Source organism: Phenylobacterium kunshanense (assembly GCF_003254525.1).
GTDB lineage: Bacteria > Pseudomonadota > Alphaproteobacteria > Caulobacterales > Caulobacteraceae > Phenylobacterium > Phenylobacterium kunshanense.
The window spans coordinates 275,104-491,452 of sequence record NZ_QFYS01000002.1 but is presented as its reverse complement, the minus strand read 5'-3'; the positions used below and the strand labels follow the sequence as shown (position 1 = coordinate 491,452).

Here is a 216,349-nt window from a genome sequence, read left to right as displayed (position 1 = left end):
ACCATTCATTCAAGGAGCCATGATGAGGAAGACCGCACCATGAGGGCCGCCCTGATCGCCGCATTGGCCGCCGCCAGCGGCCTCGCCGCCTGCGCCCCGACCGTCCGGGTCGAGGTTGCGCCCATCAACATCTACGCCAAGCTGGACGCCAACGTCCGGCTGCAGCTGGACGAGGACGTCAAGGCCTTGATCCAGAAGAACCCCAACCTCTTCTAAGGGGAGAGGACGAGAGACATGAACAAGCAACTGAGCATCGCCGCCGCCGTCCTGGCCGCCCTCGCGGTCCCGGCCGCGGCCGCCTACGCCATGGACGCCAAGTCGGCGGTCGACGCCGCCAAGGCCCAAGGCATCGTCGGCGAACAGGGCGACGGCCTCCTCGGCTTCGTGAAGCCCTCTAGCGACCCGGCGCTCAAGGCCGCCGTCGAGGAGATCAACGAGGGCCGCCTCGCCCTCTACCGCCAGGCCGCCGCCAAGAACGGCGTCTCGGTGGAAGCCGCCGGCGCCTCGGCCTACTCGACGGTCGTCCAGGCCAGGCTGAAGCCCGGCGAATACTACAAGCCCAACGGCGGCGGCTGGCTGCGAAAGTAGCCGGGCGTTACGGCGCCGCGACGGGGATCGCCACCTCGTTGCGGCGCATCGGCGTCGGGGTCCACGGCGGGTCGTAGAACCAGTAGACCGGCTCGCCCGTGGCCTGCCAGCCCTGCTTGCCGGCCGCCGCGAGCAGCTCGGCCTGGCGCTCGGCCATACGGGCGGGCCGGCTCGATCCGCTGAAGCGCAGCACCGCATAGCGCTGCGCCGGCAGGCGCCGCAGCACGACGTCCGGACTGTTCGGGCGCGGCAGGGTGTCCATCTCATAGGACGCCGGCATGAAGAACTGCACCCGCCAGCCGCCCGCCACCGGCTCCTGCGCCACCGGCGCGGTCATGGCGATCTTCTCCGACGCGGGCTTGCCCGGGACCGGCGACTGCGCCACGGGCGCGGTCATCGCCACGGACTTGCGGCTCTGGTTGCCGCCGAAGATGTAGTCCGCGATGCGCCGGAAGCCGCGGTTGCGGGCGGTGGCCTCGTCGCCCTCCACCATGGTTTCCGCGGCGATCAGGGCCGGATATTCGCGCAGTTCCACACCGCCGGTCCTGGCCAGCACCCTGTAGCTCGGCTCCTCGACCGAGGCGCGCGAGGCCCCGGGCGCGAAGGTCAGCACGGCCGCGGCGGCGGCCAGCCCGAGGACGACGGTCTGCAGCATGGTCAGCGCTCCTTCCGGGCGGCGGCGAAGCGCCAGCCGGCCAGGGCTTCGGGGATGTCGGCGAGGTTCACGAGCGGGCGGACGCCGTCTTGCGCGAGGTCGGCGAGGCCCGCACAGGCGCCTCCCGCCCAGAGCTCGGTCGTTGCGGGAAGCTGGCCGCGCAGGTCGCGCGCGAAGGCCCGCGCCGCCGCCTCGCCGAACATGCCGGAGAAAGAGAGCGCCACGACGTCGGCGTCGTGAGCCGCCGCGGCGCCGGCGATCTGCTCGGGCGGCGTCTCGGGCCCCAGCGACAGGCAGCGCGCGCCGCCGAGGGTCAGCAGGCATTCGGCCATCAGCAGACCCAGGGCATGCGGCTCCCCCGGCGCGGTGGTCAGCAGCACCCGCGGCCGGGCCGCGGGCGGGCGCGGCAGGCCGTCGAGCGCGCCGCGCAGCACCCGCACCAGCTGCTCGGTGAACAGGTGCTCCTCATAGACCTGCAGACGGCCGCCGACCCAGGCCTCCCCCACCGCGCGGGTCAGGGCGGCGACATTGTCCTGGACAAAGCGCTCCAGGCCCCGGGCGTAGATGCCGGCCTGCAGCAGGTCCCGCAGCCCGTCCACGTCATGCCGGCGCAGGCGGTCGAGAGCCGCCTCCACCCACTCGCCCACCGCATCGTTCGCCGGCGCAGGCTTCGGCGCCCGGGCCGCCAGTTCGTCGATGCCGAGGCCGGCAAGCTGCGCCGGGCGCTCGCCCGCATCGATCAGCGCCTTCATACGCTTCAGCTTCTCGACGTCCGCCACCGTGTAGAGCCGGTCGCCGGCCGCATCGCGGGTCGGCGCCGGGAAGCCGTAGCGCCGCTCCCAGACGCGCAAGGTCTCCTTCGGCACGCCGCTGTGGCGCTCCGCTTCTCCGATCGTCAGGGGGCCAGCGCCCGGGGAGGAAAAGGTCATGCTCATTGTCCTGGACAAACTGCCACGGATGGGGTCTTTTGTCCAGGACAAGACGCCCAGGACCCCCGCCATGAACGCCTTTACACCCACCGAACTCCCCGACGTCCAGGCCAGTCCCGACCGGCGCGGCCAGCCGATCCAGCGGGTCGGCGTGCGGGGCGTCACCCACCCCGTGACCCTGCTGACCGAGCAGGGGCCCTGCCCGACCGTGGCCGAGGTGGAGATGTACGTGGCCCTGCCCGCCGAGCAGAAGGGCACCCACATGTCGCGGTTCGTCGCGCTGCTGCAGGACGTGCGGCATCCGCTGGATACGGTGGGCGTGTCCGCCCTCATGTCCGACATGCTGACCCTGCTGGAGGCGGACGGCGGCTATCTCTCGATCGCCGCGCCCGTCTTCCTCACCAAGCAGGCGCCGGTCTCGGGCATCCCCAGCCTGATGGACTACCGCATGGCGCTCCGCGCCGAGCACGTGTCGGGGCGCACGACGGTCACGCTCTCCATCACCGCGCCGGTCACCAGCCTCTGCCCCTGCTCGAAGACCATCTCCCGCTACGGCGCGCACAACCAGCGCAGCCACATCACCATCGCCGCGACCCTCGCCGACGGTGTGCGGATGCTCCCGGACGACCTGATCCGCATCGCCGAGAACGCGGCCTCGTGCGAGCTCTGGGGCCTCCTGAAGCGGGCCGACGAGAAGTTCGTCACCGAGCGCGCCTACGAGAACCCGAAGTTCGTCGAGGACCTGGTGCGCGACGTGGCCGCCCGGCTGGCCGACGACCCCCGGGTCCGGCGCTACGAGGTGTCCTCGGAGAACTTCGAGTCGATCCACAACCACTCGGCCTACGCCTGGATGGACGGCGCGGGCGCCGCGGCCTGAAGCGGCCCGCCGCGCATTGACGCCGCTCAAGGCGCGCCCCCAATTTGCGACCGCAGCTTCGCCGTGCGGCGCTGCAACGACGGCGCGGCGGGGAGGGTAAGGCATGGCGGCCGGATCGAGGTTGCCAGCGGTGCGGCGGATCGGACCGACCGCGCCGCTGAGATGGCTGGCCTGGGGCTGGGGTGCGCTGTGGCGGTCCTGGCAGGTCTCGCTGCCGTTCGGCCTGGTGGTGGCGGCGGTCTGCGCCGGCGTCGCAGGGGCCCTCGTCGCCTCGAACCTCGCGGTCTGGGCCCTGACCCTCACCTTCGGCTTCGTCTTCGTCGCCCCCGTGCTCGCCATGGGCAACTATGAGACGGGCCGCCGGCTCGACGCCGGGGAGCGGCCTTCCCTGCGGACCACCTTCCTGCCGCCGGGCACGCTGCGCCAGGACCTGGCCTATCTCGGCCTCTTGCTGTTCGTGATCTTCGGCATCTGGATCCAGGCCGCCCAGATCGTCTACGGCCTGTCGACCTACCAGATCCACCGCACCGTCGAGTCCTTCGTCCGCTTCGCCCTGGAGACGCCGGAAGGCCACCGCATGCTGGTGACGGGCACGCTGGTCGGCGGGGTGATGGCGTTCCTCACCTACGGCATCGTGGTCCTCACCGCGCCCATGCTGCTGGACCCGCGCCGGGGCTTCTTCGAGGCCGCGGCCACCAGCGTCCGCGCCGTCCACGACAACGTCGTCCCCATGCTGATCTGGGCCGCGATCATCGCCGCGCTCACCCTGGGCAGCGCGGCGACGGGCTTCCTCGCCCTGATCGTGGTCTTCCCCTGGCTGGGCCTGGCGAGCTGGCGGGCCTACCGCGACCTCGTGGTCGCGGAGGCCTGAGCCCTCAAGCCTTCGCGAGCTGCGCCTTCCGCTCGCGGCGGCGGGCGGTGAGGATGTGCTCGGTGTAGCCGTTCGGCTGCTCGCGGCCCTTGAACACCAGGTCCAGCGCCGCCTGATAGGCGGGCAGGCTCTCGTTCCCGGCCATGGGCGTGTAGAGCGGATCGCCGGCGTTCTGCCCGTCGACCACCTTGGCCATGCGGGCGAAGGTCTCGCGCACCTGGGCCTCGGTGCAGACGCCGTGGCGCAGCCAGTTGGCCATGTGCTGGCTGGAGATCCGCAGGGTGGCGCGGTCCTCCATCAGGCCGATGTCGTGGATGTCGGGCACCTTCGAGCAGCCGACGCCCTGGTCGATCCAGCGGACGACGTAGCCGAGGATGCCCTGGGCGTTGTTGTCCAGCTCCTGCTGCACGTCTTCGGGGCTCCAGTTCGACTTCGCCAGCGGCGGGGTCAGCAGGGCGTCCGTGCCGGTCTTGCTGGCGGCCGCCGCCATCTCGGCCTGCAGGCCGGGCACGTCCACCTCGTGGTAGTGCAGGGCGTGCAGCGTCGCGGCCGTCGGCGAGGGGGTCCAGGCGGTGCTGGCGCCGGCCCGCGGGTGGCCGATCTTGGCGTTCAGCATGTCCTTCATCATGTCGGGCGCGGCCCACATGCCCTTGCCGATCTGCGCCCGGCCGGGGAAGCCGGCGGCGAGGCCGATCTCCACGTTGCGCTTCTCGTAGGCGGCCAGCCACGGCTCGGCCTTGATGGCGTCCTTGCGCATCACCGGGCCGGCTTCCATCGCCGTGTGGATCTCGTCGCCCGTGCGGTCGAGGAAGCCGGTGTTGATGAACACCACCCGGTCCTTCGCCGCGAAGATGCAGGCCTTGAGGTTGGCGCTGGTGCGGCGCTCCTCGTCCATGATCCCCATCTTCATGGTGTTGCGCGCCATGCCCAGCGCGTCCTCGACCAGGTCGAACAGGCGGACCGCCAGCGCCACCTCGTCCGGCCCGTGCATCTTCGGCTTCACCACGTACATCGAGCCGGCGGGGCTGTTGCGGCGCGCGCCCTTCAGGTCGTGCAGGGCGGCGGCGGCGGTGACCAGCGCGTCGACCGCGGTCTCGTACACCGGCTGGCCGCCCAGGCGGACCATGTCGGTGAGCATGTGGTGGCCCACGTTGCGGACCAGCATCAGCGAGCGGCCCGGCAGGGTCAGCGGCTTGCCGTCCACCCCGGTGTAGGTCCGATCGGGTTCCAGACGGCGGGTCTCGCTGCGGCCGCCCTTCTGGAAGTCGACCGCCAGGTCGCCCTTCATCAGGCCCAGCCAGTTGCGATAGACGCCGACCTTGTCCTCGGCGTCGACGGCGGCGACCGAGTCCTCGCAGTCCTGGATGGTGGTCAGGGCCGACTCGACGATCACGTCGGCCACGCCGGCCGCATCGTCCTTGCCGACGTTGTGCGTCCGGTCGACCAGGATCTCCAGGTGCAGGCCGTTGTGCTTCAGCAGCACCGCCGACGGCGCGCCCGCCTCGCCGCGCCAGCCCGCGAGCTGGGCCGGATCGGCCAGCCCGGCCTTGCCGCCGGACTTGAGCGTAACGGAAAGGGCGTCGCCTTCGATGGCGTAGAGGGTCGCGTCGGCGTGCGAGGCGCCGGCCAGCGGCGCGGCGCGATCCAGGAACGCGCGGGCATAGGCGATCACCTTGGCGCCCCGCGCCGGGTCATATCCCTTGGTCCCGGTCGGCGGCTCCAGGGCGTCGGTGCCGTAGAGCGCGTCGTAAAGGCTGCCCCACCGCGCGTTGGCGGCGTTCAGGGCATAGCGGCCGTTGGACACCGGCACCACGAGCTGCGGGCCGGCCAGCTTGGCGATCTCGGGGTCGACGTTCGCCGTGCCGATGGTGAAGTCCGCCGGCTCAGGCAGCAGGTAGCCGATCTCGCGCAGGAAGGCGGTGGCGGCGGCCACGTCATAGGGCTGGCCCTTCCGCTGGCCCCACCAGGCGTCGATCTTCGCCTGCAGGTCGTCGCGCACCTTCAGGAGCTCGGCGTTGCGCGGGGTGAAGTCGGCCAGCACCGTCTCCAGCGCCGCCCAGAACGCCGCGGGCTCCACGCCCGTGCCCGGCAGAAGCTCCTGCTCGACGAAGCCGTGCAGCAGGTCGTCGACGAAAAGGTTGCTCGAAATGTCCATGCCCTAACCCAAGCCGCTGGTCCGGCGTCGCACAAGGCGCCGGCCGCTGGAAGAAAAGCGGCCCGAGGCGAGACGCCCCGGGCCGCAGCGACACTTAGCTCCGGTCCGCCACGTTTAGGCGAACTGGTTCATCGTGTTGTGGGCGCCACCGGCCTTCAGCGCGGCTTCGCCGGCGAAGTATTCCTTGTGGTCGTCGCCGATGTCCGAACCCGACATGTTCTGGTGCTTCACGCAGGCGATCCCCTGGCGGATCTCCTTGCGCTGGACGCCAGCGACGTAGCCCAGCATGCCCTGCTCGCCGAAGTATTCCTTGGCGAGGTTGTCCGTGCTGAGCGCGGCCGTGTGGTAGGTCGGCAGCGTGATCAGATGGTGGAAGATGCCCGCCCGCTTGGCCGCGTCGCGCTGGAAGGTGCGGATGCGGTCGTCGGCTTCCGCCGCCAGCTCGGTGGCGTCGTAGTCGACGCTCATCAGGCCTTCGCGGTTGTAGGCCGACACGTCCTTACCGGCCTTCTGCCAGGCGTCGTAGACCTGCTGGCGGAAGTTGAGGGTCCAGTTGAACGACGGGCTGTTGTTGTAGGCCAGCTTGGCGTTCGGGATGACCTCGCGGATGCGGTCCACCATCGAGGCGATCTGCTCGATGTGGGGCTTCTCGGTCTCGATCCACAGCAGGTCCGCGCCGTTCTGCAGCGAGGTGATGCAGTCCAGCACGCAGCGGTCGGCGCCGGTGCCTTCGCGGAACTGGAACAGGTTCGACGGCAGGCGCTTCGGACGCAGCAGCTTGCCGTTCCGGTTCAGGACCACGTCGCCGTTCTTCATGTCGGCGGGCGCGATCTCTTCGCAGTCCAGGAAGCTGTTGTACTGGTCGCCGATGTCGCCCGGCTGGTGGCTGACCGCGATCTGCTTGGTCAGGCCGGCGCCCAGGCTGTCGGTGCGGGCGACGATGATGCCGTTGTCCACGCCCATTTCCAGGAACGCGTAGCGCAGGGCCCGGATCTTCGCGAGGAAGTCCTCGTGCGGAACGGTGACCTTGCCGTCCTGGTGGCCGCACTGCTTCTCGTCGGAGACCTGGTTCTCGATCTGCAGGGCGCAGGCGCCCGCCTCGATCATCTTCTTGGCCAGCAGGTAGGTCGCCTCGGCGTTGCCGAAGCCGGCGTCGATGTCGGCGATGATCGGAACGACGTGGGTCTCGAAGTTGTCGATCTTGTCCTGGATCTGCTGTTCCTTGGCCTTGTCGCCGGCCGCGCGGGCGGCGTCGAGGTCGCGGAAGAGCAGGCCCAGCTCACGGGCGTCGGCCTGCTTCAGGAAGGTGTAGATCTCTTCGATCAGCGCCGGCACCGAGGTCTTCTCGTGCATCGACTGGTCCGGCAGCGGGCCGAATTCCGAACGCAGCGCGGCGACCATCCAGCCCGACAGGTAGATGTAGCGGCGCTTCGTGGTGCCGAAGTGCTTCTTGATCGAGATCAGCTTCTGCTGGGCGATGAAGCCGTGCCAGCAGCCCAGCGACTGGGTGTAGTTGGCCGGGTCGGCGTCGTACGCGGCCATGTCCTTGCGCATGATGTCGGCCGTGTACTTGGCGATCTCCAGGCCGGTCTTGAACCGGTTCTGGAGGCGCATGCGGGCCACCGACTCGGCGTTGATCCCGTCCCAGGGGCCCTTCTTGCTCTTGATGAGCTGGCCCATCTCGATGATGTGGTCTTGGTAAGCCATGTGCCTCTTCCCGACTGCGGGTGTGTTCGAGGCGCGGCGTAACGCGGGCGGCGGGGCGGACGGAACCCTGATCGCAGTTTAGTTGTCAAACTTTACATCATGTTCGTGTAAGGTTGTAAGGACCGCACAAACCTTAACCCTTTCCGCATCATGGCTAACGAACGTCGCCTCTATGTCGGCCCCGGGCTTCGCCGCCTGCGCCGGGATCTCGGCCTCACCCAGTCCGACATGGCCCGGGACCTCGACGTCTCGGCCTCGTACATCGCCCTGCTCGAGCGCAACCACCGGCCGCTCAGCGCCGACCTGCTGCTGCGCCTGGCCCAGACCTACCGCATCGACATGTCGGCCCTGGCCGGCAGCGGCGCGACCGAGGAGACCGCCCGCCTCCAGGCGGTGCTGAAGGACCCGATGTTCGCCGACATCGACCTGCCCTCGCTGGAGGCGGCCGACGTCACCACCAACTTCCCCGGCATCACCGAGGCCCTGCTGCGCCTCTACACCGCCTACCGCGAGGAACAGCTCGCCCTCGCCGATCGCGGCGTCGAGGCGACCGCCGCCGGCCCCTCGACCGACACCACCGACCCCGTCGCCGAGTCCCGCCGTTTCCTTGAGGCCCGCCGCAACAGCTTCCCGACCCTCGACGACGCCGCCGAGCGGCTGGCCCAGGCCGTGGCCAGCCACGATGGCGTCATCCCCTACTTCAAGGCGCGCCACGGCCTGCGGGTGCGCCGCCTGCCGCCCAGCGTCATGGTCGGCTCCACGCGGCGGCTCGATCACCACCGCCGCGAGATCCTGCTCAGCGACGAGCTCGACAACGCCAGTCAGGCCTTCCAGCTCGCCCTGCAGCTCGCCTACCTGGAGCTCACGCCCGAGGTGGACGCCCTGGCCCGCGAGGGCAGCTTCGCCACCGAGAGCGGCGAGCGCCTGACCCGCCGGGCCCTGGCCAGCTATGCCGCCGCCGCGATCCTCATGCCCTACTCCGCCTTCGCCAAGGCGGTGGAGGCCCGCCAGTACGACCTCGAGGCGCTGGGCCGCCAGTTCGGCGCGAGCTTCGAACAGATCGCCCACCGCCTCACCACCCTGCAGAAGCCGGGGCAGGAGCGGGTGCCGTTCTTCTTCATCCGCGTGGACGAGGCGGGCAACGTCTCCAAGCGTCTCGACGGCGCCGGCTTCCCCTTCGCCAGACACGGCGGCGGCTGTCCGCTCTGGACCGTCCACCAGGCGTTCCGCACGCCCCGCCAGATCGTCACCCAATGGCTGGAGCTGCCCGACGGCCAGCGCTTCTTCTCCATCGCCCGCACGGTCACCGCCGGCGGGGGCGGCTTCGGCAAGGTGCGGGTGGAGCGGGCCATCGCGCTGGGGTGCGCCGCCGAGCACGCGCACCAACTGATCTACGCCCAGGGCGGCCCCGGGCCGGAGACCGCCACGCCCATCGGCGTCACCTGCCGCATATGCCATCGCACCGAGTGCACGGCCCGCTCGGCGCCGCCCATCGGCCGCCAGATCCTGCCCGACGACATCCGCCGGACCAGCGCCCCGTTCGGCTTCTCCGACGGCTGACGGAGCAGACGCGAAACCTCCCTCGACCTGACGCAGCGTAACCCCTTGGCTTGAGCCCCCTTTCGCGGTCAAAAGGGATTTCATCGGAGACACACGAATCCATGGCCCGTAGCGCCGCGGCAAGATCCACCGACCGGTTCGAACGCAAGCGCGAGGCCATCCTGGACGCGGCCACGCGCATCCTGAACCGCAAGGGCATCAAGGGACTGACCCTCGGCGACACCGCCGCGGCCGTCGACCTGTCGACGACCAGCGTCACCTACTACTTCAAGCGCAAGGACGACCTCGCCGCCGCCTGCATCACCCGCGGCATCGAGACCCTGACCGAGCTCGCCGATCGCGCTGTCCAGGCGCAGACGCCCGAGGCGCGGCTGCACGCCTTCCTGACCAACTATCTCGACACGCTCAAGGGCGTGTCCTGCGGCACGGCCTCGCCGCTGCCGATCATCACCGAGCTGCGCGCCCTGTCCTCGCCGCGCCGCGAGGAGGTCCAATCCACCTACGGCCGCCTGTTCCGCAAGACGCGCCAGATCTTCGACCATCCGGACCTCGCGTGGATGTCGCGCGGCCGCCGCACGGCCCGCACCCGCATGCTGCTGGAGCAGGTGTTCTGGGGCGGCAACTGGCTGGAGAAGTTCGACCCGGAGGACTACCCCCGGATCTGCGACCGGATGGTCGACATCCTCGTCAACGGGATCGCCACCACCGCCGACCACTGGGAGCCCGCGCCGATCCCGATGGAGGAGCTGGCCGCACGCGAGGGGCCCGAGCTGGCGCGGGAAACCTTCCTGCTGGCCGCCACCCGCCTGATCAACCGCCGCGGCTACAAGGGCGCCTCGGTCGACAAGATCTCGGCCGAGCTCAACGTCACCAAGGGCAGCTTCTACCATCACAACGAGGCCAAGGACGACCTGGTGGTCGCCTGCTTCGAGCGCAGCTTCGAGGTGATGCGCAAGGCCCAGCGCCTGGCCATGGAGGTCCCCGGCGACCAGTGGGCCAAGGTCTCGTCCTGCGCCTCGGCCCTGGCCGAGTTCCAGCTCTCGGACCACGGCCCGCTGCTGCGCACCAACGCCCTCACCGCCCTGCCCGAGCAGATGCGCAAGGTGATGGTCGAGCACTCGAACCGCGTGTCCGACCGCTTCGCCTCGATGATGAGCGACGGCATCGCCGAGGGCTCCCTGCGCCCGGTGGACCCGTTCATCGCCTCGCAGATGCTCACTGCCACGCTCAACGCCTGCGGCGAGCTGGGCTACCTGGTCCCCGACGTGCGGCCCAAGGCGGCCGCGGCGGTGTTCGTGAAGCCGCTGCTCATGGGCGTCTTCAAGCACTAGCCTCCGGACGCAGGGCCGACCGCGTCGTGACCTCGCCGGAATTGATGCCCGGCCCGGCCTCCGCCGCCGCCTGTTCGGTCGCCGAGGCGCGCAGCTTCTCCAGGTTCGCCTCGTGCCGCTCGCGGGTGATGTTGTAGGTGAACAGGAGGCCGATCGCGATGCCATAGAGGCCGACGATGATCGGGATGTAGGCCAGCCCCAGGCTGTAGAGCGCCTCGGGCGCCACCTGTCCCCGCTCGGCCTTTTCCGGGAAGTTCGCCAGGGCCAGCACCGTCGTGGCGATGAACACCCCCATCCCCGAGATCATCTTGCGGAACAGGGCGTTGGCCGACATCAGCAGCCCCTCCGACCGCCGCCCGGTCTTCACCTCGGCGTCCTCGACCACGTCGGCGATGATCGCCGCCAGCAGGATGCCGGTGGCCGCCGCGAGGGTCGCGTTGATGATCTCCTCGCCGTACAGCAGCGCCAGAAGCTCGGGCGTCCCGTTCGCGGGCGCGAGGCCCAGCAGGCGCAGCGACACCGGCGTGATGTGCACCAGCACCGCGGCGGCGAAGACGGCGATCGCCCCGTTCTTCTTGCCCAGCCAGCGACCCACCACCGGCGCCAGCCCGACGCCCATGAAGCCGCCGACCACGCTCATGGTCGCCAGGGTGGCGAGCTGCGACTGCTTCAGCTCCCAGAAATAGAGGCCGAAATAGATCTCCAGGCCGTTCCGCGCCCCCACCGCGACGGCGATGAACATCATCGACACGGCGGCCGACAGGAAGGCGCGGTTGTTCAGCGTCTGCGCCATCTCCACGACCATCCCCTTCAGGGTGATCTGGCGCTGCGGCGCGGGGGTCAGGTACGGGATGCGGCTGGCGGTGCCGAGGGTCGAGGCCAGCACCGTGCCGAAGATGATCAGCGCCCCGGTCAGGGCGTAGGCGAAGTAGCCGTCGCGGGCCAGCACCCCGCCCGTCCCGTCCGGCTGCTCCTTCAGGAACACCTGGTAGGCCAGCACCGTCATCCCCAGCCCGCCGGCCACGGCGAAGAAGTGGCGCATCGCCAGGAGGTTGGTCCGCTCGTCGTAGCCCTTGGCCAGTTCGGGCGCGAGCGCCTGGTGCGGCAGCTCGAAGAAGGTGTCGAAGAACCGGACCGCGAACAGGCAGACCGCCAGATAGATCGCCAGCGCGCCATGGCTCCAGTCCGCCGGCGGGGTCCACAGCAGGAAGAAGGCCAGCGCATAGGGCACGGCCGCGACCAGCATGAAGGGATGGCGCCGCCCCCAGCGGGACCGCAGGTTGTCCGAGAACTGCCCGATCACCGGGTCCAGCACCGCGTCGAACACCAGCGCCGCGGCCAGGATCGAGCCCACCAGCTGCGGCGGCAGCCCGACCACCTGGTTGTAGAAGATCACCAGGAACGTCGAGAGCGCGCGCAGCTTCAGGTTCGTGGCCGTGGCCCCCACGGCGTACAGCACCTTGGTCGCGTAGCTTAGGCGCGGCGCCTCTCCGGCGCGCTCGGTTGCGGCCATCCGGCAGTATCCTCCCTTGATGACGGCCGGATGTTCTGAGGTCGCGTTCCGTACCGTCACCGCCGAACCTGGGCACGGCGGGACGGAGCGTCAACAATTTAGAAGTTGCAGTACGGACACATGCGAAGCCGGCGCCCCGCCGCGGTCACGCCGTGACCAGGATGACCTTGCCCACGTGCGCGCCGCTCTCCAGGTGGGCGTGGGCCGCGCCCGCGTCCTCCAGCGGGAAGGTCTTGTCGATCTGCGCCTTCACCTTGCCCGCCGCGATCCAGGGCCAGACCACCCGCTCGACCTCGGCCGCCAGCCGCGCCTTCTCGTCGGCGTCGCGCGGGCGCAGGGTGGAGCCGGTGATCGTCGCCCGCTTCTGCATGATCCGGAACACCGGCACGGTGATCTCCCCGCCGGCCTGGGCGGCGATGTAGACGATCCGCCCGCCGGTCTTCAGGGCGTCCAGGTTCTTCGGGAAATAGTCCCCGCCCACCATGTCCAGCACCACGTCGACGCCGCCCTCGCGCCTGGCGACCTCGGCGAAGTCCTGGGTGGTCGCGTCCACGGCCACGTCCGCGCCCAGCGCCAGGGCCGCCTTGGCCTTGTCGGCGCCGCGGGCGGTGGCGATCACCCTGGCGCCCGCCGCCTTGGCCATCTGGATCGCCGTCACCCCGATCCCCGAGGTCGCCCCGTGCAGCAGCAGCGTCTCGCCGGCCTTCAGTCCCCCGTGCTCGAACACGTTCGCATAGACCGTGAACACCGTCTCGGGCAGGCCGGCGGCCTCCTCGAAGCTCAGCCCCTCCGGCATCGGCAGGGCGTGGCGCGCGTCGCACACCGCGTATTCCGCATAGCCCCCGCCGCCCAGCAGGGCGCAGACCTTGTCGCCCACCTTCCAGCGTCCCGCCGCCCGGCCGACCACCCCGGCCACCTCCAGCCCCAGGGTCTCGGGCGCTCCCGGCGGCGGCGGGTACATCCCCAGCCGCTGGACGATGTCGGGCCGGTTCACCCCCGCCGCCTTCACCTGGATCAGGATCTCGCCGGCCTTCGGCTCGGGAAACGCCAGCCGCACGGGCTTCAGCGCCGAGGCCGGGCCGCGCCCGCCCTCCACGGCGATGGCGGTCATGGTCTCGGCTTCGCGGGGGCTCGTCATGGAACTGTCCTGGACCTTGCGCCGAAGCGCCTCGCGCGTTCAGATAGCCCCGCAGTCGGGGCGCGCAAAGGAGGGTTCGACGATGGATGAGCCTGTCGACGTCCGGGTCGGGCGCGGCCAGCGCCTGCTGGAAGCCATCCGCGAGGACCTGGAGCTCTACGGCGTCGCCGAGCTGGAGGAGCGGATCGAGGTCCTGCAGGGCGAGATCGCCCGCGTCCAGGCCCAGATCGACAGGAAGCGCTCCGGCCGCGCGGCCGCCGACGCCCTGTTCTCCCGCCCATCCTGATCCCCCGAATGGCCCACGCCATGGCACGCACGTTGCACGGGACGGCCAAACCGCGACGCTTTGTTCAGCGCGTGGAAACCCTGACGAGTGTAGGCTGACGTCGATGCAGGATATCCAGAGCTCCGCCCTGACCCCCGGCTGGCGCGACGACGTCATCCAGGACTTCGCCCGCTCCGAGCTGTTCGAGCGCACGTTCCAGGAGGGCATGGAGCTGGTCGAGGAGACCGCCAGCTACCTCGACGGCGAAGGCCGCCAGGAATCCAAGCTGCTCTCCCGCAACGCCGCCCTGGCCTACGCCGCCGAGAGCATGCGTCTCACCACCCGGCTGATGCAGGTGGCCTCCTGGCTGCTGGTCCAGCGCGCCGTGCGCGAGGGCGACATGGCCCCCGCCGCCGCCTGCGAGGACCGCTACCGCCTCAACGCCGACGAGGTCTCCCGCGCCGAGGACGCCGCCCAGGGCGAGCTGCCGCGCGGCCTGACCGCCCTCGCCGACCGCGCCGAGCGCCTCTACGACCGCGTCCGCCACCTGGACCGCCGCATGTATGTGGAAAGCACGACCGAGGAGCCGGCCAACCCCGTCCTCGGCCACCTCGACCGCCTGAAGTCCGCCTTCGGCGGCTGATTGTCGAGGCGAGATCCGTCGCCTTCGGGGCGCGACGCCACCTATGCGACGCCTGCCGTCCGTTCGCTCGCCCCTCCGGGGAACGCTCTGGTCTCTGGTTAAGGCCGCGCTAGCTTCGACCTTTGCCATCGGGCTAGGGGAACAGCGATGCGATCAAAGATCTGGGCGGCCGTGGCGACGACGGCGATCCTGGGGCTCTCCGCGGGTCCGGCGGCGGCAGCCCTGTTCGTCTCGGGCGACAGCAACATCTTCGCTCTGGCCGCCATGGGCGACAGCACGGCGAACAAGGCGTTCCTCACGAATATCGCGGGCGGCCAGAACATCCTGGTGCGCGACAGCGACACGCCGTTCCTGACTGGCGTCTCGGAGGAGGTCACGGACTATCTGAACGGCGCTGGCTACAACGCCACGCTCCTCGCCTCGAACGCCGCGATCACCGTGGGCGACCTTGCGGGCGTCGACCTCTTCATCAGCGCCGTGCCGTCCCAGGCGTTCTCGGCCGCCGAGACGTCCGCGCTCGCGGCCTTCCTGGGTTCCGGCGGCAACGTGCTGCTGGCAGGAGACAACAGCTTCGATCTGTTCGACGCGACGAACCTCAACGTGAACAACCTGCTCGCCGGTCTGGGCAGCCAGATGCGCATCGCTGACGAATTCATCGAAGCGGGCTTCTTCACCGCCAATGTGCTCGCCGCGAACAGCTACACGGCCAACACCACAGGCTTCAGATACGCCGCCACGTCCGCGGTGACCGGCGGCACAGGCCTCTATGGATCCCAGCGGGGCTTCACGTTCCTCGCCTACGAGCCCACGGGCGCGGGCGGTGTTCCGGAGCCGGCGACGTGGGCGCTCATGATCGGCGGTTTCGGCATGGCCGGCTCGACTTTGCGCCGGCGTCGCGCCGCGACCTGCTGAGTGGCCTGGATCTCCGGATCGGAATGAACGGGCGTTCCCCAGGGAGTCACGAAATCGCCGCCCCGGCCGAAACCGAGGCGGCGACCCCGTCGACATCCTGAGGGAGTGGCCCCCGCCTCAGCTCGCGAGCTCGAACGGCCGCAGGCGCGTCCGCTCCCGCGCGGGCTTGCGGCTCCGGTCCGCGACCATCACCAGCACGGCCAGGCCGGCGTTGATCAGCGCCAGGCTCAGGTGGGCGCCCATGTCGCCCTTCAGGCCCATCGCCTGGATCTCGGCGGCGGTGCGGCCGGCCGCGAGCGCCTCCATCAGCGGGCCATAGTTGGGGATGTTCCACCCCAGGGCCGGCGTCATGTGCGCCACGATGAACACGGCCGACAGCGCCAGCGCCGCGACCGCCCCCAGGAATCGGGTGCTCGGGATGATCACCAGCACGGCGATCAGCGCGGCGGCGATACCCACCACATAGCGGCCGTTGGGCTCCAGCCATTCGATCCCGGTCCGGGCCTCGGCCCAGCCGAAGATGGGATGGATGTCCACGCCGACGAACTTGGGCCACACCCACAGGGTCACCAGGCTGGCGACCAGCAGGACGGCCCCGCCCCAGCTCCATACTCGACTGTGATCGATCATCTTCTCCTCCGTTGTCTGCGCGGAGGCGAGATTCAGGGGCCCCGTCTCCGCAGAGCGGCCCGACATCACGATCGGGGGCGACCGCCAGAGGGGCCCGGGCCGTCAGCTTCACATTGTGCGGCCGCGGAGGGATTCAAGGGGCCGCCGACGACGTTCCCATCCCCCCAGATGTCATCCCGGTTTCGCTGCAGGCGAAGACCGGGGCCCAACCGTCCAGGAGCGCCGGGCGCTGAGGGCGCCATCGGGATCGACGCTCCACCCGGCGCGCCCAGCGGAGGGCCCTGGGTTGGGTCCCGGCCTTGGGCTTGGCCCGAGCCGGGATGACACCGGTGACGAGCCGAAGCCCCGAGGCTCTCCCGCCCCCTACGCCACCGCCCCGTCCCACAGCGACGTCGGCTGCGGCAGGATGATCGAATGCCAGATCCCGTCGCCGTCAGCGTCGGCATAGACGGTCTGCTCGAGGCGCCCGTCATCCACCTCGGTCTTCACAACGAAGCCGTTCACCAGCGCATAGGTCTCGTCCCGGTCGATGTCCTCGCGGTCCAGCCGGCCGTCGCGCTCCACCTCATAGACGGCCACCACCCGGCCGGCGGCGTCGAAGCGGAACACATGGGGGTCGTCGTCGAGCACCTGCTTCACCGGCGCCCCGCCGTCCGGGCCCGTCGCCGCGCCCGCGAACAGGCTGAGGTCCAGCGGCCCCTGGCCCTCCGCCAGCTCGACCCACCGCCCGTCGCCGTCGGGGTCGGCATAGACGGTCCATTCCATCTGGCCGTCGTCGAGCTCGGTCTTCACCACCAGGCCGGCCTCCAGCCGCCAGGTCTCGTCCTTCTCGATCCGCTCGTGGTCGAGCCGGCCGTTGCGCTTCACCTCGGCGACCGAGATCACCTCGCCCCCGGGGCCGAAGCCGAAGACGTACTGGTCGGGTTGGGTGCGGGGCATGTCTGGGACCTCCTTGGCGTCTGCACTAGGGCCCAGGTCTCACCGCCCCCTCAGCGGCGCTTCACGCCAGGATTTGAATTTGCCCATCTTCGGGCCGCTCAGCCCTTCAGGAACGCCTCGAAGCGGTCCTTCCAGCCGGGGTGCCACCGCGACAGGGCCGGGCGGTTCTCGATCAGGTCGCCCATCGCCCAGGCCATCCGCTTCTCGTCCATCGCCCGGGTCACGTCGTTGTCGGGACAGAGGATGTAGAAGTCGCCGCGCGCCAGGCTCTCCAGCATGAACTCCACCACCTGTTCGGGCGTCCAGGCCCCGGGCGGCTTCTCCGGGATCCGCGAGGCCATGATCCCGGTGTAGGTGAAGCCGGGAACCAGCAGGTGGGCGGACAGGCGGCATCCCTCCGTGTTCCGCAACTCGTGCTGCAGCGAGTCCGTGAACGCCTTCAGGGCGGCCTTGGAGACGTTGTACGCCGCATTGCCCGGCGGGGTCGTGATGCCCTGCTTGGACCCTGTGACGATCACGAAGCCCGGCCGCCCCGCCTCCACCATCGCCGGCAGGAAGGCGTGCGCGCCGTGCACCACGCCCCACATGTTCACGTCAATCAGGGTCTTCCAGGCGTCCAGGTTCCTGAACGCCCCGCCGGGGTTCAGGCCGATGCCGGCGTTCAGCATCAGCACCGAGACGTGGCCGAAGGCCGCCAGGGCCGTCTCGCGCAGCCGCTCCAGATCCTCGAACCGGGCCACATCCGTCGGCGCCGCCACCACCCGCGCGCCCGCCGCCCGCAGGCTCGCCTCGGCCTCGTCCAGCCGCTCGCCCGCCAGGTCGGCGATCACCACCGGCAGGCCCAGGGCCGCGAACCGCCGCGCGGCCGCCAGCCCGATCCCGCTCGCGCCCCCGGTGATCACCGCCGCCCCGCCATCGGCCAATGGGGGCAGGGTCGCATAGGCGTCGGTCATCGGGATCGCTCCTTAGGGGCAAGCTCAAGGCATCTCTGCCCCATACGGCCCGCCCTTTGAAGGCCCCCTGCCTCCCCCGCAACGCGGGGGAGGGGGACCGCGCCCCGAAGAGGGCGTGGTGGAGGGGGCGAGTCCCACGCTCAACCCTCTCCGGCCATCAGCTCCCCCACTTTCAACAGCACCGCATCCGCCACCCCGCCAAGGTCCCGGTAGATCCAGCCCGCGGGAACCCGCATCACGGTCACGCCCTGCGCCGCCAGCCACCGGTCCCGGGCAGCATCCCGGGCCTGCGCGGCCGCGTCCCAATGCGTCGCGCCATCTACCTCCACCGCCAGCCGCACGCTCGCGCAGTAGAAGTCGAGTATCAGCGCGCCGAACGGATGCTGACGCCGGAACGCCGGCCGGTCGGGGCCTCGCCCCCGCAGCCGACTCCACAGCATGATCTCGGGTTCGGTCATCGCCTTGCGCAAGGCGCGGGCTCGGTTCGTGGTCAAGGTTCGCCGCAAGACGCCGCCCGCCCCCTCCACCATCGGCTCTCCGGCCGATAGTCCCCCTCCCCCGCGCTGCGGTGGAGGTAGAACATATCATGAACTTCGCTTCACCTCCGTCAACCCCCCAGCCTCCCCCGCAACGCGGGGGAGGGGGGTGCAGGGGCGAAGCGGTCGCAAGCACAATCTTGTGTTGTGCTTTTGCCGCGCACTCGGCTCAACATTTTTGGTCACTATACCTGCCCAATCCAATGGTGATCGCAAATGACACCTCGATGCACATATGCCGGCATACTCACCGGATTGGCCTTGGCGCTCGCGGCCGCGTCCGCGGCGCAGGCGGGTACGATCAAGAACACCGGCAACCAGACGATCCGGATCTCCGACCTGCTGCTTTGCTCAACCGCCGACTGCCGGGCGGGCAGCACCTTCAAGGTGGTGCTGGTGGCAGGCGGATCGCCGGAACAGTCCAAGGACGACTTCGACCTGCTGCCGGGCCAGAGCTTTGCGTATCAGTGGACCGAGGCAGTACCGCTTCGGGGGATCAAGCTCTCCACGAAAGACGCCAAGAACGGAGAGACGGAACAGGACATCTCCACCATCGACCCGGTCATTCAGATCTCGGCGATCCAGCCCATCGGCGCGACCACGCCCGCCTATCTGGAGGCGACCAACTTCAACTTGGTGATTGCCGGGCTGGGCGACCGGGAATTCGAGATCGTGAACGGCGTGAGCCCCTTCCTGCCCGGCGCCTTCTTCAGCACCACGCCGCTCTCTTTCGACAGCGCGGGCGTCATGTCCGGGGCGACGCCTTACACCGGCGGTATCCGCGCGTATGGCGAACTGGAAATCGCCGCCGCCCCTGAACCGGCGACCTGGCTCCTCGCGCTGGTCGGCGCGGGATGCGTCGGATCGGCGCTGCGCCGAAGGTCGGCCGCTCTGGCCCACGCCCCGATCCGTGCCTCCATCGCATAGCGGCGGGAGCGGGCGATCCAAGCCCGGTGATGCAGCGTCGCGAGTGACTTGGTAGCGGTGGCTCTTGGGATCAATCGATCTTGATGCCGTCGAGGACGACGCGTGCGTTTGCGACGGTCCACAGATGGGGAATACGGGGACAGGAGCGCCAGCGTTCCTGTTGGTTCAGTGCGATCCTAGTGCGCCTTCCCAGTTACGTCCGCCGTAGAAGACTCTAAGGATCGTCACGTCCTCGCCCACGACGAACGCGATTGTCAGGCGCCGTTCGAAACCGATCGTGCGAAGACCTGGGCGCACGTCGTCCCGGCGTCCGCCGCGTTCAGCGCCGATTTCGAAGCCTGATATGAACTGCTCTACACGCGCGATGTAAGCCATCGCCGTCTCAGGCGAGGCTGCATCGGCGATCCATTCGTACAGATCGAGGAGATCGGCTTGAGCCTCGGGGCTGAAGACGACCCTACGGCGGTTCACTTCGGATCCTTCTGCCGTTCCGCGTGCCGCGCCCGGATGTTGGAGAACACAGACGCCGAGGAAACCGCCCGATCCGGATCACCTTTCATGGCGTCGTAGGTCGGGGCCACCTGCTCACGCAACCAGCGCTCGATCGCCTCATCGCGCTCCTTCAAGGCGCGGATCCCTGCCCGTACGACCTCGCTGACCGACGCATAGTCGCCCGAACTCACCTTCGCGTCGATGAAGGCAGCTTGGTCGCTCGGAAGACTTACTGTTCGCTTTTCGATCATGGATTTCTCGCCTCTCGCCCGAGCTTAGCGCGCGGTATGAATAATTCATACCGCATGATCGGGCCGTCCGCGCGCGCAGATCCACGCCAATGGTCGGAATCGGCGCCGCCCCGACCTTGCGAACCAACGTCCCTGCTGGCGGGTAACGGCCTTTTTCCCACTCCCCACCCCACCTACGACCGCTTCTGACGCAATGCCGTGTTCCACTCCCGCCCATGTCCGCCGAGGCCGCCATCACGCCCGATCCCGACGTCGCCATGCTGGCGCGGCTGGCGGCGCTCGACATGTCGGCGGCGGAGCACGCGCATGGCCGGCTGATGGCCGCCGCCGACGCCCAGGAGATCAACGACCTCGGGCGCACCTATGAGCGGTTCGCCCGCTCGCTGCGCCGCACCCTGGCGCTGAAGGCCAAGCTCGCCCACGACGCGGCGCTGGCGGCCGAGCGGCGGGCCCGCGCGGCGCGCGAGGATTTCGACGACGAGGCGGACGATCCCACCGACGCGCGCGTCGGCGAGCTGCAGGACGCGGTGGGCCGGATTACCCACGCCCACGGCGTCACGGACGGGCCCGCCCTGGAGCGGCTGCACGAGCGCCTGGACACCGAGCTCTGGGACTGGGCCGAGCGCGACGACTTTGCCGGCGCCGACCTCGACGCCCAGGTCCGCTGGCTCTGCGGGCGCCTCGGCCTGCCGGCCGAGCTGGCCGCCGCCTGGCGCGACCTGCCCCAGCCCGACGCGGCCCCGCCCCCGTGGGCGGACGACGCCCCGGCGCCGGCCGACGATCGCGACACCGCACCCGCCGCCCCGCCCGCGCTCCCCGCGCCGACAGCGAGGCCGGAGGGGTCGCGCTGGCACGACCCGCTGCCGTCCCATTGGGACACCGGGTGAGGTCGGCCCCCGGGGCGGAAGCCCCCTCAGCCAGCATCCTCCGACAGCTCCCCCGACGGGGGCGCATCTCCCCAACTCAGCGCCCGACCCGATCCCCCCCGGCCGCCTCGCGTCCCGGGGCGCCTGTCTGCGCCGTTCCGTGTCGTCCGTGTTTTCTGTGTCTTCCGTGGTTCCGCGCGCGGCGCGCCTTTCGGGGGCCCGGACCCCGCGCACGGAAAACGCCGCGAAGGTCTCCCCTCGCGGCGTTCGAAACTTCCGCGGCCTTGCGGCCCCGCGCTTACTTGCGGGTGAAGGCGCCGAACTTGGCGTTGAAGCGCGACACGCGGCCGGCGCGGTCGAGCATCTGGTGGCCACCGCCGGTCCACGCCGGATGGGTCTTCGGATCGATGTCCAGGTTCAGCGTGTCGCCTTCCTTCCCGTAGGTGGAACGCGTCTGGTAGGTGGTGCCGTCCGTCATCACCACGGTGATGAAGTGATAGTCGGGATGGATGTCTTGTTTCATCGAACGGGCGCCTGACGTATGGGAGCGGCCGAGTAAGGCCGGCCGCCCCGCGAAGGGCGGCTAAAATGGAAGCCGCGCGTATAGAGAAACGCCGCGGCAAATGCAAGGTGCGTCGAGGATGAGTGAGCCGGGGCCCGAGTCTTCCTCCCCGTCTTCCATCGAAGGAAGGCCCAGCGCCGGGCAGGCGCTGGCCCAGTCCCTGGCCGAGGGCGCGGCCAAGCGCGGCCGCAGCCGCAACGTCGGCGCCCTGCGGCGCCTGCGCCCGTTCCTGGTCGCCCACTGGGGCTACGCCGCCGGCGCGCTCGTGTTCCTGATCGCCTCGTCCAGCGCCACGCTCGCCATGTCGGGGGCGATCCGGCTGGTGGTCGACAACCTCACCCAGCCGGGCCTCTCGGCCGCCGACGTCGACCGCCGGTTCCTGGTCGTCGGCGCGGTCGCCGCGGCCCTGGCCGTCGCCACGGCGCTGCGCTTCTACTTCGTCACCACCCTGGGCGAGCGCGTGGTCGCCGACCTGCGCAAGGCGACCTACGGCCATATCCTCACCCTCGATCCGTCGTTCTTCCTGAAGACCCGCACGGGCGAGGTGCTGTCGCGCCTGACCACCGACATCGCCATCGTCGAGAACCTGCTCGCCACCTCGGTCTCGGTGGCGCTGCGCAACTTCCTGATCCTGATCGGCGCCCTGATCCTGCTGGTGTTCGTCAGCGCCAAGCTGACGGGCCTGGTGCTGCTGACCTTCCCGTTCGTGATCGCGCCGCTGTTCATCTTCGGCCGCCGGGTGCGCAGGCTGACCGCCTCGGCCCAGGACCGGTTCGCCGACGCCGTGGGCTCGGCGGGCGAGAGCCTGGACGCGCTGGAGACGGTGCAGGCCTTCGGCCGCGAGCGCGCCGCCGCCGATCGGTTCGGCGGCGCCGTGGAGCAGGCCTTCCGCGCCCAGATGCGCCGCATCACCACCCGCGCGGCCATGACCGCCACGGTGATCCTGCTGGTGTTCGGCGGCGTGGTGGCCGTCTTCTGGCTGGGCGTGCACGCCGGCCTGCGCGGCGAGATCACCTGGGGCGCCCTCTTCCAGTTCGCCTTCCTGTCGGTGATGGCCGCCAGCTCCACCGGCGCCCTCGGCGAAACCTGGGGCGACGTCCAGAAGGCGGCCGGCGCCATGGAGCGGGTGGGCGAGCTGCTCGACGCCCGCCCCGGCGTCGCCCCGCCGGCCAGCCCGGTGAAGCTGCCGGTCCCGGCGCGCGGCGACGTTGTGTTCGAGGGCGTCACCTTCGCCTATCCCGGCCGGCCCGACATGCCCGCCCTGCGCGGCTTCGACCTCGTGGTCCGCCCGGGCGAGCGGGTGGCCCTGGTCGGCCCCTCCGGCTCGGGCAAGAGCACGGTGCTGCGCCTGCTGCTGCGGTTCTACGATCCTCAGGCCGGCCGCATCCTGGTGGATGGCGTCGACCTGCGCGACGCCGACCCGGCCGAGGTCCGCGCCCGCATGGCCCTGGTCGCCCAGGAGAGCCCGCTGTTCTCGGGCTCGGCGGCCGAGAACGTGCGCTTCGGCCGCGACGGGGCCACAGACGCCGACGTCGCCGCCGCCCTGCGCGCGGCCCAGGCCGAGGGCTTCCTCAAGGACCGCGCCGAGGGCTTCGCCACCCAGGTCGGCGACCGGGCCCGCAGTCTCTCGGGCGGCCAGCGCCAGCGCCTCGCCATCGCCCGCGCCCTGGTGCGCGATGCGCCGATCCTGCTGCTGGACGAGGCCACCAGCGCCCTCGACGCCGAGAACGAGCACCTGGTCCAGCGCGCGCTCGACGAGGCGATGAAGGGCAAGACCACCCTGGTCATCGCCCACCGCCTCGCCACCGTGCTGGGGGCCGACCGCATCGTCGTCATGGACGAGGGCCGCGTCGTCGAGCAGGGCGCCCACCACGAGCTCGTCGCCCGCAACGGCCTCTACGCCCGCCTCGCCGCCCTGCAGTTCGAGGCGGCGTAGCGGTTCAGCCCCGCGCCTTGGCCGCGAGGCCGGGGAAGTCGCTGAACACGCCATCGACGCCCGCCGCATACAGCGCCTTCAGCACTGCCTGGGCGTCGCCATGGTCGGCTGGGCTGGGGCCGCGCTGCAGGGACTTCGGCAGGAAGTGGTTCTCGGCCCGCACCGTCCAGGGGTGCACCGCCAGGCCCGCCGCGTGGGCGTGGCGGACCAGGTCGGTGGGCGGGCCCAGCACGCCGCCGTCGGTCGGGACCACCAGCGGCCACTCGGGCCCCAGGCCCTCGGCGAACGCGGCGATCGCCCGGATGCCCGCCGCGGAGCTCACGTCCACCGGCGCCGGCCCCTTGGAGACCAGCATCACCCGCCGCGCCTTCGTCAGCCTGCCGATGGCCTTCAGCGGCTCCACCTCGAAGCACTGGACGAAGACCGGGGCGCTGGCGCTGTCGAACCCGTTGGCCTTCAGGGCGTCCGCCAGCCGCGCCTCCAGAGGCAGGCCGATGCCGGCGAAGTAGGCCGGGTGCTTCATCTCGGGGTAGACCCCGATCGTGCGGCCGACGCGCCGGCTCTCGGCCTTCGCCAGGTCGACCACCTCCTGGAAGGTCGGGATCGCGTCCTGCCCGTCGAACCGGGCGCTGCCCGGCCGAAGCTGCGGCAGCCGCTCCCGCGCCCGCAGCGTCTTCAGCTCGGCCAGGGTGAAGTCCTCGGTGAACCAGCCGCTGACCGTCTCGCCGTCGATCACCTTCTCGGCCTTGCGGGCGGCGAACTCGGGCCGGCTGGCGACGTCCGTCGTGCCGCCGATCTCGTTCTCGTGCCGCGCCACCAGGTGGCCGTCCTTCGTCGGCACGAGGTCGGGCTCGATGAAGTCGGCCCCCTCGTCCACCGCCAGCCGATAGGCCATGACCGTGTGCTCGGGCCGCTCGCCGCTGGCGCCGCGATGGGCGATGACGATCGGGCGGCGCGTCGGCTGGGCGAGCGCAGGCGTGGCCGCGGCGGCGGCGAGGGACATGGCGGCAAGGGCTCGGCGGGTGATCATGCCCGCCAGCTTAGCCCTATTTTGCGGCAGCCAGACGACTGGCGATCTGCGGATGCAGTTCCAGGTTCGAGGCGACGATCGAACCGGACGCCAGGATGTCGGACCCGCCGTCGGCGTCGGTCACCTTGCCCCCGGCCTCGGTCACGAGCAGCAGCCCCGCCGCCAGGTCCCAAGGCTTCAGGTCGCGCTCCCAGTACCCGTCGTATCGGCCCGCCGCGACCCAGGCGAGGTCCAGCGCCGCCGAGCCGAAGCGCCGCACGCCCGCCACCCGCTGGCTGATCTGATGCAGCTCCTTCAGGAACTTCGCGTGCTGGCCGTGCCCCAGGAACGGGATGCCCGTGGCCAGCACCGCCTCGTCCATGTGCTTGCGCGCGGCGACCCTGAGGCGCTTGTCGTTGACGAAGCAGCCCTTGCCCTTCTCGGCCCAGAACAGCTCGTTGGTGACCGGGTTGTAGGTCACCGCCGCCACGATCGCCCCCTCGCGCTCAAGGGCGATGTTGATGGCGAAGTGCGGGATCGCGTGCAGGAAGTTGGTTGTCCCGTCCAGCGGGTCGACGATCCAGCGGTGGGTCTTGTCGGAGCCCTCGACCATGCCGCGCTCCTCGCCGAGGAAGCCGTAGCCGGGCCGCGCCTTGGTCAGCGCCTCGAAGATCACCTGCTCGGCCTTCATGTCGGCCGCCGAGACGAAGTCGGCCGGCGCCTTGCGGGCGACCTGCAGTTCGGCGAGCTCGCCGAAGTCGCGGTTGAGACCGCGCGCCGCCTTGCGCGCAGCGTCGCTCATCACCTTCAGGAGGGCGGATTGGGTGCTCACGGTGTCAAAAGATCTCGGGCGAAAGAGGGCGCGGAACCTAGTCCCGAGGCCGGCACAAGGCAAGGCGCCGCGAGTCAGCCCCGCTCGGCGACGCCCGCCGCGATCTCCGCATTGAACGCCTTCACCGCCGCGGCCGGCCCGTCGCCGAACGACCAGACGCCCGCCGACACCGCCAGGAAGTCCGCCCCGGCGCGCGCCAGCTCCCGGGCGGTCGCCACCGTGATGCCGCCGATGGCCACGCACGGCGTCTCCATGGTCTCCTGCCAGATGGACAGGACCTCGGGCTCGGCGCGGGTCTTGGCCTCCTTGGTCGACGTGGGGAAGAACGCGCCGAAGGCGACGTAGTCCGCCCCCGCCTCCGCGGCCTCCATGGCGAGGTGCCGACTGTCGTGGCAGGTCACGCCCACCATCCGGTCCGGCCCGACCAGCTTGCGGGCCCGGGCGTAAGGCATGTCGTCCTGGCCCACATGGACCCCGTCGCAGCCCAGCTTCGCCGCCAGATCGGGTCGGTCGTTGAGGATCACCGCCACGCCGCGCGCCTGGGCGATCGGCATCAGCGCGTCCACCGTCGCCGCAATGACCTCGTCGTCCGCGTCCTTCAGACGGATCTGCAAGGCCGCCACGTCGCCCGCATCCAGCGCCTTCGCCAGCACATGGCCGAACGCCGCCAGGTCGTCGATCCGAGGCGGGGTGATCAGGTAGAGACGGCAGTCGGGCGAGCTCATGGCCCTACATACCGCCGCCCGGCGCCGGGGCAACCACAACGCCGCAGCACGTGCGAATGACTTGCAAACGCGTTCGCAAGGCGCTAGATGGAAAGCGTCAGCCAGGAGCCTCGGCGCGCCTCATGTACGTCTGCAATTGCAACGGCATCCGTGAACGCGAAGTCCGCGCGGCCATCGCCGCCGGCGCCAGCCGTCCGGCCGAGATCTTCAGGGCCTGTGACTCCAAACCGCAGTGCGCCCGCTGCGTCTGTGACATGCGCAGCATGCTCGACGACGAGCGCGAGGCCCTCCGCTACGCGGCCGAATAGGCTGCGGCTGAACTTTTTCGGCGAGCGCCACTCACTTGCAGACATAGGCTTTGACACGGCCCGCGGACGGCAACAGCTTCCGCGCGAGAACGGCAGGGAGTTCCGACGTGCAAGGCGACAAGGCGATCATCAAGCTGCTGAACGCGGTGCTCACCAACGAGCTGACGGCCGTGAACCAGTACTACCTGCATGCCCGCATGTACGAGAACTGGGGCTTCAAGCGGCTGGGCCAGATCACCTACGAAGAGTCGATCGGCGAGATGAAGCACGCCGACAAGCTCATCAAGCGCATCCTGTTCCTCGACGGCCTGCCCAACCTGCAGGACCTGCACAAGCTCTCCATCGGCGAGACGGTGGTCGAGGGGCTGACCGCCGACCTGGCGGTGGAGGTGGGCGGCCGCACGACCCTGATCGAAGGCATCAAGCTGTGCGAAGCCTCAGCCGACTTCGTATCGCGCGAGGTGCTGGTCGAGATCCTGTCCGACACCGAGGAACACATCGACTTCCTCGAAACGCAGCTTTCGCTCGTGAACAGCCTGGGCGAGGCCAACTACCTGCAGAGCGCCATGGGCGAGCTGCCCGATAGCTGAGGCCGGCTCCGGCTGAGCCAACTCCGCCATTGCGCGCCCTCGGGGCGTCACCCTACCGTCCCCTCCAAACAGAACATGGGGGACGGGAATGGCGGCGGCTGAGGGCGCTCAGGCGAGAGCGGGTTCGACCACGACAGTGGTGGCGGGGGCCTCGGTCGGCACCGTCTTCGAGTGGTACGATTTCTATCTCTACGGCTCCCTGGCCGGCTTCATCACCCAGCACTTCTTCTCGGGGGTGAACGAGACCACCGGCTACATCTTCGCCCTGCTGGCGTTTGCGGCGGGATTCGCCGTGCGGCCGTTCGGGGCCATCGTGTTCGGACGGCTCGGCGACCTCTGGGGCCGGAAGAACACCTTCCTCGTCACCATGCTGCTCATGGGCCTCTCCACCTTCGTGGTCGGCCTGTTGCCCAGTTACGAGAGCATCGGCGTCGCCGCCCCGATCCTGCTCATCACCCTGCGCCTGGTGCAGGGCCTGGCCCTCGGCGGCGAGTACGGCGGCGCGGCCACCTACGTCGCCGAGCACGCGCCGCCCGGCAAGCGCGGCCTCTATACGAGCTGGATCCAGACCACCGCCACCGCCGGCCTGTTCCTCAGCCTGATCGTCATCCTACTGGTGCGGACCAACATCGGCGAGGACGCCTTCAAGGCCTGGGGCTGGCGCATCCCCTTCCTGGTCTCGATCCTCCTGCTGGGCGTCTCGCTCTGGATCCGTCTCCGGCTCAACGAGAGCCCGGTGTTCCAGCAGATGGTCGACGAGGGAAAGACCTCGAAGAAGCCGCTCGCCGAAAGCTTCGGCCAGTGGGGCAATCTGAAGCTGGTGATCCTCGCCCTCTTGGGCCTCACCGCCGGCCAGGCGGTGGTCTGGTACACCGGCCAGTTCTACGCCCTCTTCTTCCTCGAGAAGATGCTGAAGGTCGACGGCGCGCTGACCAATACGCTTGTCGCGGTGGCCCTGCTGCTGGGCACGCCCTTCTTCATCGTCTTCGGTTGGCTGTCGGACAGGATCGGGCGCAAACCGGTGATCCTGGCGGGCTGCGTGTTGGCGGCCCTGACCTACTTCCCGATCTTCAAGGCCCTGACCTCGGCCGCCAATCCCCAGCTCGCAGCCGCCGTCGCGAGCGCGCCGGTCATCGTGCGGGCCGACCCGGCGGACTGCTCGCTCCAGTTCGACCCGGTAGGCAAGACCGCCTTCGTCACCTCGTGCGACGTAGCCAAGTCAGCGCTGGCGAACGCCGGTGTGTCCTACGAGAACAGCGCCGCCCAAGCGGGAGAAGCCGCCGTGGTCCGGATCGGCGCGGTCGAGGTCGCCAGCTTCGACGGCCGCGGCCTGCCCAAGGCCGAGTTCGACCTGCGCAAGAAAGCCTGGGTCGAGGCCCTCGGTCGCGAACTCAAGGCCGCCGGCTATCCGCCCAAGGCTGATCCCGCGCTCGTCGACAAGCCGATGGTCGTGGCGCTGCTCTGGCTGCTGGTGATCTACGTGACCATGGTCTACGGCCCGATCGCCGCGGCCCTGGTGGAGATGTTCCCGGCGCGGATCCGCTACACCTCGATGTCGCTGCCCTACCACCTGGGCAACGGCTGGCTGGGCGGCTTCCTGCCGACGACAGCCTTCGCCATGGTCGCGGCCACGGGCGACATCTACTACGGCCTCTGGTACCCGATCGTGGTCGCCGCCTTCACGGCCGTGGTCGGCCTGCTGTTCGTGCGGGAGATGAAGGGGAACGCGATCGAAGCCTGAGCCTCACGCGTTCCGCAGGCCCTGGCACATGCGGGCGAAGGCGGTGTCCAGCGCCTCGCGCCATTCCGCTGGCGGGGGCTCCAGCAGCATGGCCTTGCGCATGCAGTCCAGCCATTGGTCGGCCTCGGCGGCGCCGATGGCGAATGGCGCGTGGGCCGACATGATGCACGGCCGCCCCGGATGGCGCTCGGCGTACACCGGCGGGCCGCCCATCCAGACGGTCAGCCAGTCGGTCAGGCGCGTGCGGATCGGCTCCAGGTCATCGTCGTGCATGGCGCGGATGCCGGCCGCAGCCGGATCGCCATCCATCACGTCGTAGAAGGCGTCCACCAGCCGCCGGACCCCCGGCTCGCCGCCGAAGGCTTCGTAGGGCGTGCGCAAGGGGAGGTTCGAGGCAGCATCCGTCATGCGGCCACGCTAGAGCCACCCGCCGACAGTCCGGTTTGATCCCGATCAAACTCGACGAGGTTCGCTTCAGCCGAACCAGCCGGCACGGGCCAACGGCGCATCCGCCACCTTCCGCACCACGTCCCCGGACCGCCGCTCCACCTCCAGCGCGTCGATGTGCCCGGAGATGTCGATGCCCCCCTGGTTCAGCGCCTGGGCCAGCTTGCGGGCCGCCGCGTGGTCGGCGCTCGTCGAGACCGTGATGTGCGGGATGTACGGCGTCTCCAGGCGCAGCGCCGCTTCGATGGGTCCGGTGTGCGGTGCATCGTGCAGCCGCAGGATCGCGCCGAATCCCTCATCCGGGATCAGGAACACATGGAACCGCCCCACCGTCGGCTCCGGCACGACCAGGGCCGAACGCAGCCGGAACCGGATGCGCGGAATGTCCGCCGCCACCGCGCGAATCTTCGCGGCGAAATCCTGGGGCGTCATGTCGGCGCCGGGGAACACCAGGGTGAAGTAGGGCGGCCATGGACTCCCGGCGCGCCGCGAGCGGATGTCGGTCAGCCAGGTGAGGTCGGCCTTGTCGAAGTGCGGCCGTGCGATGACTTCCAGGGATTCCATCGGCGCTCCACGCGCAGGGATTGTAGCGCGGCCCGGCGCGAACCCAATCCCCCGACGCTTGCGCCAGCGCCTGCCGGCTGAGACAGAAGGGCGACGCCTGAAGGGAGCCGCCCCATGACCGTGATCGACACTTGGCACGAGCTGGTGAAAACCAAGGACCTGAAGGCGCTCGAGGCCATACTGGCCGACGACGCGGTGTTCGAAAGCCCCGTCGTCCACACGCCCCAGGTCGGCAAGGCGCTCACCCTGATGTACCTGACAGGCGCATTGCACACGCTGAACAACGAGACGTTCCGCTACGTGGGCGAATGGCATGGCGACCGGTCGGCGGTGCTGGAGTTCGCCTGCGAGATCGACGGGATCACGGTCAACGGCGTCGACCTCATCACCTGGAACGAGGCCGGAAAGATCACCCACTTCAAGGTGATGATCCGCCCGCTCAAGGCCATCAACCTGCTGCACCGGCTGATGGGTGAGCGGCTGGCCAAGGCCTGATCAGGGCTCCTCGTACCCCTCGACGGCCAGCGTGAGGCGACCGCGCGCCGGATCGTTGAGGAACATCACGCCACCCTTCGCCTCGCCCTGCCCGGGCACATAGGTGAAAGTCGCCCGGCGCTCCTCCCGACCGCCCGAGGACAGCTCCAGCGTCGCGCTCACCTCGACAGACGCAGCCGTGGCGTAGCTTTCGTTCCGCACGACGAGGGGAACCACGTAGCCACCGGGGGTGCGGCTGGCCGGCGCGCTGGCGGCCGACAGAACAGGCGGCCCGGCGCGGTCCGTGAAACCTTCCCAGAGCGAATAGGCGAGCACCGCCAGCGTGGCGATCAGACCCAGCGCGGCGGCGGTCCACTCGGCCGCCGGTGTCCGCGGCGCGGCCTTCGCCGCCGGTTTCCTGCGTGGGGCCATGGCTACACCACCAGCCGAGCCAGGGCCGCGCCGAGCGCCGCCGGAAAACCCAGCACGATCACCGCGCGCACGGCCTCCGACATGCCGGCGTCGAGCCGCCCGAAAATCCACAGCACATAGACGCTCACCGCGAGCGCCAGCCCGTAGCCCGCCAGGGTGTAGTGCGCGAAAGCCCGAGGGTGGCCCTCGTGCTCGTGCTGCCCGGCAAAGCCGACCGTGTACACGAGGGCGTGCAGCACACCGAGCGAGAGCAGCACGAGGCCGGCGGCGTGCCAGGGTGTCATGCGGAAGCCGATCAGGATCATTTCCTCGGTCGGCGCCACGTTGAAGGCCAGGAAGAGGGCGCCCGCCCCCATCAGGAAGAGCTGGCCGAGGTAGCCCGCCCGATCCTCCTTCTCGCCGTCTCGATCACCGGCCTGGAGTTGCCGGTTGGCGAGCACCGCCCCCATGCTGGCCGGCGCCGCCTGCACCGCGATCATGCCGACGGCCTCGCGCAGGGACGTTCCGGGCCCGATCAGGCCCATCGCGAAGAGGAGCCCTGCCGAGACGCCGAAGCCGACCAGCAGGGCCGCCGCGGTGTCCAGGGCGTCGTCGAACGCTGTGGTCTCGTCCCGGAAGCCGGCGAAGCGCGACAGGCCATAAGCTACCCCGGCCGTCACTAGTACGAAGAGGGCCAGCCGCAGCCGATCCATGTGGGCTCCGAACGCCCACATCTCCATCGTCATCAGCAAGGGAAAGCCGAACAGCAACGCCCCGGCGGCGGCGCGGGCCAGCCCGGTGAAATAGGTATCCTCGGCGGCGGTCCGTGCGCTCATCGCGCCATCAACGCACGAACGGCGAAGCTGGGTTCCCCCGGCCTCGCCGTTCTTTCATCTGGCGATGTGGAGTCGGCGCGAGGCCGGCTCGGCCTATTCGGCCGCGACCTTGGTCAGGCCGATCTTCGGGGCCAGTTCGCCCGAGGCGTAGCGCTTGGCCATGGCGGAGAGCGGCAGCGGCCGGATCTTGTCGGCGTAGCCGGCGGTGCCGAATTCCTCGAAGCGCTGAACGCAGACCTTGCGCATCGCTTCCTTGGCCGGCTTGAGGTAGCTGCGCGGGTCGAACTCGCCCGGCTTCTCGACGAACACCTGCCGGATCGCGGCCGTGATGGCCATGCGGTTGTCGGTGTCGATGTTGATCTTGCGCACGCCGTGCTTGATGCCGCGCTGGATCTCTTCCACCGGCACGCCCCAGGTCTGGGGCATCTCGCCGCCGTACTTGTTGATCAGGTCCTGCAGGTCCTGCGGGACCGACGAGGAGCCGTGCATCACCAGGTGGGTGTTGGGCAGGCGGCGATGGATCTCTTCGATCACGTGCATGGCCAGCACGTCGCCGTCGGGCTTGCGGGTGAACTTGTAGGCGCCGTGGCTGGTGCCCATGGCGATGGCCAGGGCGTCGACTTCGGTGGCCTTCACGAACTCGACCGCCTGGTCCGGATCGGTCAGGAGCTGGTCGTGGCCCAGCTTGCCCTCGAAGCCGTGGCCGTCTTCCTTCTCGCCCATGCCGGTCTCGAGCGAGCCCAGCACGCCCAGCTCACCCTCCACCGACGCGCCGACCCAGTGGGCCATGTCCACGACGTTGCGGGTGACCTTGACGTTGTAGTCGTAGTCGGCCGGCGTCTTGCCGTCGGCCTTCAGCGAACCGTCCATCATCACCGAGGTGAAGCCGTACTGGATCGCGGTGGCGCAGGTGGCCTCGTTGTTCCCGTGGTCCTGGTGCATGCAGATCGGGATGTGCGGGTACATCTCCGCCATGGCGTCGATCAGGTGCTTCAGCACGATGTCGTTGGCGTACGACCGGGCGCCGCGCGAAGCCTGCATGATGACGGGCGAGTTGGTGGCCTCCGCGGCCTCCATGATCGCCAGCGCCTGTTCCATGTTGTTGATGTTGAACGCGGGCACGCCGTAGCCGTGCTCGGCCGCGTGATCGAGGAGCTGTCGAAGCGTAATCCTGGCCATCGGATCTCAACCTGTCTCTTATCGGGAGAGAGCCGCCACGCCGGGCAGCTCCTTTCCCTCCATCCATTCAAGAAACGCGCCGCCCGCCGTCGACACGAACGTGAAATCGCCTGCGACGCCGGCCGCGTTGAGGGCGGCTACCGTATCACCCCCGCCGGCCACGGCTACAATCTTCCCAGCCTTGGCGAGTTCCGCAGCATGCCGCGCGGCGGTCATCGTGCCCTTGTCGAAGGGCGGCATCTCGAAGACGCCGAGCGGGCCGTTCCAGATCAGGGTCTCGGAGTTGTCCATGGCGCGGCACAGGCGTTCCACCGTCTCCGGGCCGGCGTCCAGGATGCGCTCGTGCTCGTCGATGGACCCAACGGGGCGCACCCGGGCCGGGGCGCCGGGCGCCAGCCTCTCGGCCACCACGATGTCCAGAGGCAGGAAGAGCTTGCAGTTGTTCTGACCGGCCAGGCGGATGATGTCGCGCGCTGTCTCGGCCAGGTCCTTCTCGCAGTACGAGGCGCCGACATCGTGGCCCTGGGCGTACAGGAAGGTGTTGGCCATGCCGCCACCGATGGCCAGCTTGTCCAGCTTGGTCACCAGATTGCGCAGGAGGTCGAGCTTGGTGGAGACCTTGGAGCCGCCGACGATGCCCAGGACCGGCCGCCGGGGGCGCCCCAGGGCGGCGTCGAGCGCGTCAAGCTCCAGCCGCATCTGCTCGCCCGCATAGGCCGGCAGGCGCCGGGCCAGCGCCTCGGTGGAGGCGTGGGCGCGGTGGGCGGCCGAGAAGGCGTCATTGACGAAGAGGTCGCCGTTGGCGGCCAGGGCGTCGGCGAAGGCGCGGTCGTTGCCTTCCTCGCCCGCGTGGAACCGGACGTTCTCCAGCAGGAGGACGTCGCCGGGCTGCATGGCGTTCACGGCCTCGCGGGCTTTCTGGCCGATGCAGTCGTCGGCGAAGGCGACCGGCACGCCCAGAACCTCGGCCAGCGGCTCCACGATGGGCCTCAGGCTCATCGACGGAACGACCTTGCCCTTGGGGCGGTCGAAGTGGGCGAGGAGGATCACCTTGGCCCCGCCCGCACGCAGCTTGTCGACGGTGGGCTTGGCCGCCTGCAGGCGCGTGTCGTCCGTGACCTGGCCGTCCTCCATGGGCACGTTCAGATCCACACGGACCAGGGCGCGTTTGCCGGTGAGGTCCGCCTGATCAAGCGTCTTGAAACTCATCCAACCTCTCCACCGCTCATCCCCGCGCAGGCAGGGATCCAAACTGAATCCGCAGACGGTCGACGCGCCGCTTGGGCCCCCGCCTGCGCGGGGACGAGCGGAAGATGGAGGCCGGACATCGGTGGCTTAGATCAGCTTGCCCATGGCGACGGCGGTGTCGCTCATCCGGGTCGAGAAGCCCCACTCGTTGTCGTACCAGCTGAGGACGCGGCAGAGGCCGCCGTCCACGATCTGGGTCTGCGGCAGGGCCACGGTCGACGACGCCGGATTGTGGTTGAAGTCGATCGACACCAGCGGGTCCTTGGTCACCGCCAGCACGCCCTTCAGCGCGCCGTTCGCGGCGGCTTCCAGCGCCGCGTTGATGTCGGCCACGGTGGTCGAGCGCGACGGCACGAACTTCAGGTCGACCACCGAGACGTTCGGGGTCGGCACGCGGATGGACGAGCCGTCCAGCTTGCCGGCCAGGGCCGGGATCACCAGGCCCAGGGCCTTGGCGGCGCCCGTGGAGGTCGGGATCATGGACATGGCCGCGGCGCGGGCGCGGTACAGGTCCTTGTGCATCGTATCCAGCGTCGGCTGGTCACCGGTGTAGGAATGGATCGTGGTCATGTAACCACGCTCGATCCCGCACAGCTCCTGCAGCACGTGGGCCACCGGCGCGAGGCAGTTGGTGGTGCACGACGCGTTCGAGATGATCACGTCGTCCTTGGTCAGGGTCTGATGGTTCACGCCATAGACGATCGTCTTGTCGACGTTGTCGCCCGGGGCCGAGATGATCACCCGCTTGGCGCCGGCTTCCAGGTGGGCCGAAGCCTTGTCCTTCGCGGTAAAGATGCCGGTGCACTCCAGGGCGATGTCGACGCCCAGGTCCTTGTGCGGCAGGTCTTTCGGGTCACGGATGGCGGTGACCTTGATCGGCGCGTAGCCGGCGATGACGATCGTGTCGCCTTCGACCTTCACGTCGGCCGGGAAGCGACCGTGCACGCTGTCGTAGCGCAGCAGGTGGGCGTTGGTCTCCACCGGGCCGAGGTCGTTGATCGCGACCACCTCGATGTCCTTGCGGCCGTGTTCGACGATCGAGCGCAGGACCAGGCGGCCGATGCGACCGAAACCGTTGATAGCGACGCGAACGGCCATGAGGCGGGGCTCCTTGAAACAGCTTTTCCGTATGTGGCGCGCGTTCTTGAGGGCGGGGGCGCGGGAGTCAACCCCTGACGCCGGGTCGGCGAGCGCTCTCCCGCGGGGCGCGATCAGCTCGCGATGGGCAGGACCTCGGTCGTGACGCCCCGTGAGTCGAGCGCCGCCTGCTCGGTGCGCCAGCCCGCGCCGGCGATCAGTCGGGCCACGGTGAGGCCCTCGGCGGCGAATTCGACCAGACGTTCGACCTCGGCGCCGGTCAGCCGTTCGGCGTCACGCCGGGCCAGGGCGATGACCTCGGGATGCGCCTCGGCGTCCAGGACCAGGACGTCGGCCGACGCCAACGCCCTGAGCGCGCGGAGAGTGAGGAGGTCCGCCGGTCCGCGCGCATCGACATAGCGGATGCGGCCGGCCATCTGCGGTCCCTCGAACAGCGCGGCCCGCAGCCGTTCCCTGGCGCCGTCCATGTCGCCGGCCATGGCCGCCTCGGCCGCCGGTCCGTTGAGCTGGGCGCGCAGGAACCGTCGCCGCGCCGCCGCCTCGGGCAGGGCGTCGCGGATCTCGCCCTGCATCGTCCGGAACAGCGCCGCCACCCGGCCCGCGCCCTCCGGCACCCGGGCCTCGATGTCCTGGCGCAGCATCGTGGCCAGCATGGGTGAGGCGCCCCCCGTGCCGATGGCGGCGACGACTTCGCCACGGTCGATCACCGCCGGGGTCGTGAAATCGCAGAGCGCGGGCCGGTCGACCACGTTCACGGGCACGCTGGCCGCCCTCGCCGCCTCGGCCGCCGACGCGGCCCACTGATCGTCCTCGCCCGCGATGAAGGCGAGGGAGACGCCCGCATAGGCCTTGGGATCCAGCGCCTCGCCGGGCGAGAGCCTGAGCACGGTCGCGGGCGAGCCGTCGAACAGCCGAGCCTTGGCCTCCGCCCCCTCGCCCTCGCCCGCGATGGCCACTGATCGGCCAGCCAGCGGGAAAAAGGCGGGGAAGACGTCCATGCGGCTACTTCAGGGTCTTGAGGTGTTCGATGAGGGCCGCGCGGTTCTCGGCGTTCGGAACCGAGATCATCATCTTCGTCCCCGGCGCGAAAGCCGTCGGCGCCTTCAGAAACGCATCCAGGTTCGCATCCGTCCAGGTCCCGCCCTTGCCCTTCAGCGCGGGGGAATAGGCGAAGGCCTTGGCGGCCACAGGCCCGCCGGCCACGCCCGCCAGCGGCGGCCCCATGGGCGTTCCGTTGTGGCACATCTTGCACTGCATGTTGAACAACTGCGCCCCGTCAGCGGCCAGGGCAGGCCCGGCCGTGAAGGCGAGGATGGCTCCCAGGGACACGGCGGAAGCGGTGGCAAGGCGGATCATGAACACTCCTGGAATTCGTAAATTCGGTACGGCACTAGCGTTGCTCGGGTTTCAATCCAAGGCCGGATTTACCGGAGGGTCTGAACAGCGTTAGGATTGCCGCAAATCACTCGGCGGAGGCGGTCCATGGCAGTGACCCTGGATGTGAACGGCAAGACCCTCAACGTCAACTCGCCCCCGGATACGCCCCTGCTATGGGTGCTCCGAGATGAACTGGGCCTGACCGGGACGAAATACGGCTGTGGCGTCGCCCAGTGCGGTGCGTGCACTGTGCTCGCCGATGGGGCGCCCGTGCGGTCCTGTCAGCTTCCGATTTCAGCAATCGGGCCCGCCAGGATCACCACCATCGAGAGCCTGGGCGGATCTCATCCGCTGCAGCAGGCCTGGGTCAAGCTCGACGTGCCGCAGTGCGGCTACTGCCAGTCGGGGCAGATCATGAGTGCGGTCGCGCTGCTGAACAGCACCCCGAACCCCGACGACGCGGCGATCACCGGCGCCATGGACGGAAACATCTGCCGCTGTGGGGCCTATCAGCGGATCCGCGCCGCCATCAAGGAGGCCGCCGCCGCGCCGGCGCCCGCCCAAGTCGTCGCCGCCGCCAAGGCCTGAGGACGTCCGCCATGAACAAGTCCCTCACGCGCATCGCCCGCGGCGCCACCCGGCGCGAGGCCCTCGTGGTCGGCGCCACCCTCGCCGGCAGCACGCTGCTGGTCGGATGCTCGGTCCCCGAGGTCCTCTCCGCCGGATCCAAGGTGAAGCCAGGCGCGTTCGGCCCGTTCCTGAAGTTCGCCGCCGACGGGACGGTCACCGTCGTCTCCAAGCACATCGAGTTCGGCCAGGGGAACCACGCCGGCCTCGCCGCCATCGCCGCCGAGGAGCTCGACGCCGACTGGTCGAAGGTGAAGGTGGAGCAGGCGCCGGCCAACGCCAAGCTCTACGGCAACGTCAACATGGGCGGGACCCAGGGCACCGGCGGCTCGTCGGCGATCAACAACAGCTGGACCCAACTCCGCACCGCCGGCGCCGCAGCCCGCGCCATGTTCGTATCGGCCGCGGCTGCGAAGTGGGGCGTGCCTGCCTCGGAGGTCACGGTCAGCAACGGCGTCATCGCCCACGCCTCGGGCAAGCAGGCCGGCTTCGGCGAGCTGATCGAGGAGGCGGCCAAGGTCGCGCCGCCGGAGAAGCCCGTCCTCAAGAACCCGAAGGCGTTCACCCTGATCGGAACCGACCGGGTGCGCCGCAAGGACTCCCAGGCCAAGAGCGACGGCACGGCCCGCTACACCCAGGACGTCCGCCTGCCCGACATGCTGACCGCCGTGGTGGCCCACCCGCCCCGCTTCGGCGCCAAGGTCGACACCTTCGACGCCGCCGCGGCGAAGAAGGTCGCTGGCGTGGTCGACGTCTTCGAGATCGAGACCGGCGTCGCGGTCGTCGCCCAGTCCACCCATGCCGCCCTCAAGGGGCGCGAGGCCCTGAAGGTCACATGGGACGAGTCCAAGGCGGAGACGCGCGGCTCGGCCCAGCTTCTCCAGCAGTACCGCGACCTCGCCTCCGGCAAGACCGCCGCGCCCGAGAAGAACGGCTGGAAAGCCTTCGACTCCAAGGGTGACGCGGCCCGAGCCGCCGAGGGCTCGAACGCCGTCGAGCTCGCCTTCGACTTCCCGTACCTGGCCCACGCCGCCATGGAGCCGATGAACTGCGTGGCCATGGTCGGCAAGGGGCCGCCGAAGCTGATCTTCGGCTCCCAGACCCCGACCCTGGACCAGATGAATACGGCGCGGGAGATACTGAACCTGCCCGGCGCGGTCGAGATCGAGACGCTGTTCGCGGGCGGCTCTTTCGGCCGCCGATCCAACTTCCAGTCCGACTACGTGGTCGAGTGCGTCCGCATCGCCAAGAAGGTCGGCAAGGGTCGCCCGGTGAAGCTCGTCTGGACGCGCGAGGATGATACGCGCGCCGGCTACTTCCGGCCCCTGACGCATCACGCGGTGCGCGTCACCACCGATGCGGAAGGCTTTCCCGCCACCTGGCGCCACCGGATCGTCACCCAGTCGATCATGAAGGGCGCCCCTCCCGGAGCCCCGACGGCCGAGATCGACTTCACCGCGGTAGAGGGCTCCATGGGCTCGCCCTACCTGAAGGCGACTCCGATCGTGGATGCGCAGCTCATCACCCCGGACGTCGGCGTTCCGGTGCTGTGGTGGCGTTCGGTGGGCGCGACACATACCGCCCACGTAATGGAGCACACCATCGACATCCTGGCCCGCAAGGCCGGCAAGGACCCCGTGGAGTACCGCCGCGCGCTCTACCAGAAGGCCGGCGCGAACCGTCATCTCGCGGTCCTGAACCTTGCCGCCGAGAAGGCCGGCTGGACCACCCCCGCCCCCGCCGGCTGGACGCGTGGCGTCGCGGTCCATGAATGCTTCGGCTCCGTGGTCGCCCAGGTGGCCGAGGTCAAGCTCGAGAACGGCAGCCCGAAGGTCGGACGCGTGGTCACGGCCATCGACTGCGGCACGGCCATCGCGCCCGACCAGATCGCCGCCCAGATGGAGGGCGGGACCTGCTATGGCCTCTCGGCCGCCCTGTTCGGGGAGATCACCCTGACGAACGGCAAGGTCGACCAGGGCAACTTCGACACCTACCGCGTCCTGCGAAACTCCGAGGCGCCGACCGTCGAGACCTACATCGTGCCGTCGAGCGCGCCGCCCACCGGGGTCGGCGAACCCGGAACGCCGGTGATCGGCCCCGCCGTCGCCAACGCGCTCCTCGCCATCGACGGCCAGCCGCGCCTGTCCCAGCCGTTCGTCAGGGCCTGACCGCCCGGCCGGACCGGTCCGAGCTTGGCCGGTCCGGCGCGACGCATGCTAACGAGCGCCCATGAACTTCGACCTCATGCGGCTGATCGCGGCGCTGCTGGTGGTGGTAAGCCACACCTTCCCGCTGGCGGGCGAGCCGCCCGTGCGGATCTGGGGGGTCGAGGACCTGGGCGCGCTTGGCGTCTCCATCTTCTTCGTCATCAGCGGCTACCTGGTGACCGCCAGCTATGTCCGGGACCCGAAGAGCTACCTCGCCAAACGCATCCTGCGCATAGAGCCTGGCCTCATCGCCTCGCTGGTGGTGACGGTGGTGTTGCTGGCGTTCGTCACCACGGCGCCGGCCGCGGAATACTGGCCCGCCGCCGGCCTCTACGTCCTGCGCAACGCCCTGCTCTATCCGGCCACGTACGAGCTGCCCGGCGTCTTCCAGGCCGCGCCGATGGCGGGGGTGGTCAACGGCGTGCTGTGGACGCTCCGGCTAGAGTTCACCTTCTACCTGGTGCTGATGCTGGTCCGCGCCCGCCCCGCGCTGATCTACCTGCTGCTGGCGGCCTGCGCCGCTGTCTGGCTGGTGATGACCTTCGCCGTCCCGGGCTGGGCGGACGACAAGGTCACCCGCATCGCCTACCTCGGGGCGCGCAACGGTCTGCTGTTCTTCGCTGGCGCGGCGCTGCAGATCCGAGGCGCCCAGGTCCCGCTCTGGCTGGGTGGAGTGTCGCTGGGCCTCTTCCCGTTCCTCGGACCGCTCGCGTTGCCCACGGCGGTCCTGGGCCTGGCCCGCCCCGGCAAGCTGCCCGCCGACCTCAGCTATGGGGTCTACATCTACGCCTTCCCGGTGCAGCAGTGGCTGGCGGTGAACGGCCAGCTCAATGTGGCGACCGCCATCGCCGCCACGCTGCCCTTCGCGCTCATGAGCTGGTTCCTCGTCGAGCGCCCGGCGCTACGCCTGAAACCCGGTCCGCGCCCGGCCTGGTGACGCCTCGACTCCGCCCCGGATCAGGCGGTACAGGTCGCCTCTGGAATCGAAGGTAAGGTATGAGCGCGCGGTCGGAAGCTCTGGCGACGCAGGTGGCGCGGGTCCGCGAAAGCGGCGTCCTCGGCCGCTCGCAGGGACTTTCGCGCCTGTTCGACTACCTGGCCGACCCGGCCCACGCCGGCCGCACCCTGCGCGAGGCCGATGTGGCGCAGGACGTCTTCGGCCGGACGATCGATCTGTCGGGGGACGCCTCGGTGCGGGTCTACGTCCACCGCCTGCGCCGCAAGCTGGACGACTTCTACGCCGGCCCGGGCGCTGGTGAGCCCTATCGCCTCGTCATCCCGGTCGGCGACTATCGTCTCGATCTGGCCGAGGCGCCCAATGCAACCGCGCCCTCGGGAATGCGATCGCGCTGGGTTTGGCCCGCCGCGGCAGCGGCCGCCCTGCTACTGGCGCTCAACGCCGGCGCCTGGTGGCTGATGGCCTCGCACGACGGTCCGGGTCGCGAACTCGCCCACGTCACCGCGTCGCCGCTGTGGGCCGGGCTGGGGCGCGAGCGTCCAGTGATCGTGGTCGTCGGCGACTACTACATCTTCGGCGACACCGAGGGCGGCGAGGCGCCCGCGCGCATGATCCGCGCCTTCGACATCAACTCACCTGCCGACCTCGACGCCTGGCTGCTGGACAACCCGGCCTTCCAGGGCCGCTACGTCGACCTGGACACCTGGTACACGCCGGTCGGCGCGACCGTGGCCCTGCGCGAGGTGATGCCCCTGGTCCGGCAGGCGGCCGCCGGACCGGACCGCGTGAAGGTGATCACCGCCTCGCGCCTGACGCCCGACCAGATGAAGACCGCCGACATCGTCTACGTCGGCTATCTCTCGGGCCTGCGCCTGCTCCAGACGCCCGTGTTCGAGCGGTCCCGGTACGCCATCGGCGCCACCTATGACGAACTCGTCGATCGGAAGACCGGCGAGGCCTACGCCTCCAGCGCCGGGCCCGCTTCAGGCGATCGGCCGAACCGCGACTACGGCTACATCGCGGCTTTCCGCGGCCCGGCGGGCAACCGGTTCGTGATCATCGCCGGAGCCCGCGACATAGGCGTCATCCAGGCCGCCGAGCTCGTCGCGGACGCCGACGCCTTGAGAGCCATGGGACCGGCGGGCGCGGCCTTCGAGACGCTCTACGAAGTCGACGGCGTCGGCCGCACCAATGTCGGCGCCCGGCCCGTGGTCGCCAGCCGATAGCCCCCGGTCAGCCTCCATTCAGGCCGGCGATGCGAAACCCGCTGCGAAACCTGACCCCCGAATTCGCGTACATGAGCCCATGCGTCTGATCCTGCTGACCGCCGCCGTCGCCGCCATCCTGCCCATTTCAACCCGGGCCGCATCGGCCCCGGCCGAGCCGCGTGGCGTCGCCGCGGCGTTCGGCAACACGATCAAGGCGCTGTACCCCGACGGCCGCTACCAGAGGCTCTGGCTGCGCGCCGACGGGACCTGGGAGGCGGTGGGCCGACGCGGCAAGTGGTCCTCTGGCCGCTGGACCCAGAAGGATGATGAGGTCTGCCTTAGACAGTCGCGGCCGTTCCCCGCGCCCTTCCGCTACTGCACCCGCTTTCCGTCCGACGGCGGCCTCGGGGTGCAGTGGACCTCGCGCGACATGAACGGCGAGCCGATCAAGCTGACGGTCGTGAAGGGCATCGAGCGCCCGCCGCCCCCCAAATAGCGGCACGGCCCTGCGAACACGTCGTCGTGATCATGGCCAAGCTTTCGCGGCGATTTTATTGGACAAATTCCCCGCGTTCCCGCGGGACGCGAGGTCAGCAACCTGAAGACGCGCGGAATGGGTCCGCAATCCTGCGGGTAAGGCTTGCTTTGTCGTTAACCATTGATGAGCGTGCGCGGCTGAATGCCGCAGGGGGCGGCGTTTCGCTCAGACGGGAAAAGCAGATGCTCAAATACATGATCGCCGGGGCGCTCGCCCTGGCTGCTACGGCTGCGCATGCGACGGTGGTCACGCCGTCGGATCTGCAAGGCTGGAGCGCGATTAACGTGGCGGGCGCCGGGACGGTGGCCATCACCGACACCTACAAGCCGGCGGGCCACACCGGCTCGCTGGAATTCAGCACCGGCGGCGGCAGCTCCAAGGCCGACTTCCGGCACGCCGTGAACGGTTCGCTGGGCGATCTCATCAGCAACGGCGCGCTGAGTTTCGACTTCTACGTGGACTCGGCGGGCACAGCAGCGTCGCACCTCGCGCCGGCGTTCCGCCTCGCCTACTACGATGAACTCACCCAGAAGTCGGGCTACCTGATCTGGGAGAGCGTCTACAACGGCGGCGGGATCGTCGAGGACACCTGGATGTCTAATAACATCCTGGGCGGGAACTTCTGGATGCGGGCCTTCGGCGCACCCAGCGTCACGATTGAGAAATACAGCGTGACGCTCGCCGACTGGGCCTCGGGGACCAGCTTCGCCAACCCCAACTCCCACGTCCTCAGCGCGGCCACGAGGATCATCGGCGTCGAGGTGGGCGTCGGCTCCGGCTGGGCCGGCGCGTTCAAAGGCGCGGCCGACAATGTGAACGTCAGCTTCGGCACCGCGGGCCAGGGGGTGAACGCCAACTTCGAGGTGGGCGCCGTTGTCCCCGAGCCCGCCACCTGGGCGATGATGATCCTGGGCTTCGGCGCGGCTGGCGCGGTCCTGCGTCGCCGCCGCTTCGCCGTCGCTGCCTGAGCAACGTCGCAGGTCAACAGCAGCGCCCGGGGTCCAGAGATCCCGGGCGTCAGCCTGTCGTCCGCTGAAGCGGATCAGTCCGCAGCTTGAACGCCGGCTGCCTCGGCGGCCCAATGCTCGGCCACGGTCCGGGTCACCGACTGCATGAAGGCGAGCCGCGCAGGCACCGGCTGGCGCGTGTGGCGCAGCATGACCGCCACCGCATAGGTCCGGCCGTCCGGCGCGGTCAGCAGGCCGACGTCGTTGATCCCCACCGAGGCCCCTGCGAAATCCTGGCCGGTGCCGGTCTTGTGCGCGATGGTCCAGCCGGGCGGCAGGCCGCCCTTGAGCCGCCGTGGACCGGTGCGCGCCTGCTCCATCAGGCCGATCAGCCGCTGGGTGGACGCCGCCGACAGCAGCTCGCCCCGATGCAGGGCCGCGAGAGCCGCCGTGATCGCGGCCGGCGTCGTGCCGTCCGGCGGATCGGCGAGGTAGGCGTCCAGGGCTTCCTTCCGCACGTCCATCGGAAGCGCCTGACGCGCGGCCTGGAAGTTCCAGCCGATCCCGTAGTCCGCCTGCCAGACCAGCCCAGCCGTGCGGGCCTGGAGGTCGCGCTCGTAGGCGCCCACCTTCACGGCGGTCAGCCCCATCTCATCGAGGGTGGCCGCCACGCCTTCGGGCCCGCCCAGCTCGCGCATCAGCCGATCGTTGGCGGCGTTGTCGCTTTCCACCAGCGCCCGACGCAGCAGGTCCGACAGCGGCGTCGTGTAGCCGGCGGGTCCGATCTTGTAGCTCACGGGCTGGAAGAAGACCGAACGGTCCGCCTCGGTCAGGGTGAGCGGCGCCTCCGGGTCCAGCCGCCCCTCGTCGGCCGCTTTCATCACCGCGATGGCGACCCACAGCTTCGAGACGCTCTGCTGGGGATAGGGGCGATCCCGGTCGACGCCGGCGGTCCAGCCCGCCTGCACGTCGGTGACGGCGATCCCCACCTCCTCGCCGTAGTCGGCCGCCAGGGCGTCCAGTCGCGACTGGAGAGCCGCGGGCGCCTTGGCGGGGCTCCTGGCCAGGATGTCGAGGCGCGTTGCGGTCAGCGGCCCCGAGGCCAGCTTGGCGGCGCGATCGGCCGACACCAGCCCGCCGGCCAGGCCCGCCGCGATAGTCAGGCCGACGAACACCAGGCCCCGTCGGCTACCGATCAGCCGGTTCCGGACTCTACGCCTCCTGCCGGCCATGGGTCACCAACGCTCCCGCTACTCAGCCGTCTCCACACCCCGGGTGGTGATGGTCGTGGCCCTCATGCCCACCCCGGACTTCCACCGTCACATGGGAGAGGCCGGCCAGTCCAGCCAGCCGGGCGCGGTACGTCGCCACGGGCTTCGGAGGGTCCGCGGCGATGATCGCGATCGCCGCATGATGCCCAGGACCCAGGCGCCAGAGATGCAGATCGATCACCCGCTCGCCGCCGTCCGACAGGCGCCGGCGCACTTCGGCCGTGAGTTCCGGCGAAGGGTTGATGTCGAGGAGCGCGGCTCCGGCCCGCTTCAGCAGGGTCCAGGCGAACTGCGCCACCAGGACCGCGGCCAGCACCCCGGCCAGAGGATCGGCGAAGGTGAACCCCAGCCGACCCGCGAAGATGGCCAGCAGCGCCAGCACGCTCACTGCGGCGTCGGCCGTCAGGTGCAGGTGGGCCGCGGACAGGTTGAGGTCGCCCTGGGGATCGTAGCGGTCGGCCGCCACCTTGGTCGGCTTGAGGAGCCACATGCAGACCAACGTCACCACCAGGCCGCCCATCGCGATCGGCAGCGCATCCTCGTAGTGCACCTCGCCCGGGTTCAGCAGACGATGAACACTCTCGGCCGCCATCAGCACGGCCGTCACGGCCAGCACCACGGCATTGGCGAAGCCGGCCAGGTAGCCGACCTTGCCGGTGCCGAAGCTGAAGGCGGGATTGCCGGCGTGACGGCGGGCGAGGGCATAGGCGGCTGCCGCCACCAGCAGGGCCGCGACGTGGGCCGCCATATGCAGGCCGCTGGCCATCAGGGCCATCGAATGGGTCGCCAGGCCGCCCGTCACCAGAACGACCAGCGTCGCGGCGCAGATGAGGGTCACGAGCCATGTGCGCCGCTCGTTGCGGCGGTGGTCCGCCCCCAGATAGGTGCGATCTTCGCGGAAGGCGTCGAGTTCTGGGCGGTCCGCGGTGGTCATGTGTTACTTTATAACGGCCAATTCGGATAACGCCAGCCCACGTAACGGCACTTCATAAGTTCCGCCACCGCGACTACATGGTCGCCCATGACCACCGCCGCCACCGACAAGATCCCCGTCACCGTGCTCACCGGCTACCTTGGAGCCGGCAAGACCACGTTGCTCAATCGCATCCTCTCAGAGGACCACGGCAGGAAGTACGCCGTCGTGGTCAACGAGTTCGGCGAGGTGGGGATCGACAACGACCTCATCGTCGGCGCCGACGAAGAAGTGTTCGAGATGAACAACGGCTGCGTCTGCTGCACGGTGCGCGGCGACCTGATCCGCGTCCTCTCGGGGCTGATGAAGCGCAAGGGCAAGTTCGACGGCATCATCGTCGAGACCACGGGCCTGGCCGATCCCGCGCCGGTGGCCCAGACCTTCTTCGTCGACGACGATGTCCGCGCGCGGACCGAGCTCGACAGCGTGACCACCGTGGTCGACGCCAAGCACCTGCCGCTACGCCTCAAGGATTCCCGGGAGGCGGCCGAACAGATCGCCTTCGCCGACCAGATCATCCTCAACAAGACCGACCTGGTCTCGGAGGCCGAGCTGGCCGAGGTGGAGCGGGCCATCCGCACGCTGAACCCCATCGCCCCGATCCGCCGGGCCCAGCGGTCGAACGTGCCGCTGGACGCCATCCTCGGCCGCCACGCCTTCGACCTGTCACGCGTGACCGAGCTACAGCCCGACTTCCTGAACCCGCCACACGGCGAGGCAGGCCACGTCCACGACGAGCACTGCGACCACGACCATCATCATCACGATCATGATCATGGTCATGGGCACGCGCATGACCATGGGCATGACCACATCCACGACCATGTCGCCGAGAGTGGGATCGGCTCGATCTCGCTGACCGCCGACCGGCCGATCGACGGGAACAAGGTCACCGCCTGGCTGAACAACGTCCTGCAGACGCAGGGCGTCGACATCCTGCGCGCCAAGGGCATCCTGGACGTGAAGGGCGAGGACCGGCGCCTGGTGTTCCAGGCGGTCCACATGATCCTCGAGGGCGACTTCCAGGGTCCCTGGAAGGACAGCGACAAGCGCTACTCGCGCCTGGTCTTCATCGGCCGAAACCTAGACGAGGCGTCGCTGCGGGCCGGCTTCGAAAGCTGTATCGCCGCCTAATCAGGCGGCGATCGGCGCCTGGGTGACCAGCCGGCGCAGGCAGCTTGCGGCCACCACGTCCGGGCGGAGTTGTCCGCACCAGGCCGAGCTTCGTCCGCCCCGCCACTCCAGGATGAGCCGGCGGCCTTCCAGCCGGTACCGACCCCTGTGCCGCATGGCCCCGACGGCCACTTCCACGACCTGCCACATGTCCGTTGCGCCTCTTTCGCGCGTGTTCGAGGTCGTTCTGACCCCCACCGTTGGGACCAGGGTTAAGCCGTCAGGGTTGCACGGCGATTAATGATGAACGCGGGTCTTCAGAAATCCTCGCCGACCAGCGCGACCTTGTCGTAGCCCGCCACGCGTAGGCGGTTCATCACCGTCATCAGATCCCGGTATCGGACCCCCACGTCGGCCCGCAGGTTTATCCGCGTCGCGTCTCCTGGCGGGCCGGCCTTGGCCGCCACCACGGCCGCGAGCGTATCCAGCGCGGTCGCCTGCTCGCCTACATAGAGGCGCCCCTGCGCGGTCAGGCTCACCACTACTGGCGCGGCCTGGGTCTGCGGGGCCGCCTGGGCGGTCGGCAGGTCCACCTTCACCGACACCGTCGAGACCGGCAGCGCCACCATGAAGATGATCAGCAGCACGAGCATGACGTCCACGAAGGGGGTGACGTTGATGTCGGCGTTCTGGCGGACATCCCAGGCGCCGGAGGATTGGGTCGAAAGCGCAGCTCCCATGTGCCATCTCCATGTTGGGTGACGCATGTAAGATATTACAGTTGTAGCCTTCTGCAAGAGGGTACGAAAAAGCCCGCCCGAGTCTCCCCGGGCGGGCTCTTCGTATTCGGGTCTCCGAAGGGCCTAGAGCTCTTCGTTGATCAGGGCCACCTGATAGAAACCGTTGCCCTGGAGGGTGTTCATGACCGCCATGAAGTCCCCGTAGACCACGTCGCGGTCGGCGCGGATGTAGACGCGCTGTTCGGTCGGCGGCAGGGTCGGGTCATCAGCGGTGAGGCGGGTCGACAGATCGGCGGTCAGACGCTCGAGCGACGTGGGCTGCTCGCCGATGAAGACCTTCTGGCCACGCTGGATGTTGATCAGCGTCGGCTCCTTCACCACCGTCCCGGGGGGCGGCGGGATCGCCGGCGGCAGGTCGAGCTTGATCGACACCGTCGCTGCGGGGATCGACACCATGAAGATGATGAGGAGCACGAGCATGACGTCCACGAAGGGCGTCACGTTCATATCCGAGTTCTGGCCGAGGTCGAATTTGGATCCGCCCCCTCCGCCGACCTTTGCACCCATACGTCCTGGTTCCCTAACCTGTAGGACCCGCGCAGACCGGGCCTCTCGCGGCGACCATTGGCAAGCCGGTTCGGGCTTGTAAAGCCGAAAGCGCGGGAACGGCGTTCGACCGCGACAATCGCCCCCATGCTTGCCCGCGGAGGCGCCGGCGCCTAGGAAGCGCGCCATGACCTTCGCCTTCGACGCCTATGTGACGGCCGCCCTGTTCGACCGGGCCGGCCGCGCCGTCTTCGCCCTCGGAGACGGAACCGTTCGATTCACTACGGGTGAGACGATCGACGCCCACCCGGACGGCGCCTGCCTCTCGGCCTGCCTCCCCCCGACGGGAGAAGGCGTGCTCACCGGCGGCGACGATGGGCGGGTGGTCGTATCGACGCCAGCGGGCGCCCAGGAACTGGCCAGGATTCCGGGCCGGTGGATCGACGTCGTCGCCGCAAGCGCCGAGTCGAAGCTGCTGGCCTTCGCCGCCGGGCGCGAGCTCCACGTGCGTGACGCGGCCGACCCGGCGTTCTCGCGGGTCTTCGTCCATGAGAAGTCCATCGCCGACGTCGCGTTCGATCCCAAGGGTCGCCGGCTGGCCGCGGCGACCTATGGCGGGATCTGGCTCTGGTACGCGCGGATCGCCGACCAGAAGCCCGCGATCCTCAAGTGGGCCGGCAGCCACATAGCGGCGGCCTGGAGCCCGGACGGCAAGTTCCTGATCTCGGCCATGCAGGAGAACCAGCTCCACGGCTGGCGCGTCGCCGACGAGAAGAACATGCGGATGGGCGGCTACCCCTCGAAGGTACGCAGCCTGGCCTTCATGTCGAAGGGCAACCTGCTGGCCACCTCGGGCGCGAACGGCGCGGTCTGCTGGCCGTTCGCCGGCGCCACGGGTCCGATGGGCAAGCAGGCGGCCGAGATCGGCTACGAGGAATCGGCCCTCGTCACCCGCGTCGCCGCCACGCCCGACAAGCCGTGGCTGGCGGCCGGCCTCGACGACGGCCGCGTGTGGGCCGCCGACGTGACCGGCGAGCGCCTGGTCCACCTCAAGTCCGAGAAGGGCCCGCCGATCACCGCCCTCGCCCTGTCGCCCGACGGAAGGCACGTGGCCTGGGGCGACGAGGACGGCGGCGCGGGCGTCGCAGAGGTCGGCTAGAGCCTACTTCCACGCCCCGTAAGGGTCCTTGAACGGCTTGCCCAGGGCCTCGGCCACCGCCGGGTGGGTCACTTCGCCGGCCAGGACGTTCAGGCCTTTAGCCAGGTGGACGTTCGTCTTCAGCGCGTCCAGGCCCCTGTCGGCCAGCTGCAGGCCGAAGGGCAGGGTCGCGTGCACCAGCGCCTCCGACGAGGTCCGCGGGGCGGCGCCCGGCATGTTGGCCACACAGTAGTGGACCACACCGTCGATCGTGTAGGTCGGCTCCTTGTGGGTGGTCGGCCGGCTGGTCTCGAAGCAGCCGCCCTGGTCGATGGACACGTCGACCAGCACAGAGCCGGGCTTCATCTGCGACAGGTGCGCCTTCTTCACCAGCTTCGGCGCCGAGGCGCCGGCGGTCAGCACCGCGCCGATGACTACGTCGGCCTTCAGCACCTCCTCGTCCACCGCGTCCTGGGTGGAGTAGCGGGTGATGACCCGGCCCTGGAACATGTTGTCCAGGTCGCGCATCCGCGGGATCGAGCGCTCGACCACCACCACCTCGGCGCCCAGGCCGGCGGCCATGCGGGCGGCGTTCATGCCCACCACGCCGCCGCCCAGCACCAGCACCCGCGCCGGCGGCACGCCCGGCACGCCGCCGATCAGCAGGCCCATGCCGCCGTTGTGCTTCAGAAGGGTCTCGCCGGCCGAGAAGACGGCGATCCGCCCCGCGACCTCGGACATCGGCGCCAGCAGCGGCAGACCGCCCGCCGGGTCGGTCACCGTCTCGTAGGCGATGCCCGCGCAGCCGCTCTTCAGCAGCCCATCGGCCTGGGCCGGATCGGGCGCCAGGTGCAGATAGGTGAAGAGGATGTGGTCCTTCGTGAGACGCGCCCATTCGACCGGCTGCGGCTCCTTCACCTTCACGATCATCTGCGCGGCGGCGAACACCGTCTCGGCGTCGGGCGCGATCGTCGCCCCGGCGCGGACGTAGAGCGTGTCGTCATATCCGGCGCCCAGGCCCGCGCCCGCCTGCACCATCACCTCATGCCCGTGGGACACATATTCCCGCACCGCGGTAGGGGTCAGGCCGACCCGATATTCGTCCGGCTTGATCTCGCGGGGCACGCCAACGCGCATGATGTGACCTCCCAGGGTCGGATATTGCTGTTAGCGCTGCCTTTGAGGGAATGGGCTTGCGGGGTCAAGGGGGCGAGGATGGACCCGGCCTCGGCAAATCGCCGTCTCCCGGCTAGAACTGGCGACATGCGCCGCCGCCACTTCCTAGCCCTCGCCGCCGCTGCTTCGGCTTCTCCCGCCCTCGCCGCGGCGCCCCGCCCTATCACCGTGATGAAGTCCCGGGGCTGCGTCTGCTGCGATGGTTGGGTGACCCACATGAGGCGGGCAGGCTTCGCGCCGAAGGTGGTGGTTGTCGACGACCTGCCGCGGGAGTGGCGGCGCTGGGGCGTGCCGGACACCCTGTCCTCGTGTCACATCGGCCTCATCGAGGGATACGTCACGGTGGGGCACATTCCGCCTGCTGACATTCAGCGCCTGTTGCGCGAACAGCCCAGCGCCCTAGGCCTGACGGTCCCCGGCATGCCCTTCGGCTCGCCGGGGATGGAGCGGCCGGACGGCCGGCGCGAGGCCTACGAGACCCTGCTCCTGCTGCCGAACGGCCGCACCCGCGTCTTCTCACGGCACAGCTGATACCGCGCCAGCGGCTTCAGTGCGTCGCCGGGGAGTTCTCGCTGATCTCCTCCAGGGTCCGGCCGACCTGCTTGGCGCCGTATTCCTGAGCCACGTCGCCGAGCGACAGGATCCCGGCCAGCCGGCCGCTTTCGTTCAGCACAACGAGGCGGCGGATCTGCTTGCCGCCCATCTTGGCGGTGGCGTCGGCGACATTGTCGTCCTCGGCGCAGGTCTCCACGCCCTCGGTCATCACCTCGGCGACGGGCGTATCCAGGCCCATGCCCTCGGCGACCACGCGCAGAACGATGTCTCGGTCGGTGATCAGGCCGACGACCTTGCCGTCATCCGTCACCGGCACCGCACCGGTCTCGATCTCGGCCATGGTCCGGGCGACGTCGCGGATCGTGCTGCGGGGGGTGGCGGTGACCACCTGGGCGGTCATGACTTCACTGACCTTCATCGGGTTCTCCTTGGGTTGGATGTCGGCCCCAAGAACCCGTTCGGCAGCGAGCCGTTCCGCCTAACCTGCGCACGGCCACGGCGTGGTGATCGACCCCACAACCTGGGCTAGGCTTTCCCCATGAAGCGAGTCTCCGCCCTTGGCCTGCTGATCGTCCTCGCCCTGGCGCCCGCCGCCCAGGCCGCGTGCGAACCGCCGCAACCGCCGCCGGCCTCGGAGCGTCCTGTCCCGCCCGCGCGTCCCGCACGGCCCAAATGCGCCGAGATCAACGCCTGCGGTGAGGGCGTCGCTGACAAGTTCAATGCCGAGGTGAAGGCCTTCAACCTCAAGGCCGGCGCCTTCAAGGGCGAGGCTCAGACATATGTGGACCGGCTCAACGCCTACGTGGCGGCCGCCGGCGCCTATGCGAAGTGCGAGGCCCAGGCCCTCAGCGCCGCTGCAGGGATGACACCCCCGCCATAGCCTCGATCACAGCACGCAGGCGGTCAGGCCCTCGTTCCGCACGACCCGGGCGTTGCGGTTGATGCTGCCGGCCCGGCGCTTCACGTACGGCCCGGGCTTCGCCGCCTTCCAGCCGAGCGGCTTGGGCAGGATCGCCGCCAGGCGGGCCGACTGCGCGGCCGTCAGCTTGCTGGCCGGGACCTTGAAGTTTCTCTGGGCCGCCGCCTCGGCGCCGTAGACGCCTGGCCCCCATTCGATGGAGTTCAGATAGACCTCCATGATCCGTTCCTTGCCCCAGCCGACCTCGATCAGGACGGTGAACCAGGCCTCCAGCCCCTTTCGCACCCAGTCGCGCTGGGGCCAGAGGAAGACGTTCTTGGCGGTCTGCTGGCTGATGGTGGATCCACCGCGCAGCTTCTTGCCCCGGGCGTTGGCCTCCATGGCCTTCTCGATCGCCTCGATGTCGAAGCCGTGATGCTGGCAGAAGCGGGCGTCCTCGGCCGCGATTACCGCCCGCACCAGGGTGGGCGAGATCTTCTCCAGCGGGACCCAGCGGCGGTCCAGGCCCTGCCCCTCGAACAGCCGCTGCACCATCAGGAAGGTGATCGGCGGCGGAACGAAGCGATAGACCGCCACCATGATCACCGGGCCGACGAACAGCACGATCACGGCGGCCGCGATCACGGCCTGCACGAAACCCCAGAAACCACCCTTGCCCCGTTTCGCCACGTGCGCTTGCCTTCCCCTTAGGGGCGGATGCTAGGGGCGATTCTTCACCGTCCGGTCAATGGGGCACCGATGAACGTCTCCGAAGCTGTCGAACGCCGCATCTCGGTGCGGGCCTACACGGACCAGCCGGTCGCCGGCGCCGTGGTCGCCGAGATCCTGGAACGCGCCGCGCGCGCGCCCTCGGGCGGCAACCTGCAGCCGTGGCGCGTCTACGCCCTGGCGGGTGAGCCCCTGAAGGCGCTGGCGGCCGACGTGGCCAAGAACCCCATGGGCGAGCCCATGGAGTACGACGTCTATCCGCCGAACCTCTGGGACCCCTTCCGCACACGCCGGTTCGAGAACGGAGAGCAGCTCTACGCCAGCATCAGCGTGCCGCGCGAGGACAAGGCCGCGCGCCTGCGCTGGTTCGCCCGCAACGCCGAGTTCTTCGGCGCGCCCGTGGGCCTCTTCTTCTGCCTCGACCGCAAGCTGGGCCCGCCACAGTGGGCCGACCTCGGCATGTATATGCAGACGGTGATGCTGCTGGCCGTCGAGCGCGGGCTCGACACCTGCGCCCAGGAATTCTGGGCCCGCTATCCGCTTACTGTCGCCCGGCACTGCGGCCTGCCCGAGGACCACATGGTCTTTTCCGGCATGGCCCTCGGCTATCGCGACGAGGCCCACCCGATCAACGCCTGGCGCTCCACCCGCGACCGGATGGATACCTGGTGCGAGCTCAAGGGATTCGAATGACCGCCAGCCGTCTCGTCCTCCTCGCCGCCATCGCCGCGGGCGTCACCTACGTCGGATCCTGGTTCTGGATCGACCTGCCGCCGGCCGCCTCGGTGGTCTGGAAGGGCGCTGGCGTCGGTCTGCTTGCCGTCTGGGCCGCGATGAACGCGCGTGGTCTCGACGGCTGGCTGATCGCGGCGGTGCTGGCCTTCGGCGCCCTGGGCGACGTTCTGCTGGAGACCCACGGCCTGGTGACCGGCGCGCTGGCCTTCCTGACCGGTCACCTCCTGGCGATCTGGCTCTACCTGAAGAACCGACGCACGACCCTCGCCGCCGGGGATTGGGCGGGCGCCGGCGCGATCCTGGTGCTCATCCCCGTCGTGGCGTTCCTGCTGCCGCCCGACCGCGCCGGCGCGCCGGGCATCGCCCTCTACGCCACGGGCCTCGCCGCCATGGCCGCAGCCGCCTGGCTCAGCCGTTTCCCGCGCACCCTGGTCGCCGCGGGCGCCCTGATGTTCGCCGTGTCGGACCTGCTGATCTTCCTGCGCACCGGCAGGCCCGCCCTGGATGGCTTCCCCATGGGCCTTGCGGTCTGGGGCCTCTACTTCGCCGGCCAGGCCTTCATCGCGCTCGGCGTCGTGCGCGCGTTGAGAGCTCGCTAACCCTCTCCTTTCAGCCGGCCTTCACCCCGGTCGTTCACATTGATCCGCAACCCAGGGTCGATGGAACGCGATGCGCCTTACTCCCCACAGGCTGATGCGGGCGCTGCGTCTCGGCGCGGCGCTTCTGGCGCTGGCGACGCCCATCGCGCTGGCGGGGCCGTTCAAGTATCGCGACCTCGGCCTGCCGTTCCCCGACACCGTGGCGCACGCCCTGCTGTTCTACGCCCTGACCCTGGGCGCCTTCGCCGCGCTTCCCCGGTCCCGGGCGCAGGAGGTGGCTGTCTCGATGATCGGGGTTGGAATCGCCAGCGAGCTCGTCCAGGCCATGGTCGGGCGCCAGATGTCGCTGCAGGACCTGATCGGTGACGGCGTCGGCGTCGCCTTGGCCTACGCCCCCATCGCCATCACCCGCCTGCGCGAGCTGGCCCGCACGCACCCGCACCTGACGTTCGCGCAGATCCGACGCATGGATCGCCGCCGTGGCGGCCCCGGCCTGCCGGCGCCGGCGGAGGAGCCGGTGGCGTAGGCCTTCCCTTTCGCCGCAATACCCGCGCAACATTCGGCGCGACCCTTACGGCGCAACGACAGGGAGGCTCCGCATGTGTGACGACGACATCCACGTTGGCCTGGTCCACGACCCCAAGGTTTCGCGCCGCACTTTCGGCCTCATGACGGTCGCCGCCGCCGGGGCCGCGGGCTCCGCGTACGCCGCCGACGTGGTCGAGAAGGACGTCGAGGTGAAGACGGCCGATGGGATGGCCGACGCCGTTCTGTTCCATCCCTCCGGCAAGGGGACGTGGCCGGCGGTCCTGATCTGGACCGACATCGCGGGCCTGCGACCGGTGTTCCGGGAGATGGGCCGTCGGCTCGCGGCCCAGGGCTATGTCGTACTTGTGCCCAACCCATTCTACCGCTCGGTGAAGGGCCTGGTGGCGACGCCCGGCTTCAATTTCGCCAACTCCGGCGATCGCGCGCGGGTGATGGGCTATCGCCAGGCCATGGAGGCGGGCGCCGACGGCGACGCCAAGGCCTATGTGGCGTTCCTCGACGCCCAGCCGCAGACCAACCGGAAGAAGAAATTGGGCGTGCAGGGCTACTGCATGGGCGGTCCGCTCTCGTTCCGCACCGCCGGCGTCGCCCCCGACCGCATCGGTGCGGTGGCCAGCTTCCACGGGGCCGGCCTGACCACCAAGGAGCCGTCGAGCCCGCACCTGCTGATCCCGAAGACGAAGGCCAGCTATCTCGTCGCGGTGGCGAAGAACGACGACGCCCGCCAGCCGGAGTCCAAGGACATCCTGAAGGCGGCCTTCGCCGAGGCGAAGCGTCCGGCGACGGTGGAGGTCTACCCCGCCGACCACGGCTGGTGCGTGAAGGGCAGCCAGGTGTACGACGAAGCCCAGGCCGAGAAGGCCTGGGCCGAGCTCACGAAGCTCTACAAGGCGTCGTTGGGTTAGCGCTGGCCGCCCTGGTCGCCTCGGTCGGAGGGATCTTTCATCCCCTGCTGGCGATCCTGACCGCCCTGGCCGGAACCGGCCTGATCGGATCGGCCGGACTGGTCGTCGCGCTCGCGACGCTCGCCCTGCTGCTGCTGCTGGCCGGGCTGCTGGCGCATGCCGCCCTGGTCCTGCTGCTGCGGCTGGCGGCCGCCCTGTTCGCGTTCCATGTTGTTGTCGTTGTTCTGGCCCATGTGACTTTCCTTCTCTTCGGGTTGGACAGGCCCCTAAAGCTGCGAGCGGCGTGAAGGGTTCGAGCTGCGCCGCAAACATTTCCAGGAGGCCTCATGAGCGACCGCGCGACCGACGACATCGTGGCGCTGCTGCCACCGCTGCTTCGCGCGCTGGACCGGCTGGCCTTCGCGGCGCGCTACCTGCACCCGGGCGACCTGCCGGCGATCCTCGAGGCCTGCGGCGACGTCGACGCCGCGCTCGCCGCCGAGCGCCCACGCCTCGACGCCTGGCCCCACGAGCTGGCCCACGTCCGCCTGCCACTGAGTACGGCCGCGGACGAGGCGCTGACCGGTTTCGCGGCTCTGCGCGACGCCGCGAACGGGTCGAGCGACCTCACGGCCGCCTTCCGCGCCTTCCGGCATCTGCCGCGCGCCGAGGAAGCGCTGTTCCCGCTGACGCGTGGCTTGCCGCCCGTCAGTCGCTTCTTCCTCGACGGCGATCATCGCGACGACATGGCCCTCGCGATCCGCCTGGCCGAGGCGCCGCCGAGGCCCGACGTGGGCGTGATGCACTCCGATGCCGAGCCCGGCGGCCGCGGCGGCTTTTCGATGTTCGTGCCCGAGACCTACGCCCCGGAAACGCCCCTGCCGCTGGTCGTGGCGCTGCATGGCGGCAGCGGCAATGGCCGCGCCTTCCTCTGGAGCTGGGTGCGCGCGGCCCGCACCCGCGGCGCGATCGTCGTGGCGCCGACCGCGATCGGCCAGACCTGGGCGCTGACGGGCGACGATGTCGACACCCCCAACCTCGGCCGGATGGTCGACTTCGTGCGCAGCCGCTGGGCGATCGATCCCGAGCGCCTCCTGCTCACGGGGATGAGCGACGGCGGCACCTTCTCCTATGTCGCCGGCCTGGAGCCGACCTCACCCTTCACCCACCTCGCGCCCGTGTCAGCGGCCTTCCACCCGATGCTGGCGACCTTCGCGGACCCCGGCCGCATGGCCGGGCTTCCGATCCACATCGTCCATGGCGCCCGGGACTGGATGTTCCCGATCGCCATGGCGCGCGAGGCGGCCCAGGCGCTCCGGGGCGCGGGCGCAGCCGTGACCTATCGCGAGATCGACGACCTCAGCCACACCTACGCCCGCGAGGTCAGCGCCGGGCTCCTGGACTGGACGACCGGCGCCTGACCCGGGCCGGCTACTTCTCCCACCAGTACGGCGCGCGCTTGCGATCCCCTGTGACCACCTCGTTGAGCGTCCGCGCGTCATAGAGGCGGCCACCCAGCATCACCTGGCTGACCTTCTCGCTGTTGCGGATGTCGGCCGTGGGGTCGGCGTCCAGCACCACCAGGTCGGCCAGCTTGCCCGGCTCCAGCGAGCCGATGTCGTGCGCCATGCCCAGCGAGCGGGCGGAGACGATGGTTCCGGCGGCCAGCGCCTCCACCGGGCTCATCCCACCGCGGACGAACGACCACAGCTCCCAGTGCGAGCCAATGCCGTTCTCCTGGCCATGCGCCCCGATCGAAACGGGCACGCCGCGCTTGGCCAGCTTGTGCGCCTCGCGGGCGTTGTCGTCGTCCACATAGTCAGCTTCAGGCGCCTTCTGGCGGCGGGCGTTGTCGGCGACGAGGCGGGTCGGCGGCACGTGGGCTTTCAGTAACGGCTGGTCGAAGACGTCGGTGGCGGCCCGCCAGTAGGGGTCGCCCGCCGGGCCGCCGTAGCTCACCACCAGGGTTGGCGTGTACGCGGTCTTCGTCTGGCTGAAGAAGCTCAGCACGTCCTCGTACAGGACCGCCTGCGGGATGTTGTGCTCCAGGGTCGAGTTGCCGTCGGCGACGATGGTCATATCCAGGCCGAACAGCGAGCCGCCCTCGGCCACCACCTGCATGCCCTCCTCGCGCGCCGCCTGGACCAGTTGCTGACGCTGCTCACGGCGCGGCTGGTTGTAGTTCTTCAGGCTATGGGCGCCCTGCGCCTTGAGGCGGCGGACGTGGGCCAGGGCGTCGTCGTAGCCGTTGATCTCGGCATGGATGCCGGCCTGCCGCGCGCCGTAGACGATCTCGCCGGTGGAGAAGATGCGCGGGGCCAGAATAAGGCCCGCGCGCTGCATCTCGGCGGCGGCGAACACCTCGGCGGCGCGGTTCGAGGGGTCGTGCACGGTCGTGGTCCCGAGCGCCAGATTGACCATGGCCGACCAGTTCTGCTGCGGGACCAGCTCGTCCGTCCCGTAGTGGCCATGCGCATGGGCGTCGATCAGGCCGGGAATGATGGTCTTGCCCGTGGCGTCGACCACCTTCGCGCCTGCCGGAACGGTGACGTCACCTCGCTTGCCGACAGCCAGGATGCGGCGCCCCTGCACCACGACCACGCCATCCTCGATCACGCCGCCGTCGGCCGCGGCCATGGTGACCACCTTGGCGCCGGTCAGCGCCACGACACTCGACGGCCTATCGGCGGCCCGCTCCATGGAAAGGGACACCCCCGACTTCGGCGGCTCGAACTTCGGCGCGTCCTCGCCGGCCGGAGCGGAGCGGAACAGCGCGTCGGCCTGGACCGTGTAGACCGTGGGGCCCATGCTCCAGTGCAGCCGCCTGCCGCCATCCGACCAGTGGACCCAGTCCGCGCCGCCGGAGGACGCCTTGGTCACGGGCATCGGCCCGCCCTTAGGCTCCACCTTCACCGCCTGGCCGCCGGGCATCAGCGGCATGACGCTGACCTCGTAGTTCTGGCGGAAGGCGACGACGCCGCCGTCGGGAGAGACGATGTAGTCCGAGACCAGCTCGCCCTCGGCATGTACCCGCTCGGCCTCGCCCGACAGGTCGGTGCTGACCAGGAGCTGCTTGCCATCCTTGGACGTGGTCATGAACACGCGGTCGTTCGCGGCCCCGAACTGCGGCGCGCCGCCGTCGCGGGCTATCCGCTCCGCCGTCCCGCCCGTCGCAGGCACGCGGTAGACGCCTGGGTTCTCCGACCAGGCCCGCGCGGTCAGATAGCCGCCGGCGCGCTTCTCGAAGACGATGGTCCGGCCATCCGGCGAGAACTGCGGCCGCGCGTAGTGGCCCGGCTCGCGCGTCACGTCCTTGGCCGTTCCGCCCGCAGCGGGCACGGTCCGCACCCGGCCGAGATCCCGATCGCTCCACGCGACGAAGGCGATGGTCCTGCCGTCGCGCGACCAAGCGGGGAACAGCTCAAAGCCGGCCTCGTCGCCCTTGGTCAGCCGCCGCGCCTCCCCGCCGGCCATCGGCTTGATCCACAGCTTGCCGAGCGTCTCGAACACCACCTGCTTGCCGTCCGGGGACACCGCCGCGAACCGCGCCATCTTCGTCGTGAAGCGGTCGGGCGAGACGTCCACCTTCGGGTGCGGCGCATCGATCACGTCGCGGGTGTCGCTGACCTTGAACGGGATCACCGCCGCGTTCGTCCCGTCGGCGTCCACCCGCCGGATCTTGCCGCCGGCCCAGAAGACGATCGTCTTGGAATCGGGCGTCCAGTCCATGTTCGGATAGAGTCCGGTGACCGCCCAGGTCTCCTGCACGTCCTGGTCCAGGGCGTCGTAGACCTTCGTCTCGACGCCGGAGGCTAGGTCCTTCACGTACAGCTTCGACTTCGTCCGCTCGCGCCGCACGAAGGCGATCTTCTTCCCATCCGGCGACGGTGTCGGCCGCACCGAACCGCCGGGCCCCGAGGCCACCGTGCTGGTCTCGCCCGTCTCCAGGTCGTAGCGCTCGATGTTGAAGAGGTCGGTGTTGGAATCCTGGGCGTACTCGAAGATCGGGCCCGGCGTGACGTTGCGGGTGAAGTAGACGCCCTTGCCGTCAGGGGAGAACGTCGGCTCGCCCAGCTCCTTCTGGTGCCGCTCGTTCACCCGCTTCACCAGGGGCACGCCGCCGCCGCCGGACACGTGGTACAGCCACACCTCGCCGGTCCCCAGCGACCGCCCGGTGGTGAAATGCTTCTTGGCGGCGATGAACTTGCCGTCGGGGCTCCAGGTTGGCTGGTTCAGGAGCCGGAAGTCCTCCTTCGTCACCTGCCGCTTGTCGGACCCGTCGACGTTCATCACCCAGATGTTGTCGCCGCCCCCGCGGTCGGAGGTGAAGGCTATCCGCTGGCCGTCGGGCGAGAAGCGCGGCTGCACCTCCCAGGCCAGGCCCTCGGCGATGCGCTTGGGCGCGCCGCCGGCGGCCGGCATCACATAGATGTCGCCAAGCAGGTTGAAGGCGATGGTCTTGCCGTCGGGGCTGACGTCGAGGTCCATCCAGGTCCCCTCGTCCACGTCGATACGCACCTGACGCAGGGTCGCCCCGGCCGGGGCGTTCACGTCCCACTTCGGCGGCTTGGCGGGCGGATCGGCCGCCTGGGCCATGAGCGGCGACAGCGCCACGGACGCGGCGAGAAGGACAGCAAGCCTGGATTTCATGGAGCCCCCGGATCAGGAGCCGACATGACTACCAATCCGCCGCCGACGCGCAACGCCTCACGGCCGCCGGGCGCGCCCGCGCAAGATTATTTCTCGGTAAGGTTCCAGACCCCGTCCCAGTCGGCGGACGGCGGCGTCTCGGCCAGGCGCCGGCAGCGGTCGAGATAGACCTGCGCCGGACCGTCTTCGGGATAGAGCTCCAGCGCGCCCTCGAACGCCCGCCGCGCCCCGGCCCAGTCGCGGGCGCGATAGGCCGAGAGCCCCGCCGCGTGGAGCTCCAGAAGGCCCGCCAGCGCCGGCTCATGGGCCCGGTAGCCGAGCGACTCGTACACCGCCACCGGCCGGTCCTTGCCCTTCACCCGCATTAGATCGATCTCGCGGAGGGTCGCGGGCCGCCTCAGGTCTCGCACGGTCATCTCGGACAGCAGGATGCCCGCCCGATACTGCTTGGTGGCGCCCTCCAGCCGGGAGGCCAGGTTCACCGTGTCGCCGATCACGGTGTATTCCATCCGGCGTACCGACCCGATGTTGCCGATGACGGTGGGGCCGGTGGAGAAGCCGATGCCGATGGCCAGCGGAGTCTGACCCGCCGCCGCACGCCGCAGGTTCAGCGAAGCCAGCCGCCGCATCATCTCGTCCGCCGCCGCCAGGGCGTCGTCGGCGTCGTTCGCCCCCACGAAGGGCGCCCCGAACAGGGCCATGATCCCGTCGCCGATGTATTTGTCCAGGATGCCGCCGTGCTGGAAGATCACGTCGACCATCTCGGTGAAGTACTCGTTCAGCAGCGACACCGTCTCGCGCGGGCCCAGCGCCTCGGCGATGGAGGTGAAGCTGCGGACGTCCGAGAACATCACCGTCACCGGCTGTTCCTTGCCGCCCAGCTCGGCCTCGCCGGCGGCCAACAGCTGATCGGCCACTTCCTTCGACATGTAGCGCGACATGGTCGAGCGGACGCGCTTCTCCTCGGTGATGTCCTCCAGCACCAGCATCGAGCCGATCCGCGCCTCAGTGGAGTCGATCAGCGGCATGGCGGTGAGGTTCACCGAGGCCGTCGATCCGTCGGCGCGCGCCAGCTCGGCGTCGACCGCCAGCGCCGTCTCGCCGGTCGCCCGGGTCTTGCCGAGGTTGTCCAGCACCCAGGCGTTGGCGCCTGAGAACTGCGCCTCGGCCGTCCGTCCCACCAGGGCCCCGCGGCTCGCCCCCAGCAACTGCTCGGCCGCGTCGTTGGCCGTCACGATCCGCCCCTCGGCGTCCAGGGTGACGATGCCGTTCGACGTGCTCTTCAGGATGCTCTCGTTGTAGTTCTTGGTGGTCAGCACGTCGTCGAACAGCTTGGCGTTTTCCAGACTCACCGCCACCTGGGCCGCGAAGGCCTTCAGCCGCGCCTCGTCCTTGGCCGTGAAGGCGCCGCCGCGCTTGTTGAGCGCCTGGGCCACCCCGATCCGCGCGCCCGCCTTGTTGGTGATCGGCACGCACAGGATGCTGCGGGTGACGAACCCCGTGCGCAGGTCCACATCGCGATTGAACCGCGGGTCGGCGTAGGGATCCGTGATCATCTCGGTGCGACCCGAGGTGAACACCGCGCCGGCGATGCCCGCCGAGGTCGGAACCCGGATCTCCCGCGTCTCCATCCCGTCGGCGTACAGGCTGAACAGCTCGTCGGCCTTGTCGTCATAGACGAACAGCGAGGCCCGCTCGGCATTGAGCAGCTGGGTGGTCGCCGTCATGATCCGGCCGATCAGCACCTCCAGCAGCAGTTCGCCCGCCAGGTCCTGGGTCACCTCCAGGATCTGCTGCTCCTCGCGCAGCGACGCCAGCATCAGGGCGAAGCCACGGTTGATCTCGGCGTACTCGTCGGCGGTCAGCACCTCCACCCGCGCATCGTCCAGCCGGCCGCGCTCCACCTCCCGGATCGCTTCCACCAGCCGCGCCGCCGAACGGGAGACCTCGCTGGAGGTCAGGACGGCCATGGCCACCGCGCCCATGATGCAGACGGCGACCACCGCCCCGCTCCAGACGTAGAGGGACAGCAGCTCGCCGGGCGGCACGGCATAGCCGGCGCCCGTGATCATCCGGTCGAACTTGTACAGGAACGAACCGGCGCTGAAGATCAGCGGCAGGGCGCAGACGAACACCGCCAGGAACAGCAGCTTGTTGCGCAGCGGCACCGAGATCAGCGCCGCCTGCTGCTCGGCGGGGATCAGCCCGCCCAGTTCGGTCGACAGCCGCTTCACCACCGGCTCGATGGCCCTGCTGACGGCGAAATACTCGAAGATCGCGTGGGCCGGCGAGGCGAACACCAGGATCAGCACCGCCAGGCCGATGACCTGCCACGGGGCGATGCCGCCGTCGAAGAAGGTGTTGATCGCGTAGATCGCCATGAACAGCGACAGCGTCGCCATCGGCCCGTGGACGACCGTGACGCGCACGGCCGACATCTGCGGCAGGTTCAGGGCGCGCACGGCGGCGGCGGCGATCACGGAGTCCGCCGGCCGGTCGCCGCGGTCCAGGGCGCTGAGCACGGGGCCGAGCGGCGCCATGTGCCGCCGGATCACGAGCACGTCGATCGAGGTGAAGAACACCGTCGCGAACGGCACCGCCAGCCAGTAGAGCAGCCACTGGCGCGGCGTGAACTCCAGCCCCAGCAGCCCCAGGCCCATCGAGACGGTCACGGCGGTGACGGTCGCGGCGAGGTAGATCCGGATCAGGCGCCAGAACAGCGCACGGCCGCTGTCGGCCGCGCCCTGCGCCGCGGCCGGAAACGCCGGCTGAAGCGGCGCCGAGGCGGTCATGGCTCCGCCCCGCTCGAACTGGCTGACCTCAGCCTCAACAACGCCCCCACCACGCGACGCCTTGGCAGCCTAAGGCGCCTCGCCGCCCAAGCCCAGCCGCGCGGGCGGCGGGGAGTCGAAAAGCCGGTACATCGCCCGGATGGCGTCCGAAATCAGGCGAGGGTGCTCAGCGCGTCGTGGTCGATGGCGTGCTGGGCGCCCGAGCCGAGCATCTGGATGAACATGTCGTCCCCCCGCGCCGTGCGCTTCACCACCATCGCCGCGAAGAAGGCGGTGAGGAACAGCAGCAGCCCGCCGCCCGCGTAGTCGCGCTTCAGGGCGTCCATCCGGTAACCCGCGACGCCGAGGGCCTTCAGGCCTTCCAGATAGCGGGCCAGCAGCTCGGGCTCGGCGGCCCGTCGCTGGTCGGGCGTCAGCGCCCCGGCCAGGAAGTAGCCCACGTCCACCGCGCCAGTGCCGAACGACACCGACTGCCAGTCCAGCACGGTCACGGGCTTTCCGCCCGCGGGCGTGGCGAACATCATGTTGTCGGGCCGGAAGTCGTTGTGCGTCAGGCAGCGCGGTCCATCGCCCCGCTGCGTGAAGCCGGCGAAGCGGGTGCTCAGCCGCTCCCCTACCTCGACCCAGTCGGGCTCCAGGCGTTCGCCGTAGCGTTCCCGGAACGCTGTCCACAGCGCCGCCACCATCTCTGGCGTCGCCGCCCCGGATGGCGCGGCGCGCGTGCCGGACACCCAGGCCAGGTCCTCGATCGCCTCGTCGCCCCAGTGCGAGCCGTGCAGCTTGGCCGCCTCGTCCACCACCAGCCGTGCCTGCTCCAGGCTGACGCCCTTGAGCTGGTCGCCCTGTTCGGCCGGCGCCAGGTCCTCCATCATCAGCACGAAGCGCCCACTCGCCTCGTCCAGGGCCGTCCCGTAGCAGTAGGGCGTCGACACCAGGGCCGTCGGCGAGAGCTGCCGGTAGAACTGCACCTCCCGCACATAGTTGCCCAGCATCACCCCGGTGTTGAAGCTGTCCGGGTCCGCCGAGGGGAACTTGCCGACGATCGAGGCCGGCGCGCCATCGGCGGCGCGGGCGTATTTCAGCGCGAACCGTACGCTGTCGCCGATCTGGCCCGATCCCACCGGCTTGGCGGTGAAGCTGTCGACCACGGCGTCGACGCCGGCCCCCTGCAGGAGGCCCGTCAGCCAGGCGGCGTCGATGTCTTGTGGGGCGCGCAGGTCGGGCGCATCCGGGATCGGTTTCGTCATGCCGGGATCTGGTGCGTGTAGACTTCGTTCAGCGCGATCTCGCGCCCGCGCAGCACCACGAGGTCGAAGCCGCGCAGCCGCCCGGCCCCGCCGCCGATCTCGCAGTACCAGCGGCCGCAGAAGCCGTCCGCCGTCGGCCAGATCTCGTCCGGCGTATAGGTCATCGGCGGCGTCGCCGCGAAGAGCTGGGTGAGGTAGGCTCCCAGCGCCGCGCGCCCCTTCAGCCCGCCGGCCGTCTGCGGGTCCATGTAGACGCAGTCCTCGGCGTAGAACGTCAGCAGCTTCTGCACGTCCTTGGCGGTCCAGGCCGCCAGCCAGTCGGCGTTGAACGCCGCCTTCTCCTCAGGGCTCATGCCACCGCTCCGGTTTCGCCGAGGGCGTGGGCGCGACCCTCGGGGGTGAAGAATTCCGCGGGCGCCACCTCCGGCCCCGCCATGACCGCGACGCCATGCAGCGCCACCGAAGGGTCGGCCGCCGCGCGCTCGTGATACCGCCGCCGCCGCTCGGCCGCCGCGGGCCCGAACTCCATGTCCAGCTTGGCGGTGATGGCGGCGGCGAACCGCAGGCGGCGCATCCGCTCGGCCCGCTCCTCGGCGTAGGGTCTCAGCAGCGCCGGCCCCCAGTCGTCGGAGCCTCTCAGCAGCTCGCTGACGATCCGGACGTCGCGGTAGGTGATCGACAGGCCCAGGCCAGATATCGGGTCGTTCCAGCCGGCGGAATCGCCCACCAGCACGGCCCCCTCCACGAACGGCTCGTCGGTCCAGGAATCGGCGTTGAAGTAGCTGAACAGCGGCCCCGCCGGCCGGCCGGCGGCCAGGTGCGCGTTGAGTGGGCTGCACTCCATCCGGAAGGCGTCCAGGAACCGTCGCGCCCCGTCCGGGCCCTTGAACCGCTGCGCCTGATCCAGGGCATAGCCGCCATAGACCCGCACCCGGCCACCGCCCTGCGGGAAGGCGAGGTAGCCGAAGTCGCCCTCGGTGCCGATGCCCTGCAGGTCGGCCGGCCAGCCATCGGCGCCTTCCACCAGGAGGCCGGCGAACCAATGGTGCGGCTTGTCCTGGTGCAGAGTGATCCCACAGGCCTCGCGCACCTGCGACGTCCGGCCGTCGGCGCCGACGATCATCCGCGCCCGCGCCTCGTGCGTCCCGGTCTCGTCGGTGAAACCTACCGCCGGTTCAGGGCCCACGGCGACAGACGTGACCTGCACATTGCGCCGCGCATCGGCTCCAGCCGCCTTCGCGGCGTCAAACAGGGTCTGGCAGTGGTGCGGATGGCCGATGGCCAGCGGGCCCGCGACCTCGGGCGCGAAGAACCCCAGCGGCAGAGTTCGGGCCTCGGACGCCTCGGGCGAGCGCGTCTCATCATAGGTGACGTGGCGCGTGATGTGGTGGCCGCCGGCGCCGGCCAGCAGGTCGTAGAGGCCCAGGCGCTTCACCTCGGTCACGCCCCACGGGGCGATCCACTCGCCACGCACGCGGTCCTGGTAGGCCTCGGATTGCTCCAGCAGCAGCACGCGCGCGCCGGCTCGGGCCATCACCGTGGCCAGGGCCGATCCGCCGATACCGCCGCCGACGATGATCAGGTCGTAGCGGTCCACGCCTGTCCTCCCTGCCGGTCGTTCTTCGTTGCCGGCAGGATGGGCGGACTATCGCAAGGTCAGCAAAGCGGTTTCAGGGAACGAGGGCGTCGAACTCGTCCACCAACCGCTCGAGCTGGCGCACGCCGGCCGCCCAGAATTCCTTCTTCCGCGGATCCAGCCCGAACGGCGCCAGGGCCTCGACGTAGGTCTTGGTCCCGCCGGCGGCCAGGAGTTGTTCGTACAGCGGCGCGAACCCTTCCGGATCCTCCCGCCGCTTCTCCATCAGGGCCCGGACCAGCAGGTCCCCGAAGGCGTAGGCGTAGACGTAGAACGGCGCGTGCACGAAGTGGCTGATGTAGGCCCAGTAGTGGCGATAGCCTTCGTCGAACCGGATCGCCGGGCCCAGGCTCTCGGCCATCACCTCGAGCCATAGGCTGCCGATCTCCTCGGGCGAAAGCTCGCCCTCGGCCCGCGCCGCATGGAACTTGGTCTCGAACCGGTGGAACGCGATCTGGCGCACGACGGTGTTGATGCCGTCCTCGATCTTGCCCGCCAGCAGGCCACGGCGCTCGGCGGGCGTGGCCTCGGCCAGCAGCTTCTCGAACACCAGCCCCTCGCCGAAGATCGAGGCCGTCTCGGCCAGGGTCAGCGGCGTGTCGGCCAGCAGCGTCCCCAGCGGCCGGCAAAGTGTCTGGTGCACCGCATGGCCCAGTTCGTGCGCCAGGGTCAGCACGTCGCGCCGCTCGCCCATGTAGTTCATGAAGACGTAGGGGTGCTTCTCGGCCGTCACCGAGTGCGAATAGGCCCCAGACTGCTTGCCCGGCCGCGGCCGGGCGTCGATCCAGGGCTGGTTGAAGAACGTCTGGGCCGTGTCGGCGAACCTGGGCGCCAGGGCCTGGAAGCTCTCCAGCACCATGCCCCGCGCCTCGTCCCAACTGTAGGTGCGCGGCGCCGCCGTATCGAGGGGCGCGTTGCGGTCCCAGTGGTCCAGGCAGGTCTTGCCCATCGCCCGCGCCTTCAGTGCGTAGTAGCGGTGGCTGACGCTCTCGTAGCCTTCGACGACCGCGGCCTCCAGCGCCTCCACCGCTTCGGCGTCCACCTCGTTGGCCAGGTGTCGGCTGGCGGCGGGCGAGGCGTACTTGCGCCAGCGGTCCTCCACCTGCTTCTCGAAGGCCAGGGTGTTCAGGCAGAGCGCCAGGGTCGACGTGCGCTCCTCCAGCGCCTTGGCCAGCGCCGCGGCGGCCTGCTTGCGCCGCGCCGCGTCGGGGTCCGACATCCTGTTCAGCAGCTCCGGCAAGGTCAGGGTCTCGCGCCCGACCTTGGCCGACAGCTTGGCCAGGGTCTCGTCCGACAGGCGCGACCAGTTCGCCACCGCCGGCGCCTTGTCGAGCAACAGCTTTTCCAGGTCCGCCGACAGCTCGTGCGGACGGCCCGCCCGCACCCGCCGCAGCCACGGCCGCCAGCGCTGCGCCGCCGGATGCGCGTCCAGCGCGGCCTCCAGTTCGCCGTCCTCGAGCTGGTTCAGCTCCAGGGTGAAGAACAGAGTCAGGGACGCAATCTGCGACGTCCGGGCCCGGAGGTTCGCCTCGAACTTCGACCAGGCCGGATCGTCCCGCGCGGTCGAGGCCGCCAGCGCCGCGTACGAGCCGACGGCCCACATGGCGTTGGTGGCTTTCTCGTAGAGGTCGATCGCCCGGTCGATCAGCTCACCCAGCTTCGCCGGTTCGCCCCGCGCCGCCACGAAGGCGCCTTCCAGCTTCGCCAGCTCGCCGTTCAACCGCTCGGCTTCGGCGAGATCGGCGGCGATGCGCGGATCCTCGCGGTCCGCATACAGGTCGTCGAGCCGCCAGGTGGGCAGGGTGTCGGTCTTGAAGGGCGCGTTCATGCGGCAGCTTTAGCGCGCCCCGGCGCGCCGCTCCACCGTGGCCGCCGCGCTTGACCACAACGACAGACGGTGAGCGAATATCGATGCACGCCCTGGGCGATTTTCGACGGTCGCCCGGCGCGCGGGAGCACGAGCGATGGACAGGGGCCACAACAGGAACCGCCGCGCGATCGGGGTGGGGGTCATCCTCGCCGTCTCGCTCCTGACCTCCGGCTGCGCGACGCCCGGCCCCAAGCTTTCGCAAGACCTGGCCGGCCTGCGCACCGGGGTCGTCGCCACGCGGGAACAGGCGCGCCTCTCCATCGATTCCGCCAACAAGCTCGCCCGCGAGCAGGCCATCGAGTTCAAACTGGACAGTCCCGCCGTCGCCCTCGCCGAAAGCGATTTCCCGCTCGCCGTGGACCGCGCCGACGCCGAGGCCTGGAACGCCGCCTTCGGCGCGCTGGACGCCTATGCCGCCACACTCCAGTCCCTGGTCGACCCGGCCCGCGGCGCGGCGACCGGTGACGCCCTGGCCTCCCTCGGCCAGCAGCTGAACACCGGCCCGCTCCATGCCGGCCTGCCGGCCTCCGTCAGCGGGGCCTTCGCCGCCTTTGGCGGCGCGCTGGTCCAGGCGCGGGCCGAGAAGACCGCCGCGGCGGCCATGGTTCGCGTCGACCCCGCCTTCCAGACGGTCATGGCCGCCATGGCCGACGGAATAGGCGCCGACGACAGCAAGGGCCTGCGGCTCACCGTCCGGTCCAACTGGGCCGCCGCCCTGGCCCGGCTGCGCGTGGCCTACGCCGAAAAGCCGCCATCCGACCGCGCCGCGCGCCGGGCGGCCATCGGCCAGTTCCTGGCCGCCGTCGACGCCCGCGACGCCCAGCTCGCGAACCTGGCCGGGCTTCGCATGTCGCTCCTGTCGCTGGGCCGGGCCCATGCCGAAATCGCGGCCGGGAAGCCCGTCGCCGCGCAGGTGTGGATCGACCGCGCCCACTCCATACTCGACGACGTGCGCCGACGGATCGGCGACGCCGGGAAGGCCGCACCATGACCCGTCGCAATCCCGACCTCGTCGCGCTTCAGCACGACCTCTCCGATGTCCTGGACGACCTCATCGACGCCCAGGAGCGCGCCCAGACCGCCGACGCCGTCCGCGCGATCGCGCGCGAGATCGCCGAGGTGAACCACCGGATCACCGTCGCAGGCCAGCTCCTGTTCAAACGTCAGACGGAGCAGATCACCGAGGCGGTGCTGGCGATCCAGGAGGAACGCGCCGCCCTCGACGAGGCCATCGCCGACATCGAGAAGGTGGGCGCCTTCATCCGGACCGTCTCGTCCTTCCTGGGCCTCGTCGACCAGGCCCTGGACCTCGCCAAGCTGGTCTGAGCGGTCAGGCCGCGGCCGGGGCCTCGCGCAGTCCGCCGGCGCGCTCCAGCAGCCGACGCTGCTCGGCGCGGCTGCGGTAGAGGAAGTCGTGGGGCAGGCCCATCCGCACCGAGGCCTGGCACGGCGGCGAGTTCGGGATCGCCACCTTCTCCGCGAGGGCTCCGGCCAGCTTCAGGGCGATGCGGTCCGACGCTTTCAGGTCGTACTCCCGGCCGAGCTGCAGCGTCTGCCGCACCTTCGGCGGCAGGATCGACACCGCCGCCCGGGCCAGCGCCCGATGGAACAGCCGCGGCACGCCCGGGGCCGCCTTGCCCGAGCCGATGATGTCCAGGAACTCCCGCACGATCGGGTGCGGCTCGAATCCCGGCGCCAGTCGGTCCATCATCGCCATGAAGTCGGCAGCCGAGTGGATCGGGGTCTGCACGCCATAGAGCCGCGCGATCGCCTCGCCCTCACGGTAGAAGGCGTCCTTCTCGGCCGCCGTCAGCGGCTGCACGAAGCGGTCATAGGCGGTCAGGAATCCGTAGGCCGCCGTCGCGCTCACCCAGTCCAGCAACTCGACATCCAGGGCCTGGTAGTCCCGTCCCCCCGGGGTCTTGCCGCCCACCTGGGCATGCATGTTGGTCACCCCCTGGATGACCCGCCGCGCGGCGCTCTTCGGCCCGTAGACACCCACCATCGCCGCCGTGCCGGTCCGCTTCGAGCGTCCGATCGGGTCGGCCTTGTAGGTGGAATGATCCCATACGCCGGAGCGGATGCGCGGGTCGGCGAACTCCAGCAGCACGGCGGCCACGCCGCCGACACCGAGCGCGATCGGGTTCTTGAACACCCGCCACTGCACCGAGCCCGGATCGAGATAGGCCGGCTCGCCTGCCGGGGCGGCGAAGTCCACCTTCCAGCCCATGTAGGACGTGATCTCGGACATGGTGGCTCCCTCGGCAGCTCGACTGTATCAATTGATATAGTCCAGACGTCTATCGGTCGATATGGTTTGTCGCAAGGCCCGTCTTCGCGCAGAAGAGCGTTGATGACCGCTTCGCCGTCCACCGCCCCACAGACCGACGGCGTGACCATCTCGCGCGGCGAAGCGGCCCGACATCGCATCCTTTCCGCGGCCATGGAGGCCTTTGCCGAACGGGGGTTCAAGGCGGCCACCACCCGCCAGATCGCCGAGGCGGCCGGCGTGAACCTGCCTGCGCTCAAATACTATTTCGGCGGCAAGCAGGGTCTGTACCTGGCCTGCGCCGACGAGATCGCCCGTCGCTACGAGGCCCGGATGAATGCGCCAGTCACCGCGGCGGCCGAGGCCCTCGAGGGACCATTGTCGGCCCCAGAGGCGCGTCGCCATCTGAAGGCCGTCCTGGGCGCCCTCGCCGAGCAGCTCATGGGCGACGGGGACGCCGGAGTCTGGACCGCCTTCGCCCTGCGCGAGATGGCCGACCAGGGCCCGGCGTTCGACATGCTCTACGCTCAGCTCTGGGCGCCGGGGATCGAGCTGACCACGGCCCTTGTCGCGCGGGCGATGGGGGAGCCTGCGGCGCCGTCCGAGGCCGCCCGTCTACGGGCGTTGACGCTGATCACGGGCCTCACCGCCTTCAGCGTCGCTCGTCCGGTGGCGCTCCGGTCTATGGGTTGGAGCGAGCTCGACGCGGGCCGGCTCGCCCGCATTCGCCAGGCCATCGCAGACCAGATCGACGCCATCGGTTAACGGCCATACGAAAAAGGGCCGCCGGTCGCCCGGCGGCCCTCGCGGACTGATGTTCGTCCCGCCTTACTTCGACGGGCTGGTGTCCGGGGTGTTGGCCGTGGTGGCGCCGCCGTCGGCGTTGCCGGCCTGTTGCTCGATGGCGTCGGCCTGGGCGTTCAGCGCCTTTTCCTGAGCTTCGTTCGGGGTAGCGGCGGCCTGTGCTTCCAGGGAGTCGGCCTTGGCTTCCGCGGCCTTGTCCTCCGGGCTGCTGCAGGCGGCCATGGAAAGGGCCAGCAGGCTGGTGGCGGCGATAGCGGTAAGAGCGCGAAGTTTCATGGGTAAAGTCCTCGTGATGAGTGTGAGCTCCGCCGCACAACGGGGCCGCAGCGCGATGGTTCCGGACGCCGCGTCAACCGGCCTACAACAGCGCCAAAGAACAGAAGCTCTGGGAGGCAGGAATGTGTGAAGGTCAGCCGAAGAGGGAGCCCGAGCGGGTCGACGCCGTGGTCGTGGGCGCGGGCCTCAATGGGATCTACCAGCTCTATTCCCTGGTGGAGCGGGGCCTCTCCGTCCGCACCTTCGAGGCCGGCGAGGGGGTAGGCGGGGTCTGGTACTGGAACCGCTACCCCGGCGCCCGCTGCGACTCCCACTTTCCCTTCTACCAGTACTGGTTCTCCCAGGCGCTCTGGGACGAGGCCGACTGGAAGGAGCGGTTCCCGGGCCAGGCCGACATCGAGGCCTATCTCAACCGGGTCTGCGACAAGTTCGACCTGAAGCGCCACATTACCTTCGGCGCCCTGGTCACCGAGGCCCGCTTCGATGAGGAAACCGGCCGCTGGCTGGTCACGACCGACCGCGGCGATCGGGTCAGCGCCCAGTTCCTGGTGCTCAGCACCGGCGGCCTGTCCGTGGCCGCCAAGCCGCCGTTCGAGGGCGCCGAGCGCTTCAAGGGCCTGAGCTGCCACACAAGCCGCTGGCCGCGCGAGGGCGTGGACATGAAGGGCAAACGGGTCGGCGTGGTCGGCACCGCGGCCACCGGCATCCAGGTGATCCAGACCATCGCCCCCGAGGTGGAACGCCTGGTCGTGTTCCAGCGCACGCCCAACTATGCAATCTCGATGCGCAACGACCGGATCGGTCCCGACGACCTGGCGCAGATGCGGGCCGCCTATCCCGAGCTGCTGGCCGGCGTGCGACAGTCAGAGGGCGGCTTCGTCTATGGCGGCCCGCCGCCGCCGAACTTCGCCGACCTGACGCCCGCCGAGCGGACCGCGCACCTGGAACGCATCTGGGCCGAGGGCAACCTGCGCCTCTGGGGCGGTTCGTTCGCCGACGCCGGAGACAATCCCGAAGCCTCCGAATTCGTCTCCGATTTCGTCCGCGGCAAGATCCGCGAAAAGGTCAAGGACCCCGCCGTCGCCGAGAAGCTGATCCCACGCGACCACGCCTTCGCCAGCCGACGGGTGCCGCTCGAGAACGGCTACTTCGAGGCGTTCAACCGCGACAACGTCGAGCTGGTCGACCTGCGCGAGGACCCCATCGTCTCCATCGACGAGACGGGGGTGAACACCGCGTCCGGCCGCCATCACGACCTGGACGTCATCGTGTACGCCACCGGGTTCGAGGCCGGCGTGGGCGCCATCAGGCGCATCGACATCCGCGGGCGCGGCGGCGTCTCGCTGCGCGAGCAGTGGGACAAGGCCGTGACCACCACCGTCGGCATGCAGGTTCACGGGTTCCCGAACCTGTTCATGACCATGGCGCCGTTCGCGCCGGCCTCCGCGCTCTGCAACATTCCGGTCTGCTCGGACCAGCAGGTGCAGTGGATCACCGACACCATCGCCTTCGTCCGCGACCAGGGCCTCCGTTCGATCGAGCCCAAGGCGGAAACCGAAGCCGCCTGGATGGCCCACCACCAGGAGGTCTCCGAACCCACCCTGATCGGCCGCAACCGCCAGTCCTGGTACCGGCTGCCCACGGGAAACCGCGAGCTGATCGCCTACCTCGGTGGCCTCAATCAGTACCGGGCGACGTGCGAGGGGTACCGGGCGAGCGGCTACGCGGGCTTTGCGCTGACCTGACGGCGCGCGCGCCGCGGGCTCGTCCGAATCCACCGTTCGGTCGTAGATGTCGGTTCACGTCCCAGGATCGGAGCCTCGCCCCATGCGCGCCCTGCGTCTCGCCCTCCTCGTCGCCACGCTTCTCGCGCCCGCGGCGGTCCCCACCGTCGCGGCGGCCCAGAACACGGCCCAGCACATGCTGGAGTCCGCCCGGCAGATCCGCGCCAACGCCGAGAAGCTGAAGGACAAGATGCCGGCCGAGACGGTGGCTCAGATGCTGCAGCAGGCGGACGACATCGAGGCTGGCGTTGGCCGAGGCGACTATGGCCCCCTCGACGCCCCGGCCCCGCCGAAGCCGCCGACGCTTGCCGAGAAGCTGATGGCCGAGCACGGCCGCCTGGAATGGCTCTCCGCCCACGGCGCCTGCGCCGGCTACACGCACGAGAACTACCGCACCTTCCGCTACAGCCAGGCGATCAACGACCTCGACGCCCACTGCCGCAACGCCTTCGGCCACTGGGGGACCTACGAGCGGGTCAACCGCGACGGCCAGACCGAGGCCGCCGAACAGGCCCTGTTCTACTACGACGCCGCTGCCCGCCGGGCAGTGAAGGAACGCGGCGGAAAATGATTCCGAGCCTCTTGCGGCCCCGATTCCCGCGCCTATCTCAGGATTGCGGGACCGGGCCCCTCTGACGATCGACGGCGATCGTGATGTCGGACCGCACAGGTGCGCCTGGGGTCCGGAGCTCTCTCCCCCATAAGCCTGCCGGGTCCCGGGCGCGCCTCCAATCGGAGGAGCACACATGACCCATCATCGTATCTGGCGCCTGCGCAATCGGCATCGTGAGCTGGACCGTCTGATCCGGCAGGAGCAGCGCAAGCCCAACGCCGACGCCCTGGTGATCCAGGACCTGAAGCGGCGGAAGCTGCAGGTGAAGGACGAGCTGTTCCTGGCCGAGGCCGGCCTCGTCCCCGTCACCATCCGGATGAGCCACGCCTGACCCTCGGGCTTCGGAGGCGCGGCCCGTCCGCGCCTCCCTTGCCGACCGGAATCCCTGAATGACCGACATGCTCACGGCGGCCGTCCTCGGCCAGCCGCTCTGGATGTGGCTGGCCTTCGCCAGCCTCGTCATCGTCCTGCTCGCCTTCGACCTGGGCGTGCTGCACCGCGACCAGCATGAGATCGGCGTGCGCGAGAGCCTGCTGCTCTCGGGCGGCTACCTCACCCTCGGCCTGGGCTTCGGCGCCTGGGTCTGGAGCCAGCTCGGCCGCGAGGCGGGCATCGAGTACGTCACCGGCTTCCTGATCGAGAAGAGCCTGGCCCTCGACAACGTCTTCGTCATCGCCACCATCTTCGCCGCCTTCGCCGTCCCGCGCATCTACCAGCACCGCGTGCTGTTCTGGGGCGTCCTGGGCGTGATCGTCCTGCGCGGGATCATGATCGGCTTCGGCGCCGCCCTGGTCGCCAGCTTCGCCTGGGTGCTCTGGATATTCGCCGCCTTCCTGATCGTGATGGGCGTGAAGATGTTCTTCGCCGACACGACGCCCAAGGACCCGCACGACAGCCCCGTCTACCGCTGGCTCGCCAGCCATATCCGCCTGACGAAAGACCTCCACGGCCACCGCTTCTTCGTGAAGCAGCCCGGCAAGACCGGAAAGCTGGTGTGGTTCGCCACCCCGCTCTTCATGGCCCTGGTCATGGTGGAACTGGCCGACGTGGTCTTCGCGGTGGACTCGGTCCCGGCGATCTTCTCGATCACCACCGATCCCTACATCGTCTACACGTCCAACATCTTCGCCATCCTCGGCCTGCGGGCGCTCTACTTCGCCCTGGCCGCAGTGGTCGCCCGGTTCGCCTACCTGAAGCAGGCGCTGGCCGCCCTCCTCATCTTCATCGGCGGCAAGGTCTTCTTCGCCGAGGCCATGGGCTGGGAAAAGTTCCCCGCGCCGGTCTCCCTGGCCATCACCGCAGCCCTCCTGGCCGCCGGCATCGGCTGGTCGCTGTGGAAGACGCGCACCCTCGCGCCGAGAGAAGCGTGAGGGGGGCGGCGCGCCCTGCCTCACATCTTCTGCGTCGCGAGCAGGATCGAGGTCTCGGTCGAGGCGATGCCTTCGATCTGGCGGATGCGGTCCAGGGCCAGGCTGAAGGCGCCCAGGCTTTCCACGTCCAGCTCGGCCACGAGGTCCCAGCGGCCGTTGGTGGTGTGGACAGCCGCCACCTCGGGGAACCCCTTCAGCGCCTTCACCACCGCGCCGGAGCGCTCGCCTTCGATGGCGATGGTCATCACCGCGCGCACCCGGCCGGCGTCGACGTCGGGGCGGGTCTTGATGGTGAAGCCCTGCACCACCCCGGTCCGCAGCAGCCGCTCGATCCGGTTCTGCACCGTCCCGCGCGAGACCTTCAGCGCCTTGGCCAGTGTGGCGGCCGGCGTGCGCGAGTCGGCCCGCAGCAGGGCGATCAGGCGCTGGTCCAGGTCGTCGATCATTTCGCCAGATACCTATGCCGTTTCGGCAAACTGATCTGCGATATGTATCACCTTGCCGGCTTTTCGCTAGCGCGGGTGGAGATCAACCTCAGACGGAAGACACGCTTAGAGGACCCGCATGGACCGCCCCTTCTTCCTGATGACCGATCCCGGATGCTTCGATGTCAGCTACCGGATCAATCCCTGGATGAAGCCCGAGGTCTGGGGCGCGGAGAAGGCAGCCGCCGCCTGCGCCGCCTCCACGGCCCTGCGCGAGGCGCTGGAGGCCACCGGCGCGCACGTGGAGACGGTGGGCGCCGTGAAGGGCCTGCCCGATCTCGTCTTTCCGGCGAACGCCGCCGTGGTGCTCGACGGCAAGGTGCTGCTGGCCCGCTTCCGGCATCCCGAGCGCCAGGGTGAGGAGCCGCACTTCCGCGCCGCGTTCCAGCGGCTGAAGGCGCGGGGCCTCGTCGACGAGATCGTCGACCTGCCCGAGGGCCTGTTCCACGAGGGCGCGGGCGATGCGATCTGGGACGCCGACCGCCGCCACTTCTGGTGCGGCTATGGCCCGCGCTCGAGCCAGGGCGCGCTGCCCGCCATCCGCCGGACCTTCGGGCGGGAGATCATTCCCCTCGAGCTGGCCACCGACCGCTTCTATCACCTCGACACCTGCTTCTGCCCGCTGGCCGGGGGCAAGGTGCTGTACTACCCGCCCGCGTTCACGGCCGAGGCCCGCGCCAACATCCGCGCCCACGTGGCCGAGGCCGATCGGATCGAGGCCAGCGACGAGGAGGCCGCCGCCTTCTGCGTGAATGCGGTGAACCTCGGCTCGCGGATCATCATGGCCCGCGCGCCCGGCAGCCTGCGCGAGAAGCTCGCCGCCGCCGGCTACGCCCTGACCGAGGTGGACCTCGCGCCCTTCATCCTCTCGGGCGGGGCCGCCTACTGCATGACCCTGCGCCTCGATCGCCGCTCGGTCTCCGCCGCCCAGCTTCACGCCGCCGAATAGGGAGCGCACCCCCATGAACGACATCGCCCTCCAGCGCTCGCTCGCCGACCGCTACATCGAGACCGAGGCCCTCTACGGCGCCAAGAACTACAAGCCCCTCGACGTGGTGCTCACCCGAGGCGAGGGCGTCTACGTCTGGGACGTGGACGGCCGGCGCTACATGGACTGCCTGTCGGCCTATTCCGCCGTGAACCAGGGCCACTGCCACCCGAAGATCCTGGCCGCCATGGTCGAACAGGCCAGTCGCCTGACCCTCACCTCGCGCGCCTTCCGCAACGACCAGCTCGCGGCCTTCTACGAGGAGCTCTGCGCCCTCACCAACAGCCACAAGGTGCTGCCGATGAATTCGGGCGCCGAGGCCGTGGAGACGGCGCTGAAGGTGGCCCGCAAGTGGGGCTACGAGGTCAAGGGCGTGCCCGAGGGCCAGGCCGAGATCATCGTCGCCGCCGAAAACTTCCACGGCCGCACCGTGGCCATCGTCGGCTTCTCCACCGACCCACAGTCGCGCGGCGGCTTCGGCCCGTTCGCGCCAGGCTTCCGAACCGTCCCATTTGGCGACGCCGCGGCGCTGGAGGCGGCGATCACCCCCAACACCGTCGCCTTCCTGGTCGAGCCGATCCAGGGCGAGGCGGGCGTCATCATCCCCCCCGCGGGCTACCTGAAGCGGGCGCGCGAGCTGTGCACCCAGCACAACGTCATCCTGATCCTCGACGAGATCCAGACCGGCCTCGGCCGCACCGGCCGCCTGCTGGCCGAGGAGCACGAGGGCATTGAGGCCGACCTGACCCTGATCGGCAAGGCACTCTCGGGCGGCTTCTATCCGGTGTCGGCCGTGCTCTCGAACTCCGAGGTGATGAGCGTGCTGCACCCCGGCGAACACGGCTCCACCTTCGGCGGCAATCCCCTGGCATGCGCGGTCGCCCGGGCGGCGCTCAAGGTGCTGACCGAGGAGGGCATGGTCGAGAACGCGGCTCGCGTGGGCGCCCGTCTGATGGGCCGCCTTGCGGAGATCCGCGCCCCCCAGGTGAAGGAGGTGCGCGGCCGGGGCCTGATGCTGGCCGTCGAGCTGCACGCCGACGCCGGCGGCGCCCGGCGGGTGTGCGAGGCCCTGCAGGCCCGTGGTCTCCTCGCCAAGGAGACTCACGAGCACACCATCCGCATCGCCCCGCCGCTGATCCTGACCGACGACCAGGCAGACTGGATCGCCGACCAGTTCGCGGAGGTGCTGAGGTAGGGCTGGCGCCCTACCCGATCGGCATCGCCACGGTGGCCTGGCCGCTCTGGGCCTTCTTCGCCTCGTCGATCACGTAGGCCCGCACGTCCTCGGCGTCCTTCGGCGTGAGGAAGCGCGCGAAGCTGGCCATGCCGCGGCTGGCGCTGGTTCCGTCGATCAGCACGCCCTTCCAGTTGTCGGCCGACATCAGCATCGGCGAGCGCTTGAGGTCGGGCAGCCAGGCGCCGGAAGCGTTGGGGCCGTGGCAGACCTGACAGTTGTTGTGGAAGATGGCGAAGCCCTTCTTCACGTCGCCGGTCGAGCTGATCTGCGTCAGGTCCAGGGCCGGCAGTTCGGCCGGCTCCGGGAACGCGGGGGCCTGCGCCTTGCCGCCCAGCTTGAAGACGAGGAGCCGTCCCGGCAGGCGCGGCCGCGTGGGCATGGAGGCGGGCGCCGAGATCTGGCCGCCGCCGCCGACGCCGACCATGACGGCCACGTACTGCTCCCCGTCCAGCTCATAGCTCATCGGCGCGGCGATGATCCCGTTGCCGGTCTTGTAGCTCCACAGGCGCTTGCCGTTGGCCGCGTCATAGGCCGCGAATTCCCCGTGGGCGGCGCCCTGGAAGACCAGGCCGCCGGCGGTGGAGAGCACGCCCGCGTTCCAGAAATAGGGGTGGTCGACGGTCCACACCGCCTTCTGCTGAACCGGATCCCACGCCACGAGCTGGCCCTTCACCATGGCGGTGATGGCCTTCATCGTGGCCGCATCCGTGGGCAGGGCGTTGGTCAGGAAGTCTACGCCGACGTTCCAGCCGCCGGCCTTGTAGCCGAACGACTTGTCGTCGGTGTAGGCGAACGGCGTCACGTTGGTCGGGATGTAGACGAGGCCGGTCTTCGGGTTGAAGGCCATCGGCTGCCAGTTGTGTGCGCCCAGCGGGCCCGGCACCTGCAGCACCGCCGCGTTCTGGTAGCGCGCCGCCGGGTTCTCGATCGGCCGGCCGGTCTTCATGTCGACGCCCGAGGCCCAGGTGATGTTCGTGTAGTTCTTGGCCGAGATGAGCTGACCGGTGGCCCGGTCGATCACGTAGAAGAAGCCGTTCTTCGGCGCCTGCATCAACACCTGGCGCTGCTGGCCGCCGATGTTCAGGTCGGCCAGCATGATGTGCTGGGTCGCCGTGTAGTCCCAGCTCTCGGCCGGCGTGGTCTGGTAGTGCCAGACGTATTCGCCGGTGTCCGGCTTCAGGGCCAGGATCGAGGAGAGGAAGAGGTTGTCGCCCTTCCCGCCCGACCGCAGCTTGTGGTTCCACGGGTTGCCGTTGCCGATGCCGAAGTAGACCAGGTCCAGCTTCGGGTCGTAGGCCATGGAGTCCCAGGCCGTGCCGCCGCCGCCGGTCTTCTTCCACTCGCCGTCCGACCAGGTGGCGTTGACCTTGCCGGCCATCACCTTGTCCGAGGCCGCGCCGTCGGGCGCGCCGGTGGCGTTCGGCACGGTGTAGAAGCGCCAGACCTGCTTGCCGGTCGCCGCGTCGTAAGCGGTGATGTAGCCGCGGACGCCGTACTCGCCGCCGCCGTTGCCGATCAGCACCTTGTCCTTCACGACGCGCGGGGCGCCGGTGATGGTGTAGGGCTTAGAGGTGTCGGTGGTCTGGACCGACCAGACAGGCTTGCCGGTCTTGGCGTCCAGCGCCACCAGGCGGCCGTCCAGCGTGCCGACGTAGACCCGGCCCTTCCAGATCGCGGCGCCGCGGTTGACCACGTCGCAGCAGGCGTCGAAGCCCTTCGAGCCCTGCACGCCCGGGTCGTACTTCCAGAGCTGCTTGCCGGTCTTGGCGTCGAAGGCGAAGACCTTGGACCAGGCCGTGGTCGTGTAGAGCACGCCGTCCACCAGCAGCGGCGTCGCCTCCTGGCCGCGGTCGGTGTCGAACTCTGCGAACCAGGCCAGGCCCAGCTCGCCGACATTGCCCGTGTTGACCTTGTCGAGCGGGCTGAACCGCTGCTCGTTGTAGTCCTTGCCATAGGACAGCCACTCGGCGTTGCCGGCGGCGGCCTCCAGCCGCTTGGCGTCGACCGAGCTCTCGCCCTTCTGACACGCGGCCACGGTGGCGGCCAGGACGAGCGCAAGGCCCAGACGGACGAACTTCATGACGCCTCCCCCGCCGATTTCTTCAGATGATCGGCGTTCAGGCGGCACTATGCGCGGCTTGGGCGCCGCCGCAAGCGTGCCGCTGCGGAACCGACGTCAGACCATGGCGCCCAGGCTGGCCCGCGCCGGCGCCTGCGACGGCCGCAGCCGCGCGTAGGCCTCGGCCAGGCCGTCGACCGCTTCCGCCAGAGTCTCCGGGGGCAGGGTGTACGGCAGGCGGATGAAGCGCTCGAAGGCGCCGTCCACGCCGAACCGCGGCCCCGCCGCCAGGCGTACGCCGAACCGCTCGGACGTCGCCGCCAGGGAGGTCGACACTGGCGCCGGCAGCTCGGCCCACAGGGACAGGCCGCCGGGGGGCGAGGCCACCTTCCACTCCGGCAGCCGCTCGCGGACGAGGTCGAGCAGCACGCCCCGGCGATGCCGCAGCATGTCGCGTCGCGCCGCCAGGGAGGTCTCCTCGCCGGCGATCAGGTGGACGGCCGCGAGCTGTTCCAGCAGGGGTGTGCCGAGGTCGATGGACGCCCGGCGCGGCGCCAGGGCCTGGATCGTCTGGACGTCGGCCCGGATCCAGCCGAGCCGCATGCCGCCCCAGAAGCTCTTGCCCATCGACCCCAGCCGGACAAGGCCCTCGTCGGGCTCCTCGAACGCATAGGGCTGGATCGGCGCATCGAGCCACAGGTCGATCAGGGTCTCGTCGAAGATCACGGTGGTGCGCGAACGGGCCGCCGCCTGGGCGATGGCGAAGCGGCTTTGCGGCGACATCCAGCGGCCGGTCGGGTTGTGGAAGTCGGCGATGAAATAGGCCAGCCGCGGCCCGCTCTGCCGCAACGCGGCCGTCACGCCCTCGACGTCCCAATCCTCGCCCGGCAGGCCGACCGGCGCGGGCCGACAAGAGGCGCGCTGGATGGCGTCGATGGCATGCGGATAAGTCGGGTGATCGATGACCACCCGGTCGCCGGGACCGCAGGTCAGGCGCAGCATCAGGGCGAAGGCGTGCTGCGCGCCGTTGGTGATCATGATCTGGTCCGCCGTCGTCGGCAGGCCCCGGCGCGTGTATCGATCGGCGACGGCGGCCCGCAGCTCGGCCAGGCCCAGCGCCGCATAGCCATGATTGGGCAGGTGAGCCGGCAACTGGCTGAGCGCCGCCGCGTAGGCGCCGTGGACCACCTCCGCCGCCGGCGGAGCCGCGGACGCCAGGTCGATCAGGCCTTCCGACGCCGAACCGGCCATCAGGCTGGCCATCCCCCGCTCGCCCGGCCCCTTGGGCAGTCGGGTGCGGGCCCCGGCGCCCTGCCGGCGGTCCAGGAAGCCGTCGTCGCGCAGGCGGGCTAGCGCCGCGGTCACGGTCGTGCGCGAGACCTCCAGGGTCGCCGCCAGCTCCCGCTCGCCGGGGAGCACGACGTCCAGGGGAAGCCTGCCGTCCAGGATCAGCAGGCGCAGGCTGTCCGCGAGTTGGCGATAGGCGGGACCGCCCCGGCCCTCGCGCCAGGCGCCAAGGAGGCGGGTGAGGGATGCGGGGCCGATGCGACGGGCGTTCATGGAGCCACCCTCGCACAACTGGCACTGTTTTCCAGGTCCACTTTCGACGATCTGGCTGGGCCATGATGATCCGTCGCCTCACCCAGCTCCTGATCGGTCTCTATCTCTACGGGGCCTCGATGGCCTTCCTGCTGCGGGCCGGACTGGGTCTCGACCCCTGGGATGTTTTCCATCAGGGCCTGTCCCATCACGTGGGCCTGTCGTTCGGCATGCTGGTGAATCTCGTGGGCGCCGTGGTGCTCCTGCTGTGGATTCCCCTGCGCCAGCGGCCGGGCGTCGGAACCGTGGCCAACGTGCTCGTCATCGGCACGTCGGTGGACCTGACGATGATGATCCTTCCCGCCGTCGAGGACTTCGCCGTCCGCGTCGGTCTCCTGCTGGGCGGCGTGGCGCTGAACGGGATCGCCGGGGCGATGTACATCGGCGCCGGCCTGGGTCCGGGGCCACGGGACGGGCTGATGACCGGGCTGGTGCGCCGGACGGGCTGGTCCATCCGCCTGGTCCGCATCGGCATCGAGCTGGCCGTTCTCGTCCTGGGCTGGCTCCTCGGCGGAACCGTCGGCGTCGGTACTGTGCTCTACGCCCTGGCCATCGGCCCCCTGGTTCAGACCTTCCTGCCCCTCTTCATGATTCCGGAGCACAACCGGCGGGCGCAGAAAACGGCCGCCGTTAACCCCTGACTCAGCTCTCCGAAACCCCGCCTTTACCCCTCCCATGTTCCAAAGGGAGACAAGAACGAGGGTCCGCCAGAACGGCGGGCGTCCAGTCGGGTGGGTGTTTTCAAATGGCCAAAACGGTCCTGGTCGTCGATGACGACCCCACGCAACGTCGCCTGATCCAGGCGGTCCTGGAGCGCGACGGTTTCGCCGTCGCCCACGCCCAGAATGGCGACGAGGCGATCAAGCATCTCAACGCCGGCGCGCCCGTCGACGTGGTCCTGCTGGACCTCGTGATGCCGGGAATCTCCGGCCAGGACACGCTGAAGGAGATGCGCGCGCGCGGCTTCTCGCAGCCGGTGATCGTGCTGACCGCCACGGGCGGGATCGACACCGTGGTCCAGGCCATGCAGGCCGGCGCCTGCGACTTCTTCGTGAAGCCGGCCAGCCCCGAACGCATCACCGTCTCCATCCGCAACGCCCTGTCCATGGGCGCCCTGAAGGGCGAGGTGGACCGGCTGAAAAAACACGCCTCCGGACGCACCACCTTCGACGACCTGATCGGCGGCTCGCCCGCGATGATGATGGTCAAGCGGCTGGGCGAGCGGGCGGCCAAGTCCTCGATCCCGATCCTGATCACGGGCGAAAGCGGCGTCGGCAAGGAAGTCATCGCCCGCGCGGTGCACGGCTCGTCCGACCGCGCCGGCAAGCCCTTCGTGGCGGTCAACTGCGGCGCCATTCCCGAGAACCTGGTCGAGAGCATCCTCTTCGGCCACGAGAAGGGCAGCTTCACCGGCGCCACCGACAAGCACCTGGGCAAGTTCCAGGAGGCCAACGGCGGCACGCTGTTCCTCGACGAGGTCGGCGAACTGCCCCTCGACATCCAGGTCAAGCTGCTGCGGGCGCTGCAGGAGAGCGAGATCGACCCGGTCGGCGCCAAACGCTCCATCAAGGTGGACGTGCGGATCGTCTCCGCAACGAACCGCGACCTGTCGCAAGCGGTGAAGGAGGGCCGGTTCCGCGAGGACCTGTTCTATCGCCTGAACGTCTTCCCGATCGAGGCGCCGTCCCTGCGCGAGCGGAAGGAAGACATCCCGGCGCTGGTCGACTGCTTCGTCCGCCGCTTCAATGTGGAGGAAGGCAAGACCGTCGTGGGCGCGAGCCCCGAGACCCTGGCCTGCCTGACCGCCCACGACTGGCCCGGCAACGTCCGCCAGCTCGAGAACGCGGTCTATCGCGCCATCGTCCTCGCCGACGCGCCCTATCTGCAACCGCACGATTTCCCGGCCATTTCAGGCATCGCCGCGCCCCCGCCGGAATACGTGCCCCAGGCCGCGCCAAGCCCCCAGGCCGACGCTGTCGCCAGCGCGGCCCCGGCCGGCGAACAGCCGGTTCGCATCCTCGACGGCCGTGGCCATCTGCGGACCCTCGAGGAGATCGAGCGCGATCTGATCCAACTCGCCATCGAGGTCTATGCGGGCCACATGAGCGAGGTGGCCCGCCGCCTCGGCATCGGCCGCTCCACCCTCTATCGCAAGGTGCGCGAACAGGGCCTGGATGGACTGGTGAAGGGCGCCGAGGATTCCGAGGAAGCGGCCGCCTGAACGAACGGCCGTTCAGCTACCGATCGTTAACACACGCAAATCGCAAACTTTTTTCACGCCAACCTGCATCCGAGCCGCCGGCCCGCGCGTATCTTCGGCATGAGCTGGATGGCATATTGCTGGCGGGAAGCGTTCGAGTGCGAACGACTGGCCCGCGACTACGAGGGGCCGGCCCGCCAGGAGTGGCTGGAAGCGGCGCAGCACTGGCTGGATCAGAGCGCCCGCGCCGCCGGCCAGCCTTCGCCCCGCGCGCCCGCACCGCGTCACCGCGCGCCCGTACTTACGCTTTGACCTTCCGGCGGAAGGGCCGCCGCGCCAGCGGCTTCTTCTCGCCCTTCGCCTTGGCCGCGATCTCCTTGAGCTTCACGTTCTGCAGGACCGAGAGCGCCTCGCCCGGCGAGCCCTTCTCAGGATCCCCGAAAGCCCGTCCATAGGTCTTCACCCGGTCGGTCACTTCCGCCAGGAACTCACCCTCCCAGTCGGAGAGCTCCACACCGGCCTTGTCGGCCGTCCGCCGGGCGCGCTTCAGGGCGTTGAGGGCGGCGCGCTTGGCTGCCGCCTTCCGGGCCTCGAAGGGCGAGAGGGGCGGCTTGCGGCTCAAATCTCTCCGATGGCCGAGAGATAAAGGTCGAGGATCGCTTCCTCTTCCTGGCGCTTGGCCCGGTCCTGCTTGCGGATGCGGATCACCTTGCGCAGGACTTTCACGTCGAACCCGTTGCCCTTGGCCTCGGCGAAGACTTCCTTGATCTGCTCGGCGATCTCGGACTTCTCCTGCTCGAGACGCTCCACGCGCTCGATGATGCTCTTCAGCTGGCCCTGGGCGGTCGCGTTCAGGACGTCGGAGTGGGCGGTAGCGTCGTCGGCCATGGCCAAGCCTTTAAACTGGATGCGGGTCGTCGGAAAGGCGCGGAACCTACCCACCGAGTCGGGGGCTGTCACGCGCTCCTGAACCTTGGCTAAATGCCAGCCGTTGAGGCGGATGGACGCGGAGGACGCATGACGGACGAAACCCGCCGGAAGGTGACCGAGGACGACGCATTGGCCGCCGTGCGGACGCTCATCGAATGGGCGGGGGACGATCCCGACCGCGAGGGGCTGCTGGACACTCCGCGCCGCGTGGTGAAGGCCTACCGCGAGCTCTTCGCCGGCTATGACGCCGATCCCCGCGAGTATCTCGAGCGCACCTTCGAGGAGGTGGGCGGCTACGATGAGCTGGTCCTGTTGCGGGACATCCGCGTGGTCAGCTTCTGCGAGCACCACATGCTGCCGTTCCTCGGGAAGGCCCACGTGGGCTACCTGCCGAGCGACCGGGTGGTGGGCATCTCCAAGCTGGCGCGGGTGGTGCACGGCTTCGCGCGGCGCCTCCAGATCCAGGAGAAGCTCACCGCCGAGATCGCCGAGGCGATCCAGGACATCCTGAACCCCAAGGGCGTCGGGGTGGTGATCGTCTCCGAACACAGCTGCATGACCATGCGCGGCGTCAACACGCCCGGCTCGCGCCTGACCACCAGCAGCCTGCTGGGGGCGGTGCGCGATGATCCGCGGACGCGGCAGGAGTTCTTCGACCTGGTCCGCCAGGGGGACTGAGGCCGGCTCCCGAAAAAGGAGCGGCCCCCCGCCGGGGAAACGGGGGGCCCAGGGCTCGACCAGTGGAGAGAGTGACTAGGCGAGCGAGAGAGCGTTGCGACGGCGAAGGACTGCGCCCGCGGCGCCGAAGCCCATGATCATGAAGGCCCAGGTCGCCGGCTCGGGCACCGCCGCGAAGTTCGCCGCGGCGTTATCGACCTCGAACGAGTTGGACGACGAGGACAGGATCACCTGGCTGACCTTGTAGTCGCCGAAGTCGAAATTGATGCGCTTGCCCCACGACCACGCCTGGCTGGTGTCGCCCTGGAACATCTGCGTCCCGTTGATGGTCTGGTCGAAGCCGGCGCCGATGAACCGGATCGAGTTGTAGGTGTCGGGCGAGCCCATGTAGAGGCTGAAGCTCGACATCAGGCGCGTGGAGGTGAACGTCGCCGACTTGCCGCCCGGCACGGTCAGGTAGTTGGTCGGATCGTTCGGGAGAGTCCCGCTGTAGCCGCCCACGCCTTCGTTCACGCCCACGGTCGCGCCGTTGAGGGTCAGGGTGACGAAATCCACCAAGGTGGCGTCCTGGTCGGCCGGGTTGTTGAAGTCCGCGATCAGGGTCTGGCCGGCCGGCAGGGTGTTGGGGTCACCGACGCTCACATGGGTGACGACGACCGCGGCGGAGGCGGGCGCGGCGATGACCACGGCGGCGGTGGCGAGCAGGGCGCTGAGGGTAAGACGCATCGTCAGGATCCAATTCTGGCGACGAACCCCGCTCAGGGAGCCCGTACAGGTTTGAGACAGAACACAGCTACTTCGCAGCCCTCTCTGCGAACGGCGTGCCAGTTTGTGTCTGGGTGAGGGGCCGGACGGTTCCGGCCGCGCTCAGAGCAGCCCGCGCGCCTCGAGGGCGGGCTGCAGGGTCGCCGGATCCGTGAAGTGGTGGACGTCGAAGCCCAGCCCCCGTGCGGTCTCGATGTTGCGGGCGCTGTCGTCCACGAAGAGGAAATCGCCGGGAGCCAGGCCGAAGCGCTCGCAGCAGAGGCGGAAGATGGCCGGGTCGGGCTTCATCACGCCTTCGAACCCCGAGGCCACCACCCCGGCCAGGCGGCCGAACGCGGGACTCATCGCCACGGTCGCGTCGAACGTCTCATGGCTGATATTGGAGAGGCCGTACTGCGGGACGCCGCGCGCGTGCAGCGCCTCGACGGCCGCCTCTGTCTCGGCGATCGGCCCTGAGAACATCTCGTCCCAGCGTTCGTGCCAGGCGCGGATCTCGGCTTCGTGGTGCGGGTGGAGGGCGGCGAGCCTGGCGACGTTTTCGGCGAAGGTCAGGCCACAGTCGGTCGGGGCGTGCCACTCCATGGTGCACACCTCGGACAGGAACCGGTCGCAATGGACCGGATCAGGAAATATCTTGGAATAGAGCGTGCGCGGGTTCCAGCGCACGATGACATTGCCGAAGTCCCAGAGCAGGGCCTTCGGCACGCCCCGTTTCTCAGCCCTGCTTGGCCTTGAAGCGCGGGTCGGTCTTGTTGATCACATAGACCCGGCCCTTGCGGCGCACGAGCTTGCAGTCGCGGTGGCGAGTCTTGAGCGACTTGAGCGAGCTTCTGACCTTCATGACCGTATCTTCAAGCGGGCCGCGGGCGGCCGGTTGGCGAACAAGAGCGGGCGCATATACGGGGAGGCCCCGCTTGAGTCAACCGGACGGCCTGACGCCGTTGTGATTGGGTCGGCCGGCGACGCGCCTTAGATTCATTCGGATGCGTCGCAGTCTCCTCGTGCCCGTCCTCGTCCTGTCCGGTTGCGCCACCCCGCCCCGGCCCCTGCCCCAGGCGCCCGCGCCCGTCGTCGCCGCGCCCGCGGCGTCGCAGGCCGCCGTGCCGGCCGCCCAGCCCTCCATCGCCCCCCCGACGGCCTCGGGCGACATGATCTTCGACGCCTGGGCCTCCGAGTTCCAGGGCCGCGCGCTGGCCGCGGGCGTCGATCCGGACGTGCTGCGGCGGGAAATGGCCGGCCTCAGCCCCGACCCGCGGGTCGCGGCTCTCGACAGCCGCCAGCCCGAATTCTCCAAGCCCATCGGCGACTACCTGCGGGGCGTGGTCACCGCCGACCGGCAGACGATCGGCCAGCGCCGCGCCGCCAGCGTGGCCGAGTTCGGCGCCATCGAGCAGCGGTTCGGCGTGCCGCGCGAGATCCTGCTTGGCGTCTGGGCGCTGGAGAGCGGCTTCGGCTCGCTCCAGGGCGACAATGACGTCCTGCGCTCCCTGGCCACCCTGGCCGCCCAGGGCCGCCGGCGCGCCTGGGCCGAGGGCGAGATGATCGCGGCGCTGAAGATCATCCAGTCCGGCGAGCACCCCCGCGCGCGCCTGAAGGGCTCCTGGGCCGGCGCCATGGGGCAAACCCAGTTCATCCCCACCACCTTCCTCTCCACGGCGGTCGATCAGGACGGCGACGGTCGGCGCGACATCTGGGGCTCGGCGCCCGACGCCCTGGCCTCCGCCGCCAACCTGCTGGCCAAGGCGGGCTGGGCCCGTGGCCAGAGCTGGGCGCGCGAGGTGACCGTGCCGGCGGGCTTCGACTTCAGCCTGACCGAGGGTCCCCAGGAGACGCCGGACTGGTGGGCGCAGAAGGGCGTCCGCCGGGCCGACGGCCAGGTCTGGTCGGCGGCCGACGCCACGGCCAAGGCCCAGTTCATCGCGCCCGCCGGCGCCGGCGGGCCCCTGTTCCTGGTCTTCCCGAACCACTTCGCCATCCGCCAGTACAACAACAGCATCGCCTACGCTTTGGGTGTGGGTCTGCTGGCCGACCGGATCGGCGGCGCGCCGCCCCTGTCGCGCCCCTGGCCGGCGGAGACGCCCCTGGCCCTGGTCGACCGCATGACGGCCCAGCGCGCCCTCGCCGCCCTCGGCTTCGATCCGGGCGCGCCCGACGGGGTCGTGGGCATGGGCACGCGCAAGGCGTTGCGTGAGTGGCAGAAGGCCCGTGGCCTGACCGCCGACGGCTATCTGTCGCCGGACATGGTGCGCCGGCTCAAGGCCGAGGCGGACGCAAAGCCCGCTACCGCGCCTTAACCCGTCCCGCCCTCGTCGCTCTTCTCGAGCGTGGCGATGGCCGTCGCCTCCCGCGTCGCGGGCTTGGGATCGGCGTTCTTCAGGGCGGTGTTGCGGAAGGCGTAGACCAGCATCCAGCCCATGAGGGCAGTGTTGAGCAGGAACGGCAGCGGGCCGTAGTGCTGGTAGAGGAAGACGAAGGCCGGCGCGAAGATCACATTGATGCCGTTCACGGCGGCGATCGCGCCGGCGACGCGGGCCTGCTCGTCGATGCCGACGGCGATGGACGAGCCGGCGGTGAACCCGGGCCGGGCGAAGCCGAAGCCCAGGCTGGACAGGGCGTAGCCGGTCACCACCGTGTAGAAGCCGATGTCGTTCGCAGGGGCCAGGGCGACGATCAGGTTGCCGGCCGCCGCGATCCCCACGCCCCAGCGCAGGAGCTGGCGCGGCGTCATCTCGAACATCCGGATCAGGCCCCACTGGGCCAGCAGCCCCGCCACCGCGCCGAACATCATGGCGACGGCGATGTAGAACTGGGCCTCGGCCGGGGACTTGCCCAGCTTGTCGATGATCAGGAAGCCCAGGGTCTGCGCCTGGGCCGTCTGGCAGGTGGCGACGATGAACCCGTAGACCAGGAATGGCGTGATGCGCGGGTCGCGCCACATCGGCCGCTCCTTCGCCGCGCCGCCGACCACCGGCCGGCGGGGACGCTGGGCCTCGGCGGCCACCCGCTGGTCGGGTAGCCAGCGCCAGACCACGAACAGCATGGCCAGGGCGATCAGCGCGAAGATGAAGAGCGGCCCCGCCAGGCCCACCACCGGCAGGATGAACAGGGGCGCCAGGAACGGTCCGATCACCGTGCCCATGCCAAAGGCGCCGGCCAGGCTGGCCATCGCCTGGGTGCGCCCCTCGGGCGGCGTGCGCTCGGCCACATAGGCCTGGGTCGCCGGATTGCTCGCCGCGCCGAAGAGACCGAACAGCGCCCGCGCCAGCAGGAAGAGCACGAAGATGACCATCGGCGCCGCCAGATGGCGGAGCCCCGCACTGACCACCACGCCGCACAAGGTCATCGACACCATGAAGCCCGCCAGGCCCACCATCATCAGCGGCTTGCGCCCGTGCCGATCGGAGGCCCGCGCCCATCCTGGGGACGAGGCCGCCCAGAGGAGCGCCGACAGGGAGAAGATGGCCGAGACCATCGCGTCGGGGATGCCGATCGAGCGGCCGATGGCCGGCAGCACGGAGATCAGCCCCGTATTGCCCATGGCCGTCGCCATGGACACGGCGAAGATGATCGCAAAGGACCGCCGGGGCAGCGCGCCGGCCGCGGAAGTGGCCATGCCCATCGCTTAAGGGCGTTCCGGCGGCGCGGCAATTGCGCCGCAGCCGCGCGCTCACCGAGGATTAAGCATTAACGGCCATTCTCCCGGCGCGTCCCCGGGGGAGTCCATGTTCCAGATAATCGGTCTCGTGCTGCTGTTCGGCATGGTGTTCGGCAGCTACATCCTGGCTGGCGGCAACATGGGCGTGATCCTGCACGCCTTGCCCCACGAGATGATGGCCATCGGCGGCTCGGGCATCGCGGCCTTCCTGATCTCCAACTCGATGTCGACCATCAAGGGCGTCGGCGGCGGCATGGGCAAGGTGTTTGGCGGTCCCAAGTGGAAGGCGTCGGACTACCGCGACCTGCTCGCGCTGCTCTTCCTGCTCACCAAGACGATGAAGTCAAAAGGCGTCATCGCGCTGGAAAGCCACATCGAGAATCCCAAGGAATCGACGATCTTCAGCCGCTTCCCGAAGATCATGAAGGACCACTTCGCGATCGATTTCATCTGCGACACGCTGCGGATGATGACCATGAACCTCGAAGACCCGCACCAGGTCGAGGACGCCATGGAGAAGCAGCTCGAGAAGCATCACCACGAAGCCCTGGCGCCCAGCCACGCGATGCAGAACCTCGCCGACGCCCTGCCGGCGCTCGGCATCGTCGCCGCCGTGCTGGGGGTCATCAAGACGATGGGCTCCATCACCGAGCCGCCCGAAGTGCTAGGCGGCATGATCGGCGGCGCGCTGGTCGGCACCTTCCTTGGCGTGTTCCTGGCCTATGGCATGGTCGGCCCGATGGCCACGCGCATGAAGGAAGTGGTCGAGGAGGAGGGCGCGTTCTATCGCATCATCCAGGCCGTGCTCGTGGCTCACCTGCACGGTAACGCCGCCCAGATCTCGGTCGAGATCGGTCGCGGCAACGTGCCGTCGGACTCCCAGCCCAGCTTCCTGGAACTGGAAGAAGCCCTCTCCAACATTCCCACCGAGGCCTGATCTCCACCCCAATCGCCCTTCAGGGGAAAAGTGATCACAAGTCCGTGACTTTTGGTCTTGTCATCACGCCCTCGTGAGGGGTATCACTGCCGTTGCGTCGGGGGGAGGTTGTTCCCATCCAGTTCGGCGGGAATGTCCGACCGGCGCCTGACACACCGACCAGAGGACCAGGGATATGACCAAGCAACTGCTGATCGCCGCCGCCGCGATGCTCGCCCTCGCCGCTTGCCAAAAGAAGGAAGAGGCCCCGGCTGAAGCTCCGGCCGCTGAAGCCGCCGCTCCGGCCGAAGCCGCTCCGGCCGCCGACGCCGCCGCTGCCCCGGCCGCCGACGCCGCCGCTGCTCCGGCTGCCGACGCCGCTGCCGCTCCGGCCGCCGACGCCGCTGCCGCTCCGGCCGCGCCGGAAGCGAAGTAAGCGCCTCTACGCGCTACGCGTTACGGAAGGGCCGCCCTCGGGCGGCCCTTCTTCGTTTTGAGATCTCCCGATGAGCGCGGACAGCCCGCTTTCCTGGACCGAGGACGGCCAGCCCCGCTCACGCCTGTTCGGCGACGTCTACTTCTCGGCCGAGGACGGTCTCGCCGAGACCCGGGCCGTCTTCCTGCACGGATGTGGCCTGCCTGACGCCTGGCTCGGGCGGCGTCGGTTCGTGGTTGCGGAACTGGGGTTCGGCACGGGCCTCAACATCGCCGCCCTGCTCGACCTGTGGCGGACGAGCCGCCCGGCGGACGCTCACCTCCATGTCTTCTCGATCGAGGCCTTTCCGATCACCGCGGATGAAGCGGCGCGGGCGCTCGCCCGCTGGCCGGAACTGTCGGAGATCGCGGACCTGCTGGTCCGCCGCTGGCCCGGCCGGGCGCGCGGCCGCCACCGGGTCGACCTTCCCGAGTTCTCCGCGACGCTGGACCTGGCCGTGATGGACGCCGCCGAGGCGCTGTCGGGATGGCAGGGAAGTGCCGACGCCTGGTTCCTGGATGGGTTCTCGCCCGCGCTGAACCCCCAGATGTGGAGCGACGAGGTGCTGGGGCTGGTGGCCGCGCGGTCGGCGCCCGGCGCCCGCGCGGCCACTTTCACCGTCGCCGGACATGTCCGCCGAGGCCTCGCCGCCGCCGGGTTCGCCGTCGAGAAGCGCCCAGGCTTCGGCCGCAAGCGGGAACGCCTGGAAGCCCGCATGCCGGGCGCCGCACACGATGCGCCCCGCCGGCGCGTGGCCGTGGTCGGGGCCGGCATCGCCGGGGCTTCCCTGGCGCGTGCGATCCGCGCACTCGGGGACGAGCCGATCGTGGTCGAGGCCGACAGGCCCGGCGCCGGAGGATCGGGGAACCCCGCCGGCCTGGTGACCCCACGGCTGGATGCAGGTCTGGGCGAGGCGGCCCGCCTGTTCGCCCAGGCCTTCGCGCGCGCCACGCAGCTCTACGCCGGCGTTCCCGGCGCGGTGATCCACCAGGGGGTGCTGCAACTTGCCCCGGAGCCCCGCGACGTCGACCGCTTCTCACGTATCGTGGATTCGGATGCGTTCGAGCCCGGCGCGCTCGCCATGCTGGCTCCCGAGGAATCCAGCCGCCGGCTCCATGAAGTAGCGCCCCACGCGCTGGACCAGACCTCCGCCCAGGTCGTGCGCCCGGAGACCATCCTGCAGGCCTGGGTCGGCCAGCCGACGCGGGCGGCCGTGGCCGCGCTGGCGCCGGGTGACGGCTGGCGACTGATCGACCACGACGGCCGTACGATTGTCGAGGTCGACGCCGTCGTCCTGGCCGCCGCGCTGAACTCCCGCCGGCTGGCTCCGGACCTTCCCCTGCAGCCGGTGCGGGGCCAGGCGAGTTGGACGCGCGACGGAACGTCCGGTCCTGCCGCGGCTTGGGGCGGCTACGTCCTGCCGCTGGACGGCGGTCTCCTGTTCGGCGCGACGCATGACCGGGACGATGAGGGCGCCGAGGTGCGCCCGCGCGATCACCAGAGAAACCGGGAGACCCTCAGGGCGGCGCTTCCGGAGCTCGCGGCCCGGATCGCCGATGCGGCGCTCGAAGGCCGCGCCTCGATCCGCGCGGTCACGCCCGACCGCCTGCCTGTCGCCGGCCAGCTCGCGCCCGGACTGTTCGCCCTGACGGGCCTCGGGTCGCGGGGCCTTTCGCTCGCCCCGCTGCTGGCCGAGCACCTTGCGGCGCTGGCCCTGGAAGCGCCGTCCCCGATCACCGCCGCCGCCGCCGATCTGGTGGCGCCCGATCGCTTCGCCCGGCGCGCGGCGCGGCGGGGCGCTTCCAGCTAGGCCGATCGCCCGTATAGTCTCCAAGGGGCTCCCCGGGGCAACGGGATCTGACGATGCGTATGAGAAACTCCCTCTCCCTCGGCGCCGCCGCACTGGTGGCCTATGCCCTGCCGGCCGCGGCCAAGACACCGCCCGAAGCGGCGAAGGCGCCACGGGAGTGCTTCTGGACGGACCGGGTGACCAACTTCGCCTCCGACGACGATCGCACCGTCTATCTGCGCGTCGGGGTGAAGGAGGTGTGGCGCCTTGAGATGCTCGGCCGCTGCACGGACGTCGACTGGAGCAATCGGATCGCCGTCCGGTCCCGTGGCGGCTCGCACATCTGCAGCGGCCTGGACGCCGAGATCATCGCGCCCAGCCCCATCGGCCCGCAGCGTTGCGCGGTGAAGACGGTGCGCAAGCTCACACCGGAGGAGATCAAGGCCCTGCCCAAGAAGGCGCGGCCCTGACGCCCTGGGCGCGTGAACGCGAAGGGGGCGCCGGTCGCCCGACGCCCCCCGCACGCTTGTCGCGTCTTCGAGGTCAGAAGCGCTTCTTGACGCCGATCTCGATCACCCGGCCCAGCGGGTTACCCGAGGTGTAGTCGTAGTTGTACTGGCTGGGCGCGTAGGGCGGGTCCTTGTCGAAGATGTTCTGGACGCTGGCCGTGATGACCGAGTCCCAGGGCGCTTCCCACCGCACGATGAGGTCGTGCTGCCAGAAGTTCTTCGACTTGCCGACCGGCACGAGATCGCGCCCGGCGCAGGACGTCGAGGCCCCGGCGCAACCGGCCGCCGTGGTGGTCGCGCCGGCATTGGGCACGGTCACGAACAGCGGCGAACCGAAGGCCGGGGAGGTGCCTTCCGCAAAGCGGGTCTGCCAGCGCACCGACAGCGGCCCCTTCACGAACGCGGCGAAAGCGTTTGCCTTCAGTTCCGGGTACGAGAAGAAGTCGTTGATCAGGTCAGACAGCCCGGCGCGGTCTTCCGCCGGCGAGATCGCGATATCGGCGCCACGCATGGTCACCGCGCCGCGCTTGTACTCGATCAGGTAGGTGGCCTCGCCGCCGACCGCCCAGCGGCCGTCGAACCAGCCGTCCCAGTCGTACTGGGCGCGGAACTCGAGACCGGACGTATCCGTCGTCGGACCGTTGATCACGAAGCTCCGGAGACGCGCCACATTGCCTGCCCCGCACGTCCCAGCGAAGGTGAAGCGCGCCTGCAGGGCGGCGAACGCCGGGTTGTTGCAGTTGGCGCTGGAGCCACCGGGGAACATGGTCGCGTAGAGGCGGGCGCCGCTCTCCTCGATCAGCTCTTCCTTGAACTTGAAGTTGAAGTAGTCGACCGTGGCCGAGAACCCGCCGATCTCGACGATGGCGCCGAGGTTGAAGGTATCGGCCTTCTCGGGCTTCAGGTCGGGATTGCCGCAGCTCTGGAATGCGCGATAGGCGCTGCCCAGCACGCGCACGCCGTTGTTGCAGTTATTCCCAACCAGGCCCGGTCCAGGCGCCCGGAACGTCGTGCTGGCCGTGCCGCGCAGGGCCAGCCAGTCGACCACCTGCCACTTCACCGCGACCTTGGGGTTGGTCGTGGAGCCGATGGCGCCCTGGTAGTCCTCGTGCCGGATCGCGAAATTGACGTTCACCGCATCCGTCACGGGGAACTGCAGTTCGGCGAAGATCGCCTTCACGTTGGCGTCGTCGTCCCGGTCGGTGTTGGAGCCGAAGAACTGCAGGGGGCCGCTTTCGTCGGCGCACGACGCCCGGTCCGGGCAGGGATTTTCGTCCGAGTTGAACAGCGCGCCGTACTTCCGGACTTCCTGGGTGTAGCGGTACTGCGCGCCCACGGCCCAGGCCACCGGCCCACCTGGGAGCTCGATGCCGCTCTCGCCGGACAACACGACGTCGGCCACCAGGAGCTTGTTGGTCAGGACGTTCGTGTAGTTGCCGTATAGCCAGGCGACCACCTGCGGGTCGTTGGCGACGGCCGAGTTGAAGAACGGGTTCGCCGCCCCGTTCACGGCGCTGGTGGCGATGCCGTTGGTGAAGGGGTTGAAGTAGTAGCAGCCCAGGGCCGCGTTGCCGGCGCCGGAGGTGAAGTTGGCCGTCTCGGCGGCGGTGCAGCCACCCGGATCGTCCGCCTTGGCGCCGAAGCCGCGCAGCGCGAGCTGGATATTGCGAACCAGAAGATCGTTCGTATTCGAGGTGTTCTTCTGCTCCATGTAGGTCAGGGAGGTGTCGTAGTTGATGTTCCCGAACACCTTGCCCTTGAAGCCGCCCGAGATCCGGAACGCATCGTTCTGGATCGACTGGTGGTCGGCCTTGTCGGGGTTGAGCGGGTGGCCCGCGAAGGCGATGGCCCGCCAGCCGAGCTGAACGATATCGACGCCGCGAGCGCCCAGCGGCGCGCCGGGCTGGGCGCCGGCGGCGCTGTTGGCCGTGGCGCGCACGGCCGCGCACTGGGCGGCGGTCAGCGGCGCGGCGCAGCTGTTGAGCAGGGCCACGAGCCCCGGGTGGTTCGCCGGGATGTTATAGGGGACCGAGAAGTTCGGCCCGCTCGGCGCCGTCGGCGAGAACGAGGTGCCGCCCACCGAGACCGGTGAGGGATACTGGGCGGTCAGGTTGGCTGGCGAGATGCGCTGGAGCGGCGTGTCGTTCTTGGTCCAGGCGACCTCGCCGTGAAACGACATGTTCTCCGAGAGGTCGAAGTTGACCTCGCCATATAGCTGATAGTGGTCTTCCTCGTTCACCAGGTCGTTGAAGTTGGAGAACTGGAACCGGCAGGTGGAGTTGCTGGCGGCCGGATTCTGGGCGCCGGTCGGGACAGCGACCGTGGCCGTGGCGCCCTGGCCCAGTGTGCCAGCCAGCGGGTTCTGGAACGTGACGTTGTTGGTCAGCGTGCCGCCCAGCTCCTCGCACCCATTGTCGCGGAAGAGGTTGGCGCCGGCCAGGAACAGGCCAGGGTTCGACGCGCCGGTCCAGCCGCCGGCGCCCGCATAGCCGCCGAAGTCGAACGAGCGGATGGCCCAGTCTCGATCGTGGATGTCGAGGCGCGAGCGATGGCGGTACCCGGCGGTCAGCAGGACGTTGCCGTTGTCGAACTGCTTGCCCCAGGCGCCGTCCAGCCGGTAGTCGCCCTTCGATCCGTCGATGAACGAATACTCGCCGTCGACCTCGAAGCCGCTCAGGTCCTTGCGGGTGATGAAGTTCACGACGCCCCCGATGGCGTCCGAACCGTAGGTCGCCGCGGCGCCGTCCTTGAGGATTTCGATGCGGCCGACCGCAGCCGTCGGAATGAAGTTGAGGTTCGCGCCGCCGCCCTGGAACGCCGCCACCGGGCTGTCGGCGAGCCGCCGGCCATTCATCAGCGTCAGGGTGCGCGAGGCGCCGAAGCCGCGCAGGTTGATCGTCGCCGTGCCGGCGCCGCCGTTATAGCGGTTGCTCTCGCCCAGGGCCGACTGCGAGGAGGTGACGTTCTTGACCAGCTGGACGACGGTCGGGGAGCCCTGCTCTTCCAGGTCCTCAGCGCTCAGAACGTCCACCGGCAGCGCGGCGTCCTCCGGCGTACCCGCGATGAAGGAGCCGGTCACGACCACTTCTTCGATCTCGTTGGTCGTGGTGGCCTGGGACTGCGCGGCGGCCGGCGCCGCCATGCCTACCGCCAGGACGACAGCCATGGCGGATCCGCTGCAGAAATACCTGCGTTTCGTCATCAATATTTCCTCCCGCAGGGGCCGTCCGCCTCTGACGGGCGGAAATTCGGTCACCCCTGACGGGCCGATGATCCGCAGAAAAACCGGTTTGCGCCAGCAAAATAACGCTAGGGAAGGCGTACCGGACTTATGAATCGTACCGAATGTTGGATTTTGCCCACACCCGCCGGGCAAAGAAAAACGCCGCCGGGCGGACCCGGCGGCGTCGAGAGTGTTGATTGAGGTCGCGGCGCGATCAGAACTTCTTGCGCACGCCCACCTTGAAGGACCGGCCGTACGGGTTGCCGATGAAGGGGTCGTAGCCCGCTTCCAGGCGCGCCGCGGACGGGTCGCGATCGAAGATGTTGAAGACCGACGCGGTGACCGTGGTGTCCCAGGGCAGCTGGATCCGGTAGGTCATGTCGAAGGTGTAGAACTCCTTCACCTTGAGGCCGATCGTCGTGAGCGCGCAGTTGGTGGCGATGCCCGCCTGGGCGTTGGCCACGTTGCAGTTCGTCGACGAGCCGGTCTGGACCGTGGTCGGGCCGCGGTTGTCGGTGGCCCCGCCCACATAGGTCAGGTCGAGGCGCAGGTTGTGGTCGCCGCGCGCGTATTCGGCATAGGCCGCGCCACGCAGCTTCGACACCGTGCCCGGGAAGCGGTCGTAGTTCGTGAAGCCCAGGGCGCTATAGGCCGAGGACACGAACACGCCGTTCAGCTCGAACTCCCCGATGTCGTACTTCACCAGCCGGCTGAACGAGACGCCGAGGGTGACGTCGCCGCCCATCACGTCGTTCATCTTGTAGTCGACGCTGCCGTCGATGCCGGTCACCTTCAGGCGCGGGCCGTTCACGGTGTCGGACCGAACCCGCTGGATGTCGTTGCCGATCGTCACGCCCTGAACGCAGGCGTTGTTGTTGTTGAAGGTGATGAGGTCGCGCAGCGGGCTGGAGCAGTTGACGATCTGCGTGCCGTTGCCGACGCCGCCGACCGCCGTCGCCACGATCTGGGCCGGCACCTGGGTGATCTGGTCTTCGATGTTGAAGTGCCAGTAGTCCCCGATGATGCGCAGGCCGCCCGCCTGGAAGATGGCGCCCACATTGTAGGTGAACGCCTTTTCCGGGCCGACCGCGGGATTGCCGGTGAAGTCGACCGACTTGAAGCTATTGCCCGCGGCCTGGATGCCGCTGAGGCCCGTCACGGCGCTCGCCGACCGGTTCCCCGGCGTCGGGCCGCGGAAGGTGGTGCCGACCGAGCCGCGCAGGGCGAAGGCGTCGGTGAGCTGCCACTTCAGGGCCACCTTGGGATTGACGGTGGAGCCCGTCAGGCCCCCGTAATCCTCGTAACGGATCGCCGCCTGGGCGTTGATCGTGTCGGTGATCGGCAGATTGGTTTCAGCGAAGAAGGCGTAGACCGAATCCTCGAGCTGCGAGGGCACGCCCTGGCCGAGGAAGATGTACGGACCGGTCGCCAGAGCGCAGGTCGTCACCCCCGGAACGGGGCACGGGTTGACCCGGACGTCCTGGAACGGGCTGCGGTACTCGACCGACGACTCCTGCGTCCGGTACTGGCCGCCGGCCGCCCAGCCGATCGCGCCGCCCGGCAGCTCGATCGGCAGCTCGCCGTTGAACACCAGGTCGACGACGAAGAGGTCCTGGGTGTTCTTGGTCTCCGAGCCGCGCTCGAACAGGTAGTCGAGCAGCTCAGGGCTGTTGGCGTTGGCCGGGACGAAGCCCGGATTGGAGGCCCCGATGGACGGATTGCCCGCGTAGCCGTTCGAGAACGGGTTGAAGTAGAGGCACCCGTTCTGACCCGGCGTGTTGGTGCGGCAGTTGAAGCCGCCCAGGCCGTTCAGCGCCCGCTGGAGGCGGTCGATGAAGATGTCCGGGGTGTGCTGGCGGTTCTCAGTCTTCGAATAGGTGACGCCGAGGTCGTAGCCGATGCCGCCGAACGGAACCTTGCCCGTCAGGCCGGCGGACACGCGGTAGAGCTCGTAGTTGCGGTAGCCGACCTGGCCGCCGTCGTCATAGAGCGGGTTGCCGCCGGCCCCGAGCGGACGGAAGAGCGTCAGCGAGATGCGGCTGGTCGCCGCGATCTGCGCCGCCGACAGGCCGGCCTGCTGCAGAGCCGTGAGGGCGCCGGGGTTGCTGATCGGAGTCGAGAAGACGCCGACGCTGCCCGGACCGTTCGGGCCCTGGATCGGCGGGAAGGCCGGCGAGAACCGCATGTGCGGGATGTCGGTCTTCGACCAGTAGGCCTCGACGTGGAACTTGGTGTCCTCGTTCAGGTCGACGTCGGCCGAACCGAAGATGTGGTAGCGATCCTCGTCCTCGATCAGGTTGTCGAACGGGATATAGGTGAAGTAGCAGGCCGGGGTCGCGCCCGAGAACCCGACGTGACCGCCGACGGCGGCGCAGTTCGGATCCCGCGTCACGCCCGCGGTCGGCGTGCCGGCCGCGCTGAGCGGCAGGAAGGACGGGGGCTGGCCCAGCACCGACCAGCCGGAGGGGTTGGTCAGGTACGGCAGGTACGACCAGTCGCGGTCGGTGGTCTTCAGTTCAGAGCGGCGCTGGTAGCCCGCCGAGAACAGGATGTCGGCGTTGTCGTACGACTTCCCGTAGACGGCGTTCAGCGTGTAGTCGCCCTTCGATCCGTCGACGAGGCGGTAGTCGCCGCTGACTTCCAGCCCATCGAAATTCTTGCGGGTGATGAAGTTCACGACCCCGGCGATGGCGTCCGAACCGTACGTCGCGGCCGCGCCGTCCTTCAGCACCTCGACCCGGCCGATGGCCGAGACCGGCAGCAGGTTGGTGTCGACGCCGCCCGAACCGGCGCCGGCCGAGACCGTGACGCGCCGGCCGTTGACCAGAACGAGCGTCCGCTGGCTGCCGATGCTGCGCAGGTTGATCGTGCCAGCGCCGACCTGGCCCTGGGCGGTGGTCGAGAACTGGTTGGTGTCGCCGAGCACAGGGCCGCTGACCGGCAGGCTCTTGATGAGCTCGATGGTGTTGGGCGAGCCCCGACGCTGGAGTTCGTCGGTGCCGATCACTTCGACCGGCAGCGCGGCGTCTTCAGGCGTGCCGCGGATGAACGAACCGGTGACGACGACTTCCTCGACGACGGAGGCGTCCTGGGCGGCCGCCGGCGAGGCCAGGCCCATTGCGAAGGCGACGGCCACGAGGGAGCCGCCGCAGTACAGACTGCGTGTGTTCATGGATTGTGTTCCTTCCCCTCCCGCGGCCACGGCCCGCATCTGACTGCGCGGGTCCGCTCCCGGGATCGCCTCATGATCCACTGGTCCGTCAAAAAAAGATACCGGCGTTTGCAAAAACACCGGTGTTTCAAAACCGACAAACCCTTACGCCGTAAGCGAAAGCGCCGCCGGCGGACCGGCGGCGCTCGCTCATTCTGGGTTACAGCGGATCCGTCAGAAGCGCTTCTTCACGCTCAGCTTGAACGTCCTGCCGAGCGCATTGCCGGTAAACGGATCGTAGTTGAGGTCCAGCCGCGCGAACGACGGATCCTCGTCGAACAGATTGTCCACCGAGAGCGTCGCCGTGGTGTCCCACGGCAGCTCGACGCGATAGTCGAGCTCGGCAAGGACCATGGACTTGATCGTCTGCCCCTTGGTCACGACCTGGCCGCTGACCGGATTGGGAACCAGGATCGAGGCGCGCTGATCCTTGTAGGAGTCGATGTAGTTGAGCGTGAAACGGAGGTTGTGGCGTCCGCGGGAGTATTCGACGAAGGCCGACCCCTTCCACTCCGGCAGCGATGTCGCCGAAAGCTGATAGTTGAGGAACCCGGCGGCGTCATAAGCCCGCTCGACCACGACGCCTTCCACCTGGAAGTCTCCGATCTTGTACTCGAGCGTATAGGTCGCAGAGCCGCCGACCCGGAGCTCGCCGCCGAAGACGTCGCCGAAATCGTAGTTGGCGAGGACGTCGATGCCGGAGGTCTTCACCGCCGGCCCGTTGACGACCTGGGTCCGGACCCGCGCGATGTTGGCCGTGGCGCAGGCGCCCTGGAAGGTGAAGCGCGACTTCAGGCCGGCGAACGAGGCGCTGTTGCAGGGGTGGCTAGGATCCGTGACCGCCAGGCCGGCGGGGAACATGGTGTTCACGATCGACCCCGAGGGCTCGCCGACGATCGGATTGCTGAAATCGAACCGCCAGTAGTCGACGGTCGCCTTGAAGCGCCCGACGTTGACGATCGCGCCCACCGAGTAGGTATCCGCCGTCTCGGCGTCCAGGTTCGGGTTGCCGAAGAAGTCGATCGCCCGGAAGGAGCCCGCGATGAAGCTGAGACCCGTGACGCTGGAGTTCGTGAGCGAGGTGAGCGGCGGCCCCCGGAAGGTGCTGCCCAGCGATCCGCGGATCGCCAGCCAGTCGACGATCTGCCACCGGGCCGTCGCCTTGTAGTTGGCGGTCGAGCCCACGGCCTCATAGTCCTCGTAGCGCACCGCGAGCTGGACCTGGATGTCGTCGGTGATCGGCACGGCCAGTTCCGCGAATCCGGCCCAGACGTTCCGGCTCAGCTCCTGTTCCTCGCCCGTGCCCAGGAAGACGAGGGGGCCGTTGCGCACGGCGCACGACGTGGTTCCCGTCACGGGCGTATCGATGCAGGGCGTGACGTTGATGTCGTTGAGCGCGCTGTACTGGGAGTCGAACATGTCGCGGCGGAACTGCATGCCCGCGGCCCAGGCGACGTTTCCGCCCCCCAGGGCGATGCCCGTCTCGCCGTTCAGCACCGCATCGGCGACGACGAGGCGCGCCGTCTGCTTTGTCGCGACCTGCGGGAAGAACCAGCGGATCAGGTCCGGATTGTTGACCAGCGCCGAGTTGAACGACGGGTTGGTCTGCCCGGTGATCTGGTTGGCCTGCACCCCGTTCGAGAACGGATTGAAGAAGTGGCAGCCGAGGGCGGCGTTCCCGGCGTTGGTCGTGAAGTTCGCCGTCTCGGCGGCGGTGCACCCGCCGGGGTCGGACGCCAGGCTGCCGAAGCCCCGTAGCGCGAGCTGGAGGCGGGAGACGACCGTGTCGTAGCCGGTCCGCCGGGCGACTTCCTGGCCGTAGGTCAGGGCGACGTCATAGCCCATGCCCCAGATGCCGAGGTCGCCCTTGAAGCCGCCGGAGACGCGGTAGGCCTCATACTGGCGCAGCCCCTCGGACGAGCCCTCGTTCTGCGGACCAAAGATGGGATTGCCGCCGAACGAGATCGGCCGGTAGAGCACGCCTGGGATGTGCACGCCCTGCGCCGCCGCCGGGATCGCCCCCGGGTTGGCGGCCTGATACGCGATGAAGCCGGGGTTGTTGGAGGGCACGAACCAGCCAAGCAGCACGCCCGGCGTCAGCGATCCCACGGTCGGATTGGTCGTCGCCGTCGGTGTCTGCAGCGAGAGGTAGGACGGCGAAGTCTTCCAGTTGGGCATGTCGGTCTTCGCCCACAGCGCCTCGATATGGAAGCTGTGGTTCTCGCTCAGATCGAAATTGGCCTCGCCGTAGAGTTGGTATCTGTTCTCCATCTCAACGATGTTGTCGTAGTCGGTATAGTGGAACCGGCACGACTGGATGGCGCCCGGCACCGGGATGCCGCCCAGGGCGGAACAGCCCACGTCCACGGCCCCCAGCACACCTGGCGTCGACGTGCCGATCGGGACCCAGGTCCCGGCCGCATTGCGAGCGATCGGGACATAGCCCGTCACCGAGCTGCCGCCGGACCAGCCACCCTCGGGGTTCTCGGTGAACGGACGCGACGCCCAGCTCCGGTCGGTGACCTTTAGCTCGGAGCGATGCTGCCAGCCCGCGCTCAGCAGGATGTTGCCGTTGTCGAAGGTCTTCCCCCAGAGCGCGGAGGTTTCGTAGTTGCCCTTCGAGCCGTCGATCAGGCTGTAGCTTCCGCCCAGCTCGAGGCCATTGAAGTTGCTGCGGGTGATGAAGTTGACCACCCCGCCGATCGCGTCCGAACCATAGGTGGCCGCCGCGCCTTCCTTGAGGATCTCCACGCGGCCGATCGCGGCCTGCGGCAGGGTGTTCGTGTCGACGATGCCGGCGCCCGCCTGGCCGAACGGGTTGGGCGACATGCGGCGACCGTTGAGCAGCACCAGGGTGCGCGCCGCGCCCAGGCCCCGCAGGTTGATCGATCCCGAGCCTTCGGACCCCTGCGCGCGCGTGTCGAACTGGTTGGTGTCGCCCAGCACGCCGCTGGAAACCGACAGGTTCTTGATCATCTCCAGAGTCGATGGGGAGCCCTGTTTCTCCAGATCCTCCTGGCTGATGACATCGACCGGCAACGCCGCGTCCTCCGGCGTGCCGCGGATGAACGAGCCGGTGACCACCACCTCGCCGATTTCGGTCGGCCCCGCCTGGTTGGCCGCCTGCGCGGCCTGGGCATGCGCCTGCGTGGCCACGCCACCCGCCGCCAGCGCCGCAATAGCGGACGCGCTGCAGAAGAATCTGCCTCTTCTCATCACTTTCCTCCCCTCGGCAGCCTCTGTGGTGGGCCGGCCTGAGTAGCGGGATAAGAGGGCGTTTATTTCACGCAGGCTACACAAATTACGTCGTTCGCCCAACGCCGGCCCGTGATCGCGACACTGACGCAACACATTGTGCCGTAAGGGAATGTTCGCGTTCCGACGTTCTTCGAAAGTGACGCAAGCGTCACCTTGCTACCTCAACGAGCATCGTCGCGGTGGAGGACGCTTTCGTCCGACGCGAATCCTGTTGCGCGGTCGCGGCGGACGCATTCACTTTGGAGGTTCGCGGACCTTCGTTCGGGGTGTTCGAAGCCTGCGCGTAGCGCCTGGGGGGGATTTATGGACTTGCGCTGGCAGGTTTCGGTGGAGAGCGGGCGGGTGGTCGGGGTCCCCGCGGGCCGCGTGGACGAGACGACCTGGGAAGCCTTCACGGGACACCTGACGGCCGCGGTCAAGGAAGCCGCCGCCAATGGCGCGCCCCTCGTCGTGGACCTCTCCGGCCTCGATTACATGTCGTCGCGCGGCCTTCGCGCGCTCACCATCGCCCGGCGGGAAGCGGGTGAAACCGTGGCGATCACCCTGGCCGCCCCCAACGCGCGGATGCGCGAGATCCTCGCGATCAGCCGCTACGACAAGCTTTTCAAGATCGCCGACAGCGTCGAGTCCGACATCTGATCGGCGGCGGAGGGGAGCAGATGCTGGTAAGGTTCTGGGGGACGCGCGGGTCCCTGCCCGTCGCGCGTCCGGCGCTGGCCGTGCAAGGCAAGATCGCCCGCGCGCTGGTCGCCGCCAGCGGGCGGAAATTCAATGACGAACTGGAAGCTCACGCCTGGGCCCGGAACAATCTGCCGTTCCATACCTACGGCTCGTACGGAGGGGCCAGCTCCTGCGTGGAGATCGAGGGCGCGGACGGGGCCTTCATCGTCTGCGACATGGGCTCGGGGCTGCGCGAGTTCGGACTCGATGCGGCCCGCCGCTGCGCCGACGGACACCCGCGCGTCTATCACTTCTTCATGTCCCACCTGCACTGGGACCACATCATGGGCTTTCCGTTCTTCGGCCCAGCCTTCGACCCGGGGGCTGAGATCGTCGTCCACGCCGGTCACCCCGACGCCGAGCAGGCGCTGCGGCGTCAGCAGGAGGAGATTTCGTTCCCCGTGCCGTTCGACTGGCTGCGGGCGCGCTTCACCTTCATCACCCATCAGCCCGGCGAGACTTTCCAGGCGGCGGGCCTGACCGTCAGCATGATCGGCCAGCACCATTCGCACGAATCCTACGGTTACCGTTTCGAGCGCGACGGCCGGGCGGTGATCTATTCCACGGACTCCGAGCACAAGCTCGACAACATGGAATCCGAGAAGGCCTTCGAGCACTTCTTCCGCGACGCCGACCTGGTGATCTGCGACACCATGTATTCGCTGGGCGACACCGTCAGCCTTAAGCAGGACTGGGGTCATTCCTCCAACGTCGTGGCGATCGACCTGTGCCACGCCGCCCGGGCCAAGCGCCTGGCCCTCTTCCATCACGAGCCGACCTATTCGGACCGCGACATCCAGCATATGCATGCCGAGTCGATCCGATACGAGGAACTGGTGCGCGCCGACCGGCCGCCGCTGGAGGTGATCTGCGCCTATGACGGCCTCGAGGTCAGGGTCTGAAGCCCACGGGCTTGCGCGGCTAGAGGCCCTGGCCGCGAGCCCGGACAGCGCGCTGGGGGAGCTCGACCCCCGGGCGCGCCTTCGGGTCCGTCTCGCGGGCCTGACCGCGGCGCTCGTCACCGCGCTGGCGGTCCTGCTTGCCGGGCCCTGGCTGCGCCAGCCGCTGTACGACCTCTACCAGGGCCTGGCGCCCGCGCCCGACGTTTCGGAACGCGTCCAGGTGGTGGTGATCGACGCCGACAGCATTCGGGACATCGGTGGTTGGCCCTGGACGCGCTTCTATCTCGCCGCCCTGACCGAACGTATCGCCGAGCGCGGCGCGGCGGCGATCGGCTTCGACCTCCTGTTCGCAGAGCCCGATCGGCACGACCCCGCCGAGTTCGCCGCCGTCTATCCCGAACTGCCGGCCGAGATTGCGCAGCGGCTCCAGGGTCTGCCCTCCGGCGACGCGGCGTTCGGGCGGGCCATCGGTCGACACCCGGTGGTTCTCGCGCGCGCCGGAGTGGCTGCGGAATCCTTCGACCGCGTGGATGGCCGCCAGCAGGCCCTGCCGCCCGAGGCCCGCTTCAAAGGTCCGGCGCCCCTCGGTCTGAAGGCCTACCCGTCCGCGCTGTCCAACATCCCGATCCTCGACGGCGCGCCACTGGGCCATGGCCTGGTGAACGGAGAGCGCGATGCCGACGGCCTGGTTCGGCGCGTGCCGCTGGTCGCCAGGGCTGGCGGCCAGCTGACCCCCGGCTTCGCCGCCGAACTGGTGCGCATCGCCGAAGGCGTCGACCATATCGAACTGGACGGCGACGCCCGCCAGCTGTCGGCCGTGCGCATCGGGCGCCACAGGGTTCCCTCGGCGCCGGACGGGCAGCTGCTCCTGCGGTTCGCTGACTGGCGGACCATCCCGACGGTCTCCGCGGTCGACGTCATGCGCCAAGGCCTGCCGCCCGACCTCTTCAAGGACAAGATCGTGCTGGTCGGGCTGGCCGCCGCGGGCACCTCGGACATCACGAGCACGCCGCGGGCTCGGGCGATCTACGGGGTTTTCGTTCAGGCACAGACGGTCGATTCGATTCTGCGGGGCGCGGGCCTGCGCCGTCCCGCATGGGCGGCGCCGGTCGAGTGGGGCGTGGCCCTGCTGTTCGTCGGCCTGTCGTTCTTCGGCGTGCCGCGGGCGCCGATCGGGCCGGTCGTCGCGTTCGCCGGGATCGAAGTGGCGGGCGTGTTCGGCGCGAGCCTGTGGGCCTTCCACAACAACCTGCTCGTCGATCCCTTCCCGATGCTCCTGCCCGGCGCCGCCAACTCGGCGGTAATGGTGACGCTGCTGTTCGTGGAGGGGCGTCGCGTGCAGCGACGGCTGCGGACGGCGCTGGAAGACGAGCGCCTGTCCGCGGCGCGCATCTCCGGTGAGCTGGCGGCGGCCAGCGAGATCCAGTCAGGGATGCTGCTTCCCCGGACGGAACTCGCGCGCATCTCGCCGGCGGTGGAGATCGACGCGGTCCTGCAGTCGGCGAAGACAGTCGGTGGGGACCTGTACGACGCCTTCGCGTTCGACGACGGCCGGATCTGCTTTCTGGTGGGCGACGTCACCGGCAAGGGAGTCCCGGCCTCCCTGTTCATGGCCCTCTCGAAGGCGTTGTCGCGCAGCCTGCTGATGCGGCCCAACACGGGCCTGGCCGCCGCCGTGGCCGAGATCAATGCCGAGCTGTCGCGCGACAACCGCCAGGCCATGGCCGTTTCCCTGCTCGTGGGCGTGTTGCGGCCGTCGGACGGCGCCCTCGAGCTCTGCTGCGCCGGCCACGAGAATCCTCTCGTCATCGGTGCGGATGGCGGGATCCGAGAGCTCGACCTGGACGGCGGCCCGCCGCTCTGTGTCGACGAGTCCTTCCCCTATCCAGCCGAGACTCATCGTCTGGCGGCGGGCGAGACCCTGGTGGCGTTCACCGACGGACTGACCGAGGCCCAGACGCCGGACGGCCGCATCTTCAGCCGCCAGGATCTACGGGACGCGATGGCGGAGGCCGCCCGCGCGACGACCCTGCCGGCCATGCTGGACGCCCTGGTGGCGCGTGTCCGGGCTTTCGAAGCCGGGGGCGAGCCGAGCGACGACCTGACGGTCCTCGCCGTGCGGCTCCGCGCCGTTCAGCCCGGGGCGAACGGATCGCTCAGCGGAGGATCACTTCCACCCGGCGGTTCCCGGACTCGCTGACATTGTCGGCGGTCGGCACGCGCAATTCGCGTTCGCCGCGGCCGACCACCCGAGAGTTCTCCACGGGGAGCCCATCCTTGACGAGGGCGGCCCGAACCTCGACCGCGCGGTCGTACGAGAGCTTGTCGTTGAACTCGGTCTCGCCCACCGTGTCGGTGTGACCGATGATCTGAACGTCGGTCTCCGCCGTCACCGCGCGCCGCAGCGCCTCCAGCACCGGCTTGGATTCCTCGGTGATCTGGACCGTTCCCTCGTAGAAGTAGAGCACGTAGGCGCGGGGCGGGTACGGCATACGCGACATCAGGTCGGCGTAGCGGTCCCCGCGGGCGGGCCGCACCGTCACGGTCTTGCCGCCGACGCGCGCCATGGTGTTCGCTGCGGTGAGCTGCCCCTGCTCGGCGCCGGTGTCCTGGTCGTACACGGCGACGGCCCCGGTCGGCCCGCCGGCTTCATCGTTGAGCAGGGTGACGGTGGAGGTCGCGCAGCCGCTCAGAAGGCCCGCAGCCGCCGCGAAGGCCAGCACCCTCATTTCACTTCCACCACGAAGCGGGTGCCGCGCGCCGCAAGCAGCGACGTCGGCGTCCGGACCTTCATGGCGTCCTTGTTTTCCTTGGCGATCTGGCCGGACACCACACCCAGGGTGCCGCGATCGAGAGTGGTGAGGGACTTGCCCCTGTGGGTGGTGTCGTCGAACTCGAATTCGCTGAGGGCCACGCGACTGTTCGGGCCGATCGCAAAGCGGCTGTTGTCGACGAAGGTGACGCCGACGCGCCCGTTCGGTCCCGTGGCTAGCACATCGCGAACTTCGAGCTTCAGGCCCGGCGTGGCTGGTGTCACCACCTTGCCCCGCACGACGTTCACCTGCCCCACGACTGTCTTGATGCGGCCGATCTCAGCCAGGGCCACGCTTGGCGTCGACAGGCCGATGGCGATCAGCAATCCTGCGACGAGCGCACCCCGCATCCACCTCTCCCTGCTCACAGGCTAGTCATAACCCAGCTCGGCGAACATGCCCAACCCGAAGCCATGCTGATCGTGCGGTTGTCGCCAACCGCCCGGGCGGTCGCGGATGCCCTTGGGGTCGTCAGAAGCTTCAGCGACGGGAGCGAGCTGCCGCCGACCGCCGCCGAGCGGCTGGCCGTCGTCGTCGAGGAATGGGTGGCGAATGTGGTCGAGCATGGCGATGCCCACCCCGACAGCCGCATCGTCCTGCGCATCGGCCACCGGGAAGACCACCTGCGCCTGACGGTCAGCGACGCGGGTCGGCCGTTCGACCCGCGCGAGGCGGTCTTTGCCGGTCCGAATCTGGAACGCGGCGGCGGCGCGGGCCTGGAAATCATCCGCGCCTGGAGCCGGATCGTCGACTACCGGCGACGAGCCGGCCGCAACCGGCTCGTCCTCATCATACCGCTGGACTGATCGCCAGCGTGCCCGGTCTCTAGGCGGCGATCGCGCGGCGGCGCGAGCGCAAGGCGACGCCGGCCCCGCCGAAGCCGATGATCATCAGCGCCCAGGTGGAAGGCTCGGGCACCCAGGCAACGGGCAGGCCGTAGCCGCTGTCGTCGCTGTCGTGGCCGCAGCCCTTGCCGTGCTTGTGGCCCTTGTAATCGTAGTACTTGCCATAGGTCGTCGTGCGGGCGCCGGGATCGTTGAACTCGATGCCGTCGTAGGCGACGAAGGGGTTGCGGAAGCCCACCGTCGACTTCGACGAGTAGAACTTCAGCGTGAACATCCCGCTGCCCGACTCGCCCAGCTCGGGACCGGCGTTGGAGCCCGGGTCGCAGTTGCTGCTGCTGTTCGTCGGGGAGCCGTAGAACGACCCCTTGGTGGTGAAGCAGACGTCGAAATCGTCGTCGATCAGGTAGTTGTTGACCGGGTCGAAGTCGCCACGCCCCACCGTGCGGTACTCGCCGCCCGGGGCGAGACTCACCGACTTCAGGGTCTGATTGACATCGAAGCCGATGGCCGTGACCCGGGACTCGGTTACCGGATCGACCGAGGCGTTCTCCACCAGGTACTCGAACTGCCAGGTCTTTCCGGCGTCCTTCACCTCCGTCAGCCGGTAGAGAACCGTCGAGGCGAGGCCTGGCAGCACCTCGTTACCGTTCTGGTAGGCGTCGGTGTAGCCCTCGAAATAGATGCGATACCAGACGTTCGTGCTGCTCTGGTTCCAGGACAGGGTGGTCGTCGGCGTCCACGCCTCGCCCCACACCTGCGTGCCGTTCCAGTCGATGAGATCCCAGCTGTGGGCCGGCGCGGCAAACGCGCCAAGGCTCAGCGCCAGTGCGGCCGTGGCGACCGCAGTCTTCCTGAACATGATAGTCCCCCGTCCCCGATCGGGTGGCCACAGCGGCCTGTTGTTAACTTTTCTCAAAATCTACCCAAAGCCAAGCTGACTCGCCTCGAAGGCGAGTGAGGGCTCTCGAATCGCGCGCGTGTTCAGAAAATGCGACCCCTGCGCGATCAAACGCCCGCCCCGACCACGAAGCAGGCCGTCGTGGTGGTGCTGCCGCCGATGTTCAGCATGGCGAAGCGGCGCGCACCGCCCACCTGGCAGTCCTCGGCCTGGTCAGTCACCTGCCGGGCGCAGTCCAGCATCATCCGCACGCCCGTGGCGCCGACGGGATGGCCCAGGCCGATCAGGCCGCCGCTGGGATTGATGGGCGTGGCTCCGCCGGGCGCGATGATCCCGGTCTCGATGGCCTTCCAGCTCTCTCCCGGCGCGGTGAGGCCCAGGTGGTCGATGGCCATGTATTCCGTGGTCGTGAAGCAGTCATGGACCTCGACGCCGTCCAGCGCCTCGGGGCCGGCGATCCCGGCGCGCGCGTAGGCGTCGGTGATCGCCCGTCGCACGTGCGGGAAGACGTAGGGCTGGCCCCGGCTCTTCTCGAGCTTGGGTTCGTAGGAGATGTGCGAGCTGCGGTGACCCCAGCCCTCGATGCGACCCACGGATTCCAGCGACCGGCCGTGGCGGTCGGCATAGGCGCGCGCCGCGCGTTCGCTGGCCAGGAAGACGACCGCGGCGCCGTCGGTGACCTGCCCGCAGTCCTGCCTGCGGATGCGCCCATGGACGACTGGGTTGGCCTCGTCGTCCTCGGTGAAGCTGGCGTTGGTGAAGGCCCACTTCCGCGTCTGGGCGTAGGGATTTCGCCGGGCGTTGGCGAAGTTGATCCGTGCGATCTCGGCCAGGTGCTCGTGCTTCAGGCCATAGCGCCGGTCGTACTCGTCGCCCAGGTCCGAGAAGACAGCTGGCCAGGGATACTTCACGCCCTGCCGCTCGCGACCAGACCACATGGCCGGCCCGCCGATGTTGAGCGCCGCCTGATCGCCGGGCACGTTGCGCATCATCTCGATGCCCAACACCGCGATCAGGTCGTAGCGGCCCGCCTCGATCTCGGCCGCCGCCGAGAGCAGCGCCATGCTGCCGGAGGCGCAGGCCGCCTCGTGACGCTGGGTAGGTATTCCATCCAGCCGCGGCTCGGCGGCGGCGAAGAAGCCGCCCAGGTGGCCCTGGTGGCAGAAGATCTCCGCGGTGAAGTTGCCGACGTGCGCCGCCTCCACCTGTTCGGGCTCGATGCCCGTGGCGGCGAACCCCGCGTCCAGCACCTCCTTGAACATGGCGAACAGATCGCCGCCCTCCCGCGCGAAGTTGCGGGCGAAGTCGGTCTGGGCGCCGCCCAGCACGAACACCTTTGACGTCATGGTTTCCTCCGGCGGCCGCACCGCGCTTGTGGATGCTTTGGCTGTCAGACGCGGGCGCGCCGAATGTCCTCGCCGTTGGCCCACGCCGCGTGGGTGCCCGACGAGATCCGGTGCGGCAGGATGATCTGGCAGACCGGCCCGGCCTCGATGTCCTTGGCGTCGATGAGGACGCACTCGGACCGATCCTGCCGCAGGTCGGTGATGAAGCTGACGATGTAGCCGTCGTCTTCCTCGGTCGCCCCGATCCGCGGTGCGAACGGCGCCTCCGAGCCATAGCGGCCGTCGCCGAAGGGCAGGCTCCAGCTCCTTCCCGTGTCCAGGTCGTGCTTGACCAGACCGTTGAACAGGAACCAGCCCGGCTCGGTCGTCGTGGAATAGAGGTAGCGGCCCTTGCGACCCGCGACCTTCATGTTGAAGGACCCGAACTCCAGGACGCGGTCGTCGAGGTGGCCTTCCTTCACCTCTCCGGTTCGCATGTTGAAGCGCCAGCGATGCAGCTTGGGCTTCATCGAGTGCTCGTCGAGATAGGCCATCATCTGGCCCAGCTTGCCGGGGAATCCGTCCAGCGCCGGGGGCTGGGGATCTTCCTGGAAGTAGCCGTCGAGGACGATCTCGTCGCCCTCCTCGTAGGCGTTCATCCAGTGCAGGACGTAGGTCGGATCGGCCTCGAACCAGCGAATGTCCTCAGGCTTGCCGTAGCGCGGAATGATGGCGAAGCGGGTCGGCATGTCGGGGTGGAAGCGGGCGGCGTGATAGCCCTTGGCCAGCAGGCTCTCGTCCCAGAACAGCGGCAGGTCGGCGAAGATCGAGTAGTTCTGCGTGAAGGCCATGTCGTGCGGCAGGCGCGGCCCCGGCAGGGGGATCGGCACGTAGTGGCGCAGCCGGTTGTCCGGCCCCACGACGCCGTAGTGCATGTAAGGCGCATGCTTGGAGTAGTTGAAGAACAGCAGCTCGCCCGTCGCCTCGTCCACCTTGGGGTGGGCCGAGATGCCGTCGATCGGCGTCCAGCTTTCGATGCCCTGCTGCTCCAAGGAATAGGGATCCAGCCGGTAACCTTCGCCACACTGGTAGAAGGTCGAGAGGATCCTGCCCGCGTGCACGACCACGTCGGTGGACGATGAGTCCTTGATGCCGCCATGGCAGCCGAATCCCGGCCGTTTCGACTGGCTCGGGTGCTCGGCGATGCCGGCCCACAGCGCGCCGCCCGCCTCCTGCTCGGCCTCGAAGCCGCGGGTGCGGACGAAGCGGTTGCGATACTCGGCCTCGCCGTCGCGGAACGAGATCGCGTGGATCATCCCGTCGCCGTCGAACGGATGGTAGACGCCGATCGGATCGTGGACCGGGTTCTCGGTGTTGCGGACATAGACGCCGTCGATGTCCTTTGGGATCTCCCCGATCACCTGCATGCCTGTCGCGTCGTACTCGTCGAAGTTCGGGGTCCAGGCCCCGTTCATGTACGGGTGGTTGTTGGGGCTCAGGGTGTGCCTGATCCGGTTGACGAGGGTCGTGGGCATCGGCGGGTCCGTTGTTCGGCGGTTGTCGGTCAGGAAGCCACGTCGCGGCGCGCTGGAGCGGCCTCGACGATCTCGAAGGTCACGTCCTGCGGGCGCACAGGCGCATGGCAGCATGAGCAGGTGACGGCGGGCCGCAGGTCGTGGCCGTCGGCGCCATGTCGCAACAGCAGCGGTGGGCCTTCCGGCGCGACGTAGTAGCGGTCGCCCCACTGCAGCAGCATCAGCAGGATCGGGTAGTAGTCGAGGCCCTTCTCGGTGAGCCGGTACTCGTAGCGGGGCGGGCTGGCGGAATAGGCCTCGGCGCGGATCACCCCCTTGCCGGCCAGCCAGGACAGCCGCTCCGACAGGATGTTGCTGGCCATCGCCGTGTCGCGGCGGATCTCGTCGAAGCGGCGGACGCCCGTGAAGATCGAGCGCAGAACCAGGCTGGCCCAGCGGTCGCCGGTGATCTGGGCCGCCTCGTCCATGAGGGCCGTCTCGCCGGCGCGTTCGGCCGCCGCGGCCCGCTGCTGGCGGCGGCGGCTATAGCGGGCCGCCATCCAGCCCACGCCCGGCCCCTCGGTCCAGTCCACGTCGCGGGCGGTCACCTCCTCCCCGCAAGCCAGGCACGTCGGCGTGGGTTCGAAGATCTGGCCGCAGGTCGTGTGGCGCAGGAGGATGTCGAGCTTGCCCTCGCGCGGCGCCCACCGGCGCTCCCAGCGACGCAGCATCAGGGCCGTCCAGTAGAGATCCTGGCCCTTCTCGGTCAGGCGGTACTCGAACCGCGGCGGGGTCTCCGAATAGGCGACCTTCCGAAAGATGCCGGCGGCCACCAGCCGCTTCAGGCGATCGCTGAGCAGAGCGTTCAGGAGGCCCGTGCGCGCGCGGAAGTCGTCGAATCGTCGTGCGCCGATCCAGCTCGCCTCGAGGATCAGCAGGGTCGAGGTGTCGCCTACGACCTCCAACGCCCGCCAGATCGAACAGGTACGGATGAACCTGGGCTCGCGCATGATCTCCGGTGCGGCATGGTTGGGCGGGGTCCAGTTGACTCCGCAACTGTCGCGACCCTACGCTGCCTTCGTTGCATAATCAAACTGACTCCTGGCGCGCGACGACCGGGATCGCGAGGGGGCCATGACCGAGATCCTGCCGTTGCTGGGCGCCAACTTCTGCGTGGTGATCGCCGCCATGCTGGTGTTCTGGCTGATCAGCATTCCGCTCAAGGACGTGAGCTTCATCGACGCCTGCTGGGCGGCGGGCCTCGCGCTCATGGCGGTCTCCTCCTACCTGTTCGGCGGCGGGGCGGAGCCTCGGAAGCTGCTGATCGTCTCGCTGGCGGTCGTGTGGGGCCTGCGCCTGGCCAGCTATCTGCTCTGGCGCTGGCGTCGCGACGGGCCCGACAAGCGCTACGTCGCCATGGTCGCCAAGGCGAAGGGCAACCCGCACCTGATGACCCTGACCAACGTGTTCCTGCTGCAGGGCGTGTTGCTGTGGGCCGTCTCCCTGCCGGTGCAGCTGGGCCAAGTGTCGCCCGAGCCGGCCGAGCTCGGCGCGCTCGCCTTCGCGGGCGCCGGCCTCGCCATCGTGGGCATCCTGTTCGAGAGCATCGGCGACTGGCAGCTGGCGCGCTTCAAGGCCGACCCGGCCAATCACGGGAAGGTCATGGACCGCGGCCTGTGGCGGTACACGCGGCACCCGAACTACTTCGGGGACCTGTGCGTCTGGTGGGGTCTCTACGCTATCGCCGCCGAGACGAAGCCGGGCCTGTTCGCGATCGTCGGGCCGGCTGTGCTGACCTGGCTGCTGATCCAGTTCAGCGGCGCCGCGCTGCTGGAACGCCGGCTCAAGCGCTCGAAGCCCGAGTACGAGGACTATGTCCGACGCACCAGCGCCTTCATCCCGTTGCCGCCGAAGCGGCTGGCCGAGGGCTGATCAGGCGGCGGCGGGCTGGCGCGGCCGGGCGAGATTCCAGGTGACGTCCATCTCGGCGACGACCTGGCCGTCGGCGTCGGCCAGCACGACCGCCACCTCGAAATCGGTCCGTCCGTCCGCCGCAAGCCGGTCCGCGATCGCCGCCGGAGGCTCGACGATACGCGCCGTGGCGATGAGCTCGCCGCGCGCCACCCGCAGGTAGCGGATCTCGGACTTGCGCACGAGAGGTCGGACACCCTCGCCGACGGCCTGACCGAAGCTGGCCATCATCGCCCCGCCCGAGGCGGTCTCGGCCAGGGTGAACAGGGCGCCGGCGTGGACGCTGCCGATGTGGTTCGTGAGTTCGGGTGCGTCGGGCAGCCGGGTGCGGCAAGCGTCCAGCCGCTCGACGCGGGCGTGGTCGGCGAAGGGAACAAGGGGGCGTCGGGGCGTCTCGGTCATGGCCCGTTGGTGCCGCCTGGCGCGCCGGACGACAAACGAAACCGCTGCGTCTAAGGTGAACTCAGTTCACTCGAAAGCCGCCATGGTCACGACCCACCCCCTGCCGCCGCTCGAACAGTTCCGCGCCTTCGAGGCCGCGGCGCGGCTGGGATCGTTCCAGGCCGCCGCACGCTCGATCCATCTGACGCCGTCGGCGATCAGCCACCGGATCCGGGCGCTGGAGACATTCTACGGCGTCGCCCTCTTCGTTCGCGGCCATCGGCGCGTCGAGCTGACCGAGGCGGGCCAGGCCCTTCAGGCGAGCGTGGCGCTGGCATTCCTGGAACTGCAGCGTGGCGCCGCCGCGCTGCGGCAGGCCCGCGATCCGTCCATTCTGAAGGTCACCGCCGCACCGGCCTTCGCGAACGCCTTCCTGACCCGGCGGATCCAGGCGTTCGAGTCCGCCAACCCAGGCCTGGAACTGCAGTTGGAGGCCTCCGCGACCGTGGTGGACCTAGAGGCTTCGGGCGCGGACGTCGCCGTGCGGCTGAGCGCCGGGCGACCTGCCGATGTCGACGCCGAGCGGATCCTGCCGCTGGTCGCGGGTCCCGTCTGCACGCCGGCCCTCGCCACGGTCCTGCGGCGTGAAGGGTGGCCGGGGGTCACCCGACTGCGCCTGCGGCTGGATCCCAAGGGTTGGGACGCCTGGTTCGCCCGCGCCGGCGTCGACGGCGCGCCCGGGCGCGAGCTGTGGTGCGACAGCCTGAACGACGCCATGCAGGCGGCGCTGGAGGGCGCCGGCGTCGCCCTGGCGCCGCTCGCCCTGGCCACGCCGCATCTGCGCACCGGACGGCTGGAGGCGCCCTGCGCGGAGACCGTGCGATCGAAGCTCAGCTACTGGCTGGTCAGCCGGCACGGCGAGGCGCGAACGGGCAAGGTCGCCCGTTTTCGGCGCTGGCTGAAGGCTGAGCTGGCGGAGGCCGAAGCCCCCGCCTGAACGCCTCAGCGCGGCAGGTTCGACGTTCCCATCAGGAAGGCGTCCACCGCCCGGGCGCATTGGCGGCCCTCGCGGATCGCCCACACCACCAGCGACTGGCCGCGGCGGGCGTCGCCGCAGGCGAAGACGTTGGGCTGCGAGGTCCGATAGTCGTTGGTGTCGGCGAGCACGTTGCCGCGCGGGTCGAGATCGACGCCGCTCTGCTCGACCACACCGGCCCTGCGCGGACCGACGAAGCCCATCGCCAGGAACACGAGGTCGGCCTTCAGCTCGAACTCGGAGCCGGCGATCTCGCGCATCTGCATCCGGCCGTCGGCGCCGGCCACCCATTCCAGCCGCACGCATTCGATCGCGGTGACGCGGCCGTCCTGGCCGATGAACCGCTTGGTCGCCACGGCGAACTCGCGCTCGGCGCCTTCCTGGTGCGAGGAGGAGGTCCGCAGCTTCAGCGGCCAGTCCGGCCAGGTCAGGGCCTTGTTCTCGCGCTCGGGCGGCATCGGCATGATCTCGAGCTGGGTCACCGAGGCCGCGCCGTGGCGGTTGGAGGTGCCGATGCAGTCCGAGCCGGTGTCGCCACCGCCGATGACCACCACGTGCTTGCCCTGGGCGTTGATCGTGCCGTCGGGCGCGGCGATGGATTCCGGATCGCCGGCGTTGCGCTTGTTCTGCTGGGTCAGGAATTCCATGGCGAAATGCACGCCCGCCAGCTCGCGACCAGGGACGGGCAGGTCGCGGGGATCCTCGGCGCCGCAGGCCATGACCAGCACGTCGTAGTCGTCCAGCAGGCGCTGGACGCTGACCATGTCGCCGACCTCGAAGTTGGTGCGGAAGATCACCCCCTCGCCTTCCATCTGCCGGACGCGCCGGTCGATGAGGTGCTTCTCCATCTTGAAGTCGGGGATGCCGTAGCGCAGCAAGCCGCCGACCCGGTCGGACTTCTCGAACACGGTCGTGGCGTGGCCGGCGCGCGCGAGCTGCTGGGCGCAGGCCAGGCCCGCGGGGCCGGAACCCACGACGCCAACCCGCTTGCCCGTGCCGCGCGGCGACGGTTCCGGCTTGATCCAGCCCTCTTCCCACCCGCGGTCGATGATCTGGCACTCGATCGACTTGATGGTGACCGGGGTGTCCGGGATGTTCAGCGTGCACGAGGCCTCGCACGGGGCGGGACAGATGCGGCCGGTGAACTCCGGGAAGTTGTTGGTGGACTGCAGGTTGTCCAGCGCCGCCTTCCACTGGTCGCGGTAGACCAGCTCGTTGAAGTCGGGGATCTGGTTGTTCACCGGACAGCCCTGGTGACAGAACGGAATCCCGCAGCTCATGCAGCGCGACGCCTGCTGGCGCAGTTCGTCGGCCGGCAGCGGAACGACGAACTCGTTCCAGTGCTTCAGGCGCTCGGCGACCGGCGCATAGCCGCGGTCGTGGCGCTCGATTTCCAGAAAGCCGGTCGGCTTGCCCATCTCAATCTACCCCAGCAATCCGGATTATTCGGCCGCCACGGCGGCAGCCGCGGCGCGTTCCTTGGCCATGTCGGTGAGGGCCCGGCGGAAGTCCTTAGGCATCACCTTCACGAACGACGGCAGCACCTGGTCCCAGTTCTCCAGGATCTCGGCGGCGCGGCGGCTGCCGGTGTGCAGGTGGTGCCGCTCGATGAGGATCCGCAGGCGCTCGGCGTCGTGACCGAGCAGGTCGCCCATGCCGGCGTTCTCGACCGATACCGACCGCTGGCTCGGCCGCAGGGCCTCGTCGCCCGCCCCGGCGCCCGTCGCGACGGGCTCCAGGTCGACCATGGCCTTGTTGCACAGCGGTTCGAAGCGCTTGCGCGGATCATAGACGTAGGCCACGCCACCGCTCATGCCCGCCGCGAAGTTGCGGCCGGTGTCGCCCAGCACGACCACGACGCCGCCGGTCATGTATTCGCAGCCGTGGTCGCCCACGCCCTCGACCACCGCCACGGCGCCCGAGTTGCGCACCGCGAACCGCTCGCCCGCCACGCCCTCGAAGTAGGCTTCGCCGGCGATGGCGCCGTAGAGCACCGTGTTGCCGACGACGATGTTGCGGGTCGGATCCCGGCTGGACTCGGCCGGCTGGCGCACCACCACCCGGCCGCCCGACAGGCCCTTGCCCACATAGTCATTGGCGTCGCCGACCAGCGTCAGGCTGACGCCCCGGGCCAGGAAGGCGCCGAAGCTCTGCCCCGCAGTGCCGCGCAGCGTCAGGGCGATGGTGTCTTCCGGCAGGCCGGCGTGGCCGTAGCGCTTGGCCACCTCGCCCGACAGCATGGCGCCGACGGTGCGGTTGACGTTCCGGATCGCGTACTCGCCGCGGACCGGCTCGCCGTTCTCCAGCGCCGCCTTGGCGTCGGCGATGAAGGTGTGGTCCAGCGCCTTCTCCAGGCCGTGGTCCTGGGTCTCGGTGTTGAACAGCGTCCTGCCTTCCGCCGGCGCCGCATAGAGCAGCTTGGACAGGTCCACGCCCTGCGCCTTCCAGTGGTCGACCGCCTCGCGCATGTCGAGCCGGTCCACCCGGCCGATCATCTCGTCGAGCTTGCGGAAGCCCATCTGGGCCATGATCTCGCGCAGCTCTTCGGCCACGAAGAAGAAGTAGTTGATCACGTGCTCGGGCTGGCCGGTGAAGCGCGCGCGCAGCACCGGGTCCTGGGTCGCCACGCCCACCGGGCAGGTGTTCAGGTGGCACTTACGCATCATGATGCAGCCGGCGGCGATCAGCGGCGCCGTGGCGAAGCCGAACTCGTCGGCGCCCAGCAGGGCCCCGATGGCCACGTCGCGACCCGTGCGCAGGCCGCCATCCACCTGCACCGCGATGCGGCTGCGCAGGCCGTTCAGCAGCAGGGTCTGCTGGGTCTCGGCGAGGCCGATCTCCCACGGTGAGCCCGCGTGGGTCAGCGAGGTCAGCGGGCTCGCGCCAGTCCCGCCCTCGAAGCCCGAGATGGTCACGTGATCCGCGCGCGCCTTGGCCACGCCCGCGGCGACGGTGCCGACGCCCACCTCCGACACCAGCTTCACCGAGATGCGGGCGCGGGAATTGGCGTTCTTCAGGTCGTGGATGAGCTGGGCCAGGTCCTCGATCGAGTAGATGTCGTGGTGCGGCGGCGGGCTGATCAGGCCGACGCCCGGCGTCGAGTGCCGGACCTTGGCGATGTTCTTGTCCACCTTGTGGCCCGGCAGCTGGCCGCCTTCGCCGGGCTTGGCGCCCTGGGCCATCTTGATCTGGATGTCGTCGGCGTTGACCAGGTACTCGGTCGTCACCCCGAACCGCCCAGAGGCCACCTGCTTGATGGCCGAACGCAGGGAGTCGCCGTTCGGCAGCGGCTTGAAGCGGTCGGGCTCCTCGCCGCCCTCACCCGTGTTCGAGCGGCCGCCGATGCGGTTCATGGCGATCGCCAGGGTCGTGTGCGCCTCGCGGCTGATCGAGCCGAACGACATGGCGCCGGTGGCGAACCGCTTCACGATCTCGGACGCGGGCTCCACCTCGTCCAGCGGGATCGCCTTGTCCGCCAGCTTGAAGCGCATCAGGCCGCGCAGGGTGAGCAGGCGCTCGCTCTGTTCGTTGATGCCCTTGGCGAAGGTCCTGTACTCGTCCGGCAGGTTGCCGCGGACGGCATGCTGCAGCTTGGAGATCGTTTCCGGCGTCCAGGCGTGCGCTTCGCCGCGCAGGCGCCAGGCGTACTGACCGCCCACGTCCAGCATGGACTTGTAGATCGGGCTGTCGCCGAAGGCGTCGCGATGACGGCGCACCGTCTCCTCCGCCACCTGCTCCAGGCCGACGCCCTCGATCGTCGTGGCCGTGCCGGTGAAGTAGCGATCGACCAGCGTCGAGGAGAGGCCGACCGCGTCGAAGATCTGCGCGCCGCAGTACGACTGGTAGGTGGAGATGCCCATCTTGGACATCACCTTCATGATGCCCTTGCCGACGGCCTTGATGTAGTTCTTCCGCACTTCGTAGGCCGACAGCGACAGGCCGTTGCGGACACGGATCTGCTCCAGGGTCTGGAACGCCACGTAGGGGTTCACCGCCTCGGCGCCATAGCCGGCCAGGACGCAGAAGTGGTGCACCTCGCGCGCCTCGCCCGTCTCGATGACGAGGCCGGTCTGCATGCGCAGGCCCTGGCGGATCAGGTGGTGGTGCACCGCCGCGGTGGCCAGCGCCGCCGGGATGGGGATGCGGTCGGCAGACACCGCCCGATCCGAGAGGATCAGGATGTTCATGTCGGCCAGCACGTGCTCGGTCGCCTCGCGGCAGACGCGCTCGATCGCAGCCTCCAGCCCCGCCGCGCCTTCTTCCGCCGGCCAGGTGATGTCGATCGTCGCCGTCCTGAAGGCGCCGTCCAGCAGCTCGTTCACCGCCCGGATCTTGGCGAGGTCCTCGTCGGTGAGGATCGGCTGGGCGACTTCGAGCCGCTTGTGGGTGCCCGCCTGGCGGCCCAACAGGTTCGGCCGCGGGCCGATCATCGACACCAGGCTCATGACCAGCTCCTCGCGGATCGGGTCAATGGGCGGATTGGTGACCTGGGCGAAGTTCTGCTTGAAGTACTCGTACAGCAGCTTGGAGCGCGACGAGAGCACCGCGATCGGCGTGTCGTGGCCCATGGAGCCGATGGGGTCGTCCCCGTCGCGCGCCATCGGCTCGAGGAAGAACTGCACGTCCTCCTGGGTGTAGCCGAACGCCTGCTGGCGATCGAGCAGGGTCTCAGGATCGTTCGGCTGCGGCTCGGCGGCGACGCCGTCCAGCGACAGCTCCTCCAGCTTGAACTGGGTGTCGGCCAGCCACTGTTGATACGGCGCGGCCTTGGCGAGGGTCGTCTTGATCTCCTCGTCCTCGATGATGCGGCCCTCTTCCATGTCGATGAGCAGCATCTTGCCGGGCTGGAGGCGCCACTTACGGACGATGCGCTCCTCCGGCACGTGCAGCACGCCCACTTCCGAGGCCATGATCACATGGTCCTGGTCGGTGATGACGAAGCGGGCCGGACGCAGGCCGTTGCGGTCCAGGGTCGCGCCGATCTGGCGGCCGTCGGTGAAGGCCACGGCGGCCGGACCGTCCCACGGCTCCATCAGGGCGGCGTGGTACTCGTAGAAGGCCTTGCGTTCGGCATCCATCAGCGGATTGCCGGCCCAGGCCTCCGGGATCAGCATCATCATGGCCTGGACCAGCGGGATGCCGCCGGCGACCAGGAGTTCCAGCGCGTTGTCGAGGCACGCCGTGTCCGACTGCCCGTGCGGGATCAGCGGCCACATCTTGTTGAGATCGGGCCCGAGCAGCTCGCTCTCCAGCGTGCGCCGGCGGGCGTTCATCCAGTTCACGTTGCCGCGGACGGTGTTGATCTCGCCGTTGTGGGCGATGAACCGATAGGGGTGCGCCAGCTTCCAGGACGGGAAGGTGTTGGTCGAGAACCGCTGGTGGACCATGCACAGCGCGCTCTCGCACCGCTCGTCCTGCAGGTCCTTGTAGAAGCTGCCCACCTGGTTCGCCAGCAGCAGGCCCTTGTAGACCACCGTCCGGGTCGAGAACGACGGCAGGTAGACCTGGGTGATCTCGGGGATGCCGCGCTTGGCGGCGAGGTCCGCCAGCGGGTTCTGGAACTGCTTGCGGACGGCGAGCAGCTTGCGCTCGTGGGCGTCCTGGTCCTTCACGTTCGGCCCGCGGCCGACGAAGGCCTGGCGGATCATCGGCATGGAGGCGAGGACGGCCTCGCCCAGGCCGTTCGTGTCGACGGGCACGTCGCGCCAGCCGAGCAGGGGCTGCTTCTCGACCTTCAGGAAGTGCTCGAACTGCTCCGTTGCGACCGCACGCGCCTGCTCGTCCTGCGGCAGGAAGCACATGGCCACCGCATATTCGCCGGCCGGCGGCAGGTCGACGCCCGCCTCCTTCGCCCAGTCGCGGTACAGCCGGTCCGGAATCTGGATCAGGGCGCCCGCGCCGTCGCCCACCAGCGGGTCGGCGCCCACGGCGCCCCGGTGGTCGATGTTGACCAGGATCTCAAGGCCGGCCTGGACGACCTCGTGCGATTTGCGGCCTTTAATGTTTGCGACGAAGCCCACGCCGCACGCATCGTGCTCGTTCCGGGGATCGTAGAGGCCTTGCCGTTCCGGCGGTCGCATCATCATGGTCGTCCATCCATACCTGTGGCGGCGGGGCAAGCCCCGCGCGCCGGATGGGCTTCTAGACGGCACAATCGTCCCTTGTCGATGGGCTTCACGCCCTTGACGGGGCACGTTTTTCTAAGGGCGCGCCCACAGCCGTTGAACGGGCCGCCGTTCTGCGACAACCGGCCGCTGAGCTGGCGCTGCGATTGGAGGCGCGCCGGGACCCTGCGTCACTTTGCGGAGCATACAGCCGGCAGGCTGGCGGCCATATTCTGACAAAGCCGCCGGCGCGCACCCCACAGCCGCGGCCCAAGGCCCTGACCCGCACCCCCCCCGCGGGTCGGGGCCTGCACCTCGCCTCAGCGCCGCTTCTTGCCGGTCGCCGGCCGGACCAGCAGCTTGTCGATCCGACGCTGGTCCATGTCGATCACCTCGACCACATACCGCCCGATCGTGACGGTCTCGCCTTCCTCGGGCAGGCGGCCCAGGTGATGCAGGACGAGGCCAGCCGCCGTGTGGAAGCCGCCTTCCTCGAACTTCTCCCCAAGCAGGTCGCTGAGCTCCAGCAGGTCGGTCTTGCCGTCCACCAGCAGGGATCCGTCCTCCCGCTCCACGATCGAGGCGCCGGGCGTGTCGTGGCTCTCGTTGAAGTCGCCGGCGATCATCTCGAGCAGGTCGGTGGGCGTGAGCAGACCCTCGAGGCCGCCGAACTCGTCGACGACGAAGGCCATGTGCGTGGGCGAGCGCTGAAGCTGCTCCAGCGCCTGCAGCAGGGACGTCGTCTCGGGAATGTAGAGCGGCTCCTTCGCGAGCTGGGCGAGGTCCAGGGGCTTGTCGCCCAGCAGCGCGTCAGCGATGTCGCGCTTGTGGACCACCCCGAGGGGGCTGTCGAAGTCCTGCCCCTTGACGACGACGAACCGCGAATACGGGCAGGTCCGGACATCCTTGCGGATCGTCGCCTCAGGGTCGTCCAGCGAGACCCAGTAGACGTCGGTTCGCGGAGTCATCGCCACTCGCACCGGCCGGTCGCCGAGCCGCATGACCTCCTGCATCATGGCCTTTTCCTGAGGCTCGATGACGCCGGCGCCCGTGCCCTCTGCCAGCACGGTCTCGACTTCCTCCTGGGTGACCGCGCTGCCGTCGTTGTCGCGCACCCGGAGCAGCCTGAGGGCGGTCGCCGTGGAGAACGTGAGCAGCGTCACGAACGGCCCCATGAGGCGCGCCAGGAGCGAGAGCGGGGCCGCGACGACGCCCGCGATCGCCTCGGGATGGATCAGCGCCAGGCGCTTGGGCACCAGTTCGCCCAGGATCAGCGAGAAATAGGTGAGAAGCACCACCACGACGCCCGTGGCGATCTGCTCGGAATATTGCGCCAGAAGCGGGACGGTCTCGAACCGCCGATCCAGCTCTCCGGCGATGGTCGCCTGACCGAACGCGCCGGCCAGGATCCCGATCAGGGTGATGCCGACCTGCACGGCCGACAGGAACCGCGTGGGATCCTCCGCCAGCTTCAGCGCCGCCGCCGCCCCCTTGTCACCGCGCTCGGCCCTGGCCTGGAGCTTTGCGCGCCGGGACGACACCACGGCCAGTTCGGACATGGCGAAAACGCCGTTCAGGAGCACCAGCAGGAGCACGACGGCGGTGGCGAAGAGGAGCATGTCTCGGATAGGTCAGCGAGGCCCGGTCGGCCCCGCGCCACACTAACGGCTGCCGCCACCCGACGCGAACACTTTGGCGTAGGCCGTCAGGCGCGAACCGCCCGCCACGCCAACTGGCGCTGTCCTGTCGCTAAGACCCTGAAAAGGATGGTGGACGCGGCTGGGATTGAACCAGCGACCCCTACGATGTCAACGTAGTGCTCTCCCGCTGAGCTACGCGTCCGCCTGGGCGAAAACGCCGGATGGCGCTCGGGAAGGCGGCGGATATACCGGCGCGCCTTGCGATTAGCAACAGGTCTTCAGGCCGCGATCATCCGCTCCACCTCGGAGACGATCTCGCGCAGGTGGATGGGCTTGCTCAGCACCTTGGAGCCGGCGGGCGCCTTCTCGCCCGCGGCGAGGGCCACGGCGGCGAAGCCGGTGATGAACATGATCCGCAGGCCCGGGTGCTTGGCGGCCGCCTGCCGCGCCACCTCGATCCCGTCGAGACCGGGCATGACGATGTCGGTGAGCAAGAGGTCCCACGGCTCGTCGAGGAAGGTCACAGCCTCGTCGCCGTCGGCGCAGGCCGTCACATCGTGGCCGGCCCTCTCGAGGGCGCGGGCCAGGAACCCGCGCAGGGAGTCATCGTCTTCGGCGAGCAGGATGCGGGACATCGGGTCACAGGACTTCAAGTTGAAACCCCACATTAGCCTTGTTCGAGTAAACACGTAATGAAGCGCTTTGACGCTGGAGCGAGGATTCGCGTCTGGCTGGTTTGACGCTGGAGCCCGGCGCGCGTTGTATGCGCGCGATGAACGCGATCGACCCCCGGAACGGAGCCGCCGCCGCGCACGCCGCGTTCGAGCTGAGGCGGGCCGGACCGGAGAGCGCGCCGCCAACACCGTTCGTGTTCGCCTCGCCGCACTCCGGGCGACACTATCCGGACGACATGATGTCGGCCGCCGCGCTGGACGCCTTGAGCATCCGCCGCTCGGAAGACGCCTTCGTGGACGACCTGATCAGGGCGGCGACCGACCATGGCGTCGCCGTGATCACCGCCCGCTACGCCCGGGCCTATATGGACCTCAACCGCGAGCCGTTCGAGCTGGACGCCTCGATGTTCGCCGACGAGTTGCCCGCCTTCGCGCGCGCCCGCACGGCGCGCGTCGCCGCGGGCCTGGGCGCGATCGCGCGCGTGGTTTCCGAAGGACAGGAAATTTACAGCCGCAAGCTCACCTTCGCCGAGGCGCGCAAGCGGATCGAGGACGCCCACCGCCCCTATCACCTGGCGCTGAGGGGGCTGATCGCGGAGGCCCAGGCGGCCCACGGCTTCGCCATCCTGGTGGACTGGCACTCCATGCCGGCCGCCGCGGCCAAGGCGGCCAGCCGCGAGCGCCCCTGCGACATCGTCCTGGGTGACCGCTACGGCGCGGCGTGCGCCGGCGTGCTGCCTGCCCGTGTCGAGCGCGAACTGGAGGCTCTGGGCTACCGCGTCACCCGCAACACACCCTACGCCGGCGGCTACACCACCGAGCACTACGGCCAGCCCCAACGCCGCGCCCACGCCCTGCAGATCGAGATCAACCGTGGTCTCTATCTCGACGAGGCGACACTCAAGCCCACCTCCGGCTTCGAACGCCTGCGCGGAGATATCGAGACGCTAACGGCGTCGCTGGCCGCGGCCGACTGGTCCGCGCTCAGGACGAACTAGGCATCGTTGGAGCTAGGCGCCGACGGCTATGATTTCTGAACTCACGTCCAACGAGGTCACGGCCCAGGCGACGAGTGACATATCCCGGCTCATGACCCTTCTCGCTGGCTCCCCGCGAGCCATCAGCCAGACGGAACTCCGCCGCGTCGCGGAGATCAATCACCTATTCTCGCTGACGGTCGATGGGACCATCGTCGGACTGGTCTGCCTCGTCCCCATGCGCCTTCCCCAGGGCGTTCGACTTTGGATCGAGAGCGTAATTGTTGACCCCGCCTACCGAGGGAAGGGGCACGGGCGGGCGTTGATGCAAGCCGCCGTTGCGAAGGCGGCTTCCTATGGTGACGTTGCGATCAGCCTCACCTCGAACCCGACGCGCAGCGTAGCCCACCGACTGTTTGAACAGCTTGGCTTCAAGCGAGCAGCGACCTCAGTCTTCCGGCGATCCGCACAAGACGGGAGTTCAACAGCCTGACTTGGCGCTGGCCCTGTCCAGCGCCATCACATTGAAGGCGACGCTGGGCTCACCCCTCGCGCCACAGCCAAAAAAAATGCCGCGCTGTCGAGCGCGGCAGTTTCATTAGGGAGGAAACGCCCAGAAGGGCAAAGGCGTCAGCGACGCCTCACACCTCCTAGCTAATGTGCAGCGCACAATAATGCAACCCCTTCGCAGAAAATTTTCGCGCTGACGCCACGTCAGGGGCGGAATTTCCCCGGTTATCACCGATAACCTTACGTCAAATCGCCGCGTTCTTATGTGCGGCGCACAATGCCCTATGCGGGAGGCCCGGCTTCGCCTACAAGCGCGCGCCTTCTGAACGAGTCTGCCCGCACCATGTCGCTCCGAAATATCGCCATCATCGCCCACGTCGACCACGGCAAGACCACGCTGGTGGACCAGCTTCTGGCCCAGTCGGGCGTCTTCCGAGCCAACGAGGCGACGGTCGAACGCGCCATGGATTCCAACGACCAGGAGCGCGAGCGCGGGATCACCATCCTGGCCAAGTGCACCTCGGTGCTCTGGAACGGCAAGGCCGGCGAGACCCGCATCAACATCATCGACACGCCCGGCCACGCCGACTTCGGCGGCGAGGTGGAGCGGATCCTGGGCATGGTGGACGGCTGCGTCCTGCTGGTCGACGCCGAGGAAGGCGTCATGCCCCAGACCAAGTTCGTGCTGGGCAAGGCGCTGAAGATGGGCCTGCGCCCGATCCTCTGCCTCAACAAGGTCGACCGTCCCCACGCCGATCCCGACCGGGTGCTGAACGAGGCCTTCGACCTCTTCGCCGCCATGGGCGCCACGGACGAGCAGCTCGACTTCCCGCACATCTACGCCAGCGGCAAGAACGGCTGGGCGACGCTGGACATGTCCAAGCCCAATGACAACCTCGCGCCCCTGTTCGACCTGATCGTCGACCACGTGCCGGCGCCGAAGGCCGAGGCCCGCAAGGACGAACCCTTCCAGATGCTGTCGGTGCTGATCGAGAGCGACCCGTTCCTGGGCCGCCTGCTCACCGGCCGCATCGAGGCGGGCAAGGCCGTTCCGGGGCTGGCCATCAAGGCCCTGTCGCGCGACGGCAAGGAGATCGAGCGCGGCCGGATCACCAAGGTGCTGGCCTTCCGCGGCCTGAAGCGCCAGCCGATCGACGGCGGCGCCGAGGCCGGCGACATCGTCGCCATCGCGGGCCTGTCCAAAGCCACCGTCGCCGACACCCTCTGCGCGATGGAAGTCAACGAGGCCCTGCCCGCCCAGCCGATCGACCCGCCGACCATCTCGATGACCGTCTCGGTCAACGACAGCCCGCTGGCCGGCCGCGAAGGCGACAAGGTGCAGAGCCGCGTGATCGCCGCGCGCCTGCTGAAGGAAGCCGAGTCCAACGTCGCCATCCGCGTCACCGAGACCACCGAGAAGGACGCCTTCGAGGTCGCCGGCCGGGGCGAACTGCAGCTCGGCGTGCTGATCGAGGGCATGCGCCGCGAGGGCTTCGAGGTCTCGATCAGCCGTCCGCGCGTGGTCTTCCAGACCGATCCCGAGACCGGCGAGCGCCTGGAGCCGATCGAGGACGTGATGATCGACGTGGACGACGAGTTCACCGGCATCGTCATCGAGAAGCTGTCGGCCCGGAAGGCCGAGCTGAAGGATATGGGCCCGTCCGGCGCGGGCAAGACCCGCATCAGCCTGATGTCGCCGTCGCGCTCCCTGATCGGCTACCAGGGCGAATTCCTGACCGACACCCGCGGCTCGGGCGTGCTGAACCGCGTGTTCAGCCACTACGAGCCCTACAAGGGCGCCATCGACGCCGGCCGCAAGGGCGTGCTGGTTTCGAACTCGGATGGTGAGACGGCGGCCTATGCGCTGTGGAACCTGGAGGAGCGCGGCACGATGTTCGTCGGCGCCGGCGAGAAGACCTACCAGGGCATGATCATCGGCGAGAACAGCCGCTCGGACGACCTCGACGTCAATCCGATGAAGGCCAAGCAGCTCACCAACGTCCGCGCCTCGGGCAAGGACGAAGCCGTGCGCCTGACCCCGCCGCGCCGCCTCACCCTCGAACAGGCCATCGCCTACATCGAGGAGGATGAGCTGGTCGAGGTGACGCCGAAGTCGATCCGCCTGCGCAAGAAAGTGCTGAACCCGTCCTTCCGCAAGAAGCGGACGAAGGACGAATAGGCCTCAGCGAACGACCAGCTCACTGAGCACGTGGTCCGCCGCCTTGCGGACCACGACATCCGCATGCGCCGCCGTCGGGGCGATGTGCTCGGTGAGGTTGACCAGGTTGATGTCGCGCCAGGCGGCCTCGACGATCGCCAGGCGTTGGGCCGGATCCCTGATCTGGGCGATCAGACTGCCGGGCTCCTTGGCGACGATCTCCTCCAGCCGCCGCAGGTACCAGGCGTGCATGTGCTCCGGGTCGGCATCGACATAGATCCTCAGGCCGAACCGCGCCCGCGCCTCGGGTGACTGCAGGACGTTGATCCCCTCGACGATCACCACGCCCTCGCCGCCCACCGTCCGCGTCTCGCCCGGCACGATGTCGTAGGTCACGTGCGAATAGACCGGCATGGCCGCGGCGCGCCCGGCCGCCAGCTCGGCGAGGAATCGAGCGAACGCCGCGACGTCGTAGGTCTCCGGGAATCCCTTCCGCCGGATCAGGTCACCCGCAGCCAGCTCGGCGTTTGGACGCAGGAAGCCGTCGGTGGCGACCACCTGGACATCGCCCGGAGCCAGTCGCTCGGCCAGGGCCCGGGCCAGGGTGCTCTTGCCCACCGCCACTCCGCCGGCCATGCCGACCAGGAACGCGCCGGGGCCTCCCCCTCGCGCACGCTCCCGCACCATCGCCGCCAGCGCGCCCAGGACATCCTGTTCAGCCATTCGCCACCCCCACCCCGTTGGCGTTCCACGGCGCCCGTCCGCTGGTCAAGCGGCCGCGGCCCCGACGAAGCGACGCCTTGGCGCCTTACCGATGTCGCAACGGCGCGCTACGAAGGGGCATGGACGCGCCCGCCAAGCCCTATCCGCCCCGCCACTACCCGACCCCGGCCGCCAAGTGCGCGGATCTGGTGGTGCATGTCATGGGCCTGACGCTGGCCCTGGTCGGCGGGATCGTGCTGCTGACCATCGCGGTCCTGGGCGGGTCGATCAGCCAGGTGGTGGGCGTTTCGATCTATGCGCTCGGCATCATCGCCATGCTGGCCTTCTCCACCGCCTACAACTTCGCCAAGCCGCAGCACCGTCCCACGCTGCGGCGGCTGGACCACGCGGGCATCTTCCTGATGATCGCCGGCTCGTACACACCCTTCACCATCAACCTGCCCGGAGCCTGGGGCTGGGGCATGACGGCGGCGGTGTGGTCGATCGCCGGCCTGGGCGCGCTCGGCAAGCTGTTCCTGACCGGCATCGACCGCAAGTTCTGGGTGATCGTCTACCTGGCGCTGGGCTGGCTGGTGGTGGTGGCGCTGAAGCCGATGATCGACAGCCTCGCCTGGTACGCCATGGCGCTGCTGGTCACCGGCGGGGTTCTCTACTCGACCGGCGTGATCTTCTACGTGAACAAGAAGCTGAAGTTCTCGCGGGCCATCTGGCATGGCCATGTGGTGGCCGCGGCGGCGGCCCACTGGACCGCCGTCCTGCTGGGCGTGGTGCTCGCCGCCCAGCATTGATGGCCGCGGCTACTCCGCCGCCCAGCGGAACGCCTCGGCGGGCGAGGGCTGCGCGCGCACCAGCAGCCCGTTCATCGCCAGCGCCTGCGCGACCAGACACACAGCCGCGCCCAGCCCGGCGGGCGGCTCGGCTCCCAACAGCCCCGTCAACCGCTCGTCCAGGGAGCGGTAGTCCTCGGCCTGGGCGCAGCCGAAGGCGTCCAGGATCATCGCCTCGTCATTGGTGATCCGCGGGTCGGCTGGAACCGACAGCGCAAGGCGCCGCCGCCCCCAGGCGCCAAGCTGCTGCAGGAAGACCTCCAGCACCCGATAGGCCTCGTGCCCCGCGCAGCCGCAGGCCTGCTCGAACAGCCCCTTCAGGCCGTGGCACGGCGCGGTGAGGGCCAGCAGCCGGATGGTGCGCACCAGCAGGCGCTCGCCATGCGTGAGCGGATCGGAAGCGAGGGAGTTGGCGGCGCAGGTCGCGATCATCGGCTTCTCCAGTCACGCGACACTATTGCTCTTGCGAGTCGTTCGCAACTATCAAGGTAGATCACGGGCGCGTGATTGCGCGATTGCGCCGCTCACGGAACGGCGTCATCCTCGCGGCCTCAGCAGCCTCCGTCGCAGGAGATCCCGATGCAGACCCTCATGTCCCACTGGAAAGGAGCCCTTCCCTGTCATCAGGACATGACCTCGCATGCATTCGCGATCCCTGGAGGCGCGCGCCGACCATAGCGCCTCGATCCCGGCGGCCCGTCGCCGCCTCTGCAAATTCCTCGACTACTACCGGCCGCACCTGCCGTTGCTGGCGGCCGATCTCGCCTGCGCCGTCGTCGTGGCGGCGACCGCGCTCGCCCTGCCCGTCTGCGCCAACTGGATCACCCGACAGCTCGGAGATCTGAGCGGCGCCGACGACGCCACTAGGTCCATCCTCGTCACGGGCGGGGTGATGCTGGCCCTGGTGGCCCTGCAGGCGCTCTGCACGGCCTTCGTGGACTATCAGGGCCACGTGATGGGCGCGAAGATCGAGGGCGCCATGCGCCGCGAGCTCTTCGAGCATCTCCAGAAGCTGTCGTTCGGCTTCTACGACCGCGAGCGCGTGGGCCAGCTCATGAGCCGCATCACAAACGACCTCTTCGCCATCGGCGAGCTGTGCCACCATGGCCCAGAGGACCTGGCCATCTCCCTGCTGAAGTTCGGTGGAGCGGCGGCGATCCTGACGTGGATCGACCCCGGCCTGACCCTCTCGATCCTGGCCGCCTTCCCCTTCGCGCTTCTCTACGCCCTGCACTTCAATGGCCGGATGAGCGTCACCCTGCGGGCCGGAAAGGCGCAGATCGCCGCCATCAACGAGCGGGTGGAAGACTCGCTCGCCGGCGTTCGGGTGGTGAAGGCCTTCGGCGGCGAACAGGCCGAAGTTCGCCGGTTCGAGGCCGAGAACACCCGCTTCCTCGACATCCGCCGCGCCGGCTATCGCAGCGAGGCCCTGTTCTATGTGGGCATGACCGCCTTCGCCCAGCTCGTCACGGTCGCCGTGGTGGTCGGCGGCGCGGTGCGGGTGGCGCAGGACCGGATGAGCGTCGCCGACCTGCTGACCTTCCTCCTCTGCGTCGCCATCCTGATCGACCCGATCCAGCGGGCGGTGAACTTCGTGCGGCTCTGGCAGCAGGGCTACACCGGCTTCACGCGCTTCATGGAAGTGCTTGAGACGCGTCCCGACATCCTCGACGCGCCAGGCGCCCGCGAACTCGGTCGGGTGCGCGGCGACGTCAGCCTGCGCGGCGTCGGCTTCGCCTATCGGCCGGACAGCCCCCCGGTGCTGACCAACGTGTCGCTCGACGTCCGGGCCGGTGAATTCGTGACTCTGGTCGGGGCGTCGGGAGTCGGCAAATCCACCCTCTGCGCCCTCATCCCCCGCTTCTATGAGGCGAGCCGAGGCCGGATCCTGGTGGACGGGCAGGACATCCGCGAGGTCACGCTCGCTTCGCTGCGAAGGAACATCGGGGTGGTGCAGCAGGACGTCTACCTGTTCGCCGGCACGGTGCTGGAGAACCTGCTCTATGGGCGGCCCGGCGCCACACGTGACGAGGTGGTGGCCGCCGCCCGGCGGGCCCACGCCCACGACTTCATCATGGCCTTACCCGATGGCTACGACACCGACATCGGCCAACGCGGGGTGCGCCTCTCCGGCGGCCAGAAGCAGCGCCTGACCATCGCCCGATCATTCCTGAGGGACCCGCCGATCCTGATCTTCGACGAGGCCACCAGCGCCCTCGACAACGAGAGCGAGCGGGCGATCCAGCAATCACTCGCCGATCTCACCCGCACGCGCACGACGATCGTCATCGCGCATCGGCTGTCCACGGTGCGCAACGCCGACCGGATCGTGGTCCTGACGGAGAACGGCATCGCCGAGCAGGGCCGGCACGAGGAGCTGATGGCGGCGGGAGGCGCCTACGCCGCCCTCCACCGGGTCCAGGCCAGCCTCTAGTAGGGCCGCTCCATGAAGACGTCGGCGCGCGCGTACGGCGTCTCCATGGGCGCGAGGTCACGGAAACCCATGGCGCGGTAGAGGCCGAGCGCCGGCCCCAGGCCGGAGTTGGTCTCCAGGTAGAGACGCCTGGCGCCCAGCTCGGCGCCCGCGTCTATGCACCGCTGCATCAGCCGCCGCCCGAGACCGGAGCCGCGCAGATCCTCGGAGACGGTCATCTTGGCCACCTCGTACCCGCCGTCATCCATCTTCATCAGCGCAACGCACCCGACCGGCGCGCCGTCCTTCAGGGCCATGAAGATCCGCCCGCCCTTGTCGATGATCTTGCCCTGGGGGTCGTTCAGCACCTCGCGGTCCTTGGCCTCGAGGACGAAGTGTCTGGAAATCCAGGCCTCGTTGAGGGTCCGGAAGGCCTGGGCATGGCGGGGCTCGAATTCCACGATCTCCATGGCGTCCTCCGGGGTGGTCACGGGCCCAGTCTGCCGCCAATGTCCGGCCGATGGCGAATGCGATTTTCTCAGGCCTGCCCACCACCGTCTTCGAGGAGATGTCGGGCCTCGCGCGCACCCTGGGCGCGATCAACCTCGGCCAGGGCTTTCCCGATGATCCCGGGCCCGAGGCGGTGAGGGCCAAGGCGGCCGACGCCGTCCTCAACGGCTACAACCAGTACCCGCCAATGGCCGGCCTGCCCGAGCTGCGCCAGGCGGTCGCCGCGCACTATGACGGCGCCCAGGACCTGGATCTCGACTGGGCAAGCGAAGTGACCATCACGTCCGGCGCCACCGAGGCGCTGGCCGCCAGCTTCCTGGCCCTCATAGAGCCGGGCGACGAGGTGGTGGTCTTCCAGCCCTTCTACGACGCCTACCTGCCGCTGATCCGCCGGGCGGGCGGCGTTCCCCGGCTGGTGCGGCTGGAGCCGCCCCACTGGCGTTTCACGCGCGCGATGCTGGAGGCGGCCTTCACTCCGCGCACGCGGCTGATCGTGTTGAACAATCCGATGAACCCGACCGGCGTGGTCCTGCCCGACGAGGATCTCGCCCTGCTGGCCGAGTTCTGCGTGGCGCATGACGCCGTCGCGGTGTGCGATGAGGTCTGGGAGCAGGTGGTGTTCTCTGGCGCGCAGCATCGCCCCCTGATCGCCTTCCCCGCCATGCGCGAGCGCACGGTGAAGATCGGATCGGCGGGCAAGATGTTCGGCCTCACCGGGTGGAAGGTCGGCTACCTCTGCGCCGCCCCCGGACTGACCCACAGCCTGGCTCGCGCCCACCAGTTCCTGACGTTCACCACCCCACCCAACCTGCAGACGGCCGTGGCCTGGGGACTCGCCAATGCCGGCGACTGGTTCCGTGACATGCCGAGGGCGCTGGAGGCGTCGCGGGACCGTCTGGCCGAGGGCCTGCGCCGGGAAGGGTTCACCGTCCTCCCAAGCCAAGGCACCTATTTCCTGAGCATCGACCTGACCGCATCGGGGATCGCGGAGGCAGACCGCGCCTTCTGCCTGCGCGCGGTGAAGGAGGCCGGCGTCGCCGCCATACCGGTCTCGGCGTTCTACGAGACGGACCCGGTGACCAGCATCGTTCGACTCTGCTTCTCCAAGGCCGACGCCACCCTGGACGAGGGTGTCCGCCGGCTGGCAAGAGCGCGGGACCTGTCGCGGGTGTCCGCTCAATCCTGAGACGGATCGACCTCTTCCGGCGTCTGGCCGGCGATCCAGGCGTCCAACGCCTGGCTGGCGGCGCTGCGGCAACCCGCCTGCTGCGCCTGGGCGATGACGTCCAGGTTCGTCAGCGCTTCAGGACCAGGACAGATGCCGCCGCGGGTCGCGCGGGACGGCGGCGGGGCCACGATGGAGCGCATGATCGCCAGGCGGTCCGCTTCGGCCTGATTGCCCTGGCGACGGGGAAGCATCACGCCCGTGGCGGCGCCCTTCACCGTCAGCAGGCTTCCGGACGCGTGCATCAGGGTCAACGTCCGGCCGGGCGGAAGGCTCACCCGCGCGCCAGCCTCGAAGCTCTGGCCCCTCGCGATGCCGGGCTCGGTCGAGCCCACCACGATGTAGTCCCGGGCCGCCGCCGCGCCGGATATGGCCGCAAGGGCGACGCCGGCGAGCGCCGCCAGAAGAACGCGAAACGATGAGGTCATGCAATCAGCATCGCCCGTCAGGCGCCGGGGGGCAACCCTGGCCAGTCGCGTATCACGTGCGTCGAACGTCGTTCGGGTTGAAACGACCAAGCTTCCAGGGACGGGCATGCGGCAGCCTGCGACAAATGCGGCATCTGTCGGCGCCCGCGGCCCCGGTTAACCTGCGATTAAGAGCTGGCGATCTATGGTTGCGGCCAGAATGCCGAGACGAGACCCATGGTCAGCGTTCAGCTGCGCAACTCCGGACAAGGGCTCTGGTACGCCCTGACCCTGCCCACCTCGGTGCAGGCCGCGCAGACGATCGCCTCCGCCGCGCGCAAGCTCGACCTTGCCGACCAGGTCCGGATCCAGCCCGCAAGCGGGGCTCGGCGGCTCGACCTCAGGGCCTAGTTTCGGTCCAGGTCCGCCCGTTCATCGACGTCGAACAGCACCCCATCGTCCGGCGCGTCCACCACGGCAAGCCGCTCGCCCAGCCCCTGCAGCACCCCCCGCGCGCCGGTATCTCCTGAGAGCGCCATCGCCGGCGCGAACAAGGCCCGCGACAGTGCGACAGGATTGCCACGCCGCCCGCCGAACACCGGCGCCGCGGCAGGCGCACCATCGCGCACCGCCTGGATCAACCGTGGCGGCGTCTCCTGCGGCACACGCGGCATGTCGCCCAGCAACACCAGCGCGACCATGACCTCCCGCGGCAGGCTGGCCAGGCCCGCCCGCAGCGAGGCCGCCATGCCCTCGGCATGGTCCGGCGCGTGGACGATACGAAGGGCCGGGTCGAAGGCCCGCGCGCAGGCCGCGACCGCCTCGGCCTCCGCGCCCGTCACCACGGTCACCGATCCGACCGGGGCGGCCCGCGCCGCCGCCAGCGCCCCGTGCAGCAGCGGCGCGCCTCGCCAGGGCGCCAGCAGCTTGCCGCCGCCGAACCGCCGCGCGGAGCCTGCGGCCAGGACCACGGCGGCGACCTGTTCCCCACCGGCTGGCACTGTCCCCATCGGCGATTGCCCCCTATCTTGCCTGCTGATGACGCCATTCGACGCGATCACCGGACCGCGCTCAGCGCCGCTCGTGGACGGCTTCGGCCGGACCGTGACCTATTTGCGCCTGTCGGTCACCGACCGCTGCGACCTTCGCTGCGTCTATTGCATGGCCGAGCACATGACCTTCCTCCCGAAGGCCGAGGTGCTGTCGCTCGAGGAGCTGGACCGGATCGCCTCGGCCTTCGTCGGTCTGGGGACACGTAAGCTGCGCCTCACGGGCGGCGAACCCCTCGTGCGCAAGGGCATGATGGACCTGGTCCGCACCCTGGGCCGGCATCTGACCTCGGGAGCCCTGGACGAGCTGACCCTCACCACCAACGGGACGCGCCTCAGCGAATTCGCCGGGGAACTGGCCGACGCCGGCGTGCGGCGGATCAACGTCTCTCTGGATACGCTGAAGCCCGACCTCTTCCGGCGACTTACCCGCGGCGGCGACGTCGCCAAGGTGCTGGCCGGGATCACGGCGGCTCAGGCGGCGGGGCTGTCAGTGAAGATCAACGCCGTCGCCCTGCGCGACGACAACGCCGGCGAGATTCCCGACCTGATCGCCTGGGCCCACCGCACAGGGTGCGACATCACCCTGATCGAGACCATGCCCCTGGGCGAGGTCGAGGCCGACCGCACCGACCAGTATCTGCCGCTCAGCCAGGTGCGCGCCGAGCTCGCCAGCTTCTGGACCCTTGAGGATCTGCCCCTCTCCACCGGCGGCCCCGCCCGCTATGTGCGCGTCGCCGAGACCGGCGGACGCCTCGGCTTCATCACGCCGCTGAGCCACAACTTCTGCGAATCCTGCAACCGCGTGCGGCTCACCTGCACCGGCACGCTGCACACCTGCCTGGGCCAGGAGGACGCCACCGACCTGCGCGCCGTCCTGCGATCGGGCGCCGGGGACGCCGAGCTCACCGACGCCATCCGCCGCGCCATCGCCGGTAAACCCAAGGGCCATGACTTCGAGATCGCCCGCAGCCAGCCCGCCGTCGCGCGTCACATGTCCACCACCGGCGGCTGACCCATGGCCCGCGTCCTCCTCTTCGGTCCCCTGCGCGACGTCGCCGGATGGCGCGAGCGCCAGATCGACAGTCCGTCCCTGTCAGCGTTGCGCGCCCTGCTCACGGACGAGGACGCGGCGCTGGGCGAGGCCCTGGCCGGCAAGGGCGTGCAGGTGGCCATCGACCAGGCCCTCGTGCGCGGCGAGGCGGCCCTGACCGCGGCCAGCGAGGTCGCCTTCCTGCCCCCCATGAGCGGCGGATGATGATCGAGCTCACCGACAGCCCCTTCGACCCTGGCGCCCTGCTGACGGCCTTTTCGAAGGGCCGCCGCGAAACGGGCGCCATCGCGACGTTCACGGGCCTCGCCCGAGCCGAGGAAGGCGCCACGAACATCCTGGAGCTGGAGGCCTACCCGGGCTTCACCGAGGCGGAGATCGGCCGGATCGCCGAGCAGGCCAGGACGCGCTTCGGCCTGCACGACCTCGCCATCCTGCATCGCGTGGGGAAGATCGCGCCAGGCGAGCCGATCGTGTTCGTGGCCACCGCCGCGGGCCACCGCCGCGCCGCTTTCGAGGCCTGCGACTTCCTCATGGACTATCTGAAGTCCGCCGCGCCCTTCTGGAAGAAGGAGCATGGGCCCGCCGGCGAGCGCTGGGTCGAGCCGACCGAGCGGGACCACGCCGACCGGGAGCGCTGGAGCTAGAGCAGCCGCCCGATCAGGAAGGCCGCACCCGACGCCAGGGCGCCCAGGGCGAACCAGAGCAACGCGCCATTGCGCTCAGGCTCCACGACCGCGATGGGCTGGACCGGCGGCGCCGCGGCAAGTCGGGAGACGTTCCGCACGGCTGTCTCCAGCTCGCCCGCGAACCGTTTGACCCGCGTGGCCGGCGACAGTTCCCGGGCGATCCAGCGGCGGACCACCGGCTCCGAAGCCGCCCAGATGTCGTGATCGGGGTCGATGCGCCGCGCGACGCCCTCGACCGTCATCATGGTCTTCTGCAGCAGCACAAGCTCGGGGCGCAGGCGCATGTCGAACAGCGCCGTGATCTCGAAGAGCTGGGTCAGCACCCGGCTCATGGCGATGGTGCTGGCCGCGCGCCCGAACACCGGCTCACCCACCGCCCGGAGCGCCTGGGCGAAGGCCGCGACGCTGTGGTGGGCCGGAACATATCCAGCGTCGAAATGCACCTGGGCCACCTGCTGGTAGTCCCGGCGCAGGAAACCCCACAAGATCTCGGCCAGGTAGCGCCGCTCGGTCGGGCCCAGGCGGCCGATGATGCCGAAATCCACCGCCTGCAGCCGATCGGGCGCGGCGGCGAACAGGTTGCCCTCGTGCAGGTCCGCGTGAAAGACGCCGTGGTCCAGCGCCTGGGCCAGGAAGGCGCGGGTCAGGTTCGCGGCCAGCGCCTTGCGATCCAGGCCAGGCTGCTCGAGCGCCGCCTCGTCGGAGAGCGGCATGCCCTGCGCCCACTCCAGGGTCAGCACCCGCTTGCCGACGCCCTCCCAAAGCACCTTCGGCGCCGACATGTAGCCGTCGGCGGCCATCACCTCGGCCAGTTCGTCGGCCCCGGCGGCCTCCAGCCGAAGGTCGAGTTCCAGTTCGGTGGCGCGCACCACGGTCAGGGCGAAGCCCATGGGCTCCAGCCGGCGCGCGGGCGGCGCCAGGCGCTCGATCAGCCGGGCGGCCAGCTTCAGCACCTCGGAGTCGGCGGCCACCCGACGCTCGATGCCGGGCCGCAGCACCTTCACCGCCACCCTGCGCCCTTCGAGCAGCATGGCGTCATGCGCCTGCGCCAGCGAAGCGGCGGCGACCGGATCACCGAAGGTGGCGAAGACGGCGCCGACCGGCTTGCCGAGCTCCTGTTCGACCAGCGCCCGCGCCTCGCCCGTCGGGAACGGCGGCAGCTTGTCCTTCAGCCGGCCCAGGTCCTCGGCGAACGTGCGGCCGAAGATGTCGGCGCGCGTGGACAGGAGCTGGCCCAGCTTGATCGCCACCGGTCCCAGCCGCTCCAGCGATCGCGCCAGCCGCTCGCCGGGGCGCCCGTCGCGCCGCGTCGCGAACACGCGAAGCGCGGAGGCCGCCGTCCGCACGCCCGAGGAATAGAACCCGTCCAGCTCGCGCGGCAGCAGGGCGTCGTTGCGGACCAGCGTCCAGCCGGCCCCGATCAGCCGCAGGAAAGCGCCCAGAGAGGCCATGCGCGCCTCAGATCGCCCGGCCTGTGTGCAGCGCCGCCACGCCGCCGGAATAGTTGGTCCAGCCCACCTGGCTGAAGCCCGCGGCGCGGATCATGTCGGCGAATGTCTTCTGGTCGGGGAACCGCCGGATGCTCTCGACCAGGTACTGGTACGACTCCCGGTCGTTGGCCACCCGCGCCCCGATCTCGGGGATCACCTTGAAGGAATAGGCGTCGTATGCGGCCCTAAGGGCCCCGGTGACCGGCCGCGAGAACTCCAGGCACAGGAACCGGCCGCCCGGCTTGAGCACCCGCCGCGCCTCGCGCAGGGCGGCGGAAATGTCGGTCACGTTGCGTATGCCGAAGCTGATCACATAGGCGTCGGCCGAGGCGTCGGGCAGCGGCAGGCGCTGGGCGTCGCCCACCGACCAGCAGATTTCGGGCATGCCGCCGCGCTCGATCCCGGCGGCGATCATCTCGGCGTTGTAGTCGACCACGAAGATCTTCGCGTCGGGGCCGCCCCGGCGCTCCTGCACCCGCCGGGCCATCCTGGCGAACCGTCGCGCCATGTCGCCCGTGCCGCCCGCGCAATCGACGATGGTCTCGCCCGGCTGCGGATTGAGCCTCGCCGCCACTGCGTCCTTCCAGAGCCGGTGCACGCCCGCGCTCATCAGGTCGTTCATCAGGTCGTAGCGACCGGCGACGCGGTCGAAGACCCCGCGGACAAGCGAAGGCTTCTCGGCGGCGTCGACATCGCGGAAGCCGAAGGTGGCGGAAGGTCCCGTCATGCCGCTGCTCATAGCCTTCAACCCCTTGGCGCGCCAGCGATGCCGTGCCAAGCCGGGGCGATGCCTGAATTGCCGGAAGTCGAGACAGTGCGGCGCGGCCTGGCCCCCGTGCTGGAGGGCCAGCGCCTGGCTCGCGTGGAGGCGCGCAGGCCCGACCTGCGCTTCCCCCTGCCGCCTGGCTTCGTCCAGGTGCTCACCGGCGCCAGGATCGAACGCCTGGAGCGCCGGGCCAAGTACCTGCTCGCCCGGCTTGACCGCGAGGACACCCTGGTGATGCACCTGGGCATGAGCGGCCGGTTCGAGATCTCGCGGCCAGAGGGCCAGGATCGACCGGGCCACTTCCACTACGCCCCGGACCCCGACCCGAAGCACGCCCACATCGTCTTCGAGACGGAAGCGGGACCCCGGGTCACCTACTACGACCCGCGCCGGTTCGGTTACATGTCGCTGGTCAACACGGCCACGCTCGAGCTGCACCCCTGGTTCGCAAGCCTGGGGCCCGAACCCTTGTCGGAGACGTTCGACGCCGCACATCTGAAAACCGCCTTTGCCGGCCGCCGGCAAGGACCGAAGACCCTGTTGCTCGACCAGAGGATCGTGGCCGGCCTGGGCAACATCTACGTCTGCGAGGCGCTGAACCGCGCCCGCATCTCGCCCTTCCGGCCCGCCGGGGGAATCTCCGGGCCGCGCCTCGCGAAGCTGGTTCCGGCGATCAAGGATGTCCTGGCCGAGGCGATCGAGGCCGGCGGCTCCTCGCTGCGCGACTTCGCCCAGGCGGACGGCGCGCTGGGGTATTTCCAGCACCGCTTCCGCACCTACGACCGCGAGGGGCAGCCCTGCCGCAACGACGGCTGTCGCGGCGTGATCGCCCGCAAGGTCCAGGCGGGGCGCTCCACCTTCTACTGCCCGGTGTGCCAGACGTGAGATCCCTCTTCGCCATCCTCTTCGCCGCCGTGGCGATCGCCGCGCCCGCCAGGGCTGAGCCCCCGGTCTGGGTGGTGCGCGACGCCGACTCCGAGGTGGTGCTTTTCGGCTCGGTGCACGTCCTGCCCCCAGGCCTGGACTGGCGGCCCAAGGCGCTCGACGCGGCGCTGGGCGAGGCCCAGGACCTGTGGTTCGAGCTGCCCAGCGGCCCTGCGGCCGAGGCCGAGGTGGCGCGCCTCGCGGCCGAGCGCGGCGTCCTGCCGCCTGGCCAGTCCCTGTTTCGCCTGCTGCCGCCCGCGGATGTGGCGTTGCTGCTGAAGGTCGCGAAGACGTATGGGGTCGAGCCTTCCACGCTCGACCGGCTGGAGCCGTGGCTGGCCGAGGTGGCCCTCGCCGGCGCCGCCTACCGCAAGGTCGGCGCGGCCACCGAACATGGCGTCGAAGCCTCGATCGGCTCGAGCACATCAGAGGCGATCCGGCGGGAGGCGTTCGAGACCCCGGCCCAGCAGATCGCGATCTTCGACTCCGCGCCCCTCGCCGAACAGCTGGCCTCCCTGCGCGAAACGCTGGGCGAATTGGACCGGAATCCGGACTCCTACATGAAGCTGGTCCGCGCCTGGATGGCGGGAGACGTGCAAGGCCTCGACCGGGAAGCGCTGGAGCCGCTCCGCAAGGTCTCGCCAGGCGTCTTCCGGCGCCTGGTGATCGAGCGCAACGAACGCTGGACCGAGGCGCTGGACCTGCGCCTGAAGGGGCGTGGCAAGACCGTGGTGGTGGTCGGGGTGGGCCATCTGGTGGGCGAGGAGGGGCTGCCGACCCGGCTGCGGGCGCTTGGCTATTCCGTCTCGGGGCCGTAAGTCGCAGCCCATAGGAGAGCGGAGCGCCCCATGAGCTATGAGACCCTGATCGTCGAGACCCCCAGCGCGGGCGTCGCCCTGATCCGCCTGAACCGGCCCGAGGCGCTGAACGCGCTGAACAGCCAACTCCTGGGCGAACTCTCCAAGGCGCTGGATGCGGCCGAGGCCGACGAGACCGTCCGCTGTCTCGTTCTCACCGGCTCCGACCGAGCCTTCGCCGCCGGCGCCGACATCAAGGAGATGTCGGACAAGTCCTATGCCCAGATGTTCTCCGCGGACTTCTTCGGCGCCGCCGCGCGCCGCATCGAGCAGTGCCGCAAGCCGATCATCGCCGCGGTCGCGGGCTACGCCCTGGGCGGCGGGTGCGAACTGGCCATGCTGTGCGACTTCATCATCGCCGCCGAGACCGCCAAGTTCGGCCAGCCCGAGATCAACCTCGGCGTCATGCCCGGCATCGGCGGCACACAGCGCCTGCCGCGCGCCGTGGGCAAGGCCAAGGCCATGGACATGGTCCTGACCGCCCGGATGATGGACGCCGCCGAAGCCGAGCGCGCCGGCCTGGTCAGCCGCGTCGTGCCCGCCGACAAGATGCTGGAGGAAGCGCTGGCCGCCGCGGCCAAGATCGCGTCCCAGTCGCCCCTCGCGGTGGCGATGAACAAGGAGCTGGTGAACGCCGCCTTCGAGACCACGCTTTCCACCGGCGTGACCATGGAGCGCAGGCTGTTCCACTCCCTCTTCGCCTTCGAGGACCAGAAGGAGGGCATGGCCGCCTTCGTCGAGAAGCGGAAGCCCGAGTTCAAGGGGCGCTGACAGAGCGCCCTACGCCATTGACCGCGGCGGGCCCTTTCAGTATATCCGCGCCTCCATTTTCGCCCGCCCGGCGCAAACCGGGCGCGCTATCCGTTTCGAGAGCTTAGACGAATGGCCAATACGCCCGGCGCCAAGAAAGCGGTCCGCAAGATCGCCCGCCGCACTGAAGTGAACACCGCCCGCCGGTCGCGCGTTCGCACCTTCCTGCGCAAGTTCGAGGAGGCCGTGGCCTCCGGCGACGCCGGCGCGGCTAAGGACGCCTTCGTGAAGGCCCAGTCCGAGCTGATGCGCGCCGTCGGCAAGGGCGTGGTCCACAAGAACACCGGCTCGCGCAAGGTCTCGCGCCTGGCCGCCCAGCTGAAGAAGATGTCGGCCGCCTGATCCGGCGTGACCGGAGGCCACGGCTTCCGGGGCGACGGCGCGGTTCGGGGAACAGGTTTTCCCGTCTTCGTCTCTAGGATTTTTTGTCGCGGCGCCCCTTCGGGGGCGCTGCTTTTTTGTGCGTCGAATTGGGCGCTCCGGACCACGGTTTGCGGCCCGAAAGCTCAGCCTTCAGACCGGGATTTTGGGCTTTCCCTTGGACCTAAAAGGGTCCTTTGCGAGTCAATCGAAATATCGCTCGACGGGCCGAAGAATCACCGTTGACCGCCCACCAGCCCCCATTAGTGTCGGGGGTCTTACAGGTTCTTTCCTCTTGATCCCGGGTCGAACCGGGACGCCGGCGGAGCACATGCGTTCGCTGAATAAGGATCTGTTTGTGTTGAACAAAGTGCGCGGTCGGGGGGTTCGGGGCCCTGGCTTGTCGGCTGAATTGCGATGGGGTTCGAGGGATGACGAGCGGGGGGGCTGCGGGAGCTATGGCAAGCACGCCGGCGACAGCCGTGTGGAGCAAAACCTGCCAGGTTCTCAAGCGCGAGCTTGGTGATGCGACCTTCGGGTCGTGGCTGGGCCAGGCGGGGCTGCGCGAGTCCGGGGACGAGGTGTGCGTGGTCGCCGCGACAGGCGTCGCGCGCGACTGGATCCGCCACAACGCGTGGCGTCGCATCGGCGAGCTGTGGGCCCAGAACGACCCGATGGGTCGCCGACTGGACCTGAAGAGCCGCATGGAGGTCGAGAGCGCCCCCCTGGCCGCCAATCCGCCCGTGCCCGCCAATTCCCCCGGACTCGCCCCGAAGGCCGCCCCCATGACTGCGCCCCCTATCGCCGCGCCGGTGTTCGAGATCGAGGCCGACACCGTGGCCCCCGTCACCGCCCGCCAGGGCCGCCAGCAGGGCCTGCAGGAGCGCTATAGCTTCGACAGCTTCGTGTCGGGCCCAGCGAACGAGTTCGCCTTCGCCGTGGCCCGCCGCGTGGCCTCGTGGGCCGACGGCCACTTCAACCCGGTCGTGTTCCACGGCCCCTACGGCTTCGGGAAGACGCACCTCCTCAACGCCATCGCCTGGGAGGCCCTGCGCTCGGCGCCCGGCAAGCGCGTGGTCTACCTTTCGGCCGAACGCTTCACCTCGACCTTCGTCAACGCGCTGCAGACCCGCCAGACGGCGGCGTTCAAGGACGAGCTGCGCAACGCCGACCTGCTGCTGATCGACGACGTCCACTTCGTGGCCGGCAAGACCCAGACGCAGGAAGAGCTGTTCCACACCCTGATCGCCCTCGTGGAGGACGGCCGCCGGGTGGTGCTCTCGGCCGACCGTTCTCCGACCGAGCTTTCGGAAATGGAACCGCGTCTCCGCTCGCACCTGCAGGCAGGCCTCGTCTGCGGCATCGAGCCGGCGGACCGGAGCCTGCGGCTGGGCATCCTGGAGCGCAAGCTGAACACCCTGGCCCTCGCAGGCGGCTTCGTGCCCGCTGCGCGGCCGGACGTGCTGCAGTTCCTCAGCGACCGCTTCACCGACAGCGTGCGCGAGCTGGAGGGGGCCCTGAACACCCTGGTGGCCCGCGTGGGCGGCGACATCGCGCGCCTGTCCCTGGACGAGGCCCAGGCCATCCTGCGGCCGCACCTGAGCGTCAACGAGCGCAAGGTGACCGTCGACATGATCCAGAAGACCGTGGCGGAGCACTACGCCCTCAAGCAGGCCGACCTGATCAGCGAGCGCCGCGCCCGCGCCGTGGCCCGCCCGCGCCAGGTGGCGATGTGGCTGGCCAAGCAGATCACCACCCGCTCGCTGCCCGACATCGGCCGCCGCTTCGGCGGGCGCGACCACACCACCGTCCTGCACGCGGTGCGTCGCATCGAGGCCCTCAAGGCCGAGGATCAGGGCATCGCCCGCGACATCGACGTCCTGCTGCGCAAGCTGCGGGGCTGAGGCCTCCATTTCGGGGCGTCGCAAAGGGCTCGCCGCGAGGCGGGCCCTTGGCTTTTGGACCCGTCAGGTCCGCAGCGCCTCGACGGCCGCACCGAGCAGCGCGTAGGTTTCCAGCTCGGCGTCATCCTCCCAGGCGTTGCGCCAGGCGCTCCACACGACCGCCACGACCTGTTCCCGCGGGTGCACGTAGACGAACTGGCCGAAGATGCCCTGGGCCGTGAAGGCGCCGTCGTGGACGCTTCCCACCTGGCGCGGCAGAACCCACCACTGATAGCCGTAACCGAGTGGATAGCCCGGTTGGAGCTTGCCGAAACCCGTGGCCTCGATATCCGGCTGGCCGGCCAGGTCGCGCCAGCCGACGGGCAGGATGCGGCGGCCGCCCACGACCCCATCCTCCAGGACGAACTGCCCGAAGCGGCCAAAGTCCCTGAGGCGCGCACTGACGCCCAGCCCGCCGAGTTCCAGCCCGTCCTTCGACTCGAGCTGCCAATAGCCGTCGGCCTCCATGCCCGCCGGGCCCCAGACCTTCTCGCCGTAGTAGTCGGCCAGGCTGCGCCCGGTCGCGGCCGCCACGATCGCGCCCAGGACGCAGCTTTCGCCGGTCGAGTAGTTGAATCGCGCGCCCTGAGGCGCCGCGCGGGGCAGGCTGCGCATGAGCGCCAGGACACCGCCGGGCCGTCCCGCCTCCATCGCCGCCCCCAGCCGCACGACGTCGGAAGGGCCGGTCGGGTCGTAGTCCTCCTTCCAGGCCACTCCCGAAGTCATCCGCAGGAGGTTGCGGACGGTGACGCCTTCGTAGGCCGAGCCTGAAAGGTCGGGCAGGTAACGCTCCGCGGGATCGTCCAGGCTGCGGATCGCGCCGTCCTGCAAGGCCACGCCCGCCAGCGTCGACGTCATGGACTTCGCGGTGGAGAAACTGGTCCAATGGCTCTCTGGACCGTTGCCCATCCCATAGCGTTCGAGCGCTATCTCGCCTCCCTTCAGCACGAGCACACCGCCGGTCCGGCGACGCGTCATGTAGTCATCCAGCGAGCGGGTCGCGCCTGCATGGGGATAGCTCAGCCGCGACAGCTGGCGCGCGTGCGGCCGCAGCCGCCGGACGTTCGTTCCGCATCGGATCGCACGGACCGGGCGTGTCTGATCCTGACTGCGGAAGGTGGCAGCCTGGTTCTCTGGCGTCGTGGCGAGCGGGCTCGACGCTACGCCCTCGGTGGGTTGCGCCTTCGCTCCCCAGGCCAGAGCGGAGCCACCCGCCACCAGCAACAGCCGCCGCCGATCCAACCCGTCGCCCATCTTCGCCCATCTCCCCGACCGGCGCTTTTGGCGCGCCTCATGAGGATGCTGCGGCAAGGGGCCGCTGGCCGCAACGCACGAAAAAAGGCGGCTGGATCGCTCCAGCCGCCCCTCAACTCATCCGATGACCGGAATGCTTACGCGTCCGCGGCTTCCGGCTCGTCCTTCTTCGACAGGTCCTCGCCGGTCTCCTGGTCGACGACCTTCATGGAGAGGCGGGTCTTGCCGCGATCGTCGAAGCCCAGGAGCTTCACCTTGACCTGCTGGCCTTCGCTCAGCACGTCCGAGACCTTCGCCACGCGCTCGTTCGAGATCTGGCTCACGTGGACCAGGCCGTCCTTGGCGCCGAAGAAGTTCACGAAGGCGCCGAAGTCGACGATCTTCACGACCTTGCCGGTGTAGATCTGGCCGATCTCCGGTTCGGACGCGATCGACTTGATCCAGTCGCGGGCCGCATCGATCTTGGCCTGGTCCGCGGCCGCGATCTTGATGGTGCCGTCTTCGCCGATGTCGACCTTGGCGCCGGTCTCGGCGGTGATCTCGCGGATCACCTTGCCGCCCGAGCCGATCACTTCCCGGATCTTGTCGACCGGGATCTTGATGGTCTCGATCTTCGGCGCGAACTCGCCCAGTTCGGCGCGCGGCGCCTCCATGGCCTTGTTCATCTCGCCGAGGATGTGATCACGACCGCCCTTCGCCTGCTCGAGGGCCTTCTTCATGATCTCCTCGGTGATCCCGGCGATCTTGATGTCCATCTGCAGCGACGTAATGCCGTCGGCGGTGCCGGCGACCTTGAAGTCCATGTCGCCGAGGTGGTCTTCGTCACCCAGGATGTCCGAGAGGACCGCGAAGCCGTCGCTCTCGAGGATCAGGCCCATGGCGATGCCCGACACCGGCTTCTTGATCGGCACGCCGGCGTCCATCAGGGCGAGCGAGCCGCCGCAGACGGTGGCCATCGAGGACGAGCCGTTCGACTCGAAGATCTCGGAGACCAGACGGATCGTGTAGGGGAAGTCGGCGTAGTCCGGCAGCATCGGACGCAGCGCGCGCCACGCCAGTTTGCCGTGGCCGACTTCACGACGGCCAGGAGCGCCCATGCGGCCCGTCTCCCCGACCGAGAAGGGCGGGAAGTTGTAGTGCAGCATGAACTTCTCGTAGTACTTGCCTTCGAGCGCGTCGATCAGCTGCTCGTCGTCGCCGGTGCCCAGGGTGGCCACGCAGAGCGACTGGGTCTCGCCGCGGGTGAACAGCGCCGAGCCGTGGGCCCGGGGCAGCACGCCCACTTCCGAGACGATCTGGCGGACCTGATCGACCTTGCGGCCGTCGATGCGGATGCCGGTGTCCAGGATCGAGCGGCGGACGACGTCAGCCTCGAGCTCCTTGAACACGCCACCCAGCTTGTCGGCCGGGATGCCCGTCGGGTTGGCGTCGGACTTGCCGAAGTGGCCGACAGCCTTGTCCTTGGCCGCGCTGAGGGCCGCATGGCGCTCGGTCTTGCCGGTGATCTTGTAGGCGGCGGCCAGATCCTTGCCGATCAGCTTCTTCACCTCGGCCTTGATGGCGTCGGTGTCGTCCGGCGTGAACTCGAAGGGTTCCTTCGCGGCGTGCTCGGCCAGCTCGATGATCGCGTCGATCACCGGCTGCATGCCCTTGTGGGCGAAGGTGACGCCGCCCAGGACTTCGGCTTCCGACAGCTCCTGGATCTCGGACTCGACCATCATCACGGCGTCGGCGGTGCCGGCCACGACGAGGTCCATCTTGCTTTCCTTCATCTCGTCGAGAGTCGGGTTCAGCACGTATTCGCCATTCACGTAGCCCACGCGCGCGGCGGCGATCGGGCCCATGAAGGGGGCGCCCGAGATCACCAGGGCGGCCGAGGCGGCGACCATGGCGACGATGTCGGGGTCGTTCTCGAGGTCATGCGCCAGCACCGTGGTGACGACCTGGACCTCGTTCTTGAAGCCCTTAACGAACAGCGGGCGGATCGGACGGTCGATCAGGCGGCTGGTGAGGGTTTCCTTCTGCGAGGGCGCGCCCTCGCGGCGGGGGAAGCTGCCGGGGATCTTGCCCGCGGCGTAGAACTTTTCCTGGTAGTTGACGGTCAGGGGGAAGAAGTCCTGACCCGGCTTGGCGCTCTTGGCGTAGACGGCGGTCGCCAGGACCATGGTCTCGCCATAGGTGGCCAGGACGGCGCCGTCAGCCTGACGGGCCATGCGACCGGTTTCGAGCGTGAGGGTCTTGCCTCCCCACTCGAGCGTCTTTTTCTTGATATCGAACATTTCTGCTTCTTTCTCGTCCCGCGGGCGTATTCCCGGCGGGGGCGGACAGGGGATCGGTCTTCCGAAATCCTCTCCAGTTGGCACAGGCGGTGAGGATTTCTCTCGAACCCTCGGCGTATTGATGGAGCGGGCGCACGGCCCGATCCGGCGCCGCATCCATCCCCCGGCCTGTGGCGAGGGAGCGGCCTTCCAAAGCGAAACGGACCCGCCTTGAGACGGGTCCGTTCGAAGAACTAGCGGCGCAGGCCCAGCTTCTCGATGAGCGCCTGATAGCGAGCCACATCGGACTTCTTCAGGTGATCGAGGAGCGACCGGCGGGCGGAGACGAGCTTCAGCAGCCCCCGGCGCGAGTGGTTGTCCTTCTTGTGCGTCTTGAAGTGCTCGGTGAGGTTCGCAATCCGTTCGGACATGATCGCCACCTGGACTTCGGCGCTGCCCGTGTCCGCTTCGCCGCGGGCATGGGTCTTGATGACTTCGGCTTTACGTTCGGCCGTGATCGACATCGGGTTTCTCCGCTCTGATCAAAGATTGAAGACGCGCGAGGGTTCGAGCCGTCCCGCACGCATCTCGCAGAGCGCCACCATCGTTCCGCCGGACATTGCGGAAACGGTGCGCGAGCCCGGCTTGAGCCTGGCCTTGACCGCTTCCACCTGTCGGGGAACGAGAACGATCGATCGTCCCTGCTTCAATCTGAAGGCGTCTTCGTCGGTCACGGCCAACGCCGGGATGTCGTCCAGCGCGGTCTCGACCGGAAGCAGGGCCTCCGATTGGCGGGCCTTATGCCCCAAATCCTCAAGATAATCCAGAGTGACCGCGGTTTCCTCGGTGAAGCGGCCCACGCGCGTGCGCCGCAGGGCGCTCACGTGGCCACAGGCCCCGAGCGCCTCGGCGATGTCGCGTACCAGCGCGCGGACATAGGTGCCCTTGCCGCAGTCCATCTCGAGGGTGACGTGGTCGGCGTCCTCGGCGTCCAGAAGGCGGACATCGAAGATGATCACCTTGCGCGCCGCCAGCTCCACCGTCTCGCCAGCCCGGGCGAGGTCATAGGCGCGCTCGCCATCCACCTTGATCGCGGAAAACGCCGGCGGAACCTGGTCGATCTCACCCACGAACCGCGGCAGCACAGCCTGCACCTGGGCCAGCGTGGGGCGCACGTCGGACTGGGCCAGGGTCTCGCCCTCGCGGTCGTAGGTGGCGGTCGTCCGCCCCCAGGCGATGGTGAAGCGGTACGACTTGTCGGCGTCGACCAGGAACGGGACCGTCTTGGTCGCCTCTCCCAGGGCGATCGGCAGGATGCCGGTGGCCAGGGGGTCAAGCGTGCCCGCGTGGCCCGCCTTCTGGGCGTCGAAAAGCCGGCGGACGCGGCTGACGGCGTGGGTGGAGGTCAGGTCGTAGGGCTTGTCCAGGTTGATCCAGCCCGAGATCGCCTGGCCCTTCTTGCGACGGGCCATCAGTCCTCGTCTTTCCACGAGTCCGACGGCGGCTGCGGACTGAGGTCCTGGCGCACCCTGGGATCATCGAAGAGCCGGGCCATGCGAGCGGCTTCGTTGAAGGTCTCGTCGTGACGGAAGTGAAGGTCCGGCGTAAAGCGCATGTCGATCATCCGACCGAGATGGCCCCGCACGAACTTCGCGTGCTTGTTCAGCGCCTTAACCACCTCGTCGGCATGTTCGCCACCCAACGGCTCGACATAGACGGTGGCGTGGCGCAGGTCCGGGTTCACCCGCACCTCGGTGACGGTGACCGGGACGCCGGCCAGCGCAGGATCATTGATCTCTTCCTCGCGGAGGATCTCGACCAGCGCGTGGCGCACCAGCTCACCGGCGCGAAGCTGGCGCTGCGACGGGCCCTTCGGAGCCGCGCGGCCTGGGGACGGGGGACGTTTCATGGGAGTTTCTTGCCTTCGCACCCTGGCGGGCGGATCGGACGCCCGCGCAGGAAAGCGGCGGCTTCTAGTTCATCATCGGCCGCATGTCATCCGGCCAGTAAGACGCAGCGATCTTTCGGGTCAGATACCGAGCGCCCGTCGCGCCACCGCCAGGGCCGCCGCAAGCGCATCGTCCGCTGGGGGCTCGGCAGTTCCGACGCCCCACACGGGGCCGGGCCAGGCCGAGTCATCCGACCGACGCCCGACCACATGAACATGAAGCTGGGGCGTCACGTTGCCGAGCGCGCCGATGTTCAGCTTCTCGACCGCCCGCCCCTGCGCCTCGCCCAGGGCGCGCACCGCGGCGCCGGCCAGGACCACCTCCTCCATCAGGCGGCTCCGGTCCTCGGGCGAAAGGTCTTCCAGCTCGCGCAGCCCCGCGATCCGCGGGATCAGCACCAGCCAGGGGTATCGTGCGTCGGCCTGGAGGCGGACATGGCACAGCGCCAGTTCGCCCACGGCTTCGGAGGTCGGCGGGAAGGCGGGGTGCAGTTCGAACATCACCCCTGCGCGTGCGGCATTGCAGCATGGGCGTCAACGGGCTAGAGCGCCCGCGCACAGTTTAGAAGGAGCAGTCTCCATGGCGAAGAAGCCCATCCGCGTCGCGGTCACCGGCGCCGCCGGCAACATCGGTTACGCCCTGCTGTTCCGGATCGCGTCCGGCCAGATGCTGGGCGCCGACCAGCCCGTCATCCTCCAACTGCTGGAAATCCCGGTCGAGGGTCCGCAGAAGGCGCTGAAGGGCGTGGCGATGGAGCTGGAAGACTGCGCCTTCCCGCTGCTGCAGGACATGGTCCTGACGGGCGACGCCGACGTGGCCTTCAAGGACGCCAACTGGTGCCTGCTGGTGGGCTCCAAGCCCCGCGGCCCCGGCATGGAGCGCGCCGACCTCTTGAAGGACAACGGCAAGATCTTCATCGCCCAGGGCCAGTCGATCGACAAGGTCGCCGCCGACGACGCCCGCGTCGCCGTGGTCGGCAACCCCTGCAACACCAACGTGATGATCGCCGCCAGCCAGGCCAAGCGCCTGCCGGCCGATCGCTTCACCGCCATGGTGCGCCTGGACGAGAACCGCGGCCGCGCCCAGCTGGCCCAGAAGGCCGGCGTGTCGATCAACGAGGTCAGCGACCTGTTCATCTACGGCAATCACAGCCCGACGATGTTCGCCGACTACACGCACGCCAAGATCGGCGGCAAGGCGGCGGCCGACGTGATCAACGACCGCGCCTGGCTGGAGAACGACTACCTGCCCACCGTCGGCAAGCGCGGCGCGGCGATCATCGAGGCCCGCGGCCTGTCGTCGGCGGCCTCGGCGGCCAACGCCCTGATCGACCACGTCCACGACCTGGTGACGCCGGGCGCCATCCACTCGGTGGCCGTGAAGTCGGAAGGCCGCTACGGCTTTGACCCGAACGTGTGGGCCGGCATGCCGGTGAAGACCACCGCCCCGGGCGCCTACGAGGTCATCACCAGCTACGAGATGGACGACTTCGCCAAGTCGAAGATCAAGATCACCAACGACGAGCTCGTCAGCGAGCGCGACACCGTCAAGGACATGCTGTCCTAGCGGCCGCACCGCCGACCTACGGCCTGGAAACCCCGTCGCCCCTCGCGGTCGGCGGGGTTTTTCGTGCCCGCGCTCAGTTCTCGCGGGCGTCGCGGGTCAGGTCGTTGAGCTCGGAGATCCGGGCGACGTAGACGTCTTCCACCGCCCAGGGCGCCTCCCGGGCCGCCGCCGCGCGCGCCTCGAGCCATCGGGCCTGCTGGCGACGCAGGGCGGCGGCCGGCACTCCTGCCGCCTCGGCGTTTCGATACGCCTGCTGCAGCTGACGGTCCCGGGCGCCCAGCCTCCGGTCCGCGCAGACGACCGCCTCTCCAGGATCCTCCGAGGCGCAGGGCCTGGCCTGGGCCACCCGCATCGGCCCCTCGCCGCGCGGCGCCGGCTTCGCCCTCGGCGGCGAGGCCTTGGCCTTGTCGACCTTCGGCGGAGGCTCCGCCGCCCGTCGGGCGGTCTTGACCCCTCGCTCGCGCCTGGCGCTGGCCGCGAGCTCGACCTTCTTGCGCGCCTTGGTCGCCTGGGGCTTGGGCGATGGATTGGCAGAGGCCTTGGCGACCTGGATGGCCTTTGGCTTGTCCGGACGGGCCGGCCGCGACTTCGCCGCCACACGAACCTCTGGCTTGGACTTGATCCTGGCCGGCTTGGCCTTGGGCGGCGCTTCCGCGCTGTTGATCCTGGTGGGGCGCGGGCGCTCCTCCTTGAGGGCTTGCGTCTCGACCTTAGTCCGCTTCACGGCCGGGGCCTGGAGCGGCTTCGGCAGGGGACGCGGTTCGACGGCCACTTCCGCGTCGACCCTGACCAGTCCTGCGGCGGGGCGAACTGGAACCGCCAGTGCGGGTTGCGACGACGTGAAGGGCTGCGCCGGGGCGGCATCGCGGGGCAGCACCTCCAGCGGCGCGCCCAACGGCGCCGGTGTGTCGTCGACCACGATCTGCAGGACGGGCCGGGTCGCGGCAGCCGCCGATGCCGCCGGGCGAGCGGTCTCGGCCAGCACGTCCGGCGCGGGGCGCGCCCACAGGCCCAGCCCGATCCCGAGCGTGCAGGCGGCGGCGACACCCGCGAGGACGACCCGCCCCGACCTATGGACGGTGGCATTCGGCGGCTCGACCAGCGGTGCGAACTGTAGCGGATCCTGCGTCATGAGCGGCCCCCGAGAACGGTCAGGTCCCTCGACGCGCAGGGCATGTCAGGCTACGGCGCAAGCGCGCCCACGCAGCCATCCGACCCCGAACTCTCTCCCGACGCCAGATTGAGGCCAAAGCCGCGCCGATGCAAACGCCGACCCTTGAGACCGAACGCCTCATCCTGCGCGCACCCGCACAGGAGGATTTCGAGGCCTGGGCCGACTTCTGCGCCGACGAGGAGGCCGCCCGGTTCATTGGCGGCCGGCAGGACCGGATCGGCGCCTGGCGCATCATGTGCGTCATGGCCGGGGCCTGGACCGTGCGCGGCTTCTCCATGTTCTCGGTGATCGAAAAGGCCACTAGCCGCTGGGTCGGCCGCCTCGGCCCGTGGCAGCCGGAGGGCTGGCCGGGCACGGAGGTCGGCTGGGGCATCGTGCGCGACGCCTGGGGCAAGGGCTACGCCACCGAGGGCGCGACCGCCGCCATCGACTGGGCCTTCGACGCCCTGGGGTGGGACGAGGTGATCCACACGATCGAGCCGGCCAATGTGAACTCCCAGAAGGTGGCCGAGCGGCTCGGCTCGCGCATCCTGCGCCAGGCCGTCCTTCCGGCCCCGATGAACGTGGCCGTGGATTGCTGGGGCCAGTCGCGGGCCGAGTGGCTGGCCCGGCGCCGCTGATCAGATCCAGCCGCGGTCGCGCAGCAGGCCCGCGTAGGTGCGGCTGACCGGGACCTCCGAGCCGTCCTTCAGCGTCAGGGTGGCCCGGCCGTCGGCGCGCCGGGCGTCGGCGATGGCCTCCCGCGCCACCCACCAGGACCGGTGGACCTGCATGCCCTCGATCCCCTCCAGTTCGGAAATCGCGTCGGCGAGGCGCAGAAGAATGAGATCCTGCCCCTTCGAGGTGTGGAGCCGCAGGTAGTGGTCCTCGGCTTCCACGGCCCAGACTGCGGCGCCGCGCAGCTTTAGGGGCAGGCGCTCCAGGAACTTCGGCGGCGCGGCCGCGACTTCGCCTTGTCCGCGCTCGGGGGCCAGCGTGTGCGCCCACGCGACAGTGACGCAGAAGAACAGCGAGGTGACGAGCGACACGCCGACATACGCCGGCAACTCGGACACATCGAACCCGCGCCGGGGCCCCTCCAGCATCCCCACGACACTCCATACGAAGAGCCCCATGGGAACGCACATGGCCAGGCCGGAGAACAGGCCGATCCGCCACCAGCGCGCCGCCACCCAGGGGACCTGCTCGACCGAGAGATAGGCCGTCTGGCCCAGGACCGTGCCCACGAACGAGATCGCGATCATGAACGGAACGCGTAAGCCCATCGGCATGCCGCCGGACCCGAATGCGCCGATGAACGCCAGGAAGGCGCCGACCACGATCGCCGGAATGAGACTGCGCTGCACGACAGACCAGGCCGTGGCCACCCACGAAGCGTGAACGGCGCCGCGCGGCGATTCGCGAAGGTCCCGCGTCATCCGACGCATCCTCGCTCGCGCCTCCGCCCGACCGCCGCCATCACCCGCTCCGAACGGGCCGCGTTCTCCTGACGGCCCCCGAGAGACTGGAGATATCGGATGTCGAACGCTTCGCAAACGCCGGGCCGCCGCACGCTGGGCTTCGGGCCCTGGTTTGCGGGATCCATGGCCGTGGTGATCGCACTCGTGGGCGTCACCATGGGGCCCTTCTGGAGACCCATCGTTGAGATGGCGGGCGACGCCCGCCTGCACCTTCCCAACATGCGGGTCTGGGCCGAGCTGTCGACGCCGGTCCGCATCCACCTGCTGACCGCCGTAGCAGCCCTGGTCCTCGGCGCCGTACTGATGGGCGTTCGCAAGGGGCGCACGTTCCACCGGCTCGCGGGCTGGACCTGGGTGGCGCTGGTGTCGGTGACAGCCGGGGCGACCCTGTTCATCAGCGGCCTGAACCATGGCTCCTGGTCGCTGCTGCATCTCCTGACCGCCTGGACGCTGATCTTCCTGCCGCTGGCGGTTCTGGCCGCCCGCAGGCACAACGTGACGCGGCACCGCCGGCACATGATGGGGCTGTTCTACGGCGGGTTCGCCATCAACATCTTCATCGCCTTCATGCCCGGGCGCGCCCTCTGGGTGATGTTCTTCGGCTGATCCGCAAACCGCCGGAGTCTCGAAGAGAGCAATCGTGCGCCGAACAGGTCACCTCGCGTAAGCTTCGTGCGCAAAGGGGCGGTTTTCCGCCCCTCACGCGGTTGTCATCGCGGGCGAGGGCGGTATAAGCCCGCTCACTCGCCGTCCGGGCGAGCCCTTGGCAGTCGCCCCACAGGCCCCATGAACATCCACGAACACCAAGCCAAAGCCGTCCTCGCGGAGTTCGGCGTTGCGGTCCCGCGCGGGTATCCCGCATTCACCGTCGACGAAGCTGTCGAAGCCGCCAACAAGCTCGGCGGTCCGGTCTTCGTCGTAAAGTCTCAGATCCACGCCGGCGGGCGCGGCAAGGGCCGCTTCGAAGGCCTCGGCCCGGACGCCAAGGGCGGCGTGCGGGTGGTCAAGAGCGCCGACGACGTGAAGGCCAACGCCCAGGAGATGCTGGGTCGGGTGCTGGTGACGCACCAGACCGGACCGGCCGGCAAGCAGGTGAACCGCCTCTACATCGAGGAAGGCGCCCAGATCGCCAAGGAATTCTACCTGTCGCTGCTGGTGGACCGCGAGACGAGCTGGGTCTCGGTCGTGGCCTCCACCGAAGGCGGCATGGACATCGAGGAGGTGGCGCATTCCACCCCCGAGAAGATCGTCACCTTCTCCATCGACCCGGCCACCGGCGTCTTCCCGCACCATGCGCGCCACCTGGCCAAGGCCCTCGGCCTGACCGGGGGCCTCGCCAAGGAAGCGGCGACCCTGCTGACCCAGCTCTACACGGCGTTCCTGGCCAAGGACATGTCGATGCTGGAGATCAACCCGCTGATCGTCACCGGCGACGACCACCTGCGCGTCCTCGACGCCAAGGTGTCGTTCGACTCCAACGCCCTCTTCCGTCATCCGGACGTCGTCGCCCTGCGCGACGAGAGCGAAGAGGATCCGAAGGAGATCGAGGCCTCCAAGTACGACCTCAGCTACATCGCCCTCGACGGCGAGATCGGCTGCATGGTCAACGGCGCCGGCCTGGCCATGGCGACCATGGACATCATCAAGCTGTACGGCGCCGAGCCGGCCAACTTCCTGGACGTCGGCGGCGGCGCCTCGAAGGAAAAGGTCACGGCGGCCTTCAAGATCATCACCGCGGACCCGAACGTGAAGGGCATCCTGGTGAACATCTTCGGCGGCATCATGCGCTGCGACATCATCGCCGAGGGCGTGGTAGCCGCGGTGAAGGAAGTGGGCCTGAAGGTTCCGCTGGTCGTCCGCCTGGAAGGCACCAACGTCGAGCTGGGCAAGAAGATCATCAACGAGAGTGGCCTGAACGTGCTTTCGGCCAACGACCTCTCGGATGGCGCGGAAAAGATCGTCAAGGCCGTGCGGGGGGCCGCTTAATGTCCATCCTGATCGGTAAAGAAACGCGGGTCATCTGCCAGGGCATCACCGGCAGCCAGGGCACCTTCCACTCGGAACAGGCCATCGCCTACGGGACCAAGATGGTCGGCGGCGTCACGCCCGGTAAGGGCGGGACCAAGCACATCGGCCTGCCCGTCTTCGACACGGTCGCCGAGGCCGTGAACGAAACCGGAGCGGATGCGTCGGTGATCTACGTGCCGCCGCCGTTCGCCGCGGACTCGATCCTGGAAGCCATCGACGCCGAAGTTCCGCTCATCGTCTGCATCACCGAAGGCATTCCGGTGGCCGACATGATCAAGGTGAAGCGGGCGCTTTCCGGCTCCAAGTCGCGCCTGATAGGTCCGAACTGCCCGGGCGTGCTGACGCCCGAGCAGTGCAAGATCGGCATCATGCCCGGCAGCATCTTCAGGAAGGGTTCGGTGGGCGTTGTCTCCCGCTCGGGGACGCTTACCTATGAGGCCGTGTTCCAGACCAGCCAGGTTGGCCTGGGGCAGACCACGGCGGTCGGGATCGGCGGCGACCCGGTGAAAGGCACCGAGTTCATCGACGTCCTCGACATGTTCCTGAAGGACCCGGAGACGGAGTCGATCATCATGATCGGCGAAATCGGCGGGTCGGCCGAAGAAGACGCGGCTGAATTCATCAAGAATTCAGCAATCAAGAAGCCTATGGTCGGCTTCATCGCGGGACGCACCGCGCCGCCTGGACGGCGCATGGGTCACGCAGGCGCGATCATCTCTGGCGGCAAGGGCGGAGCCGAGGACAAGATCGCCGCGATGGAGGCTGCGGGCATCCGCGTGTCGCCGTCTCCGGCGAAGCTTGGCGAGACCCTGCTCGAGGTGCTGAAGGGCGCCTGAGGGCGACACAATCGGTATTGGGCGGCCTGCGCTCGGCTCCTTCTTCGGAAAGTCCGTGGGCCCGCCCCGGAAGGCGAAGCAGATGGCGGACGACGCAGGCCTGATCAACGAAGTTCTGGCCGAGACCTCTTTCCTCTACGGCGGCAATGCGGCCTTCGTGGAGGATCTCTACGCGAAGTGGGCGGCGGACCCCGGCTCGGTGGAGCCGTCCTGGCAGGCCTTCTTCGCCTCGCTCGCGGATCGCAGCGAGGAGGTCGCGCGCGCCGCCCAGAAGCCGGCCTGGACCCGGCCCTCCGCCCCGGCCGCCCGCCCCGACTGGATGAGCGCCATCGACGGGCTCTGGCCTGCGGTGGAAGCCAAGATCGGCAAGGCGATCGAAGCCAAGAAGCCCACCGCCTCGGTGGACGAAGTGCGGGCCGCGACGCTCGATTCCCTGCGCGCCATCATGATGATCCGGGCCTACCGGATGCGCGGGCACCTGAAGGCCAACCTGGATCCGCTGGGCATCGCCACCACGCCCGGCGACGCGTCCGAACTCGACCCGGCCACCTACGGCTTCGCCGAGGCGGATTTCGACCGGCCGATCTTCCTGGACTACGTGCTGGGCCTGGAAACCGCGACGCTTCGCGAGATCCTGGAGATCCTCCGCCGCACCTACTGCGGCAACGTCGGCGTGCAGTACATGCACGTCTCGGATCCCAAGGAGAAAGCCTGGCTGCAGGAGCGGATCGAGGGTCGCGACAAGGAGATCACCTTCACCAAGGAGGGCAAGGTCGCCATCCTGAAGAAGCTGATCGAGGCGCAGGGCTTCGAGGCCTTCCTGCACCGCCGCTTCCCCGGCACCAAGCGCTTCGGCCTCGACGGCGGCGAGGCGATGGTCCCGGCGCTGGAGCAGATCATCAAGCGCGGCGGCGCCATGGGCGTGCAGGACATCGTCATCGGCATGCCGCACCGCGGCCGCCTGAACGTCCTGGCCGCCGTGATGGGCAAGCCCTACCACATCATCTTCCACGAGTTCCAAGGCGGGTCGGCGGTGCCGTCGGACGTCCAGGGCTCGGGCGACGTGAAGTACCACCTCGGCGCCTCGTCGGACCGTTCGTTCGACAACAACGAGGTGCACCTGTCGCTGACGGCCAACCCGTCGCACCTCGAGATCGTCAACCCCGTCGTGATCGGCAAGGCGCGCGCCAAGCAGGCGTTCACCCTGCGCGAGAAGCCTGACGCCGGCCGCGCCCACGTGCTGCCGCTGCTGCTGCACGGCGACGCCGCTTTCGCGGGCCAGGGCGTGGTGGCCGAATGCTTCGCCCTGTCGGGCCTGCGCGGCTACGGCGTCGGCGGGACCATGCATTTCGTGGTCAACAACCAGATCGGCTTCACCACCAGCCCCAAGAACAGCCGCTCGTCGCCCTACCCGACCGACGTGGCGCTGATGGTCGAGACGCCGATCTTCCACGTCAACGGCGACGACCCCGAGGCGGTGACCTTCGCCGCCAAGGTGGCCACGGAGTACCGCCAGCTGTTCGGCAAGGACGTGGTCATCGACATGTTCTGCTACCGGCGGTTCGGTCACAACGAGGGCGACGATCCGACGATGACCCAGCCCCTGATGTACGCGAAGATCAAGGGGCACCCCTCGGTCCGCGACCTCTATGCCCAGCGGCTGATCGGGGAAGGCGTCTGCACCCAGGCCGACGTCGACGGCTGGGTCGCCGACTTCGACAAGTTCCTCGACGCCGAGTTCGAGGCCGGCAAGCAGTACAAGGCCAACAAGGCCGACTGGCTCGACGGCAAGTGGGCCAACATGAAGCTGCCCACCGGCGACGAGCGCTTCGCGACCGGCGCGCCCAAGCAGAAGCTGCTGGATCTAGGCCGCAAGATGACCACGGTCCCCGACCGGATCAGCGTCCACAAGACCGTGGAGCGGGTCATCTCGGCGCGCCGCGAGGCGATCGAATCCGGCCAGGGCATCGACTGGGCGACGGCCGAACACCTGGCCTTCGCCACCCTGCTCGACGCCGGCTATCCGGTGCGCCTCTCCGGCCAGGACAGCGTGCGCGGCACCTTCAGCCACCGCCACTCGGGCCTGATCGACCAGAAGAGCGAGGAGGTCTACTTCCCGCTCCGCAACCTGGGGCCCGGACAGGCGCACTTCGAAGTGCTGGACTCGGCGCTGTCGGAAGAGGCGGTGCTTGGCTTCGAGTACGGCTTCTCGCTGACCGATCCCAACACCCTGACCATGTGGGAAGCCCAGTTCGGCGACTTCGTGAACGGCGCCCAGGTGGTGATCGACCAGTTCATCAGCTCGGGCGAGCGCAAGTGGCTGCGCATGAGCGGCCTCGTCATGCTGCTGCCGCACGGCTACGAGGGCCAGGGGCCCGAGCACTCGTCGGCGCGCCTGGAGCGCTTCCTGCAGCTCTGCGCCGAGGACAACATGCAGGTGGTCAACTGCACCACCCCGGCGAACTACTTCCACGTCCTGCGCCGCCAACTCCTGCGCGAGTACCGCAAGCCGCTGATCGTCATGTCGCCCAAGAGCCTGCTGCGCCACAAGCGTGCGGTGTCGAACCTGTCGGACATGGCCGCCGGGACCGGCTTCCACCGGGTTATGGTGGACGGCGCCGAGGCGGGTTGCGACGTGGGCGGGGTGACCCTTCGCCCCGACGCCGAGATCAAGCGGGTCATCGTCTGCTCGGGCAAGGTCTACTTCGACCTGGTGGAACAGCGGGCCAAGAGCGGCCGCGACGATGTCTACATCCTGCGCCTGGAGCAGTTCTATCCCTGGCCGCTGAAGTCGCTCTCGAACGAGCTGAAGCGGTTCAAGAACGCCGAGCTGGTGTGGTGCCAGGAGGAGCCCAAGAACATGGGCGGCTGGCAGTTCGTCGACCCCTGGCTTGAGCTGACGCTGGAACGCATGAGCGTGAAGGCCAAGCGCGCCCGCTATGTGGGCCGTCCGGCCTCGGCGTCCACCGCCGCGGGTCTGATGAGCCGGCACCTGAAGGAACTCGAGACGTTCCTGACCGAGGCTTTCGCCTAGAGGCCGTCGTCACCAACTCTGCCAAATCCGCCAACTCTGTTTGTGTCCCAAGACCCCCAAGGAGCCCTACCCCCGATGGCCGACATCATGACCCCGGCGCTGGGTGAATCCGTCAGCGAGGCGACCGTCGCCCGCTGGACCAAGAAGGCCGGCGATGCGGTCCGCAAGGACGAGATCCTGGTGGAGCTGGAGACCGACAAGGTCAGCCTGGAAGTCGCCGCCCCCGCCGATGGCGTTCTGGCCGAGATCTCGGCCGAGGAAGGCGCCACCGTCGAGCCCGGGGCCCTGCTGGGCAAGATCGCGGAAGGCGCTGCCGGGACCGCGCCCAAGGCCGCAGCGCCTAAGGCTGAGCCCGCCAAACCCGCGCCCGCGCCCGCGCCCGCGCAGGCCCCCGCGGCCAAGGCCGAGCCGGTGCTCGCCCCGTCGGCCCAGCGCATCGCGGCCGAGAACAAGCTGGACCCCGCCGCCATCGCCGGCACCGGCAAGGACGGCCGCGTGACCAAGGGTGACGCGCTCGCCGCCCTGGAAGCCCGCGCCTCGGCCCCGGCGGCCGCCTCCACGCCCACCGCCCCGCGCGCCATCCACGAGCGCGAGGAACGGGTGAAGATGACCCGCCTGCGCCAGACCATCGCGCGCCGGCTGAAGGAAGCCCAGAACAACGCCGCCATGCTGACCACCTTCAACGAGGTGGACATGAGCGCGGTCATGGCCCTGCGGAACCAGTACAAGGACAGCTTCGAGAAGAAGCACGGCGTGAAGCTCGGCTTCATGAGCTTCTTCGTGAAGGCCGTGGTCCACGCGCTGAAGCAGGTGCCGGACGTCAACGCCGAGATCGACGGCACGGACGTCATCTACAAGAACCACTACGACATCTCGGTCGCCGTCGGCACCGAGAAGGGCCTGGTGACCCCGGTCGTCCGCGACGCCGACGCCATGAGCCTGGCCGACATCGAGAAGGAGATCGGCGCGCTGGGCAAGAAGGCGCGCGATGGCCAGCTCTCGATGGACGACCTGCAGGGCGGCACCTTCACGATCTCGAACGGCGGCATCTACGGCTCGCTGATGTCCACGCCGATCCTGAACCCGCCGCAGTCGGGCATCCTGGGCATGCACAAGATCCAGGAGCGGCCGATGGTGGTGAACGGCCAGATCGTGGTCCGCCCGATGATGTACCTGGCCCTCAGCTACGACCACCGCATCGTCGATGGGAAGGGCGCCGTGACCTTCCTGGTCCATGTGAAGGACGCCATCGAGGACCCGCAGCGGCTGCTGCTGGACATCTAGGCGCGGGCTGCCGGGAGGGCGGCGATCCTGGGGCGGATCGCCGCAGGTCGCCCCGCGCGGACGCCAAAAGCGAACGACGTTTTCGCCGGTTCACCAATGTTTAGGGCCGGCTGGGGAAAGCTCCTTGAAAAGGAACGCTTTCTCATGTCGGCCCTCAACCTGAGCCCTGGGTTCGCCCCGAGCGTCTCGATCACCATGGACGTCCTGTCCGGCGAGATCGAGCTGGCGGCGGCCCGCTGCATCCGCCTGGACAAGATCCTCGGCGAATTCATGGACAGTCTTCCGGCGGCCGAGCGCCAGGTGCTGACCGAGAGCCTCCACGGCGTGGACCTCCTCGCCCAGCACCTCACCGGCCTCGCCAGCTTCGCCCGCAATGTCAGCTTCGCATCGCCCGGGGGCATCGAAGTCCCGGTGGACAGCGCCCTGGCGAGCCTGACCCTCGGCGCGCTGGCCGAACGCATGGCCGAGGGCCTCGGCGCGCCGGTGGTCGAGGCCGAGCCCGCCGAGCCCGGCGAAGTCGACCTGTTCTGAGAGACGAGACCCCGATGCAGTTCGAACCCCCGCCCACCTACCGGGTCCTCGTCGTCGACCACGACCGCACGGTCCTCGAGATGGTGCAGATCCGGCTGGACGTCGCCGGCTATCTCGTCACGGCCACCCGCGAACCGGCCGAGGCCATCGGCCTGCTGGAGGGCGGCGGCTTCGACGCCGTCATCCTGGAGCGCCACCTGCCTGACATGGCCAGCCTCGAAGTCCTGGAGGCGCTGGCGACGGCCGCCGACGGTCCGGCTCCGGTCCTGCTGATCGGCCGCGGGCTGACCGCCGACGACGTGAAGGCGGCCGCGGGCCACGGGGTCTGCGACGGCCTGGCGAAACCGTTCAGCGGCGCCGAACTCCTGGAGCGCGTCGACCGGATGCTGGCGGCCGGCGCGCCGCTCATCGAGCGCGATCCGCAGGACGAGTGGATCGAGGTCTGACGCCGGTCCGGGCCGCAGCGGCCACATCGACCGCCTCCGGGCCGCGTCGGCGCCCGCTTTTCGTTCCTCGCCGCCACATCGCGACCGCAATCTCGGTTCTCCGCCGCCCGGCGGTTGACCTAGGGACTTGCCGGACTAGTTTGCGCCCCCACCTGAGGCAGGGCTTACCATGACCGACACCACCACCTACGACGTCGTCATCATCGGGGGCGGCCCCGGCGGCTACAACGCCGCGATCCGGGCCGGCCAGCTCGGACTGAAGGCCGCCTGCGTCGAGATGCGCGGCACGCTGGGCGGCACGTGCCTGAACGTCGGCTGCATGCCCTCCAAGGCTCTGCTGCACGCCTCCGAGCTTTTCGCCGCCGCCGGCAGCGAGTTCGCGACCCTCGGCATCGAGGTCACGCCGAAGCTCAACCTGCTCCAGATGATGAAGCAGAAGGCCGACTCGGTCGGCCAGCTCACCAAGGGCATCGAGTTCCTGTTCAAGAAGAACAAGGTCGACTGGGTGAAGGGCCGTGGCCGCATCGCCGGCGCCGGCAAGGTCGAGGTGACCGCCGAGGACGGCTCGGTCGTCACCCTGGCGGCGAAGAACATCGTCATCGCCACCGGCTCCGAGCCCTCTCCTCTTCCGGGTGTCGACGTCGACCAGGAGCGCATCGTGGACTCCACGGGCGCCCTGTCGCTACCCAAGGTTCCGGGCCACCTCGTGGTGATCGGCGCCGGGATCATCGGCCTGGAGCTGGGCTCGGTATGGCGCCGTCTGGGCGCCAAGGTGACCGTGATCGAATACCTGGACCGGATCACTCCCGGTATGGACGCCGAGGTCGCGAAGACCTTCCAACGCACCCTGACCAAGCAGGGCTTCGAGTTCCGGCTGGGCGCCAAGGTGACGGGGGCCAAGGCGTCGAAGAAGGGCGTCTCGGTGACCTTCGAGCCGGTCGCCGGCGGCGCCGCCGAGACCCTGGAAGCCGACAACGTCCTGCTGGCGATCGGCCGGCGTCCTTACACCGAAGGCCTGGGTCTCGAGACCGTGGGCGTCACGCCCGACAAGCGCGGCTTCATCGAGACGGACCACTTCCGAACCTCGGCGCCGGGCGTCTGGGCGATCGGCGACGCGATCCACGGCCCGATGCTGGCCCACAAGGCCGAGGAGGACGGGGTCGCCTGCATCGAGATCATCGCCGGCAAGTACGGCCACGTGGACTACAACCTGGTGCCGAGCGTGGTCTACACCGCGCCGGAAGTGGCCTGGGTCGGCAAGACCGAGGAACAGCTCAAGGCCGAGGGGCGCGCCTACAAGACCGGCAAGTTCCCGTTCACGGCCAACAGCCGCGCCAAGATCAACCATGAGACCGAGGGCTTCGTGAAGGTGCTGGCCGACGCCGCAACCGACGAGGTCCTGGGCGTCCACATGATCGGCCCGCAGGTCTCGGAGATGGTCGGCGAGTTCTGCGTGGCCATGACATTCCGTGCGGCGAGCGAGGACATCGCGCGGACCTGCCACCCGCACCCAACGCGCAGCGAAGCCCTGCGTCAGGCCGCCATGGGAGTCGAAGGGTGGACGATGCAGGCCTGAGGGCTGGCCTCGTCGTCCGACGCGCGCGTCCGGAGGAGCTGGACGCGTGCGCGGACCTGTATGTCCGGGTCCTGCGCGAGACGTTCACCTGGATCGATCCGGCACGGCACCGGCGGGAGGACTTCCTGCGGGCCGCCCGTGAGGAGGAGGTCTACGCCGCCTTCGACCGCGGCCGGCTCATCGGCGTCGCGGCGCTGTATGCCCCCCAGAACTTCCTGCACTCGCTCTATGTGACCGACCGCGGCCGGGGCGTGGGCCGAGCGCTCCTGGACCATATCGCCGAGCGGCTGGACGGGCCCATGTCTCTGAAGTGCCAGGCGGCCAACCGGGCGGCCCAGGCCTTCTATGAGCGTGAGGGGTTCCTCGCCACGGACGCCGGCGAGGACAATGGCGTCGCCTGGATCCGGTACGTCCGGGAGTGAGCGCCGGCCGGTCCGATGACCGGTGTCTGCAACTTCTGCGTTCCAGGTGACCGAACCTTAACTTGGCGGCCGCCGCGGGCGGTGGCAGCTTCCCGGCGTTGCGTATTGGGGAGAGGCTGCAATGCTTGCGATTGTCGCCGCCGTCGTGGCGCTGACGCCGGGCCTGGAGGCGCGCGCCGCCGACACGTCGCTCCGCACCTTCGTCGCTCCTCCCGCGTCCCTGCTTCGCGACGCAGCGCCCTGCCAGGGCGCCGGACGTTTCCAGACCGGCTACGAGCCCGCCTTGCTGTTTCGTGACGAAGACCGCGACACCGCCCGCCTTCGCAAGCTGATCGAGATGCCCATGGGCGAGATGTGCCTGCTGGGAGGCAGTCGATGAGCGGGCTTCTGGGCCTGGCCATGGCCGCCGCGATCGCCGGCGCGCCGCCCGCCGCCAAGGGCGCCGAGGACCTCGACCGTACGCCCGTACGCTGCCGGCCGGCGCCCTACTTCGTGCGCGATGTCTCCCCGCGCCCCAAGACCCAGCGCCTGGTGCTGACCGGCACGCGGGTGCCGCGCTACCAGAAGCGCGCTCGCCCCTGCCATCTGATGCATGCGCCCGGCGAGCCTGAGCTGGAATGGCGCGTGGTCATGATCCAGGAGCTGGACCTGGTCAGGCCCTCGGATGGGCCGCAGAATACGCGCTGAGCAACGCCGCTGCGTCCACCTCAGTGTAGCGCTGGGTGGTCGACAGCGAGGCGTGGCCAAGCAGTTCCTGAATGGACCGCAGGTCCGCCCCCGCGCCCAGCAGATGGGTGGCGAAGGAGTGACGCAAGGCGTGCGGCGTTGCGCTCGCCGGCAGGCCCAGGCGGCCGCGCAGGGCCTGGACCGTCGCCTGGACGTGACGAGGGCTCAGGGCGCCGCCGCGCCTGGCCCGAAACAATGGTCCTTCGGCCGGCAGCACGAACGGAACCTCCGCCAGATAGGCCTCCACCGCGGCGCGGACCGCCGGCAGCACCGGGACCATCCGGGTCTTGCCGCCCTTGCCGGTGATCCTCAGCAGTTCGGGCAGGGGCGCATCGGCCCGCGTGAGCGAAAGGGCCTCCGAAATCCGCAGGCCGCAGCCGTAGAGCAGGGTCAGCACCGCCTGGTCGCGGACGACCTCCCAATCCTCTCGATCGGGGTCGAGGGCAGGCTCCGCGATCAGGCCGACCGCCTGGTCCTCGGTGACCGGCCGTGGCGCGCCGGGCTTCACGCGCGGGCCCCGCACGAGCGCGATGGCCGCGTTCGGCGCATCGAGCCGCCGGTCGAGGAATCGGTGGAAGGTGCGGATGGCCGACAGGGCCTGGCTCAGCGAACGCGGCGAGAGCGGGCGATCCCCTGAACGCAGATGGGCCAGCCAGGCGCGCAGCTCGGCCGCAGAGACGCCCGCGAGATCGGCGACGCTGACCGGTCCGCCGCGGTGCTGCTCGAGGAAGGTGAGATAGCGCGCCGCGGCGAAGCCATAGGCTTCAAGGGTGCGAGGCGAGGCGCGGCGTTCGTTGGCCAGATGCTCCAGCCACTGGGTGCGCGCGGCCTGGCCGCTCAGAGCAGCGGCCATCGCTCCGCCGTCCGCTCCACGACGCGGGCCAGGAAGGCCACCAGCTCGCTGCCCATGTCGGGCGTGAAGCCCTCGGGATCGTGCGAGCCGAAGGCGAGCAGGCCCTGGCGCGAGGGCTCCCAGATCGCCATGCGCACCATCGCCATCGAGCGGATCTCGTCGGCTCCGCCGGCGAAGAGGCCGAGGGCCGTGGGGACGAAGCCCATCCGGGCCATGCGGTGGCCGCCGTCGAGCAGCAGGTCCACCTGCCCTTCCACCAGCGGCCGCCAGCCGGCCGGTGGCAGGCCATCGCATTCCAGGGCGATGACGCCGGCGGCGAGGCCGAAGCGCTCCCGCGCCAGGTCGTCCACCCGGCGGGCGAGGTCGGAGTTGTTGCGGGCGTCCAGCAGGTCGACCACGGCCCCGTGCGTCTGGGCCTGGGCGGCGAAGTTGGCGCGGGCCGTCTCCTCCAGCAGCTGGCGCATCTCGGCCTCGCGCTGGTGGGCGGCGTGCACGCGCGCCAGCGGCGCCAGTTCGACGACATTGCTCGCAGCGAGCGTCAGGCCGAGCTCGGCCAGCAGTCCGTCGTCGCCCTTCAGGAAGTCGGGATTGTCCGACAGGAAGCGGCGGACCGCGGACGGGTCGACCGGGTTGGCCTCGAACTGAAACTCACCCTGCGACCCGTCCATGTCACCTCAAGCCCCTTACAGGATCGACTGACCGGTCTTCGCCCAATCAGCCATGAACTGTTGGAGCCCCCGTTCGGTTAACGGATGCTTGAAAAGCGCCTCGAAGACGTCCGGCGGGATGGTCGCGCAGTCGGCGCCCGAGAGGGCCGCCTCCTTCACGTGCGACGCCGACCGGATCGAGGCAGCCAGGATCTCGGTGTCGAAGTCGTAGTTGTCGTAGATCGCCCGGATCTCGGTGATCAGGTCCATGCCCTCGGCGCCATGGTCGTCAAGCCGGCCGATGAAGGGGCTGACGTAGGTGGCGCCCGCCTTGGCGGCCAGCAGGGCCTGGGCGGCCGAGAAGCACAGCGTGACGTTGGTCTGGATCCCCTCGGCGGCGAATTCCGAGGTCGCCATCAGGCCTTCGCGGGTCAGCGGCACCTTGACCACCACATTCGGCGCGATGCCGGCCAGCTTGCGGCCCTCGGCCAGCATGCCCTCGGTGGTCACCGACGACACCTCGGCGCTCACCGGGCCATCGACGATGCGGCAGATGTCGGCGATCACCTCCAGCATGTTGCGGCCGGACTTGGCGATCAGGGTGGGGTTGGTCGTCACGCCGTCGACGAGGCCCGTCTTGGCGAGGTCTTCGATCTGGACGATGTCGGTGCTGTCGAGGAAGAGCTGCATGGTGTGACCTTGGACTTGTTCGCGCCGCTTGTAGCTGCGAAGGCCTGAACCTCAAACCATGAGCCGCATCGCCTCCGTCCTGATCCCCATGCCGCTTCCGGAGGCGTTCGACTACGCCGAGCCCGAAGGCATGGACCTGGCGCCCGGCGATCAGGTCGCCGTGCCGCTGGGGCCGCGGCTGATCCGGGGCGTGGTGACCGGGATCCGTGACGGACACGGGGGCAACCGGCCCCTCAAGCCGGTGGCCGAGCGGCTGGACGATCCTCCCCTGCCGCCCGGCACGGTGGAATTCGTGCAGTGGGCCGCCCGCTACGCCGTGGATGTCCCGGGGCAGCCACTCGCCATCGCCCTCCGCGGCGCCCGGGCGCCCAAGCCGCGCCCGCAACGCCTCGTGCGGCTGACCGGAACGCACCCCGCCCGCGCGACCCCGGCCCGCGCGAAGGTGCTGGAAGCCGCCGCCGGCAGCGACGGCCTGTCCGCCGCCGACCTCGCACGCGCCGCCGGGGTTTCGGCAGGTGTCGTGAAGGGGCTGATCGATGAGGGCGTGCTCGCCCTGCACGAGGTGGTCGCCGAAGCCGCCTTCGATCCGCCCGACCTTGCGCGCCGGGGTTCCGATCTCAACGCCAGCCAGGCCGCGGCCGCCGACGTCCTGAAGGCGATGGCGACCGAAGGCGGCTTTGGCGTCGCCCTGCTCGACGGCGTCACGGGATCCGGGAAGACCGAAGTCTATCTGGAGGCCGCCGCGGCGGCGCTGGCCGCCGATCCGGAGGCCCAGGTTCTGATCCTGCTGCCCGAGATCGCGCTCACCCAGGCGGTGATCGCCCGCGTGGGGCAGCGCTTCGGCGCGGCGCCGGGGGAATGGCACTCGGATGTCGCGCCGCCGGGTCGACGCCGCGTGTGGGAGGCCGTGGCCGCGGGCCGCTGTCGGATCGTCGTCGGCGCGAGGTCCGCCCTGTTCCTGCCCTTCCGCAAGTTGCGCCTGATCGTCGTCGACGAGGAGCACGACAGCTCGTTCAAACAGGAAGAGGGCTTCATCTACCACGCGCGGGACCTGGCGGTGGCGCGGGGCAAGATCGAGGATGCGGCGGTGATCCTCGCCTCGGCGACACCCTCGCTGGAGAGCCTGCGCAATGCGGAGACCGGCCGGTATCGCTGGGTGCGGCTCGCCGGGCGGCACGGGGCGGCCGGCCTGCCCGACATCGAGCTGATCGACCTGCGGGAAACGCCGCCCGAGGCGGGGCGCTGGCTGTCGCCGCCCCTGATCGCCGCCATGGCCGAGACCTATGCGCGGGGCGAGCAGACGCTGCTTTTCCTGAACCGCCGGGGCTATGCGCCGCTCGTGCTCTGCAAGGCCTGCGGCGAGCGGATGACGGCGCCCGACACCGAGAGCTGGCTGGTGGAGCACCGCTACACGGGGCGCCTGGTCTGCCATCTCACCGGGTTCTCGATGCCCAAGCCGGCCGCCTGCCCTCACTGCGGCGCCAAGGACAGCCTGGTCTCGATCGGGCCGGGCGTGGAGCGGGTCGAGGAGGAGGCGCGGGCCCTGTTCCCCGAGGCGCGGATCGCGGTCTTCTCGTCCGACACCGTGTTCGACGCCCGCGAGGCCCGCAGGCTGGTGGAAAGCATGGCGGCGGGAGACATCGACATCCTCGTCGCCACCCAGGCGGCGGCCAAGGGGCACAACTTCCCCAAGCTGACCCTGGTCGGCGTGGTCGACGCCGACCTCGGGCTCCGCGGCGGGGACCTTCGGGCGGCCGAGCGGACCTATCAGCTCCTGGCCCAGGCGACGGGGCGGGCGGGGCGCCGCGACCGGCCGGGCCGCGCCCTGCTCCAGACCTACGCTCCTGAACACGCGGTCATGCAGGCGCTGAAGGCCCAGGACCGTGACGCCTTCGTCGAAGCCGAGATGGCCGAGCGCGAGATGGCGGGCCTACCGCCGTTCGGCCGGCTGGCGGCGGTGATTGCCTCGGGGCCGGATGCGGCCCAGCTCGACGCCTTCTGCCGCACCATGGCGCAGGCCGCGCCGAATACGCCTGGGGTTGAGGTCTACGGCCCGGCGGACGCGCCGCTCGGCCTGGTTCGGGGCCGGCGCCGAAAGCGGTTCCTGGTGCGGGCCGACCGTGGCGTGGACCTCTCGGCCTACATGGCGGCGTGGCGCGCGCGGGTGAGGCCGCCCGGCGCCATACGGCTGGCGATCGACATCGATCCCTACAGCTTCCTCTGACCGGCGCTCAGTCGGTCCACAGGTCGTGCAGATCGCCCTTTCGGTTCAGCATCCGCACGGCGCGCTTCACCACGGTGATCAGCCGTTCGCGCCGGGCGATCTCGTCGTAGGTCATCGAGCCCTTGGCCAACCCCTCCAACAGGAACCGGCCGAGGTCGCGGCTGGTCTGGAACCGCGGGTCGTCCCCGGCCTGGACCATGGCGCCGATCCGGTCGCCGCCAAGTTGGGCATGGTCGAAGGCGCTGCGCGCCGGCGCCAGCCGCTCGGCAAGCATGGGATCGGTCCTGGCGGCGGCCTCCAGCTCGGCGAAGGCGAGGAACGGCAGCTCATGCAATAGCGCCCAGTAGACGTCGATCGCATGCTCGGCCGCATCGACACCCGGCGGTGTCGGCGCCGAGGCCGCCTGCTCGAACAGGCGCGCGCGGTGGAGTTCGATGTGCGAGATCGCCGCCTCGACCAGCTCCTCGCGGGAGGCGAAGTGATAGAGCATCGCGCCGCGGGTCAGACCGGCGGCGTCCGCGATCACGGCGTTCGTGGCCTCATGGTAGCCCATTTCGGCGAACAGCCGCATCGCCGCATCGAGAATACGGGCGCGAGTTCGCTGCGACTTGGGCGTCGCCTTGGCCGGATAGGTTCTGGCGTCCATCGGACCCAATATAGGGGCGACCTGGGGAGGGCCTGCTCGAACTCCGCCCATAGCAGCGGTTCATGACGACTTTCCAGCGCGCAAGTCGTCGCGCTCCCCCGCGGCCGGGTGAATTGTGCGGCGATTAGGCGCCGGAGCGGCCGTTTTCGGCAGCCAGCGGGTCGTGACCCCGCGTTGACTTGCCGCTCGAACTCATGACAGTGCGGCTGCCATGAAGACGCCCCTGCCGAACCTGCGCGATCGCCAGCGGGAGGAGACCCGCACCCAGATCCTGCGCGCCGTCGGCCGCCAGCTCGAGCACCGCTCGCTGGAGGATCTGAGCTTCGCCGAGATCGCGCGTGACGCCGACGTCGGCGAGCGCACGGTCTATCGGCACTTTCCCACCAAGGAGGCGCTGCTGGGCGCCTTCTGGGCCTGGATGCAGTCGGAGGCCTTCGGCCAGGCGCCCGAGCGGGTGAAACCCTCGCGTTCGGACCGGCGCCTGCGCGAGGCGATCACCGCGCCGCGGGACATGCAGCGGCCCATGCGCATCCTGGTCGCCAGCGACGCCTGGGAGCCGCAGGTGAACGGCGTCGTCCGCACCCTGACCCGCGTGGTGCAGGAGCTGCAGGGCATGGGACACACGGTGGAGGTGATCCACCCCGGCCAGTTCAAGACGTTCCCGCTGCCGACCTATGCCGAGATCAAGGTGGCGATCGGCGTCTACGAGCCCGTGCAGGAGCGCTTCAAGGCCTTCGAGCCCGAGGCCATCCACATCGCCACCGAAGGGCCGATTGGCCTGGCCGCCCGGCGCATCTGCGTGGAGTGGAAGCTGCCGTTCACCACCAGCTACCACACCCGGTTCCCGGAGTACGTGTCGGCCCGCCTGCCGCTGCCGCTGGCGGCAGGATACGCCTACATGAAGTGGTTCCACAAACCGTCGGGCCGACTGATGGTGGCGACGCCCACCATGCGCGAGGAGCTCACCCGCCACGGGTTCCGCAACATCTCGGCCTGGTCGCGCGGGGTGGACACCGAGACTTTCCGCCCGCGGGCGGATGACGAACCGGATCTGTTCGCCGACCTGCCGAAGCCGGTGTTCCTGTACGTGGGCCGCGTGGCCGTCGAGAAGAACATCGAGGCCTTCCTCGCCCTCGACCTGCCGGGCAGCAAGGTGGTGGTGGGGCCTGGGCCTCAGCTCGAGGAACTGAAGACCAAATATCCGACGGCCATCTTCAAGGGGCCGAAGTCCGGCGACGACCTGGCGGCTCACTACAGGTCGGCCGACGTCTTCGTATTCCCGTCGCTGACCGACACCTTCGGCCTGGTGATCCTGGAGGCCATGGCCTCAGGCACGCCGGTGGCGGCCTATCCCGCCCCGGGCCCGATCGACCTGATCCCCGGTTCCGGCGCGGGCATGCTGGCGGTGACGGCCACCGAGGGCCTGCGAGAGGCCTGCTTGCAATGCCTCGACCTGGATCGGACCGGCGTGCGGACGTTCGCCGAGAAGTTCTCGTGGCGCGCTTGCGCCGAGGATTTCGTGAAGAACCTGCAGCCCTATCCAGAACCCGAGAAAACCCGGTTCTGGCGTCGCCTGCGTCGGCTGGCCCGGGTCCGACGGCGGCAGGAGGCGGCCTGACACCGCCACAGATGACAGTTTTATGACAATTTAATCGACGGTCACGGAAAGCCCGCGTACATCGCCCGCCCTCAAACCCGCACTTGACGGGCGATTCGATGGGGAGGCCCGTTAGCGGCCGAAATGGGCAAGAAGACCGACAGACTACGCCCTGAGGCGGACCGCGAGCCGCGCACCCAGTATGCCGCCTTGCCATGGCGGCGCGGCGATGGCGGCGTCGAGATGCTGCTCATCACCTCCCGGGAAACCCGCCGCTGGGTCATCCCGAAAGGCTGGCCGATGAAGGACCGGGACGCCGCCGACGCGGCGGCGCAGGAAGCCTTCGAAGAGGCCGGCGTGGTAGGGCGTGCTGATCACAAGCCCCTGGGCGTCTACCACTACGACAAGCGCCTGCGTTCGGGCCGGCTACAGCACGTGCGGGTGATGGTGTTCGGCCTCGAAGTGACCGAGGAGCGCGACATCTGGCCCGAAATGGTCGAGCGCGACCGGCGCTGGATCGCGCCGGCCGGCGCGGCCGGACTCGTGGACGAGCCGGAGCTGCGGGCCCTGCTGGCGAAGTTCAAGCCTAAAGCAGGCGGCTCCGGATCGCCTGGCTGAGCATGTCGATCAGGCTGACGGCGACGATGATCACCAGCACGATCGCCGCCGTCGACGAGTAGTCGAAGGCGTTCATGCTGTCGACGAGCACCTGGCCGATGCCGCCGGCGCCGATCAGGCCCAATACCGTGGCGCTACGGCTGTTCGATTCGAAGCGGTACAGCGCATAGCTGGTCCAGAGCGGCGCCACCTGGGGGATCACGCCCCAGACGATCTCGTGCAGCTTGGCGCCGCCGGTGGCGCGAACGCCCTCCACGGGGCCGCGGTCGATGGACTCCGTGGCCTCCGAGAACAGCTTGGCCAGCACGCCCGAGGTGCCGATCGCCAGCGCCATGACGCCGGCCAGGGGGCCCGGGCCGACGGCGACCAGGAAGATCATCCCGATGACCAGGTCCGGCACCGACCGCACCACGTCCAGCAGGCGACGGATCGGGACCTGTATGAACGCGGGGGTGATGTTGCGCGACGCCAGCAGTCCCAGCGGGATGGCGGTGACGATCGCCAGGCTCGTACCCCAGATCGCCATCTGGATCGTCTGCCACATCTTGCCGACGTAGAGCGTCCAGTGGGTGAAGTCGGGGGTGATGAAGCCGCGCCCGAGCTCCTGCATGTTGGCCGAATTCGAGAACAACAGCGGCAGCTTGTAGAGCTCGGCGGGTCCGAAGGCGATGGCCAGGAGGCCGATCAGGCAGCCCCAGATCAGCAGGTCGGGCGCCCGCTGAGCCAGCGTGCGGACAGGCGGCGGCGGGATGGCGCCGGGCTGGACGGTCATTGGACCGGCGCCGGCGCGATGGCGCGGGCCTGGGCGGCCTCGGCGCGGACCTTGTCGAACTCGGCCTGGGCCTTGGCGATCTTGCCGGCGTCGCCGCCGCGCTTGGCCGCGGCCAGGGCCTCGCTGGCCTCCATCTCGCGCACCGGGTCCAGGTAGGAGTTGTCGGCGGGGCGGAAGCCGCCGTAGGCGAGCCCCTTGAGAACCTCGCGCTGCTTGGCGGCCTTCTCGTCCGTGCCCGTGCCATAGGTCAGGAAGAACTGGCGGATCTTCTCCTTCAGCGCCGGGTCCAGGTCCTTGCGGACAACGATGGAGCTCTCGGGCAGCGGCGGGGACTCCCAGATCGTCTCCACCTTGGCGGCGAGCTCGGGGTTCTGACGCGCGAAGAAGATCAGGCCGACCGTGTTGTTGGTGGCGACGTCGACCACGCCGTTCGCCACCGCGAAGGTGTTGGCCTGGTGGCTGGCCGAACGGACGGTCTTGAAGCAGCGCGCCGGCTCGATGTTGCGCGGCGTGAAGAGGTAGGTCATCGGCGCCAGCGTGCCCGAGGTCGACTGGGTGTCGCCCATGCCGAAGTTCAGGGTTTTGTCGCAGGCCAGCACCTTGTCGAGGGTCAGGCCGCTGCCCTTGCGCACGATGAGCACCGACTTGTAGGTGGCGTCGCCGCCCGCATCGACGACCCGGCCCAGAACCTCGCCGTCGGCCCGGCGCACGGCCTGGAGCGCCGGGGAGGCGGAGAACCACCCCATGTGCACCTGCTTGAAGCGCATCGCCTCGACCAGCGAGGTGTAGTTGGTGGCGAAATAGGGCTTCACCTTGATGCCGATGGACGCCGACAGGTCGTCCAGCAACGGCGCCCAGAGCGGCTCCATCGACGCCTGGTTCTCGGCCGACAGGATCGAGAAGGTCAGCTCGTCGGGGTTGGTCGCGTCTGTCGCGTTTTCGGCCGGCTTGCCGCAGGCCGAAAGCGCCAGGGCGGCGCCGGCCGCCAGGGTGATGAGGGTGCGACGGATCATGTGGGCGCTCCTTCCCAGAAGACGTCCTCGAATTCGGGGCCGTAGATGTCGATCAGTCGGTCGCGCTTCAGGTCCGACGGGGGGCCATCGTAGACCACCTTGCCGGCCTTCAGCGCCACCACGCGCTTGCAGTAGCGCAGGGCGTAGTCGACCTGGTGCAGCGTGACGATCACCGTCAGGCCGTCGGTCTCGTTCAGCTCGCGCAGGATTTCCATCACCCGGCGGGCGGAGACCGGGTCGAGCGAGGCGACCGGCTCGTCGGCCAGGATGATCTTGGCCTTCTGCACCAGGGCGCGGGCGATGGCGCCGCGCTGCTGCTGCCCCCCCGAGAGGGTGTTCGCCCGCTGCGAGGCATAGTCGGAGATGCCGAACCGATGCAGCGCCGCCATGACCGCCTGCTTGGTCTCGGCCGGCCAGAGGCCCAACGCCGCCTGCCAGAAGCCGATCCGGCCCAGCGAGCCCAGCGCCACGTTGCTGAACAGCGACAGGCGGCCCACCAGGTTGAACTGCTGGAAGATCATGCCGATCCGGGTGCGGGTCTTCCGCACGTTGGAATCGATCTTCCCGTCCTTCTGCACGGGCCCGCCGAAGGCCGTGATCACACCCGGCCCAGCGTCGATCGTCTGCAGGGCGCTGATCGAGCGCAGCAGGGTCGATTTGCCCGACCCGGACGGGCCGATGAGGGCGATGATCTCGCCCTTGTGGACCTCGAGCGACACGTCATCCAGGGCGCGGCGCTGGCCGAAGGTCTTCGAGGCGTTCCGTATCGACAGAACGGCGGCGTCGGTCATGAGGAGGGTTCGGAGCTTTCCCGTCTTGGACCGGCTTCATGGCACGGCGGCGCGCTCCGGGTCCAGCGCGCTCCCGCGCCAGGCGCGCGGTCACGCCGCCCACGCTCGGAATGCGCGCGAGAAGGTCGCAAACACGAACGCTTTACATCGCGGTCCAAAGACCCTATTTGCGCGCCTTCCGGCGGACCCGATGTCCTCAAAAGCGCTGCTAACGCCGGTCTAGGTTCAACAATCCGTTGGGGGTTGCGTGAGGTGCAGACGTACCATACGCCCCTGGACCTGGTCCGTGAGCGGTCCCCGGAGCGTCCTGTCGCCTTTGCGCGGCCGGGCGTGGTGGCCGTAGCGGCGCGCTGGTTCCAGGACAATTTTCAAGGCGACGTATTCTACGCCGTGAAGGCGAACCCTTCGCCGTGGGTCATCGAGACCCTGGTGAACGCCGGTGTGAATTCGTTCGATGTGGCCTCGATCCCCGAGATCGAGCTGGTGGCCAAGTATGCGCCCGGCGCACGCATGGCCTTCATGCATCCGGTCAAGAGCCGCAGGGCCATCGCCGAGGCGTACCATCGCCATGGCGTGAAGACCTTCGCGCTCGACACCCACGAGGAGCTGCAGAAGATCCTCGAGGCGACCGACGGGGCTGAGGACCTCACCCTGATCGTCCGCCTGGGCGTGGTGGCTGAGGGCGCATCGTACTCGCTGTCCGGCAAGTTCGGCGTGCCGATGCACGAGGCGCCCGCCCTGCTGCTGGCCGCGCGCGGCGCGACCCATGGCAAGATGGGCGTCAGCTTCCACGTCGGCAGTCAGTGCATGCGGCCGACCGCCTACCAGGCGGCGATGGCCCAGGCCCAGCGCGCCATCGTGCGCGCCGGCGTCATGGTCGACATCGTGGACGTGGGCGGCGGCTTCCCGTCGATCTATCCCGGCATGGTCCCGCCCGACATGGCGGACTACGTCGACTCCATCCAGCGCGGCTTCGCGGACATGAGCGTCCACGAGGAGACCGAGCTGTGGTGCGAGCCGGGCCGGGCGCTGGTGGCCGAGGCCTCCTCGATCCTCACCAAGGTCGAGCTCAAGAAGGGCGACGCGCTGTACCTCAACGACGGCAGCTACGGCTCGCTGTTCGATGCGGCGCACGTGAAGTGGCCCTTCCCGGTGAAGCTGTACCGCGGCGAGGGCGACGACGCCCGCGAGGTGGAAGGCCCCCTGAAGCCGTTCCGCTTCTACGGCCCCACCTGCGACAGCCTCGACCACATGCCGGGCCCGTTCTGGCTGCCGGAGGACATCCGCGAAGGCGACTACGTGGAGATCGGCATGCTGGGCGCCTACGGGATCGCCATGAACACCCGCTTCAACGGCTTCGGCGACGCCGAGACCGTGGAAGTGTCCGACGCTCCGATGGCCTCGATGTTCGGCCTGGCCGGCCGCTCGATCCGCCTGCCCCGCGAGGAGCGGGAGGAGGAGCGGAAGGTCGTCCGCCTGTCGCGTCCCAAGGGCGCGGCCGGCAAGAAGCGCCGCAAGCGGTAACTAGCTGACACGTTGAAGTGTTATAGGCGCGGCCGGTCGCTCCGTCCCGGTCGCGCCTTTCTATTTTCGGACGGGCGATCACCCTCAGAAGGGAACTTCAGAAGATGAACGCTCCGGCGAATTCGAACCGCAAGGCCGAACTCCTGGCCAACACCGTCGAGCATGTGGCGATCGATCAGTACGACGCCCGGCCGATCATCGACTCCATGCGGAAGATGAGCTTCACCAGCCGTGACACGGCGCGTGCGGCCGACATCTGGTCGATGTCTCTGGAAGACGGTGACTGCTCGACCTGGCTGACGCTGGCCGGCTCCACCTCGGCCGGCGGCTGCATGCACATCTACCGGGACATGCTGAAGCACGGGATGATCGACGTGGTCGTGGCCACGGGCGCCTCGATCGTCGACATGGACTTCTTCGAAGCCCTCGGCTTCAAGCACTACCAGGCCGACTCCACGGTGGACGATCGTGAGCTGCGGGAGATGTACATCGACCGCATCTACGACACCTACATCGACGAGGAAGAGCTCCAGAACTGCGACGGCACGATCTACGAGATCTGCGAACTGCTGGAGCCGCGCCCCTATTCGAGCCGCGAGTTCATCCACGAGATGGGCAAGTGGCTGGCGGCCGGCAACGCCAAGAAGCCGGACAGCCTGATCGAGGTGGCCTACCGCGAGGGCGTGCCGATCTTCTGCCCGGCGTTCGTGGACAGCTCGGCAGGCTTCGGCCTCGTGAAGCACCAGGTCGAGCGGATGAAGGCGGGCAAGCCCTACCTCACCATCGACGCGGTGGCCGACTTCCGCGAGCTCACCGAGATCAAGCTGAAGGCAGGCGCGACCGGCCTCTTCATGGTCGGCGGCGGCGTGCCGAAGAACTTCGCGCAGGACACCGTCGTGTGCGCCGAGATCCTCGGCCACGAGGTCGACATGCACAAGTACGCGGTCCAGATCACCGTGGCCGACGTGCGCGACGGCGCCTGCTCGTCCTCGACGCTCAAGGAGGCCTGCTCCTGGGGCAAGGTGGACGTGACCTGGGAGCAGATGGTGTTCGCGGAAGCCACCACGGTGGTCCCGCTGATCGCCTCCGACGCCTTCCACCGCGGCGCGCACAAGAACCGCAAGAAGCGCCGTTGGGCCGACCTGTTCGCGAAATAAGCCAGTCCGGGATCGGACCTGGGCCGGGGAGCGATCCCCGGCCCTTTTGCTGTCAGATGCCGGCGTACCACTCGTAGCCGCGGTCGGGCCAGAAGCCGCCCTGGCCGCGGCCGATCCCCTCCAGAGAGGCGACCGCCTCCACCCGCATGACGTACTTGGCGTGCTTGTAGCCGAGCTGGCGCTCGACCCTCAGGCGCAGCGGCGCGCCGTGGCGGACCGGCAACGTGGCGCCGTTCATCGCATAGGCCAGGATGGTCTGCGGGTGGTAGGCGTCGACGAGGTCGATGCTCTCGTAGTAGCGGCCCGCGCCGTCCGTGGCGTAGGGGTCCAGGGTGTCGGCGCAGTGGAGGACGATGTAGCGCGCCTCGGGCTTCAGCCGCGCCCGGTCGAGCAGGGCCGACAGGCGGGCGCCCGTCCACTCCCCGATCGAGGACCAGCCCTCCACGCAGTCGTGGCGGGTGACCTGCGTGCGCGCCGGCGCGGCCCGGACCTCGGCAAGCGTCAGGGCCAGCGGCTGCTCCACCAGGCCGTCGATGACGAGGCGGTAGCCCGCGAAGTTCTCCGCCACGAGGGCGACGTACTCGGGATCCTGCGGGCGCAGGGTGCCGTTGGCGCGGAAATCCCTGGAGATCTCCGCCCGGCTGAACTCGCGGGCCAGGGCGTTGCGGTCGGTCACCAGGCGCTGGGCGCCCTTCGTCCACCGTTCCGCGACCCGCAGCACGCCGGTGAAGGTCGAATTCGTGGCGAGGCGATCGCAGCCGGCGAGCCAGGCCGAGCCGAGCGCGGCCCCGGCGGCCGACAGCCAGCGGCGGCGATCCAGGGTCATGACCGGTCTCCTTCCCGCACGATGGCGTACCGGCCGGTGATCATCGAGCGCACGCCGTTCCAGGGGCCGGAGAGGACGACCAGCGCCAGGTGGACGGCCACGAACAGCACGAGGCCAGATGCGGCGAGGAAATGGATCGTCCGGGCGGACTGGCGCCCGCCGAAGAGATCGACCAGGCCAGGCACGGTGGCGTTGAACCCGGGCGACATGGAAAGGCCGGTTGCCACCATCAGCGGCAGCAGCACCGCCACCACCGAAAGGTAGGCCAGCTTCTGGATCACGTTGTACGTGCGCGCGGCGTCGCCCTTCGCGAATCGCAGGCGGGCATGCGCCGCGATCTCGTGCGCGAGATGGTCCGGCCTGAGCTGCGCGCGGGTCGGCAGGAGGTCCCGCCGGAGGTGGCCCCCCGCAAGGCTCCAGGCCCAGTAGAGGGCGAGGTTGGCCACGAAGACCCAGGCGAAGAAGAAGTGCCAGCGCCGGCCGATCGCCAGGTCGCGCCAGCTCGGGATCGTGGACCAGCTCGGGAAGGCGCGCTGTTCGCGACGGCCCTCGGGGCCCGACCAGCCGAGCAGGCCGGTGGTGTCGAGGGTCAGGGAGCCGATGGCGGTGATCCCGCGCGGCTGGTCGCCGATCTCGACCTTGCGGACCGAGAGCCAGGGGTCGGCGAACGTCGACGCATGGCCCCAGTAGAGCGCCGGGTGCGCGTTGAAGATCTGCAGCCCGCTCATCAGCAGGACCAGCATCGCGACCACATTGACCCAGTGCGTCAGGCGCACCACCCCGCTGTGGCGGCGTACGAGCTCTTTCCTGGCCATCTCGTCCCCCGCCACCCCATGGGCCTCCTGGCGGGCAATCTGGCGCCGTCCGTCCCGCGAGGCGACCCCCGATGCGCTGGAACGATACCCGCCCGCCGTGACTTTGAATGGCGAACCCGGAAGACGGAGCATCCGACCATGGACAGGGAGCGCAGCCTCCAGACCGAGGGCCGCAAGGAGAACGCCGCCCAGCCTCTCGACGCTGCGAAGGACGCCGGTGGGCCGGAGCGCTATCCGCAGGCCCGACAGGACGACGGTCTCGAGCCCCCGCGCAACCCGCGGCCGCCCCAGGGCGCGGGAGACGGCGGCCCGCCTCGGTGAGCGCCTAGACGGCCCGGATCTCGACCGAGTCGCCGGGGCGGGCGTCCTCCAGCAGCGCCTCAAGGTCGGCGCGCTCGACGGCGATGCAGCCGTGGGTGGGCGGATAGCCCGGCTTGCACAGGTGCAGGAAGATCGCCGACCCCAGGCCGGGGACCGGCGGGTCGTCGTTGTGCCCCAGCACGACGACGATGTCGTAGACGCCGTCATCCCGCCACAGCCGCTCGGCGCTGGCCGGATAGGGCAGCTTGACGTGGCGGTTGTAGGCCGGGTCCGCCGGATCGTCGCACCACCCGTCGTCCTCGTCCATCGCGTGGACCCTGAACTCGGTCGCGGGCGGCGGGCCGCGGTCGGGCCGGTACCAGACCTCGCGGATCGGCCAGACGCCGGCGGGAGAGGCCAGGTCGCCCTCGCGTTTCTCGGCGGCGGGTATCACGCCGGCCGGGCCCAGGGCGCAGCGCGCCTTGCGCTCGCCGAGGTCCAGCCAGCCGTCGGATGTGGCGGTGAAGATCACGGGTGGATCAAATCCCTTTGGCGCCAGCCGCCCAGATGGTGTTTGTTGCCCAACATGGCTCAACGCAAGACCCTCCTCATCGTCGACGACGACCAGGACCTTCGCGGGGCGATCGCCGAGCAGTTGCAGGCCGAGGGCTTCGAGACGGTGGAAGCGCCCACCGCCGGCGAAGGCGTCCGCCTGGCGCGCGAGGCGAAGCCCGACCTTGTCCTGCTGGACGTCGACCTGCCCGACATGGACGGCCGGGACGCCTGCGCCCGGATGCGCCAGGACGGGGTGACCGCGCCTGTGATCATGCTGACCGCCGCCGACACCGACGAGGACACGGTCCGCGGACTGGACGCCGGGGCCAACGACTATGTCACCAAGCCCTATAAGTTCGCCGTCCTGCTGGCCCGCATCCGGGTCCAGCTCCGCGACTACGAGCATTCCGAGGGCGCGGTCTTCCGCCTGGGGGCCTACGAGTTTCGCCCGGCGGCCAAGGTGCTGGTGGACGAGAAGGGCAAGAAGATCCGTCTCACCGAGAAAGAGACCAACATCCTGAAGTACCTCTACCGGGCCGGCGAGAAGGCCGTCAGCCGGGAGGAACTTCTGGCCGAGGTGTGGGGCTACAACGCCGGGGTCACCACCCACACGCTCGAGACCCACGTCTACCGCCTGCGCCAGAAGATCGAACCCGACCCCGCCAACGCCCGCCTGCTGCTGACCGAACAGGGCGGCTACAAGCTGGCGCCGTGAAGCGTCTTTCCGCCTGGGCGGCCGGCGTCGTCGCGCTGTCGCCCGTGGCCGCGATCGCCTGCACCATCTCCTTCACCCCGGAAACCGAGCCGCGCGCGTTCCGTTACGCCGACCTTGTCGTGGTGGCGAAGGTGCGGACCCAGGCGTTCGGAGGCCAGGGCATGGGGCTGCGCGAGGGCGAGGCGAGCGCGGTGGTCTCGCAGGTCCTGAAGGGCGGGACCGCGCGGGGCGGCGAGGTCCGCTACCGCGTCTGGACCGGGCCCAGGCAATGCCCGAACCAGTACGACACCCGCCCCGGGCAGAGCTATCGGCTCTATCTGAAGCGCCCCAAGGCGGGCGGGCTCTATGAGGTCGCCTACCTCGTCGGCGTGCAGGGGCGGGAGCCTACAGCACCAGGTCCGCGCTGACCGGGGCATGGTCGCTGGGGCGCTCCCAGGCCCGGACATCCTCATGGATGCGCGTCGCGGGCGCGCCCAGTCGCCAGGCGGCCTCGCGCAGGCCGGGAGTTATGAGGATGTGGTCCAGCCTGAGGCCGCGGTTTGACTGCCGGAAGTCAGCGGCGCGATAGCTCCACCACGAGGCCAGCTTCGCAGGCTCGGGCGTCGCCTCCCGCATCAGGTCGATGAAGCCGAGCGATGCCTCCATGGCCCGGAACGCCTCGATCTCCACCGGCGTGTGGCTGACGATCTTCGACATGTACTTGTGGTTCCAGACGTCGAACTCGCCCGGGGCCACGTTGAGGTCGCCAACGACGGCCAGCGGCGCCTTGGGGTCGCGCTTGCCCAGCTCGGCGGTGAGCTTCTCGTAGAAGTCGAGCTTGTGGTCGAACTTGGGGTTCTCCGCCCGGTCCGGCACATCGCCGCCGGCGGGGATATAGAAATTGTGCACTTCGACCCCCGCGATCATGCCGCCCACGCACCGGGCGTGCTTCTCCCGGCAGACATCAAGCGGCGGCGCGTCCTCGATCGGCAGGCGCGAGGCGATGGCGACGCCGTGCCAGCCCTTCTGACCCGCGATCTTCAGGTGCGGCAGCCCCATGTCCCTGAAGGCGTTCACCGGAAACTCGCCCTCGCGGCACTTGATTTCCTGTAGGCAAAGGACGTCGGGCGCCTGCTCGGCCACGAAGCGGGCGACCTGTTCGGCGCGCAGGCGGACGGAGTTGACGTTCCAGGTGCAGAGGCGAAGGCGCATCCCGTCTCTCTAAGCCAGAGCTGAACGAAAGAAAGGCCCGGGCGCTATGGCGAGCGCCCGGGCCGTAAGAGTCGTCTCTCATGCCGCCGCCGGGAGGGGATAGGTTCCGGCACGGTGTTCGCCGACGCGACGCGCGCGCCAGCGACGTAGTGACAATATCGCAACAGTGCGACAGTTTGTCAAAGGTATTCGACAGCAAAGCTTGCGTGTGTCGTCGCGATCACACCTGACGCGGCGTCAGACCTTGCCCCGTCCGACGTTTTTCGGCCGCGGATCCTTCAGCACGAACAGCGAACGGTCGAGGCCGGAGGCCCGCTCCAGCCCGCGGAGCTGCACCTGCGTCGGACGCCCCTGAGCGTCGGTGACAGTCCACCCGACCAGGCTCATGGGGCTGTCGCGGAATGTCAGGGTGATCTGCCCCGCCGTCTGCTTCTTCCCATCGCGCGCCGTAATGGAGAAGCCGTCGGCCAGCCGCGCGACGCGGGTGATGCTGACGCCCCTGTCGAGGCGGATCGTGCGCGCGAGGAACAGCGACAGCGGCGTCGCCGACAGCGGATACTGGTCGAAGGTCTTCAGGCGCTTGTCCTGCACCGAGACCACGCCGCCGTCCGAGACCACCAGCAGGCCCGAGGGCGGATCGTAGGCGAAGCGCGCCTTGCCGGGCCGCTTCAGGAAAAGCTGGCCCGACGTCGAACGCCCTCGCGCGTCGGTCTGGACGAAGCGGCCTTGAGCCTCGGTCAGCCCTTCCAGATAGGCCACGGCCCGGTCCACCAGCGCCTTGTCGGCGGCCGACAGCGCGCTCTGCGCGAACGCCGGGCTCGCCAGCGGGGCGGCGGCGAGGGCGAGGGTCAGGCTGCGGCGGGTCAGGGTCATGCTTGCTCCGTTACGTGCGAACGTCCTATCGCGCCAGGGCGGCGGCAATAGGGCCAGCGCAAGGCGACGCAACGCCGGTCCGCGGAAGGACGTTCCCATGGGCATGATCGAGGACCTGGAGCGCCGGATGGCCGAGGCGGCCGAGGCCGGCGACTTCGAGACCGCCGCCCTGCTCCGCGACGCCATCGCCCGGATCCGCTCCGGCGAGTCGGGCCTGCGCGAGCAGCAGCCGGGCCGCATGGGCCTCGGCTCCAGCCAGGAACGCTACGTCGGCGCCGACCGGAAGAAGGCCCTGCCGAAGAAACCGGACCCCATGACCAGCAGTCACAAGCCCGGGGGGCGGCGAAGCCGTTGAGCGCCTACGGCGCGGCGCTGACCAGGATCTCGCGCTTGCCGGCATGGTTGGCGGGGCCGACGACGCCTTCCTGCTCCATCCGCTCCATGAGCGAGGCGGCGCGGTTGTAGCCGATCTGCAGGCGGCGCTGGATGTAGCTGGTCGAAGCCTTGCCGTCGCGGGTGACCACGGCGACCGCGCGGTCGTAGAGGTCGTTGCTCTCCTCGCCGCCGCCGAGGCCCAGGTCGCCCTCCTCGCCGTCCTCGTCGCCGCCGGCGGTGACCTCGTCGAGATAGGCCGGCGTGCCCTGGTCGCGCAGGAACTTGGCCACAGCCTCGACCTCGCCATCCGAGACGAACGGGCCATGCAGGCGGGTGATGCGGCCGCCGCCGGCCATGTAGAGCATGTCGCCCTGGCCCAGGAGCTGCTCGGCGCCCTGCTCGCCCAGGATGGTGCGGCTGTCGATCTTGGACGTGACCTGGAAGCTGATCCGGGTCGGGAAGTTGGCCTTGATGGTGCCGGTGATCACGTCCACCGACGGGCGCTGGGTGGCCATGATCAGGTGGATGCCGGCGGCGCGGGCCATCTGGGCCAGGCGCTGGACGGCGCCCTCGATGTCCTTGCCGGCCACCATCATCAGGTCGGCCACCTCGTCGATGATCACGACCAGGTAGGGCATCGGCTCGGGCCGGATCTTCTCGCTCTCGTAGGTGGCGCGGCCGCTGTCGTCGAAGCCCGTCTGCACGGTGCGCTCGAAGTGCTCGCCCTTGGCCAGGGCCTCCCGGGCGCGCTCGTTGTAGCTGGCGATGTTGCGCACGCCGATCTTGGACATGCGCCGGTAGCGGTCCTCCATCTCGCGCACGGTCCATTTCAGCGCGACGATCGCCTTCTTGGGATCGGTCACCACCGGGGCCAGCAGGTGCGGGATGCCGTCGTAGACCGAGAGTTCCAGCATCTTGGGGTCGATCATGATCAGCCGGCACTGCTCGGGCGGCAGGCGGTAGAGGATCGACAGGATCATGGCGTTGACCCCCACCGACTTGCCCGAGCCGGTGGTGCCGGCGATCAGCAGGTGGGGCATCTTGGCGAGGTCGGCGATGTAGGGCTCGCCGCCGATGGTCTCGCCCAGCACGACCGGCACGACCTGGCTGCCGCGCTCGTACTCCGCCGAGGCGAGAAGCTCGCGCAGATAGACCGTCTCGCGCCGCTGGTTCGGCAGCTCGATCCCGATGGCGTTGCGGCCCGGGACCACCGAGACGCGGGCCGAGGCCACGCTCATGGAGCGGGCGATGTCGTCAGCCAGGGCCACGACGCGGGCCGACTTCACGCCGGCGGCGGGCACCAGTTCATAGAGGGTGACCACCGGGCCGGGGCGGATCTGGTCCACCTGGCCGCGCACGCCGAACTCGGCCAGCACGCTCTCCAGGAGCTGGGCGTTCTGGCGCAGGGCGCCCTCGTCGTACTGGGCGGCGCGCGCGGGCGCCTTGGTCAGCATGGCCAGTTCGGGAAGCTGGAAGCCGCCTTCCTGTGCGAAGGAGAAGGTGGCCTGGGCCTCCTTCTGCTCGCGCACGCTCTCCTTGGGCGCCGGCTTGGGCGCCTTGACGGTCAGCACGGGGGCGTCGGAGGGCGCGATGGCCGCCGGCGCGGATTCGGGCTCGGGCGCGTCCAGCCGGTCGGCGTCGATGACCGGCTCGCCGCGCTTGCGGCGCGCGACCTTGGCCGCGCCGACCGGTTCGGGCTTGGCGGCGACCAGCTTCGGCCGGGGCCTGAGGGCGTGGCTGATGGCGTCGGCAAGCCCGCGCAGATCGAGCCGCGACAGGCCGAGGGCGTAGCCGCAGGCCACGGCGCCCGTCACCCCGAGCAGGCTGCCGGCGACCGCCTGGCCGGCGGGAATCCGCGCATAGCCGATCAGGCCCGCAAGGCCGGCGAGGAGGCCATCGCCCCAGAAGCCGCCGAGCCCCCTGGCGAGCGGCCAGGCGGCGGGCGTGGGCGCCCAGGCCAGGGCCCCGGCCAGCGCCAGCACGCCGAGGGCGCCCGCCGCGGCGCGCAGCCGAAGTCGGAGACGGCTCGCATCCGGCTCGGGATCCGCCGCCCGGGCCAGGCCGCAGGTGACCAGCAGCAGAGCCGCCAGGCCGGCGGCGACGCCCAACGACTGGATGCCGATGTCCGCCATGAGGGCGCCGGCGCCGCCGAGGACGTTTCGCGGCGCGGCCGGCCCGGCGGCATTGAGGCTGGGGTCGGCGGGATTGTAGCTGGCGAAGGCCGCGGCCAGGGCGACCCCCAGGGCCGCCACGAGCCCGCCACGCAGGCGCGCGGTCGCCGGGTGGCTCCACGCCAGGCTGGCGATGTGGAGCACGAGCTCCCCGCCGGTTTTCCGCACCGCCCGCGCCATGCGCTCAAGGTCTCCCAGACTGATACGCCCTGTTTGCGGCAGGGACCGTTAATCGGGCGTTTACCGTGATTTCCGCGTCGCCAGATCGCGCTTCCGTGTGGCCGGGCGGCGCACTAGTTTGCCCGCATGAACTGGTCCATGCCCCGCCCCGTGCTTCAGCTCGTCGCCACCGGCATCGTCGTAGCGTCGCTGGGCGCGTTCGCCCTAGGTGTCGCGACCGCGCCGTCGCGCGGGCGGCTGCCCGGCGAGCGGCCAGGCGCGCAGACCGGCGAGGTGCTGGAAGCGGTGGAGGCCCAGCCGCTCGTCGACGAGCGCATCCAGGGCGCCGCGGTGCAGGAAGAGCTGACCGAGGAGGAAAAGGCCGCGCTGGAAGCCGAGAAGAAGGCGAAGGCCGAGGCCGCCGCCCTGGCCAAGGCCGAGGCGGAAAAGGGCGCGCCGGCCGGGCCCGAGGCCGTGACGGCCGCCCCGGCCGACAAGATCGGCGAGGTGATTCAACAACAGACCGCCGCGCCGCCGCCCCCGGCGCCGAAGGTGGAAGAGCCGGTCTTCTAAGCCGCCCGGACGATGTTCCGACGCAGCAGTCCGCCCGCGAAACCGAACCCGAAGATCATGAGCGCCCAGGTCCCGGGCTCCGGGACGGCCGCCGCCTGCGGATCCGACAGGGCCAGCACCGCGCGGCCGACAATGAAGTCGCCGTCGAACCGCGTCCCCTGATAGACCCAGTTGTCATAGTGGACCCGGAACGCCGTCACCGTCAGCGAGCGTCCGTCGGGACCGCTGGTCTCGACCCTTTCGTTCAGGTAGGCGGTCGCGCCCGGGGCCAGCACGGCGACCAGATTCGGGGCCGGCGTGTCGGCGAAACCGGGCATGTCGACGAAGGCGTCAAACCCGTCCGGTGTCCAGGTGACCGAAAGGTCGACGCTGCTGCCCATGAAGGTGACGGGCGCCGTCGTGGTCGGCTGGCCGATGACCTGCTCGAGCAGCCTGTAGTCGATCGCCCCGATCGCGCCGGCGAGCGACAGTTCGAAGTCGGCCCCGGCCGTCGTGCCGCCTTCGAAGTGGGCGCCGCCGGGATTGCTGATCGTGGAGCGGTACGTATGTCCGCCGCTGGCGCCGTGGCCCTTGAGCACGCTGCCGCCGGCCCGGTCGAACACGAAGTCGGTATTCTGGAAGGAAAAGCCGCCCTGCGACCAGTCGATCGTCCGCGCGTCGGCCGCGCCCTGATTGACCACGAGGTTCAGGCCAATCTCGGTGAAGGAGACGCTCGCGGTATTGAACACGGTCGCCGCGGAGGCGGGGGCCGCGGCGGCCAGAACCGCCACGGCGACGGTCGTCGCCAGACTCTTCAACATCGCTCACCTGACCGATCAAGCTTGGCCATTCCGGCCAGCGGCGCGGTAGCTGCACTGTACGACCGTCGGCTGCAAGTCCGCTCCCGCATAAGGCGAGCAGACGGCGGCTAGACCCCGTGCTGCCGGAAGAACGCGAGCATCTTGTTCCAGCCATCCTCGGCCGCCTCCTTGCTGTACGAGGGGCGGTAGTCGGCATGGAATCCGTGCTGGGCGCCCGGATAGACGACGAGGCTGCTGCCGGTCTTGCCGGCGGCGGCCAGCGCCGCCTTCATCTTCTCCACGTCGGCCAGCGGGATGCCGTTGTCCTTCTCCGCGTAGAGCCCCAGGACCGGCGCCTTGAGGTCGGCGGCGAGCTCGATGGGGGTCTTGCCCTCGGCGTCATTGGCCGCGTGGCCGCCGGCGAGCCGGCCATACCAGGCGACGCCGGCCTTGAAGTCCGGCAACCGGGCGCAGGTTTCCCAAACCACATTGCCGCCCCAGCAGAAGCCGGTCACCGCGATCCGCTTTGCATCGGCGAAGGGCTGACCCTTCAGGAACGCGACGGCCGCGGCGGTGTCGCCGGTGACCTGGCGGTCGTTGGCGGTGGCCACCAGCCTGAGGATCTCCTGGAAGTCGGTCTTGCTCGACAGGTCGCCGACCCGCGCGAAATAGTCCGGGGCGATGGCGACATAGCCCGCCTTCGCCAGGCGGCGGCAGGTGTCGCGGATATATTCGTGCAGGCCGAAGATCTCGGAGACGACGACCACCGCCGGGTGACGCCCCGCCTTGGCCGGGCGGGCGACATAGGCCGGGAGGGCGCGGTCGGGCGACGCCAGCTCCACCATGCCGGTCACGAGGCCCGCCTCGTCCGTCTTCACCGGCTGGGCCTGGGCCGACCAGGCGGCCACCGCATAGCCGCCCGTCAGCGCCAGGGTCAGGCCGCGCCGGGACAGGTGGAGATCCTCCGGGCGGGTTCCGTCGGGGCGGGTAAGGGTGACCATGGCTCTTTCCTCCTGCGGGCGTTCAGCGCGAGGGTGGAGCGGAACCCAGAGGCAAGCCTTGCGTCAACCGCCCATGCCGAGCCGCACAGCAAAACCCTTCCGCCTGCGCCGCCTCAGTCCCGGGGAGCGGGCGCTGGCCGCAGAGGTGTTCGGCGCCGGGCTCGACGCGGGTCGGGTGCGGATCCTCGCCCTTCCCCTCTGGCGGCGCGCGTTCGTGGCCGGTCCCGGTCTCATCGTCTGGCCGGCGGCGTCGCTGCCCGCCGACTTCGCGGCGTCCGAGGTTCCGCTTCGCGCCCAGGCCGTCTTCGTCCACGAGCTGACCCACGTCTGGCAGGCGCAGAACGGCGTTCGGCTCCTGTTGGCAAAGATCAAAGCGGGCGACAGCGCTGCGTCTTACGCCTACGACCTCGAACGCGGGCCGGGATTCCTCGCCATGAACATCGAGCAGCAGGCCATGGTCGTGGAGCACGCCTTCCTCGCCTCGCGGGGCGGCGAGACGCCGCACCCGGCCTCCCTCTACGTAGAGGCGCGTCACATCTGGTGGCGGGCGTGACCAATGTCCCTGTCACGATTGGGGGCTTTGCCCTTGCGGCCCCCTCGAATTTCCCCATATCGGCACTCGAACGCCGGGCGACGCGAACGGAAAGCGGTGCCAGGCGGGGAGTTCATCGAACCGGGGGCGTCGCATTTTCCCGGGTGCTTCATTAGAAGGCCCATCCGCGGCGTCCGCCAAATAGGAGCGAGCAGACCTAGGCTATGAGCAAGATCATCGGCATCGACCTCGGCACGACCAACTCGTGCGTGGCCATCATGGACGGCAAGACGCCGAAAGTGATCGAGAACGCCGAAGGCGCGCGGACCACCCCTTCGGTCGTGGCTTTCATGGACGACGGCGAACGTCTGGTCGGCCAGCCCGCGCGGCGCCAGGCGGTCACCAACCCCACCAACACCCTCTTCGCGATCAAGCGCCTGATCGGCCGCAACTTCGACGACCCCGTCGTCGCGAAGGACAAGGGCATGGTGCCCTACGACATCATCAAGGGCCCGACGGGCGACGCCTGGGTGAAGGCCCACGGCAAGGACTATTCCCCGCAGCAGGTCTCGGCCTTCATCCTGCAGAAGATGAAGGAAGCGGCCGAGCAGCACCTCGGCGAGAAGGTCGAGAAGGCGGTCATCACCGTTCCGGCCTACTTCAACGACGCCCAGCGCCAGGCGACCAAGGACGCCGGCAAGATCGCGGGCCTGGAAGTCCTGCGCATCATCAACGAGCCGACCGCGGCGGCGCTGGCCTACGGCCTCGAGAAGAACGAAGGCAAGAAGATCGCCGTGTACGACCTCGGCGGCGGCACCTTCGACGTCTCCATCCTCGAGATCGGCGACGGCGTCTTCGAGGTGAAGTCGACCAACGGCGACACGTTCCTGGGCGGTGAGGACTTCGACCTGCGGCTCGTCGACTACCTGGCCGACGAGTTCAAGAAGGAGCAGGGCGTCGACCTGCGGAAGGACAAGCTGGCCCTCCAGCGCCTGAAGGAAGAGGCCGAGAAGGCCAAGAAGGAGCTGTCGAGCGTCACCCAGTACGAGGTGAACCTGCCCTTCATCTCCATGAACGCCTCGGGCCCGCTGCACCTGAACATCAAGCTGTCGCGCGCCAAGCTGGAAGCCCTCGTCGAGGACCTGATCGCCCGTACGATCGGCCCCTGCGAGAGCGCCCTGAAGGACGCCGGCCTCAAGAAGTCCGACATCGATGAAGTGATCCTGGTCGGCGGCATGACCCGCATGCCCAAGGTCGTCGAGACGGTGAAGGAGTTCTTCGGCCGCGAACCCCACAAGGGCGTGAACCCGGACGAGGTCGTGGCCCTGGGCGCCGCCGTGCAGGCGGGCGTGCTGGCCGGCGACGTCAAGGACGTGCTGCTGCTGGACGTGACCCCGCTGACGCTGGGCATCGAGACCCTGGGCGGCGTGTTCACCCCGCTGATCGAACGCAACACCACGATCCCGACCAAGCGCTCCCAGACCTTCTCGACCGCGGACGACAACCAGTCGGCCGTGACGATCCGGGTCTTCCAGGGCGAACGCCCGATGGCGCAGGACAACAAGATGCTGGGCCAGTTCGACCTGGTCGGCATCCCGCCGGCGCCGCGCGGCGTGCCGCAGGTCGAGGTGACCTTCGACATCGACGCCAACGGCATCGTGCACGTGACCGCACGGGACAAGGCGACGTCCAAGGAACAGTCGATCCGCATCCAGGCCAACGGCGGCCTCTCGGATTCGGATATCGAGGCCATGGTCAAGGACGCCGAGTCCCACAAGGCCGACGACGAGAAGCGAAAGGCGGCCGTCGAGGCCAAGAACCAGGCCGACGCGGTCATCCACTCGACCGAGAAGGCCCTGGCCGAGCACGGCGACAAGGTGGGCGAGGCGGAACGCTCGGCCATCCAGACGGCGCTCGACGACCTGAAGGGCTCGCTCGACTCGGGTGACGCCGAGGCGATCTCGGCCAAGACCCAGACCCTCATCCAGGCTTCGATGAAGCTGGGCGAGGCCATGTACAAGGCTCAGCAGGATGCCGGCGGCGCCGCCGACGGCGAACAGCCGGGCGCCTCGGACGACGTCGTGGACGCCGAATTCGAGGAAGTCGACGGCGACGGCAAGAAGTCCTCGTGACAACGCGCCCCATGGCCCCTCATCCGACCCGGTGCGATGAGAGGGGCCATGGGGACGTCGCCGCCCTCCACGCGGGACTGGAGGCTCCCGCCCGGCCAATGCTAAGGCTTGCGCCCGGGCGGGGGCCCACCCACTTCAATTCCAACAGCTTTTCGAGCGTCTGACGTCTCATGCGGGACTATTACGAGATCCTGGGCGTGGAACGTGGCTGCGACGACGCCGGCCTGAAGGCGGCGTTCCGTAAGATGGCCATGGAACACCACCCTGACCGGAACGGCGGCTGCGAGGACGCGGCCTCCCGGTTCAAGGAGATCAACGAGGCCTATTCGGTCCTCTCCGATCCGCAGAAGCGCGCGGCCTACGATCGCTTCGGCCATGCCGGGGTGAACGGCCAGGGTGGCTTCGGTGGCGCCCAGGGCGGCCAGTTCCACGACGTCCACGACATCTTCAACGAGGTGTTCGGCGACGTCTTCGGCGACATGTTCGGCGGCCGCGGACGCCAGCAGCGCGGCGGTCCGGCCCGCGGGTCCGACCTGCGCTACGACCTGGAGATCACCCTCGAGCAGGCCTACGCCGGCGCCGAGGTCGAGATCGACGTTCCCGTCACCCTGACCTGCGAGACCTGCGACGGCTCGGGCGCGAAGCCCGGCACCAGCCCGACAACCTGCACCACCTGCCACGGCGCGGGTCGCGTGCGGGCCAGCCAGGGCTTCTTCTCCATCGAGCGGGCGTGCCCGCGCTGCGGCGGCTCGGGCCAGATGGTCATGGACCCGTGCAGCGACTGCCGGGGCCAAGGTCACATCCGCAAGCAGAAGACGCTCGCCGTCCGTATCCCGGCCGGCGTCGACGACGGCGCCCGGATCCGCCTGGCGGGCGAAGGCGACGCGGGCCTGCGCGGCGGGCCGCGCGGCGACCTCTACATCTTCATTTCCGTGAAGCCGCACGAGCTGTTCGAGCGCGACGGCCTGGACCTGCTCTGCACCGTGCCGGTGCCGATGTGCATCGCGGCCCTGGGCGGCGACATCGAAGCGCCCTGCCTGCTGGGCGGCGAGAACTGCGACGGGAACTGCAAGATCACCGTGTCGGTGCCCGAGGGCGCCCAGACCGGCAAGATGGTCCGAGTGAAGGGCCGTGGCATGCCCTCGCTGCGCGGCCGCGAGCGGGGCGACCTGGTCGTCGAACTGTTCGTCGAGACACCCACCCGCCTGACCGCGCGCCAGAAGGAACTGATGCGGGAACTCGCCGGCCTGTGCGGCGAGGCCCAGCACCCGAAGTCTGCCGGCTTCACCGGCAAGGCCAAGCGCTTCTGGGAAAGCGTGACCGGCCAGGCGTAGAGATCATCCCTCCTTTTCAGCGGAGGGATCGCCTCAGCGCCTCGGTCGGTACGCCACCAGCACGTTGCCCGCCTGCTGTCCGAAGCTGGCGTAACCCGAGCTGACGAACACCATCCCGTCGCCGGCGAACGGCCCGGCCGCATCGATCGAGCCGCCGGCGCCGGTCAGACCGTTCACGCCCTGGAACGGCACGGCCGTGTCGTAGGTCGCCATCAGCGTTCCGGTCGCGGCCTCCAGGACGTAGAACCGCCCGTCCAGCCCGCCGACGATCACCGCGCCGTCCACCACCAGCGGAGGCGCCGAGATGCCGAACTTCCCGGCGCAACTGGGCACGCGGGCCTTGCGGCCGTCCCCGTCACAGTCGGGCGCAGCCTTCCAGGACCACAGGACCTTTCCCGTGAGGGGATCCAAGGCGTAGAGCCCAGCCGCGTTCTTCTCCGGCGGCACGTTCGGGTCGGCGATCGGGACGTAGACGCGCGCCGCGTCGGCGGCGATGCCCCAATGGACGCCGCCTAGCGGCGTGCCCTCGCCAAACTGCATGCGCCACACCTTCCGGCCGGTGGCCGGCTCCAGCGCCCAGACCTCGCCCGACTTCTGGCCGCCCAGGATGAGCGTCTTGCCGCTCTTCCCACGCCAGATGACCGGCCCGCCGCCGAAGTCGTGGTCACGCAGCACGCTCCCCTCGGCCGCGAAGAAGCAGTTCGGCCCGGGCGGCCGCCGGCCCGCAGTGGGCGAACCCACCGGGCACGACATGTTCCAGACGTCGTTGGCGAGGGCCTGGAAGACCCACTTCTGCTGCCCGCTCTTCAGGTCGATGGCGACCATGGCGTCGCTGGTGACGGTCGCCGGCGGCGAGGTGTTCTCGCCCGTCGAGGCGTAGATCACGCCCCGCTTCAGGTCGACCGACGGGCTGGACCAGATCGGCGCGCCCGACGGGCCGTACATCTCCACGCCCTGGCTGTTCTTGCGGCCCAGGGGCTTGGCGTCCTCCATGGTGTGCCAGGTCCAGAGGACCTTGCCGTCCTTTGCGTCAAGCAGCGCCACCGCGCCGTGCGCCTTGCAGCACTCGAAGGTCGGCCGCATGGCGTTGCCCACGTCGATGGCCGAGATCGGCACGACGATGCGGTCGCCGGCGAAGATCGGCGTGCCCGACAGCGGGACCGTCTTGTCGTGGCGGGGGTCGACCTTCCAGGCCACCTTGCCGGTGGCGGCCTCGAAGGCGATCAGCTTGCCCTCGCCGTCGCCGCCGACCACCGCCCACGGACCGTCCTTGCCGAGGCGGCCATAGGCCAGGCTGGCGCGCACGCCGCCGGGGGTCGCCCACTTCACGCAGCCGGTCCTGGTGTCCAGCGCCACGACGTAGCCGGCCTGTCCCGCCGGGTAGAACAGCGTGGAGCCCACCACCACGCCCTGCCCGCGCAGGCCGGACGTGCGGGGGAACACGAACGACCAGGCGACCTCCAGGTTCGCGGCGGCCTTGCCGGCCAGACCGGCCTGGGCGGCGGTCATCCGGCGGCTGTTGTCGGTGTCGACGCCGTAGCCGACCTGAGCGGGGGCGGCGGAAAGGTCCACCCCACGCTGGCCCTCAGGGCAGCGGTTGTCGTCGATCCAGGCCGTGCCCTGCGGGCCTTCCGGCGCGGCTAGGTAGGCGACCACGTCGCGGATCTGTCGGCGGTCGAGCCCGTCGCCGATCGGCTTCATGACCCCCGTGGTCAGGGCGGCCGCCAGCGTCTGGGCGCTCATCTTGCGCAAGGCCGAGACCGGCGCGGCGCGACTGCCGGGCTCCGGCGCGTTGTGGCAGGCCGCACAGGCCTGATCGTAGACCGCCTTGCCGGGATGCGGCGCCTCGTCGGTGGCCTGGGCGTTCGCCAGGCCGCCCACTCCGAACGCCGCCAGTCCCAGGCCGGCCGCCGCCGCGCCCGCGACGGCGAACTGCTTCCAGACGCGCATGGTTTCCCCCTGGACCATACCGGTCCTTCTATCTCTTCTTGTGGCGGAACCTAAGCCCGAACGCCCGCGCGCGAATTGCCCGCCTGAAATGCCGCGCATGGACGTTTGCGGGAACGCGCCCTTTCGGCTAGAGACACGCCTCCGCTGAAGACGCACCCGTAGCTCAGCTGGATAGAGCGTTGCCCTCCGAAGGCAAAGGTCACACGTTCGAATCGTGTCGGGTGCGCCAGCGGCTTCCTTACTGAAGTCGCAATACCGCCGGACCCCCATTCGGGGGATCAATCCCGCGCGCGGCGCCGATAACGAGACGCCCCTGGATCTCGAGGGGGATGATTCTCGTGAAATATAAGCTTGGCCTCGCCGCAGGCCTGTTCGCCGCCACCATCGCCGGCTCGGCCCTGGCGCAGAGCACGACCATTCCGGGAACCGGCACCACGGTCGGACCGGGCGGAACCAGCACCACCGTGGTCACCCGGCCGGACGGCACGCGGATCGAGACCGCGATCCTTGGCCCGACATCGCTGCGGATCTCGATCACGGGCGGGCCGGACTACACCAGCAATCCGGCCACGGTGAACTTCACGAACATCACCACCAATGGCCTGATCCAGACCTATACGGGGGACGTGACTCGTGGCGGGGTGACGGTCGCCTTCACCTGCACGGTGAACGCCCAGACCCGCGAAGTCACCGGCAGCGGCGCCTGCGCCGACGCGCTGGGGTCCGGCTCGAGCGGCACGACGACGCCCACGACGCCCACCACACCGACCACACCGACGACGCCGACCACGCCCACCACACCAACCACCCCGACCACGCCAACGACACCCACCACGCCCGTTACGCCCGTCACGCCGCAGCCGACCATGGTCGCGCCCGACGGCACGGTGATCACGGTGGCGACGGGCAACCTGCTGCTGCTCACGGCTGTGCAGACGGACCAGTTCCTCAACGCCCTGCTCGGCGATGCGCTGTCGTCCGGCTTCGCCCAGGCCTTCATCGCCGCCCGCAACCAGGTCCTCTCCGCCGGCCTCACCCGCGTCGGATCGCTGGAGGGCTATCGCGGGCAGTCGGCGGGCGAGGGCGAGGGGCCGATCGGCCTGTGGGTGAACGCCACCGGCTCGCGGATCAAGGACGACCGGGCGAACCGTGACCAGAAGGGTTGGGCCCGCAGCGTCGCGGTCGGCGCCGACTACGCCTTCGACGGTGCGGCCGTGGGGGTGTTCGCGGCCTACAACGACCTGGACATCGACGGTCCGCTGGCGGCGCACGAGTCCGACGGCTGGACCGGCGGCGTCTACGGCTCGTTCCGGCTGGCCGACAGCTGGGCGCTCACCGGGGTGGTCGGCTATTCCGGCCAGGACGTCCAGAACGACCGCACCTTCGGCATCCTCAGCTCGCGCGGGAAGACCGACAGGGAGCAGATCTTCGCGACCCTCTCCCTGGATGGCCAGGTCGAGCTGGCCGACAACTGGGTGCTGGCGCCCACCGCCTCGCTGTTCCTGTCCGACTCCAAGACCGACGCCTATGTCGACAGCGCCGGGCGGGCGATCAACCGGGTCGACAACAAGCTGTCGATCCTGCGGACCGGCGCGGCGCTGTTCTACCGGACCGACTTCATCTCGCCCTACGTCAGCGCGGCCTGGGACCACTACCTCGACAACGAGGCGGGGACCGACAACGACTACGGCCGCATCGGCGCGGGCCTTTCGATCTCGGTCACGCCGGCCAGCTACCTCGCCGTGGGCGTCAGCACGACCGTCGCCCGGAAGGACGAGCGTGAGACCACCTTCGGGGTCACGCTCGGCGGGCGGTTCTGACCCCGCTGCGGGCGGCGGCGGCAGTCGCCGTCGCCCTGCCGCTGGTCGCCTGCGCCACGACCGCGCCGCTGGAGAGCGGCGGCTGGACACGCCGTGATGTGTCCGCCGCCGGGCGGGTCGTGGCGACGGCGACGCCGGCCGCGCAGCCGCCGGGCCATGTGCTGACGGTGGTGATCGAAGGCGACGGGCGGGCCCATGACCGCGGCGGGCGGCCGACCGCCGACCCCACGCCGTCGCGCCCGATCGGCCTGGCCATCGCCCGCGCCTGGCCCGACGGCCCGCGGGCATGGGTGGCCCGACCGTGCCAGTTCACCCGGGGGCGCGACCCCGCCTGCCGTCCTGGCGACTGGACCGCTGACCGGTTCTCCGCGCCCATGCTGGCGGCCCTGGACGCAGCCGTGGACGATCTGAAGCGCAGCGCGGGCGTGGGGCAGGTGCGCCTGGTGGGATGGTCTGGCGGTGGCGTCATGGCCGCGGCGCTGGCTGGAAGACGGTCGGACGTCGCCGAGCTGGTCACGATCGCCGCCCCGCTGGACGTCCAGGCCTGGACCTCCGCGCGGCGCCTGTCTCCGCTGAACCTGGCGCCCGAGGTCGCGGCCTTGGCGGCGGGGCCCCTCCCCGTGGCGCAGCGACATCTTTTGGGCGAGCGGGACGGGGTCGTCCCCCCCGCTTCCGCCCGCGCCTGGGCCACGCGACTCGGGGGGGCGGATTCTGTCCGAACGGTCGACGAAGCCCACGCCGGCGCCTGGCCGAAACGGCTGAAAGACCCGGAAATTCTTAAGCCCGATTAACGATATGTGTCCGCGGCGCATCGGTTCGTGACGAAGGCGCGCCGGGAGACTCGCGTTCTCTGGCGAATATGACGGTTTTGTAGCTACCTCTGCCGCAAGAACAAGCAGCGACTCTCGCTGCAGTTGAGAGGAAGCCCATGACCCGACACAAACTCGCGCTCAGCGCGTGCGTCAGCACGCTGGCACTGGCGATGGCGCTGCCCGCCGGCGCGTGGGCCGCGGAAACCGACGTCGAGGAGCTGGTGGTCACGGCGCGCAAGCGCGACGAGGCCCTGATCGACGTGCCCTTCTCGGTCGCAGCTCAGACCGAAGCGGTGATGCGCAACCGCGGCGTCACCAATGTCGAGGAGCTTTCGCGAACCGTCGCCAGCTTCAGCGTCCAGAACCTTGGCCCGGGTCAGAGCCAGGTCGCCATCCGCGGCATCTCGGCGGGCCAGATCGTCCGCGACCAGCCGGGCGTGAAGGAGCAGGTGGGCGTCTACCTCGACGAGTCGGTGATCTCGCTGTCGCTGTTCACGCCGGATCTCGACCTCTTCGACCTGAACCGCGTGGAAGTGCTGCGCGGGCCGCAGGGCACCCTCTATGGCTCCGGCTCGCTGTCGGGAACGGTCCGTTACATCACCAACCAGCCCACGACCGCAGGGTTCGAGGGCGTGGTGGAAGCGACCGCCGCCAAGGTCCAGGGCGGCGACGTCGGCTACAGCCTCAAGGGCGCGGTCAACATGCCGCTCAACGAGCAGATGGCCCTGCGCGTGACGGCCTATAACGAGCAGTTCGCCGGCTTCATCGACGCCGTCCAGCCGGACGGCAGCGTGGAGAAGGACGTCAACGACGGCTGGCGGCGCGGCGTTCGCGCGGCCCTGCTGATCAAGCCGTCCGAGAACTTCGAGATCACCCCGCGGGTGCTGTACCAGAAGATCGACGTCGACGGGTTCAACCGGGTCGACGTCTACAACATCCTCGGCAACCAGTTCACGACCACCCGGCCGCGGGTGCAGCTCGGCGGGTTGAAGCAGTACACCCAGCTCAAGGAGAAGTTCGAGGACGAGTTCTTCCTCGCCGACCTGACGCTGCAGTACGACTTCGACGGCGTGCGGCTGACGTCGATCTCCAGCTTCACCGACCGCGACGTGCTGGTGCTGCGCGACGCGACAGCCCTCACGGGCTCGATCACCGGAGGCTCGATCGGCCTGCCGGAGGCGGTCTACACGATCGACGCGCCGCTCTACGACACCACCGACGTAAAGACGATCACCCAGGAAGTCCGCCTGTCTTCCACCGGCGACGGTCCGCTGCAGTGGGTGGCCGGGGCCTTCTATTCCGACATCGACCGCGACTACGCGCAGGACCTGCGGGTCGTCGGCTTCAGCGCCGCCACCGGCATTCCGACCGCCAGCGACCGCGCCCCGACCGACAGCCTCTATTACTCGGTGGTCCCCTACAAGCAGCGCCAGTACGCCCTGTTCGGCGAGGCGACCTATGCGGTCACCGAGCGCCTGGACGTGACTGCCGGCCTGCGCTGGAGCGACTACAAGGAAACCCGCACGCTCACCTTCGACGGCATCTTCGCCGACAAGACCATCGAGGTGCCGGGCAAGACCAAGGCCGACGCCTGGGCGCCGCGCGTGATCGTGGCCTATGAGGCGACCGACGACATCACCCTGAACGCCCAGGTGTCGAAGGGCTTCCGCCTCGGGGGGATCAACGACCCGCTGAACCGCCCGCTCTGCACGCCGGCCGACTTCGCGACGTTCAACAGCCTCTCCCAGCCGAGCTTCAAGAACGAGACGGTGTGGAACTACGAGGCCGGCCTGAAGGCGCGGCTGGGCGGCGGCGCCGGCCAGTTCACGCTGGCGGGCTTCTACGCCGACATCAACAACCTGCAGGCCACGATCGACGCCGGCAGCTGCTCCTCGCGCATCATCGCCAATGTGGAGAGCGCCAAGTCGGTCGGTTTCGACGCCGAGTTCAGCTATCGCCTGACCGAGAACTTCGACGTCGCGGCGACCGCCTCGTACAACGACGCCGAGCTGACCTCGAGCCTGCTCGACGCCGCCGGCCAGCCGATCCAGGGCCTGCGCGATGGCAACCGCCTGCCGACCGTGCCGAAGTTCCAGGCCTCGTTCAGCGTCGGCTACGAGCGCGAGATGTCCAACGGCGGCTCGGTGTTCTCGAACCTGACCCTCCAGCACGTGGGCAAGCGCTACACGCAGATCTCCGACCAGGAGAACAATCCGCGCAGTGTGCCGCTCTTCCCCAACGTGGGCGGCGGAACGGCGACGAGCCTGATCTTCCCGCTGGAACTGCCGTCGTACGAGATCGTCAACCTGCGGGTCGGCGTCCGCGGCGAGGGCTGGGAGGCGGCCGCCTTCGTCAACAACCTGGGCGACGAGCGGGCCAAGCTGTCCATCGACCGCGAGCGCGGCCTGCGAGCCCGCTATGGCTTCATCACCAACGCGCCGCGCACCTACGGCGCGACGTTCCGGAAGGAATTCTAGACCCCGACACGATCGGGAGCTGGAGGAGAGCGGAAGGGCGGGGCGGCGACGCTCCGCCCTTTTCGTGTCGGAGCGCTCCCTCCGGGACAGAAAATACGGTATGCGCCCGAGGTGGCGATCAGGATTCCGATCACGCTATTTTCGGCGGCGGGCTTCGGCCTGATGCTCGTCGGCGCGGCTGCCGCGCACGAGATCGGCGGCTCGGACGCGGCCTTCGTGGCCGGCGCGCGCGGCGCTGATCCGGTCCCGTTCCTCTATCTCGGCGCCAAGCACATGGTGACCGGCTACGACCACCTCCTGTTCCTGGTGGGCGTGATCTTCTTCCTGTTCGGCCTGCGCCAGATCGCGCTGTACGTCAGCCTGTTCTCGCTGGGCCATTCGGCGACGCTGCTTGCCGGGGTATTCCTGGGATGGCGGGTCGATCCGCATCTGGTGGACGCCGCCATCGGCTTGTCCGTGGCCTACAAGGCCTTCGAGAACCTCGGCGGCTTCCGCACCCTGTTCCGCGCGCAGCCCGACACGCGCGCGGCGGTGTTCGGCTTCGGACTGATCCACGGCCTCGGCCTGGCTACGAAGCTGCAGACGCTGGACCTCAACCCGGAGGGCCTACTGGCCAACCTCGTGGCGTTCAACGTCGGCGTGGAGCTGGGCCAGCTGCTGGCGCTGTCGCTGATCCTCGTAGTCATGACCCTGTGGCGGCGGACGCGGATGTTCGCGCCGGCGGCCCAGGGCGCCAATGTCGTCCTCATGCTGGCGGGCTTCATCCTCGCCGGCCAGCAGATCGCGGGATACGTCCTCGGCGGAGCCGTGCCATGAGCCTCGAACCCAACCCCCCAATGCCGCGCGGCCGGCTGATCGCCGCCGTGGCCGGGACCCTCGTGCTCGCGGCCCTCGTCGTGCTGGGGGCCGTGCTGCCCGCCGAGTTCGACCGCGACCCGCTGGGGACGGGACGACTGACGGGATTGTCGCGCCTCTGGGCCCCTGACGACTTAGAGGTCGATCCCCGTTCAGGCAGTGCGGCGCGGGCGCGCGAGTATGCGACCCCGTTCCGAAGCGACGTCGTGGAAATCCCGCTCGGCGGCTTCCTGGAAGGCGCCGAGCGGTCGGAGCTGGAATACAAGGTGCGGATGGCGAAGGACGCGACGCTGATCTACGCCTGGGAGGTGGTCGGCGCGGCAGATGCGCGGGATTTCCACTTCGACCAGCATGGACACACGACGCCGGCCCCCGGCCAGCCCATGACCGTCGCCACCTACCGGCAGTCGTTCGGGCTTCGCCAGCAGGGCGCGCTCACGGCGCCGTTCGATGGGATCCAGGGCTGGCAGTTCTCCAACTCCAGCGAACGGCCCGTGGTGGTGCGGCTGCGCCTGTCCGGCTTCTACGAGCTGGTCCCGCCGGGCCGGCCGGGGAACGAGGCCGGGATCGTGGCGAACGTTCCGGGGGCGCGGGCGCGTCCTGCAATATCATCGCCGCAATTGCGCGATTGAGTGGCGGCCAAGGAGAGCTTCGCATGCGCACCGCCTTCGCCCTGGCCGCCATCTTCCTGGCTTCCCCCGCCCTTGCCGAAGAGCCTCCGGTCGCCACGGCCACGCCAGATGCCGCGACGAGCGTCGCCGATCAGATCGACGCCTATCTGAGGAGCTCGCCGGTCCTGGAGGTCGAACCTCTGGGCGAGGTGGCCGGCGTCGTCCCTGCGGACGGGCGGCGTGACGACGGCAGGATCCACGGCGAGGTGTCGGTGGGCGTCGGCACGGGCGGCTATCGCAGCGTCTATGTGCGCACCGACATGCCGCTCGGGGAAACGGGTCGCCTCAGCCTCGCGTTCGGCGAGGCCCGCCACGGTCGCGCCTGGAACGCGCCCCCGCTCCGGTGCGGGCTCGGCGGCTGGGCCTCCATGGACGAACCTGACCGCGCCGGCGGGCCGTGCCGGAGTGCGCCATAGAGGCTATTTCCCGTCGGGCGTCTTCGGCAGCGGCGCCATCGGCTCCGCCACGCCGGCCTTCTCCTGCGGCTCGATGATGAACTTCTGGTGGCAGGCGACGCAGACCTCGTAGAGCCGTCCGCCCTCGTCGAACACCGCCTGCTTGTCGTGCTTCTCGGCCGCCGCGCGCGCAAGCAAGGCGCGCTCGCTCATCATCTGGGCGTACTTGTTCCACTCGGCCACCGGCTCGCGGGTCCGGTGCGGGAGCTGCAGCGTGTTGCCCGCCTCCACCAGGATCGTGGCGCCCGTGACCAGCACGTCCCAGCCCTCGTCGGTAGTCGGGTAGCGCTCCTTCTCCCCCTCCTCGGTGATGTCCGAGCCGGAGTTGCTCCAGTACATGAAGGCCGCCGGATCGACGACGTGGCCCATGTATTCGGTCATCGGGATGGTGGTGTTGAACTTGGTCCCGCCGCCGCTCTCTCCGGCTTTCTCCGCGGCGGGCGAACAGGCGGCGAGCAGCGCGCAGGCGGCGATCAAAGGAACGAATGGCTTCAAGCAGGCCTCCCCGGTCTTGGCCGCCGACGCTGGGCCATCGGCTCAGGCTATTCGCGTACGGAACGGTAGCGGAAGGGTTACAGGATCGCCGCGACCCAATGTCGGGTGACCGAACGTGCCCTTTCTCCTGCCGCAAAGGGGCACGAAAACGCGCCTTGCCTAGGCCTCCGCGCTGATGTCTACCTCCTTCACCCGAAACAAAAGCAATCTGCTTTCGTTTTCACGTCGTCCCACGCGAGAGAGCGCTCTTGACCGCCCAACCCCTGCCGCCGCCGGCGGACACCACCCTCGAGCTCATCGGCCGCACGCCGATGGTGGAGCTGAAGGGGTTCGACACCGGCCCCTGCCGCCTGTTCGTGAAGCTGGAGAGCGCCAACCCCGGCGGCTCGATCAAGGACCGGATCGCCCGCTCGATGATCGAGGCGGCCGAGAAGGATGGGTCTCTGAAGCCCGGCGGCACGATCGTCGAGGCGACTGCAGGCAATACCGGCCTGGGGCTCGCGCAGGTAGGCATCCTCAAGGGCTACAAGCTGCTGCTCGTGGTGCCGGACAAGATGGCCCGGGAGAAGATCCAGCACCTGCGCGCCATGGGCGTCGACGTGCGGATCACCCGGTCGGACGTCGGCAAGGGTCATCCCGAGTACTACCAGGACATGGCCGCCGCCATCGCCGCGAAGCTGAACAACGCCGTCTACATCAACCAGTTCTCCAACCCGGCGAACCCGCTGGCGCACGAGACCACCACCGGCCCCGAGATCCTGGAGCAGATGGAAGGCAACGTGGATGCGGTGGTCGTCGGCGTCGGCTCGGGCGGCACGCTGACGGGCCTCGGCCGCTTCTTCCGCAAGGCCTCGCCCAAGACCAGGATGGTGCTGGCCGACCCGGTCGGCTCGATCCTCGCGCCGCTGATCGAGCGCGGCGAGGAGGTGACGCCCGGCTCGTGGGTCGTGGAAGGCATCGGCGAGGACTTCATCCCCGACAACTGCGACCTCGACCTGGTCGCCAAGGCCTATGAGATCACCGACGCGGAGAGCATCGCCGCCGCGCGCATGCTGCTGACCAAGGCCGGGATCCTCGGCGGCTCGTCGTCGGGCACACTGCTGGCCGCCGCCCTGCGCTACTGCCGCGAGCAGACCGAGCCGAAACGGGTGGTCACGCTCGTGTGCGACACGGGCTCGCGCTACCTTTCCAAGGTCTACAACGACAGCTGGGTCGCCGAGCAGGGCCTGGTCGATCGTGAGCTGCACGGGGACCTGCGCGACCTGATCGCCCGCTCGGGCGGCGAGGCCGTGACGGTGGGGCCGGAAGACACCCTGCTCACCGCCTACAACCGAATGCGCCAGGCCGACGTCAGCCAGCTCCCGGTGCTCGACGACGGACGGCTGATCGGCCTGATCGACGAAAGCGACCTCCTCGAGGCCGTTGAGGATCGCCGCCAGGACCAGCGGTTCAAGCAGCCGGTGGCGGCCGCGATGACCGCCAAGCTCAACACCCTCCAGGCCGGCGAGCCGCTGGAGGCGTTGCTGCCGATCTTCGAGCGCGACGAGGTAGCGATCGTGATGGACGGCAAGGAATTCCTCGGGCTCATCACCCGCATCGACCTGATCAACTATCTGAGGCGCGCGGCGTGACCGACGACACCCACGGCAGGAACCGGCTGGACTTCGCCACCCGCGCGATTCACGGCGGCCAGGAACACGACCCCTCCACGGGCGCGGTGATCACGCCGATCTACGCGACCTCGACCTACGCCCAAAGTTCGCCCGGCGTGCACCAGGGGTTCGAGTATTCGCGCAGCCACAATCCGACGCGCTACGCCCTGGAACGCGCCCTGGCCGACCTGGAGAGCGGGACGAGGGGCTATGCGTTCGCCTCGGGGCTCGCGGCCATCTCGACCCTGCTGGACGTGCTGGACGCCGGCGACCATGTGATCGCCTCGGAAGACCTCTACGGCGGCTCGTTCCGGCTGTTCGACAAGGTCAAGAAGCGCTCGGCGGGCCTTTCCTTCAGCTTCGTGGACCTGGCCGACGTCTCGGCCGTCGAAGCCGCCATCACGCCCAGGACGAAGCTCGTCTGGGTGGAAACCCCCACAAACCCGCTGCTTCGCCTGGCGGGCCTGGAGGCCATAGCCGCCCTCTGCAAGCGTCGGGGCCTGATCGCCGCGGCCGACAACACTTTCGCCAGTCCGTACGTCCAGCGCCCGCTCGAGCTGGGCTTCGACGTGGTGATGCACTCGACCACCAAGTACCTGGGCGGCCACTCCGATGTCGTCGGTGGGGCGCTGGTGGTTGGCGACAACGCGGCGCTCCGCGACCAGCTCACCTTCCTCCAGAACGCCGTGGGCGCCGTCGCCTCGCCGTTCGACAGCTTCCTGACCCTCCGCGGGGTGAAAACCCTGGCGCTGCGGATGGAGCGGCACTGCGCCAACGCGATGGCGATCGCGGAATGGCTTGCGGGTCACGCCGCGGTCGAGCGGGTGATCTATCCCGGCCTTTCGAGCCACCCGCAGCACGAGCTCGCCCGCAAGCAGATGCACGGCTTCGGCGGGATGATCACGGCGGTCCTCGATCGCGATCTCGACGGAACGCGCCGGTTCCTGGAGCGCACCCGCCTCTTCACCCTCGCCGAGAGCCTCGGGGGGGTGGAGAGCCTGATCGAGCACCCGGCCATCATGACCCACGCCTCGATCCCCGCCGAGACCAGGGCCCGCATCGGGATTTCAGACGGGCTGGTGCGCCTTTCGGTGGGCGTGGAGGACGTGTCCGACCTCATCGCGGACCTTGAGCAGGCGCTGGCCTGATCTCACGCCGACCGGCTTGTGATCCACATATATGGATGGATCATTCTACTATGTAGATGATCTATCCACGGATCAGATAAACAGGTCCGCGCAGGCCTCGACGATCGCATCCACGTCCAGGCGATAGTGCCGATAGAGGTCGGGCAGGTCGCCCACCTGACCGAAACTGTCGAGGCCCAGCGCGCTGACCCTCTGGCCCAGGACGCCGCCCAGCCAGGACAGCGTCGCCGGCGCGCCATCCACGACCGTGACCAGGCCGGCTCCGGGCGCGAGCCGGCTCAGGAGGCTCTCGGCGTGACTGGTTCGGCGCTCGCCGACGGTCCAGCGACCGCGGCGGGCCGCCATCCAGTCCCGATGCAGCAGGCCCGGGGACACGACGTTCAGAACGCCCAGGCCCGGGAGGTCTTCGGCAAGCTGCTCGGCCGCCGCCAAGACCTCCGGCGCTACCGCGCCGCAGAAGACGATGGCGGCTTCCGAACCTGCGCTCGGCGCCTTCAGCCAATAGGCGCCCCTCAGCGCATCCTCCCGCCAGGCGTCGTCGGCGCGCTCGACCTGCGCCAGGGCGCGGGTGGTGAGGCGCAGGTAGACCGAGCCGCCGTCCGGCGCCTGCATGTGCTCGAACGACCACCGCATCACCTCGGCGAGTTCGTCCACGAACGCGGGCTCGAAATAGGTGAGGCCCGGCTGTCCGACGCCGATCAGCGGCGTGTAGATCGACTGGTGCGCGCCACCCTCGGGTCCGAGCGTCAGGCCGGACGGCGTCGCCACCAGCATGAAGCGGGCGTCCTGGTAGCAGGCGTAGTTCAGGGCATCGAGCCCACGGCTGATGAAGGGGTCGTAGACCGTCCCGACCGGCAGCAGCCGCTGGCCGAACAGCGGCGCCGACAGTCCGAACGCGGCCAAGTTCAGGAACAGGTTGTGTTCGGCGATGCCCAGCTCCACGTGCTGGCCCGCGCCGCCGCCGGCCCATTTCTGCGGCGAAGGGATGCGCGCGTCGCGGAACACATCGGCGGTCTCACGGCGCCGGAATAGGCCGCGCTGGTTCACGAAGCCGCCGAGATTGGTGGAAACCGTCACGTCGGGACTGGTGGTGACGATGCGGTCGGCCAGCGGATGGCCGCTCTTGGCGAGGTCCAGCAGGATCCGCCCGAAGGCCTGCTGCGTCGATTGCTCGGCGCCGTCAGGGCTCGGGAAATCGGCCCGGGCCGGGACCGGCACGGATTCGGCGACGAACCGCCGCTGCGCCGGCTGGGCGAAGGGCGCGGCGTCGATGAAGGCGCGGACCTCGGCGGCGTCCTCGGGGGCGAGGCCGGCCAGCGGCGACCACTCCTCGCCTTTCGGCACGCCCATCGATTGGCGGAGCGCCTCCACCTGGGCGGGGGTCATCAGGCCGGCGTGGTTGTCCTTGTGGCCCTGGAGGGGCAGGCCGAAGCCCTTGACCGTGTAGGCGATGAACAGTGTCGGCACGTCGTCCTGGCAGGCGTCGAACGCCTCGGTGAGCGTCTCGATGCAATGGCCGCCCAGGCCGATCATGAGCTGGTGCAGGGCCTCGTCGTCGAAGCTCTCCAGAAGCGCGGCGACGCCTGCCTCGCGACCGATGTCGCGCGTCAGGCGCTCCCGCCAGGCTGCGCCCCCCTGGTAGGTGAGCGCGGCGAAGTCGGCGTTGGGGCAGCCCTCGATCCAGGCCTGGAGCGCCCTGCCCCCCGGCCGGGCGAAGGCGCGCATCTGGGCCTTGCCCCATTTGAGCGTCACGACCCGCCAGCCGGCCGTTTCGAAGATGTCGTCGAAGCGGTCGAACATCCGGTCGGCCGTTGTCGCGTCCAGGCTCTGCCGGTTGTAGTCGACGATCCACCAGCAGTTCCGGATGTCGTGCTTGTAGGCCTCGATGAGGCACTCGTAGATGTTGCCTTCGTCGAGTTCGGCGTCGCCCAGGGTCGCGACGAAGCGGCCCTCGCGCGCCGGGTCGAGCAGGCCATGGCCCTTCAGGTAGTCCTGCATCAGCGAGGCGAAGGCGGTGATCGCCACGCCCAGGCCGACCGAGCCGGTAGAGAAATCCACGTCGTCGCGGTCCTTGGTCCTGGAGGGATACGACTGGGCGCCGCGGAAGCTGCGGAAGGCCTCGAGCTGTTCGCGGGTCTGGCGCCCCATCAGGTACTGGGCGGCGTGGAAGACGGGGCTGGCGTGCGGCTTCACCGCGACGCGATCCTCGGGTCTCAGGGCGTGGAAATAGAGCGCCGTGAGGATCGTGGTCATCGAGGCGCACGAGGCCTGGTGCCCGCCCACCTTCAATCCGTCGCGGCTTTCGCGCAGGTGGTTGGCGTTGTGGATCGTCCAGGTGGCCAGCCAGCGAAGGCGCTCGTCGATGCGCCGGAGCAGCTCGGCCTCGCGCGCGGCGCCGCGATTGTGACCCGCCGCGACGGAGGAAAGAGGCTGAGGCATGATAGGGCGCGCCCGCTGCGATTTCTGAACCATTGTTGCGCCTGAAAGCCGGTTTCAGGGTTCGGTCGCCTCGCTTCTAGCAGATATCTCGCAAGATCGTCAGATCGGCTGGGCCGGCCATCGCCGGCATTTTTCAGTCTCGAAACATCGGTACGTTTCGATTGACGGCGATCCGCCATGGGATCAGCCTTTCGCCTGAGCGTGGCCGACAGAGCCCGCCGGAGGAAACCGCGCATGACCCACGCCGCGCCCGCCGGGGCCGAACGGCTGCCGCTGAAGACAAAGCTCGCCTTCGGGATAGGCAGCGCCGCCGAGGTGATCGCCCTCTACGCGGTCTCCAGCTTCGCGCTGCTCTACTACAATCAGGTGCTGGGCGTGCCGGCGCACTGGATCGGCATGGCCATCTCGGTGAGCCTGGTCCTCGACGGCCTGACCGAGCCGGTGGTCGGGGCCTGGTCGGACCGGACGAAGTCCAGGCTGGGTCGCCGGCACCCTTGGATGTACGCCGCGCCGGTTCCGATCGCCCTCACCTTCTACGCCATCTTCAATCCGCCGCAGGGGCTGGACCCCCTTGCCCTGACCCTCTGGTGCGGCGTTTTCGTCTCTCTGCTGCGCCAGGTGATGACCTTCTTCCACACGCCCCACCTGGCGCTGGGGGCCGAGCTTTCGCCCAACTACCTCGAGCGGTCGAAGGTGATGGCCTACAACAGCTTCTTCACCTGGGCTGGCGGGTCGGCGATGACCTGGATCGCGCTCAGCTACTTCTTCCCGTCGACGCCGCAGTATCCGCGCGGTCTGCTGAACCCCGAGCCCTGGCCGACCTTCGCCCTGACCATGGCGCTCACCATCGTGGCGGTGCTGTTCGCCTCGGCCTGGTTCACCCGCGACCGGATTCCGTTCCTGCCGCAGCCGGCCGCCGACGCGAAATCCTTCAGCCCCGCCGAGTTCTTCGCCGACGTCTGGAAGGCGCTGCGCAACCGCAACTACGTCTGGCTGCTGATCGGGTACTTCTTCCTCTCGATGATGATCGGGCTGAAGGAGGGCCTCAGGCTCTACACCGCGACGTTCTACTGGGGTCTCTCCAGCGAGGAGCTCCGCTGGTTCGTGATCGGCAGCTTCGTCGGCTACGCCACGGCCTTCCTCTTCGCGGCCCGCATGCACGGCCGCTTCGACAAGCGGGCGACGCTGGTGTGGGGCGCCATCGCCTATTCGCTGACGACGGCAGCCCCGCTGGTGGCCGGCGTCACGGGGGTGCTGAGTTCGGAGACGCCCAACCTGCTCGTCATCCTGATCGCCTGGTCAGCCCTGTCGTATGGCTCGCTCAGCGTCCTCCAGATCGGCGCCATGTCGGCCCTGGCGGATATCGCGGATGAGAACGAACTTCGGTTTGGCGTGCGACAGGAGGGAATTCTGTACTCCACCCGCGCTCTGGCGGCGAAGATCGACCAGGCGATCGGCTCGGTCCTGGCGGGTTTCGTCCTGCTGATGATCGCCTTCCCGCAAAAGGCGACGCCTGGGGCGGTGGCCGAGGGGGTGCTGTTCAACCTCGCGGTCTGGGACGGCGTCGTCGCGGCGATCCCCGGCCTGATCGCGGCTCTCTGCTACGCACGCTACGCGATCAACCGGCAGACCTTCGAGGAAACCCGCGCGGCCCTGGTGGCCCGGCGTGCGCGGACGGGTGACGCAGCCGAACCGCCGCCAGTGAAGGACGCCCCCGGCGTGGCCGCCGCGACCCCGGCGGAATAGGTCAGACGCCGGCCTGCAGCGCGTCCAGGAGGCTGCCCGTATAGGCGGCATGGCCGACGTGCGTCAGGCGCGCCTGGAAGTCGGCCCAGATTTCCCCGCCCTGGTCGCGCCAGCGGCGGCAGAAGGCATAATCCTCCGAGAGGTACTGCCCCGTCTCGGGCTCGATCATGGTGTCGAACACCATGACCGTCTCCGGGGCGGAGCTGTCGGCCATGTCGCCCATCTTGGCCCTCAGTTGGGGATAGGCGTCGAACAGCGTCTGCATGGCGTGGCGCGAAATCATCAGGAAGCCGGTGCCGCCATAGGCCACCTGGGCATAGCCGTCGTTCACCTCGACGCTGTTCTGCGGGTTGGGCAGGAAGCGGACCACATAGCCGATGGATGCGGCCTGCAGGTCCGGCACGCCCTTCTCCACCGCCCGGCGCACCTTGCCCCAGTCGATCTTCTTCAGCGGACAGACGGCGGCGATCACGTCCTTGCCCGAGTCCAGCAGCCGGAAGACATCGTGCGGCTGAAAGCCGATGTCGGCGTCGATGTAGAGGATGTGGGTCGCCTCGGGGTGGGCCAGAAAGGACGCCGCCAGCCGCGATCGCCCTCGCGTGATGAGCGCCTCGCCGCCCATCATCTCCACATGCAGGCCAATGCCACGCTCACGGCAAGCGTCCTGCAGCTTGAGCAGCGAGCTGACGAAATAGAGCGTGAGCTGGCCGCCGTAGCAGGGCACGGCGAGGTAGATGAAGGGCGTCTTGGGCTCGGACATGGCGCGGACCATAGAGCCGGCGCTGCGCGCCGTCGATCAGGCTGGGCGAAGCCTGCGCACCGCCAGGTAGCCGGCGACGGCGACGGCCACGCCCAAGGCGTCCGCCGCCAGATCCGCCAGGTCGCCATGCCGGCCGGTGGGAGCCACGGCCTGGACGACCTCGACCAGGACTCCATAGGCGAGGGCGAAGGCGGGAATGGCCAACCGTCGGCGGGGCGCGAGCGCATAGCCCGTGGCCGTCAGCACGAACCAGGCGGCGGTGTGCTCGAACCGGTCGCCTGTGCCGGGATCGGGAAGCTCCTCCGTCGGGAGCAGGCAGAGCACGAGCAGGATCGCGGCGGCCAGGGCGTAGAGGCCGAGACGCGCCGGCCTTGGAAGGCGATGGGGGAGGAACATCACCCCTTACTTGCACGTCCAATCTTGTCTCTCTAGCGTCCGCGCCGCGAAGATTTGGTGCAGGAGCAGGGCGTGACGATCGAGGCGGTGATCTGGGATTTCGGCGGGGTCTTCACCTCCTCGCCGTTCGAGGCGTTCAACCGCTACGAGGCCGACAAGGGTCTGCCCAAGGACTTCATCCGGCGGATCAACGCCACCAACCCCGACCACAACGCCTGGGCGCTGTTCGAGCGCAACGAGATCGACACCTTCAAGTTCGACGAGCTGTTCCTCGCCGAATCCACGGCGCTGGGCCATCCCGTGCCGGGGCGCGAGGTCCTGCCGCTCCTTTCGGGCCAGCTCCGGCCGCGGATGGTGGCGGCGCTGAAGGCGTGCAAGGCGCAGTTCAAGGTCGGCTGCATCACCAACAATGTGGTCTCCGAGCACAGCCCCGGCCAGGACGAGGGCCAGCGGATGGCCGGCGCCATGGCGCAGGTCATGCCGCTGTTCGACGCCATCATCGAGAGCTCCAAGGCCGGCGTCCGCAAGCCGGATCCGCGCATCTATCTGATGATGTGCGACCTCCTGGGGGTGCAGCCGGAGGCCTGCGTCTACCTCGACGACCTCGGCATCAACTGTAAGCCGGCGGCAGGGCTCGGCATGCGGGCCATCAAGGTCGTGGACGTCGACCAGACCCTCGCCGACCTTTCCCGGCACACCGGATTGACGTTCGACCAGGAGCCGGCATGACCCGGCCGCCCCGGATCGGCGCCGACGCCGCCCTGGTGGACCTGCCCGGCTGGAGCAAGGCCGCGGGACCGCGCGACGCCATCGTCCGCACCTTCCGGTTCAAGGACTTCAACGAGGCTTTCGGCTTCATGACCCGGGCCGCCATCATGGCCGACCGGCTCGACCACCATCCGGAGTGGTTCAATGTCTACAATCGGGTGGAGGTCGTCCTGACCACGCACGACGCCGACGGCGTCACCGAACTGGACGTGCGCCTGGCGCAGTTCATGGACGAGGCCGCGGGGCAGGAGGAGGTCTGATCCCGGCCCTTCCGCGGGTCAGTTGACGATGATGGCGCCCAGCAGGACGCGCGCGCCCGGCTTGCCCAGGATGGCGTCCGTCTGCCGCTGCAGAGCCTGGCCGATGTAGTCGGGGCTCGGCAGCTGGCCCGTCGTCAGGCCGGACGCGTACGACTGCACGATCTGAACATAGGCGGCCCGCAGGCGCGGGACGGACTGCTCCGCGCGCTTGCGCAGGGCCGCGTCGGGCACGTCGAGGCCGACATCCACCGACAGCACGCCGCGCCGACCATCAACCCTTGTCGTCGTGCCTAGCAGATTGCCCAGCGCCAGGTAGGTGGAGTTGGTGGCCGTCTTCGCGTCGCCGCCCTTGCTGGACGCTTGCGCGACCGCAGGTACGGCGGCCAGGGCGGCAAGGCTGAGGAAGAGGCGTCGGTCCATCTGCCTCAGATCGTCGATCATGGTTAGCGGTCTCTTTACGCGCAGGCGCCAAACCTGAGGCAAGACGTCCGCAAACTGCTTCGGAGCGCCCCTTGGGCCGATTTGCGCCGACCAACCTCGACCTCGACGGCAAGGTCATCCTGGTGACGGGGGGCACGGGCTCCTTCGGTCGCCGCTTCATCGAGACCGTGCTCGAGCGCTGCTCGCCGCGAAAGCTCATCGTCTATTCGCGGGACGAGCTGAAGCAGAGCGAGATGCAGATCGACCTGGCCGAGCGGTTCGGGCCGAAGAAGCTGTCGGCGATGCGCTTCTTCCTGGGCGACGTGCGCGACCGCGAGCGGCTCAGCCTTGCCTTCCGGGGCGTGGACATCGTGATCCACGCCGCCGCCCTCAAGCAGGTGCCGGCGGCCGAATACAATCCCTCCGAATGCATCCACACCAACGTGCTGGGTGCCGAGAATGTCGTCTGGGCCTGCCTCGCCAATCGCGTGGCTCAGGTGGTGGCGCTGTCCACCGACAAGGCCTGCAACCCGATCAACCTCTACGGCGCCACCAAGCTGGCGTCGGACAAGACCTTCGTGGCCGCCAACAACCTGTCGGGCGACATCGGCACGCGGTTCTCGGTCGTGCGCTATGGCAACGTGGTGGGCTCGCGCGGCTCGGTGATCCCGTTCTTCCAGCGGCTGATCCAGCGCGGCGCGGGCGAGCTGCCGATCACCGACCCGCGAATGACCCGCTTCCTGATCACCCTCGGCGAGGGCGTGAACTTCGTGCTCTCGTCCCTCGATCGGATGCACGGCGGCGAGATCTTCGTGCCGAAGATCCCGTCCATGAAGGTCACCGACATCGCCGAGACCCTGGCCCCGGGCATGGCCACCAAGGTCATCGGCATCCGTCCGGGCGAAAAGCTGCATGAGATGATGATCTCGGCCGACGATGCGCGGAACACCGTCGACCTGGGCGACCGCTACGCCATCGAACCCGCGTTCGTTGAATACAGCCGCGAGCCGCTGGAAGGGGCGCGGATCAGCGACGACTTCAGCTATGCCAGCGACACCAACCACGAATGGCTGGACGGCACCGGCCTCATGAAGATGCTGGCCGAGGACAAGCCGGTCGAGCGTCGCCGCCGGGCCGACGACTGAGATGGTCCTCCCCTACGGCCGCCAGACGATCGAGGATGACGACATCGCCGCGGTCGCCGACGCGCTGCGGGCGGACTTCCTGACCACCGGGCCCACGGTGGAGGCCTTCGAGCGGGCCTTCGCCGAGACGGTCGGCGCGCGTCACGCGGTGGCCTGCGCCAACGGCACGGCGGCGCTTCACCTGGCCATGCTGGCGCTGAAGGTCCAGCCTGGCGAGGTGGTGATCGCCCCCTCCATCACCTTCCTCGCCACAGCCAACTGCGCCCGCTACGTCGGCGCGGACGTCGTGTTCGCCGACGTGGATCGCGACTCGGGGCTGATGACGCCCGCCACCCTGGCCGACGCCCTGGAGCGCGTGGGCGGCCGGAAGCTGCGGGCCGTGCTGCCCGTGCATCTGCGCGGCGACGCTGTGGAGTTGCCGGCCCTGGAAGCGCTGGCGCGGGACGCCGGCGCCGTGCTGGTGGAAGACGCGCCCCATGCGGTCGGAACGACGATGAACTTCGGCAATGTGTCGGAAGTCGTCGGCGATGTGCGCCATTCGGCCATGGCGACCTTCTCGTTCCATCCCGTGAAGACGATCGCCACCGGCGAAGGCGGAATGGTCACCACCAACGATCCGGCCCTGGCCGAGCGCCTGCGGATCCTCCGCAGCCACGGCATGGTGCGGCCCGAGGGCTGCGAGCCATGGTGGTACGAGATGCCCGAGCCAGGCTTCAACTACCGGCTGCCCGACATCCTGTGCGCGCTCGGTCTGTCACAGCTCAGGAAGCTGCCGCGCTTCGCCGAGCGGCGGCGGCAACTGGGCGCCCTCTACCGCGAAGCCCTGGCCCCGCTGGCTCCGACCGTGCGTATCGCCGAACAGCCGGCCTGGAGCGATCCCGTCCTGCACCTGATGGTGGCGTTGATCGACTTCGACGCCATCGGAAAGTCGCGGCGAGAGGTGGTGGGCGCCCTGAAGGCCCGCGGCGTCGGCACGCAGGTCCACTACATCCCCGTGCACCGCCAGCCCTACTACCGTGAGCTCTACGGTGACCTTGAGCTGCCGGGCGCCGAGGCCTGGTACGCGCGCTGCCTGTCGCTGCCGCTCTATCCGGGCATGGAGGACGGCGACGTCGAGAAGGTCGCCGCGGCCCTGAAGGACGTCCTGGGCCTTTAGGCCTTCGGCCTCGGCTTGCGCATCCGCATCAGGCCTTCCTGGGCGCAGGAGGCGACCAGCGCCCCGTCCGACGCCCGGTAGATGTAGCCGAGATTGAAGCCCCGCCCGCCCGACGCCGACGGGCTCTCCTGCACATAGAGGTGCCACTCGTTGAAGTCGGTCGGCCGGTGGAACCACATGGCGTGGTCGAGGCTCGCCGACTGGAAGCCCGGCGTGCGCCAGCTCACCCCGTGCGGACGGACCGATGTGCCCAGCAGGCTCATGTCGGACGCGTAGGCCAGGATCACCTGGTGCATGTGGGCGTCGGACCCGATCGGGTGGCGTGCGCGGAACCAGACCTGCTGGTGCGGATCGCGCCGCTCGGGCTCCACCACGTCGAAGCGGCCGCCCACCGTCCGCATCTCGATCGGCTGGACGCGGTCGATCCAGTCGACGTCCTCTGCGGGCGGGTTGGGGTTAAGCCGCCGGCGGACCACGGAGTCGTCCTCGACCGCGTCCCAGCCGGGGGCGTCCGGCATGTCGGACTGGTGCTCGTAGCCGTCTTCCTCGACCTGGAACGAGGCGGCCAGGTTGAAGATCTGCTGGCCCTTCTGCACCGCGATGACCCGGCGGGTGGTGAAGCTGCCGCCGTCGCGGCTGCGGTCCACCTCGAAGATGATCGGGATCGACGGGTCGCCGGGCCGGATGAAGTAGCAGTGCAGCGAGTGGCAGACCCGGTCCTCGACCGTCTCATAGGCGGCCAGCAGCGACTGGGCGATCACCTGGCCGCCATAGATCCGCTGGCGCTGCTCCTCGTCGGGCGTCGTGCCGCGGAAGAGGTTCACCTCCAGCCGTTCCAGCTTGAGGGTCTCGGCGAGCGTCTGGGTCGTATCCATGGGAGCGTCCGCGATGCTGCAACTGCGAAAGGCGGCTGCATTACGCTTCCCAAGCGTCGCAGGGAAGACCCGATCCCTATTGGCTCCGCATCCGCAGCAGGCCTTCCTGCGCCACCGACGCCACCAGCGTACCGTCCTCGGCGTAGATCGCCCCGCGGATCAGGCCGCGGCCGTCCGAGGCCGACGGGCTGTCGTGGACGTAGAGGTGCCAGTCGTTGAAGTTGGTCGGCTTGTGGAACCACATGGCGTGGTCGAGGCTGGCCGACTGGAAGCCCTTGGTCTGCCAGTGGACGCCGTGCGGCCGCATGGCGGTGGACAGGAGGTTCATGTCCGAGGCGTAGGCCAGGATCACCTGGTGCATCCGCGGGTCGTCGCCGATCGGCGTAGCGCAGCGGAACCAGTTCTGGGACTCGGGCGGCTTCGGCTGCTTGTCCATCCAGTAGGTGCGGGCGTCCTTCGACCGCATCTCGATGGGCATGGGCCGCGAGAGCCAGCGCTTGGCCTGCTCGGGCGCGTCCTTCATGAGTTCCAGCATCACCTCGCGCTGGTCCCTCAGCTCGGACCAGTGCGGCCCCTCCGGCATCGCGGCCTGGTGGAAGAAGCCTTCCTCCGGGTCCTTGAACGAGGCGGCGAGGTTGAAGATCTGCTTGCCGTGCTGGACAGCGACCACCCGCCGGGTGGTGAAGCTGCCGCCGTCCCGGCTGCGGTCCACCTCGAAGACGATCGGCACCGTCGGGTCGCCCGGCCGGATGAAGTAGCAGTGCAGCGAGTGGCAGACCCGCGCCTCCACCGTCTCGTAGGCGGCCAGCAGCGACTGGGCGATCACCTGGCCGCCGAAGATCCGGCCGGGCGCATTGTCGGGCGACGTGCCCCGGAACAGGTTCTCCTCGATCCGCTCAAGCTGCAGCGTCTCGACCAGGGTCTCGTCCTGGGCTTCGGTTTCGGGAGGCAGGTTCTCGCTCATGTCGAGCGCCGATACGCGGGTGTACGGGCGGCGGCAAGGCTTGACGCAGGCGTCACTTGCGCGGCCTAGGGGCGCACATGTCCTTCGACTGCACTGTCCTCACCATGTTCCCGGACGCCTTTCCGGGTCCGCTGGGCGTCTCCCTGATCGGGACGGCGTGGCGGGAGGCCGCGCTCTGGTCGTTGGAAACGGTGGACATTCGGGCCTTTTCCACAGATAAGCGCGGCTTCCTTGACGACACCCCTGCGGGTGGCGGTCCGGGACAGGTGATGCGGGCTGACGTGATCGCCTCTGCGCTCGACAGCGTGGAGCGGCGCGGACGTCCGCTTTTGTACATGAGCGCCCGGGGTCGTCCCCTCACCCAGGCGCGCGTGAAGGAATGGGCCCAGGCGCCTGGGCTGATCGTCCTCTGTGGACGGTTCGAGGGGGTGGACCAGCGGGTGCTCGACGCCCGCGGGTTCGAGGAGGTCTCCGTCGGAGACGCGGTGCTCGCCGGTGGCGAGGCGGCGGCGATGGTGGCGATCGAGGCGTGCGTACGGCTCGTGCCCGGTGTGTTGGGCCAGGCCGAGAGCTTGAGTGAAGAAAGCTTCGAGGACGGGCTCCTCGAGCATCCGCAGTACACGAGACCGCGGACGTTCGAAGGTCTGGAGATCCCCGAGGTGCTGCTGTCCGGGAACCACGCGGCTATCCGCAAGTGGCGCCAGGAACAGCGGGAAGCGACGACGCGGGAGCGGAGGCCCGACTTGTGGGCCGCCAGGACCGCCAATCAACAGGCAAAAGGCGCCCCTGATCCCAAAAAAGGGCAAGCCCAGTAAGGATGAAGACCATGGCTGCGAACATCATCGAGACCCTGCGCAAGGAAGAGGCCGACCGCCTGCTGGCCGCCCGCAAGGTCCCCGAATTCCGTCCGGGCGACACCGTCCGCGTCAACGTGAAGATCAAGGAAGGCGAGCGCGAGCGCGTCCAGGCCTATGAGGGCGTCTGCATCGCCCGTGCGGGTCAGGGCGTCGACGAGAACTTCACCGTCCGCAAGATTTCGTTCGGCGAAGGCGTGGAGCGGGTGTTCCCGATCCTGTCGCCGATGATCGAATCCATCGAAGTGAAGCGCCGCGGCGTCGTGCGCCGCGCCAAGCTCTACTACCTGCGCGACCGTCGCGGTAAGTCGGCCCGTATCGCCGAGCGCCAGATGACGGCCAAGGAAGAGCCGGCCTCGGAAGCCTGAGCCCGTTCAGGATCCCCGGAATCAGAACGGCGGCTGGAGCGATCCAGCCGCCGTTTTTCTTACCCGATGCACGGTTCGGCGATCAGGCGGCGAGCGGCGGGCCGGCGGCCAACGAAGCGCGCCATCCGTCGGGGGTCATGGTCTCCAGGTACTCGGCCTGCATCTCGGCCGTCAGCACCTCGACCATCAGGGCGTTCTCGACCCAGAGCTCGATGACGCCGAACATGCCCCCGCGCCTCCGGGCCTTGGCCAGCCAGCCGTAGTCGGCGGCCAGGGCGAACACCTCGTCGGCCGCCAGCGGCGTGGCGATGGCCATATGGACGGAGCCATGACGGACGGGCGCGCCCGTCCGACCCTCGGCGTCGGCGTCGCCCTCGGCCGGATGCAGCTCGGTCCCGCGGGGATAGATTTCGATGGCCGAATTTCGGTGGTCGCCTGCGAGCACGATCACCGAGCCCGCGCCGATCGGCGGGAAGGGCATGGCCTCGGCGCGCCACAGGCGGGCAATGGCGTCGCCGACCCGGACCGGGTCGTCGGCGGCGATAGAGACATGGAAGATCATCTGGCGGCTCCTTGGTTGCCGCGCCGAGGTATTCCCGCCATCCGCTCTCCGAAATCAGCGATATTGCAATTGGGGGCTGCATGGATGCAGGGTCCCCGTGATGCCGAACTGGGACGACCTGCGCTTCTTTCTCGCCGTGGCCCGGACGGGCAGCACGATCGCGGCCGCGCGCGCGCTGGGGGTGAACCAGACGACGGTGTCCCGTCGCATCGGCGAGCTGGAGGCCCGCCTCGGCGTGCGGCTGTTCGACCGGATGCGCGAGGGGTTCCGGCTCCGCGCGGACGCGGCGGCGATGGTCGAGATGGCCCAGCGCATCGAGGCGGAGGTCCGGGCCTTCGCGGACATGGGCGCGGCGCTCGGGCGCGGACCCGAGCGGATCCGCGTCACCACCAACGAGCCGCTGGCCAATGCCGTCTTCGCGCCGGCCATGATGGCGTTCCACGCGCGCTGGCCCGACGTGCGGGTCGAGCTGGTGGTCAGTCCGAGGGTGCTGGACCTGGGCCGCGGCGAGGCCGACGTGGCCCTGCGGGCCTGGAACCAGCCCGACGACCCCGAGCTGATCGCCCGCCGGGTCGCCGACGCATACTGGGCGGTCTACTGCGGCCGCGACTATGCGCGCTTCAACGGCGTCCCGCGGAGCCTGGACGCCCTGGCTGACCATCCGGCGGTGCTCCTCGACGACCCCAGTGGAATGCAGCTGTCCGAGATCGCGGCGCTGCGTTCCCTCGACAGGCGCGGCAGCCTGAACGACCTCTGCATCGCCGCGCGCGCCGGCCTGGGCGTCGTCAGTCTGCCGTGCGTGCTGGGGGACACACTGCCCGACCTCGTCCGCTGCTTCGTGCAGCCGGACCCCGTGACGCCCATCTGGCTAGCGCACCATCCGCGCCTGGGCGATACGCCGGAGCTGCGCGACCTGCTCGACGCCATTGCCGACCAGGCCCACGCCGCGCGCGCGATCCTGCGGGGCGAGGGAGAACAGGCGCCGGTCTGACCCCCCGACGCTGCACCGAAAACGGACGTGAATTCCCGTAACTGTGGTCGCGCAGTCCTAGCCTTGTCCGCCGGGCGCCGCTACCCAGGCGACCACAATCTGGGAGGGTGCAATGGGGGCTCTGCAAGTCGATACCGCCATCCGCGGGAACGAGGGACGGCTGTTCGCCGACCTTTCGCGGGACTGGGAGATCTAGGGACCGAACGGCGGCTATGTCTCGGCGATAGCGCTGCGCGCGGCCGGGGCCGTCGCTCCCGCGGATCACCGCCCGGCGACTCTGTCGGTCCAGTACCTGGGCGTCGGCGCCTTTGGTCCGGCCGAGGCGATTGTGACGCCGATGAAGCAGGGCCGCAGCGCCTGGCTGATGAACGTGACGCTGCAGCAGGAGGGCAAGGTGTTCCTCCAGGCGCAGGTGTGGACCACCAACCGCAGTGGCGGTCCGGTGACCGCCGAGGCGCGGGCGCCCGACGTTCCGCCGCCGTCCGATCTGAAGACCTACCGGGAGCACATGGGCGCGCCGCCCCAGCACGGCTTCTGGCGGAACTTCGAGGGCAAGCCGCTGAGGTTCGTTCCGCCCGACGCGCCCCGGCAGGCGGCGCCGGCCGTGCTACGTGAATGGTACAGCTTCATCGACTAC

General features: G+C 69.3%; 219 protein-coding genes, 2 tRNA genes and 2 pseudogenes (2 of these 223 running past the window's edge). 118 read left to right on the top strand and 105 right to left on the bottom strand.

Annotation, left to right across the window (positions count from 1 at the left end; all coding sequences use genetic code 11):
* The 3 genes in view from DJ019_RS06745 to DJ019_RS06735 are tightly spaced (at most 38 nt apart) and all read left to right on the top strand, a layout consistent with a single transcriptional unit that may run on beyond the window.
* On the top strand, nucleotide 1 holds a 1-nt sliver of the coding sequence (locus tag DJ019_RS06745; RefSeq protein WP_111275210.1) for an intermembrane phospholipid transport protein YdbH family protein. It extends 2,975 nt beyond the left edge of the window; a 1-nt sliver of its 2,976-nt coding sequence is all that appears in the window; the start codon falls outside the window, past its left edge; the stop codon is cut by the window's left edge — 1 of its three bases falls inside, at nucleotide 1.
* 38 nt (nucleotides 2-39) lie between these two features.
* Complete coding sequence (locus DJ019_RS06740; protein WP_111275209.1) at nucleotides 40-216, top strand: YnbE family lipoprotein; 177 nt, start codon at nucleotides 40-42, stop codon at nucleotides 214-216.
* Between the two features lie 18 nt (nucleotides 217-234).
* A complete protein-coding gene (locus DJ019_RS06735; protein ID WP_111275208.1) occupies nucleotides 235-588 on the top strand; it encodes a YdbL family probable chaperone protein in 354 nt (117 codons plus the stop codon).
* A 7-nt stretch (nucleotides 589-595) separates the two neighbouring features.
* On the opposite strand, the gene DJ019_RS06730 is transcribed toward DJ019_RS06735, so the two are convergent.
* On the bottom strand, nucleotides 596-1,243 hold the full coding sequence (locus DJ019_RS06730) for an SOUL family heme-binding protein (RefSeq protein WP_165843916.1): 648 nt from the start codon (nucleotides 1,241-1,243) through the stop codon (nucleotides 596-598).
* 2 nt (nucleotides 1,244-1,245) lie between these two features.
* Nucleotides 1,246-2,172: a MerR family transcriptional regulator gene (locus DJ019_RS06725; protein WP_165843915.1), complete on the bottom strand. Its 927-nt coding sequence runs from the start codon at nucleotides 2,170-2,172 to the stop codon at nucleotides 1,246-1,248.
* A gap of 70 nt (nucleotides 2,173-2,242) precedes the next feature.
* Here DJ019_RS06725 and folE2 point away from each other — a divergent pair, with 70 nt between their 5' ends.
* Complete coding sequence (gene folE2, locus DJ019_RS06720) at nucleotides 2,243-3,049, top strand: GTP cyclohydrolase FolE2 (RefSeq protein ID WP_111275205.1); 807 nt, start codon at nucleotides 2,243-2,245, stop codon at nucleotides 3,047-3,049.
* Between the two features lie 103 nt (nucleotides 3,050-3,152).
* Complete coding sequence (locus DJ019_RS06715) at nucleotides 3,153-3,920, top strand: DUF2189 domain-containing protein (protein WP_111275204.1); 768 nt, start codon at nucleotides 3,153-3,155, stop codon at nucleotides 3,918-3,920.
* Nucleotides 3,921-3,924: 4 nt separating this feature from the next.
* On the opposite strand, the gene DJ019_RS06710 is transcribed toward DJ019_RS06715, so the two are convergent.
* On the bottom strand, nucleotides 3,925-6,075 hold the full coding sequence (locus tag DJ019_RS06710) for a malate synthase G (protein WP_111275203.1): 2,151 nt from the start codon (nucleotides 6,073-6,075) through the stop codon (nucleotides 3,925-3,927).
* Between the two features lie 114 nt (nucleotides 6,076-6,189).
* Complete coding sequence (locus tag DJ019_RS06705; protein ID WP_111275202.1) at nucleotides 6,190-7,782, bottom strand: isocitrate lyase; 1,593 nt, start codon at nucleotides 7,780-7,782, stop codon at nucleotides 6,190-6,192.
* Between the two features lie 150 nt (nucleotides 7,783-7,932).
* Here DJ019_RS06705 and DJ019_RS06700 point away from each other — a divergent pair, with 150 nt between their 5' ends.
* Both DJ019_RS06700 and DJ019_RS06695 read left to right on the top strand, forming a co-directional pair.
* The gene (locus DJ019_RS06700; RefSeq protein ID WP_111275201.1) at nucleotides 7,933-9,342 is read left to right on the top strand and encodes a helix-turn-helix domain-containing protein; all 1,410 of its coding nucleotides are present in this window, start codon (nucleotides 7,933-7,935) and stop codon (nucleotides 9,340-9,342) included.
* A 101-nt stretch (nucleotides 9,343-9,443) separates the two neighbouring features.
* Nucleotides 9,444-10,673 carry a TetR/AcrR family transcriptional regulator gene (locus tag DJ019_RS06695; protein ID WP_111275200.1) on the top strand — a complete coding sequence of 410 codons (1,230 nt, stop codon included), beginning with the start codon at nucleotides 9,444-9,446 and terminating at the stop codon, nucleotides 10,671-10,673.
* Here the strand turns inward: DJ019_RS06695 and DJ019_RS06690 are convergent.
* Together DJ019_RS06690 and DJ019_RS06685 are read right to left on the bottom strand one after the other, a co-directional pair.
* Nucleotides 10,663-12,186 (bottom strand): MFS transporter, encoded by a 1,524-nt coding sequence (locus DJ019_RS06690; RefSeq protein WP_111275199.1) that lies wholly within the window; start codon nucleotides 12,184-12,186, stop codon nucleotides 10,663-10,665. The genes DJ019_RS06695 and DJ019_RS06690 overlap by 11 nt on opposite strands.
* 145 nt (nucleotides 12,187-12,331) lie before the next feature.
* Complete coding sequence (locus DJ019_RS06685) at nucleotides 12,332-13,324, bottom strand: NAD(P)H-quinone oxidoreductase (RefSeq protein WP_240606387.1); 993 nt, start codon at nucleotides 13,322-13,324, stop codon at nucleotides 12,332-12,334.
* Between the two features lie 82 nt (nucleotides 13,325-13,406).
* Here DJ019_RS06685 and DJ019_RS06680 point away from each other — a divergent pair, with 82 nt between their 5' ends.
* From DJ019_RS06680 to DJ019_RS21165, 3 genes are all read left to right on the top strand, one after another.
* Nucleotides 13,407-13,610, top strand: a complete 204-nt coding sequence (locus tag DJ019_RS06680; RefSeq protein WP_111275198.1) for a DUF1192 domain-containing protein — start codon at nucleotides 13,407-13,409, stop codon at nucleotides 13,608-13,610.
* 103 nt (nucleotides 13,611-13,713) lie between these two features.
* Complete coding sequence (gene rcdA, locus DJ019_RS06675) at nucleotides 13,714-14,232, top strand: protease adaptor protein RcdA (RefSeq protein ID WP_111275197.1); 519 nt, start codon at nucleotides 13,714-13,716, stop codon at nucleotides 14,230-14,232.
* A gap of 147 nt (nucleotides 14,233-14,379) precedes the next feature.
* Nucleotides 14,380-15,144, top strand: a complete 765-nt coding sequence (locus DJ019_RS21165; protein WP_205854099.1) for a PEPxxWA-CTERM sorting domain-containing protein — start codon at nucleotides 14,380-14,382, stop codon at nucleotides 15,142-15,144.
* Nucleotides 15,145-15,261: 117 nt separating this feature from the next.
* Here DJ019_RS21165 and DJ019_RS06665 read toward each other — a convergent pair whose 3' ends face one another.
* From DJ019_RS06665 to DJ019_RS06645, 4 genes are all read right to left on the bottom strand, one after another.
* Nucleotides 15,262-15,774 (bottom strand): hypothetical protein, encoded by a 513-nt coding sequence (locus DJ019_RS06665; RefSeq protein WP_133255256.1) that lies wholly within the window; start codon nucleotides 15,772-15,774, stop codon nucleotides 15,262-15,264.
* 363 nt (nucleotides 15,775-16,137) lie between these two features.
* The gene (locus DJ019_RS06655; protein WP_111275195.1) at nucleotides 16,138-16,713 is read right to left on the bottom strand and encodes a hypothetical protein; all 576 of its coding nucleotides are present in this window, start codon (nucleotides 16,711-16,713) and stop codon (nucleotides 16,138-16,140) included.
* A 98-nt stretch (nucleotides 16,714-16,811) separates the two neighbouring features.
* Nucleotides 16,812-17,666, bottom strand: a complete 855-nt coding sequence (locus DJ019_RS06650; protein WP_111275194.1) for an SDR family NAD(P)-dependent oxidoreductase — start codon at nucleotides 17,664-17,666, stop codon at nucleotides 16,812-16,814.
* Between the two features lie 140 nt (nucleotides 17,667-17,806).
* Nucleotides 17,807-18,160, bottom strand: coding sequence for an endonuclease domain-containing protein (locus tag DJ019_RS06645; protein ID WP_165843914.1), 354 nt, complete (start codon nucleotides 18,158-18,160; stop codon nucleotides 17,807-17,809).
* Nucleotides 18,161-18,463: 303 nt separating this feature from the next.
* Here DJ019_RS06645 and DJ019_RS06640 point away from each other — a divergent pair, with 303 nt between their 5' ends.
* Complete coding sequence (locus DJ019_RS06640) at nucleotides 18,464-19,129, top strand: PEP-CTERM sorting domain-containing protein (RefSeq protein WP_111275192.1); 666 nt, start codon at nucleotides 18,464-18,466, stop codon at nucleotides 19,127-19,129.
* A 165-nt stretch (nucleotides 19,130-19,294) separates the two neighbouring features.
* On the opposite strand, the gene DJ019_RS06635 is transcribed toward DJ019_RS06640, so the two are convergent.
* Nucleotides 19,295-19,600: a type II toxin-antitoxin system RelE/ParE family toxin gene (locus DJ019_RS06635; RefSeq protein ID WP_111275191.1), complete on the bottom strand. Its 306-nt coding sequence runs from the start codon at nucleotides 19,598-19,600 to the stop codon at nucleotides 19,295-19,297.
* Nucleotides 19,597-19,872, bottom strand: coding sequence for a type II toxin-antitoxin system ParD family antitoxin (locus DJ019_RS06630; RefSeq protein ID WP_111275190.1), 276 nt, complete (start codon nucleotides 19,870-19,872; stop codon nucleotides 19,597-19,599). The genes DJ019_RS06635 and DJ019_RS06630 overlap by 4 nt, the downstream gene beginning before the upstream one ends.
* A gap of 215 nt (nucleotides 19,873-20,087) precedes the next feature.
* Between DJ019_RS06630 and DJ019_RS06625 the strand changes: the two genes are divergently transcribed.
* Nucleotides 20,088-20,759: a hypothetical protein gene (locus DJ019_RS06625; RefSeq protein WP_111275189.1), complete on the top strand. Its 672-nt coding sequence runs from the start codon at nucleotides 20,088-20,090 to the stop codon at nucleotides 20,757-20,759.
* A 277-nt stretch (nucleotides 20,760-21,036) separates the two neighbouring features.
* Here the strand turns inward: DJ019_RS06625 and rpmE are convergent, their stop codons facing one another.
* Entirely contained in the window at nucleotides 21,037-21,261 is a 225-nt protein-coding gene (gene rpmE, locus DJ019_RS06620; protein WP_111275188.1) for a 50S ribosomal protein L31, read from the bottom strand.
* 118 nt (nucleotides 21,262-21,379) lie between these two features.
* Here rpmE and DJ019_RS06615 point away from each other — a divergent pair, with 118 nt between their 5' ends.
* Nucleotides 21,380-23,236 carry an ABC transporter transmembrane domain-containing protein gene (locus DJ019_RS06615; RefSeq protein WP_111275187.1) on the top strand — a complete coding sequence of 619 codons (1,857 nt, stop codon included), beginning with the start codon at nucleotides 21,380-21,382 and terminating at the stop codon, nucleotides 23,234-23,236.
* A 4-nt stretch (nucleotides 23,237-23,240) separates the two neighbouring features.
* Here DJ019_RS06615 and DJ019_RS06610 read toward each other — a convergent pair whose 3' ends face one another.
* From DJ019_RS06610 to thiE, 3 genes are all read right to left on the bottom strand, one after another.
* Nucleotides 23,241-24,266, bottom strand: coding sequence for a glycerophosphodiester phosphodiesterase (locus tag DJ019_RS06610; protein WP_111275186.1), 1,026 nt, complete (start codon nucleotides 24,264-24,266; stop codon nucleotides 23,241-23,243).
* A gap of 16 nt (nucleotides 24,267-24,282) precedes the next feature.
* Nucleotides 24,283-25,077, bottom strand: a complete 795-nt coding sequence (locus tag DJ019_RS06605; RefSeq protein ID WP_111275185.1) for an inositol monophosphatase family protein — start codon at nucleotides 25,075-25,077, stop codon at nucleotides 24,283-24,285.
* A 74-nt stretch (nucleotides 25,078-25,151) separates the two neighbouring features.
* Complete coding sequence (gene thiE, locus DJ019_RS06600; RefSeq protein ID WP_111275184.1) at nucleotides 25,152-25,802, bottom strand: thiamine phosphate synthase; 651 nt, start codon at nucleotides 25,800-25,802, stop codon at nucleotides 25,152-25,154.
* A gap of 122 nt (nucleotides 25,803-25,924) precedes the next feature.
* Between thiE and DJ019_RS06595 the strand changes: the two genes are divergently transcribed.
* The 3 genes from DJ019_RS06595 (at nucleotide 25,925) to DJ019_RS06585 (ending at nucleotide 28,441) form a co-directional block, all read left to right on the top strand.
* Nucleotides 25,925-26,110, top strand: a complete 186-nt coding sequence (locus DJ019_RS06595) for a (2Fe-2S)-binding protein (protein ID WP_111275183.1) — start codon at nucleotides 25,925-25,927, stop codon at nucleotides 26,108-26,110.
* Nucleotides 26,111-26,217: 107 nt separating this feature from the next.
* Nucleotides 26,218-26,700 carry a bacterioferritin gene (bfr, locus tag DJ019_RS06590; RefSeq protein ID WP_111275182.1) on the top strand — a complete coding sequence of 161 codons (483 nt, stop codon included), beginning with the start codon at nucleotides 26,218-26,220 and terminating at the stop codon, nucleotides 26,698-26,700.
* Nucleotides 26,701-26,788: 88 nt separating this feature from the next.
* A complete protein-coding gene (locus tag DJ019_RS06585; protein ID WP_111275181.1) occupies nucleotides 26,789-28,441 on the top strand; it encodes an MFS transporter in 1,653 nt (550 codons plus the stop codon).
* Between the two features lie 3 nt (nucleotides 28,442-28,444).
* On the opposite strand, the gene DJ019_RS06580 is transcribed toward DJ019_RS06585, so the two are convergent.
* Together DJ019_RS06580 and DJ019_RS06575 are read right to left on the bottom strand one after the other, a co-directional pair.
* On the bottom strand, nucleotides 28,445-28,849 hold the full coding sequence (locus tag DJ019_RS06580; RefSeq protein ID WP_111275180.1) for a group II truncated hemoglobin: 405 nt from the start codon (nucleotides 28,847-28,849) through the stop codon (nucleotides 28,445-28,447).
* Between the two features lie 66 nt (nucleotides 28,850-28,915).
* On the bottom strand, nucleotides 28,916-29,452 hold the full coding sequence (locus DJ019_RS06575; protein WP_111275179.1) for a 2'-5' RNA ligase family protein: 537 nt from the start codon (nucleotides 29,450-29,452) through the stop codon (nucleotides 28,916-28,918).
* Between the two features lie 114 nt (nucleotides 29,453-29,566).
* Between DJ019_RS06575 and DJ019_RS06570 the strand changes: the two genes are divergently transcribed.
* The gene (locus DJ019_RS06570) at nucleotides 29,567-29,947 is read left to right on the top strand and encodes a nuclear transport factor 2 family protein (RefSeq protein ID WP_111275178.1); all 381 of its coding nucleotides are present in this window, start codon (nucleotides 29,567-29,569) and stop codon (nucleotides 29,945-29,947) included.
* Here the strand turns inward: DJ019_RS06570 and DJ019_RS06565 are convergent, their stop codons facing one another.
* The 7 genes from DJ019_RS06565 to DJ019_RS06535 form a co-directional block, all read right to left on the bottom strand.
* Nucleotides 29,948-30,358 carry a hypothetical protein gene (locus DJ019_RS06565; protein WP_111275177.1) on the bottom strand — a complete coding sequence of 137 codons (411 nt, stop codon included), beginning with the start codon at nucleotides 30,356-30,358 and terminating at the stop codon, nucleotides 29,948-29,950. It abuts the gene before it with no gap.
* A 2-nt stretch (nucleotides 30,359-30,360) separates the two neighbouring features.
* Nucleotides 30,361-31,173 (bottom strand): TIGR02587 family membrane protein, encoded by an 813-nt coding sequence (locus tag DJ019_RS06560; protein WP_111275176.1) that lies wholly within the window; start codon nucleotides 31,171-31,173, stop codon nucleotides 30,361-30,363.
* Nucleotides 31,174-31,266: 93 nt separating this feature from the next.
* Nucleotides 31,267-32,352, bottom strand: coding sequence for a class II fructose-bisphosphate aldolase (gene fba, locus DJ019_RS06555; RefSeq protein WP_111275175.1), 1,086 nt, complete (start codon nucleotides 32,350-32,352; stop codon nucleotides 31,267-31,269).
* A gap of 18 nt (nucleotides 32,353-32,370) precedes the next feature.
* Entirely contained in the window at nucleotides 32,371-33,561 is a 1,191-nt protein-coding gene (locus DJ019_RS06550; RefSeq protein ID WP_111275174.1) for a phosphoglycerate kinase, read from the bottom strand.
* A 126-nt stretch (nucleotides 33,562-33,687) separates the two neighbouring features.
* Nucleotides 33,688-34,698, bottom strand: a complete 1,011-nt coding sequence (gene gap / locus DJ019_RS06545) for a type I glyceraldehyde-3-phosphate dehydrogenase (RefSeq protein WP_111275173.1) — start codon at nucleotides 34,696-34,698, stop codon at nucleotides 33,688-33,690.
* A gap of 113 nt (nucleotides 34,699-34,811) precedes the next feature.
* Nucleotides 34,812-35,696, bottom strand: a complete 885-nt coding sequence (locus DJ019_RS06540; RefSeq protein ID WP_111275172.1) for an NAD(P)-dependent oxidoreductase — start codon at nucleotides 35,694-35,696, stop codon at nucleotides 34,812-34,814.
* Between the two features lie 4 nt (nucleotides 35,697-35,700).
* Nucleotides 35,701-36,054: a c-type cytochrome gene (locus DJ019_RS06535; RefSeq protein WP_111275171.1), complete on the bottom strand. Its 354-nt coding sequence runs from the start codon at nucleotides 36,052-36,054 to the stop codon at nucleotides 35,701-35,703.
* Between the two features lie 126 nt (nucleotides 36,055-36,180).
* Between DJ019_RS06535 and DJ019_RS06530 the strand changes: the two genes are divergently transcribed.
* The 6 genes from DJ019_RS06530 to DJ019_RS21160 all read left to right on the top strand — a co-directional run bounded on the left by DJ019_RS06530 (nucleotide 36,181) and on the right by DJ019_RS21160 (nucleotide 42,581).
* Nucleotides 36,181-36,663, top strand: coding sequence for a (2Fe-2S)-binding protein (locus DJ019_RS06530; protein ID WP_111275170.1), 483 nt, complete (start codon nucleotides 36,181-36,183; stop codon nucleotides 36,661-36,663).
* 11 nt (nucleotides 36,664-36,674) lie between these two features.
* Entirely contained in the window at nucleotides 36,675-38,870 is a 2,196-nt protein-coding gene (locus DJ019_RS06525) for a xanthine dehydrogenase family protein molybdopterin-binding subunit (protein ID WP_111275169.1), read from the top strand.
* Between the two features lie 61 nt (nucleotides 38,871-38,931).
* Nucleotides 38,932-39,846: an acyltransferase family protein gene (locus DJ019_RS06520; RefSeq protein WP_111275168.1), complete on the top strand. Its 915-nt coding sequence runs from the start codon at nucleotides 38,932-38,934 to the stop codon at nucleotides 39,844-39,846.
* A gap of 59 nt (nucleotides 39,847-39,905) precedes the next feature.
* Entirely contained in the window at nucleotides 39,906-41,093 is a 1,188-nt protein-coding gene (locus DJ019_RS06515) for a helix-turn-helix domain-containing protein (protein WP_111275167.1), read from the top strand.
* Nucleotides 41,094-41,172: 79 nt separating this feature from the next.
* A complete protein-coding gene (locus DJ019_RS06510) occupies nucleotides 41,173-41,571 on the top strand; it encodes a hypothetical protein (protein ID WP_111275166.1) in 399 nt (132 codons plus the stop codon).
* Nucleotides 41,572-41,795: 224 nt separating this feature from the next.
* Entirely contained in the window at nucleotides 41,796-42,581 is a 786-nt protein-coding gene (locus DJ019_RS21160) for a PEPxxWA-CTERM sorting domain-containing protein (RefSeq protein WP_205854098.1), read from the top strand.
* Nucleotides 42,582-42,655: 74 nt separating this feature from the next.
* On the opposite strand, the gene DJ019_RS06500 is transcribed toward DJ019_RS21160, so the two are convergent.
* Together DJ019_RS06500 and DJ019_RS06495 are read right to left on the bottom strand one after the other, a co-directional pair.
* Nucleotides 42,656-43,792 (bottom strand): serine hydrolase, encoded by a 1,137-nt coding sequence (locus DJ019_RS06500; protein ID WP_111275165.1) that lies wholly within the window; start codon nucleotides 43,790-43,792, stop codon nucleotides 42,656-42,658.
* 22 nt (nucleotides 43,793-43,814) lie between these two features.
* Nucleotides 43,815-44,765 (bottom strand): cation diffusion facilitator family transporter, encoded by a 951-nt coding sequence (locus tag DJ019_RS06495; protein ID WP_111275164.1) that lies wholly within the window; start codon nucleotides 44,763-44,765, stop codon nucleotides 43,815-43,817.
* Nucleotides 44,766-44,852: 87 nt separating this feature from the next.
* On the opposite strand from DJ019_RS06495, the gene DJ019_RS06490 reads away from it, so the two are divergent.
* A complete protein-coding gene (locus tag DJ019_RS06490) occupies nucleotides 44,853-45,938 on the top strand; it encodes a CobW family GTP-binding protein (protein ID WP_111275163.1) in 1,086 nt (361 codons plus the stop codon).
* Here DJ019_RS06490 and DJ019_RS06485 read toward each other — a convergent pair whose 3' ends face one another.
* The 3 genes from DJ019_RS06485 to DJ019_RS06475 form a co-directional block, all read right to left on the bottom strand.
* Nucleotides 45,939-46,127, bottom strand: coding sequence for a hypothetical protein (locus tag DJ019_RS06485; RefSeq protein WP_111275162.1), 189 nt, complete (start codon nucleotides 46,125-46,127; stop codon nucleotides 45,939-45,941).
* A gap of 107 nt (nucleotides 46,128-46,234) precedes the next feature.
* Complete coding sequence (locus DJ019_RS06480; RefSeq protein WP_111275161.1) at nucleotides 46,235-46,657, bottom strand: biopolymer transporter ExbD; 423 nt, start codon at nucleotides 46,655-46,657, stop codon at nucleotides 46,235-46,237.
* 123 nt (nucleotides 46,658-46,780) lie between these two features.
* Nucleotides 46,781-47,224: a biopolymer transporter ExbD gene (locus DJ019_RS06475; RefSeq protein WP_111275160.1), complete on the bottom strand. Its 444-nt coding sequence runs from the start codon at nucleotides 47,222-47,224 to the stop codon at nucleotides 46,781-46,783.
* Nucleotides 47,225-47,390: 166 nt separating this feature from the next.
* On the opposite strand from DJ019_RS06475, the gene DJ019_RS06470 reads away from it, so the two are divergent.
* Nucleotides 47,391-48,362 (top strand): WD40 repeat domain-containing protein, encoded by a 972-nt coding sequence (locus DJ019_RS06470; protein WP_111275159.1) that lies wholly within the window; start codon nucleotides 47,391-47,393, stop codon nucleotides 48,360-48,362.
* Nucleotides 48,363-48,365: 3 nt separating this feature from the next.
* On the opposite strand, the gene ald is transcribed toward DJ019_RS06470, so the two are convergent.
* Entirely contained in the window at nucleotides 48,366-49,478 is a 1,113-nt protein-coding gene (gene ald, locus DJ019_RS06465; protein ID WP_111275158.1) for an alanine dehydrogenase, read from the bottom strand.
* Between the two features lie 255 nt (nucleotides 49,479-49,733).
* On the opposite strand from ald, the gene DJ019_RS06460 reads away from it, so the two are divergent.
* Entirely contained in the window at nucleotides 49,734-50,048 is a 315-nt protein-coding gene (locus DJ019_RS06460) for a DUF411 domain-containing protein (protein ID WP_240606386.1), read from the top strand.
* A gap of 16 nt (nucleotides 50,049-50,064) precedes the next feature.
* On the opposite strand, the gene DJ019_RS06455 is transcribed toward DJ019_RS06460, so the two are convergent.
* A complete protein-coding gene (locus DJ019_RS06455) occupies nucleotides 50,065-50,490 on the bottom strand; it encodes a CBS domain-containing protein (RefSeq protein WP_111275156.1) in 426 nt (141 codons plus the stop codon).
* A 120-nt stretch (nucleotides 50,491-50,610) separates the two neighbouring features.
* Here DJ019_RS06455 and DJ019_RS06450 point away from each other — a divergent pair, with 120 nt between their 5' ends.
* Entirely contained in the window at nucleotides 50,611-50,952 is a 342-nt protein-coding gene (locus tag DJ019_RS06450; RefSeq protein ID WP_111275155.1) for a hypothetical protein, read from the top strand.
* A 6-nt stretch (nucleotides 50,953-50,958) separates the two neighbouring features.
* Here the strand turns inward: DJ019_RS06450 and mtgA are convergent, their stop codons facing one another.
* Nucleotides 50,959-51,660 (bottom strand): monofunctional biosynthetic peptidoglycan transglycosylase, encoded by a 702-nt coding sequence (mtgA, locus tag DJ019_RS06445; protein WP_111275154.1) that lies wholly within the window; start codon nucleotides 51,658-51,660, stop codon nucleotides 50,959-50,961.
* Nucleotides 51,661-51,729: 69 nt separating this feature from the next.
* On the opposite strand from mtgA, the gene DJ019_RS06440 reads away from it, so the two are divergent.
* The 4 genes from DJ019_RS06440 (at nucleotide 51,730) to DJ019_RS06425 (ending at nucleotide 54,487) form a co-directional block, all read left to right on the top strand.
* A complete protein-coding gene (locus tag DJ019_RS06440; protein WP_111275153.1) occupies nucleotides 51,730-52,392 on the top strand; it encodes a nitroreductase in 663 nt (220 codons plus the stop codon).
* Complete coding sequence (locus DJ019_RS06435) at nucleotides 52,389-53,033, top strand: lysoplasmalogenase family protein (protein ID WP_111275152.1); 645 nt, start codon at nucleotides 52,389-52,391, stop codon at nucleotides 53,031-53,033. Before DJ019_RS06440 ends, DJ019_RS06435 begins: the two co-directional genes overlap by 4 nt.
* 70 nt (nucleotides 53,034-53,103) lie before the next feature.
* A complete protein-coding gene (locus DJ019_RS06430; protein ID WP_133255255.1) occupies nucleotides 53,104-53,559 on the top strand; it encodes a VanZ family protein in 456 nt (151 codons plus the stop codon).
* A 73-nt stretch (nucleotides 53,560-53,632) separates the two neighbouring features.
* Nucleotides 53,633-54,487: a dienelactone hydrolase family protein gene (locus tag DJ019_RS06425; protein ID WP_111275150.1), complete on the top strand. Its 855-nt coding sequence runs from the start codon at nucleotides 53,633-53,635 to the stop codon at nucleotides 54,485-54,487.
* Here DJ019_RS06425 and DJ019_RS06420 read toward each other — a convergent pair.
* Entirely contained in the window at nucleotides 54,484-54,720 is a 237-nt protein-coding gene (locus DJ019_RS06420; protein WP_111275149.1) for a hypothetical protein, read from the bottom strand. The two genes, DJ019_RS06425 and DJ019_RS06420, sit on opposite strands and share 4 nt — an antisense overlap.
* A gap of 93 nt (nucleotides 54,721-54,813) precedes the next feature.
* On the opposite strand from DJ019_RS06420, the gene DJ019_RS06415 reads away from it, so the two are divergent.
* Complete coding sequence (locus DJ019_RS06415; protein WP_111275148.1) at nucleotides 54,814-55,887, top strand: carboxylesterase family protein; 1,074 nt, start codon at nucleotides 54,814-54,816, stop codon at nucleotides 55,885-55,887.
* A 10-nt stretch (nucleotides 55,888-55,897) separates the two neighbouring features.
* Here the strand turns inward: DJ019_RS06415 and DJ019_RS06410 are convergent, their stop codons facing one another.
* The 6 genes from DJ019_RS06410 to DJ019_RS06385 form a co-directional block, all read right to left on the bottom strand.
* Complete coding sequence (locus tag DJ019_RS06410; RefSeq protein WP_111275147.1) at nucleotides 55,898-59,116, bottom strand: amidohydrolase family protein; 3,219 nt, start codon at nucleotides 59,114-59,116, stop codon at nucleotides 55,898-55,900.
* Nucleotides 59,117-59,202: 86 nt separating this feature from the next.
* Entirely contained in the window at nucleotides 59,203-61,908 is a 2,706-nt protein-coding gene (locus DJ019_RS06405; RefSeq protein WP_111275146.1) for an adenylate/guanylate cyclase domain-containing protein, read from the bottom strand.
* Nucleotides 61,909-62,060: 152 nt separating this feature from the next.
* Complete coding sequence (locus DJ019_RS06400; RefSeq protein WP_111275145.1) at nucleotides 62,061-63,155, bottom strand: phosphotransferase; 1,095 nt, start codon at nucleotides 63,153-63,155, stop codon at nucleotides 62,061-62,063.
* Nucleotides 63,152-63,508, bottom strand: coding sequence for a nuclear transport factor 2 family protein (locus DJ019_RS06395; protein ID WP_111275144.1), 357 nt, complete (start codon nucleotides 63,506-63,508; stop codon nucleotides 63,152-63,154). The genes DJ019_RS06400 and DJ019_RS06395 overlap by 4 nt, the downstream gene beginning before the upstream one ends.
* Nucleotides 63,505-64,752: an FAD-dependent oxidoreductase gene (locus DJ019_RS06390; RefSeq protein WP_111275143.1), complete on the bottom strand. Its 1,248-nt coding sequence runs from the start codon at nucleotides 64,750-64,752 to the stop codon at nucleotides 63,505-63,507. Before DJ019_RS06390 ends, DJ019_RS06395 begins: the two co-directional genes overlap by 4 nt.
* Before the next feature lie 73 nt (nucleotides 64,753-64,825).
* On the bottom strand, nucleotides 64,826-66,619 hold the full coding sequence (locus tag DJ019_RS06385; RefSeq protein WP_111275142.1) for a M3 family oligoendopeptidase: 1,794 nt from the start codon (nucleotides 66,617-66,619) through the stop codon (nucleotides 64,826-64,828).
* Between the two features lie 136 nt (nucleotides 66,620-66,755).
* Between DJ019_RS06385 and DJ019_RS06380 the strand changes: the two genes are divergently transcribed.
* Together DJ019_RS06380 and DJ019_RS06375 are read left to right on the top strand one after the other, a co-directional pair.
* A complete protein-coding gene (locus tag DJ019_RS06380; RefSeq protein WP_111275141.1) occupies nucleotides 66,756-67,652 on the top strand; it encodes a hypothetical protein in 897 nt (298 codons plus the stop codon).
* Nucleotides 67,649-67,987, top strand: a complete 339-nt coding sequence (locus DJ019_RS06375) for a hypothetical protein (protein ID WP_111275140.1) — start codon at nucleotides 67,649-67,651, stop codon at nucleotides 67,985-67,987. The genes DJ019_RS06380 and DJ019_RS06375 overlap by 4 nt, the downstream gene beginning before the upstream one ends.
* A gap of 4 nt (nucleotides 67,988-67,991) precedes the next feature.
* Here the strand turns inward: DJ019_RS06375 and DJ019_RS06370 are convergent, their stop codons facing one another.
* On the bottom strand, nucleotides 67,992-68,912 hold the full coding sequence (locus DJ019_RS06370) for an oxygenase MpaB family protein (RefSeq protein WP_111275139.1): 921 nt from the start codon (nucleotides 68,910-68,912) through the stop codon (nucleotides 67,992-67,994).
* Between the two features lie 102 nt (nucleotides 68,913-69,014).
* On the opposite strand from DJ019_RS06370, the gene DJ019_RS06365 reads away from it, so the two are divergent.
* Nucleotides 69,015-69,695, top strand: coding sequence for a CerR family C-terminal domain-containing protein (locus DJ019_RS06365; protein WP_111275138.1), 681 nt, complete (start codon nucleotides 69,015-69,017; stop codon nucleotides 69,693-69,695).
* 63 nt (nucleotides 69,696-69,758) lie between these two features.
* Here DJ019_RS06365 and DJ019_RS06360 read toward each other — a convergent pair whose 3' ends face one another.
* Complete coding sequence (locus DJ019_RS06360; protein ID WP_111275137.1) at nucleotides 69,759-70,010, bottom strand: hypothetical protein; 252 nt, start codon at nucleotides 70,008-70,010, stop codon at nucleotides 69,759-69,761.
* A 122-nt stretch (nucleotides 70,011-70,132) separates the two neighbouring features.
* On the opposite strand from DJ019_RS06360, the gene DJ019_RS06355 reads away from it, so the two are divergent.
* The 4 genes from DJ019_RS06355 to DJ019_RS06340 all read left to right on the top strand — a co-directional run bounded on the left by DJ019_RS06355 (nucleotide 70,133) and on the right by DJ019_RS06340 (nucleotide 73,777).
* Nucleotides 70,133-71,755: a flavin-containing monooxygenase gene (locus DJ019_RS06355; protein WP_111275136.1), complete on the top strand. Its 1,623-nt coding sequence runs from the start codon at nucleotides 70,133-70,135 to the stop codon at nucleotides 71,753-71,755.
* Nucleotides 71,756-71,837: 82 nt separating this feature from the next.
* Nucleotides 71,838-72,365, top strand: a complete 528-nt coding sequence (locus DJ019_RS06350) for a hypothetical protein (RefSeq protein WP_111275135.1) — start codon at nucleotides 71,838-71,840, stop codon at nucleotides 72,363-72,365.
* Between the two features lie 175 nt (nucleotides 72,366-72,540).
* Complete coding sequence (locus DJ019_RS06345) at nucleotides 72,541-72,738, top strand: YdcH family protein (protein WP_111275134.1); 198 nt, start codon at nucleotides 72,541-72,543, stop codon at nucleotides 72,736-72,738.
* Nucleotides 72,739-72,796: 58 nt separating this feature from the next.
* Nucleotides 72,797-73,777: a TerC family protein gene (locus DJ019_RS06340; RefSeq protein ID WP_111275133.1), complete on the top strand. Its 981-nt coding sequence runs from the start codon at nucleotides 72,797-72,799 to the stop codon at nucleotides 73,775-73,777.
* 20 nt (nucleotides 73,778-73,797) lie between these two features.
* Here DJ019_RS06340 and DJ019_RS06335 read toward each other — a convergent pair whose 3' ends face one another.
* Nucleotides 73,798-74,223 carry an Lrp/AsnC family transcriptional regulator gene (locus DJ019_RS06335; protein WP_205854097.1) on the bottom strand — a complete coding sequence of 142 codons (426 nt, stop codon included), beginning with the start codon at nucleotides 74,221-74,223 and terminating at the stop codon, nucleotides 73,798-73,800.
* 118 nt (nucleotides 74,224-74,341) lie between these two features.
* On the opposite strand from DJ019_RS06335, the gene DJ019_RS06330 reads away from it, so the two are divergent.
* Complete coding sequence (locus DJ019_RS06330; RefSeq protein ID WP_111275132.1) at nucleotides 74,342-75,211, top strand: dimethylarginine dimethylaminohydrolase family protein; 870 nt, start codon at nucleotides 74,342-74,344, stop codon at nucleotides 75,209-75,211.
* A gap of 13 nt (nucleotides 75,212-75,224) precedes the next feature.
* Nucleotides 75,225-76,445 (top strand): ornithine--oxo-acid transaminase, encoded by a 1,221-nt coding sequence (rocD, locus tag DJ019_RS06325; protein WP_111275131.1) that lies wholly within the window; start codon nucleotides 75,225-75,227, stop codon nucleotides 76,443-76,445.
* A gap of 10 nt (nucleotides 76,446-76,455) precedes the next feature.
* Here rocD and DJ019_RS06320 read toward each other — a convergent pair whose 3' ends face one another.
* Nucleotides 76,456-78,567: a PQQ-dependent dehydrogenase, methanol/ethanol family gene (locus DJ019_RS06320; protein WP_111275130.1), complete on the bottom strand. Its 2,112-nt coding sequence runs from the start codon at nucleotides 78,565-78,567 to the stop codon at nucleotides 76,456-76,458.
* A gap of 96 nt (nucleotides 78,568-78,663) precedes the next feature.
* Entirely contained in the window at nucleotides 78,664-80,106 is a 1,443-nt protein-coding gene (gene yczR / locus DJ019_RS06315; protein WP_111275129.1) for a MocR-like transcription factor YczR, read from the bottom strand.
* A 62-nt stretch (nucleotides 80,107-80,168) separates the two neighbouring features.
* Here yczR and yczE point away from each other — a divergent pair, with 62 nt between their 5' ends.
* The 3 genes from yczE (at nucleotide 80,169) to DJ019_RS20755 (ending at nucleotide 82,657) form a co-directional block, all read left to right on the top strand.
* The gene (yczE, locus tag DJ019_RS06310) at nucleotides 80,169-80,786 is read left to right on the top strand and encodes a membrane protein YczE (RefSeq protein ID WP_111275128.1); all 618 of its coding nucleotides are present in this window, start codon (nucleotides 80,169-80,171) and stop codon (nucleotides 80,784-80,786) included.
* 104 nt (nucleotides 80,787-80,890) lie between these two features.
* The gene (locus tag DJ019_RS06305) at nucleotides 80,891-82,366 is read left to right on the top strand and encodes a sigma-54-dependent transcriptional regulator (protein WP_111275127.1); all 1,476 of its coding nucleotides are present in this window, start codon (nucleotides 80,891-80,893) and stop codon (nucleotides 82,364-82,366) included.
* A gap of 99 nt (nucleotides 82,367-82,465) precedes the next feature.
* Entirely contained in the window at nucleotides 82,466-82,657 is a 192-nt protein-coding gene (locus DJ019_RS20755) for a hypothetical protein (RefSeq protein ID WP_133255254.1), read from the top strand.
* Here DJ019_RS20755 and DJ019_RS06300 read toward each other — a convergent pair.
* Nucleotides 82,647-82,967: a hypothetical protein gene (locus DJ019_RS06300; protein ID WP_111275126.1), complete on the bottom strand. Its 321-nt coding sequence runs from the start codon at nucleotides 82,965-82,967 to the stop codon at nucleotides 82,647-82,649. The genes DJ019_RS20755 and DJ019_RS06300 overlap by 11 nt on opposite strands.
* A complete protein-coding gene (gene gapR / locus DJ019_RS06295; protein ID WP_111275125.1) occupies nucleotides 82,964-83,233 on the bottom strand; it encodes a nucleoid-associated protein GapR in 270 nt (89 codons plus the stop codon). The genes DJ019_RS06300 and gapR overlap by 4 nt, the downstream gene beginning before the upstream one ends.
* Before the next feature lie 129 nt (nucleotides 83,234-83,362).
* Here gapR and folE point away from each other — a divergent pair, with 129 nt between their 5' ends.
* Nucleotides 83,363-83,953 carry a GTP cyclohydrolase I FolE gene (gene folE / locus DJ019_RS06290; RefSeq protein WP_111275124.1) on the top strand — a complete coding sequence of 197 codons (591 nt, stop codon included), beginning with the start codon at nucleotides 83,363-83,365 and terminating at the stop codon, nucleotides 83,951-83,953.
* Between the two features lie 75 nt (nucleotides 83,954-84,028).
* Here the strand turns inward: folE and DJ019_RS21155 are convergent, their stop codons facing one another.
* The 3 genes from DJ019_RS21155 to ykgO form a co-directional block, all read right to left on the bottom strand.
* On the bottom strand, nucleotides 84,029-84,679 hold the full coding sequence (locus DJ019_RS21155; RefSeq protein WP_205854096.1) for a PEPxxWA-CTERM sorting domain-containing protein: 651 nt from the start codon (nucleotides 84,677-84,679) through the stop codon (nucleotides 84,029-84,031).
* A gap of 141 nt (nucleotides 84,680-84,820) precedes the next feature.
* Nucleotides 84,821-85,423, bottom strand: coding sequence for an HAD family hydrolase (locus tag DJ019_RS06280; RefSeq protein WP_111275123.1), 603 nt, complete (start codon nucleotides 85,421-85,423; stop codon nucleotides 84,821-84,823).
* Between the two features lie 10 nt (nucleotides 85,424-85,433).
* Entirely contained in the window at nucleotides 85,434-85,559 is a 126-nt protein-coding gene (ykgO, locus tag DJ019_RS06275; protein ID WP_012523667.1) for a type B 50S ribosomal protein L36, read from the bottom strand.
* Nucleotides 85,560-85,701: 142 nt separating this feature from the next.
* On the opposite strand from ykgO, the gene DJ019_RS06270 reads away from it, so the two are divergent.
* The gene (locus tag DJ019_RS06270; RefSeq protein WP_111275122.1) at nucleotides 85,702-87,012 is read left to right on the top strand and encodes a lytic murein transglycosylase; all 1,311 of its coding nucleotides are present in this window, start codon (nucleotides 85,702-85,704) and stop codon (nucleotides 87,010-87,012) included.
* Here the strand turns inward: DJ019_RS06270 and DJ019_RS06265 are convergent.
* Nucleotides 87,009-88,331, bottom strand: coding sequence for an MFS transporter (locus DJ019_RS06265; protein WP_111275503.1), 1,323 nt, complete (start codon nucleotides 88,329-88,331; stop codon nucleotides 87,009-87,011). The two genes, DJ019_RS06270 and DJ019_RS06265, sit on opposite strands and share 4 nt — an antisense overlap.
* A 109-nt stretch (nucleotides 88,332-88,440) precedes the next feature.
* Between DJ019_RS06265 and motA the strand changes: the two genes are divergently transcribed.
* From motA to DJ019_RS06245, 4 genes are all read left to right on the top strand, one after another.
* On the top strand, nucleotides 88,441-89,310 hold the full coding sequence (motA, locus tag DJ019_RS06260; protein ID WP_111275121.1) for a flagellar motor stator protein MotA: 870 nt from the start codon (nucleotides 88,441-88,443) through the stop codon (nucleotides 89,308-89,310).
* 175 nt (nucleotides 89,311-89,485) lie between these two features.
* Nucleotides 89,486-89,725 (top strand): hypothetical protein, encoded by a 240-nt coding sequence (locus tag DJ019_RS06255; protein ID WP_111275120.1) that lies wholly within the window; start codon nucleotides 89,486-89,488, stop codon nucleotides 89,723-89,725.
* A gap of 70 nt (nucleotides 89,726-89,795) precedes the next feature.
* The gene (gene mnmC2, locus DJ019_RS06250; RefSeq protein ID WP_111275119.1) at nucleotides 89,796-91,574 is read left to right on the top strand and encodes a tRNA (5-methylaminomethyl-2-thiouridine)(34)-methyltransferase MnmC2; all 1,779 of its coding nucleotides are present in this window, start codon (nucleotides 89,796-89,798) and stop codon (nucleotides 91,572-91,574) included.
* 53 nt (nucleotides 91,575-91,627) lie between these two features.
* Nucleotides 91,628-92,023: a DUF6491 family protein gene (locus DJ019_RS06245; RefSeq protein WP_240606385.1), complete on the top strand. Its 396-nt coding sequence runs from the start codon at nucleotides 91,628-91,630 to the stop codon at nucleotides 92,021-92,023.
* A gap of 73 nt (nucleotides 92,024-92,096) precedes the next feature.
* On the opposite strand, the gene DJ019_RS06240 is transcribed toward DJ019_RS06245, so the two are convergent.
* Complete coding sequence (locus DJ019_RS06240; protein WP_165843912.1) at nucleotides 92,097-95,228, bottom strand: TonB-dependent receptor domain-containing protein; 3,132 nt, start codon at nucleotides 95,226-95,228, stop codon at nucleotides 92,097-92,099.
* Between DJ019_RS06240 and DJ019_RS20905 the strand changes: the two genes are divergently transcribed.
* Nucleotides 95,227-95,397: a hypothetical protein gene (locus tag DJ019_RS20905; protein WP_165843911.1), complete on the top strand. Its 171-nt coding sequence runs from the start codon at nucleotides 95,227-95,229 to the stop codon at nucleotides 95,395-95,397. The two genes, DJ019_RS06240 and DJ019_RS20905, sit on opposite strands and share 2 nt — an antisense overlap.
* 102 nt (nucleotides 95,398-95,499) lie before the next feature.
* Here DJ019_RS20905 and DJ019_RS06235 read toward each other — a convergent pair whose 3' ends face one another.
* Entirely contained in the window at nucleotides 95,500-98,457 is a 2,958-nt protein-coding gene (locus tag DJ019_RS06235; RefSeq protein ID WP_165843910.1) for a TonB-dependent receptor domain-containing protein, read from the bottom strand.
* Nucleotides 98,458-98,670: 213 nt separating this feature from the next.
* Nucleotides 98,671-101,712, bottom strand: a complete 3,042-nt coding sequence (locus tag DJ019_RS06230; protein ID WP_111275115.1) for a TonB-dependent receptor domain-containing protein — start codon at nucleotides 101,710-101,712, stop codon at nucleotides 98,671-98,673.
* Nucleotides 101,713-102,057: 345 nt separating this feature from the next.
* On the opposite strand from DJ019_RS06230, the gene DJ019_RS06225 reads away from it, so the two are divergent.
* From DJ019_RS06225 to DJ019_RS06215, 3 genes are read left to right on the top strand one after another with little or no spacing between them, the layout of a single operon-like run.
* Entirely contained in the window at nucleotides 102,058-102,393 is a 336-nt protein-coding gene (locus tag DJ019_RS06225) for an STAS domain-containing protein (protein ID WP_111275114.1), read from the top strand.
* A gap of 20 nt (nucleotides 102,394-102,413) precedes the next feature.
* Nucleotides 102,414-103,376, top strand: a complete 963-nt coding sequence (locus DJ019_RS06220; RefSeq protein ID WP_111275113.1) for an MBL fold metallo-hydrolase — start codon at nucleotides 102,414-102,416, stop codon at nucleotides 103,374-103,376.
* Complete coding sequence (locus DJ019_RS06215) at nucleotides 103,351-105,576, top strand: CHASE2 domain-containing protein (RefSeq protein ID WP_111275112.1); 2,226 nt, start codon at nucleotides 103,351-103,353, stop codon at nucleotides 105,574-105,576. Before DJ019_RS06220 ends, DJ019_RS06215 begins: the two co-directional genes overlap by 26 nt.
* Here the strand turns inward: DJ019_RS06215 and DJ019_RS06210 are convergent.
* Nucleotides 105,533-106,105, bottom strand: coding sequence for an OmpA family protein (locus DJ019_RS06210; protein ID WP_111275111.1), 573 nt, complete (start codon nucleotides 106,103-106,105; stop codon nucleotides 105,533-105,535). The two genes, DJ019_RS06215 and DJ019_RS06210, sit on opposite strands and share 44 nt — an antisense overlap.
* Nucleotides 106,102-106,539 (bottom strand): FecR family protein, encoded by a 438-nt coding sequence (locus DJ019_RS06205; protein WP_111275110.1) that lies wholly within the window; start codon nucleotides 106,537-106,539, stop codon nucleotides 106,102-106,104. The genes DJ019_RS06210 and DJ019_RS06205 overlap by 4 nt, the downstream gene beginning before the upstream one ends.
* Before the next feature lie 63 nt (nucleotides 106,540-106,602).
* Between DJ019_RS06205 and DJ019_RS06200 the strand changes: the two genes are divergently transcribed.
* The gene (locus tag DJ019_RS06200; protein WP_111275109.1) at nucleotides 106,603-106,995 is read left to right on the top strand and encodes an ATP-binding protein; all 393 of its coding nucleotides are present in this window, start codon (nucleotides 106,603-106,605) and stop codon (nucleotides 106,993-106,995) included.
* A 19-nt stretch (nucleotides 106,996-107,014) separates the two neighbouring features.
* Here the strand turns inward: DJ019_RS06200 and DJ019_RS06195 are convergent, their stop codons facing one another.
* From DJ019_RS06195 to DJ019_RS06180, 4 genes are all read right to left on the bottom strand, one after another.
* The gene (locus DJ019_RS06195) at nucleotides 107,015-107,893 is read right to left on the bottom strand and encodes a cistern family PEP-CTERM protein (RefSeq protein ID WP_111275108.1); all 879 of its coding nucleotides are present in this window, start codon (nucleotides 107,891-107,893) and stop codon (nucleotides 107,015-107,017) included.
* Between the two features lie 146 nt (nucleotides 107,894-108,039).
* Nucleotides 108,040-109,278, bottom strand: a complete 1,239-nt coding sequence (locus DJ019_RS06190) for an acetyl-CoA acetyltransferase (RefSeq protein ID WP_111275107.1) — start codon at nucleotides 109,276-109,278, stop codon at nucleotides 108,040-108,042.
* Between the two features lie 44 nt (nucleotides 109,279-109,322).
* A complete protein-coding gene (locus tag DJ019_RS06185; RefSeq protein WP_111275106.1) occupies nucleotides 109,323-110,792 on the bottom strand; it encodes a carotenoid oxygenase family protein in 1,470 nt (489 codons plus the stop codon).
* A gap of 29 nt (nucleotides 110,793-110,821) precedes the next feature.
* The gene (locus tag DJ019_RS06180; protein WP_111275105.1) at nucleotides 110,822-111,781 is read right to left on the bottom strand and encodes a winged helix-turn-helix transcriptional regulator; all 960 of its coding nucleotides are present in this window, start codon (nucleotides 111,779-111,781) and stop codon (nucleotides 110,822-110,824) included.
* 124 nt (nucleotides 111,782-111,905) lie between these two features.
* Here DJ019_RS06180 and DJ019_RS06175 point away from each other — a divergent pair, with 124 nt between their 5' ends.
* Nucleotides 111,906-112,703 carry a DUF1295 domain-containing protein gene (locus DJ019_RS06175; RefSeq protein WP_111275104.1) on the top strand — a complete coding sequence of 266 codons (798 nt, stop codon included), beginning with the start codon at nucleotides 111,906-111,908 and terminating at the stop codon, nucleotides 112,701-112,703.
* Here the strand turns inward: DJ019_RS06175 and DJ019_RS06170 are convergent, their stop codons facing one another.
* Nucleotides 112,704-113,144 carry a DUF4442 domain-containing protein gene (locus DJ019_RS06170; RefSeq protein WP_111275502.1) on the bottom strand — a complete coding sequence of 147 codons (441 nt, stop codon included), beginning with the start codon at nucleotides 113,142-113,144 and terminating at the stop codon, nucleotides 112,704-112,706.
* A gap of 82 nt (nucleotides 113,145-113,226) precedes the next feature.
* On the opposite strand from DJ019_RS06170, the gene DJ019_RS06165 reads away from it, so the two are divergent.
* On the top strand, nucleotides 113,227-114,120 hold the full coding sequence (locus DJ019_RS06165; RefSeq protein WP_165843909.1) for a LysR substrate-binding domain-containing protein: 894 nt from the start codon (nucleotides 113,227-113,229) through the stop codon (nucleotides 114,118-114,120).
* Between the two features lie 5 nt (nucleotides 114,121-114,125).
* On the opposite strand, the gene DJ019_RS06160 is transcribed toward DJ019_RS06165, so the two are convergent.
* The 5 genes from DJ019_RS06160 to cpdR all read right to left on the bottom strand — a co-directional run bounded on the left by DJ019_RS06160 (nucleotide 114,126) and on the right by cpdR (nucleotide 122,538).
* Nucleotides 114,126-115,577 (bottom strand): glutamate synthase subunit beta, encoded by a 1,452-nt coding sequence (locus DJ019_RS06160; protein ID WP_111275102.1) that lies wholly within the window; start codon nucleotides 115,575-115,577, stop codon nucleotides 114,126-114,128.
* Nucleotides 115,578-115,601: 24 nt separating this feature from the next.
* Nucleotides 115,602-120,245 (bottom strand): glutamate synthase large subunit, encoded by a 4,644-nt coding sequence (gltB, locus tag DJ019_RS06155; protein WP_205854095.1) that lies wholly within the window; start codon nucleotides 120,243-120,245, stop codon nucleotides 115,602-115,604.
* A gap of 338 nt (nucleotides 120,246-120,583) precedes the next feature.
* A complete protein-coding gene (locus DJ019_RS06150; protein ID WP_205854094.1) occupies nucleotides 120,584-121,882 on the bottom strand; it encodes a hemolysin family protein in 1,299 nt (432 codons plus the stop codon).
* Nucleotides 121,883-122,030: 148 nt separating this feature from the next.
* Nucleotides 122,031-122,105 (bottom strand) — tRNA-Val (locus tag DJ019_RS06145).
* A 76-nt stretch (nucleotides 122,106-122,181) separates the two neighbouring features.
* Nucleotides 122,182-122,538 carry a cell cycle two-component system response regulator CpdR gene (gene cpdR / locus DJ019_RS06140; protein ID WP_111275101.1) on the bottom strand — a complete coding sequence of 119 codons (357 nt, stop codon included), beginning with the start codon at nucleotides 122,536-122,538 and terminating at the stop codon, nucleotides 122,182-122,184.
* A gap of 128 nt (nucleotides 122,539-122,666) precedes the next feature.
* On the opposite strand from cpdR, the gene DJ019_RS06135 reads away from it, so the two are divergent.
* From DJ019_RS06135 to typA, 3 genes are all read left to right on the top strand, one after another.
* Entirely contained in the window at nucleotides 122,667-123,575 is a 909-nt protein-coding gene (locus DJ019_RS06135; RefSeq protein ID WP_111275100.1) for an N-formylglutamate amidohydrolase, read from the top strand.
* Between the two features lie 28 nt (nucleotides 123,576-123,603).
* Entirely contained in the window at nucleotides 123,604-124,047 is a 444-nt protein-coding gene (locus tag DJ019_RS21650) for a GNAT family N-acetyltransferase (protein ID WP_111275099.1), read from the top strand.
* A gap of 360 nt (nucleotides 124,048-124,407) precedes the next feature.
* Nucleotides 124,408-126,243 (top strand): translational GTPase TypA, encoded by a 1,836-nt coding sequence (gene typA / locus DJ019_RS06125; RefSeq protein WP_111275098.1) that lies wholly within the window; start codon nucleotides 124,408-124,410, stop codon nucleotides 126,241-126,243.
* 3 nt (nucleotides 126,244-126,246) lie between these two features.
* On the opposite strand, the gene DJ019_RS06120 is transcribed toward typA, so the two are convergent.
* A complete protein-coding gene (locus DJ019_RS06120; RefSeq protein WP_111275097.1) occupies nucleotides 126,247-126,945 on the bottom strand; it encodes a type I pantothenate kinase in 699 nt (232 codons plus the stop codon).
* A gap of 119 nt (nucleotides 126,946-127,064) precedes the next feature.
* Between DJ019_RS06120 and trhA the strand changes: the two genes are divergently transcribed.
* Nucleotides 127,065-127,733, top strand: a complete 669-nt coding sequence (gene trhA, locus DJ019_RS06115; protein WP_111275096.1) for a PAQR family membrane homeostasis protein TrhA — start codon at nucleotides 127,065-127,067, stop codon at nucleotides 127,731-127,733.
* A gap of 9 nt (nucleotides 127,734-127,742) precedes the next feature.
* On the opposite strand, the gene DJ019_RS06110 is transcribed toward trhA, so the two are convergent.
* A complete protein-coding gene (locus DJ019_RS06110) occupies nucleotides 127,743-128,204 on the bottom strand; it encodes a hypothetical protein (protein WP_111275095.1) in 462 nt (153 codons plus the stop codon).
* Nucleotides 128,205-128,412: 208 nt separating this feature from the next.
* Here DJ019_RS06110 and DJ019_RS06105 point away from each other — a divergent pair, with 208 nt between their 5' ends.
* Nucleotides 128,413-130,206: an ABC transporter ATP-binding protein gene (locus DJ019_RS06105; protein WP_111275094.1), complete on the top strand. Its 1,794-nt coding sequence runs from the start codon at nucleotides 128,413-128,415 to the stop codon at nucleotides 130,204-130,206.
* Here the strand turns inward: DJ019_RS06105 and DJ019_RS06100 are convergent.
* Nucleotides 130,203-130,676 (bottom strand): GNAT family N-acetyltransferase, encoded by a 474-nt coding sequence (locus DJ019_RS06100; protein WP_240606384.1) that lies wholly within the window; start codon nucleotides 130,674-130,676, stop codon nucleotides 130,203-130,205. The two genes, DJ019_RS06105 and DJ019_RS06100, sit on opposite strands and share 4 nt — an antisense overlap.
* A gap of 29 nt (nucleotides 130,677-130,705) precedes the next feature.
* On the opposite strand from DJ019_RS06100, the gene DJ019_RS06095 reads away from it, so the two are divergent.
* The gene (locus DJ019_RS06095) at nucleotides 130,706-131,881 is read left to right on the top strand and encodes an aminotransferase (protein WP_111275092.1); all 1,176 of its coding nucleotides are present in this window, start codon (nucleotides 130,706-130,708) and stop codon (nucleotides 131,879-131,881) included.
* Here the strand turns inward: DJ019_RS06095 and DJ019_RS06090 are convergent.
* On the bottom strand, nucleotides 131,872-132,348 hold the full coding sequence (locus tag DJ019_RS06090) for a hypothetical protein (protein WP_111275091.1): 477 nt from the start codon (nucleotides 132,346-132,348) through the stop codon (nucleotides 131,872-131,874). The two genes, DJ019_RS06095 and DJ019_RS06090, sit on opposite strands and share 10 nt — an antisense overlap.
* A 216-nt stretch (nucleotides 132,349-132,564) precedes the next feature.
* On the opposite strand from DJ019_RS06090, the gene DJ019_RS20900 reads away from it, so the two are divergent.
* Nucleotides 132,565-132,738: a hypothetical protein gene (locus tag DJ019_RS20900; protein ID WP_165843908.1), complete on the top strand. Its 174-nt coding sequence runs from the start codon at nucleotides 132,565-132,567 to the stop codon at nucleotides 132,736-132,738.
* Here the strand turns inward: DJ019_RS20900 and DJ019_RS06085 are convergent.
* The gene (locus tag DJ019_RS06085) at nucleotides 132,735-133,337 is read right to left on the bottom strand and encodes a nucleotidyltransferase family protein (protein WP_111275090.1); all 603 of its coding nucleotides are present in this window, start codon (nucleotides 133,335-133,337) and stop codon (nucleotides 132,735-132,737) included. The two genes, DJ019_RS20900 and DJ019_RS06085, sit on opposite strands and share 4 nt — an antisense overlap.
* Before the next feature lie 28 nt (nucleotides 133,338-133,365).
* Between DJ019_RS06085 and moaA the strand changes: the two genes are divergently transcribed.
* The 3 genes from moaA to DJ019_RS06070 are packed head-to-tail and all read left to right on the top strand — an operon-like array spanning nucleotide 133,366 to nucleotide 135,074.
* Complete coding sequence (moaA, locus tag DJ019_RS06080; protein ID WP_111275089.1) at nucleotides 133,366-134,391, top strand: GTP 3',8-cyclase MoaA; 1,026 nt, start codon at nucleotides 133,366-133,368, stop codon at nucleotides 134,389-134,391.
* Between the two features lie 3 nt (nucleotides 134,392-134,394).
* Nucleotides 134,395-134,634, top strand: a complete 240-nt coding sequence (locus DJ019_RS06075; protein WP_111275088.1) for a MoaD/ThiS family protein — start codon at nucleotides 134,395-134,397, stop codon at nucleotides 134,632-134,634.
* Nucleotides 134,631-135,074: a molybdenum cofactor biosynthesis protein MoaE gene (locus DJ019_RS06070; RefSeq protein WP_111275087.1), complete on the top strand. Its 444-nt coding sequence runs from the start codon at nucleotides 134,631-134,633 to the stop codon at nucleotides 135,072-135,074. The genes DJ019_RS06075 and DJ019_RS06070 overlap by 4 nt, the downstream gene beginning before the upstream one ends.
* On the opposite strand, the gene ubiB is transcribed toward DJ019_RS06070, so the two are convergent.
* Complete coding sequence (ubiB, locus tag DJ019_RS06065) at nucleotides 135,071-136,567, bottom strand: 2-polyprenylphenol 6-hydroxylase (protein ID WP_111275086.1); 1,497 nt, start codon at nucleotides 136,565-136,567, stop codon at nucleotides 135,071-135,073. The genes DJ019_RS06070 and ubiB overlap by 4 nt on opposite strands.
* A gap of 7 nt (nucleotides 136,568-136,574) precedes the next feature.
* Nucleotides 136,575-137,333 carry a class I SAM-dependent methyltransferase gene (locus tag DJ019_RS06060; protein ID WP_111275499.1) on the bottom strand — a complete coding sequence of 253 codons (759 nt, stop codon included), beginning with the start codon at nucleotides 137,331-137,333 and terminating at the stop codon, nucleotides 136,575-136,577.
* Nucleotides 137,334-137,393: 60 nt separating this feature from the next.
* Between DJ019_RS06060 and mutM the strand changes: the two genes are divergently transcribed.
* The 5 genes from mutM (at nucleotide 137,394) to dnaA (ending at nucleotide 142,227) form a co-directional block, all read left to right on the top strand.
* The gene (gene mutM, locus DJ019_RS06055) at nucleotides 137,394-138,257 is read left to right on the top strand and encodes a bifunctional DNA-formamidopyrimidine glycosylase/DNA-(apurinic or apyrimidinic site) lyase (protein WP_111275085.1); all 864 of its coding nucleotides are present in this window, start codon (nucleotides 137,394-137,396) and stop codon (nucleotides 138,255-138,257) included.
* The gene (locus DJ019_RS06050; protein WP_165843907.1) at nucleotides 138,254-139,114 is read left to right on the top strand and encodes a TraB/GumN family protein; all 861 of its coding nucleotides are present in this window, start codon (nucleotides 138,254-138,256) and stop codon (nucleotides 139,112-139,114) included. Before mutM ends, DJ019_RS06050 begins: the two co-directional genes overlap by 4 nt.
* A 30-nt stretch (nucleotides 139,115-139,144) precedes the next feature.
* The gene (locus DJ019_RS06045; protein WP_111275083.1) at nucleotides 139,145-139,924 is read left to right on the top strand and encodes an enoyl-CoA hydratase; all 780 of its coding nucleotides are present in this window, start codon (nucleotides 139,145-139,147) and stop codon (nucleotides 139,922-139,924) included.
* 111 nt (nucleotides 139,925-140,035) lie between these two features.
* Nucleotides 140,036-140,305: a 30S ribosomal protein S20 gene (gene rpsT, locus DJ019_RS06040; protein WP_111275082.1), complete on the top strand. Its 270-nt coding sequence runs from the start codon at nucleotides 140,036-140,038 to the stop codon at nucleotides 140,303-140,305.
* 449 nt (nucleotides 140,306-140,754) lie between these two features.
* Complete coding sequence (gene dnaA / locus DJ019_RS06035; RefSeq protein WP_111275081.1) at nucleotides 140,755-142,227, top strand: chromosomal replication initiator protein DnaA; 1,473 nt, start codon at nucleotides 140,755-140,757, stop codon at nucleotides 142,225-142,227.
* Between the two features lie 63 nt (nucleotides 142,228-142,290).
* Here the strand turns inward: dnaA and DJ019_RS06030 are convergent, their stop codons facing one another.
* The 6 genes from DJ019_RS06030 to DJ019_RS06005 all read right to left on the bottom strand — a co-directional run bounded on the left by DJ019_RS06030 (nucleotide 142,291) and on the right by DJ019_RS06005 (nucleotide 148,227).
* Nucleotides 142,291-143,520, bottom strand: coding sequence for a serine hydrolase domain-containing protein (locus tag DJ019_RS06030; protein ID WP_111275080.1), 1,230 nt, complete (start codon nucleotides 143,518-143,520; stop codon nucleotides 142,291-142,293).
* Nucleotides 143,521-143,657: 137 nt separating this feature from the next.
* On the bottom strand, nucleotides 143,658-145,799 hold the full coding sequence (pnp, locus tag DJ019_RS06025) for a polyribonucleotide nucleotidyltransferase (RefSeq protein WP_111275079.1): 2,142 nt from the start codon (nucleotides 145,797-145,799) through the stop codon (nucleotides 143,658-143,660).
* A 233-nt stretch (nucleotides 145,800-146,032) separates the two neighbouring features.
* A complete protein-coding gene (gene rpsO, locus DJ019_RS06020) occupies nucleotides 146,033-146,302 on the bottom strand; it encodes a 30S ribosomal protein S15 (RefSeq protein ID WP_111275078.1) in 270 nt (89 codons plus the stop codon).
* Between the two features lie 18 nt (nucleotides 146,303-146,320).
* Nucleotides 146,321-147,250 carry a tRNA pseudouridine(55) synthase TruB gene (truB, locus tag DJ019_RS06015; RefSeq protein WP_111275077.1) on the bottom strand — a complete coding sequence of 310 codons (930 nt, stop codon included), beginning with the start codon at nucleotides 147,248-147,250 and terminating at the stop codon, nucleotides 146,321-146,323.
* Nucleotides 147,250-147,687, bottom strand: coding sequence for a 30S ribosome-binding factor RbfA (rbfA, locus tag DJ019_RS06010; protein WP_111275076.1), 438 nt, complete (start codon nucleotides 147,685-147,687; stop codon nucleotides 147,250-147,252). Before rbfA ends, truB begins: the two co-directional genes overlap by 1 nt.
* A gap of 120 nt (nucleotides 147,688-147,807) precedes the next feature.
* Nucleotides 147,808-148,227: an HIT domain-containing protein gene (locus DJ019_RS06005; protein ID WP_111275075.1), complete on the bottom strand. Its 420-nt coding sequence runs from the start codon at nucleotides 148,225-148,227 to the stop codon at nucleotides 147,808-147,810.
* 79 nt (nucleotides 148,228-148,306) lie between these two features.
* Between DJ019_RS06005 and DJ019_RS06000 the strand changes: the two genes are divergently transcribed.
* Complete coding sequence (locus tag DJ019_RS06000; RefSeq protein ID WP_111275074.1) at nucleotides 148,307-149,293, top strand: malate dehydrogenase; 987 nt, start codon at nucleotides 148,307-148,309, stop codon at nucleotides 149,291-149,293.
* A 73-nt stretch (nucleotides 149,294-149,366) separates the two neighbouring features.
* On the opposite strand, the gene DJ019_RS05995 is transcribed toward DJ019_RS06000, so the two are convergent.
* Nucleotides 149,367-150,425 (bottom strand): lysozyme inhibitor LprI family protein, encoded by a 1,059-nt coding sequence (locus tag DJ019_RS05995; protein WP_111275073.1) that lies wholly within the window; start codon nucleotides 150,423-150,425, stop codon nucleotides 149,367-149,369.
* Nucleotides 150,426-150,553: 128 nt separating this feature from the next.
* On the opposite strand from DJ019_RS05995, the gene DJ019_RS05990 reads away from it, so the two are divergent.
* Nucleotides 150,554-151,087, top strand: a complete 534-nt coding sequence (locus DJ019_RS05990) for a GNAT family N-acetyltransferase (protein ID WP_111275072.1) — start codon at nucleotides 150,554-150,556, stop codon at nucleotides 151,085-151,087.
* On the opposite strand, the gene DJ019_RS05985 is transcribed toward DJ019_RS05990, so the two are convergent.
* Nucleotides 151,088-151,885, bottom strand: coding sequence for a LytTR family DNA-binding domain-containing protein (locus DJ019_RS05985; RefSeq protein WP_111275071.1), 798 nt, complete (start codon nucleotides 151,883-151,885; stop codon nucleotides 151,088-151,090).
* A gap of 99 nt (nucleotides 151,886-151,984) precedes the next feature.
* On the opposite strand from DJ019_RS05985, the gene DJ019_RS05980 reads away from it, so the two are divergent.
* The 11 genes from DJ019_RS05980 to DJ019_RS05930 all read left to right on the top strand — a co-directional run bounded on the left by DJ019_RS05980 (nucleotide 151,985) and on the right by DJ019_RS05930 (nucleotide 162,771).
* Nucleotides 151,985-152,533 (top strand): DUF2306 domain-containing protein, encoded by a 549-nt coding sequence (locus DJ019_RS05980; RefSeq protein ID WP_111275070.1) that lies wholly within the window; start codon nucleotides 151,985-151,987, stop codon nucleotides 152,531-152,533.
* Nucleotides 152,534-152,713: 180 nt separating this feature from the next.
* Nucleotides 152,714-153,913 (top strand): ADP-forming succinate--CoA ligase subunit beta, encoded by a 1,200-nt coding sequence (gene sucC / locus DJ019_RS05975; protein WP_111275069.1) that lies wholly within the window; start codon nucleotides 152,714-152,716, stop codon nucleotides 153,911-153,913.
* Nucleotides 153,913-154,791: a succinate--CoA ligase subunit alpha gene (sucD, locus tag DJ019_RS05970; protein WP_111275068.1), complete on the top strand. Its 879-nt coding sequence runs from the start codon at nucleotides 153,913-153,915 to the stop codon at nucleotides 154,789-154,791. Before sucC ends, sucD begins: the two co-directional genes overlap by 1 nt.
* Before the next feature lie 82 nt (nucleotides 154,792-154,873).
* Complete coding sequence (locus tag DJ019_RS05965; RefSeq protein ID WP_111275498.1) at nucleotides 154,874-157,825, top strand: 2-oxoglutarate dehydrogenase E1 component; 2,952 nt, start codon at nucleotides 154,874-154,876, stop codon at nucleotides 157,823-157,825.
* A 75-nt stretch (nucleotides 157,826-157,900) separates the two neighbouring features.
* Complete coding sequence (odhB, locus tag DJ019_RS05960) at nucleotides 157,901-159,109, top strand: 2-oxoglutarate dehydrogenase complex dihydrolipoyllysine-residue succinyltransferase (RefSeq protein WP_111275067.1); 1,209 nt, start codon at nucleotides 157,901-157,903, stop codon at nucleotides 159,107-159,109.
* Nucleotides 159,110-159,253: 144 nt separating this feature from the next.
* The gene (locus DJ019_RS05955; RefSeq protein ID WP_111275066.1) at nucleotides 159,254-159,640 is read left to right on the top strand and encodes a hypothetical protein; all 387 of its coding nucleotides are present in this window, start codon (nucleotides 159,254-159,256) and stop codon (nucleotides 159,638-159,640) included.
* A gap of 14 nt (nucleotides 159,641-159,654) precedes the next feature.
* On the top strand, nucleotides 159,655-160,086 hold the full coding sequence (locus DJ019_RS05950) for a response regulator (protein WP_111275065.1): 432 nt from the start codon (nucleotides 159,655-159,657) through the stop codon (nucleotides 160,084-160,086).
* 169 nt (nucleotides 160,087-160,255) lie between these two features.
* Nucleotides 160,256-161,662: a dihydrolipoyl dehydrogenase gene (lpdA, locus tag DJ019_RS05945; protein ID WP_111275064.1), complete on the top strand. Its 1,407-nt coding sequence runs from the start codon at nucleotides 160,256-160,258 to the stop codon at nucleotides 161,660-161,662.
* The gene (locus tag DJ019_RS05940; protein WP_165843906.1) at nucleotides 161,644-162,084 is read left to right on the top strand and encodes a GNAT family N-acetyltransferase; all 441 of its coding nucleotides are present in this window, start codon (nucleotides 161,644-161,646) and stop codon (nucleotides 162,082-162,084) included. Before lpdA ends, DJ019_RS05940 begins: the two co-directional genes overlap by 19 nt.
* Nucleotides 162,085-162,205: 121 nt before the next feature.
* The gene (locus tag DJ019_RS05935; protein ID WP_111275062.1) at nucleotides 162,206-162,463 is read left to right on the top strand and encodes a hypothetical protein; all 258 of its coding nucleotides are present in this window, start codon (nucleotides 162,206-162,208) and stop codon (nucleotides 162,461-162,463) included.
* Nucleotides 162,460-162,771, top strand: a complete 312-nt coding sequence (locus tag DJ019_RS05930) for a hypothetical protein (protein ID WP_111275061.1) — start codon at nucleotides 162,460-162,462, stop codon at nucleotides 162,769-162,771. Before DJ019_RS05935 ends, DJ019_RS05930 begins: the two co-directional genes overlap by 4 nt.
* On the opposite strand, the gene DJ019_RS05925 is transcribed toward DJ019_RS05930, so the two are convergent.
* From DJ019_RS05925 to fsa, 3 genes are read right to left on the bottom strand one after another with little or no spacing between them, the layout of a single operon-like run.
* Nucleotides 162,737-163,663 (bottom strand): tyrosine recombinase XerC, encoded by a 927-nt coding sequence (locus DJ019_RS05925; protein WP_111275060.1) that lies wholly within the window; start codon nucleotides 163,661-163,663, stop codon nucleotides 162,737-162,739. The two genes, DJ019_RS05930 and DJ019_RS05925, sit on opposite strands and share 35 nt — an antisense overlap.
* Nucleotides 163,648-164,331 (bottom strand): DUF484 family protein, encoded by a 684-nt coding sequence (locus DJ019_RS05920; protein WP_111275059.1) that lies wholly within the window; start codon nucleotides 164,329-164,331, stop codon nucleotides 163,648-163,650. The genes DJ019_RS05925 and DJ019_RS05920 overlap by 16 nt, the downstream gene beginning before the upstream one ends.
* 15 nt (nucleotides 164,332-164,346) lie before the next feature.
* A complete protein-coding gene (gene fsa, locus DJ019_RS05915; protein ID WP_111275058.1) occupies nucleotides 164,347-165,000 on the bottom strand; it encodes a fructose-6-phosphate aldolase in 654 nt (217 codons plus the stop codon).
* 58 nt (nucleotides 165,001-165,058) lie between these two features.
* On the opposite strand from fsa, the gene DJ019_RS05910 reads away from it, so the two are divergent.
* Nucleotides 165,059-167,224 (top strand): primosomal protein N', encoded by a 2,166-nt coding sequence (locus DJ019_RS05910; RefSeq protein WP_111275057.1) that lies wholly within the window; start codon nucleotides 165,059-165,061, stop codon nucleotides 167,222-167,224.
* Nucleotides 167,225-167,231: 7 nt separating this feature from the next.
* Here the strand turns inward: DJ019_RS05910 and DJ019_RS05905 are convergent, their stop codons facing one another.
* A complete protein-coding gene (locus DJ019_RS05905; protein WP_165843905.1) occupies nucleotides 167,232-167,870 on the bottom strand; it encodes a TetR/AcrR family transcriptional regulator in 639 nt (212 codons plus the stop codon).
* A 211-nt stretch (nucleotides 167,871-168,081) separates the two neighbouring features.
* Here DJ019_RS05905 and DJ019_RS21330 point away from each other — a divergent pair.
* The 3 genes and pseudogenes from DJ019_RS21330 to DJ019_RS05895 form a co-directional block, all read left to right on the top strand.
* Nucleotides 168,082-168,264: pseudogene (locus DJ019_RS21330) on the top strand (TetR/AcrR family transcriptional regulator); the annotation flags it as partial.
* 129 nt (nucleotides 168,265-168,393) lie between these two features.
* Nucleotides 168,394-169,488 carry a glycosyltransferase family 4 protein gene (locus DJ019_RS05900; protein ID WP_240606411.1) on the top strand — a complete coding sequence of 365 codons (1,095 nt, stop codon included), beginning with the start codon at nucleotides 168,394-168,396 and terminating at the stop codon, nucleotides 169,486-169,488.
* 123 nt (nucleotides 169,489-169,611) lie between these two features.
* Nucleotides 169,612-170,085 carry an NUDIX hydrolase gene (locus tag DJ019_RS05895; RefSeq protein ID WP_111275055.1) on the top strand — a complete coding sequence of 158 codons (474 nt, stop codon included), beginning with the start codon at nucleotides 169,612-169,614 and terminating at the stop codon, nucleotides 170,083-170,085.
* Here DJ019_RS05895 and phnE read toward each other — a convergent pair.
* From phnE to phnC, 3 genes are read right to left on the bottom strand one after another with little or no spacing between them, the layout of a single operon-like run.
* Complete coding sequence (gene phnE / locus DJ019_RS05890; RefSeq protein WP_111275054.1) at nucleotides 170,054-170,857, bottom strand: phosphonate ABC transporter, permease protein PhnE; 804 nt, start codon at nucleotides 170,855-170,857, stop codon at nucleotides 170,054-170,056. The genes DJ019_RS05895 and phnE overlap by 32 nt on opposite strands.
* Nucleotides 170,854-171,870: a phosphate/phosphite/phosphonate ABC transporter substrate-binding protein gene (gene phnD, locus DJ019_RS05885; protein WP_111275053.1), complete on the bottom strand. Its 1,017-nt coding sequence runs from the start codon at nucleotides 171,868-171,870 to the stop codon at nucleotides 170,854-170,856. The genes phnE and phnD overlap by 4 nt, the downstream gene beginning before the upstream one ends.
* Nucleotides 171,867-172,661, bottom strand: a complete 795-nt coding sequence (phnC, locus tag DJ019_RS05880) for a phosphonate ABC transporter ATP-binding protein (RefSeq protein WP_111275052.1) — start codon at nucleotides 172,659-172,661, stop codon at nucleotides 171,867-171,869. The genes phnD and phnC overlap by 4 nt, the downstream gene beginning before the upstream one ends.
* Nucleotides 172,662-172,913: 252 nt before the next feature.
* Here phnC and DJ019_RS05875 point away from each other — a divergent pair, with 252 nt between their 5' ends.
* Together DJ019_RS05875 and DJ019_RS05870 are read left to right on the top strand one after the other, a co-directional pair.
* On the top strand, nucleotides 172,914-174,185 hold the full coding sequence (locus tag DJ019_RS05875; RefSeq protein WP_111275051.1) for a type III PLP-dependent enzyme: 1,272 nt from the start codon (nucleotides 172,914-172,916) through the stop codon (nucleotides 174,183-174,185).
* A gap of 104 nt (nucleotides 174,186-174,289) precedes the next feature.
* A complete protein-coding gene (locus DJ019_RS05870; RefSeq protein ID WP_111275050.1) occupies nucleotides 174,290-175,342 on the top strand; it encodes a 1,9-bis(guanidino)-5-aza-nonane synthase in 1,053 nt (350 codons plus the stop codon).
* A 52-nt stretch (nucleotides 175,343-175,394) separates the two neighbouring features.
* Here the strand turns inward: DJ019_RS05870 and DJ019_RS05865 are convergent, their stop codons facing one another.
* Nucleotides 175,395-176,168, bottom strand: coding sequence for a molybdopterin-dependent oxidoreductase (locus DJ019_RS05865; protein ID WP_111275049.1), 774 nt, complete (start codon nucleotides 176,166-176,168; stop codon nucleotides 175,395-175,397).
* On the bottom strand, nucleotides 176,165-176,983 hold the full coding sequence (locus DJ019_RS05860; protein ID WP_111275496.1) for a cytochrome b/b6 domain-containing protein: 819 nt from the start codon (nucleotides 176,981-176,983) through the stop codon (nucleotides 176,165-176,167). The genes DJ019_RS05865 and DJ019_RS05860 overlap by 4 nt, the downstream gene beginning before the upstream one ends.
* Nucleotides 176,984-177,121: 138 nt before the next feature.
* On the opposite strand from DJ019_RS05860, the gene DJ019_RS05855 reads away from it, so the two are divergent.
* Nucleotides 177,122-177,304 carry a hypothetical protein gene (locus tag DJ019_RS05855; protein ID WP_111275048.1) on the top strand — a complete coding sequence of 61 codons (183 nt, stop codon included), beginning with the start codon at nucleotides 177,122-177,124 and terminating at the stop codon, nucleotides 177,302-177,304.
* A gap of 4 nt (nucleotides 177,305-177,308) precedes the next feature.
* Here the strand turns inward: DJ019_RS05855 and DJ019_RS05850 are convergent, their stop codons facing one another.
* Entirely contained in the window at nucleotides 177,309-177,815 is a 507-nt protein-coding gene (locus DJ019_RS05850) for a L,D-transpeptidase family protein (RefSeq protein ID WP_111275047.1), read from the bottom strand.
* Nucleotides 177,816-177,869: 54 nt separating this feature from the next.
* Between DJ019_RS05850 and DJ019_RS05845 the strand changes: the two genes are divergently transcribed.
* Together DJ019_RS05845 and DJ019_RS05840 are read left to right on the top strand one after the other, a co-directional pair.
* Complete coding sequence (locus DJ019_RS05845; RefSeq protein ID WP_111275046.1) at nucleotides 177,870-178,553, top strand: response regulator transcription factor; 684 nt, start codon at nucleotides 177,870-177,872, stop codon at nucleotides 178,551-178,553.
* Entirely contained in the window at nucleotides 178,550-178,960 is a 411-nt protein-coding gene (locus DJ019_RS05840; protein ID WP_111275045.1) for a hypothetical protein, read from the top strand. The genes DJ019_RS05845 and DJ019_RS05840 overlap by 4 nt, the downstream gene beginning before the upstream one ends.
* Here DJ019_RS05840 and DJ019_RS05835 read toward each other — a convergent pair.
* Together DJ019_RS05835 and DJ019_RS05830 are read right to left on the bottom strand one after the other, a co-directional pair.
* Nucleotides 178,938-179,744, bottom strand: a complete 807-nt coding sequence (locus DJ019_RS05835; protein WP_111275044.1) for an exodeoxyribonuclease III — start codon at nucleotides 179,742-179,744, stop codon at nucleotides 178,938-178,940. The genes DJ019_RS05840 and DJ019_RS05835 overlap by 23 nt on opposite strands.
* Nucleotides 179,745-179,981: 237 nt before the next feature.
* Nucleotides 179,982-180,617 (bottom strand): LolA family protein, encoded by a 636-nt coding sequence (locus DJ019_RS05830; RefSeq protein WP_111275043.1) that lies wholly within the window; start codon nucleotides 180,615-180,617, stop codon nucleotides 179,982-179,984.
* A 97-nt stretch (nucleotides 180,618-180,714) separates the two neighbouring features.
* Between DJ019_RS05830 and DJ019_RS05825 the strand changes: the two genes are divergently transcribed.
* On the top strand, nucleotides 180,715-180,972 hold the full coding sequence (locus DJ019_RS05825) for a UvrB/UvrC motif-containing protein (protein WP_111275042.1): 258 nt from the start codon (nucleotides 180,715-180,717) through the stop codon (nucleotides 180,970-180,972).
* A gap of 4 nt (nucleotides 180,973-180,976) precedes the next feature.
* Here the strand turns inward: DJ019_RS05825 and DJ019_RS05820 are convergent, their stop codons facing one another.
* Nucleotides 180,977-183,343: a DNA translocase FtsK gene (locus DJ019_RS05820; protein WP_111275041.1), complete on the bottom strand. Its 2,367-nt coding sequence runs from the start codon at nucleotides 183,341-183,343 to the stop codon at nucleotides 180,977-180,979.
* A 138-nt stretch (nucleotides 183,344-183,481) separates the two neighbouring features.
* Here DJ019_RS05820 and DJ019_RS21150 point away from each other — a divergent pair, with 138 nt between their 5' ends.
* Entirely contained in the window at nucleotides 183,482-183,895 is a 414-nt protein-coding gene (locus DJ019_RS21150; protein ID WP_205854093.1) for a hypothetical protein, read from the top strand.
* Here the strand turns inward: DJ019_RS21150 and DJ019_RS21145 are convergent.
* Complete coding sequence (locus tag DJ019_RS21145) at nucleotides 183,892-184,695, bottom strand: PEPxxWA-CTERM sorting domain-containing protein (RefSeq protein WP_205854092.1); 804 nt, start codon at nucleotides 184,693-184,695, stop codon at nucleotides 183,892-183,894. The two genes, DJ019_RS21150 and DJ019_RS21145, sit on opposite strands and share 4 nt — an antisense overlap.
* A gap of 107 nt (nucleotides 184,696-184,802) precedes the next feature.
* On the bottom strand, nucleotides 184,803-185,675 hold the full coding sequence (locus DJ019_RS05805; protein ID WP_111275040.1) for a dienelactone hydrolase family protein: 873 nt from the start codon (nucleotides 185,673-185,675) through the stop codon (nucleotides 184,803-184,805).
* A gap of 58 nt (nucleotides 185,676-185,733) precedes the next feature.
* Between DJ019_RS05805 and DJ019_RS05800 the strand changes: the two genes are divergently transcribed.
* The 3 genes from DJ019_RS05800 to dnaJ all read left to right on the top strand — a co-directional run bounded on the left by DJ019_RS05800 (nucleotide 185,734) and on the right by dnaJ (nucleotide 189,673).
* Complete coding sequence (locus tag DJ019_RS05800; protein ID WP_240606383.1) at nucleotides 185,734-186,228, top strand: hypothetical protein; 495 nt, start codon at nucleotides 185,734-185,736, stop codon at nucleotides 186,226-186,228.
* A gap of 203 nt (nucleotides 186,229-186,431) precedes the next feature.
* Nucleotides 186,432-188,339 carry a molecular chaperone DnaK gene (gene dnaK / locus DJ019_RS05795; protein WP_111275038.1) on the top strand — a complete coding sequence of 636 codons (1,908 nt, stop codon included), beginning with the start codon at nucleotides 186,432-186,434 and terminating at the stop codon, nucleotides 188,337-188,339.
* Nucleotides 188,340-188,509: 170 nt separating this feature from the next.
* Complete coding sequence (dnaJ, locus tag DJ019_RS05790) at nucleotides 188,510-189,673, top strand: molecular chaperone DnaJ (protein WP_111275037.1); 1,164 nt, start codon at nucleotides 188,510-188,512, stop codon at nucleotides 189,671-189,673.
* Between the two features lie 33 nt (nucleotides 189,674-189,706).
* On the opposite strand, the gene DJ019_RS05785 is transcribed toward dnaJ, so the two are convergent.
* A complete protein-coding gene (locus tag DJ019_RS05785; RefSeq protein WP_165843904.1) occupies nucleotides 189,707-191,623 on the bottom strand; it encodes an outer membrane protein assembly factor BamB family protein in 1,917 nt (638 codons plus the stop codon).
* Nucleotides 191,624-191,775: 152 nt separating this feature from the next.
* Here DJ019_RS05785 and DJ019_RS05780 point away from each other — a divergent pair.
* The 7 genes from DJ019_RS05780 to DJ019_RS05750 all read left to right on the top strand — a co-directional run bounded on the left by DJ019_RS05780 (nucleotide 191,776) and on the right by DJ019_RS05750 (nucleotide 198,674).
* Nucleotides 191,776-191,852 (top strand) — tRNA-Arg (locus tag DJ019_RS05780).
* Between the two features lie 109 nt (nucleotides 191,853-191,961).
* Nucleotides 191,962-193,443 carry an autotransporter outer membrane beta-barrel domain-containing protein gene (locus tag DJ019_RS05775; RefSeq protein WP_133255253.1) on the top strand — a complete coding sequence of 494 codons (1,482 nt, stop codon included), beginning with the start codon at nucleotides 191,962-191,964 and terminating at the stop codon, nucleotides 193,441-193,443.
* A gap of 98 nt (nucleotides 193,444-193,541) precedes the next feature.
* Nucleotides 193,542-194,234, top strand: a complete 693-nt coding sequence (locus tag DJ019_RS05770) for an alpha/beta hydrolase family protein (protein WP_111275034.1) — start codon at nucleotides 193,542-193,544, stop codon at nucleotides 194,232-194,234.
* Between the two features lie 137 nt (nucleotides 194,235-194,371).
* Nucleotides 194,372-196,732 (top strand): TonB-dependent receptor, encoded by a 2,361-nt coding sequence (locus DJ019_RS05765; RefSeq protein WP_111275033.1) that lies wholly within the window; start codon nucleotides 194,372-194,374, stop codon nucleotides 196,730-196,732.
* 111 nt (nucleotides 196,733-196,843) lie between these two features.
* Entirely contained in the window at nucleotides 196,844-197,548 is a 705-nt protein-coding gene (locus DJ019_RS05760; protein WP_240606382.1) for a HupE/UreJ family protein, read from the top strand.
* Nucleotides 197,545-198,219: a hypothetical protein gene (locus DJ019_RS05755; protein ID WP_133255252.1), complete on the top strand. Its 675-nt coding sequence runs from the start codon at nucleotides 197,545-197,547 to the stop codon at nucleotides 198,217-198,219. The genes DJ019_RS05760 and DJ019_RS05755 overlap by 4 nt, the downstream gene beginning before the upstream one ends.
* A gap of 23 nt (nucleotides 198,220-198,242) precedes the next feature.
* A complete protein-coding gene (locus DJ019_RS05750) occupies nucleotides 198,243-198,674 on the top strand; it encodes a hypothetical protein (protein ID WP_111275031.1) in 432 nt (143 codons plus the stop codon).
* Between the two features lie 3 nt (nucleotides 198,675-198,677).
* Here the strand turns inward: DJ019_RS05750 and DJ019_RS05745 are convergent, their stop codons facing one another.
* Nucleotides 198,678-199,208, bottom strand: a complete 531-nt coding sequence (locus DJ019_RS05745; RefSeq protein ID WP_133255251.1) for a hypothetical protein — start codon at nucleotides 199,206-199,208, stop codon at nucleotides 198,678-198,680.
* Nucleotides 199,209-199,456: 248 nt separating this feature from the next.
* Between DJ019_RS05745 and DJ019_RS05740 the strand changes: the two genes are divergently transcribed.
* Both DJ019_RS05740 and DJ019_RS05735 read left to right on the top strand, forming a co-directional pair.
* Nucleotides 199,457-200,839 carry a pyridoxal-phosphate dependent enzyme gene (locus tag DJ019_RS05740; RefSeq protein ID WP_111275029.1) on the top strand — a complete coding sequence of 461 codons (1,383 nt, stop codon included), beginning with the start codon at nucleotides 199,457-199,459 and terminating at the stop codon, nucleotides 200,837-200,839.
* On the top strand, nucleotides 200,836-202,008 hold the full coding sequence (locus tag DJ019_RS05735) for a cystathionine gamma-synthase (RefSeq protein WP_111275028.1): 1,173 nt from the start codon (nucleotides 200,836-200,838) through the stop codon (nucleotides 202,006-202,008). The genes DJ019_RS05740 and DJ019_RS05735 overlap by 4 nt, the downstream gene beginning before the upstream one ends.
* Before the next feature lie 72 nt (nucleotides 202,009-202,080).
* On the opposite strand, the gene DJ019_RS05730 is transcribed toward DJ019_RS05735, so the two are convergent.
* The gene (locus DJ019_RS05730) at nucleotides 202,081-204,447 is read right to left on the bottom strand and encodes a transketolase (protein ID WP_111275493.1); all 2,367 of its coding nucleotides are present in this window, start codon (nucleotides 204,445-204,447) and stop codon (nucleotides 202,081-202,083) included.
* Between the two features lie 234 nt (nucleotides 204,448-204,681).
* Here DJ019_RS05730 and DJ019_RS05725 point away from each other — a divergent pair, with 234 nt between their 5' ends.
* Nucleotides 204,682-206,193 carry an MFS transporter gene (locus DJ019_RS05725; protein ID WP_111275027.1) on the top strand — a complete coding sequence of 504 codons (1,512 nt, stop codon included), beginning with the start codon at nucleotides 204,682-204,684 and terminating at the stop codon, nucleotides 206,191-206,193.
* Between the two features lies 1 nt (nucleotide 206,194).
* On the opposite strand, the gene DJ019_RS05720 is transcribed toward DJ019_RS05725, so the two are convergent.
* Nucleotides 206,195-206,953, bottom strand: a complete 759-nt coding sequence (locus DJ019_RS05720; RefSeq protein ID WP_111275492.1) for a hypothetical protein — start codon at nucleotides 206,951-206,953, stop codon at nucleotides 206,195-206,197.
* Between the two features lie 36 nt (nucleotides 206,954-206,989).
* Nucleotides 206,990-207,349, bottom strand: a complete 360-nt coding sequence (locus DJ019_RS05715; protein ID WP_111275026.1) for a hypothetical protein — start codon at nucleotides 207,347-207,349, stop codon at nucleotides 206,990-206,992.
* Nucleotides 207,350-207,421: 72 nt separating this feature from the next.
* On the opposite strand from DJ019_RS05715, the gene DJ019_RS05710 reads away from it, so the two are divergent.
* Together DJ019_RS05710 and DJ019_RS05705 are read left to right on the top strand one after the other, a co-directional pair.
* Nucleotides 207,422-208,078: an HAD-IA family hydrolase gene (locus DJ019_RS05710; protein ID WP_111275491.1), complete on the top strand. Its 657-nt coding sequence runs from the start codon at nucleotides 207,422-207,424 to the stop codon at nucleotides 208,076-208,078.
* Nucleotides 208,075-208,377, top strand: coding sequence for a 4a-hydroxytetrahydrobiopterin dehydratase (locus tag DJ019_RS05705; RefSeq protein WP_111275025.1), 303 nt, complete (start codon nucleotides 208,075-208,077; stop codon nucleotides 208,375-208,377). The genes DJ019_RS05710 and DJ019_RS05705 overlap by 4 nt, the downstream gene beginning before the upstream one ends.
* A gap of 18 nt (nucleotides 208,378-208,395) precedes the next feature.
* Here the strand turns inward: DJ019_RS05705 and DJ019_RS05700 are convergent, their stop codons facing one another.
* The gene (locus DJ019_RS05700; protein ID WP_240606381.1) at nucleotides 208,396-208,818 is read right to left on the bottom strand and encodes a Tat pathway signal protein; all 423 of its coding nucleotides are present in this window, start codon (nucleotides 208,816-208,818) and stop codon (nucleotides 208,396-208,398) included.
* A 71-nt stretch (nucleotides 208,819-208,889) separates the two neighbouring features.
* Here DJ019_RS05700 and pseB point away from each other — a divergent pair, with 71 nt between their 5' ends.
* Both pseB and pseC read left to right on the top strand, forming a co-directional pair.
* Nucleotides 208,890-209,942, top strand: a complete 1,053-nt coding sequence (pseB, locus tag DJ019_RS05695; protein ID WP_111275024.1) for a UDP-N-acetylglucosamine 4,6-dehydratase (inverting) — start codon at nucleotides 208,890-208,892, stop codon at nucleotides 209,940-209,942.
* Between the two features lies 1 nt (nucleotide 209,943).
* The gene (pseC, locus tag DJ019_RS05690; protein ID WP_111275023.1) at nucleotides 209,944-211,098 is read left to right on the top strand and encodes a UDP-4-amino-4,6-dideoxy-N-acetyl-beta-L-altrosamine transaminase; all 1,155 of its coding nucleotides are present in this window, start codon (nucleotides 209,944-209,946) and stop codon (nucleotides 211,096-211,098) included.
* On the opposite strand, the gene DJ019_RS05685 is transcribed toward pseC, so the two are convergent.
* Nucleotides 211,095-211,973 carry an acyl-CoA thioesterase gene (locus DJ019_RS05685; RefSeq protein WP_111275022.1) on the bottom strand — a complete coding sequence of 293 codons (879 nt, stop codon included), beginning with the start codon at nucleotides 211,971-211,973 and terminating at the stop codon, nucleotides 211,095-211,097. The two genes, pseC and DJ019_RS05685, sit on opposite strands and share 4 nt — an antisense overlap.
* Before the next feature lie 76 nt (nucleotides 211,974-212,049).
* Complete coding sequence (locus tag DJ019_RS05680; RefSeq protein ID WP_111275021.1) at nucleotides 212,050-212,937, bottom strand: acyl-CoA thioesterase; 888 nt, start codon at nucleotides 212,935-212,937, stop codon at nucleotides 212,050-212,052.
* A gap of 77 nt (nucleotides 212,938-213,014) precedes the next feature.
* On the opposite strand from DJ019_RS05680, the gene trmD reads away from it, so the two are divergent.
* Both trmD and rplS read left to right on the top strand, forming a co-directional pair.
* The gene (gene trmD / locus DJ019_RS05675; protein WP_111275020.1) at nucleotides 213,015-213,752 is read left to right on the top strand and encodes a tRNA (guanosine(37)-N1)-methyltransferase TrmD; all 738 of its coding nucleotides are present in this window, start codon (nucleotides 213,015-213,017) and stop codon (nucleotides 213,750-213,752) included.
* Nucleotides 213,753-213,763: 11 nt separating this feature from the next.
* Entirely contained in the window at nucleotides 213,764-214,159 is a 396-nt protein-coding gene (gene rplS / locus DJ019_RS05670; RefSeq protein WP_111275489.1) for a 50S ribosomal protein L19, read from the top strand.
* Between the two features lie 82 nt (nucleotides 214,160-214,241).
* Here rplS and DJ019_RS05665 read toward each other — a convergent pair whose 3' ends face one another.
* A complete protein-coding gene (locus DJ019_RS05665; RefSeq protein ID WP_111275488.1) occupies nucleotides 214,242-214,721 on the bottom strand; it encodes a hypothetical protein in 480 nt (159 codons plus the stop codon).
* A 100-nt stretch (nucleotides 214,722-214,821) separates the two neighbouring features.
* Between DJ019_RS05665 and DJ019_RS05660 the strand changes: the two genes are divergently transcribed.
* The 3 genes and pseudogenes from DJ019_RS05660 to DJ019_RS21600 form a co-directional block, all read left to right on the top strand.
* The gene (locus DJ019_RS05660; protein WP_165843903.1) at nucleotides 214,822-215,712 is read left to right on the top strand and encodes a LysR family transcriptional regulator; all 891 of its coding nucleotides are present in this window, start codon (nucleotides 214,822-214,824) and stop codon (nucleotides 215,710-215,712) included.
* A gap of 211 nt (nucleotides 215,713-215,923) precedes the next feature.
* A pseudogene (locus DJ019_RS21605) lies at nucleotides 215,924-216,121 on the top strand (acyl-CoA thioesterase domain-containing protein); the annotation flags it as partial.
* Between the two features lie 99 nt (nucleotides 216,122-216,220).
* A protein-coding gene (locus DJ019_RS21600; RefSeq protein WP_338066072.1) for a thioesterase family protein crosses the window boundary here: on the top strand, nucleotides 216,221-216,349 show its 5' portion. Its footprint extends 294 nt past the window's final position; only the first 129 of its 423 coding nucleotides appear in the window; it begins with the start codon at nucleotides 216,221-216,223; its stop codon lies beyond the right edge, outside the window.

What these genes read in the sequence shown, in the direction of transcription:
- DJ019_RS06740 (WP_111275209.1), top strand. Translation starts at nt 40, where the DNA reads ATGAGGGCCGCCCTGATCGCCGCATTGGCCGCCGCCAGCGGCCTCGCC.
- DJ019_RS06735 (WP_111275208.1), top strand. Translation starts at nt 235, where the DNA reads ATGAACAAGCAACTGAGCATCGCCGCCGCCGTCCTGGCCGCCCTCGCG.
- DJ019_RS06730 (WP_165843916.1), bottom strand. Translation starts at nt 1,243, where the DNA reads ATGCTGCAGACCGTCGTCCTCGGGCTGGCCGCCGCCGCGGCCGTGCTG.
- DJ019_RS06725 (WP_165843915.1), bottom strand. Translation starts at nt 2,172, where the DNA reads ATGACCTTTTCCTCCCCGGGCGCTGGCCCCCTGACGATCGGAGAAGCG.
- folE2 (WP_111275205.1), top strand. Translation starts at nt 2,243, where the DNA reads ATGAACGCCTTTACACCCACCGAACTCCCCGACGTCCAGGCCAGTCCC.
- DJ019_RS06715 (WP_111275204.1), top strand. Translation starts at nt 3,153, where the DNA reads ATGGCGGCCGGATCGAGGTTGCCAGCGGTGCGGCGGATCGGACCGACC.
- DJ019_RS06710 (WP_111275203.1), bottom strand. Translation starts at nt 6,075, where the DNA reads ATGGACATTTCGAGCAACCTTTTCGTCGACGACCTGCTGCACGGCTTC.
- DJ019_RS06705 (WP_111275202.1), bottom strand. Translation starts at nt 7,782, where the DNA reads ATGGCTTACCAAGACCACATCATCGAGATGGGCCAGCTCATCAAGAGC.
- DJ019_RS06700 (WP_111275201.1), top strand. Translation starts at nt 7,933, where the DNA reads ATGGCTAACGAACGTCGCCTCTATGTCGGCCCCGGGCTTCGCCGCCTG.
- DJ019_RS06695 (WP_111275200.1), top strand. Translation starts at nt 9,444, where the DNA reads ATGGCCCGTAGCGCCGCGGCAAGATCCACCGACCGGTTCGAACGCAAG.
- DJ019_RS06690 (WP_111275199.1), bottom strand. Translation starts at nt 12,186, where the DNA reads ATGGCCGCAACCGAGCGCGCCGGAGAGGCGCCGCGCCTAAGCTACGCG.
- DJ019_RS06685 (WP_240606387.1), bottom strand. Translation starts at nt 13,324, where the DNA reads ATGACGAGCCCCCGCGAAGCCGAGACCATGACCGCCATCGCCGTGGAG.
- DJ019_RS06680 (WP_111275198.1), top strand. Translation starts at nt 13,407, where the DNA reads ATGGATGAGCCTGTCGACGTCCGGGTCGGGCGCGGCCAGCGCCTGCTG.
- rcdA (WP_111275197.1), top strand. Translation starts at nt 13,714, where the DNA reads ATGCAGGATATCCAGAGCTCCGCCCTGACCCCCGGCTGGCGCGACGAC.
- DJ019_RS21165 (WP_205854099.1), top strand. Translation starts at nt 14,380, where the DNA reads ATGCGATCAAAGATCTGGGCGGCCGTGGCGACGACGGCGATCCTGGGG.
- DJ019_RS06665 (WP_133255256.1), bottom strand. Translation starts at nt 15,774, where the DNA reads ATGATCGATCACAGTCGAGTATGGAGCTGGGGCGGGGCCGTCCTGCTG.
- DJ019_RS06655 (WP_111275195.1), bottom strand. Translation starts at nt 16,713, where the DNA reads ATGCCCCGCACCCAACCCGACCAGTACGTCTTCGGCTTCGGCCCCGGG.
- DJ019_RS06650 (WP_111275194.1), bottom strand. Translation starts at nt 17,666, where the DNA reads ATGACCGACGCCTATGCGACCCTGCCCCCATTGGCCGATGGCGGGGCG.
- DJ019_RS06630 (WP_111275190.1), bottom strand. Translation starts at nt 19,872, where the DNA reads ATGATCGAAAAGCGAACAGTAAGTCTTCCGAGCGACCAAGCTGCCTTC.
- DJ019_RS06625 (WP_111275189.1), top strand. Translation starts at nt 20,088, where the DNA reads ATGTCCGCCGAGGCCGCCATCACGCCCGATCCCGACGTCGCCATGCTG.
- rpmE (WP_111275188.1), bottom strand. Translation starts at nt 21,261, where the DNA reads ATGAAACAAGACATCCATCCCGACTATCACTTCATCACCGTGGTGATG.
- DJ019_RS06615 (WP_111275187.1), top strand. Translation starts at nt 21,380, where the DNA reads ATGAGTGAGCCGGGGCCCGAGTCTTCCTCCCCGTCTTCCATCGAAGGA.
- DJ019_RS06610 (WP_111275186.1), bottom strand. Translation starts at nt 24,266, where the DNA reads ATGATCACCCGCCGAGCCCTTGCCGCCATGTCCCTCGCCGCCGCCGCG.
- thiE (WP_111275184.1), bottom strand. Translation starts at nt 25,802, where the DNA reads ATGAGCTCGCCCGACTGCCGTCTCTACCTGATCACCCCGCCTCGGATC.
- DJ019_RS06595 (WP_111275183.1), top strand. Translation starts at nt 25,925, where the DNA reads ATGTACGTCTGCAATTGCAACGGCATCCGTGAACGCGAAGTCCGCGCG.
- DJ019_RS06585 (WP_111275181.1), top strand. Translation starts at nt 26,789, where the DNA reads ATGGCGGCGGCTGAGGGCGCTCAGGCGAGAGCGGGTTCGACCACGACA.
- DJ019_RS06580 (WP_111275180.1), bottom strand. Translation starts at nt 28,849, where the DNA reads ATGACGGATGCTGCCTCGAACCTCCCCTTGCGCACGCCCTACGAAGCC.
- DJ019_RS06575 (WP_111275179.1), bottom strand. Translation starts at nt 29,452, where the DNA reads ATGGAATCCCTGGAAGTCATCGCACGGCCGCACTTCGACAAGGCCGAC.
- DJ019_RS06570 (WP_111275178.1), top strand. Translation starts at nt 29,567, where the DNA reads ATGACCGTGATCGACACTTGGCACGAGCTGGTGAAAACCAAGGACCTG.
- DJ019_RS06565 (WP_111275177.1), bottom strand. Translation starts at nt 30,358, where the DNA reads ATGGCCCCACGCAGGAAACCGGCGGCGAAGGCCGCGCCGCGGACACCG.
- DJ019_RS06560 (WP_111275176.1), bottom strand. Translation starts at nt 31,173, where the DNA reads ATGAGCGCACGGACCGCCGCCGAGGATACCTATTTCACCGGGCTGGCC.
- fba (WP_111275175.1), bottom strand. Translation starts at nt 32,352, where the DNA reads ATGGCCAGGATTACGCTTCGACAGCTCCTCGATCACGCGGCCGAGCAC.
- DJ019_RS06550 (WP_111275174.1), bottom strand. Translation starts at nt 33,561, where the DNA reads ATGAGTTTCAAGACGCTTGATCAGGCGGACCTCACCGGCAAACGCGCC.
- gap (WP_111275173.1), bottom strand. Translation starts at nt 34,698, where the DNA reads ATGGCCGTTCGCGTCGCTATCAACGGTTTCGGTCGCATCGGCCGCCTG.
- DJ019_RS06540 (WP_111275172.1), bottom strand. Translation starts at nt 35,696, where the DNA reads ATGGACGTCTTCCCCGCCTTTTTCCCGCTGGCTGGCCGATCAGTGGCC.
- DJ019_RS06535 (WP_111275171.1), bottom strand. Translation starts at nt 36,054, where the DNA reads ATGATCCGCCTTGCCACCGCTTCCGCCGTGTCCCTGGGAGCCATCCTC.
- DJ019_RS06530 (WP_111275170.1), top strand. Translation starts at nt 36,181, where the DNA reads ATGGCAGTGACCCTGGATGTGAACGGCAAGACCCTCAACGTCAACTCG.
- DJ019_RS06525 (WP_111275169.1), top strand. Translation starts at nt 36,675, where the DNA reads ATGAACAAGTCCCTCACGCGCATCGCCCGCGGCGCCACCCGGCGCGAG.
- DJ019_RS06520 (WP_111275168.1), top strand. Translation starts at nt 38,932, where the DNA reads ATGAACTTCGACCTCATGCGGCTGATCGCGGCGCTGCTGGTGGTGGTA.
- DJ019_RS06515 (WP_111275167.1), top strand. Translation starts at nt 39,906, where the DNA reads ATGAGCGCGCGGTCGGAAGCTCTGGCGACGCAGGTGGCGCGGGTCCGC.
- DJ019_RS06510 (WP_111275166.1), top strand. Translation starts at nt 41,173, where the DNA reads ATGCGTCTGATCCTGCTGACCGCCGCCGTCGCCGCCATCCTGCCCATT.
- DJ019_RS21160 (WP_205854098.1), top strand. Translation starts at nt 41,796, where the DNA reads ATGCTCAAATACATGATCGCCGGGGCGCTCGCCCTGGCTGCTACGGCT.
- DJ019_RS06500 (WP_111275165.1), bottom strand. Translation starts at nt 43,792, where the DNA reads ATGGCCGGCAGGAGGCGTAGAGTCCGGAACCGGCTGATCGGTAGCCGA.
- DJ019_RS06495 (WP_111275164.1), bottom strand. Translation starts at nt 44,765, where the DNA reads ATGACCACCGCGGACCGCCCAGAACTCGACGCCTTCCGCGAAGATCGC.
- DJ019_RS06490 (WP_111275163.1), top strand. Translation starts at nt 44,853, where the DNA reads ATGACCACCGCCGCCACCGACAAGATCCCCGTCACCGTGCTCACCGGC.
- DJ019_RS06485 (WP_111275162.1), bottom strand. Translation starts at nt 46,127, where the DNA reads ATGTGGCAGGTCGTGGAAGTGGCCGTCGGGGCCATGCGGCACAGGGGT.
- DJ019_RS06480 (WP_111275161.1), bottom strand. Translation starts at nt 46,657, where the DNA reads ATGGGAGCTGCGCTTTCGACCCAATCCTCCGGCGCCTGGGATGTCCGC.
- DJ019_RS06475 (WP_111275160.1), bottom strand. Translation starts at nt 47,224, where the DNA reads ATGGGTGCAAAGGTCGGCGGAGGGGGCGGATCCAAATTCGACCTCGGC.
- DJ019_RS06470 (WP_111275159.1), top strand. Translation starts at nt 47,391, where the DNA reads ATGACCTTCGCCTTCGACGCCTATGTGACGGCCGCCCTGTTCGACCGG.
- ald (WP_111275158.1), bottom strand. Translation starts at nt 49,478, where the DNA reads ATGCGCGTTGGCGTGCCCCGCGAGATCAAGCCGGACGAATATCGGGTC.
- DJ019_RS06460 (WP_240606386.1), top strand. Translation starts at nt 49,734, where the DNA reads ATGAGGCGGGCAGGCTTCGCGCCGAAGGTGGTGGTTGTCGACGACCTG.
- DJ019_RS06455 (WP_111275156.1), bottom strand. Translation starts at nt 50,490, where the DNA reads ATGAAGGTCAGTGAAGTCATGACCGCCCAGGTGGTCACCGCCACCCCC.
- DJ019_RS06450 (WP_111275155.1), top strand. Translation starts at nt 50,611, where the DNA reads ATGAAGCGAGTCTCCGCCCTTGGCCTGCTGATCGTCCTCGCCCTGGCG.
- DJ019_RS06440 (WP_111275153.1), top strand. Translation starts at nt 51,730, where the DNA reads ATGAACGTCTCCGAAGCTGTCGAACGCCGCATCTCGGTGCGGGCCTAC.
- DJ019_RS06435 (WP_111275152.1), top strand. Translation starts at nt 52,389, where the DNA reads ATGACCGCCAGCCGTCTCGTCCTCCTCGCCGCCATCGCCGCGGGCGTC.
- DJ019_RS06430 (WP_133255255.1), top strand. Translation starts at nt 53,104, where the DNA reads ATGCGCCTTACTCCCCACAGGCTGATGCGGGCGCTGCGTCTCGGCGCG.
- DJ019_RS06425 (WP_111275150.1), top strand. Translation starts at nt 53,633, where the DNA reads ATGTGTGACGACGACATCCACGTTGGCCTGGTCCACGACCCCAAGGTT.
- DJ019_RS06420 (WP_111275149.1), bottom strand. Translation starts at nt 54,720, where the DNA reads ATGGGCCAGAACAACGACAACAACATGGAACGCGAACAGGGCGGCCGC.
- DJ019_RS06415 (WP_111275148.1), top strand. Translation starts at nt 54,814, where the DNA reads ATGAGCGACCGCGCGACCGACGACATCGTGGCGCTGCTGCCACCGCTG.
- DJ019_RS06410 (WP_111275147.1), bottom strand. Translation starts at nt 59,116, where the DNA reads ATGAAATCCAGGCTTGCTGTCCTTCTCGCCGCGTCCGTGGCGCTGTCG.
- DJ019_RS06405 (WP_111275146.1), bottom strand. Translation starts at nt 61,908, where the DNA reads ATGACCGCCTCGGCGCCGCTTCAGCCGGCGTTTCCGGCCGCGGCGCAG.
- DJ019_RS06400 (WP_111275145.1), bottom strand. Translation starts at nt 63,155, where the DNA reads ATGACGAAACCGATCCCGGATGCGCCCGACCTGCGCGCCCCACAAGAC.
- DJ019_RS06395 (WP_111275144.1), bottom strand. Translation starts at nt 63,508, where the DNA reads ATGAGCCCTGAGGAGAAGGCGGCGTTCAACGCCGACTGGCTGGCGGCC.
- DJ019_RS06385 (WP_111275142.1), bottom strand. Translation starts at nt 66,619, where the DNA reads ATGAACGCGCCCTTCAAGACCGACACCCTGCCCACCTGGCGGCTCGAC.
- DJ019_RS06380 (WP_111275141.1), top strand. Translation starts at nt 66,756, where the DNA reads ATGGACAGGGGCCACAACAGGAACCGCCGCGCGATCGGGGTGGGGGTC.
- DJ019_RS06375 (WP_111275140.1), top strand. Translation starts at nt 67,649, where the DNA reads ATGACCCGTCGCAATCCCGACCTCGTCGCGCTTCAGCACGACCTCTCC.
- DJ019_RS06370 (WP_111275139.1), bottom strand. Translation starts at nt 68,912, where the DNA reads ATGTCCGAGATCACGTCCTACATGGGCTGGAAGGTGGACTTCGCCGCC.
- DJ019_RS06365 (WP_111275138.1), top strand. Translation starts at nt 69,015, where the DNA reads ATGACCGCTTCGCCGTCCACCGCCCCACAGACCGACGGCGTGACCATC.
- DJ019_RS06360 (WP_111275137.1), bottom strand. Translation starts at nt 70,010, where the DNA reads ATGAAACTTCGCGCTCTTACCGCTATCGCCGCCACCAGCCTGCTGGCC.
- DJ019_RS06355 (WP_111275136.1), top strand. Translation starts at nt 70,133, where the DNA reads ATGTGTGAAGGTCAGCCGAAGAGGGAGCCCGAGCGGGTCGACGCCGTG.
- DJ019_RS06350 (WP_111275135.1), top strand. Translation starts at nt 71,838, where the DNA reads ATGCGCGCCCTGCGTCTCGCCCTCCTCGTCGCCACGCTTCTCGCGCCC.
- DJ019_RS06345 (WP_111275134.1), top strand. Translation starts at nt 72,541, where the DNA reads ATGACCCATCATCGTATCTGGCGCCTGCGCAATCGGCATCGTGAGCTG.
- DJ019_RS06340 (WP_111275133.1), top strand. Translation starts at nt 72,797, where the DNA reads ATGACCGACATGCTCACGGCGGCCGTCCTCGGCCAGCCGCTCTGGATG.
- DJ019_RS06335 (WP_205854097.1), bottom strand. Translation starts at nt 74,223, where the DNA reads ATGATCGACGACCTGGACCAGCGCCTGATCGCCCTGCTGCGGGCCGAC.
- DJ019_RS06330 (WP_111275132.1), top strand. Translation starts at nt 74,342, where the DNA reads ATGGACCGCCCCTTCTTCCTGATGACCGATCCCGGATGCTTCGATGTC.
- rocD (WP_111275131.1), top strand. Translation starts at nt 75,225, where the DNA reads ATGAACGACATCGCCCTCCAGCGCTCGCTCGCCGACCGCTACATCGAG.
- DJ019_RS06320 (WP_111275130.1), bottom strand. Translation starts at nt 78,567, where the DNA reads ATGAAGTTCGTCCGTCTGGGCCTTGCGCTCGTCCTGGCCGCCACCGTG.
- yczR (WP_111275129.1), bottom strand. Translation starts at nt 80,106, where the DNA reads ATGAACGCCCGTCGCATCGGCCCCGCATCCCTCACCCGCCTCCTTGGC.
- yczE (WP_111275128.1), top strand. Translation starts at nt 80,169, where the DNA reads ATGATGATCCGTCGCCTCACCCAGCTCCTGATCGGTCTCTATCTCTAC.
- DJ019_RS06305 (WP_111275127.1), top strand. Translation starts at nt 80,891, where the DNA reads ATGGCCAAAACGGTCCTGGTCGTCGATGACGACCCCACGCAACGTCGC.
- DJ019_RS20755 (WP_133255254.1), top strand. Translation starts at nt 82,466, where the DNA reads ATGAGCTGGATGGCATATTGCTGGCGGGAAGCGTTCGAGTGCGAACGA.
- gapR (WP_111275125.1), bottom strand. Translation starts at nt 83,233, where the DNA reads ATGGCCGACGACGCTACCGCCCACTCCGACGTCCTGAACGCGACCGCC.
- folE (WP_111275124.1), top strand. Translation starts at nt 83,363, where the DNA reads ATGACGGACGAAACCCGCCGGAAGGTGACCGAGGACGACGCATTGGCC.
- DJ019_RS21155 (WP_205854096.1), bottom strand. Translation starts at nt 84,679, where the DNA reads ATGCGTCTTACCCTCAGCGCCCTGCTCGCCACCGCCGCCGTGGTCATC.
- ykgO (WP_012523667.1), bottom strand. Translation starts at nt 85,559, where the DNA reads ATGAAGGTCAGAAGCTCGCTCAAGTCGCTCAAGACTCGCCACCGCGAC.
- DJ019_RS06270 (WP_111275122.1), top strand. Translation starts at nt 85,702, where the DNA reads ATGCGTCGCAGTCTCCTCGTGCCCGTCCTCGTCCTGTCCGGTTGCGCC.
- DJ019_RS06265 (WP_111275503.1), bottom strand. Translation starts at nt 88,331, where the DNA reads ATGGCCACTTCCGCGGCCGGCGCGCTGCCCCGGCGGTCCTTTGCGATC.
- motA (WP_111275121.1), top strand. Translation starts at nt 88,441, where the DNA reads ATGTTCCAGATAATCGGTCTCGTGCTGCTGTTCGGCATGGTGTTCGGC.
- DJ019_RS06255 (WP_111275120.1), top strand. Translation starts at nt 89,486, where the DNA reads ATGACCAAGCAACTGCTGATCGCCGCCGCCGCGATGCTCGCCCTCGCC.
- mnmC2 (WP_111275119.1), top strand. Translation starts at nt 89,796, where the DNA reads ATGAGCGCGGACAGCCCGCTTTCCTGGACCGAGGACGGCCAGCCCCGC.
- DJ019_RS06245 (WP_240606385.1), top strand. Translation starts at nt 91,628, where the DNA reads ATGCGTATGAGAAACTCCCTCTCCCTCGGCGCCGCCGCACTGGTGGCC.
- DJ019_RS20905 (WP_165843911.1), top strand. Translation starts at nt 95,227, where the DNA reads ATGGCGGATCCGCTGCAGAAATACCTGCGTTTCGTCATCAATATTTCC.
- DJ019_RS06240 (WP_165843912.1), bottom strand. Translation starts at nt 95,228, where the DNA reads ATGGCTGTCGTCCTGGCGGTAGGCATGGCGGCGCCGGCCGCCGCGCAG.
- DJ019_RS06235 (WP_165843910.1), bottom strand. Translation starts at nt 98,457, where the DNA reads ATGAACACACGCAGTCTGTACTGCGGCGGCTCCCTCGTGGCCGTCGCC.
- DJ019_RS06230 (WP_111275115.1), bottom strand. Translation starts at nt 101,712, where the DNA reads ATGAGAAGAGGCAGATTCTTCTGCAGCGCGTCCGCTATTGCGGCGCTG.
- DJ019_RS06225 (WP_111275114.1), top strand. Translation starts at nt 102,058, where the DNA reads ATGGACTTGCGCTGGCAGGTTTCGGTGGAGAGCGGGCGGGTGGTCGGG.
- DJ019_RS06220 (WP_111275113.1), top strand. Translation starts at nt 102,414, where the DNA reads ATGCTGGTAAGGTTCTGGGGGACGCGCGGGTCCCTGCCCGTCGCGCGT.
- DJ019_RS06215 (WP_111275112.1), top strand. Translation starts at nt 103,351, where the DNA reads ATGACGGCCTCGAGGTCAGGGTCTGAAGCCCACGGGCTTGCGCGGCTA.
- DJ019_RS06210 (WP_111275111.1), bottom strand. Translation starts at nt 106,105, where the DNA reads ATGAGGGTGCTGGCCTTCGCGGCGGCTGCGGGCCTTCTGAGCGGCTGC.
- DJ019_RS06205 (WP_111275110.1), bottom strand. Translation starts at nt 106,539, where the DNA reads ATGCGGGGTGCGCTCGTCGCAGGATTGCTGATCGCCATCGGCCTGTCG.
- DJ019_RS06200 (WP_111275109.1), top strand. Translation starts at nt 106,603, where the DNA reads ATGCTGATCGTGCGGTTGTCGCCAACCGCCCGGGCGGTCGCGGATGCC.
- DJ019_RS06195 (WP_111275108.1), bottom strand. Translation starts at nt 107,893, where the DNA reads ATGTTCAGGAAGACTGCGGTCGCCACGGCCGCACTGGCGCTGAGCCTT.
- DJ019_RS06190 (WP_111275107.1), bottom strand. Translation starts at nt 109,278, where the DNA reads ATGACGTCAAAGGTGTTCGTGCTGGGCGGCGCCCAGACCGACTTCGCC.
- DJ019_RS06185 (WP_111275106.1), bottom strand. Translation starts at nt 110,792, where the DNA reads ATGCCCACGACCCTCGTCAACCGGATCAGGCACACCCTGAGCCCCAAC.
- DJ019_RS06180 (WP_111275105.1), bottom strand. Translation starts at nt 111,781, where the DNA reads ATGCGCGAGCCCAGGTTCATCCGTACCTGTTCGATCTGGCGGGCGTTG.
- DJ019_RS06175 (WP_111275104.1), top strand. Translation starts at nt 111,906, where the DNA reads ATGACCGAGATCCTGCCGTTGCTGGGCGCCAACTTCTGCGTGGTGATC.
- DJ019_RS06170 (WP_111275502.1), bottom strand. Translation starts at nt 113,144, where the DNA reads ATGACCGAGACGCCCCGACGCCCCCTTGTTCCCTTCGCCGACCACGCC.
- DJ019_RS06165 (WP_165843909.1), top strand. Translation starts at nt 113,227, where the DNA reads ATGGTCACGACCCACCCCCTGCCGCCGCTCGAACAGTTCCGCGCCTTC.
- DJ019_RS06160 (WP_111275102.1), bottom strand. Translation starts at nt 115,577, where the DNA reads ATGGGCAAGCCGACCGGCTTTCTGGAAATCGAGCGCCACGACCGCGGC.
- gltB (WP_205854095.1), bottom strand. Translation starts at nt 120,245, where the DNA reads ATGATGATGCGACCGCCGGAACGGCAAGGCCTCTACGATCCCCGGAAC.
- DJ019_RS06150 (WP_205854094.1), bottom strand. Translation starts at nt 121,882, where the DNA reads ATGCTCCTCTTCGCCACCGCCGTCGTGCTCCTGCTGGTGCTCCTGAAC.
- cpdR (WP_111275101.1), bottom strand. Translation starts at nt 122,538, where the DNA reads ATGTCCCGCATCCTGCTCGCCGAAGACGATGACTCCCTGCGCGGGTTC.
- DJ019_RS06135 (WP_111275100.1), top strand. Translation starts at nt 122,667, where the DNA reads ATGCGCGCGATGAACGCGATCGACCCCCGGAACGGAGCCGCCGCCGCG.
- DJ019_RS21650 (WP_111275099.1), top strand. Translation starts at nt 123,604, where the DNA reads ATGATTTCTGAACTCACGTCCAACGAGGTCACGGCCCAGGCGACGAGT.
- typA (WP_111275098.1), top strand. Translation starts at nt 124,408, where the DNA reads ATGTCGCTCCGAAATATCGCCATCATCGCCCACGTCGACCACGGCAAG.
- DJ019_RS06120 (WP_111275097.1), bottom strand. Translation starts at nt 126,945, where the DNA reads ATGGCTGAACAGGATGTCCTGGGCGCGCTGGCGGCGATGGTGCGGGAG.
- trhA (WP_111275096.1), top strand. Translation starts at nt 127,065, where the DNA reads ATGGACGCGCCCGCCAAGCCCTATCCGCCCCGCCACTACCCGACCCCG.
- DJ019_RS06110 (WP_111275095.1), bottom strand. Translation starts at nt 128,204, where the DNA reads ATGATCGCGACCTGCGCCGCCAACTCCCTCGCTTCCGATCCGCTCACG.
- DJ019_RS06105 (WP_111275094.1), top strand. Translation starts at nt 128,413, where the DNA reads ATGCATTCGCGATCCCTGGAGGCGCGCGCCGACCATAGCGCCTCGATC.
- DJ019_RS06095 (WP_111275092.1), top strand. Translation starts at nt 130,706, where the DNA reads ATGGCGAATGCGATTTTCTCAGGCCTGCCCACCACCGTCTTCGAGGAG.
- DJ019_RS06090 (WP_111275091.1), bottom strand. Translation starts at nt 132,348, where the DNA reads ATGACCTCATCGTTTCGCGTTCTTCTGGCGGCGCTCGCCGGCGTCGCC.
- DJ019_RS20900 (WP_165843908.1), top strand. Translation starts at nt 132,565, where the DNA reads ATGGTCAGCGTTCAGCTGCGCAACTCCGGACAAGGGCTCTGGTACGCC.
- DJ019_RS06085 (WP_111275090.1), bottom strand. Translation starts at nt 133,337, where the DNA reads ATGGGGACAGTGCCAGCCGGTGGGGAACAGGTCGCCGCCGTGGTCCTG.
- moaA (WP_111275089.1), top strand. Translation starts at nt 133,366, where the DNA reads ATGACGCCATTCGACGCGATCACCGGACCGCGCTCAGCGCCGCTCGTG.
- DJ019_RS06075 (WP_111275088.1), top strand. Translation starts at nt 134,395, where the DNA reads ATGGCCCGCGTCCTCCTCTTCGGTCCCCTGCGCGACGTCGCCGGATGG.
- DJ019_RS06070 (WP_111275087.1), top strand. Translation starts at nt 134,631, where the DNA reads ATGATGATCGAGCTCACCGACAGCCCCTTCGACCCTGGCGCCCTGCTG.
- ubiB (WP_111275086.1), bottom strand. Translation starts at nt 136,567, where the DNA reads ATGGCCTCTCTGGGCGCTTTCCTGCGGCTGATCGGGGCCGGCTGGACG.
- DJ019_RS06060 (WP_111275499.1), bottom strand. Translation starts at nt 137,333, where the DNA reads ATGACGGGACCTTCCGCCACCTTCGGCTTCCGCGATGTCGACGCCGCC.
- mutM (WP_111275085.1), top strand. Translation starts at nt 137,394, where the DNA reads ATGCCTGAATTGCCGGAAGTCGAGACAGTGCGGCGCGGCCTGGCCCCC.
- DJ019_RS06045 (WP_111275083.1), top strand. Translation starts at nt 139,145, where the DNA reads ATGAGCTATGAGACCCTGATCGTCGAGACCCCCAGCGCGGGCGTCGCC.
- rpsT (WP_111275082.1), top strand. Translation starts at nt 140,036, where the DNA reads ATGGCCAATACGCCCGGCGCCAAGAAAGCGGTCCGCAAGATCGCCCGC.
- dnaA (WP_111275081.1), top strand. Translation starts at nt 140,755, where the DNA reads ATGACGAGCGGGGGGGCTGCGGGAGCTATGGCAAGCACGCCGGCGACA.
- DJ019_RS06030 (WP_111275080.1), bottom strand. Translation starts at nt 143,520, where the DNA reads ATGGGCGACGGGTTGGATCGGCGGCGGCTGTTGCTGGTGGCGGGTGGC.
- pnp (WP_111275079.1), bottom strand. Translation starts at nt 145,799, where the DNA reads ATGTTCGATATCAAGAAAAAGACGCTCGAGTGGGGAGGCAAGACCCTC.
- rpsO (WP_111275078.1), bottom strand. Translation starts at nt 146,302, where the DNA reads ATGTCGATCACGGCCGAACGTAAAGCCGAAGTCATCAAGACCCATGCC.
- truB (WP_111275077.1), bottom strand. Translation starts at nt 147,250, where the DNA reads ATGGCCCGTCGCAAGAAGGGCCAGGCGATCTCGGGCTGGATCAACCTG.
- rbfA (WP_111275076.1), bottom strand. Translation starts at nt 147,687, where the DNA reads ATGAAACGTCCCCCGTCCCCAGGCCGCGCGGCTCCGAAGGGCCCGTCG.
- DJ019_RS06005 (WP_111275075.1), bottom strand. Translation starts at nt 148,227, where the DNA reads ATGTTCGAACTGCACCCCGCCTTCCCGCCGACCTCCGAAGCCGTGGGC.
- DJ019_RS06000 (WP_111275074.1), top strand. Translation starts at nt 148,307, where the DNA reads ATGGCGAAGAAGCCCATCCGCGTCGCGGTCACCGGCGCCGCCGGCAAC.
- DJ019_RS05995 (WP_111275073.1), bottom strand. Translation starts at nt 150,425, where the DNA reads ATGACGCAGGATCCGCTACAGTTCGCACCGCTGGTCGAGCCGCCGAAT.
- DJ019_RS05990 (WP_111275072.1), top strand. Translation starts at nt 150,554, where the DNA reads ATGCAAACGCCGACCCTTGAGACCGAACGCCTCATCCTGCGCGCACCC.
- DJ019_RS05985 (WP_111275071.1), bottom strand. Translation starts at nt 151,885, where the DNA reads ATGACGCGGGACCTTCGCGAATCGCCGCGCGGCGCCGTTCACGCTTCG.
- DJ019_RS05980 (WP_111275070.1), top strand. Translation starts at nt 151,985, where the DNA reads ATGTCGAACGCTTCGCAAACGCCGGGCCGCCGCACGCTGGGCTTCGGG.
- sucC (WP_111275069.1), top strand. Translation starts at nt 152,714, where the DNA reads ATGAACATCCACGAACACCAAGCCAAAGCCGTCCTCGCGGAGTTCGGC.
- sucD (WP_111275068.1), top strand. Translation starts at nt 153,913, where the DNA reads ATGTCCATCCTGATCGGTAAAGAAACGCGGGTCATCTGCCAGGGCATC.
- DJ019_RS05965 (WP_111275498.1), top strand. Translation starts at nt 154,874, where the DNA reads ATGGCGGACGACGCAGGCCTGATCAACGAAGTTCTGGCCGAGACCTCT.
- odhB (WP_111275067.1), top strand. Translation starts at nt 157,901, where the DNA reads ATGGCCGACATCATGACCCCGGCGCTGGGTGAATCCGTCAGCGAGGCG.
- DJ019_RS05955 (WP_111275066.1), top strand. Translation starts at nt 159,254, where the DNA reads ATGTCGGCCCTCAACCTGAGCCCTGGGTTCGCCCCGAGCGTCTCGATC.
- DJ019_RS05950 (WP_111275065.1), top strand. Translation starts at nt 159,655, where the DNA reads ATGCAGTTCGAACCCCCGCCCACCTACCGGGTCCTCGTCGTCGACCAC.
- lpdA (WP_111275064.1), top strand. Translation starts at nt 160,256, where the DNA reads ATGACCGACACCACCACCTACGACGTCGTCATCATCGGGGGCGGCCCC.
- DJ019_RS05935 (WP_111275062.1), top strand. Translation starts at nt 162,206, where the DNA reads ATGCTTGCGATTGTCGCCGCCGTCGTGGCGCTGACGCCGGGCCTGGAG.
- DJ019_RS05930 (WP_111275061.1), top strand. Translation starts at nt 162,460, where the DNA reads ATGAGCGGGCTTCTGGGCCTGGCCATGGCCGCCGCGATCGCCGGCGCG.
- DJ019_RS05925 (WP_111275060.1), bottom strand. Translation starts at nt 163,663, where the DNA reads ATGGCCGCTGCTCTGAGCGGCCAGGCCGCGCGCACCCAGTGGCTGGAG.
- DJ019_RS05920 (WP_111275059.1), bottom strand. Translation starts at nt 164,331, where the DNA reads ATGGACGGGTCGCAGGGTGAGTTTCAGTTCGAGGCCAACCCGGTCGAC.
- fsa (WP_111275058.1), bottom strand. Translation starts at nt 165,000, where the DNA reads ATGCAGCTCTTCCTCGACAGCACCGACATCGTCCAGATCGAAGACCTC.
- DJ019_RS05910 (WP_111275057.1), top strand. Translation starts at nt 165,059, where the DNA reads ATGAGCCGCATCGCCTCCGTCCTGATCCCCATGCCGCTTCCGGAGGCG.
- DJ019_RS05905 (WP_165843905.1), bottom strand. Translation starts at nt 167,870, where the DNA reads ATGGACGCCAGAACCTATCCGGCCAAGGCGACGCCCAAGTCGCAGCGA.
- DJ019_RS05900 (WP_240606411.1), top strand. Translation starts at nt 168,394, where the DNA reads ATGCGCATCCTGGTCGCCAGCGACGCCTGGGAGCCGCAGGTGAACGGC.
- DJ019_RS05895 (WP_111275055.1), top strand. Translation starts at nt 169,612, where the DNA reads ATGGGCAAGAAGACCGACAGACTACGCCCTGAGGCGGACCGCGAGCCG.
- phnE (WP_111275054.1), bottom strand. Translation starts at nt 170,857, where the DNA reads ATGACCGTCCAGCCCGGCGCCATCCCGCCGCCGCCTGTCCGCACGCTG.
- phnD (WP_111275053.1), bottom strand. Translation starts at nt 171,870, where the DNA reads ATGATCCGTCGCACCCTCATCACCCTGGCGGCCGGCGCCGCCCTGGCG.
- phnC (WP_111275052.1), bottom strand. Translation starts at nt 172,661, where the DNA reads ATGACCGACGCCGCCGTTCTGTCGATACGGAACGCCTCGAAGACCTTC.
- DJ019_RS05870 (WP_111275050.1), top strand. Translation starts at nt 174,290, where the DNA reads ATGAACGCTCCGGCGAATTCGAACCGCAAGGCCGAACTCCTGGCCAAC.
- DJ019_RS05865 (WP_111275049.1), bottom strand. Translation starts at nt 176,168, where the DNA reads ATGACCCTGGATCGCCGCCGCTGGCTGTCGGCCGCCGGGGCCGCGCTC.
- DJ019_RS05860 (WP_111275496.1), bottom strand. Translation starts at nt 176,983, where the DNA reads ATGGCCAGGAAAGAGCTCGTACGCCGCCACAGCGGGGTGGTGCGCCTG.
- DJ019_RS05855 (WP_111275048.1), top strand. Translation starts at nt 177,122, where the DNA reads ATGGACAGGGAGCGCAGCCTCCAGACCGAGGGCCGCAAGGAGAACGCC.
- DJ019_RS05845 (WP_111275046.1), top strand. Translation starts at nt 177,870, where the DNA reads ATGGCTCAACGCAAGACCCTCCTCATCGTCGACGACGACCAGGACCTT.
- DJ019_RS05835 (WP_111275044.1), bottom strand. Translation starts at nt 179,744, where the DNA reads ATGCGCCTTCGCCTCTGCACCTGGAACGTCAACTCCGTCCGCCTGCGC.
- DJ019_RS05830 (WP_111275043.1), bottom strand. Translation starts at nt 180,617, where the DNA reads ATGACCCTGACCCGCCGCAGCCTGACCCTCGCCCTCGCCGCCGCCCCG.
- DJ019_RS05825 (WP_111275042.1), top strand. Translation starts at nt 180,715, where the DNA reads ATGGGCATGATCGAGGACCTGGAGCGCCGGATGGCCGAGGCGGCCGAG.
- DJ019_RS05820 (WP_111275041.1), bottom strand. Translation starts at nt 183,343, where the DNA reads ATGGCGCGGGCGGTGCGGAAAACCGGCGGGGAGCTCGTGCTCCACATC.
- DJ019_RS21150 (WP_205854093.1), top strand. Translation starts at nt 183,482, where the DNA reads ATGCCCCGCCCCGTGCTTCAGCTCGTCGCCACCGGCATCGTCGTAGCG.
- DJ019_RS21145 (WP_205854092.1), bottom strand. Translation starts at nt 184,695, where the DNA reads ATGTTGAAGAGTCTGGCGACGACCGTCGCCGTGGCGGTTCTGGCCGCC.
- DJ019_RS05805 (WP_111275040.1), bottom strand. Translation starts at nt 185,675, where the DNA reads ATGGTCACCCTTACCCGCCCCGACGGAACCCGCCCGGAGGATCTCCAC.
- dnaK (WP_111275038.1), top strand. Translation starts at nt 186,432, where the DNA reads ATGAGCAAGATCATCGGCATCGACCTCGGCACGACCAACTCGTGCGTG.
- dnaJ (WP_111275037.1), top strand. Translation starts at nt 188,510, where the DNA reads ATGCGGGACTATTACGAGATCCTGGGCGTGGAACGTGGCTGCGACGAC.
- DJ019_RS05785 (WP_165843904.1), bottom strand. Translation starts at nt 191,623, where the DNA reads ATGCGCGTCTGGAAGCAGTTCGCCGTCGCGGGCGCGGCGGCGGCCGGC.
- DJ019_RS05765 (WP_111275033.1), top strand. Translation starts at nt 194,372, where the DNA reads ATGACCCGACACAAACTCGCGCTCAGCGCGTGCGTCAGCACGCTGGCA.
- DJ019_RS05755 (WP_133255252.1), top strand. Translation starts at nt 197,545, where the DNA reads ATGAGCCTCGAACCCAACCCCCCAATGCCGCGCGGCCGGCTGATCGCC.
- DJ019_RS05750 (WP_111275031.1), top strand. Translation starts at nt 198,243, where the DNA reads ATGCGCACCGCCTTCGCCCTGGCCGCCATCTTCCTGGCTTCCCCCGCC.
- DJ019_RS05730 (WP_111275493.1), bottom strand. Translation starts at nt 204,447, where the DNA reads ATGCCTCAGCCTCTTTCCTCCGTCGCGGCGGGTCACAATCGCGGCGCC.
- DJ019_RS05725 (WP_111275027.1), top strand. Translation starts at nt 204,682, where the DNA reads ATGACCCACGCCGCGCCCGCCGGGGCCGAACGGCTGCCGCTGAAGACA.
- DJ019_RS05720 (WP_111275492.1), bottom strand. Translation starts at nt 206,953, where the DNA reads ATGTCCGAGCCCAAGACGCCCTTCATCTACCTCGCCGTGCCCTGCTAC.
- DJ019_RS05715 (WP_111275026.1), bottom strand. Translation starts at nt 207,349, where the DNA reads ATGTTCCTCCCCCATCGCCTTCCAAGGCCGGCGCGTCTCGGCCTCTAC.
- DJ019_RS05705 (WP_111275025.1), top strand. Translation starts at nt 208,075, where the DNA reads ATGACCCGGCCGCCCCGGATCGGCGCCGACGCCGCCCTGGTGGACCTG.
- DJ019_RS05700 (WP_240606381.1), bottom strand. Translation starts at nt 208,818, where the DNA reads ATGATCGACGATCTGAGGCAGATGGACCGACGCCTCTTCCTCAGCCTT.
- pseC (WP_111275023.1), top strand. Translation starts at nt 209,944, where the DNA reads ATGGTCCTCCCCTACGGCCGCCAGACGATCGAGGATGACGACATCGCC.
- DJ019_RS05685 (WP_111275022.1), bottom strand. Translation starts at nt 211,973, where the DNA reads ATGGATACGACCCAGACGCTCGCCGAGACCCTCAAGCTGGAACGGCTG.
- DJ019_RS05680 (WP_111275021.1), bottom strand. Translation starts at nt 212,937, where the DNA reads ATGAGCGAGAACCTGCCTCCCGAAACCGAAGCCCAGGACGAGACCCTG.
- trmD (WP_111275020.1), top strand. Translation starts at nt 213,015, where the DNA reads ATGTCCTTCGACTGCACTGTCCTCACCATGTTCCCGGACGCCTTTCCG.
- rplS (WP_111275489.1), top strand. Translation starts at nt 213,764, where the DNA reads ATGGCTGCGAACATCATCGAGACCCTGCGCAAGGAAGAGGCCGACCGC.
- DJ019_RS05665 (WP_111275488.1), bottom strand. Translation starts at nt 214,721, where the DNA reads ATGATCTTCCATGTCTCTATCGCCGCCGACGACCCGGTCCGGGTCGGC.
- DJ019_RS05660 (WP_165843903.1), top strand. Translation starts at nt 214,822, where the DNA reads ATGCCGAACTGGGACGACCTGCGCTTCTTTCTCGCCGTGGCCCGGACG.